The following is a 225125-nucleotide window of genomic DNA, read 5'->3' on the forward strand; positions in this document are numbered from 1 at the left end:
AAGGGCACCGAGTTGTCGCGGGTGAATTCGTTGAAGATATAGCGCAGGCTTCTCGCATCGACTTCCTGTTTGGACATGCGGAAGTCGGCGCCGAATTCGCCGAAGGACTGGAAATAGTTGCTGGAAATGTCGCTCGAGATGATGCCGACCGGCCCGATATACCGGGCCCTGCGGATCAGCGGCACGGTCTGCCGGAAATCGTTATGCGGCGGCAGCATGTTGTCGATGAGGATGATATCGTAATTGCGCTCCGCAAGCTTTTCCAGGCCTGCATCCAGCGTGCACACGAAGTCCACGGCGACGTTGTGGCTGTCGACCTTCTTCAGCTTGTACTGGATGATTTCGTATTCCGTCGGGTCGTCATCGATCAAGAGCACGTCGATGAGCTTCTGCTGTCCGTCCACCGTGTCTCCCATCAACTAATGATCCCGACCCTGATTGCCTTGGTGACAAGGTGAATCCGATTGAGGGCCTCAAGCTTCCTCATCGCTGATCCGATATATTCGTTCACGGTATATTCCGAAAGCCCCAGAAGCAGGGCAATTTCGCTCGATGTCTTGCCTTCGGCCGTCCATTCCACCACTTCGATTTCCCGCTTCCTGAAACGGGGCGTGTCGGCGTCCAGACCTTCGGCGACGGCCAGCTTCTGCAGGGCCTGCAGGAAGTCGAAGACGGCACCAGCGACGTCCGCCTCCGGCCGGGTTTCGAGATCGTCGGCAAGGACCAGAACAAGGCGCTCGCCGGTTTGAGCGGTCATCGGGATCATCACGGCGCGCCGGCAGGCCATGAAAGGCGCAAGCGCTTTCGGCGGGGCAGGCAGGAACGCCGGCCTGCGCAAACTGGCGAGTTCATCAAGGAGCGCCTGGCTTTCCTCAGGGACAATCTCGCAGAGACTGCTGCGCCCGTTCGGCAGATCGGCCAGCAGGCAGATGCGGTCGAGGCGCGGCTCCACCTTCATCCCCGTCAATTCGAAGACCGTGAAGGACAGGAAGCCGTAGCGATCGGCGAGCATGCGGAAGACACGGAAAAAGTCCGTGCGGTTGATCGCCCGGTTCAGCTCGGCTTCGATGCCGTCGTCTGTCAGGTTGAGGCTCATCTCAGAAGTTCCATCCGATTCCGGTGGGGCTCCGCGTCCAGTGCGGCTCCCCGAATCTTAAGCACCAGCATCTTATGGTCGTGCAGACAGTCAAGCGCAATCTCCTATTCCAGTTCAAATTCTGAAAGCTGCGCCTTGATGAGGCGCTTGAAGTCGGCAACGATCCGTTCGCCATCCTCCCCGCCCTGAAACAGCGCCAGACGCATCGCGCCGCCGGCCAGCTGGAAGATCAGGTAGACCGAACGCTTGAAGTTCTCGCGATGATGTTCGGCGATCAGATGCACGGTTCGGGCCGAGAAGGCGGAAGCTTGCGCGCGGGTCTGCGCAATATCGAGATTGAGCATCTCCTTGTCCGCCTGCACGGCATTGAGCAGGTCCTGGATGGCAGGCTCGCCCTTCAGCATCTCGAAATAGCGGTCCGTGATCGCGTCGGTGGCGCGGCGAATATCCTGCGCGCTGTCGATCGAGCTGAGGATATTCTTCAATTCGTGCTGAAACCGGTCGGAGAACAGCCGGTAGAGTTCCGCCATGACGGCCGTGCGATTGGGAAAGTAGTGGTAGACGCTCGCCAGCGGCATGCTGCTCGACGAGGCAATGTCCACCATTGTCAGTGCGGCCAGCCCCTTTTCGCCGATCAGCTTCTGCGCCGCCACGAGGATCTGGTCGACGCGCTCGCGGCTGCGATCCTGGCGCGGTTGACGCCGCAGGGTTCTGGGCGGTCTTTTCATGCGTCGCTCCGATTGACAAACACATGGCAACACTATCATGTTTCAAAAGCTGATAGTCTATCAGTTTCTGGGGGCGCTTGTGTCAATCTGCGGGGCGAGGGTGAATGAATACACAGTGGCTGGTCGGCAATCCTTCCCGAACGAACATGTGGTCGGCTCTTTGGGTCGGCTCGGTCGGGCTCCTTGTTCTCGGCCTCCAGCCCATCCTGCTCGGGGTGCTTCTCACTGAAGGCCGCGTCAATTTCGACCAGCTCGCCCTTGCCGCGACGGTCGAAATTCTGGCGATCGGCATCGGGTCCGTACTTTCCGCCTTTCTCCTGGGCAGCGGCGCCGTTCGCATCAAGGCCGCAGTCTTTCTGGTCCTGACCGCGATATTCAACCACGCGACAGTCGCCATCGACGGTGCAACGGCCGTCATTGTCTCGCGCGGCCTTGCTGGTCTTGCCGAAGGCGGCCTGGTTGCCTTCGCTGTCGAACTCATCGCCCGCGCCCGCCATCCGGGGCGTATCGGCGGCTATTTCGTTTCGCTGCAGACGCTGGGGCAGGCTGGTCTTGCGGCGCTCATGGCGCTGTGGTTTGTCTCGCGCTGGGGATCTGTCGGCGGTTTTGACGCGCTGGCCATCGTGTCGCTCGCGAGCCTTGCGGTTGTCTTCCTTCTGCCCGAAAGCTACGGGCCGCTTCCCAAGCCCGCGGACCAGTCGTCCTCCGGCCTCTGGCGCCCGGCGCCGCTCACCGCGCTTCTGGCAATCTTCTGCTTTTACATGTTCCTCGGCTCGCTCTGGGCCTTTCTCGAGCCGCTGGGCGGTGAGGCTGGCATCGCGGCGGATGTGGTGGGCCTGATGGTATCGGTCAGTCTGTTTGCGCAGATCTTGGGTGCGACGACCTCGACGGCGATCGAGGCACGATTGCCGTTCCGCCCGGTGCTTGCCATCGCAAGCCTTCTGGCCTGTGCGATCGCGCTGACCATTTCGCTGCATCCGCAGGCCGTGATCTTCTGGTGCCTTGCCATGGCAATCGGGTTCATCTGGCTGTTTGTGGTCCCGTTCCAGATCCGCATTGCGGTCGATGCGGATGCCTCGCGTGGTGCTGCACTTGTCGTGCCCGCCGCGCAGCTTTTCGGGGCGGCGCTCGGTCCCGCCGGCGCTTCCGCCTTTGTCGAGACGGGGTCTTCGGTGGGCGTCGCCTATTTCGCGGCGGCCAGTGCGGTCGCATCCTTCGTCTTCGTCATCCTCAACGGGCTGACGCGGCGTCCGGCACATTGAACAAGGGGAGGGAAGCGCGATGGCAGACATGACGGCGTCCACCTGGTCGAACTGGTCCGGCAATGTGCGCGCCACGCCGCAGCGGATCGCTCGCCCGGCTGACGAGGCAGAACTCGGAGATGTCATCCGCACGGCACCCGGGCCGGTCCGCATCATCGGGTCCGGCCATTCGTTTACCCCGCTCGTCGCGAGCGAAGGGACCATCCTGGATCTCGGCAGTTTCTCCGGCCTGAACGGTCACGACCCGGCGCTGATGACGGCGACGATTGGTGCCGGCACGCCGCTCGGGCAACTGACCCAGATGCTGCATGCCGCCGGACAGGGCCTGCCGAACATGGGCGATATCGATCGCCAGACCATCGGCGGTGCTTTGGGCACGGCAACGCACGGATCGGGACTGGGGCTTGGTGCCTATCACACACAGCTCCTCAAGGTGCGCCTGGCAGACGGTCGCGGCCAGATCCGCGAATACGACATCGAAAAGCAGCCGGAGATGCTTCAGGCCGTCGGTGTCAATCTGGGTGCCTTCGGCGCGATGACCGAAGTGACCTTCCAGAACATGCCCTCCTATCGCCTGCGCCGCCGCCGCCGTGCACTGCCTCTGGAAGAGGTGCTGCAGAACTTCGACAGCCTGCTTCGGTCACACCGTTCGGCGGAATTCTTCATCATTCCGTTCTCCAGTCATGCGTTGCATCTGAGCTACGACATTGCGGAAGGGCCTGTCAGCACGCATCCGCCCGAGCAGGATGAAGATGGCCTCAAGACGCTGAAAATGCTGCGCAGCACGCTGAAGCGGCTGCCGTGGCTGCGGCGGAAACTGATCGGCTCCGCGCTCTCGCGGGTCAAGCCGGAGGACTTCGTCGATGTCTGGTTCGGCGCCTATGTCAGCGAGAGGCGGACGCGCTTCAACGAGATGGAATATCATCTGCCGTTCGAAGCAGGCGCCGGGGCGCTCAAGGAAATCATCACGCTGATGGAGCGGGATTTCCCGGAGGTCTATTTCCCTATCGAGATTCGTTCGGTCATGGCGGACGAAACGTGGCTGAGCCCCTTCTATCGCCGCGCAACCTGCTCGATTGCCGTGCATCATGACGCGGCAGAGGACCCTGCGGCCTTCTTCCGTGCCGTCGAGCTGATCTTCCGCAAGCATGAGGGCCGGCCGCATTGGGGCAAGATGCACAGCCTGACCGCGCGCGATTTTGCCACCCTCTATCCGCGCTTCAAGGACGCGATGGAGGTCCGCCGCGACCTCGACCCGGACAACCGCTTCATATCGCCCTATCTCGCGAAGATCCTGGACGTGTGAGGATGAGCGCGAGCGACTATTTCACAAGCCTCGCCACGGCGCTTCGCGAGGCCGGCCGGCACCGCCCGACGCTGGTGATCGACCTCGACAGGCTGGATGCCAATCTCGATATCGTCCGCGCCGGCATGGCGCCCGGCGTGGCGCTCCGCGTCGTCGACAAGTCCCTGCCGTCCATCCCGTTGCTCGCCCATGTCATGGAGAGGCTCGGCACCCGCCGCATCATGAGCTTCGATCTGCCGGTGACGCAGGCCGTGCTGCAGGCATTCCCGGACGCGGACATCCTCTTCGGCAAGCCGATGCCGACGGCTGCCCTTGATGTCTTCCTTTCCGCGCTGACGCCGGCCGCCTTGGCTGATTTCGCCGCGCGCACCGTTCTTCTCGCCGACGATCTGGAAAGGGTGGAGCAGCTGGCTCAACTCGCCGCGGCTCGCAAGATCCGGCTTCGTATTGCCCTTGAGGTCGATGTCGGCATGCATCGTGGCGGGCTCGCGACACCGACGGCGGTCATGGAGGCTGCCGCGGCTGCGTTGCAATCCGGCTTGCTCGTCATCGAGGGGATCATGGGCTACGAGGCCCATATTCCGGCCATCCCGGGCTTTGCCGGCGGGGCAGCATCCGAGGCGAGAGCCGTCAAGGCCCGGCTTGCAGCCTTCGCGGATGCCTTGCCGCCGGGTTGCCGCAAGATCATCAACAGCGGCGGCAGCAAGACTGTCCTGACCTATGCCGATCCGGGCGCCGCGACGGAACTGTCAGTGGGGTCGGCCTTCGTGAAGCCCACGGATTTCGATACGGAGGCGCTGTCCAGCCTCAGGCCTGCCGTCTTCATCGCCACACCTGCGCTGAAGGTGGTGGACGCCATGCTTCCGGGGCCAAGCTGGATGACCGCGGCCTTTCAAAGGCTCGGCCTGTTCGGGGAAAGGGGCTGTTTTCTCTACGGCGGCTACTGGATGGCAAAGCCAGTCTTCCCGGAAGGCATGCGCGAAAGCAGGCTCTGGGGCCATTCCTCCAACCAGCAGTTCATGTCCCTGCCGGCGGCGTCCGATCTGCGGGAGGGTGACCTCGTGTTCTTCCGACCAACGCAAAGCGAAGCGGTGCTGTGGCAATTCGGCGAAATACAGCTCTATTCGAAGGGCAGCATCATCGGCGGCTGGCCGCCGATCGTGCCCTGACCCGGTTACCGGGGCGCGTATTCCTGGATCAGGAAGCCGATCGCCGTGGGATCGAACTCCGCCTTGTCGATGCGAAAGTCTGCCCCATATTCGGCGAAAGCCTGGAAATAAGGATCTGTCAGCGAGGATGAGATCACCCCGATCGGCCCGATATAGCCGCTCTGGCGAAGGCGCGGGGCGCTTTCGCGGAAATCCTCGCCAGGCCCCAGGCGGTTGTCGAGAAGTACGATATCGACGGACACGCCCTTGCCAAACAGGGCAACGGCTTCGTCAATGCCGGACGCGTACAGCATGTTGATGTCGTAGTTCACGACTTTCTTCATCTGGGCCCGGAAGATCAGCTCTTCAGCCGGGTCGTCATCGATCAGCATTATATTGACGACAGTCGCCATTAACTTCGCCACTCCGTTTCGCCTCCAGGCAGTCTCTGTTCGGCTTTGGTGCCGCAAATGTCAACAGAGACTAGCCTTCAAGTATTCAAAGATTATACAGATTGCCAAAGACTGAATCCGCCGAAGGCATTCTAGCGATCAGGGAATGATTTGTTCCCGGATTGCCTTGGCCACCATCTGCGTGCGGTTCACCACGTCGAGTTTCTTCAAAATCGTTGCAGTATGAGAATTGACCGTATGCTCGGACACGGAGACGATCAGCGCGATCTCCCCCGCCGTCTTCCCATGCGATATCCATTTCAGGATTTCCAGCTCACGCGGCGTCAGCCCCATACCCTTCTTGTTCGCGAGAATTTCGCGGAAATAGAAGTCGAATGCATAGGCCGCGTCATAATAGATGGCGTGCAGGAGTTCCACGTTGGGAACATCCCTGTCGCCCACGAAGATGACGGCGTGCCGGCTGCCATTCAGCCCCTGGACCGGAATGCAGAGCGCCAGTTCAAACCCCAGCTGGCGCATCAGCTCGTCCTGCGTCCCGTCCGCGTCGATCCAGTAAGTCGGAAGCGTCGTTTCCTGCAGCATCTTGAAAAGGCCGGAACTGGAGAACGCAAAGCGTCCGTCATAGGCCTCGGCAAGCCCGGCAGGCAGATCGTGCAACTCCAGTTGCGTGGACAGCGTAGGCGAGGGGACATCGGCAAACAGCCGCATCAGGCAAAAATGCTCAAAACCCGCACGCAATGCCATCGAATGGAAAATGCGGAAAAAATCGACGCGGTTGACGGCTTTGGCAAGTTCGCTCTGATAACTGCCGGGACATTGATTTTTCAATTGCAACGTCAAAAGCCCGTCCCTTGAACCCTAATGGATGCGCGCAGAATACGGGACTGCCGCCCGACGATGTCCGACTAGGCCACGCTACCTTTTTCGGACTTTCGCCAAGAACTACCGGCCCTCACCGGCGTTCAAATCGAAGACCCCCAATAGCACTCAACCTTAAATCAACATAGTTGCAATCCGCGATTCCAACTATTGATTTTTTCAAAGAATGAAAACGACTCAAATATTTAGCCGCGCTCCAGTCCCAGTCAGGCCGAAGCGCTCACCTTTGCCGGCATGTCTTCCAGTCCCAGCAGGAAATTGATCTGCGGGCGGGCGACAACCAGGTCATGGATCGTGTATTGCGCGAGAACGTCGAAAAATGCGTTCAGCGCCTTGCGCAGCGCGGAATTCAGGCCGCAGCTATCCACCAGCGGGCATTCCGTCACGTCAGAATCGAAGCATTCCGCCATCGAGAAATTATCCTCGGTGACCTTCACAACGTCAAACAGGGTGATCTTGTCGGCGGGGCGTCCAAGACGGATGCCGCCATTGCGACCACGCACCGTATCGACGATGCCGGCCTTGTGCAGGGGCTGCAGGATCTTGAACAGGAACAGTTCCGACACACCGTAAGCCTTGGCGATTTCGGGAATGCGGCTCAGGTTGTCGGCATTCGCCGCGCAATACATCAGCATCCGCACTGCATAGTTGGTCTGCTTTGTCAGCCGCATCCGAAAACCTCGATTGTTCGATGGCGCCGTTATAGACCCGTTTGCAGTTTGGAACAATTCCAAAATATGATCGGCCCACTCATATTTCGCTATTCGTGTTGACGTGACAAGTCCGTCGACCTAAAAGGTGAGTGAAAATGTCAAGAAAGATACGGAGGTATCATTGTCGAACGTTGCGAAGAACACCGTCCTTGCCGCTGCCCTGCTTGCCGGAACGGCTTTCCCTGCATTCGCCGATGGCGAGGTCAACATCTATTCCTATCGTCAGCCAGACCTGATCAAGCCTGTGCTTGACGCCTTCACCAAGGAAACCGGCATCAAGACGAATGTTCTCTTCCTGGATAAGGGTCTGGTCGAGCGGATCAAGGCCGAAGGTGAAAATTCGCCCGCGGACGTCATCATGACAGTGGATATCGCCCGCCTCACGGAAGCCAAGGAAGGCGGCGTCGTCCAGCCGCTGAAGGACGCGAAGATCGACGCCAACATTCCGGCCAACTTCCGCGACGCGGACGGTGACTGGTTCGGCCTCACCACGCGTGGCCGCGTCGTCTATGCCTCCAAGGAGCGCGTTGCACAGAACGAAATCACCTATGAGGAGCTCGCCGATCCCAAGTGGAAGGGCAAGATCTGCATGCGCGATGGCCAGCATTCCTACAATATCGGCCTGATCGCCTCGATGATCGCCAATGATGGCGCCGAGGCCACTGAAAAGTGGCTGACCGGCCTCAAGAACAATCTGGTTCGCAAGCCCGATGGCAACGACCGCAGCCAGGCCAAGGCCATCTGGGCCGGCGAATGCGATCTGGCGCTTGGCAACACCTATTATGTCGGCCTGATGCTGACCGACACGAAGGAGCCGGAGCAGAAGGACTGGGCCGGCGCCATCAAGGTTCTCTTCCCGAACTCCAAGGATCGCGGCACGCATGTGAACGTGTCCGGCATGGCGCTCGCAAAGTATGCGCCCGACAAGGAAAACGCCATCAAGCTGATGGAATTCCTGTCGTCCAAGGAAGCCCAGCAGATCTATGCCGAGCAGGTCTTCGAATATCCCGTCCTGCCGGGCGCCGAGCCGTCGGCAATCGTCAAGTCCTTCGGTGAAATCCATCCGGACAAGCTGTCGCTGACCGACGTTGCCAAATACCGCAAGCAGGCCTCCGAACTGGTCGACAAGGTCGGCCTCAACGACGGCCCGGCGAAGTAAGCTCCGCAAGGTCTTTCAGACTTTGGAAAATGAACAGGCCGGGCGTCAGCGCCCGGCCTATTTTGTTCGGGTGGCCGCGGTCTCCCTGGCCTCTTTCGACCATTGCTCGATCATCTTCTGGCGGTCCGGCATGCCCGGATGCGTATCGAACATGCTCGTGCCTTCCGTGCCCACCTGCAACTTCTCCTGCAGGGCGGTGAAGAAACGGGCGAGCGCCATCGGGTCGCGTCCGGACTTTGTCATCAGGATCACCGAATAGTGGTCGGCCTCGCTCTCCGCCTCCCGCGAATAGGAAAGGGACAAGAGGGCCGCCCCGTTGGTCAGGACATCCTGCATGGCGGTTCCGACATCGCCGGCAATCAGCATGATCAGGCCGGCCGTGCCGGCGGCGCGATAGATCTGGCGCAGCGAATGCTTCTTGTCGACATGGCCGATCTCATGCGCCAGCACGGCGAGGACCATATCCGGGTCATCGCCTGCGATATCGACCAGCTCGTCGGTGAGGATGATTGTGCCGGAGGGCAGTGCGAAAGCGTTCGGCCCGATTGCACCTCCCTCGCGGAAATTGAGCGAGTACCCACCTGTTCCCCGGTCTGCCCTCTTGGCCAGATCGCCAAACCCCTCCTCGATGGCGCGTCGTTTGGCCTCCGGCAATTGGCTCGGCTTCAGAAGAGTTGCGTCCAGTGACTTCAGTGTGCCGGCCGACATTGTCTGCGGTACCACATCGGGCGTCACCAGGACTGCCACTTCGACCAACGCGGGAAGGGCGAAACGATAGATCGCGGTGGCGAGAAGGAAGACTGCGGCCACGAAAACGATCAGCCGCGGGTGGAACCGTTCCAGCCCGTGAACGAATGCACCGGCCCTGTTGGAACCGTGCTTCGTCAGCAGCTGGTCAATGCCTGCGTTATCCGGCGTTTCGAAGAGGGAGCCGTTGCTGAAGGCGATGCGGCGCGGTACGTTGCCGACGCGGGATGATACCTCAATTGTCGAGAGAAAGCCGAGCGCCAGTGCGGGCTCGCCCGCTGAGGCGCCTGCGCGACGCACAATGACCGAGTCACCTTGAACCCAGATTTCGGCCGTGATCGCCTCGCTGGATCGCGGCGGATGCCATACGCCCTCGGCGATCCGCTTGAGCGACGTTGCGCGTGCGTCAGAAGCCAAAATCGAAGCCCTCTAGATCGAGATATTCCGCCGTGGCGGCCACCCCGGCTGCTTCCATGGAGTCGAGCACGGTGCCGAGATCGCCATCGAAGGTGATGCCGCTGTGCTTAATCACATAACGTTGCTCCCGAATGGCCGTCCAGGGCCGCATCAGGCCCATCGTCAGAAAGACGAGGAAGAGGTTGCTGACGACGACGAAAAGATAGCCGAAGCGCGGCAGGTCGCTGAACAGCCGATGCCGTTCATCGAGCAGCGAGGCATTCATGACCACATTCCGCACACCCGCCCGATACAGAATCGCGCACAGAAAATAGATAATCATGAGCGGTACGATCATGCCGAACAGGCCGGCTGCGAACGCGTTCTCCAGAGCCTCTTCCACCGAGCCATCCGCCGGGAGCTGATTGGATGCCATGAAGATCAAGAAAGCGATGGCAATAGAAATGACGATGCCCACGACGAAGAGGATGATGGCGGGAAGTGCCGCACCATAAATCTTGCCCACGCGCGGATCGCTCGAGAAGCTGCGGTCGCCATAGCGGAGATTGTTGAACAGGTAGCGATAGAACCAGCGGCTGGCGAGCGGCGCGAGAATGCCGAGAGACAGGGTCGCAACCACTCCGCCCAGCACCACCGACGTAAAAGCCCCCCAGGCGGTTCCGGTGAAGTTGAACCGGACATTGCGATAGCTCGTCACCCGCGCCGAAAACCGCAGGCCCCGCGCCATCAGCCAAGGCAGCGCGACCAGAAACACGATGGGGCTGACAAGCGCCAGAAGCGGAACGATGGCAGTCACGATATTGATCGCAATCAGTCCCGCGAACACGATGAGCCGCCCGATAAAGATCTGCTTGCCCTTCGCGTGGTAATCAAACGATTGCCCGGCCACGAACGTGTTGCCGTAGAAGTAGCGGTTGCGCCGCACCTTGGCCCAGGCGGAATAGATGCCCACGGTCACGATGGTCAGAAGGATGTTGACCATCCAGATGCCGAAATACTCGCTGGCCGTCCCGCGAAACTCGGCGCGAACAAGTCCGCCCGCGCCCTGTGCACTCGTATCCGCCAATGTCTGCCCCCTCGATACTACTCTGCAAAAGTCCGCAGGCGCTTCTCAACGCATTGTAAAGACGTGAAAAAGGCGGGCCCATGAGGACCCGCCCACTATACAGAAAACGCGAGGACTGCAAACTGCAGATTGCGCTCGTGAAGCTTACTTCATGGTCGGCATAGAGAATTCCGCGCCGTCCTTGATGCCCGAGGGCCAACGCGAGGTGATCGTCTTGGTGCGCGTCCAGAACTTGATCGAGTCCGTGCCGTGCTGGTTCAGGTCGCCGAAGGACGAGGCCTTCCAGCCGCCGAAGGAGTGGTAGGCGAGCGGAACCGGAACCGGAACGTTGATGCCGACCATGCCGATATTGATGCGCGAGGCGAAGTCACGGGCAGCGTCGCCGTCGCGGGTGAAGATGGCGGTGCCGTTGCCATATTCATGCTTCATCGGCAGGGACAGTGCTTCTTCGTAGTTCTTGGCGCGGACGACCGAGAGAACCGGTCCGAAGATTTCGGTCTTGTAGATGTCCATCTCCGGCGTGACGTTGTCGAACAGCGTGCCGCCGACGAAGAAGCCGTTTTCGTAGCCCTGAAGCTTGAAGTCGCGGCCGTCGACCACGAGCTTGGCACCTTCCTCGACACCGCGCGAGATCAGACCCTTGATCTTGGCCTGGGCTTCCTTGGTGACGACCGGGCCCATGTCGGCCTTGTCATCGGTGTAAGGACCGATGCGCAGCGACTCGACCTTCGGGATCAGCTTTTCGATGAGGCGGTTTGCCGTCTCTTCGCCAACCGGAACGGCGACGGAGACGGCCATGCAGCGCTCGCCGGCCGAGCCATAGCCCGCGCCCATCAGCGCGTTGACGGCCTGGTCGAGATCGGCGTCCGGCATGATGATCATGTGGTTCTTGGCGCCGCCGAAGCACTGCGCGCGCTTGCTGTTCATCGCCGCCGTGCCATAGACATAGCGGGCGATCGGCGTCGAGCCGACGAAGGACACGGCGCTGATATCCGGGTTGGTCAGGATCGCATCGACGGCCGCCTTGTCGCCGTTGACGACGTTGAGAATGCCTGCCGGCAGGCCGGCTTCGATCATCAGTTCGGCAAGACGAAGCGGAACGGACGGATCGCGCTCGGAGGGCTTCAGGATGAAGGCGTTGCCGGTAGCAATGGCCGGGGCAAACATCCACATCGGGATCATGGCCGGGAAGTTGAACGGCGTGATGCCCGCACCAATGCCGACCGGCTGGCGCATGGAATACATGTCGATGCCCGGACCGGCACCTTCTGTGAACTCGCCCTTCTGCAGATGCGGAATGCCGATGACGAATTCGCAGACTTCCAGACCGCGGATGACGTCGCCCTTGGCGTCCTCGATCGTCTTGCCATGCTCGCGCGAGAGCATTTCGGCAATCTCATCCATGTTCTGGTTGAGGAGGTCGACGAATTTCATGAAGACGCGGGCGCGGCGCTGCGGATTGGTTGCTGCCCAGCCCGGCTGTGCGGCCTTGGCGCTGGCAACGGCGGCGGCCAGTTCGGCTTCCGTGGCGAGCGCCACGCGAGCCTGCACTTCGCCCGTTGCCGGGTTGAAGACGTCTGCAAAGCGACCGCTCTTGCCGGCAACATGCTTGCCGTCGATGTAATGACCGATTTCCTTCATGGGATCCTCCTTCAGAGCAATTCCAGCGAAAGCGCAAGCCGGTTTCGCGTCTGGAATTGCGTTAAAATGAAAAGATAGAGCGTTTCAGGCGAGTCTGTTTTTCGACGGAAACGATCTATCAATTTGCCGCATAGTGACACTGGATTTTGTCGATAGCAACGGCACGGTTTCCGCATCGGATGTGCAAATTTGCACAACGCCGTCTGGAAATGAAAAAGCCCCGAAGCAAAACTCCGGGGCTTGATTTCTGGCATCGGCAGAGCGGCTAGGACTTACTCGCCGTCCCGCTGCGGGTCCACAGGGCGCGGGCGGCTGCGCGGGCGCAGTTCTTCGACGGTGGCGCTACTGCGCGGCGAACCGTCTTCGTTGAACTCGCTCTCCTGCGCATCCGGCTCGAAATCGAGCGTCAGACCGGCGGGCTGTTCTTCCGGCTTGCCCTTGATCTTGATGAGCTGGCTCTGCAGGAAGTTGCGTTCGCGGCGAGCGGAATTCAGCGCACCTTCGAGATAGGTGCGGTCGGCGCGTTCGTTTTCCAGCTGTTCGTTGAGCTTGCGGCTCTGGTCTTCGACCTGCTGCAGGTATTCGGCGTGACGCTTGTGCAGCGCCTCGATGACTTCCTGCTGCATGCGGATCTTTTCGGAAGACTGTTCCGAAGAGCGGACATGGCCACGAAGCTGGATGCTGAGTTCTTCGACGCGAGCCTGAAGCTGCGTTTCGGACTTTTCCAGTTCCTTGTTGCGGCGGGCGGTGTCCTGAAGCTCCTGCTTGAGGCCTTCGACTTCGGATTCGAGGCGGCGCATGTGGCGCTGCGTCTCGGCCTGTGCTGTCTGGTCGCGGAAGTTGGAGCGCTGCTCGTCGCGCGCCTTTTCGAGCAGATGCTCGGCCAGACGGGCGCGAGAGGTCAGGGCCTCAAGGCGGATTTCATAGTTCTTGGCGTCGGTCTCGCGCAGCGTTTCGGCCGTCTGCAGGCTCGCCTGCAGCTCTTCGCGCTCGCCGAGAAGTTCCGACTGGCGGGCTTCCAGCTTCATCACGCGGTCGCGCGCCTTGTCGAGTTCGTCCGTGGCGGAGGCCAGCGCCCGGCGCTGCGACTGCATGCTGGTGACGACTTCGTCATGCAGCTTGGAGAAACGGATGCGCTCTGCGACTTCGAAGTCGACGCTCGACTGCAGGAGCTTGCGCTCTTCGCGCAGTTCATGCAGCTGCTTCTCGTTCTCGCCGACGATGACCGACAGATGGTCGGCCTTTTCCGTCAGGTTCTCGATCGTCGTGCGCATCGCGCTGATTTCGTTTTCCAGAACCTTCGAGCGGGCATCGGCCTCGCGCAGGGCGATCTGGTCCGACTTGTGCGCATCCGACAGCTCGTTGCGCATGCGCAGCAACAGGTCGCGTTCGGAGGAAATTTCGTCAAGCTGGCTCTGCAGGCGCAGAAGCGAGGCCTGCGAGGAGGAAAGCTTGGCGCGCAGTTCTTCGTTGAGCTTGCGCGACGAGCCATAGGCCGTCTTGATTTCGGCAAGCTCGCGCTTGTTCAGGTGAAGCTGGCGGGCAATTTCGCCGAACTCCGTGAACAGGCCTTCCATTTCTTCGGCAGCGCTACGCAGCGACTTCAGGGAGTTGAGCGCAGTCTCACTGCGATTGCGCAGACCCTCGTGATAGGTGCCAAGCGCGCGGACGGCTTCGACAGTGTCCACCGGCTCGGAACGCTCTGGTCCTTCGGTCTTTTCTCGGATCATGGGCACATCGCTCTGCATTGGTTCAGGCATATCACCATCTCCCTCGCCGCCGCCGCCGCCTTTTCGCTTTCTGAGCAGTGAAAAATTGGAAATCATGAATGCCCCAAATCCTGACGGACCAACCGTCCCGGTTCCTGGTCTGCTGCGCGCCCCGCCTGCAAGGTCGCCTTGTTCTCGTTCATCGGCCGATCCCGCCGACGGTTCCGTCAAAGCATGACGCGTAAAACTCCCCGTGTACGAAATGTGGGCTGCAAGCCTGTCCACACGCCGCATACATCTACGCGCACCTATGTAATTAACCAAACGTAGCAGTTGGCCCGGCCTATTGCAATCGGCCCACCTGTGCAAAGCGGGGTCAAGCGGCATATCAGGAGCGTTGTGGCGCCTGTGCAATAGCTCCCTTTGACTGGAGCAACGCGCTCGACCACGATAAGTTCATTCGAACAAGCCGGATTCGGCGCTGGGATTGGCATTTCGATGAATTGGGACGACGTCCGCATATTTCTGGCTGTCGCGCGGGCAGGGCAGATTTTATCCGCCGCCCGCACGCTCGGCGTCAACCATGCCACCGTCGGCCGCCGCGTCAGCGCGTTGGAAGAGGCCTTGCAGACAAGGCTTCTCGTGCGCCGCACCAATGGCTGCGAACTGACGCCGGAGGGCGAGATCTTCCTGCATGCCGCCGAGCGGATGGAAACCGAAATGCTGGCCGCCCAGGCCAATGTCGGCAATGTCGATGCGGCACTCGCTGGAACTGTCCGTATCGGTGCGCCCGACGGCTTCGGCGTCTCGTTCCTTGCCCCGCGCCTCGGCACGCTGATTGCCCGCCATCCGGCGCTGAAGGTCCAGCTGGTCCCGGTCCCCCGCGCGTTTTCGCTTTCGCAGCGGGAGGCGGATATCGCGATCACCATCGAACGCCCGGTCGAAGGCCGACTGATCTCGGCAAAGCTCACGGACTATACGCTGGGGGTCTATGCGTCCCGGGCCTACCTGGCTGCCCATGGCACGCCGACCGATGTCGAGGCGCTGAAGGCGCATCGCCTGATCGGCTATGTGGAAGACCTGCTCTTCACCCCGTCGCTGAATTTCGCGCACGAAGTCTTCAAGGGTGTCGACACCGCCTTCGAGATATCCTCGGCGATCGGCCAGACCGAAGCGGTGCGCTCAGGCGCCGGCATCGGCATCCTGCATGACTATATTGCGCGGAATGATACGGGGCTGGTTCGCATCCTGCCCGAGATCGGGCTCAGGCGGACCTATTGGACGATCATCCACGAAAGCGCCCGCGAACTTGCCCGCGTGCGGGCCGTCGTCAGCTTCCTCCAGGAAATCGTCGAAACCGATCGGACGATCTTCCTGTGAAATGGTCCACATAGATATAGAAGAGAAGTGGTACGGTTGGGGGGTCTCGAACCTCCGACCTCAGGAGCCACAATCCTGCGCTCTAACCAACTGAGCTACAACCGCATGAGGCACGTCTTGAAAGGCGTGTGACGCTCACATACGGGCGTCGGAATTTTTTTTCAAGCACAATCCGCATGAAAATCATAAAAAAAGGCCGGGATAACCCGGCCTTGTGATCGGAAAGTCCTGTAAAATCAGGCGGCCTTGAAGATCGAAGCAACCTTCTGGGCTGCGTCCTTCGACGGCTGCGAGACTTCTTCGGCAACCTTGCGCGAGGTTTCCTGCATGGACTTGATCTGCTCGACGGCGGCTTCAGCCTGCTTGCGGGCGAATGCGGACTGCAGTTCGAACAGCTCGGTAACCGACTTCACGCCAAGGAGGGCTTCCATGTGCGAGAAGGAGCTTTCTGCGTTGGTGCGGATCGCGTCGATGGCCTTGAGGCCGAGTTCAACGGTGCCGGCCTGCGCCTTTTCGAGCGTCGCTTCGATCGTCTTCGTCGCATCTTCGGACGCTTCCTTCACCTTTGCGAAGGCGTCCTTGGACTGGTTAACGCTCTTTTCAGCAAGCTCCCGGAAAGATTCGGAAAACTTGGAAGGGTCGAAGGTCGAGAACGAGAAAACGTCGTCAAGTTTCGGGGTAGCCATGATATGCGCTCCTTGGTGTGTGGCCCTCTGTTGAGGCGCCAGCTTTGTTGATGCCTGTTTATATAGCAGCTCTTATTGTGCATTGCAACATGATTGTGCGCCGCACACAAATTAACCCTGCCGCGTGATAGGCTTGGAGGATCCGGCTGTTTTTGTGGACCCTGCCGGGCTGCGGCGCTATTAATAATCTGTTAATACTTGGCGGCGGGGGTCCGCTGAGTTCGTAAGTGTGAGTACCCATGAGCCAGTATCCATTCATCGACATCGCAGTTCACGAGAAGGTTCGCGAACGCTTTGCGCGCGGAGAGGCTCTTGTTGTCTTCAGCGAAGACCTGTCCGGCGTGCTCTGGGCCAATGGCGCCGGCGCGCGCATGTTCGGCAATGCCTCCATCTATGATTTCATCGACCAGGGTCCGGACATTCGCGACCTTGCCTATCGCCAGATGACGACGACCGCCGGCCAGCTGGGCGCACCCTTCGGGCCGCGCAGCTTTCTCATGCGCGTCGCCTCCGGTTTCGAACGCATCACCGTGCAGGCAAGTGTCGAGAAGATTGTTGTCGGCAACGAGATGGCGGTGCTCTTTGCAGCGCCGACCGGTGTCCGGTCCAATGCGGTGCGTGATGTCGCCCGGCGTCTGATCGAAGGCTTCGACGATCCGGAAACCCATGTCGCCGTCATCGGCGACAGCGGCGAGATCCTGACCGCGACCGAGGGTTTCGGCGCGCTTGCGCTGCCTGCCAACATCATTTCCATGCTGCAGGAGGGCGTACGCGGCAAGCCCGGCCACGTCCTGAAGCGCCCGGTTCATATCGGCGCGGCGGTCTATCCGGCCGCGATTGCGCAGCTGGCTGCCAAGCCGGCACTCAACCTTCTCTTCGTCATCGCAGAGGATATCGCAGAAGCCCAGCCGCCGCAGCCGGAACCGGAGATCGCCTCCGCAAGCCCGCAGATCGAGGCCGGAGCAGCATCCGAAGCTGCATTCTCGCCGAACGACATCGCCGCCGAGGACACTCAGGCGACATTCGTGTTCGACCGCGAAAGCCGTCCGGCCCGCTTTATCTGGCGCATTGATGCCGATGGCATCTTCCATGACGTCTCGCCGGAACTCGCTGGCGCCCTCGGCCCGCTTGCGGCGGATATCGATGGCAAGTCCTTTGAAGAGGTTGCCCACCGCTTCGGGCTCGACCCGGATGGTCGCATCGCCGCTCTGCTGGCCAAGCGCAACACCTGGTCCGGCCGCACTGTCTACTGGCCGGTCGAAGGCGTGGCGCTCAAGGTGCCGGTCGATCTTGCCGCACTGCCGACCTATTCGCGTGATCACCAGTTCGAAGGCTTCCGCGGTTTCGGCATCGTTCGTGTCGGCGATGTCGTCGAAGATCCGAACGGAACCGGCCTCAATCTTTTGACGCCGGAGCCTGCCACTCCGCCCAGCGCTCCGGTGGCCGAAGCCACAGAAGCAGCAGAGCAAACGCCGCAGGAGCCGCTCGTCGAGCCCCCGGCGCTGAAGTTCGAAGATACGCCCATGCGTCGCTATTCCGACAAGGTGATCCGCTTCGAAGAGCGCCGCCCGGCGTCCGTGCCCGAAACGCTCTCCTCGGAAGAGCAGGCCGCTTTCCGCGAGATCGCCCGCAAGCTCGGCGGTCGTGTCGACGATGCGCCGGGTGAGAAGACGGTGGAGCCCGCCGCCGAAAAGCCGCCGCGTGAAAAACCGGCGCTGCGGTCGTCCGTGCTTGCCAGCGACAATCCGCCCCTGCTGCGTCTGGTCAAGACCAGCGAGGAACACGCGGCCGAAGACCTGAAGGATGACCTTGCGGCCATCAAGTCCTTCCGTTCGGAAGGCGACGGGCTGACGACGCTCGTTGCGCAGCAATTGCCGATGGCGTTGCTCGTCCATGTCGCCGACCGTTTGATTTATGCCAATCCCGAATTCTTCCGCCTCACGGGCGATCGGACGCTCCGCGATCTCGAAGCCCGCGGCGGTATCGATGCGCTGCTCGAGCGCGACGAGTCGATGAACCCTGATGGCCCCGGCATGATCCTCGTGCAGGCGAACGGCGAGCGCGTGGCCGTTGCGGCCAAGCTTCAGTCTGTCCGCTGGGAAGGCCGCGCCGCGCTTCTTCTGGCGCTCAACCCGATGCCGTCCGTCAAGGTTCCGGCGAAGGTGGATGAGCCCGCACCCGTCGTCGCGGAGCCGGTGGCCGAGACCAGCCCGGTCGCCTCTGCCGAACTTGCCGGCCTGCGTGCTGAAGTGAGCGAACTGCGCTCCATTCTCGAAACCGCGACCGATGGCGTCGTGGTGATTTCGGGCGAGGGCGAGATCCGCTCGATGAACCGCTCGGCCTCCGCTCTCTTCAATTATGATGAGGCGGAAGTGCGCGGCAAACCCTTTGCCATGCTCTTTGCCCATGAAAGCCAGCGCGCCGTGGCCGACTATCTGGCCGGTCTCGCCGGCCATGGGGTCGCAAGCGTGCTCAACGATGGCCGCGAAGTCATCGGCCGTGAAGCCTCGGGCGGTCGCCTGCCGATCTTCATGACGCTCGGCCGTCTTTCCTCCTCGGCAAGCTATTGCGCCGTCATCCGCGACATCACGCAGTGGAAGCGCACCGAGGATGAGCTGAAAAACGCCAAGCGCGCCGCCGAAACGGCCAATGCCCACAAGAGCGACTTCCTCGCCAAGGTGAGCCACGAAATCCGCACGCCGCTCAACGCCATCATCGGCTTTTCCGAAATGATGTCGAACGAGCGCTTCGGGCCGATCGGCAATCAGCGTTATATTGAATATGCCAATGACATCAGCCGCTCCGGCCGTCATGTGCTCGATATCGTCAACGACCTGCTCGACATTTCCAAGATCGAAGCGGGCGAGATGGATCTCGACTTCACCGCCGTGCGCCTCAATGCCACCGTGACGGAAGCGATCTCGCTTCTCCAGCCGCAGGCCAACAGCCAGCGCGTCATCGTTCGCACGGCCCTGTCGGAGCGCCTGCCGGATGTCGTGGCCGACACCCGCTCGGTCAAGCAGATCCTCATCAATATTCTCGCCAACGCCATCAAGTTCACGCCGTCCGGCGGTCAGATCGTCGTGTCGACCGCCTATGAGCCGAATGGCTGCGTGCTGCTGCGCATCCGCGACACCGGCATCGGCATGACGCGCGAGGAACTGGAACAGGCGATGAAGCCCTTCAAACAGGCTCCATCGGGTGCGGCCCGCCAGCGCGGCGAGGGGACAGGCCTCGGCCTGCCGCTCACCAAGGCGATGGCAGAAGCCAACCGCGCCACCTTCTCCGTCAGCTCGACGCCGAACGAGGGAACGCTGGTCGAAATCTCCTTCCCGTCGCAGCGGGTTCTGGCGGACTGAGGCCGAAACGTATCAGCGGGTGTTGAACAGCTTCAAACCGTGCCCCAACGTCACGATGTAACGGGCGCGGCAACGGAGCGGACGTCTCTATATTTCGAGTTGATTTTGCTCAGCACGACCGTGTCACGAGTCTCGATTTCGTAGAAAGTGCTATCGATCGCCCGTATGATCAGCCATGTCTCGTCCGATTGCTCTTCTATCGAGCCGATGAACTCACCCCAGATCACTTGATGTGTGTTCTCGGCCAAGCCCCGTAAGTCAGAGCCGGAAATCCGCGCGTCTCTTTGAGCTAAGGCGTCAAGCTCGCTCCTGGCGGCACCAGTGGTTTCAAACCATTCATAACCATCAGATGACTTGACGGTCGAAATCGTCCAGTTGGCCTGCAATGATTGCGGAGCCAAAAGCTGCAGCAATTCCTTCAGGTCCGGTACAAGGACGTGCTCTTTCAAATCGTGTATCCTGACCGTTACCATGGGTGCTCCTTTCAGCCCTCAGTTCGCAGCGTCTGTGAAGCTTTGTCAACAAAGCATCCGGCTACGTCCGGCACCTCACGAAACAAGGCATCAAGCGGCCTGACGTTCTCCTGCGAGCCGTTTCAAGTCTTGCATCGCATTTCGGCCGCCGGTATCGAAGACGGGAGTAAGGACGGGTCACATGCAGGCAGTTGGAAGTGTCGAAATGACAAGCGCACGCGTTGCAAAGCCGGGTGAGGGCCGTTTGCTGCGCTTCGCTGCCATACTGGTTGCGCTTGCCGCCGTGCTCCCCATCATCGCCATCATCTGGATAGCGCTCTCGGGCAGTTTCGGCGCATGGCCGCATCTGATCCAGAATGTCATTCCCCGTTCGGCGACGACAACGGCGACGCTGCTGATCGAGGTCTGCGCCTGCACATTGATCACCGGCGTGGCGACCGCCTGGCTGACATCGACCTGCGAGTTTCCATTTCGCCGGACACTGACCGTGGCCCTTGTTCTGCCGCTCGCCATGCCGGCCTATCTTTCGGCCTATGCCTTCGGCGAGTTCTTCGACTATAGCGGCCCGCTGCAATCTGCCATCCGCGCGCTGACCGGCCTGCGTTCCGCCCGTGATTACTGGTCGCCGGATATCCGCACGACGACGGGGGCGGCCTTCGTGCTCGGCTCGGTGCTTTACCCTTATGTGTTTCTCACAGCCCGCTCCATGTTCCTCATGCAGGGGCGCAATGCGGCGGAAGTGGCACGTACGCTGGGTGCTGGGCCGCTGCGAACCTTCTTCCGCGTGCAATTGCCCATGGCGCGGCCGGCCATCGTTGTCGGCCTGACGCTGGTCATCATGGAAACGCTGAACGATATCGGCGCGGTCGAATATCTGGGCGTCAAGACGCTGACCTTCTCGATCTACGAAACATGGCTCAACCGCAACGATCTGGCCGGTGCGGCGCAGATCGCGCTGGTCATGCTGGCGATCGTCATCCTGCTTGCCTTCATCGAACGTCGGGCCCGCGGCCGCCAGCGGTTTGCCGGCTCCAAGCCGGCCTCTGCGCAGAATGTTACGCGGATTGCGCTGAAAGGCCCGGCAAGAGCGCTGGCGGTTATCATCTGCGCCCTGCCGCCGCTGGCCGGCTTTTTCATTCCGGCCTGGGTGATGGCGGGTTATGCGGTCAAGCGGCTGGATACCTTCGCCTCGCCGGAGCTTTTGTCTGCGCTCGGTCACACTGTCATCGTGTCCGCCGGTGCTGCGGTTGTCGCCACCATGGCCGGTTTCCTGCTTGCCTATTCGGTTCGGCATGGTGGAACGCGCCTGGCACGCGGCGCCAACCGGTTCGCCGCCTTCGGCTATGGCGTACCCGGCACGGTGATGGCGATCGGCGTATTGATCCCGCTCGCCGCCTTCGACAATGCACTGTCCTCGGCAACCAAGTCCATGTTCGGCGTTTCCGCCGGCCTTCTGCTCTCCGGCACCGGCTTTGCCATTGTCTATGCCAGCGCGGTGCGGTTTCTCACCATGGCGGAGGGCAATGTCGCGGCCGGTTTCGACAAACTCTCGCCCAATCTCGACTGGGCCGCCCGAACGCTCGGCCGCACACGGGGCGGGGCGCTGCGCGAAGTGCTCCTGCCGATGATGCGACCGGCGACCCTGACGGCAGCGCTCCTCGTCTTCATCGAGACCTCAAAGGAACTCTCCGCCACGATCCTGCTGCGCCCGTTCAATTTCAACACGCTGGCAACGCTGGTCTACGAAGACGCCTCCCGCTCCCAGGTTGCCGCCGCCTCCGTGCCCTCGGTGATCATCATCCTGGCGGGGCTCGTGCCGGTGATTGTCGTGTCGCGGTTGTTGGATCGGGGACGGTAGGGAAGAGGCACGTTTATTGGCCGTTGGGCCGGCCAATATGATTCAGCGGCCCCCGGCCATTCATGCCTTGCGCTTCGCGTTCCTCTTGCCAGTCTGTTTTGAGACCAAGCCCCTTCCCGCGTTCAGCCGCGTCTTGTCCGATTTTGCGAATTTCCGGCCACTTTGTCTCGAAAAACTCGATCAACATACGCTCGTTCCTTCGTGATAAAGTTTATCATGCAGGAAAGCGCCTCCAAAAGGAATGAAGAACAAGGCGGCGGTCTGTGCCGCCTTGTTCCTTGGTCTCTTGTCAGCTCTTCAGCTCATCCAGCCCGGCAAACAGGTCCAGCGCTTCCGGATTGGCGAGCGCTTCCTTGTTCTTCACCGGACGGCCATGGACCACTTCGCGGACGGCGAGTTCGACGATCTTGCCGGATTTCGTGCGTGGAATATCGGCGACCTGGATCACCTTGGCCGGGACGTGGCGCGGCGAGGCGCCGGTGCGGATCTTGGTCTTGATCTTCTTGATCAGCTCCTCGTCAAACGCCACGCCTTCAGCGGTGCGCACGAAGAGAATGACGCGCACGTCGTCGTCCCAATCCTGCCCGATGCAGATCGCCTCAATGATTTCGGGAAGCTGCTCGACCTGATTATAGATTTCCGCCGTGCCGATGCGCACGCCGCCCGGATTGAGCGTGGCGTCCGAACGCCCGTGAATGACGAGGCCGCCATGCGCGGTCCATTCGGCAAAGTCGCCATGGCACCAGATATTGTCGAAACGCTCGAAGTAGGCGGCCTTGTACTTGGCCCCGCCTTCGTCGTTCCAGAACATCACCGGCATGGAGGGGAAGGCCTTGGTGCAGACCAGTTCGCCCTTCTCGCCCTTCACCGGCTTGCCATCATCGTTCCAGACATCGACGGCCATGCCGAGGCCCGGGCCCTGGATTTCGCCTTCCCAGACGGCCTTGACCGGATTGCCCAGCACGAAGCAGGAGACGATATCCGTGCCGCCGGAAATGGAGGCCAGGTGCACGTCGGACTTGATGCCTTCATAGACGAAGTCGAAGCCTTCCGGAGACAGCGGCGAGCCGGTCGAGGTGAGAAGCCGGAGGCTTGAAAGATCATGCGTGTCCTTCGGAACGAAGCCACCCTTGCGCACGGCGTCGATGTATTTCGCCGAGGTGCCGAAGACCGCGAACTTTTCATCCTGCGCGAAGTCGAACAGCACATTGCCATCCGGATAGAAGGGCGAGCCGTCGAAAAGGCAGAGCGTTGCGCCAATGGCTAGACCTGAAGCCAGCCAGTTCCACATCATCCAGCCGCAGGTGGTGAAGTAGAAGAGCTTGTCGCCCTTCTTGAGGCAGCAATGGAAGGCCTGTTCCTTCAGATGCTGGATCAGCGTGCCGCCGGCCGAATGCACGATGCATTTCGGAACGCCGGTCGTGCCGGAGGAGAAGAGAATATAGACCGGATGCGCGAAGGGCATCCGCGTGAATTCCACCGGCTTGGCCGCGTAAGGGGCGATGAAGGCGTCGAGCGTGCGGCCATCGGAAAGCGATGAGGCCAGTGCATCCGCATCGCCGGCATAGTGGACGACGAGAACCGGGACATTCAGCTTGGCCGAAACGGTGCGCACCTTGTCGGCGACATCCTGCTTCTTGCCATTATACCAATAGGCGTCGCAGGCAATGAACAGCTTCGGGCCGATCTGGCCGAAACGGTCAAGCACGCCCTGTTCGCCGAAATCGGGCGAGCACGACGACCAGATGGCGCCAAGCGAGGTGACGGCCAGCATCAGCGCATAGGTTTCCGGCATGTTCGGCATCATCGCCGCCACGCGGTCGCCAGCGCCAATGCCCATGGCGCTCATGGCCTGCTGAAGCCGGGAGACGATCTGGTGCAGTTCATCCCAGGTCCAGCGATAGGACACCTTGTCTTCGCCGCGGAAGACAAGCGCGTCGCCCTTGCCCTTTTCCTTCAGCAGGTTCTCTGCAAAGTTCAGTTTCGCCTCGGGGAAGAAGCGCGCGTCGAGCATGTGGCCATCATCGGAAAGCGCGGTTGCGCCCTTTTCACCGATCACGCCGCAATAGTCCCACACGGCATCCCAGAAGGGGCCGCGTTCGGTCATCGACCACTGATGAAAGCTGTCATAGTCGGAGAAAGACGATCCTGTGCGCGTCTCGCAGAAGCGCATGAATTCCGTCATCGGGCTGGCTGCGATCTGTTCGGGGGATGGTTGCCAGAGCGGAAGTTCGGTTGCCATATCATTCCTCCATATAACTTCGCCGCTTTTAAATCATGTTGCATTGCGGAAATAAAGAGCTCTCCGTGGCTCCGATACGCCGATATTTGCATTCCGCACGCCAAGGGTTTATCCCCTTCTGCCATTCGCCTGCACAAGTCTGGGCGGAACGAGTATTCGAGTATGCCCACTCTGTCCCTTGAACGATTGCAGCACGTCCGGTCCCTCCTGCGCGCCGTCCTGACATGGCGGATCGCGGTACTGGCGGCCATCGTTATCGTGGCTTTTGCGGGCGGACAGAGGCTTCTCGGCTCGCTTTTCGTGTCGGCCGGAATGGTGCGCCAGCAGATCCATGAGGCTGTGCTACGCCAGACGGGCCTCGAATTCCTGGTCAAGGGCGAGACATCGGTTTCGTTCTGGCCGTCCCCCGTCATCACGCTGCAGAATGTCGATGTGGTGAAGTCTGGCCCCGGCAGTACCGAAACCGTCTTCCACGCCGATGCCATTTCCGGCCGCTTCGATGTCGTTTCCGCCTTGTCCGGAAACCCGCAGTTCGGCTCCGTCATGCTGACGCGTCCCGTCTTCAATGTGACGCGCAGCACGGCCGGCACTTTCGCCTGGCAGAGCCCGGGCGGACGCAAGGTCGAAGGTCACTCGAGCCTCGACGATCTGCACCTGGGCCGCATCAAGCTGGTTGGGGGCACATTCGAATTCCGCCAGCAGGATGGCCCTCAGGCGAAGTTCGAGGACCTCACCGGCTCGTTTGAGTTTTCCACGCTCTCGAGAGCACTCTCCTTCGATCTGAGCGCCGAGGCCGCCGACCGTTCGCTGACGCTATCCGGTTCGTTGTCCGATCCCGCGACGCTGATGTCCGGAGACAATTCCGGCCTGACCTTCAAGCTTGTTTCGGATGATATCGACGCGAGCTTTTCCGGCACCGCCAATATCGGCGAGCAGAGCTTCGTCAACGGTTCGCTCGACGCGTCGGCCTCCGATCTCGGCTCCGCCGCCAGCTGGTTCGGCCTGAATTACCCGGTCCTTGACAAGCTGAAGGTCGTCGACCTCAAGGCATCGCTGGCATCCGAGGGGATGAAGTTCACCTTCTCCGACCTTCGGCTGCAGTTGCCGAACTCTCAGGCGACCGGCATCGTTTCGGCGGGCTGGACCAAGCGCGGCGTTCCGCCATTCTTTTCCGGAACCCTCGCATTCGACAGTTTCGACGCAGGCGCCTTCGTGACCGCCTTCGTGCCTTCCGCGCTGAACCTTCGCGACATGCCGCTGAAGTTCGACACCTCGTTCCTGCGCGACTTCCAGGTCGATTTGCGTCTCTCCGCCAACAAGGCCGCCTTTGGCACCGTGACAATTGCCGAGATGGCAGCGGGCGTCCGCATTGTTGACGGCCACGCCTCCTTTGCCATCGCGTCGGGACAACTTGCCAACGGCAATATCTCGGCTGAAGTGTCGGTTGGCGAGGATCGCGAAAAAGGCCCCCTCTGCAAACTTCTCGTCCAGGCGCGCAATGTCGATCTGGGCACCATTCCCGGCATTCTAGGCCTTTCAGGGCCATGGCCGCAGGCGACCGGAAACCTGGAGCTTGATGTGCGCTCGAGATGGCCGCTCGCGCCGACCGGACAGACAGAGACCAGCGGCGCCATCAAGGTGACGGGCGGCGCCGGCAAGCTCGTCGGTTTCGATCCTGCCGTTTTCCGCGAACTGGCCTCGCAGAAGCGCTTCTTCGACCTCTCGCTCGCCTCCGCCACGCCGCTGCGTTTCGACAGCTTCCAGTTGGCCGCCGTTGTCGACAACGGCATTGCCGAGCTCAATACCGCAAGCTTCAAGAGCGCGTCGGGCAATCTCGACCTCACGGGCGTCATTCCCTACAAGAACAACAGCCTGGCCGTCTCCGGAACTCTGGGGCCGCCGGCCGGGTCGACAGCCCCTGCAACAAGGTTCTTTGCCGGTGGCGCCTGGCCGAATATTCTCATCTCGCCATTCTCGGCGGTCATTTCCGGCCAATAAGGCAGCCTTACCGTTTTGTCATTTGTGTGCGCTGCACAATGGTGCTAGCAATTGTTCAGCTTTTGACAATTGCAATGAGAACGCGTTCCAGTGTCCATCCTCTCAGACAAGAAGATCATTGTTTTTCAAGGCGGCGGCGCTTTGGGCGCCTATCAGGCGGGTGCTTATGAAGCACTGCACGAAGCCGGCATTCGGCCTGAATGGATCGCGGGCATTTCCATCGGCGCGATCAATTCTGCCATCGTTGCCGGCAGTCCGGAAGAAAAGCGGGTCGAGAACCTGCGGCGCTTCTGGGAGCTGGTGACCTCCGGTCCCCGCACCATCCCGATCGGCGAGGAGCCGCTGCTGCGCCGCTTCTTCAATGAGTTTTCCGCCTCCATGGCTGCCACCGTTGGCGTCAACGGCTTCTACAAGCCGCAAATGCCGAACCTCGTCTCGCTGATGAGCGGCCGCGCCCCGATGGCCTTCTACGACACGTCGCCGCTGATCAAGACGCTGGAGACCTTGGTCGACTTCGACCTGATCAATCGCGGCCCCACACGGCTCAGCGTCGGTGCCGTCGAGATCGAAACCGCCAACTTCCGCTATTTCGACAGCGCCCAGCTGAAGAACCGCGGCGGCATCAATGCGCTCCACGTTGCCGCCTCCGGTGCCCTGCCGCCGGGCTTCCCGCCGGTCGAGATCGAAGGCAAGCATTATTGGGATGGCGGCCTCGTCTCCAACACGCCGCTGCAATGGATCATGGATCGCCGCGATCACCGGGAGGACATCTGCGTCTTCCAGGTCGACCTGTTCAGTGCGTCCGGCCATATGCCGCAGGACATGCTGGAGGCCTCCGCCCGCGAAAAGGAAATCCGCTTCTCCAGCCGCACGCGTCTCAACACCCAGATTGCCCGCGAGCAGGAGAAGATGCGCAAGGCGCTGAAGCGTGTACTGGCGAAAGTGCCGTCGGAACTCTCCGACGATCCCGACGTTCAATATCTGCTTGGCGAGCAGGACGGTGGCGGCACCACGGTCGTGCATCTCATCTATCGCCGACGGGACTACGAAACCAGCACGATGGACTACGAGTTCTCGCGCATCACCATGGAAGACCATTGGCGCGCCGGCTACGACGATGTGAAGGAAACGCTGGCCTGTGGTCAGTGGATCAATCGTCGCATCCCCGACGACGGCTTCAAGACCATCGACCGCCGTCGCATCGCCAACGGCAAATAACCGCAGCAATTCCAGCAAGACTGCGTCGCGGTTTTGCGCCCGGAATTGCGGAAGCAAAGACGTTCCACACAAGGGAGCATTACGATGAATATGAAGGACAAGGTTTGCATCGTCACCGGTTCGGCTGGTGGCATCGGGTATGCGATTGCCAAGCGCTATGTCGCTGCAGGCGCGAAGGTCGTGATTGCCGACCTCAAGGCCGACGCGGCTGAAAAGGCTGCATCCGAACTCAAGGCACTCGGCCCCGGCGACGCCTTTGCTGTTGAAATGGACGTGACCAGCGAAGAGGCGGTCAACGCCGGTGTTGCCGCCACAATCGCAAAATGGGGCCGCGTCGACGTTCTCGTCTCCAATGCCGGCATCCAGATCGTCAACAAGATCGAGGACTTCGCCTTTGCCGACTGGAAGAAGATGCTCGCCATCCATCTCGACGGCGCGTTTCTGACGACGAAGGCCTGCATGCCGCATATGAAGGCACAGAAGGGCGGCGCGATCATCTATATGGGCTCGGTCCACTCCAAGGAGGCCTCGCCTCTGAAGTCGGCCTATGTGACGGCCAAGCACGGCCTGCTCGGCCTTGCCCGCGTGGTCGCCAAGGAAGGCGGCAAGTTTGGCGTCCGCGCCAATGTCATCTGCCCCGGCTTCGTCCGCACCCCGCTCGTCGAGAAGCAGATCCCGGAACAGGCCAAGGAGCTTGGGATTTCCGAGGAGGAAGTCGTCTCGAAGGTCATGCTCGGCCAGACGGTCGATGCGGAATTCACCACCGTCGAGGATATCGCCGAAGTGGCCTATTTCTTCGCCGGATTCGAGACCAATGCACTGACAGGACAATCCATCGTCGCCAGCCATGGCTGGTACATGGAATAGTCGGTTCTGAGGTCATTTTGCGACCGTCACAATTTTGCCCGGGATCACGTTAACAAAAGTTAATGGAGATGAGGAGCAAGATCATGACATCGCAGAATGTGAACCAGGAAGTGATCGACGCCTATTACGAATATACGCATCTGACGCTCGATCGTAGCAAATTTGCCGATAAACTCCGCGAGATGGCAAAGACCGAGGCCAAGCTTCGGTCTTTCCAGTTGGAACGGGATTGGGCAAGCCTGCGCACGGACGCTGAAGCCAAGCGTCCGCAGTAACGGAGAGATACCGGCAGCGGCGCGGACGGGGAGGAACGTCATCTCCTCGCATTCTGCGCCATTGGTCTGTGGTTGACATTGATCAATGCGGCATGGGCATCGGTCAACTCTTATGGGGCTCAATTCAGCCCCAAGGAGCTATCGATGTCGATGACCATGAAAGCTGCGGTCGTTCGCGACTTCAAATCCCCGCTTGTGATCGAGGAAATGCCCGTGCCCACGCCGGGCGAGGGCCAGATCCTCGTCAAGTTCGAGGCGACAGGCGTCTGCCACACCGACCTGCATGCCGCCCGTGGCGACTGGCCGGTCAAGCCCAATCCGCCCTTCATTCCGGGCCATGAAGGCGTCGGCTTCGTGGCTGCACTTGGCAAGGGCGTGACCCGCGTCAAGGAAGGCGATCGTGTCGGGGTGCCATGGCTGCACACCGCCTGCGGTTACTGCCCGCATTGCCGCACCGGCTGGGAAACGCTCTGCGGCGCCCAGAAAAATACCGGCTATTCGGTCAATGGCAGCTTCGCCCAATATGGCCTCGCTGATCCTGACTATGTCGGCGTGCTGCCCTCCACGCTGGAATTCGGCCCCGCCGCCCCCATCCTGTGCGCCGGCGTGACGGTCTACAAGGGCCTCAAGGAAACGGAAGTGAAGCCCGGCGAATGGGTCCTCATCTCCGGTATTGGCGGTCTTGGCCACATGGCCGTGCAATATGCCAAGGCCATGGGCATGCATGTCGCCGCTGCCGATATCTTCCCCGAAAAGTTGGCGCTTGCAAAGAAGCTCGGCGCAGATGTCACCATCGATGCACGCGATGAAAAGGCCGTCGCGGCCTTCCAGTCGCATGGCGTTCACGGCGCACTCGTCACCGCCGTTTCGCCCAAGGCGATGGAGCAGGCCTTCCATATGCTCCGCTCGCACGGCACCATGGCGCTGGTCGGCCTGCCGCCGGGCTTCATCAGCCTGCCGGTTTTCGATACGGTGCTGAAGCGCATCACCGTGCGCGGCTCCATTGTCGGCACCCGGCAGGATCTCGAAGAGTCGCTGGAATTTGCCGGCGAGGGCAAGGTTGCGGCGCATTTCTCCTGGGACAAGCTGGAGAATATCAACGCCATCTTCGAGACGATGGAAAAGGGCGGCATTGATGGCCGCATTGTCCTCGACATGCATTGATTGCTCGAAAAATCTTCAAGCCGCGCAGGTCGGAAACGATCTGCGCGGCTTTTGTTTGAAAAGCCGGCTCACGATTTTGTGTTTTGCCGCCACCGGTCCATCGGGTCACGATGTTCGTAAGGGCTTTCAGGGGGAGGGAGCCCGGGGGCGCCATCCATCGATCCCAAGGAGACCGACGTCATGACGAAACCCGAGAATAATCCGAAGGTCACGCAAGCGATGATCAATGCGTATGACGAATATACGCATCTGACGCTCGATCGCCGCGACTTCATGCGCAAGCTGACCGCTCTGACAGGCTCTGCCGCAACTGCCGCCGCCGTCGCGCCGCTGCTCGCCGCCAATCAGGCAAAGGCCGAAATGGTCGCCCCGGACGATGCCCGCGTAAAGGCCGAAGACGTGACCTTTGCGGGCGCAACCGGCGAGATCAAGGCCTACAAGGTCCGCCCCGCCAATGCGACAGGCAAGCTGCCCGCCGTCATCGTCATTCATGAAAACCGTGGGCTGAACCCACATATCAAGGACATTGCACGCCGCATTGCGCTGGAAGGCTTCGAGGCGCTCGCCCCCGATTATCTCTCGCCCGCCGGCGGTACGCCCACGGATGAGGATAAGGCGCGCGAGATGATCTCCGCGCTGAAGCCCGAGGACGCAACCGCCAACTCTGTCGCTGCCGTGAAATATCTCGAAAGCGCGCCCGACACGACCGGCAAGGTCGGTGCGATCGGCTTCTGCTGGGGCGGCGGTCTCGCCAACCAGACGGCGGTCAATGCGCCGGACCTCAAGGCGGCGGTCGCCTATTACGGCGCGCAGCCGAAATTCGAGGACGTGCCGAAGATCAAGGCCGCACTCCTCCTCCACTATGCGGGGCTCGATGAGCGCATTAATGCGGGTATCGATGCCTATAAGAAGGCGCTGACCGACTCCGGCAAGGACTTCCAGATCTTCGTCTACGATGGCGTCAACCACGCCTTCAACAACGATACGTCTGCTGCGCGCTACAACAAGCAGGCCGCCGATCTCGCCTGGAGCCGGACAATCGCCTTCCTGAAGCAGAAGCTGGCTTAGCCCCGCCCGCTGATCATTCTTTTCGCGATCACGCAACAAATGTCACCGCAGCCCATTAATTCTCGGCAATGTGCTGCGGTGCAACATTTTGCGGCCTTCTTTGCTCCGGACATTGAAGGCGGAAGATTTGTGAAAGAACGAAGGAATTTGCCATGAAGATCAGCGATGTGAAGAAAAACGCCTTTGCCATGCCGCTCACCAACCCGTCCTATCCGCCGGGTCCCTACAGGTTCGTCAACCGCGAATTCCTCGTCATCACCTATCGCACCGACCCGGCGGCACTCGCCCGCGTCCTGCCCGAACCGCTGACCTTCGACGAGCCGCTGGTGAAATACGAATTCATCCGCATGCCGGATTCCACCGGCTTTGGCGACTACACCGAATCCGGGCAGGTCATCCCCTGCAAGCTCAATGGCGTGGCCGGCGGCTATGTCCACTCGATGTTTTTGAATGACGATGCGCCGATTGCCGGCGGCCGCGAAATCTGGGGCTTCCCGAAGAAGCTCGCAGACCCGTCGCTTTCGGTGGTGAAAGACACGCTTGTCGGCACGCTCGATTATTCCGGCCAGCGCATCGCCACCGCCACGATGGGCTACAAGCACCGCGGGCTGGACCTCGACAAGGTCCGCGAGAGCCTGCTTGCGCCCAATTTCATGCTCAAGATCATCCCGCATGTCGATTGCACGCCGCGCATCTGCGAACTGGTGCGCTATTATCTTGAAGATCTGACGGTTAAGGGCGCGTGGGAAGGGCCGGGCGCCCTGGCGCTGTTCCCGCACGCGCTGGCCGATGTAGCGGCCCTGCCGGTTCTGGAGATCAAGTCGGCGGTCCATATCCTCACCGACCTGACGCTGGGTCTCGGCGAAGTCGTGTACGACTATATGGCCGATTGATCCACACGGGGCCGATGTCTTAGGCGCGCTCGGCGGTCTCTCCGCCGAGCAGGGTTTCCGCCGCCCGGTTGCAGACCGATCCGAAGGCCTCGAAATCCTTGCGCCGCATCGCGCTGCCCTTGCGCCAGATCAGGCCGATCTCCCGATAGGGCTGCGGCTCGGCCATGCGCACGACGCGCATGCGGTTGCGATCCGCCTCGTCCTTCACCGCGATTTCCGGGATCAGCGTGATCCCCATGCCATGGCTCACCATTTGCAACAGCGTCGTCATCGAGGTTGCGCCGAAATTCGAAACCCGTCGCCCCGAACCTGAGCCGCAGACCGCAAGCGCCTGTTCGCGCAGGCAATGGCCCTCATCCAGAAGCAGAAGCCGCTCGACATCCACCTCATCGACGCTGAGCGGCGACATCAGGATATCGGTTTCATTGTCGGCGCTGGCGACCAGAAAGTGATCGCGGAAGAGGGGGAGGGCTTCCACATTGCCGGCCTCCGCCGGCAGCGCGATCAGCGCGCAATCGAGCCGCCCGGCCTGCAATTCCTCCAGACATTGCCGCGTGATCGCCTCGCGCATTTCGAGGTTCAGATCCGGATAATCCGCTTTCAACAGCGGGATCAGTCGCGGCACGAGATAGGGCGCAACGGTCGGAATGATGCCGAGCCGCAAACGCCCTTCGAGCGTTGCCCGCGCCTGTCGCGCCCGATCATGCAGCCGGTCGACGCTGAAAAGAATCGAGCGGATTTCCGGTAGCAGGCCTTCGCCATCTTCGGTGAGATAGGTGCCGGTCCGCGACCGTTCGACCAGCTTCACACCGAGTGCGGCCTCCATGTCGGCGATCTGGGCGGAGAGCGCCGGCTGGCTGACATTGACCATGTCTGCCGCCTTGCCGAAATGGCCGGTGGTCGCCAGAGCCTCGAAATAACGCATTTGACGGATGGTAATCATCATAAGAAATTCCTATCAAAAATTTCAATAAATACAATTGGAGATTATAGGGAATTGGTGCGAAATTGCCTCCGTGCCCGGCTCTAACCGGCAAAACGAACGTCACTTGAGGGATGGAGGAACGATCGGCTGATCCGCTGAAAGCGGTGGTAGGCACGGTCATTGAGGACGCTGCGCGTCATCATTTTTTCAAAACCCCGCGACAAGATGACCAGATTGATCTGAACACGGAGAACACGTCCATGGACGCGAAGGTCGAAAAAACAGGCAAATGTCCCGTCATGCATGGGACGACGAGCATGAGCATGCGCTCCAACAGCGATTGGTGGCCCAACCAGCTCAACCTTCGCATCCTGCATCAGAATTCCGCGCTGTCCGACCCGCTCGGCAAGGATTTCGACTATGCCAAGGCCTTCAAGTCGGTTGATTACGCGGCGCTGAAGCAGGACCTGACCGCACTGATGACGGACAGCCAGGATTGGTGGCCGGCCGACTATGGTCACTACGGCGGCCTCTTCATCCGTATGGCCTGGCATTCTGCCGGCACCTATCGCACGGGCGATGGCCGCGGGGGCGCCGGCACCGGCCAGCAGCGTTTCGCGCCGCTCAACTCCTGGCCGGATAACGGCAACCTCGACAAGGCCCGCCGCCTCCTGTGGCCGATCAAGAAGAAATACGGCAAGAACATTTCCTGGGCCGACCTGATGATCCTGGCCGGTAACGTCGCGCTGGAATCCATGGGCTTCAAGACCTTCGGTTTCGCCGGCGGCCGCGCCGATGTCTGGGAACCGGAAGAAGACGTCTACTGGGGCGCCGAGACCGAATGGCTCGCCACCAGCGACCATGAACTGTCGCGCTATTCGGGTGATCGCGAGCTGGAAAATCCGCTCGCTGCCGTTCAGATGGGCCTCATCTACGTCAACCCGGAAGGTCCGGATGGCAAGCCTGATCCGCTGGGTTCCGGCCGCGACATCCGCGAAACCTTCGCCCGCATGGCGATGAACGACGAGGAAACCGTGGCACTCACCGCCGGCGGTCACACCTTCGGCAAGACCCATGGTGCGGGCCCCGCCACCCATGTCGGCCCCGAGCCGGAAGCCGCCCCGATGGAAGCTATGGGCTTCGGCTGGCTCTCGACTTATGGCAGCGGCAAGGGCCGCGACACCATCACCTCCGGTATCGAAGGTGCGTGGACGCCGAACCCGATCCAGTGGGATAACGCCTATTTCGACGTCCTGTTCGGCTATGAATGGGAACTGGTGAAGAGCCCGGCTGGTGCCTGGCAGTGGACGCCGAAAGACCTGAAGCCGGAAGATTTCGCGCCCGATCCGGAAACCGGCGAAAAGACCCATCGCATCATCATGACGACGGCCGATATGGCCATGCGTTTCGACCCGATCTACGGACCGATTTCCAAGCGCTTCCATGAAAACCCGGACCAGTTTGCCGACGCCTTTGCCCGCGCCTGGTTCAAGCTGACCCACCGCGACATGGGCCCGAAGGCCCGCTATATCGGCCCGGAAGTCCCGGCTGAAGACCTGATCTGGCAGGACCCGATCCCGGCCGTCAATCACCCGCTGATCGACGCTGCCGACATCAAGGCATTGAAGGCGAAGATCCTCGAAAGCGGTCTGACCGTTTCCGAACTCGTCTACACGGCCTGGTCGTCTGCCTCGACCTTCCGCGGTTCCGACAAGCGCGGCGGCGCCAATGGCGCACGCATCCGTCTTGCTCCGCAGAAGGATTGGGCCGTCAATGAGCCGGCAAAGCTCGCAACCGTGCTCTCCAAGCTCGAAGCCGTTCGCCTGGCCTTCAACGGTTCGGCTGCCGGTGGCAAGCAGGTGTCGCTGGCCGACATCATCGTGCTCGGTGGTGCTGCCGCCGTCGAAAAGGCCGCGCGCGACGCCGGCTTCGACATCGACGTGCCGTTCACACCCGGCCGCACGGATGCGTCGGAAGCACAGACGGATGCCGAATCCTTCCAGTTCCTGGAGCCGCCGGCCGATGGTTTCCGCAACTATCAGAAGACCGCCTACACGATCTCGACGGAAGAGCTCCTGATCGACAAGGCCCAGCTGCTCACGCTGACTGCGCCGGAAATGACGGTTCTCGTCGGTGGCCTGCGCGTTCTCGGTGCCAACTATGGCGGCACCAAGCATGGCGTCTTCACCGACCGCGTCGGCACGCTGACGACGGACTTCTTCGTCAACCTGCTCGACATGAGCACGGCCTGGTTCCCGCAGTCCGAAGCCGCCGACGTCTTCGACGGCCGCGACCGCAAGACCGGCGCGATCAAGTGGACGGCCACCCGCGCCGACCTCGTCTTCGGCTCCAACTCGCAGCTTCGCGCTCTGGCGGAGGTTTACGGTGAATCCGACTCCGGTTCGAAGTTCGTGCAGGACTTCGTCGCCGCCTGGAACAAGGTCATGAACGCGGATCGTTTCGATCTCGTTTGATGGCTTCAAACAAGTCGCAAGGGAAAGGCGGGCGATTGGCCCGCCTTTTCTTGTTTCAGCATTTCCTCAAGGATGGAAACTCTGTCGCGGTTTAACCATCTCAGAGAAATTTCAAGACAAAAGCGCCGATTTCCAGCATAGAGGGACCCGTACGAGCGCGAAGAGACGCGCTTTCTTCCGGGGATCAACCATGAAAATACTTAAAGTGGTAGCGGCTGCTGCACTCGCCGGTGCAATGTCCGCCTCGTCGGCCTTTTCTGCCGGCATGGCATTCAAGATTCATAATAAGTCTGACTATATCATCAATGGTTTCTACATTCAGGGCAGCGATGGCTCGCTCAGCGACAACTGGATGAACTTCGAACTTCATGGCAACGAGACCGCAAACATGAAGTTCGACTATGATGGTGCTTGCGACATCGTCTTCGTTGTTGCATGGGCAGCGACCGACGGCTCCGAGATCAAGGGCGACCCGACCTCGATCGACATCTGCAAGGCCGACAACATCTATTTCGATGGCAAGGAAGCCACCTACGATTGATCCCTCGCATGAGGACGATTGACACGAACGCCGGCCCCGAGGCCGGCGTTCTGCGTCTCAGAGGCCTGGGGTTCAGCGGCGGAGGATCGGGCAGCCCGGGCGGTTGGCGACGACCATGCGGTCCATCCGGTAGCCGCGCCGGCCCTCCAGGATGACCCGGTTCGGCGAGCGCCCGATGACGACGGCGCCACGCAGGCCTGAACGCTCTGCGCGCCAGACGGCCTCGCGGTTCGTGCAGGCGCGGCGTTCCTGCCAATGAGGGCGATGATGACGGTATCCGTCGCGCATCTCGATCTGCACGCCCATGTCACGGGCGGAAGCGATCGAGGGGGCGGCGGCAATGGAGCCAAGGCCGATCAGTGCGGCGAATGCGGCTTTGGTGAAAAGCGAAGTCATGGGCTTCCTCCGGATCTTGTCTTCTGGGTGCTGGAGTTTTCGGGTTCGCGGTAAGTCCGGAAGAACGTTTCCGAACTTGCCTTGATCAATCGCTGGCACAAGCGATTGTTCCGAAAATTAGCACCTGCTGACTGAACCGCAGTCAAACCCGGCATTCACCGTGAGTTCATTACCAGCTTGAACCGGAATTGGCCGCGACAAGATAGGGAAGCTTCGCCGCCGCCTTGAAATCCTCGTTCATCTCGTTGCCGAAGGTGGCAGGCGTGATGTTGTCGAGGCAGGCTGCGATATGGCTGGTAATGGCATTCATCAGCGACGGGGCCACGCCCGGCCGCTTCATGATGCCGATCTGGATCGGCGCGAGCGCCGGGAAACCGTCCTGCTGGCTCAGAACCTTCATGCCCGTCCGCAGCGCCGATTCCGGTTGAACGGAGACGGCCATGCCGGCAAGCACGGCGGCTGCAACGACGGTCGACGACCAGCTCGTGAACAGGATGTGATAATCGCGGCCGATGGAATCGAGTGCCGTGCAGGCCGCCTGCCGCCATTGGCAATCCGTCCGCCCCAGCGCCAGCGGAACGGGCGCATTGTCGGGCAGCGGATGGTTGGCAGAGGCGACCCAGCAAAGCGGCTCCGTCCGGACGACTTCCGAGACGCGGGCGCGCGGATTGTGGGTGACCAGCGCCACGTCCAGCTCGCCGCGCTTCATCTTCTCGGCCAGATCGACGGAGGATTCGCAGATGATGTTGAGCTCGACGCCCGGATTGGTGCGCGCAAACCGGCTGATGATTTCCGGCATGTAGCGGTCTGCATAGTCGTCCGGCGTGCCGATGCGCAGGCTTCCTTCAAGACGATTGTCATCGAAGGCGGCGATCGCTTCGTTATTCAGGCGCAGCATGCGGCGCGCAAAAATGAGCAGCCGTTCGCCCTCGGGGGTCAATTTGTTACCCCGCCCGTCCTTGATGAAGAGCTGTTTGCTCAGGCGCTCTTCCAGGCGGCGCATCTGCATCGAGACCGCAGACTGCGTCTTGAACACGCGATCGGCGGCTTTCGTGAAGCTTCCCGTGTCCACGATCGCTACGAAGGTTTGCAACTGGTCGATATCAAGGGGGGCTGCCATCATCAACTCCATCAAGCTTGTTGATGGTTACCATTAAAAACATTCGATGGACTGATCAATAAAAATTTGCGAGCCTTACCATATGCAAAGGAAAGAGCACTTTTCGCCAAGACCCAAAGGGCGCAAGAGTGTTGTCTCCCGGTCGGCTTTCGCGCGAACCGTCCCTGGGTTCGCGACCGTCACAGACGATCTGCCTCCAGTTTTCCCCGCAGGGTCCCGCCAATAGACCCTGCTGCTTGGCCCGGCCTCGCTCCCTAAGCGGCCGGGCTTTTTTCATGTCCTTCGGTCAGGTCTTCGGCTCGTTGCCGTTGAAGCCCTTCAGATAACCGTCGAAGATCTGCTCCATGCTCTTCTGGTAGGATTTCTGCACTTCCAGACCGCTGTCGAAGAGGGAGCCGACGAGTTCGGAATATTTGGTGAGATCAACCGGCTTTGCCGTTTCCACCGTCTCGGGCTTGGCTTCCGCCTTGGGCGCTTCGGTCTGACCGCCGGGGGGCGTCATGAAGCCCTGCATCATCTTCACGAAGGCGCTGGCACCGAAGGGATCGGCCTGCTGCGGCGTCGGCTTGTTGGCAGCACCACCCATCATCATCTGCATCATCTGGAGGAAGGGGTTGTCGATCGGGTCCGGCTTCTTCGGCTTTGGCTGGAAGCCGGCCGCTTCCATCCACTGCGTCATCGCGCCCATCATCGGGTTGGATGCCGTCCACTGGTCGGTCATTGACTTGTACTGGCCGGTCATTTCCTTGATCAGGCCGCCCGCCATGGCACTGGCCATCGCCGGCATCATCGAGCGCAGCATGTCCTGGCCGACACCGGTCACCTTGGCAGCCTGCTCGGCAATCGCCTTCTGCACATCCACCGGCCCGAAGATCGTGCCCATGAAGTTCTGCCCGTCGGCAATGCCCTGCGGCGAGAAGGCGGCGTTCACATCCTCGAAATACTTGCCGTAATTGCCACTCATCAGCGAGGACATCAGGGTGCTGAGATCATAAGGATTGGCGGCACTGCGCTTCAGCCCGGTCGAAAAGGCCGGTGTGAGGGCAGCCATGGCCTTCGCCATCTGTTCCTGCGCAAGCCCGAACTGCGCCGAAAAGGCTTCCAGCGCCTTCCCGTTTTGAGCCTGCATCATCAAGTCAAACAGCGGCAGCATGCGAATCCCCTTCCATGAGTTGTGGACATCACTATATCGGTGAAATCCTGAAGGAAAACTCCCGAAGCCGCGTTCAGTTGCAATTTAGCTGAAATGAGTCCGCAGCCCTTTCACGAGCGGGAGCAGGGCTGTCGGGCGACAGGCGTCAGTTTTCCATCGGCGCGGACGGCTCTCGAAGCTGCAGCATGTCGATGGCAAACCGCCAGGCGCGCTCGGCAAGCTGCCGGCGCAGTTCCTCAGTCGGTGCAATGAGCGGGCCATTGACCATCGAGATGGCCAGAAGCACGTCGGAGGCCTGCAGATCGCGCCGGCATGTGCCGCTCGCAACCGCACGCGCAACCGGAGCCTCGAAGACCGCCAGAACCCGCTCGATCGACGTCCGGAACGCCTCCGAACCGTGATCGATAGCCTGCCAGTATTCCGTCAGCGGCGCATATTCCAGCGTATGGTCGGCCACCTGCCGGAGCATAATCACGAGCGCGGCCGGATCGTCCTTTAGCATGTCGGCCCTCGCCTCCATGTCCGCCACGCCGCGATCCAGCAAGCCCAGGATCAGGGCGTGACGATCTGCAAAATTGCGAAACAGGGTGGCGCGGCCGACACCGGCGCGCTCGGCAATCAAATCGAGCGGCGCGTTGAGCCCAAGCTCGAGAAAGACTTCCTGCGCGGCTTGCAACAGCTTGTCACGGTTTTGAACTGCATCTGCTCGGCGTCTGGTCATGACATCAGAAATCCCATCAGCCTTCGCTTGTCAAATGCTGCGGGGAGAGGCCCGGCATGCCGCATCACGATCAGTCAGCAAACGCTCTTCGCGGACCACACCACAGCTCGTCTGCCACGAGATTTAGGCGCTTGATCTCTACGGATCGCTTCCTATATGATACTCAGAGTATCACTTAATGTCGAGTTATCCGACAAACCAGGAGGAAATGCACATGTCCGAAGTCCAGAAAATCTTCAACGGCAAGGTCGCCCTTGTCACCGGCGGCGGCAGCGGCATCGGCCGTGCGTCGTCGCTGGGATTTGCCGAACGCGGCGCACAGGTCGTCGTCAGCGATGTCGTGGTGGAGGCAGGCGAAGCAGTCGTCGCGGAAATCCGGGCCGCTGGCGGCGTGGCGCATTTCGTTCGTGCGGATGCCACCCGTGCCGATGAAGTTCGGGAGCTGATTGCATTTGCCGCCGGTCTGACCGGTAAGCTGGACATTGCGCATAACAATGTCGGCTTTGCCTGGGGGCATGGTACCGAAATCTCCGAAGAAGATTGGGACCGCACGGTCGACCTCAGCATGAAGGCACCGTGGCTGTGCATGAAAGAGGAACTGCCGCTCATGGTGGCGCAGGGCGGTGGCGTGATCGTCAACACGGCGTCCATGGCCGGTGTCCGTTATGCCGAAACCGCGAACATTGCCTATTCGGCAGCCAAGGCCGGGGTCGTTCACATGACCCGCTATGCCGCCGTCGCCTATGCCAAGCACAATATCCGCGTGAACTGCGTGTCTCCGGGGCTTGTCCGCACCCCCGCCGTCGACAAGCACCTGAATGCCGAACAGCAGCTGGCACTGGCCGCTGGCTCGCATCCGATTGCTCGGATGATCGAGCCCCGCGAAATTGCCGATGCGGTCATCTGGCTCGCCTCAGACGCGTCTGCCATGGTCACGGGCGACAATGTCTGCGTGGCTGGTGGTCAGCAGGCCGTTTGAAATCGCTTTGCGGGGGAGGGGGCGCTGCCGCTCCCTTCCCCGGTAAGACCGCCGCGAAGCCTCAGTACTGCCAGGCCTCGAACGCCGGCTCGACGCTTTGCTTCCAGGTGACCTGATACTCGGCGAGCATGTCTTCGGCGAGAACCTTGCCCTTGGCGAGCATCTCGTCGAGCGGGTCAAGGAAAATGCTTTCATCGGCGCCGGTTGCATTGAGCCGCGCCCGGTTCCTGAGACCCTTGCGGCTGATGGCCAGGACATCCTTTGCCACATCGGCGAGCCTGCCACCCCGGAATGGCGCATTCAGCCCCTGAACCGGCACGGCATCGCGAAGCGCCAGCACCTCTTCAAAGGTCCAGTCGCGCGTCAGCGCCTCGGCTGCCGTCAGCGCTTCCGCATCATAAAGCAGCCCGACCCAGAAGGCCGGAAGGGCCGCAATGCGCGACAGCGGGCCGCCATCAGCGCCACGCATCTCGAGGAAGCGCTTCAATCGCACATCGGGGAAGAGGGTGGAGAGGTGGTTCGCCCAGTCGCCCATATTGGGCTCCCACTCGTCAAGCTCGCCCTTCAGCGCGCCGTCAAGGGCCTGCTTGAAGGTGATATGCGTGCAGTCATGATACTTGCCGTCGCGCACGACGAAATACATCGGCACGTCGAGCGCCCAGTTCACATAGTCCTTGAACCCGAAATCCGGATTGAATGTGAAGGGCAGGAGGCCCGACCGGGCATTGTCCGTGTCGCGCCAGATTTCGCCGCGCCAGGAGAGATAGCCATTCGGCTTGCCTTCGGTAAACGGCGAGGCGGCAAAGAGTGCGGTCGCCAGCGATTGCAGCTTCATCGAGACCTGCATCTTGCGACGCATGTCGGCTTCGGAGGAGAAGTCGAGATTCACCTGGATCGTGCAGGTGCGGTACATCATGTCGAGCCCGTGGCTGCCGACCTTCGGCATATAGCGGGTCATGATCGCATAGCGCGACTTCGGCATCTTCGGCGTTTCGTCGAAGGACCATTTCGGGCTGCCGCCAAGCTCAAGGAAGCGGATGTTCATGGGATCGGCGATGGTCTTGAGGATTGCCAGATGCTCCACTGCCTCGTCATGCGTCTGGTGCAGGGTTTCCAGAGGAGCGCCGGAAAGCTCGAACTGCCCGCCGGGCTCGATGGAGATCGCGCCCATGCCATGCGGCTCGGCAAGCCCGATAATGTTCCCGCCGTCCATGATCGGTTCCCAGCCCTGGGCGGCCTGCATGCCGTTCAGCAATGCGGAGATGCTGGCCTCGCCGAAATAGGGAACCGGCGCGTGGCTGTCGCGGAAGAAGGCGATTTTCTCGTGTTCCGTCCCGATCCGGAAATCCGCCTCGGGCTTGTTGCCTTGGGCAAGGTAGTCGGTCAGGTCGCCGATCGAGCCGATGGAGGTGTGATCGGAAGTGTCGCGCGCCATGAAACTGTCTCTAGATATCGCCCTCGGATGAGGGCTCGGGATGAGGCTGGATGAACGGATTAGCAGACTTTTGCAAATAAAAAGCCTTCACTGAGCTTCAAATTCTGCTGAACCCGCAATCCCCGACAGGGATATAGGGCAGCCGCTTCGTCAGTTCCAGTCCCCGAGCGTCACCTGCATGACGGCAAGTGCGGCAACGGCGGCGGTATCGGCGCGCAGGATCCGGGGACCAAGCGGAATGGGCGTGACGAAATCGAGCCCGCGCAGCATCTGCCGCTCCTCTTCCGAAAAGCCGCCTTCTGGGCCGATCAGCAAAGCGTAGTGTTTGTCCTTCAGCCCCTGCAGGATCGGCAAGGGGTTTTGGCCCGCATCCCCCTCGTCGCAATAGATGATGCGCCGGTCTTGCGGCCAGCTGGCGAGCAGGTCGGCAAGCTTCACCGGTTCGGCGATCTCGGGAACCGCGAGGATGCCGCATTGCTCGGCCGCTTCCATCGCGTAAGCTGCAAGCTTGTCCAGCGAATGGATCTTGCCCTGCACATGCTGGGTGATGACCGGGCGGATCTGCCCAGCCCCCATCTCGACCGCCTTCTGGATCAGATAGTCCATGCGTCCAACTTTCAGCGGCGCGAAGAGATAGTGCAGATCGGGCAGGGGGGGCTGGGGCCGCGTCTGCTCGACGGGTTTCAGGATGATCTTCTTGCGGCTTGGGTAATGAATGGCCGCCCTCCACTCGCCATCGCGCCCGTTGAAGAGCAGAACCTCCGCACCGTCCTCCAGGCGCAGCACATTGCAGAGATAGTTGAACTGCTCGGGCGTTGCCGCCACCTCGCTTGCCGGTGAAAGGGCGGCATCGACGAACAGCCGCTGCATACGAAAATTGGCACGCATGGAGGAAATTCCGTGGTCTAGAGGGATAGCAGCGCCAGTATTTTATAGATGGCGGCTCCGAGCAAGGCGGCGACGGGGACAGTGATCACCCAGGCCGCGATGATGGTGAGGAAATGCGAACGGCGCACGAGAAAGCGCCGGCGCGCTTCCTCCGGCGTTGCCTTGAGCTTCGGCTTGACGACTTCGTTCTCGCCGGCCTTCATCGCGATATAGGCGGCGCGGCGCTTCGAATTCTGCATGTACCATTCGCGGAAGAAACCGACGCCGAAGACGCTGCCGATGGCGATATGGGTAGAGCTGACCGGCAGCCCGAACCAGGAGGCGACGAGCACGGTCACTGCTGCGGAAATGGCGACGCAGAAGGCGCGGATGGGGTTGAGCCGCGTGATCTGCTTGCCGACGATGAGAATGAGCCTCGGGCCGAACAGCAGGATACCCGCCGAGATCCCAAAGGCGCCGATCGTCATCACCCAGAGCGGAACGGCAACGGTCTGTGTGAGGTCGTTCGACGAGGTCGCATGCACGATCGCCGAAAGCGGGCCGATGGCGTTGGAAACGTCGTTCGCACCATGGGCGAAGGACAGCAGCGCCGCCGAGAAGATGAGCGGCAGACGGAAGAGCTTGCGCAGCGACTGGTTGCGGTTCTCGAGCCCCATGGCGCGCCGGCGGATCAGCGGCTTTGACGCGGCCCAGGTCGCCACGCCAATGACGAGGCCGGCGGCAGCCGCCCGACCAAGCGTGATCGTCACGACATTCTCAAGGCCCTTGAAGGCGAGATAGGCGGCAAACGAGCCACCCATGACCCCCAGCAGTACGGGCAGCCATGTCACGGCCGCCGCGATCTTGTTCTGCCGGTAGGCGATGAATTCGTAGATGAAGGCGAGAAAGCCCGCTGCGATCACGGCGCTGATCAGGGGCGACAGAACCCAGCTCAGCGTGATTTCCCGCATCGATTGCCAGGAGATCGCGGAAAAGCCCGCAGCCGCGACGCCAGCGCCGAGAACGCCGCCGACAATGGCATGCGTGGTGGAGACCGGCGCGTTGAGCCAGGTGGCGAGATTGACGGAGAGGGCGGCCGCCAGCAGAGCGGACAGCATGACCCAGATGAACGCCGCGCCGCTCGGCATGGCGCCGCTTTGCACGATGCCGCTGGAGATCGTCTTGACTACCTCGCCGCCGGCGAGCAATGCGCCTGCCGCGTCGAAAAAAGCGGCAATGACCAGCGCCTGAACCATGGTGATCGCCTGCGCACCCACTGCCGCACCAACATTGTTGGTCACGTCGTTCGCACCGATATTGATGGCCATGTAGGCACCCAGCGCCGCGCCGGCGATGATGGCGATGCCTCCGGGACCGGTTCCGACATAGAGACTGGCAAGCAGGGCGGCGAGCACAAGGAAGATCAGCCCGGCGGCGGGGCGCACGAGACTGCGCGCCACAAACTGCCCTGCTTCTTCAAGATAGGTGAATTTGCCGAGGTCCTTGTCGAGCGTCGAGCGTCCGGGGACCTGTCGTCTTTTTGCCATGGCTCACGTGGCGCACGACAGATCGTTCTGGGTCGTCCGCGTCTCCCGCCCGCTATTTATCGGGGGTTGGCCGCAAGAGCAACCGTCAGATGACGTAGTTCCCCCGCGCACGCGGCGAACGCTCAGGCGCTTTCGGCGCTGTCCTGAGTGCCACGATTTTCAAATCCGAGGATGAGTTCCTTCAGGCCGGGCTCCACGACGCGCGCCGCCGCCTCCGCACAGGAAAACCAGGCCATCTCGCGCTGGCCCTTTTCCTTGTAATTGTTGGCGAAGCCGCTGACCTTCAGGGCGTGAACCTGCACCTTGCAGGGGATCTCAAACCCGGAATCGAGACCCTTCATGTAGCTGTAGGTCCCGAGCGGCTTGACCTCCGCCTTGCCCTTGACGCCCGCTTCCTCATAGGCTTCGCGCTCGGCAACCGCATGCGCGAGCTTTCCGTTCATCGGCCAGCCCTTTGGAATGACCCACCGGCCGGTTCCCCGGCTGGTGATCAGCAGGACTTCGATGCCGGTCTTGTCACCCGTCTTGCGATAGCAGAGGGCGGCAAACTGCAGCCGCTCCGGGCGGCGCATCATCAGGCGAAGTTCGGATGCAAGGCGAGTGACAACGTTCAATGGATAGGAAACCCCCGGAGGTTGCGAAGCACAGGAATGATTCCCTTAATATAGGAGCGTTCCCCCGGTTTTGTACGACATTTTTGCGACAATACTGGCTCTATCCCGACACTTGGGGATAGGGAGCCTCAACCTACGATCACAATATGGAGCGCCCGGGGACCATGCGCGCCCATGATGATCTTCTGCTCGATATCGCCGGAGCGCGAGGGGCCAGTGACAAAGTTCACCGTGCGCGGCATCTCGCCCTTGCCATAGGTGGCTGCAATTCCGGCAAAGGCCTCTTCCAGCGAGGCGCCGATATCCTCCGCCCGGACGGCCACGATGTGATGCTCGGGCAGGAAATTGATCGTCACCGGATTGTCGGGTCCGGAGGCGAGAACCAGCGTCCCGCTCTCGGCAACCGCGCCGCGCGCATGGCTGACACCGGCAAGGTCGGTGCCGTCCGATGCGCCGGACAGCACGGTCAGCATCGGCTCGCGTTCGAAGCCGGCGGACTTCAAAAGAACGTCGTCGCCCATGCGGACGGACGCGGGCAGGTTGCTGCTCTTCAGATAGCGCGAGACCTCCTGCGGCAGGTCTTCGATCGACGCGACCCGCGCGATGGTCGCGCCATACTTCTCCGCATATTTCGAGAAGAGGGCGATCCGTTCGTCCTGGGGCAACTGTCCGCGTGCAGGGATCACGCCCGCTTTCGCGTCCGAAAGACGTTCGGCAACCGCCGCACGCCGCGCCGCCTCGTCGCCGGAAACGGCAAGCGAGCGCCGTACCTTGGCAAGAATGGTGTCACGCGCACTCATCGGCCAGCCTCCCGTGCCTGCTTTTCGGCCCAGGCCTGCAGGAATGTCTTGCCTTCAGGTGCGGGCATTTCGCGATGTTTCGTCCAGCCGTCGGCAAGCGGCAGGCTATGGATGCGGCGGCTGGAACCGCCGAGCCAAGACAGCAGCGGCATGGCGACTGACACGGCGGCCCGATAGAGCTTCGGCCGTCTGGCGAAGAAGGCCCAGAATTTGAGGCCATAGCGCGCGGCCGTTGGCGTCAGGTGCTTTTCGAATTCGCGCTCGCGCCAGTGCCGCATCATCTTCGGCAGCGGAATGCGCATGGGACAGACGCTTTCGCAGCGCCCGCAGAAGGTCGAGGCATTCGGCAGATGGCCGCCGACCTCGATGCCCGACAGCGACGGCGTCAACACGGCCCCCATCGGTCCCGGATAGACCGCGCCATAGGCGTGCCCGCCGACCGCATGATAGACCGGACAGTGGTTCATGCAGGCCCCGCAGCGGATGCAGCGCAGCATCTCCTGAAATTCCGTGCCGAGCATGGCGGTGCGGCCATTGTCCAGCAGCACGACATGATACTCTTCCGGCCCGTCGGGGTCTTCAGCGCGCTTTGGTCCTGTGGAAAAGGTCGTGTAGACCGACATGTCCTGTCCCGTTGCCGAGCGTGCCAGCACGCGCAGGATCTGCGAACAGTCGTTCAGCGTCGGGACTAGCTTTTCAAGCGAGGCGACGACGACATGGCATTTGCCGAGCGTCTGCGTCAGGTCGCCATTGCCCTCATTCGTCACGATGACGGAAGAACCCGTTTCGGCGACCAGGAAATTCGCCCCCGTGATCCCGACATCCGCCTCGAAATAGCGCTGTCGCAACACCAGTCGCGCCTCGTTCAGCAGCGCCTCATGCTCGGTCAGATCACGGTCGGCGGGAAGATGGGTGTGAACACGCCTGAAATCGGCTTCCACCTGATCCTTGTTGAGATGGACGGCCGGCGCGATGATATGGCTCGGCGTCTCGCCGCGCAGCTGGATGATATATTCACCAAGGTCCGTCTCGACGGGCGTGATGCCGTTCTTCTCGAAGAAATCGTTGAGCCCGATTTCCTCGGTGATCATCGACTTGCCCTTGGTCACGGTCTTGGCGTTCCGTTTCCGGCAGATGTCGAGAATGATGGCGCGGGCATCCTCCGCCGTCTCGGCGAAGTGGACATGCCCGCCGGACGCGATCACCTTTTTCTCGTATTCCTCCAGATAGAGGTCGAGATGGGCCAGCGTGTGGTTCTTGATGTCGCGGGCATTGTCGCGCAGCTGCTCGAATTCCGGCAGCGCATCCACGGCCGCAAGCCGCTTGGCGATGAAGCCGATTTCGACATTCTTCAGCGCCTTTTGCAGCGGCGCGTCGTTGAGTGCGCGGGTGGCGTTTTCCTTGAAGTTGGGCGTCGTGATCTGCATCGTCCGGCCCTCATTTGCCCGCAATCGGTGGCGTATCGGTCATGCCGGCCAGCACTTCGGCGACATGGCGCACCTGCGTCTTGCCGCCCTCGCGGCGGATCTTGCCGGCCATGTTCATCAGACAGCCGATATCGCCGGCCAGCAGCACATCCGCGCCGGTATCGGAAATCGTCGCCGTCTTCTTCTCGACAATGGCATTGGAAATGTCGGGATATTTGACGCAGAACGTGCCGCCGAAGCCGCAGCAGACTTCGCTGTCCTTCATTTCCGCAAGCGTGACGCCCGGCAGCGCGCCGAGAAGCTTGCGCGGCTGCGCCTTGATGCCAAGCTCACGAAGTCCCGAACAGCTATCGTGATATGTGACGGTCCCGGCAAACTGGCTCTCGACCTTTTCGACCTTCATCACATCGGTGAGAAAGGAGACAAGCTCATAAACCTTCGCCGAAAAGGCCTGCGCCCGCTTCTCCCACGTCGCATCGCCCTTGAAGAGCCCCGGATAGTGCTTCTTCAGCATGGCCGCACAGGAGCCGGAAGGGGCAACGACATAATCGAAACCCTCGAAGGCCTCAATGGCCTGCTCGGCCAGCGCCCGGGCATCCTTGCGGTCGCCGGAATTATAGGCTGGCTGGCCGCAACAGGTCTGCGCCATCGGCACATGAAGCTCGCAGCCCGCATCCTCGATCAGCTTCGCCGCAGCAAAGCCAACCGTCGGCCGGAAAAGGTCCGCGAGACAGGTGACGAACAGCCCCACGGTCGGTTTATCGGTCATGCACTTTTCCTCGCCGTTTTCGATTGTGTGCGGCTGACGAGCCGCTGGCGTGACACGCGCTCCCATTCGCCGGAGCGCTTTGCTTCGTGCAGGGTGGCGGTGACAAAGTCGATATGCGCTTCGGCAGCCTGCCGCGCTGCGGCGGGGTCACCCCCGAGAATGGTCTCGACGATCCTCTCGTGCTGGGCGAGCAGTGCATTGCGCGTCCCCGGTATTTCGAAGATCGCGTTGCGTTGAGTGAGGATACCTGCACTCAGGAGCCGGTAGCAGGCGTGCAGCGTGTGGAGCAGGATTGTGTTGTGCGCGCATTCGCCGACCGCATTGTGCAGCTCGACATCCGCGTCACGCTCGCCTTGCAGGTGGCCGGCCGCGTGGGCGGCACGCATATCGCCGATGATGCGCGCGAGGTTCTCGCGGTCTGCCGCATTGGCCCGTCGCGCCGCAAGTTCCGACGTCAGGCCCTCCAGCTCGCGCCGGTATTCCAGATAGTCGAGCGCCGCCCGCTCATGCCGGTTGAGGAGTTCGATCAGCGGTCGGGAGAAGACCTCGCCGATGATGTCGGCGACATAGGTCCCGCCGCCATGGCGGCTTTCGATCAGCCCGCGCTCTTCCAGAACCTTCAGCGCATCGCGCAACACCGGCCGCGACACCTCCAATCGCAGCGCCAGATCGCGCTCGCCCGGCAGTCGCTCGCCAGAGCGCAAGACGCCGTCGAGGAGAAGCGCCTCCACCTGCGCAACGACATCGTCGGCCGTCTTGGACGTTGTTACAGGGGAGAAGAGAGCGTCGGGGCTGTTCATGGTGACATCCAGGTTCAGATGTCAACGTGATAACAGCCCTTGACACAAGTGGTCAATATTATTGTCCAATTATTAGCCGAACTTGAGGAAGAGCTTCGAGTAAGCCGGTTTCAGCCCGGTGATCGCCGCCGAAATGGCGGCCATGTCACCCGCCTGGGCAGCACTTTTGAGCTTGTCGACGCTTGCTCTCGCGTCGGCTGCAAGTGCCTGGAAGGCGGGATCTGCAGGCACGGGCGGGTGTGCGATGATGTCATCGATCAGGAAGGAAAGCACTGCTGCGCCTTCGCCGGCCCCGCGCGCATCGATAGCCTTGTTTCCGATCACTCTTTCCATCTGCCGGTGATAGGCATTCATTCGGTCCGAAACCGTATACAGGCCGGCCCTCAGGTGCATCTCACCGATCTCGTCGCGGACCTTTTCCAGCGTCTCGTGTGCCTTCGGCAATGCCCCGGCGCCAACTTCGTCGCTTGCCTTGCGCGACAAGTCGCCGACAACCCTCATTGTCTCGGCAAACCGGCTGTCGTCTTCGTATTGCGGCGGAGCCGGTTGCCCGGCAAGCTGAGCCCATTCCGCGTCAAACTTTGCAAGCGCTGCTGCCGCCTTGGATGCGTCGCCGGAATTGGTCGCAAAAAGCGCCACCCGGTAGTCGCCGTAGGCATTCCGCAATTGCGTTTCGAAATTCGAAAATGTCCCGGCGATCGCTGTTCCGCTCCAAAGGAGCCCGGCAGCCGCAAGAATGACCAACCCTCGTCTCATCATGTCCTCCAATGTCGTAAAGTTTGAATTAGCAACAATAGATATATGGATAGCAATATGTAAAATTACAACACTGGATGCTGTCTGCGTCCCGTGAGCCGACAGCCTACCCCTCCCAATAGGGCCTCGGCCCGTAAAGCCCGGTGAGATAATCGATGAACAGCCGCACCTTGGCCGGCAGGAACTCGCGGCTCGGATAGACCGCCGAAAGCGCAACATTCTTCGGTGCTTCCAGGAAGGGCAGGACCGGCACGAGCTTGCCTGCCTTCAATTCCGGCCCGACATCCCAGGTGGAGCGCAGCGCAATGCCGAGCCCGGCAATCACCGCCTCGCGGATGACTTCGGAGGAGTTGGTCACCAGCGGCCCCTGTGGCCGATAGATCACCGGCCCGTCCGGCCCCTCGAGCCGCCATGTGTCATTGTTATGCGGTGGCAGGCAGATATGGGTCTCAAGATCGGCCAGCGTTTGCGGCATGCCATGTGTGGAAACATAATCGGGGCTGGCGCAAAGCAGCCGCCGCACCGGGGCAAGCCGCCGCGCCACGAGGCTCGAATCGGTCAACTCGCCAATGCGGATCGCAAGGTCATAGCCACCGGCGACCAGATCGATGAATTCATCCGACAGCGTCAGATTGATCGTGATACCCGGATTGGCCTGCATGAAGGGTTTGAGATGCGGCGCGACATGCATGCGCCCGAAGGAGGTAGGGGCCGAAATCTTCAGCGTGCCGCGCGCCTCTTCCGTGCGCCCGGCCATGAAGGCCTCTGCATCCTCAATGCCGGCCAGGATCGCCTCGATGCGGATGAAAAAGCCTTGGCCGGCTTCCGTCAGCGACAATTGCCGCGTCGTGCGCTGGAAAAGCCGTGTCCCCAGCCGCTCCTCCAGATGCTTGATCCGCTTGGAGACGACTGCCGGCGAAAACCCGAGTTCGCGCCCGGCCTCCGACATGCTTGAGGTTCGCGCCACATGGGCGAAGATTTCCAGATCCTCCAGCCGCGTCATAACTCCTCCGTTGAAAATCGTGTCGATTATCTCCCGTGGGGAAAAAGTTATTAGCATTTCGCCGTGCTTGCGCAAGCACTGGCGGAACGGCTAGATTCATAGTCGAAGCTTGCAATGGGAGGACAGGATGAGCGGAGCGATTGCCCTGAAAGTGCCGGATCCGGCAATCCTGTCGCGCCGCGCGCAGATTGTCGCCGATCTTGCCGATTTCCTGCCCGCCGGAACGGTGATTTCGTCCGACCGCGAGCTGAAGCCCTTCGAGACGGATGGCTTCATCGCCTATCGCCGCATGCCGCTGGCCGTCGCCCTGCCGCGGAGCACTGAAGAGGTGGCGGCGATCCTCAAATATTGCGCGAAATACAAGGTGCCGGTCGTGCCGCGTGGCGCAGGCACGTCGCTTTCCGGCGGCGCGATCCCGCAGGAAGATGCCGTCGTCATCGCGCTCACCCGCATGAACCGCATTCTCGAGGTCGACTATTCCAACCGCTGCGCCCGCGTGCAGGCCGGCGTCACCAATCTGGCGATATCGGAAGCCGTGTCTGCCGATGGCTTCTTCTATGCGCCCGACCCCAGTTCCCAGCTTGCCTGCACCATTGGCGGCAATATCGCCATGAATTCGGGTGGCGCGCATTGCCTGAAATATGGCGTGACGACCAACAATCTGCTCGGCGTGAAGATGGTTCTCTTCGACGGCACGGTGATCGAACTGGGCGGCAAGGCACTGGATGCCAGCGGCTACGATCTTCTCGGCCTCGTCTGCGGCTCCGAAGGCCAGCTTGGCATCGTGACGGAGGCGACCGTGCGGCTGATCGCCAAGCCGGAAGGCCAGCGCCCGGTCCTCTTCGGCTTCGAAACGTCGGAAGGAGCGAGCGCCTGCGTGACCGATGTCATCGCCGCCGGCCTGATCCCGGTGGCAATTGAATTCATGGACAAGCCGGCGATCGAAATCTGCGAGGCCTTTGCCCATGCCGGCTATCCGCTCGATGTCGAGGCACTGCTGATCGTCGAGGTCGAAGGCTCCGAGGCCGAGATGGATGCCATGCTGAAGGCGATTATCGAGATCGCCCGCCGCCATGGTGTGAAGACAGTCAAGGAATGCCAGTCGGCGACCGAGGCGGCGCTCATCTGGAAGGGCCGCAAATCCGCCTTTGGCGCCACGGGCCGCATCGCCGATTATATCTGCATGGACGGCACCGTGCCGCTCTCGCAGCTCACCAATGTTCTGCGCGGCACGGCCGAGATCGTTGCACGTCACGGCTTGCGCGTCGCCAATGTCTTCCACGCGGGCGACGGCAACATGCATCCGCTGATCCTCTACAATATCAACGACCCCGACGAGGCGCGCCGCGCCGAAGAGGCCGGCAACGATATCCTGAAACTCTGCGTCGATGCCGGCGGCTGTCTCACCGGCGAACATGGCGTCGGCATCGAGAAACGCGACCTGATGCCCCATCAATTCTCCAAGCCCGATCTCGACCAGCAGATGGCCGTGCGCGCCGCCTTCGATCCGGACTGGATCATGAACCCCTCCAAGGTCTTCCCGCTGGAAGGGCGCTCCTGACATGGCGGTTATCTTTGAGCCCGAGAGCGAGGCCGATGCTGCAGCGATGATTGCGGATGCCGCACGCGAGGGCAGGGCGCTTGCCATTTCCGGCGGCAACACGCGCGCCGGCTTCGGCCGGAAGGTCGAGGGCGCCACGTTCACCTCAAAACGGCTGCGCGGCATCACCGCCTATAACCCGTCCGAAATGACGCTGACGGCGCTTGCCGGAACCCCCGTCGCCGAAATCGAGGCGGAACTGGCCGACAATGGCCAGATGATGGCCTTCGAGCCCGCCGACCACCGCATGATGATGGGCACGGAAGGCGTGCCGACCATCGGCGGCATTTTCGCCACCAACACATCCGGCCCCCGCCGCTTTGTCTCTGGTGCCGCGCGCGACAGCCTGCTCGGCATCCGCTTCGTCAACGGAATGGGCGAGGCCATCAAGTCGGGCGGGCGGGTGATGAAGAACGTCACCGGCCTCGATCTCGTCAAGTTGATTGCCGGCTCCTACGGCACGCTGGGTTTCGTCACCGAAGTCACCTTCAAGGTCCTGCCGGTGCCGCGCGCCGAAGCAACCGTTGTCGTCTCTGGCCTCAATGATGCGGAAGCGGCCATCGCCATGTCGGCAGCTCTTGCCACGTCCTGCGAAGTCTCAGGCGCTGCCCATCTGCCCGAAAGCGTGCGCTGGCTCTTCGGCCAGAACGGCCTGCCTGATGGCCCGGCGACGCTTCTGCGCCTCGAAGGCCTCGAGGCGTCCGTGACTGATCGTGCGAAACGCTTGCAGCCCTTCATGCAGCGCTACGGTGCGGTGAGCCAGATCGACCAGGGCGACAGCCAGCAGATCTGGCGCGAAATCCGCGACGTGACGCCCTTTTCCGAAGATGGGTCACGCAAGCCGCTCTGGCGCATCTCCTGCGCCCCTTCCACAGGCCATCAATTGCTGGCGGCGCTCAGGCTGGAAACCGGCGTCAACGCCTTCTTCGACTGGCAGGGCGGCCTCGTCTGGATGCAGATGGAGGGCGATGCGGAAGCCGAAACGATCCGCACCTATCTCAAACGCCTCGGCGGCGGCCATGCGACACTGATCCGCGCCAGAGACGAGGTCCGCGCCGCTATCGCCACCTTCGAGCCGCAGGAGAAGGGCGTTGCCGCGCTTTCGGCAGTCGTGAAGGCCAAGCTCGATCCGAAGGGTATTTTCAATCCGGGGCGGATGGGGTGATGCCGCTCGCAATCTCAAAGGGGACACGCAATGTCTGACATGCAAGACAACACGCCGGATGCCTCCGGCTTTCTCGAGCCCGGCAAGGGCAATGTGCAGCTGGTCTATGTGCTCTATCTCGCCGGCTTCGTGGTCGGCATCACGCCGCTGGTGGGCCTGATCTTCGCCTATATCAACCGTGGCAAGATCGCCGGCATTTATGACAGCCACTACACCTATGCCATCCGTACCTTCTGGATCGGCGTGCTCTACAGCCTGATCTCGGTGGTGCTGACCTTCCTTGTCATCGGCGTGATCGGTTTCTTCGCCACCGCCATCTGGTCGATCGTCCGCTGCGTCATCGGCCTGCAGAAGGTCAGCCGCGGCGAAGCCATCGAGAACCCGCAAAGCTGGCTGATCTAGCAAAGCAAGGAACCGGAAGACCGTGCAGACCAATTTCTCGCTCGCCCAGCTTGCCGACCCGAAGACCGCCGAGGCGGAAAGCATCGTGCGCAAATGCGTGCATTGCGGGCTCTGCACGGCCACCTGTCCGACCTATGTCACGCTCGGCAACGAGCTAGACAGCCCGCGCGGGCGCATCTACCTGATCAAGGACATGTTCGAGAACGGCCGCGACGCCGATGCCGAGACGGCGCTGCATGTCGACCGCTGTCTGTCCTGTCTCTCCTGCACCTCGACCTGTCCATCGGGCGTCGATTACATGCACCTGATCGACCTCGCCCGCGAACATGTCGAAAAGACCTATGACCGGCCGCTGGCCGACCGTCTGGCGCGTGGCGTGCTGGCCTTCGTCCTGCCCTATCCCGGTCGCTTCCGGCTGGCGCTGAAGGCGGCGAAGTTCGGCCAGCCCTTTGCCGGTCTCCTCAAGAAACTGCCGCTCACCCGTGCCTTTGGCCATATGCTGGATCTCGCGCCGTCGCATGTCCCGCCGAAAAGCAGCTTTGCCGAAGCCGGTCGTTTCGCCCCCAAGGGCGAGAGGCGCGGTCGTGTCGCCATGCTGTCCGGCTGCGCCCAGCCGGCGCTGAAGCCGGAAATCAACGAGGCGACGATCAGGCTGCTGAATGGTCTCGGCGTTGAAGTCGTCATTTCAGACGGCGAAAGCTGCTGCGGTTCGCTGACCCATCACATGGGCCGCGAGGAACAGGCGCTCGTCTCCGTGCGCAACAATGTCGATGTCTGGACCCGCGAGATCGAGAAGGGCGGGCTCGATGCCATCATCATCACAGCGTCCGGCTGCGGCACGACGGTCAAGGATTACGGACACATGCTCGCCCGCGATCCGGCCTATGCGGCAAAGGCCGCGCGCGTTGCATCGCTCACCAGGGATATCACCGAATATCTCTCGACCCTCGACCTGCCGCAATTGCCCGCCAACGGCCGCACGGTCGCCTATCATTCTGCCTGTTCCATGCAGCATGGCCAGAAGATCACGACGCTGCCGAAACTGCTGCTGCAGAAGGCCGGCTACAAGGTGAAGGAGCCGGCCGAAGGCCATCTCTGCTGCGGCTCCGCCGGCACCTACAACATGCTCCAGCCGGAGATTTCGGCGGAGCTGAAGGCCCGCAAGGTCAAGAATATCGAAGCGACGAAACCCGACCTCATCGCCACCGGCAATATCGGCTGCATGACGCAGATCGGCACGGCCACCCGCATCCCGATCCGCCATACGGTGGAATTGCTGGCGGAGGCTTATGGGTGATCAGGGTTACGGATCGATGGAGTTAAGGATTGTTCGCCAGTCCTGCTGTCCGCCAAGAATGCGGACGATCAGTACATTGTCGCCTTCGACCAGATAGACGATGACATGACTTCGATGCGTATGAATGCGGACATGTGGTGAAAATTCGCGATATTCACGCGCCATTTCTGGGATCTTCACCAGCAGATCGAAAATACGCGTCAGATCATCGGTATACGCGTCTGCCTGCTCGACCGACCACGTTTCGGCCGTGTACAGCCAGATGGCCTCAAAGTCGTCGCTCGCCCTCGGCGTCAGCACATACTGTTTTGGTCTACCGCTTGGCATGCTGTTCGCGCATGCGTTGCTTGAAAGTTGCCGGATCAAAAGGCTGCGGTTTGCCGCTGGCCAGTCCCTCATCGATCGCATTTTGCAGGATGCTAATCGCCGCTTGCCGTTCCTGGTCTTTTCGGATCAGGTCGCGGACATAGTCGCTTGCGTTGCTGTAGCGCCCGTTATCCGTTTGTGATTCCACCCAGACCTTCATCGGGTCAGGCAATGAAACATTCATGGTCGCCATCGGACTCTCCCTTTTTCAGTGAAAGGATAATGACAAACTTTGTCATTGCAAAGAGGTTCGACACTGGCCTCAAAACAAAACCCCGCACGAGCAGAACTCGTGCGGGGTCGAAACAACTAAAAATGAACCGTATCGGCTCAGCCGCCGAGCGCCGTAAACAGCGTCTTCAGGATATCCGTGCCGCGATCTTCAAGCACGACATTGCCCTGCTTGTTGCCGGGGCCGATGACGATGACCTTGGTGCCGACCGGTGCGCGCTTGTAGAGGTCGGTCACGTCCTCGTTCATCATGCGGATGCAGCCGGAGGAAAGGTTGAGGCCAATCGACCAGGGCTGGTTGGTGCCGTGGATGCGATAGCCGGAATCGCCCTTCTTGCCGAAGAGATAGAGCGCGCGGGCGCCAAGCGGGTTATCCTTGCCGCCATCCATGCGGGCCGGCAGGTAGTGGCCCTTCTTGGCCTCGCGGGCGATCATTTCCTTCGGCGGGATCCATTCCGGCCATTCCGCCTTGCGGGCGACCTTGACCACGCCCGACCAGCCGAAACCTTCGCGGCCGACGCCGATGCCGTAGCGGACAGCGCTGGAACTATCGAGGATGTAGTAGAGGAACTTGTTGTTCGTATCGACGATGATCGTGCCGGGACGTTCGCTCGTCGCCAGATGCACGACATGGCGCTTGAATTTCTCAAGAACTTCGCGGTTGATCTGCTTGAGATAAACGACGTCTTCGCTCTGCTTCAGTTTGCGCGGCTTGGACTCGGCGTTCGCGGAGGCCGCCGGAATGACGAAGGCGGCAGCGACAAGCGCGCCGACCAGATACTTGATCTTGGACATGTAGAATTCCCCTCTTCGGTGAAAGCGAAGCTATCGCAGTTTTTGCGCTTGGCAAGACCCAAACGACCCTGAGAGCGGTCAAAAACGCGTGAAAAAGGCCCCCGTTGAAAAACGGAGGCCCAATTTTTTTGGGTCTTTCGACCTCGATGGGATTTTCTTCTTACTTGACGATGACGTTCGTTCCGACCTTCACGCGGCCGTAGAGGTCGACGACGTCCTGATTTCGCATGCGGATACAGCCCGAAGACACCGCATAGCCAATTGTCCAGGGGGCGTTGGTGCCGTGGATGCGATATTCGGTGGAGCCGAGATACATGGCGCGTGCGCCGAGCGGATTTTCCTCGCCGCCTTCCATGTGTGCGGGCAGGATATGGCCCTTCTTAGCCTCGCGCTTGATCATTTCCTTCGGCGGCGTCCAGTCCGGCCATTCGGCCTTGCGGGTCACCTTGTGCTTGCCGGCCCATTCGAAGCCCGGCTTGCCGACGCCGACGCCATAGCGACGCGCCTTGCCGTTTTCGCCCACGAGATAGAGGAAGCGGTTGTTCGTATCGATGACGATCGTGCCGGCCTTCTCCTTGCCGTCATAGGCAACTTCCTGCGGCAGGAACATCGGGTCGAGCTTGGTGGCAGACGGGCGCTGCGCCTTCTGGTAGCTGACATTGACCGTCGACGAACCGGCGCTCGGCTGGTCGGGCGCGACGTTGATCACGGAGGGTCCGAAGAGCGGCTGGCGCGCCGGCCTGGTGATATAGACGGGCTGCGGCGCCATCGGAGCGCCGCCCATGCGGGTCTGCGACGTCGCGACCGGAACCGTGCGCCCCTTGGCCTGCTTGCCACCTTCAAGCTGATTGACCCAGGGCTTCGTCAGGTTGTCGTCAACAGTCACCGGCGCGACGACGCGATAGCGTTCGCCGGCAAATGTGCCCTGTGCGGTGATGACAAGGGCGGCGGCAACCGAGGAAAGGACGAGGAGCTTTTTCATCATGGACGGACTCGCTACAAAATGCCATTTAGCCTCTAGGGCGGTTGGGCTTGAGAGTGCCGCAAATGCGCGTTTGAATGGTAAATGGGCATTCATGAAAATGCTTCCCATTCCGGAAAGCTCTCGTCAGGGTTAGCGCCCTGTTAGAAAAGACCGTTAATCCAGAGTGAATCCGCAAGTTGAGGGGCGTGCGCGTGGCGATTGAAGGCATCATCGAGGGTCCTGACGGGCAGGGCCGCTGCTTCTGGCACGGAAACCTGCCGGATTATCTCGCCTATCACGACGCCGAATGGGGCCGCCCCGTTACCAGCGATCACCGGCTTTTCGAGAAGATCTGCCTTGAAGGTTTCCAGTCCGGCCTCTCCTGGCTGACCATCCTGCGCAAGCGCGAGAATTTCCGCAGCGCCTTCGCCGGCTTCGACTTCGAGAAGGTCGCACTGTTCGATGAAGACGATATCGAACGCCTGGTGCAGGATGCCGGCATCATCCGCCATCGCGGCAAGATCGTCTCGACCATCAACAATGCCCGCCGCGCCGTCGCGTTGCGCGATGAATTCGGCTCGCTTGCCCGCTATTTCTGGTCCTTCGAGCCGAAGCCCGAGGAGCGGCCAGCCGTTTTCGACCTTGCCACATTGCGCGCCAACCCGACGACGCCCGCCTCGGTCAAGCTTTCCAAGGATTTGAAGAAGCGCGGCTGGACCTTTGTCGGCCCGACAACCGTTTACGCCTTCATGCAGGCCATGGGCATGGTCAACGACCATATCGAAGGTTGCTGCTGCCGTGCGGACGTCGAGAACCTGCGAAAGGCATTCGTGCGCCCATGAAGACAGGTCTTGCCGCAGTCATCGCGTTTCTGTTGGCAGCCGTGCCGGCCGCCGCAGTGGAGCCGGAGCTTTATCGCGGCGAAAGGCTCGTCAACCTGACGCTTCCCGATGACGGGCATCTGACGAAAGCCGGCTGGACGCGCGGCGGCAAGGCGGTGGCCTATCGCCTGAAAGTGCCGGCGGGCGCTGAAATGACCATCAACATGACGGCTTCGGCCTCCCGCTTCACCTATCTGGTGATCTTCGACCTGAACGATCCCAATCCCGAAGACGCGCTCTATTCCTCCGACAGCCGCCGCCTGCCGGCCCATATCTTTGCCGATGCCGAAAAGGATATGGACCTGCTGATCCGCCCCTTCTTCGCCAAGCAGGCCCCGCGCCGGGGCCTCGGCTCGCATTTCGTGCTGGAAATCAAGCGGACGAAATGACGTCCACGCGATCAGTCGATGCTCATGCCGAGAACGCGGCTGATCTCGTTGAACGACCGGCCGGACTGATCCTTCCACGTATTGAACGCCGCCTGCACGGCCTCCTTTTCCTTCCTTGAACCCGGCGCCTTGTCGACAATCCCCTCGGCAATCAGCCGGTTCGTCACGCTCTGCGACAGGATGAAACTGTCGGCGCCGGCAAAGCGCAGGAAGTATTGGCCTGTATTGCCGCCAAGTCGCGTGCCACGCTTCTTCAACACGTCCAGCAGGCCCATATAGTCAGCCGGCGGCCACCCGGCCAGAAACGCCCCGACGGAGCCATGCTCTGCGGCAAGATCGGCAAAGAACCGCGCATTTTCCTGCACGGCGCGGATTTTCGGCCCATGCCGCGCGATCCGCGTGTCGGAAACCAGCCGGCCGAAATCCTCGTCATGCAGCATCAGGCAATGGCCGATATCGAAGCCCTCGAAGGCGGCCTCGAAACCGGGCCACATGGCCTCCACGACCTTCCAGTTGAACCCGGCCTGGAAGATGCATTTGGTCGCCAGCGAAAGATAGCGATCGTCCGGCGTGGCTTTCAGCGCGTCCGCCGACTTGGGCTTCGAAAGCTGCGCTTCCAGCGCCGCATCGCCGCCCTTGCGCCCGGCCGCAATGGCCCAGATTTCATCGAATGTATGCATGGAAACCTCAGTCGAATGTTTCGATCAACGGGATCAGCTGGCTCAGATCCGGGATTTCGCGGAAGCGCGGCGCCTCGCGCGGCGGCTCGACATGCTCATACGCCCATGTCAGCGGATGCGGGACATAGACGCCCCAGCTTCCCGCCGCAATGGCCGGCACGACGTCCGATTTCAGCGAATTGCCCACCATGACGGCGCGCTCCGGTCCGCCGGTTGCGTGATGGAAGATGCGGCGATAGGTGGTCGCCGACTTGTCCGAGACGATCTCGACCTGCGCGAAGAAATCGCCAAGGCCCGATTGGGCGAGCTTCCGCTCCTGGTCGAAGAGGTCGCCCTTGGTGATCAGCACGAGCCGGTAATCACCCGCCAGCACCTCCAGCGTGTCCAGCACATGCGGCAGCGTTTCGACCGGATGCGACAGCATTTCGCGCCCGACGCTCAGGATCTTCTCGATGGTCGCCGCCGGCACCTTGCCTTCCGTTATCTCGATCGCCGTCTCGATCATCGACAGGGTGAAACCCTTGATGCCGAAGCCATATTGTCCGAGATTGCGCTTCTCGACCTCCAGCAGATGCTTCGAAATATGCTCGGCCTCGGCATAGTCCGCCAGCATCTCGCCGAACTGCGCCTCGGTGAAGCGGAAGAACTGCTCGTTCTGCCAGAGCGTGTCGTCGGCATCGAAACCGATCGTGGTGATCGCGCGCGGGCTCATTGTCGTCTCCTTGCTCCGTCCTCATCCTGAGGTGCCGCCCGCAAGGGCGGCCTCGAAGGATCAGCGCGTGGCACAAGACCCGTCGAGGCCTGCGCTTCGCTCCGGCGCCTCAGGGTGAGGGCCAAGGAAAACCTACCCGCCCAGGCCTCAAACGGCAATCACCCGATGCACCGTTTCCGTTTCCCGCGCGGCCTCGCCATAGGGCGCTACGGTCCAGTCCCACGCCCGAAACGCAGGCGGCGGCGGCTCGCCGCCCAGAAGGTCGCGGGTTGCGACAACCTCGCCCTTGCGATTGCGTATTTCATACGCCGTATCGGTGATCAGGCAGGGCATCCACGGCCCGCCAAGAAGATCGGCCAGATGACCGCGCACAACCGCTGCCGGCTCCGGTGCATTTAGCGCCATCTGTGAGAGGAGGCAGGCCGAGACCACGAGATCCGGCGCGCCATCATCCATCAGGAAACCCAGCCCGCCGGAAAGATCGCGCTCGACAAGGCGAACGTTGTCCCGCCCGAGCCGCCGCACCTTCATCCGCGCGGAGGGCAGATGCACGAGATCGTAAAGCGTGACCTTCTGAAAGGACTTCGCCAGGAATTCGAGCGGCACTTCATGGAGCAGCCCCGAGCCGAGCACGGCAACGCTCCGGCGGTCGACAAGCTGCCCCACCTTCTCCTCGACAAATGCCTGACAATTCTCCTCATGCGGCCCCCATGCCTTGCGGCACCGCCGCGCCCGCGACCAGAGGCCAACGGAACCCGCAATCTCCCCCGGTTTGCGCCGTGAGGAGGTGGCAAGGGCTGCAGTGAAATGGAGGGCTTCGAGGATCATGATCCTAGCGATACACTTGTCGGCGATGGTCGATGTCGACAACCAGCACGATCAGCTTGTTGTCCTTTATCTCGCACAGAACTCGATAGGTGCCGACGCGGTATCGCCAGAGGTGGCCAAACTCCTTGCCTTGCATGGCCTCACCGAGTTGGCGGGGGTTTTCCAGCCGCATGACCCGCGTTTCGAGGTAGGAAACGATTCTCCCCGCTTCGCTGGTCGCGATCTTCTTGAGTGCTTTGCGGGCTTTGTCGGTGAACTCAATCGTCCAGGCCAAGTTCGGCTTTCACTTCTGCCAGAGAATAGGTTCGGCTCTCCCCGGTCCGGATGCGCTCCAGAGCGGCTTCGGCGAGCGCAATATCGTTGAGGTCTTCGAGCCGCCGGACGATGAGGTCGAGCACATAGGCATCCGGCTGCATGCCGCCGCGCGCGGCTTCCGCTGCCACCAGCTCGTGGATTTCTTCCGGGATTTCGATCGTGACGCGCTTGTTCATGGACGTGTTCCGTTCAACTGGCCGCAGAATAGCACTTTGGGCCCTCCATCGCCAGCCTGCGAAGACTTGCCGCAAGGCGCTCGATCCTCTAAGACACCGGCCACATTTCAAAGTGAAGAGAAGCGCAGCCAGACCATGAGCGACAACAAGAAAAAGCCCCAAAAGCTGAAGGCCCGCCTGCCGCGCGGCTTTGTCGACCGCGAGGCCGCCGACATCCGCGCCGTCAACGAAATGACCGCGAAAATCCGCGAGGTCTATGAGCGCTATGGCTTCGATCCGGTCGAAACGCCGCTCTTTGAATATACCGATGCGCTCGGCAAGTTCCTGCCGGATAGCGACCGCCCCAACGAAGGCGTCTTCTCGCTGCAGGACGATGACGAGCAGTGGATGTCGCTGCGCTACGACCTGACGGCACCGCTCGCCCGCCATGTCGCCGAAAACTTCAACGACATCCAGCTTCCCTACCGCACCTATCGCGCCGGCTATGTCTTCCGCAACGAAAAGCCCGGCCCGGGCCGCTTCCGCCAGTTCATGCAGTTCGACGCCGATAGCGTCGGCGCGCCCGGCGTCCAGGCGGATGCTGAAATGTGCATGATGATGGCCGATACGCTGGAAGCGCTCGGCATCAAGCGCGGGGATTATGTGATCCGGGTGAATAACCGGAAGGTGCTGGATGGCGTCATGGAAGCCATCGGCCTTGGCGGTGACGACAAGGCAGGCCAGCGCTTGAATGTGCTGCGTGCCGTCGACAAGTTGGACAAGTTCGGTCCGGAAGGCGTCCGCCTCCTTCTCGGCGAAGGCCGCAAGGATGAGAGCGGGGACTTTACCAAGGGCGCCGGGTTGAATGCGTCGCAGACAGATACGCTTCTCAACTTTATGGAAGCTGCCGCGGCCGATAGAGTTGTGGAAGCTATTTCGTCTCCGAATGCTGAAGAAGCTGTAGGCTTTGATGTTCTTCAAGATGCTGGCGCGTTTGACGATTTGGGGTCTAGTAGTCTTGGGATCGTGCGCGCGCAGCTTGAGAAAGATAAAGTGAGCAACGAGCTGCTAAACACCGGTTTGGATGAACTAGAAACGATGGAGAAGCTTTTCCGGTCGGCCCGCTATCAGGCAAACCGCATCAAGATCGACCCCTCCGTCGTCCGTGGCCTCGAATACTACACCGGCCCCGTCTACGAAGCCGAACTCACCTTCGACGTCACCAACGAAAAGGGCGAGAAGGTCGTCTTCGGCTCTGTCGGCGGCGGCGGGCGTTATGATGGCCTCGTGTCCCGCTTCATGGGCCAGCCGGTTCCGGCGACGGGCTTCTCCATCGGCGTTTCGCGCCTGATGACGGCGCTGAAGAACCTTGGCAAACTGGGGCAGGACGAGGTTCTGGCGCCGGTTCTCGTCACCGTCATGGATGGCGATGCCGAAGCCATGGGCCGCTACCAGCGCTTTGCCCAGGACCTGCGCAATGCCGGCATCCGCGCCGAAATGTATCAGGGCAACTGGAAGAAATTCGGCAATCAGCTGAAATATGCTGACCGCCGCAATTGCCCCGTCGCCATCATCCAGGGCGGTGACGAGCGGGCCAATGGCGAAGTCCAGATCAAGGACCTGATCGAGGGCAAGCGCCTCTCCGGCGAGATCACCGACAATACCGAATGGCGCGAAGCCCGCGTGGCGCAGATCGTCGTGCCGGAAGCCGAACTGGTCGCCAAGGTCAAGGAAATCCTTGCCGCGCAGGCGGAAGACAGGGCGCGCGGCAAGTGATGTCGGGCATCGCAAAGACCCCCTCTGGCCTGCCGGCCATCTCCCCCACGAGGGGGGAGACGACCCTTGGTGGCCGCCGGTTTCCCCAAAGGGAGCACATGAGCAAGCCGTCAAGGGCAGATATGGGCAGGGCTGCTGCTCCATCCGTCTCCCCCCTTGTGGGGGAGATGGCGGCAGCCAGAGGGGGTCTTCGAAGCCTCCTCGACATACAGGGAGGCATCCTCTGATGCCCGTCGCCAAACTCCCCAGCTTCGCGCCTGACCTGATCGCGCTCTTCGAAAAGCGCGGCACGAGCCGCATCGACACGCCGGTGATCCAGCCGGCCGCACCCTTTCTCGACATGGCGGGCGAGGACCTGCGCCGGCGCATCTTCCTCACCGAAAGCGAATCCGGCGCGAGCCTGTGCCTGCGCCCGGAATTCACCATTCCGGTCTGCCTCCAGCATATCGAAAACGCCACCGGCACGCCGAAGCGCTATGCCTATCTCGGCCAGGTTTTCCGCCAGCGCCGCGAAGGGGCGAATGAATTCTATCAGGCCGGCATCGAGGATCTCGGTGACCGTGATGTCGCCAGCGCCGATGCCCGCGCCATTTCGGATGCCTTTGCCAGCCTGACGCTGGCGCTGCCCGGCCGCACGTTCACGGCCACGCTCGGCGATCAGGCCGTGTTCGAGGCCGTCGTCAAGGCGCTCGGCGTGCCGACCGGCTGGCAGAAGCGGCTGATCCATGCCTTTGGCAATGCCATGCAGCTGGAAATGCTGCTGGGGGAACTCGCCGAGCCGCAATCCACGCAGCCGCTGGCACCGGAAATCGAAGCCATGCTGGCAAGCGGCAATCTTGAGGCGCTGGCAACCCATATCGAAGAGACAATGCACGCGACCGGCTATCTGACCAATGCCAGCCGCACGCCGCGCGAAATTGCCAACCGCCTTGCCGAAAAGCGCGCGCTGGCCGCAACGAGGCTCGATCTGAAGGCGCTGGATGTGCTTGAGGAATTCCTCTCGCTCGATCTGCCCTTTGCCGATGCGGCCGCAGCGCTCGCCGGCTTTGCCGATGCGGCGGGCGTGAAGCTTGATGGCGCGCTGTCGCGTTTCGATGCGCGCGCTGCGGCGCTCGCCAATGCCGGCGTCGATCTTTCCGTCATCACCTATCGCGCCGCCTTCGGCCGTCCGCTCGACTATTACACCGGCCTCGTCTTCGAGATTGCCGAAGCGGGCAAGCCGGCCGTGCTCGCCGGTGGCGGTCGCTATGATCGCATGCTGACGCTGCTGGGGGCGACGGATCACATCCCGGCAGTGGGCTTCTCGCTCTGGCTGGACCGTATTGAGGCGACGAAGGGAGACGCAGCATGACTGTCACCATCGCGCTGCCCTCCAAGGGCCGGATGAAGGAAGATGCTTCGGCCATCTTCGCCCGCGCCGGCATGAACATTGTCAGCGTCGGCAATGACCGCTCCTATCGCGGCCGTGTCGAAGGCTGGGACGATGTCGAGATCGCCTTCCTGTCGGCCTCCGAAATCTCCCGCGAAGTCGGCAGCGGCCTCGTCGATTTCGGCGTGACCGGCGAAGACCTGATGCGCGAGGAATGGGCCGAGGTTGACACCCGCGTCGAATTCGCCGCCCGTCTCGGCTTCGGCCACGCGGACGTCATCGTCGCCGTGCCGGAAATCTGGCTCGATGTCGACACGATGGCCGATCTCGGCGATGTCGCCGCGGAGTTCCGCGCCCGCCATGGTCGCCGGCTAGAGATCGCCACCAAATACTGGCGCCTGACGCAGCAGCATTTCTCCGCCACGCACGGCATCCAGCTCTATCGGATTGTCGAAAGCCTCGGCGCCACCGAAGGCGCACCGGCCGCAGGGCAGGCCGATATCATCGTCGATATCACCTCGACCGGCTCGACGCTGCGCGCCAACCATCTCAAGATCCTCTCCGATGGCGTGATCCTCAAGTCGGAAGCCTGCCTCGTGCGCGCCCGCAAGCCGGAGCATGAGGGCGACGAGACGGTCGCGAAGATCATCTCCGCCGTCCGCGCCGCTCTCTGAACGCCCCTTTCTGCAGACATGAAAAAACCCGCCGGATCGCTCCGGCGGGTCTTGTTCGCGTGAGACAGGGTCAGCCTCAGGCGGTAACGGCATAGGTGGCGCCGCGGCGGGCGTCGAGCGAGATCGCGCCGGGGCCGAACGTGGCGAGGAAGATATAGGCGCCGGCAAGCGTCAGGTTCTTCATGACCATGATCTGGTTCAGCGTGTTGATCCAGCCGAGCGCTGCATCCGGCCAGCCGGGAATGGCAACCGTGCCGGTGTGGAAGACGAGGCCGGTGAAGACGCAGAAGGCGGCCAGCGCATAGCCGACGAGGCGCGTCTGGTAGCCGACGAGAACGAGAAGACCGGTCACCAGTTCAAACAGACCAGCAACATAGGTGAGGGCAGTGGCGGCCGGGAGGCCTGCGCCGGTGATCATGCCAGCCGTGCCAGCCGGGTCGGCGAGCTTGCCGAAGCCGGACAGGATGAACATGAAGGAAAGCAGGATGCGGGCGACTAGAAGGATGTAATTGTTCATGATTTCGATACCTCGGGGTTGAAGTTGACAATGAGGTAACAGTTTTCATTGTTGTCAGAAAGGTGAAAAATAATACACTGATTGTTCAATATTTGAGAACGAAAAGGCCATCAAACTTTTGTGAGGAGAGATTGAATTTTGGGGCTCATGGCTCCACATTGCGGCACCCGCCGAGTTCAATTCCCATAACACCCCGAGGAGATACCCCATGACGAGCCTTGCCGATTTTCCGATCACCAAGCGCTGGCCGGCCACGAATCCCGATGCCATCCAGCTCTATTCGCTTCCGACGCCCAACGGCATCAAGGTCTCGGCCATGCTTGAGGAGACAGGGTTGGCTTATGAGCCGCATCTGGTCGACTTCGGCAAGAACGACCAGATGACGCCGGAATTCCTGTCGCTCAACCCCAACAACAAGATCCCGGCGATCCTCGATCCGCATGGCCCCGGCGGCAAGCCGCTCGGCCTCTTCGAATCCGGCGCGATCCTGGAATATCTCGCCGAGAAGTCGGGCAAGTTCCTGCCCGCCGATCCGACGCTGAAATGGGAAACGATCGGCTGGCTGCATTTCCAGATGGGCGGCGTCGGCCCGATGTTCGGCCAGCTCGGCTTCTTCACGAAATTTGCCGGCAAGGAAATCGAAGACCCGCGTCCGCGCGAGCGCTATGTCGGTGAAGCCAAGCGCCTGCTCGCCGTGCTCGACAAGCGCCTGACGGGTCGCGAATGGATCATGGGCAGCGAATACACGATCGCCGACATCGCCATCCTGCCGTGGCTGCGTGCGCTCACGGGCTTCTACGAGGCTGGCGAGCTGGTGGGCATCGACAACTTCCCGGCCGTCAAGGCCTGGATGGATCGCGGCCTCACCCGCCCCGCCATGGTCAAGGCCTTCAACATCCCGGCCCGCTCGGCCTGATCAAGGCGAACGGACGATAGAATGCAGGGCCACGCGGCAAACAAGCCGCGTGGCCCTGTCGTTTTGATGCGGGATTTATTGGTGCGTGTAGCCGGGATTGGCGGCAACGGCGGCGTCCTGCTGCAGCGTGAAGTGCGGGAACAGGAAGACGCCGTAGATCGTGCCGGAATACTTGCGCTCCAGCCCGGTCGATTCACCGATGCAGAAGAGCGGCTGCCGGCGGCCATTCAGCGGGTTGTGAATGATCGTCGAGAAGCAGAAGGATGAGGAATGCGTCGTCGCCTGCTCGAAAAGCTCCAGCAGCTTGGCGCGGTCATTCGGATCATAGCGACGCACGAGGTTCAGCAGGCCGCATTCGCCACTGTCCAGTCCATGCATGGAAACCGCGCGTTCGCCGAGCTTCAGCAGCCCGGTCGACAAATCGCCCGACCAGGCTTCCGAGACGCAGAACTGCGACAGCATAGGCAGGTCATCCTTGCCGACCCCTTGCGAGCGGGGGGAGGTGGACCTTGCGATCTTGAACAATGGGAGTTCTCCCGACTTAAATGAATTGACTGGGCGCAGACCTCATATCTGCCGTGACCCGGACTCGGGCTAGAACATGTCCGGGCATTTCATGGAGTTTCCAGTTGCGGCAGTTGGTCGCGCCCCCGCGTCAAGTTGAAACATGCTGTCAGCAGAACCGCCTACGTTCCAACTTCCAGCGCCCCATTTGTTCCAAATTAGGAACCAATGAAGCAAGCAAAGATGGCAAAAGAGTTAAAGTTGCGGAAGCCGGCGAAATTCTGTCCCGAACTGGGGCATTTTTAATGTAGTTTTGCATATAAGTCAGAAAACTGTAGCAGTTTTGCGTCTCCGAAGGCCGCGTTGGACCTTCTGTCACCCACGGATGCTTCCCGTTTTTCGGCGTCAGCGCCGCGCTGCGCGATTCTTGCGCGCTCAGGTAGTCGCGGTTTTCGGTGCCTGCATGATGCAGAAAGGGCGACCCGAGGGCCGCCCTTTCGTCAATCCCTTTGAGGGGATGGACCTGTGGTGATTGGCTTTAGCCGATCACATCATGTCCATGCCGCCAGTTCAGCGCGCTTGACGCGCTGAACCATCCCAGTTGATGGGCGGCTTCATGGACCTGTCGTGACCGGCCTGTCAGCCGATCACATCATGTCCATACCGCCCATGCCGCCCATGCCGCCAGGCATGCCGCCAGCCGAGTCCTTCTTCGGGATTTCGGCGATCATCGCTTCCGTCGTGATGAGGAGCGAAGCAACCGAAGCCGCGTTCTGGAGAGCCGTGCGAACAACCTTGACCGGGTCGACGATGCCCATGGCGATCATGTCGCCATATTCGGACGTCTGGGCGTTGTAGCCGAAGTTGTCGTTGTCCTTGTCGAGGATCTTGCCGACAACGATCGAAGCTTCATCACCAGCGTTTTCAGCGATCTGGCGAACCAGCGACTGAAGAGCGCGGCGAACGATGTTGATGCCAGCTTCCTGGTCGTCGTTTGCACCCTTGACGGTGATCTTCGTGGACGAACGCAGCAGGGCAGTACCGCCGCCGGGGACGATGCCTTCCTGGACAGCAGCGCGCGTTGCGTTCAGCGCGTCGTCGATGCGGTCCTTGCGTTCCTTCACTTCAACTTCCGTTGCACCGCCAACGCGGATGACGGCAACGCCGCCAGCGAGCTTGGCAAGGCGTTCCTGAAGCTTTTCGCGGTCGTAGTCCGAAGAGGTTTCTTCGATCTGAGCCTTGATCTGGGCAACGCGGCCTTCGATTTCAGCCTTGGCGCCAGCGCCGTCGACGATCGTCGTGTTTTCCTTGGAGATCGAAACCTTCTTGGAACGGCCGAGCATGTCGAGCGTAACGTTTTCGAGCTTGATGCCGAGGTCTTCGGAGATGACAGTGCCGCCCGTCAGGATGGCGATGTCTTCCAGCATGGCCTTGCGGCGGTCGCCGAAGCCCGGAGCCTTGACGGCAGCAATCTTGAGGCCGCCACGCAGCTTGTTGACGACGAGCGTAGCAAGTGCTTCGCCTTCGACGTCTTCAGCGATGATGAGGAGCGGCTTGCCGGTCTGAACGACGGCTTCGAGAACCGGGAGCATGGCCTGCAGGTTCGAAAGCTTCTTCTCGTGAAGGAGAATGAAGACGTCTTCGAGGTCGGCAACCATCTTTTCCGGGTTGGTCACGAAGTAAGGCGACAGGTAGCCGCGGTCGAACTGCATGCCTTCGACGACTTCGAGTTCGGTTTCGGCGGTCTTGGCTTCTTCAACCGTGATGACGCCTTCGTTGCCAACGCGCTGCATGGCTTCCGCGATGTCGCGGCCAACCTGTACGTCGCCGTTTGCAGAGATCGTGCCGACCTGTGCAACTTCTTCCGACGTGTTGATCTTCTTGGCCTTGGCCTGGAGATCCTTCACGACTTCGGAAACCGCGAGGTCGATACCGCGCTTCAGGTCCATCGGGTTCATGCCGGCAGCAACAGCCTTCTGGCCTTCGCGAACGATCGCCTGGGCAAGAACGGTTGCGGTCGTGGTGCCGTCGCCGGCGATGTCGTTGGTCTTCGAAGCAACTTCGCGGACCATCTGGGCGCCCATGTTTTCGAACTTGTCTTCGAGTTCGATTTCCTTGGCGACCGATACACCGTCCTTGGTGATGCGCGGAGCGCCGAAGGACTTGTCGATAACAACGTTACGACCCTTCGGGCCGAGCGTGACCTTTACGGCATCAGCGAGGATGTCGACGCCGCGCAGCATCTTCTCGCGAGCAGAGCGGCCGAATTTGACTTCTTTAGCAGCCATTTGAAAAACTCCCGGGCGTTTCGCCCAATTTCATGACTTGTGGAAAGGGTGAAGAGAGCGTGGCGATCAGCCGATAACGCCCATGATGTCGGCTTCCTTCATGATGAGAAGGTCTTCGCCGTTCACCTTGACTTCAGTGCCGGACCACTTGCCGAACAGAACGCGGTCGCCGACCTTGACGTCGAGAGCGACGATTTCGCCGTTGTCCTTGCGGGCGCCGGAGCCGACAGCGACGATTTCGCCTTCAGCCGGCTTTTCCTTGGCGGTGTCCGGAATGATGATGCCGCCACGGGTCTTTTCTTCAGATTCGACGCGACGAACAACGACGCGGTCGTGGAGCGGACGGAAAGAGATGCTTGCCATTCTTGAATCCCTCGATCAAATGACAGAGCAGGTTTGCTGCCTGCCCGAATGTTATTAGCACTCGCACTCGGCGAGTGCTAGCGAGGGAGAGATAAGAAAGGGCCGCCCTTGAGTCAAGGACGGCCCTTCTGAAAAATCTGCGAATTTTTGATGAAGGTTAAGACCCTTCGACGATGACGCCGGCCTACTTCTTCTCGATGGAGAGGCCCTGTTCGCCGATCTTGAGCTGAACGGTGTCCTCTTTCTGCTTCTCGTTATAGATATAGGCACCCATGCCCACAACGACGACGACAAGCGCGCCAACGATCACGTAAAGAAGGCTATTTCTGTTCTGCAAGGCAAATGTCCCCATGCGCGGTGTTGATGTTGATGCATAATAAATGCGCCTCACGCCGAATTGTTCCCGCCGATCCTTCGCAGCGCACCAATAGCCCTTGCCAAGTGTGCGCCGGTTTGCGATTTGACCGGGTGAGAATATTTGAGGTTTTGACGAATGGCCGAACGGATTGGCGGACTTGCAGACATTTCCGCCCGATATGACGTGATCCTTTGCGATGTTTGGGGCGTGCTGCACAACGGCATCGATCCGTTTCCGCTCGCAGGCGTAGCGCTGAGCGCCGCCCGCGATGCCGGCGCGACGGTCGTCCTCGTCACCAATTCGCCGCGCCCCCGTCCCGGCGTCGAAACGCAGCTCGGCACGATCGGCGTCATCGACACGGCCTATGACAGCATCGTCACCTCCGGCGACGTGACCCGCCGCCTGATTTCGGAAGGTCCGCGCCGCGTGTTCCTTCTCGGACCGGACCGCGACATGCCGCTTCTCGACGGTCTCGATGTCGAGCGCGTCGGTGAAAATGAAGCCGAGAGCATCGTCTGCACCGGCTTCTTTGACGACGAGACGGAAACGCCGGAAGATTATCTCGACATGCTGACCGCCTGGCGCGAACGCAACGTGCCGCTGATCTGCGCCAACCCCGACCTCGTGGTCGAGCGCGGCGAGCGGCTGATCCCCTGTGCCGGCGCCATGGCCGCGCTCTATGCCGAGCTCGGCGGCGAGACCCGCATCGCCGGCAAGCCGCATCGCCCGATCTACGAGGCCGCTCTGGCCGAGGCAAAGGCGCTTCGCGGCGATTTCGACAAGGCGCGCGTGCTCGCCATAGGCGACGGCATGCCGACTGATGTGCGCGGTGCGCTGTCTGCCGGTTTCGATCTCCTCTATGTCAGCGACGGCATCCACGCCGGTGAATACAGCCGCGCCGGCCGCACCGACGAGAAGGCCATGCACGACTATTTTGAACGCGAACAGGTATCGCCGACATGGTGGATGCCGAGACTGGCTTGACGCGAATGACAGTTTTCCATCGCAACGAGAAACGCGAACCTCTGCCCGACGCGCTGAAGGGCGGCGTGGTGGCGATCGGCAATTTCGATGGCGTGCATCGCGGCCATCAGGCGGTTCTCGGCCGGGCTCTGGAAGAAGCCGAAAAGCGCGGCGTGCCCGCGCTGGTCCTCACCTTCGAGCCGCATCCGCGCACCGTCTTCAATCCCGACAAGCCGCTCTTCCGTATCACGCCTGCACCCTTGAAGGCGCGGCTGATCCAGCTGCTCGGCTTCCGCTCGGTCGTGGAATATCCGTTTGATCGCTCGTTCTCGCAGCGTTCGGCGGAGGATTTCGTCACCTCCATCCTACAGGACTGGCTGCATGCCTCGCATGTCGTCACCGGCTTCGATTTTCATTTCGGCAAGGGCAGGGAAGGTGGCCCGGCCTTCCTGATGGAAGCGGGCAAGCGCCACGGCTTCGATGTCACGCTGGTCGATGCCTTCCGTGACGAGAACACCGATATTGTCTCCTCGACCCGCATCCGCGACCTGCTGTCGAGCGGCGATGTCGTCGAGGCCGCCGGTCTGCTGGGCTTCCGCTACACGGTGGAGGCCGAAGTCTGCCATGGCCAGAAGCTTGGCCGCACGCTCGGCTTCCCGACCGCCAACATGGAACTGCCGCTTGAAAATCCGCTGAAGCCCGGCATCTACGCCGTGCGCTATCGTCGCCCGGACGGCCGCCTTTATGACGGCGTCGCAAGCTACGGTTTTCGTCCGACGGTCACCAGCAACGGCCGCGCACTGCTTGAGACTTTCCTCTTCGACTTCGAAGGCGATCTCTATGGCGAAGTCGCCTCTGTCTCGCTCTTTGGCTTCCAGCGCCCCGAACTGAAGTTCGATGGCCTTGATCCGCTCGTTGAACAGATGAAGCGTGACAAGGAAGAGGCCAAGGCGCTGCTGTCCGGCGTCCGCCCCTTGAGCGAGCTAGATCTCAAGCTCTGTTTCTGATTGCGAAATGGACGGCTGCCAAAGTGGCAGCCGACGCAAAACCATTTCGCATCGGCGGGCAAGAACATGATCAAAAACCTATGTTTTTGCGTGCGCCGGCGTATCCTTTTCTGCACCTTGTCCAATTGGCGGAAATTCCGATGACAGAATTCACTCCCCTCATGTCCTTTGCGGGAGGCCTGCTGATCGGCCTTTCGGCGGTGACGCTGATGCTCTTCTGGGGCCGCATTGCCGGCATGACGGCGATCCTCGGCGGCATCCTTCCGCCCCTCGACCGCGACTGGGCCTGGAAGGCGACATTCCTGGCCGGTGCGGTGATCGCGCCGGCAGGGCTGGCTTTCTCCGGCGTCAAGGTCGATTTCGACGTGCCCGTACCGCTCGCGGCCCTGATCATCGGCGGCGTCATCACCGGCATCGGCGTCACCTTCGGCTCCGGCTGCACATCGGGTCACGGCATCTGCGGGCTCGCCCGCTTCTCGAAGCGTTCGGCGGCAGCGACCGTTACCTTCATGGCTTTCGCCTTCCTCACCACCTTCGTCATCCGCCACGTCTTCGGAGGCTTCTGATGCGCTACGTCACCGTCTTCCTCATCGGCGCGCTGTTCGGCCTGGGTATCGTCATCTCCGGCATGGGCAATCCCGCCAAGGTGCTGAACTTCTTCGACCTCGCCGGCACCTTCGACCCGAGCCTGATCTTCGTCATGGCCGGCGCGCTCTCCGTCGCCGTTCCCGGCTATGCCCTGATCTTCCGCCGCCGGCAGAAGCCGGTCTTCGGGGACACCTTCGTGCTGCCCAAGGCCAGGCTGATCGACCGCAAGCTCGTGGGCGGCTCGGCCGTCTTCGGCATCGGCTGGGGCATTGCCGGCTTCTGCCCGGGTGCCGCCATTCCCGCGCTCGGCCTCGGCCATGCGAGCGCGCTGATCTTCGTCGTTGCCATGCTCGTCGGGATCTTGATTGCCCGAACCATCAGCCAGGCCGATTTCTTTGCCTCGGCGCAGAAAACGACTGGATAAAGATTGAGGTGAAGCCGCAAGGCGCCGTTCACCACTGCAACGATCGCTTTCCCGAAAAACCTGCGGGTAAATATTGTTTTCAGGCTTTTGGAGTTGTTTAGTACAACAAATCCAGAGGCTGATCTTTTCGATGCTCGACTTCACCACCGTTTTCGTCTTCTCGACAGGCATATGTGTCTTCGTATGCCTGGTGACGGGCCTTGCATGGCTTTTTGACGAAACCGGCGCCGAGACGCGTAACTGGTTCATTGCCAGCGTCCTGCAGGTCTCCGGCACGTTCCTGATGATCTCGGGAGACTTCATTCCGCTGCAGATCGGCGGTTATATCGGCGGCATCGTCTCGACGGCGGCCAGCGGTTACCTGGCGCTCGGCTACCGGCAGCTTTATGGCGAGGATGCGCGACCGACCGCAGCCCTCGTCGTCGCCTTCCTGACCGGGACCGCCGTCTACGCGACCAAGCTCCTCTCCGGCGGGCATCAGGACGGCATCTGGCTGCTCTATCTCGGTGGTTCGATCAATCTGATCGTTGCCGCGCGCGTCACCTGCCGCGGTTCGCGCCGGGAGAAGCTGCGCTTCGGCCGCATCGCCGCCTTCACGCTCGTTGTCTATGCCGCCACCTATGTCGCCATTGCGCCGCTGGCCTATTTCTATCCGGTCCAGTTTGTCGACGGCAAGCCCGTGACAATCTGGCTGGAGGTCACGACAATCCCGCTGGTCCTGCTCAACATGGCTGCCTATCTGATGACGCTTGTCGTCAAGCTGGAGCGCGCGACCGAGCGGCAGCGGCATCTTGCGCGGCATGACGGCCTGACCGGAGCGCTCAACCGCACCGCCTTCTACGACGCCTGGTCCCGGCGCGCGGGTCACGGCGGCGTGCTTGCGGTTCTCGATATCGACCATTTCAAATCCGTCAACGACACCTTTGGCCACCATGCCGGCGACACCGCGCTCGGGGTGTTCTGTCGTGCCGTGACGGATGCGCTGCCGAAGGGCGCGGTTTTCGGCCGTCTCGGCGGCGAGGAATTCGCGATCCTGCTCACCGATTGCGGCCCGGAGGAGGTGCGGCGCCTCCTCGATGACCTGCGCACCGTCGTGTCCGCAACATCCATCGCGGCGCGCGATGGCCGGCGGTTTTCGATCACGTTTTCCGGCGGTTATGTCGGCTTTGACGCTGGCGAAAGCGACATGGACCGCATTTTCGCGGCCGCTGACCGTGCACTCTACACCGCCAAGAATACCGGTCGTGACCGCATCGTCGCGTTCGACGCCGGTCTGCTCCTGAGGCAGGATGCGCGGCAGCTGCGTACCAACGCCGCTCTTGGCACCGGCGTCGCTCACGCTAGCGCATGAGCCAATGGCGACGAATGGCCGATATTCTTCGCCGCAACCTCTTTCAATTTCCGTCAAAAACGCCTAGAAAGCGCGCGCTATGATGCCGCGCCGGTGGAACATTATCATCCGAATTATTGGCCCGGCCCTTTGAGGCGCTCGCAAGGCGAGCCTGCCCGAGGGTCCGGGATTTCGGCGCTTCCCCTTGGCGCCAGACTTTCAAAAATCCATCCGCAATTTGAATGCGCGGCCCCGTTCGCGCCAGTCCGTGAGTGACAGACGTCCATGACCGAACCCCAAGAAAAAGTTGATTATTCGTCCACGCTTTACCTGCCGCAGACGGAATTTCCGATGCGCGCCGGCCTGCCTGCCAAGGAGCCGGAAATCGTTGCCCGCTGGCAGAAGATGGAGCTTTACAAGAAGCTGCGCGCCTCTGCCGCCGGCCGCGAGAAGTTCGTTCTCCACGACGGCCCTCCCTATGCCAACGGCAACATCCATATCGGCCACGCGCTGAACAAGATCCTGAAAGACGTCATCACCCGCTCGTTCCAGATGCGCGGCTTTGACAGTAATTACGTTCCCGGCTGGGACTGCCACGGCCTGCCGATCGAATGGAAGATCGAGGAAGCCTATCGCGCCAAGGGCAAGAACAAGGACGAAGTCGACATCAACGAATTCCGCCGCGAATGCCGCGAATTCGCACAGGGCTGGATCGATATCCAGTCGGCCGAGTTCAAGCGCCTCGGCATTGAGGGCGACTTCGAACACCCCTACACGACCATGGCCTACCATTCCGAGGCCCGCATCGCCGGCGAACTGCTGAAGATCGCCAAGTCCGGCCAGCTCTATCGCGGCTCCAAGCCGATCATGTGGTCGGTCGTCGAGCGCACGGCACTGGCTGAGGCTGAGGTGGAATATCACGAGGTCGAGAGCGACACGATCTGGGTGAAGTTCCCGGTTTCTAACAACGTGCTCAGACCAGATCAACACGGTGAACCTGTTTCTGTCCACAACGGGCAGATGGGAGATCTCCGTGGAGCCTTCGTCGTCATCTGGACGACGACTCCCTGGACCATCCCCGGCAACCGCGCCATCTCCTTCTCGTCGCGCTTCCCTTACGGCCTCTATGAGGTTGAGACGGCGACGAACGACTTTGGTCCGCAGCCGGGCGAGCGCCTGATCTTCGCAACGCGGCTTGCCGATGAGGCTGCCGCCAAGGCAAAGGTCACGTTCAAGTTCATCCGCGATGTCGCGCCGGAAGAACTGGCCGCGATCACCTGCGCCCACCCGCTGGCCGCCCTCGGCTACGACTTCGCTGTCCCGCTCCTCGATGGCGACCACGTCACCGACGATGCCGGCACGGGTTTCGTCCACACGGCGCCGTCCCATGGTCGCGAAGACTTTGATGCCTGGATGGCATCTGCGCGGGTGCTGGAAGCGCGCGGCATCTCCACCAAGATCCCCTTCACCGTGGGCGATGATGGCTTCTATACGGAAGACGCGCCGGGTTTCGGCCCGTCCGCAGAAGGTGGCCCGGCCCGCGTCATGGACGACAACGGCAAGAAGGGCGATGCCAATAATCGCGTCATCAAGGCGCTGATCGAGGCCAACAACCTCTTCGCCCGCGGCCGCATCAAGCATGACTATCCGCATTCCTGGCGCTCCAAGAAGCCGGTCATCTTCCGCAACACGCCGCAATGGTTCGTCTATATGGACAAGGAACTCGGCGACGGCTCGACGCTGCGTTCGCGTGCGCTTTCCGCCATTGACGAGACCCGTTTCGTCCCCGCCGGCGGCCAGAACCGTCTGCGCGGCATGATCGAAACGCGGCCTGACTGGGTTCTGTCCCGTCAGCGCGCCTGGGGCGTGCCGATCTGCGTGTTTGCGAATGAAGCCGGCGAAATCCTGCGCGATGACGCCGTCGATGCCCGCATCCTCGAAGCCTTCGAGGCCGAAGGCGCCGACGCCTGGTTTGCCGAAGGTGCGGCCGAACGCTTCCTCGCCGGCAAGTATGATGCCGCTGAGTGGAAGCAGGTCCGCGACATTCTCGACGTCTGGTTCGACAGTGGCTCGACGCATACCTTCACGCTGGAAGACCGCCCGGATCTCAAGTGGCCGGCGGATGTTTATCTGGAAGGTTCCGACCAGCATCGCGGCTGGTTCCATTCGTCGCTGCTCGAAAGCTGCGCCACGCGCGGCCGCGCGCCCTATAACGCCGTCGTGACGCATGGCTTCACCATGGCGGAAGACGGCCGCAAGATGTCGAAGTCGCTCGGCAATCAGGTTTTCCCGCAGGATGTCATGAAGGAATCGGGCGCGGATATCCTCCGCCTCTGGGTCATGAACACCGACTATTGGGAAGATCAGCGCCTCGGCAAGACGATCATCCAGACCAATATCGACAGCTATCGCAAGATCCGCAACACGATCCGCTGGATGCTCGGCACGCTCGCCCACGACAAGGGCGAGGAGATTGCCTACTCCGACCTGCCGGCGCTCGAAAAGCTGATGCTGCATCGTCTGGCCGAGTTGGATGAGATCGTGCGCAAGGGCTATGACGAATTCGACTTCAAGCGCGTCGTGCGCTCGTTGTCGGATTTCGCAAACGTCGAACTCTCGGCCTTCTATTTCGACGTCCGCAAGGATGCGCTCTACTGCGACGCCCCGTCGTCGCTGCGCCGCCGTGCGTCGCTGCATGTGATCCGCAAGCTTTTCGAAAGCCTTGTTCTGTGGTTTGCCCCCATGCTGCCCTTCACGATGGAAGAGGCCTGGATCTCGCGCAAGCCGGATGCAGTCTCGGTCCATCTCGAACAGTTCCCGGAAATCCCGGGCGAGTGGAAGAACGAGGCGCTGGCCGCCAAGTGGGCGAAGATCCGCGAAGTCCGCAAGGTCGTCACCGGCGCGCTCGAAATCGAACGTCGCGAGAAGCGCATCGGCTCGTCGCTCGAGGCCGCTCCGGTCGTTCACATCACCAATGCCGAACTTCTCGATGCCCTGAAGGGCGAGGACTTCGCCGAGATCTGCATCACCTCGGAAATCGTGGTGGACGGTTCGGAAGGTCCGGCAGAGGCCTTCCGTCTTGACGAGGTTTCCGGCGTCTCCGTCGAGCCGAAGCTGGCTGAAGGTCGCAAATGCGCACGCTCGTGGAAGGTCACGAAGGATGTCGGGTCTGACCCGGATTATCCGGAAGTTTCCGCCCGCGATGCTGCCGCACTTCGCGAACTCGGTGTAAAGTCTTGAGTAAAATACCGGATGAGGTTTGCCTTTTCTGAACCCATCCGGTATTTTCCGCCCGAAATTGGCCGGAATTTCGGTTAATGGCTTTTAAATTCCGGTCGTAGGCCGTAGTAAAAGGCGTGCGGAATGCGCGCCCAGGCATCAGGGACAATCAGAAACATGACCTCTTGGTTTCGAGTAGCAGTCGGTATTCTTGGCGTGACGGTTTCCGTGACGACGCTGAGCGGCTGCATCAGTAGCCCGACCTACGGAACCAACAAGACCGCTGCAGAGCACCTGATGGATGACGTCGGCAGCGTTCTCGACATCACGCCGCAGAACAAGAACGACAAGATTGCCTATCAGCCCAATCCCAAGCTGGTCGTTCCGGCCCGCAAGGATCAGCTGATCGCGCCGCAGCAGTCGCTGGCTGACGCCAAGAGCAATCCGAAGTGGGTGGAAAGCCCGGAAGAAACCCGCCAGCGTCTGCGCGAGGAAGCCGACCAGCAGGGCAACGGTTACCGTTCGCCGCTGCTTGGCCAGACCGCCGCCAACCAGACCAAGTCTCTTGCCGAGCAGCGTCAGGCCTATCGCGACGCACGCAAGATCGACCAGGGAATCTATTCCGACAAGCGTCGCTTCCTCAGCGACCCGCCGCTGGACTACCGCAAGGTCGATCAGGCGGAACTGACCGACCTCGGCACGCCCGAGAAGGTCAAGGAGCGGGAGCGCAAGAAGGAAGCGGCCGCTGCCAAGCAGACAAACCACAAATGGTGGGACGTTTTCGACTGATATCGCAAAGGTTTATCAGAAAGCCCGAAACCGGAAGGTTTCGGGCTTTTTTGTTTGGCGATACCGGCGCGACCATTGCCGCCTGCGACTGAGTTGGACATACATGCGACTCAGTTGAATAAGTGGGCGCTTGAACATGCCAAGTATCTATCGCGTCGTGATCTTGCGTGCTGCGCTGACGGCCCTCCTGTCGCTTGTCGCGTCCTTTTCGATTTCCTACGTCGTGGTGCCGCTGCTGGGCGGAAAGCTTGAGGGTGCCGGCCTGATCATGACGCTGGTTCTGCCTGTCGTCATCGGGTTTCCGGCAAGCGCCGTCCAGTTCTGGCAATTCGAGACCACGCGCCGGCTGAGAGACAGTCTCGTGAAGGCGCTGACCCAGCTCGACGACGTCAATGCGAAGCTGGTCGGTTCGAACATGGAACTGCTGCGCGAGCGCAGCCATGATCCCCTGACGCGGCTGCTGACGGAAGATGTCTTCCGCGAGCGCATGCTGCATCAGCCGGGGCACCCGGATATCGGCCAGTTGGTCAAGTTGCGGGTGGATGGCCTCGCCGGCCTGCGCAAGAGCCACGGCGGTGCGGCGGCCGACACGGCGATCTTTGCCGCCGCTGCCGCCATCAGGAGCACCTTGCGCCCGGTCGATTTCGCCGGCCGCATCGGAGATCACGACCTGGCGATCTTCATGCCCGGCTCGACGCCCATTCTCGCCTCGCTGGCCATCGGCTCGATCTCGCAGGCGGTCTCGGCCGTGCAGCTACCCTTCCCGGGCGACGGCCCGCGGCCGATGACGCTGTCGGTCGGTGGTGTCGAATGCGCCCCGGGCTTCATCATCGAAACCGCGCTGGAAGTGGCTGATGCGGAGCTCGAGCGCTCGTCGGCGCAGGGCGGCAATTGCAGCCACTGGGGCAATCTGCGTGGTCCCAACCTTTCCCGCAACACCCGGTAAATCCCGGCCCATTCAATCCGGAGAACGACATGCCCGCCACCATCCGCAAGGCGACGATCGCCGACACACCGACCATCTTCCGCTTCATCTGCGATCTTGCCGAATTCGAGCATGCGGCCGACGAGGTCGAGACCAGCGTCGAGCAGCTGGAAGAGACCGTCTTCGGGCCCGATGCCGTGGTCGATGCGCTGATCTGCGAGGACGAGGGCGAGCCGGTCGCCTTTGCGCTCTGGTACTACACCTTCTCCACCTGGCAGGGCCGTCCGGGCATCTATCTCGAAGACCTCTATGTCATGCCATCGGCGCGGCAGAAGGGCATCGGCACGATGATCCTGAAACATCTCGCCAATTTCGCGCTCGACAATGGCTATGGCCGGTTCGAGTGGAGCGTGCTCGACTGGAATACGCCGGCGATCCGCACCTATGACGCGACAGGGGCGAAGCCGCAGGGCGAATGGATCCGCTATCGCCTCTCGGGCGAGGAGCTTCATGCCTTCGCGAAGGGCTGACGCTCACCGGCGGTTGGCAAAGAAGTCCTTGAGGATTGCCGCCGCTTGCTGCTCGGCAATGCCGGAATAGACTTCCGGCGCATGATGGCAGGTCGGCTGCGCATAGAAGCGCCCGCCATGATCCACGCCGCCGCCTTTCTCATCCTCCGCGCCATAATAGAGCCGGCGGATGCGGGCAAAGGAGATCGCCGCCGCGCACATGGCGCAGGGCTCCAGCGTCACATAGAGATCGGCATCGATCAGCCGCTCGGAACCGAGCTTGGCGGAGGCCTCGCGGATCGCCAGGATCTCGGCATGCGCGGTCACATCATTGAGTTCGCGCGTGCGGTTGCCGGCACTGGCAATCACCTCGCCGCCAAGCACGATGACGGCACCAACGGGCACTTCGCCGCGCGTGGCAGCGGCTCGCGCCTCTTCAAGCGCCCGATCCATGATGCGATTTGACCCGTTCACGCGAGAAACCTCTTAACGTCGTGATTGCGACCTGATAAGGGACGCCAAACGAATAGGCAAATTCAGGAACAAGTCCAGCGAAAGCGAAAGCGCGCGCCGGGTTTGGGTGTCGGGTGACACGAGACAGCCTGTTTGCGGCTCAAGAATAAGTGGACAGCCTCTCATGGCATTCGATGACGAAAAGAAGCGCCCGGCCCGCAAGCCGGCTGGCGGCGCAGGCAAACGAGATTCCGCCGCAGGCGCCAAGGGTGGCAAACCCTATGGCAAGCCGGCAGGCAAAAGCTTTGGCGGCGAAGGCCGGACCTTCTCCAAGGGTGCCGAAGGCGGCGCGGAGAAGCGTTTCGGCAAACCGGCCGGCAAGAGCTTCGCGAAAAGCGACGAGGGCGGCGCCGAGAAGCGCTTCGGCAAGTCCGAGGGCCGGTCTTATGGCAAGCCGGGCGACAAGCCCAGATCCTTTGACAAGCCGGCAGGCAAGCCGTTTGGCAAGCCGGGTGGCAAGCCCGCCTTCAAGTCCGATCGCCCGAAGGGCGACGGCAAGTTTGCTGGCGCCGGTGCGGCACCCAGGCCCGCAACCGAAAATGCCGGCCTCGTGCCCGAGCGTATTTCCAAGCTGCTGGCGCGCGCCGGCGTTGCCTCGCGCCGCGATGTCGAGCGCATGATCATGGAAGGCCGCATTCGCCTCAACGGCGAAGTGCTGACCGCGCCGGCCGTCAACGCCACCTATGCCGACAATATCGAAGTCGATGGCGAACGCATTCGCGGCCCGGAACGCACGCGCCTCTGGCTTTACCACAAGCCGGCCGGGCTCGTGACCACCAATGCCGATCCGGAAGGTCGTCCGACGGTGTTCGACAACCTGCCCGAAGGCCTGCCGCGCGTCATGTCCATCGGCCGCCTCGACATCAACACCGAAGGCCTGCTGCTGCTGACCAATGACGGTGGTCTCGCCCGCGTGCTGGAACTGCCCTCGACCGGCTGGCTGCGCCGCTATCGCGTCCGCGCCCACGGCTCGGTCGATCAGGCCAAGCTCGACCAGCTCAAGGACGGCATCGCCGTTGACGGCGTGCTCTATGGCGGCATCGACGCGATCCTCGATCGTGAACAGGGCCACAATGCCTGGATTACCATGGGTCTGCGCGAAGGCAAGAACCGTGAAATCAAGAACGTTCTCGGCGCCATCGGCCTCGACGTGAACCGCCTGATCCGCATTTCCTATGGCCCCTTCCAGCTCGGCAATCTGCCGGAAGGCCAGGTCATGGAAATCAAAGGCCGCATGCTGCGCGACCAGCTGGGTCCGCGCCTCATCGAAGACGCCAAGGCCAATTTCGACGCGCCGATCTTTGACCATAGCGGTGCGCTCGTCGTGGAAGAGGAAGAGGCCCGTCCGCCCGCCCGCAAGCCGCGCGAGATGTCCGACCGTGGCCCTCGTCCCGAACGCAGCGATCGTAGCGATCGCAGTGACAGAGGCGATCGCGGCGACCGTCCGCAGCGCGAACGTTCCTTCGGCGACAAGCCCTTTGGCGCCAAGCCGGCCCGCGCTGGCGGTGGCGATCGCTCCGACGACCGCTCGGACAAGAAGAAGATCCCGCCGCGCAATCAGCGCAGCGCCAATGTCTGGATGGCCCCCGGTGCCCGTCCGCTCGGCGAAAAGGAAGCTGCCAAGGTTGCCAAGCGTGGCAATCGAGGCCCGCGTCCTGACGAGCGCAAGCCCGAGGCGACCATCTCCGACCGCGTTGTCCGTCCCTCGGTTCTGAAGGTTCGCGACGACGAAGGCCAGTGGATCCGCTCGACCGGTGACGCTGACAAGAAACGTGAAGGCGAAGGCGGCCGTGACCGCAAGCGCGGCTTCGGTGACCGTCCGCGTGATGACCGTCCCCGTGATGACAGGCCCCGTGAGGATCGCCCCCGTGGCGAACGCTCCTTCGGTGATCGTCCCTATGGCGACCGTCCGCCGCGCGAACCGCGTGAAGGCGGCCGCGACGATGCTCGTCCGGCACGGGCCTTCTCCGGAAAGCCGAGATCCGACCGTGACGGCGCCGATCGCCCGTTCGGCGACAAGCCCCGCGGCAAGTCCTTTGGCAAGCCTTCGGGCGACAAGCCGTTTGGCGCACGCGGCGGCAAGCCGGGTGGCGGCAAGGGCTTTGGCGGCAAACCCGGCGGCGGTGGCAAGCCAGGTGGCGGCAAACCCGGTGGTGGTCGCGGTTTCGGTGGCAAGCCTTCCGGCGGGCCACGCGGCGGCGGCAAGCCGAAGGGCTAAGCCATGCGTATCGTCGGCGGTGAATTTCGCGGCCGCGCCCTGGCCGCGCCCAAATCCAACGACATCCGTCCGACCACGGACCGGACGCGCGAGAGCCTGTTCAACATTCTCGCGCACAGCTACCCGGAAGCGCTGGACAGGACGCGGATCCTCGAGCTCTTCGCCGGCACGGGTGCCGTCGGGCTCGAGGCGATTTCGCGTGGCTGTCAGCAGGGCCTTTTTGTCGAGACCAGCGTCGAGGGCAGGGGCCTGCTGCGCCAGAACATCGAAACGCTCGGCCTGCAGTCGCGCGCCCGCATCTTCCGCCGCGATGCCACCGATCTCGGGATCGTCGGCACGATGGAACCCTTTCATATTCTCTTCGCAGATCCGCCGTATGGAAAGGGTTTGGGCGAAAAGGCAATTGCAGCCGCCATTAAGGGCGGCTGGCTGGTTCCCGGTGCGCTGGTCATTCTGGAAGAGCGGGCTGATGTTGCACCGGTCATCCCGCAGGGCCTGACGTTTATCGAGGAGCGCGCCTTCGGAGATACGAAGATGCACTTTTATCGTTTCGGCGCGTGATGGCTGACAAGAGCAAGAAGAAAAAGAAGAAGAAAGACAAGGACCGCGAAAAGGTCGCTCAACAGACCTCGCCGACCATTGCGCTGGCGCTCGGCGGTGGCGGTGCGCGTGGTATCGCCCATATTCCGGTGCTCGAAGCGCTGGACGAGCTCGGCCTGACGCCGGTCGCTATCAACGGCTCCTCGATCGGCGCGCTCATGGGTGCCGGCCGCGCTGCCGGCATGACCGGCCGCGAAATCCGCGAATATACGCTGGCGACCGTCGGAAACCGCAACCAGGTGATCAACCGGCTCTGGAAGCTGCGCCCGGAAAACATGCGCAAGGGCTTCCGTTTCGGCCAGTTCAATCTGGAACGGATTCTCCGCGCCTTTCTGCCCGACGCGATTCCGGAGGATTTCTCGCAGCTCTCCATTCCGCTCCATGTCACCGTGACGGATTATTACGGCCAGTGCGGCATGCTGATTGGCGAGGGCGAACTCTTTCCGGCGCTGGCCGCCTCGGCCGCCATTCCGGCGCTCTTCATGCCGGTAACGATGGAAGGCCGGGTCATGATCGATGGCGGTGTCTTCGATCCGGTGCCTTATGAAAGCCTGCTCGGCAAGGCCGATATCGTCATCGGCGTCGATGTCGTCGGCGCGCCGGAAGGCGATGGCATCACCATCCCGAACCGCATCGACAGCCTGTTCGGCGCATCGCAACTGATGATGCAGTCGCTGATCGCCACCAAGATGCGCAGCAATCCGCCGGACATCCTTCTCCGGCCCGAGGTCAACCGCTTCCGCGTGCTCGATTTCATGCGCGCCGGCGAAGTGCTGGAGGCGGCAAGCGGGGTGAAGGATGAGGTCAAACGCCTCATCGACGCCGAGATCGCCTTCCGCCAGAAGCCGTAAGCGACCGTTCCGTCAGTCCTGTTCTTCGCGCTTGCGCGGCTTGACCAGCGGTTCCGGATTGACCGGACGGGTGTGCAGCATGTCGCGGCCGGCGGTAATCCCTTCCGCAGCCTGGAGAGCGAGACGCGCATAGTCGCGCTCGCGGGTTTCGTCCGCCAGCTCCAGCGCCGTGGTTTCGTCGAGCCCCAGCCCTTCCAGCGTCTTCGCTCCGAATTTCAGGCCGCCCTCGAATGTCTCGCGCTCGCCATAGTCGATGCCGCGCGCCTGCAGGGAGAGAAGATGCACGCGGTCATAGGCGCGCACAAAAAGCCGCGTCTGCGGGAACTCGTCGAGAACGAGATCTACGATCCGGTCGGTGATCTCCATTTTCTGCGTACAGACGGCAACGATCTTCGCCCGCTCGACGCCGGCCGAGCGCAGCACGTCCTTGCGGGTGCCGTCGCCGAAATAGATGCGGAAGCCGAAATTCGCGGCCTGCCGGATACGGTCGGCGGAGTGGTCGATGATCGTCACGTCGCGCCCGCTCGCCAGCAGGACCTGCGCGGCCACCTGTCCGAAACGCGAGAAGCCGATGATCAGCACGTCCGAGCCCGCGCCCTCGAAATCCTCGTCCAGTTCCTCGACCGGACCATCCTTCAGAAGGAAGGTCAGGATCGCCACGCCAAGCGGGGTTGCGGCCATGGTGAGCGTCACGGTGGCAATCAGCAGCGATGCCGTCGAGGCGGGAAACAGGAAGGCCGCAGTGGCGGCCGAGAAGAGCACGAAGCCGAATTCGCCGCCCTGTTGCAGCAGTCCGCCGATCCTGACGGCATCGTTGTGCGACGAGCCGGTGATGCGACAGGCAGCATAGATCGTCACCGCCTTGACGACCATGACGGCCGGAACCGCGATCAGCACGAGCAACCAGTTCTGCTCGATGACCTGAAGATCAAGCGACATGCCGACCGCCATGAAGAACAGGCCGAGCAGAATGCCGCGGAACGGCTCGATATCGGCCTCCAATTCATGGCGGAAGCTCGATTCCGACAGCATGACACCAGCGAGGAACGAGCCCATGGCCATGGAGAGCCCGGCAAGCTCTACCGTCACTGCAGCCGCCATGACGACGAAAAGTGCCGCCGCAATCATGGCCTCCCGTGCGCCGGTGCGGGCAATCACCTGGAAGAGCGGGTTGAGCAGATAGCGCCCGGCGACCAGAACCGCGACGATCACGCCAATCGCCATGACGAAGTTCTGCAGGCGATCGGGTGCCGCCACATCGCCCTGCTGGCGGGCAAGCAGCGGGATCAGCGCCAGAAGCGGCACGATTGCGAGATCCTGAAAAAGCAGGAGCGAGAATGTCCGTTGTCCGTATTTGGTCGACCGGTCGCCATTGTCCTCCAGAATCTGGAGGGCGAAGGCCGTCGAGGAAAGTGCAAGCCCGAAACCGGCAATGAGCGCGCCCTGCCAATCGAGCAAGCCGGTAACGACGCAGATCGCTGAAAGTATTGCACCGCTCAGGCCCACCTGCAGCATTCCGAGACCGAAAATATCCTTGCGCATCTGCCAGAGTCGCGAAGGTTTCAGTTCAAGCCCGATGACGAAGAGCAGGAAGACGACGCCGAGTTCGGCGACGCCCAGGATATCCTCCGCCCCGCGAATGAGATGCATGACCGGCCCGATCACCACGCCGGCTGCGAGATATCCGAGAACCGTGCCAAGCCCGAGCTTCTTGAAAATGGGGGAGGCGACAACCGCACCTCCGAGCAAAATCAGCGCTTCCTCGAACAGGCTATGGGCGTTCGTCATGGCATTCCTACATCGGACAGGTGTGAAACGGGGCGGAAAAGTCGAATCGGCATCGCATGGACTTGATGCTTCAGGAAGGGAACAATAAATGGACCTGAAAGAAAGGACAAATCATGTCATCGACGTCCGATTCGGAAAATCTCCTTTCCCGTGCATCCGAGCTCATTGATCTCGCCCGCGCCGCCGGTGCGGACAAGGCGGATGCCGTGGTCATGCGCTCGCGCTCCTCATCCGTTTCCGTCCGCCTCGGCAAGGTCGAAGGCACGGAATCCTCGGAGAGCGACGACTTCTCGCTGCGCGTCTTCGTCGGCCAGAAGGTCGCGACCGTGTCGGCCAATCCGGGTTTCGACCTGAAGGCGCTGGCCGAACGCGCGGTTGCCATGGCCAGGGTCTCGCCGGAAGACAAGTTCGCCTGCCTCGCCGACGAAAAGGATCTGGCACGCGCCTTCCCCGATCTCGATCTTTTCGACGGGACGGAAGTCAGCGCCGCCGACCTCACCGAAAAGGCGCTTGCGGCAGAAGCGGCAGCGCTGGCCGTCAAGGGGGTGGCAAATTCCGTTGGTGCTGGCGCCTCCGCCGGCATGGGCGGGCTGGTGCTTGCCACCTCGCATGGTTTCTCTGGCGCCTACAAGGCGAGCCGCTTCGGCTTTTCGGTCAGCGTCATTGCCGGCGAAGGCACGGGCATGGAGCGCGACTACGATTATTCGAGCGAGCTTTTCTATTCCGAACTCGAAGACCCGGCAGAGGTCGGCCGCCGCGCTGGTGAACGCGCCGTCAAGCGCCTCAATCCGCGTCAGGTCCCGACCGCCAAGGGCATCACGGTCATCTTCGATCCCCGCGTCTCGCGCGGCATTGCTGGCCATATCGCCGGTGCGATTAACGGCGCATCGGTTGCCCGCAAGACCTCGTTCCTGCGCGACCGCATGGGCAAGCCGGTGCTGAAGGCCGGCCTGTCCGTCACTGATGATCCGCTGATCGTGCGCGGCTCTTCCTCGCGTCCCTTCGATGGCGAGGGCGTGACCGGCGAAAAGCTGACGATGATCGAGGACGGCGTGCTCAAGCACTGGTTCCTCTCGACCTCCACCGGCCGCGAACTCGGCCTGCCGACCAATGGACGCGGCGTGCGCGGCGGCTCGAACGTGACGCCGGCTTCGACCAATTTCGCACTTGAGCCGGGTGATGTTTCGCCCGAAGATCTCATCCGCTCGATCGGTAACGGCTTCTATGTCACGGAAGTCATCGGCCAGGGCGTCAACATGATCACGGGCGAATACAGCCGCGGTGCCTCGGGCTTCTGGATCGAGAATGGCGAATTGACCTTCGCGGTCTCCGAGGTCACGATTGCCTCGAACCTGAAGGACATGTTCATGGCGATGACGCCGGCAAGCGACATCGATCGCAGCTACGGCACGGCCGCGCCGACGATTGCCATCGAGAACATGACGCTGGCAGGCAAATAGGGGAGTTGGGCGGACATGGCGGAGAGCGACGCGGGACAGTGGGACGACGATCTCGAACTGCTCGTCTCTGCCGCGACCGAAGCCGGCGAGGCCGCCATGGGCTATTTCCGCAATTCGCCGGAAACCTGGTGGAAGAACGAGGGCCGCTCGCCCGTCACCGCCGCCGACTATGCCGCCAACGATATCCTGATCGACCGGCTTCGCCTTGCTCGTCCCACCTATGGGTGGCTCTCGGAGGAGACCGAGGATGACGGCGCGCGCCTCGGCTTCGACACGCTCTTCGTCATCGACCCGATCGACGGCACGCGCGCCTTCATGAACGGGCTTTCCACCTGGTGCGTGAGCGCTGCCGTCGTCCATCGCGGACGGCCGGTGGCCGGGGTTCTGGTGGCACCGGCGCTCGGCGAGACGTTTACCGCGGCACATGACGGTGTGGCGCTGAAGAACGGCTTTCCGATTTCGGTTCGCGAACCCTCGTCTGCGGTCGCGATTGCAGCACCTGCGGAAGCCTTCAAGCGCCTCAAGCCCGACTATCTGGCGCGCGCACGGCGCGTCGAGCACATCCCCTCGCTCGCCTACCGGCTTGCCATGATCGCCGATGGCCGCATCGACGCGACCCTCGTCTATCCCCAGTCGCACGACTGGGATCTGGCCGCTGCCGAGCTCATTCTGGAGCGGGCGGGCGGCCGGCTGGCAGGCCTTGATGGCAGCGTGCTCTCCTACAATGCCGCCTCCGTAAAGCACATTGCGCTTTGCGCAGCGCACGAAACCGCGCTTCCGGGCCTATCCAGTGCTGCACAAGCCGCTTTCAGCCATTGACCTTTGCCGTCAAATTTAGCACATCGCTACGCGGAGGAACCTGCGCAACAGGAACGATCCCAGGAGACACCATGTCTGAAGAAACAGGCGGCAAACAGCTACTTCACCTCGTCTTTGGCGGCGAGCTGACGGACCTCGGCGAAATGCAGTTCCGCAATCTCAAGGAACTCGACATCGTCGGCATCTTCCCGGATTACCAGTCGGCACTGACGGCCTGGCGGGGCAAGGCACAGTCGACGGTGGACAATGCGCACATGCGCTACTTCATCGTTCACATGCACCGGCTGCTTGATCCGAACCACAAGGACTGATCGGCGACAGCCGGGCATGAATTCGACAAGGATTGGCGCTACGCGGCAATCCTCGGGCGCTGTCTGGCTGACAGGGGCTCTCACGGAGCCGAAGGCCCTCAGACGGGAAGGACCAGGATGTCAAACACGATGGCGCGTTTCGCACTGTCCGCCTACAAGTGGGCGGGCTTCGCGCTTTTTCCGCTTTTGACGCCCTATCTTGCCGTCCGTTCGGCCAAGGGCAAGGAAGACGCCGCGCGCCGCCGCGAGCGCTTCGGCCATCCGGGCCGCGAGCGTCCTGCAGGCCCGCTGGTGTGGTTTCATGCCGCCAGCGTCGGCGAGACGACCGCCGTCATCCCGCTCATCCGCGAAGTGCGCAAGCGCGACATCCATGTGGTCCTGACGACCGGTACGGTCACGTCGGCCAAGGTCGCGAAGGAACGTCTGGACGAGAGCGTCATCCACCAGTTCGTCCCCCTCGACATCAAGCCTGCCGTCGGCCGCTTCCTCGACTACTGGAAGCCGGATCTCGCCATCATCGCGGAATCGGAAATCTGGCCGGTGACGCTGATGGAGCTCGGCGAGCGCCATATTCCGCAGATCCTCGTCAATGGCCGGCTTTCGGATCGCTCGTTTGCCCGCTGGCGTCGCTATTCGGGTCTTGCCGAAGAACTCTTCCGCAACCTGGCTCTGGTGATTGCCCAGTCCGAGTCCGACGCGGCCAAGTATACGCAACTCGGCGCGCTGCCCGTCACGGTCTCCGGCAACCTCAAGGTCGACAACGATTCTCTGCCCTTCGAGGCTGACGCGCTTGCGCGCTACGAGAGCCAGATCGGCGCCCGCAAGACCTGGGCTGCCATCTCCACCTTCGACAAGGAAGAGGCCGCCGCCGGCCGGGTGCACCAGCGCCTGAAGGCGGCCAACGGCCTCCTGACGATCATCGTGCCGCGCCATCCCGAGCGCGCCGACGAGATCGAGAAGGAATTGAACGAACTGGGCCTCAAGGTCGCCCGCCGCACCCGCAAGGACCCGATCACGCCCGAGACCGATATCCTGCTCGGCGACACGATCGGCGAAATGGGGCTTTATCTGCGCCTGACCGAAATCGCCTTCGTCGGCCGCTCGCTCTATGCCGAGGGCGGGCAGAACCCGATGGAGCCGGCGGCGATCGGCTGCGCGGTTCTGTCCGGCGGCAATGTGCAGAATTTCCGCGACAGCTATCAGCGCCTCGCCGCCAATGGCAGCGCCAAGATCGTCCGCGACGAAGATATCCTGGCCAAGGGCGTGCACTATCTGATGAACAACGACGCCGTTCGCCGCACCATGATCGAGGCCGGCTTCGATACGGTGCAGAGCATGCGCGGCGCGCTGACAGCGACGATGAAGAATCTCGAGCCCTATATCAGCCCGCTCGCCATGAAGGCGCGGCTGGATTCGAAGTGAGGTCGCCAAACCCATGGCCATTGCCGGTATTCTCTTCGACAAGGACGGCACGCTGATCGACTACTTCAAGAGCTGGTCGCCGGTGAACCGCAAGCTGGCCCTGCTGGCTGCGGAGGGCGACCAGGCGCTGGCCGACCATCTGCTGCGCGCGACCGGCATGGACCCGCAGACCGGCCACGTCGTGGCCGACAGCCTGCTGGCCGCCGGTAATACCGAAGAGATCGCCGAAGGCCTCGTGGCCGCCGGCTCGAAGCTTTCCGCCCGGCAACTCGTCGAGGACCTGGACTGGCTGTTTGCCGAGGCGGCGACCAATGCCGTTCCGGTGACCGATCTCGAAGATTTCTTCGGTCGCCTCAAGGCGCGCGGGCTGAAGCTGGGCGTCGCCTCAAGCGACAACGAGCAGTCGATCCGCCGCACCGCCGAGCGCTTCGGCTTCATCGCCTATCTCGACTACATCGCGGGCTATGACAGCGGCCATGGCTGCAAGCCTGAACCCGGCATGGTCTGGGGCTTTGCCGAGGCCACGGGGCTTGAACATGCCGAAATCCTCGTCGTCGGCGACAACAGCCACGACATGATGATGGGCCGCAATGCCGGCGCCGGCATGACCATCGGCGTGCTGACCGGAACCGGCACGCGCGAGAGCCTGGGCCCGCTTTCCGACTACTGTCTCAACGACATCACCGAAATCGAAACGATCATCTGAGCTCTGAGACCTTGCCATTCGTCGGGAATCGCGGTTTTGGTGGGCGATCGGCAAACGGGGAGTGACCATGGTTTCCGAATCCCCGCCCTTCTGGTGGACGAAAATCGGCTGGCAGGCGGCGCTTCTTTGGCCCGCAAGCCTGATCTATGGTGCGATCTCGGGCCGCAACATGCGCCGCGCCCGTCGCGCTCCGGTCGACTGCCCGGTCATCTGCGTCGGCAATTTCACCGTCGGCGGCGCCGGCAAGACGCCGACCGCGATTGCAATCGCCCGTGCCGCTACGGCACTGGGCTACAAGCCCGGCCTGCTAAGCCGGGGCTATTCCGGCCTCATCTCCAGGCCGACGATCGTCGATCCTGATCATCATCGCGCGGTCGATGTCGGGGATGAGCCCCTGCTGCTCGCCCGCGCCGGCCTGACCGTGGTCGCCCGCAACCGGCTCGAAGGTGCAAGGAAACTGATCGCCGAAGGCGCCGATCTCATCATCATGGATGACGGCTTCCAGAGCGCCCGTATCGCCATCGACTATGCCCTTGTCGTGGTGGACGGCAAACGCGGCATCGGCAACGGCCTGGTCGTTCCCTCCGGCCCGATCCGGGCGCCGCTGAAGGAACAGCTGCGCCACGTCACGACGCTCCTGGCCGTTTCAGGCGGCCCGGCGGCCGACCCGTTCATCCGCCGCATGGCGCGCGCCGGCAAGCAGGTGCTGGAAGCAACCGTTGCTCCGGTCAACGGGCGGGATTTCAACGGCAAGAAACTGTTCGCCTTTGCCGGCATTGCCGACCCGACGAAATTCTATGGAAGCCTTGCCGATGTCGGGGCCGAAGTGGTCGCCACGCGTTCGTTCCCCGATCATCACCATTTCGCCGACGACGAACTGCGATCGCTGGTGGTTGATGCAGAACGCGACGGGCTGACGCTCGTCACCACCGCCAAGGACCGTGTTCGCCTGTCAGGCCATCACGGGGCGGCGGATGCGCTCTTGGAGCGCATCAATGTGCTGGAAATCGAGATGATGTTCGATGATCCGGGAGCCCCCGGTCTGATCGTCGAGCAGGCCTTTGCCAATTTCCGGAAGCGCAAGTTTGCGGTCAGTAAACCGAAATAGGTCAGCGGTGCTGGTTGGGCAGCGCGCCAGCGCGCTTTTCCGCTTCCAGCGAGGACGCCGCGTCGCAATAGGCTTCCTGGCGCGCAACGCTCCAGTATTTCATCTCGTCGATCGGGATCTGCTTGCCGGTGATGGCGCAGATCACATAGGAGCCGGGCGACAGGATCTGGAAATCGCCGTCCAGAAAACGGATTCGCGCCTCACGCCCACCGGGTCCTTCAAAGCGGTTCATCCGTTGTCTCCTGAAAAGTTTCGCTAGTGTGCTTCGGCCGCGCATCTGTTCGCCATACCAGACTTGCTGCAGGCGAACAATCCGGACCTCTTCAGCTCCGCCCGAACAGGCGTTCGATGTCGGCAAGCTTCAGTTCTATATAGGTCGGCCGTCCGTGATTGCACTGACCGGAACCCGGCGTCGCCTCCATCTGGCGAAGCAGCGCGTTCATTTCTTCCGGCCGCAGCCGTCGTCCCGACCGCACCGAACCATGGCAGGACAGGGTCGCCGCCAGATGGTCGAGCCGCGAGGCGAGCGTATCCGCCGTGTTCCATTCCGCAATTTCGTCGGCCAATTGCCGGATCAGCCCGCTCGCATCGATCTCGCCGAGCATCGCCGGCGTTTCGCGCACCGCAATCGCGCCCGGACCGAATCGTTCGTAAGCGAGCCCGAACGTGTCGAGCGCCTGGGCATGCTCCATCAGCCGGTCGCAATCCTCTTCCGGGAGATCGACGATCTCGGGGATCAGCAGCGCCTGTGACGGGATGCGCCGCGACCGCATGGCCTCGCGCATCGCTTCGAAGACAAGCCGCTCATGGGCGGCATGCTGGTCGACGATGACAAGCCCGTCTTCCGTCTGCGCGACGATATAGTTCTCATGCAGCTGCGCGCGCGCCGCCCCGAGCTGGAAGCCCGCAGCCGTTGGCAGGGCCTGCGGCGCGGGAGCGGGCTCGCGGTCCGCGACCTCGGCCCGTGCGGACGGCGTGGCAAAGGCCTCAAAGCCGGCCTGCCGCGCTTCCGCAAAACCTGTGGGTTGTTCCTCTCGCAAGGGCCGGAAGGGGGAAGCCTGCTGGCTCCAGCCGGCGTTGGGCGCACGATAGGCTGCGCCACCGCCGAAACTGCTGGCGCCGCTTCCCGGCCGGAACGCCTGCATCATGGCAGCCGCACCGGTGGTCGAGGCGCGTGCGCCATCGCGCTGAAGCGCCTCGCGGATCGCCCCGATCAGCAACCCGCGCACCAGACCCGGATCGCGGAAGCGGACATCGGATTTCGCCGGATGGACGTTCACATCCACAAGCGCCGGATCCATGGTCAGCCAGAGCACGGCGACCGGATACCGGCCCGAAGGCACGGTCTCGGCATATGCGGCGCGCAGCGCCGAGAGCAACTGGCGGTCCTGAACGGGCCTTCCATTGACGAAGAGATACTGATGCGCGCTGTTGCCCCGGTTGAAGGTCGGCACGCCGGCAAAGCCCGAAAGCGCCACGTCCTCGCGCTCGGCATCGATCTCGATCGCATTGTCCTTGAACTCGCGGCCCAGCACCTGGGCGATGCGCGCCAGCCGGTCGTCACCGGCGCCGGCAAACTCGAGCGTCGTGCGGTCCTGGCCCGAGAGCGTGAAGCGGATGCCCGGAAAGGCAATCGCCATGCGCTTGACGACTTCGGTGACGGCCGCGGCCTCTGCCTTCTCCGTCTTGAGGAATTTCAGCCGGGCAGGCGTCGCAAAGAACAGGTCGCGGACTTCCACGACGGTTCCCTTGTTCGCGCCCGCCGGGCGAACGGGCTCCACCTTGCCGCCGGTAATGCGGATTTCCGAGCCGGCCTCGGCGCCTTCCGTGCGGCTGGTGATCTGGACGCGCGCCACCGAGCCGATGGAGGGCAGTGCCTCGCCGCGAAAGCCGAGCGTGCGGATATCGTCGAGCCCGCTGTCGATCTTGGAGGTGCAATGCCGCCGCACAGCCAGTTCGAGGTCGGCCGGTCCCATGCCGGAGCCGTTGTCGATGATGCGCAGGAGGCTTTTTCCGCCGCCGGCCGTGGCGATCTCGATGCGTGTCGCGCCGGCGTCGATGGCGTTCTCGATCAGCTCCTTGGCGGCACTCGCCGGCCGCTCGATCACCTCGCCGGCCGCGATCTGGTTGATGAGCGTTTCTGGCAGCTGTCTGATGGCCATGGTGTCGAGGGGAATCGCCGGTGGTTTGAGATAGGCTTGCTCTTAGCGCAAAACCTTGTTTCTCCAAAGCCGCAAGGCACGGGGAGAACAGACATAAATTGCGGCAGGTCAATTAATGGCCGCACTTCTTAAGTCGTCCTTAAGGTGTTGCTGCCATCGTCTATCCCATTGGAATGAGCGCGTGTTTCCCCCTTTCAGGGTGGGTGTCTGTACATCGTTGCCGGACGAGTACCCGATGATGCCCGCAACGAAAACGCTCCAATCTCACCCCGGCATGATCAGCCAAAAGTCCAGTCAGTGCCTGCGTGCAGGTATAGAGGTCCTTAATGGGTCATGTTGCGCCCATCGGCAGCGACATTGCGAACATCATGTTCGAGACGTGCACCGACGCGCTCGACACGGGCATCGTTGTGTTCTCCAAAAGCGACCACATTCTGGCGGCCAGCCGGAACGCCGGTAATTTCTTTCCCGTCTCCGACGAGTTCCTGAAGCAGGGGACAAGCCTGCGCGCCTTCCTCATCGCTCTGTTCGAGGTTGGGGCTGCCAGATCCTCGTCCTCTTCATTTTCCAGACCGGATCTGTCCCGCGACAAATGGGTTTCCGAGCGCATCGCCGCCATGTGGCACGAGCGCGGGGAACACGAGACGCGCGTCGGTCGCGACCGGGTTCTGTCGCTGACGACGCGGCGGCTGGCGAGCGGCCTCGGCATCCTCATGGCCCGCGATGTCTCCGCACACCGCAAGATGGAAGACCGCTGGCGGGGCGACCTCGAGCGGGTCGCCATGACCGAAGAGATCCTCGACAACCTGCCGTCCATGCTGTTCGTTCTCGACCGCAATCTCAACTATGTGGCCGTCAACAAGGCCTATAGCCGTTTTCATGGTGTCCCGCCGGAAGGCCTGCTGGACCGCCGGCTTGTTGATGTCGTCGATCCGGATCAGGCCAAGCGGCACGAGGCAGAGCTGCGCGACGTGCTGACGACCGGCAAGGCCTTCTCCGGCCGCGAATATGCCGATCACGACGGCGAACAGGTCCTGCTGCTTTCGCAGAGCTTCAGGCTCGGCAATCCCGGCAACTATTTCGTCGTCACCCTGAAGCAGCAGATTTCCGATGTCGGCGAGGGGAGCCATCACGCGCAGGACACTGTCGCTCACCACCCGGACCCAAGGGAAGCCGATCGCCTCTTCGACGAGGTCGAGACGACGCCCGAGCCGGCGTCGACCGGCGCCAGCGCCGTCATCCTGCTCAGCAGCGACCAGCGCTTCGGCGCGGCGCTGAACGAGGCACTGCACGCGTTTCGCTTCGATGCCTGCCATGCGTCGAGCCTTGAGGAGACCCGCGACATCGTTCAGGCCGCGCATGAGGCCGGCCTGGCCGTCGATCTCATCATGGTGGACGAGGCGGATGCCGAACTGTCCGCGCTCGCGCCGCTGGGCATCAGGCTTCTGCCGCTTAGCCGCACGCGGCCGGTCCATTTTGCCGTCGCCGAGGCAGCCGCGGCCGCCACCCACCGCCTGCGATCGGTCTCGGTCGAGATCGATCCGGATTATCTGCCCGAGTTTCCCGAGCCCGGCCGCATTCCCGAGCCGTCGGGCTATGATGTCGACCTGCTGGTCGTCGAGGACAATCCGGTCAATCAAGAGGTCTATGCGCAGATCCTTGGCAATCTCGGCATCAGTTATGAGCTTGCCAGGGACGGTGCCGAGGCGCTGCGCCTGTGGGACATCCTGCGGCCCTCGCTGATCCTGATGGATCTGGAACTGCCCGACATGAGCGGTGTCGACGTCGCCCTGCGCATCCGTGACGCCGAGAGCGGCGATGCTGCGCGTGCCACCATCGTCGGCGTGATGCCCAAGGCCTCGCAGGAAAAGCACGACAGGTGCCTTGCTTCCGGCATGGACGAGACGATCCTGAAGCCGCTGTCCGTCGAGACGCTGGAGGCGCTTTACAAGCGCCATATGCTGGTCCTTCTTGACCGCCACGAAGAAATGGTCGCCAGCTGACCCGCGGCCGAAAACAAAAATGCCGCTCGAACGTGACGCGGGCGGCTATGTATTTTAGCCCGTTATTTGTGACAGTGTCACACTATCCATTTCTTAATCAATTTGCCGCCAAATGATTAATATCAACGTGTTGGGTGCAAAGGTGTCCGGGAGATGGCGGTTTGGTGCAATCTGCAAGCGCAGATGTGATCCTGCAGAGTGAGCAGGCTTCGGGATTCACCGACCCTTTGACGGGTCTCGGGAACCGAAACCGTTTGCGCGAAAAGGTCACCCAGCTTGCCGCCGAGCGCGCCGACGATCCCGCACCCTTCACCATTGGCATTGCCAACCTCGATGGCTTCCGCCCGATCAACGACCTTTTCGGTCGCGACGCCGGCGACGAGATCCTGTGTCAGGTTGCCCATCGCCTCAGCGCCTGCATGCCGAGCGGTGCGATCGTCACGCGCCAGGGCAGCGACGAATTCGCCTTCGTGCTTCCTCTCGTCTTCGAGCGTCATGGGGCCGAGCGGGTCGGCGCCATGTTCAAGGAAGTGCTCTCGGCACCCTACGATCTTGGCGATCGCCACGTCCGGCTTTCCGCCTCCTTCGGCTTTGCCGTCTATCCCTTCGCCGGCGAGGACTTTCCGGATCTCCTGAAGAGCGCGGAAACGGCGCTCTATCGGTCAAAGCGCAAGGGCACGGGCCGCGTGACGGTCTATTCGAGCGAGATTGCCGACGAGATGCGCCGCTCCACGCAGATCGAGCAGGCGCTGCGCAATGCCATCATCGCCGACGAGGTGGACGTCCATTTCCAGCCGATCGTCAATCTGGCAGGCGACGAAGTCGTGGGCTTCGAAGCGCTCGCCCGCTGGACGGATGCCGATCTGGGCTTCGTCTCGCCGGCGGTCTTCGTGCCGCTCGCCGAAGAGCGCGGCTTCATCGACATCCTGACGGAGACGCTGCTGCGCAAGGCGGCGGCGGCGGCGGTCGCCTGGCCGCATGATCTCTTCCTGTCCTTCAACCTTTCGTCGGCGCAGCTGACCGACCTGCGCACCAGCCAGAACGTGATGTCGATCATCAATCGCGTCGGCCTCGATCCACGTCGCCTGGAACTGGAAATCACCGAAACAGCCGTCGTTGCCGATCCGGAAACCGCAGGCAAGATCATCGCCGACCTGCGCGCCGAGGGCGTTCGCATTTCGCTCGACGATTTCGGGACCGGGCAGTCGAGCCTTGGCCGTCTGATGGATTTCAGCTTCGACAAGCTGAAGATCGACCGCGCCTTTGTCAGCCGCATCACCCAGGATCCTGCCGCCGAACACATCATCCGGGCAATCGTTGCCATGTGCGAAGGCCTGGGCCTCGAGGTCGTGGCCGAAGGGGTCGAGGACTTTGCCGAGGCCCTCAAGCTCAAGGCGCTGGGCTGCGGCATGGCGCAGGGCTATTTCTACGGCAAGGCCATGGACCGCAATGCCGTGAAAACCTTCCTCGCCGAAAAATACGTCGATTTCACCGGTCAGTTCGGCCGCGTCTGAACCGTAAGTCAGCAGCCCAAAAAAACAAAAGCCCGGCGAGAAGGCCGGGCTTAGCTGTTATTCTCCACCAATGCCTGCCTCATGAATGGGGCTTGCCGTTGGAGGTTGCGTGCTGCAGTTCTTCGTTGATCGCGTCCTGATGGTAGGACGAGCTGCAGTCAACGTAGTTCTTAATCCGATCGATATCCTGACTGCCGACGCCGCCTCGCAGAGCAAGGCGTTGCGACAGCGGGAACATGTAGATCGTCGCAGACTTGCGATGATGCTCCGTATGCATGTGTTGGCCTTTCACGGTTCGGTTGTGGGTATCACCCGGTCTATGAGGAGAATATAATCGATCCTTCAGCGGAATGCACATGAAATATCCGAAAATTGCAAAAATAATAATCTTTTGCATAAAAAATAAGCACAACACTGTCATGGAAACGATTTTTAAAACGGTGGCGAAATTTTAATCGCGGTTTTAGGTCGATTTTGCACTGTCCGGGCCATTCCCCTAAGCTGTTGAGAATCATCTGTTTCGCGCGCGCAACAGAAAAATCGCGCGTTTCAGCCGTCTTTGTTGCGCTGCAAAACCGAGATTTTTTGCCGATCGGGCGCGGGCGGCGTCAAAACTGGCACGGTCCATGCATGGTATTTGGCGGCCTTTGGCGGCGGCATGAAGCCGGCAGCCTGACCTGTAGCGGTTTCAAGACCGATCACATTTCAAGGATGAGAGAAACACAAATGACCAAGTTTAAGCTCGAGTATATCTGGCTCGATGGTTACAAGCCGGTTCCGAACCTGCGCGGCAAGACGCAGATCAAGGAATTCGACGAATTCCCGACGCTCGAACAGCTTCCGCTTTGGGGCTTTGACGGCTCCTCCACCCAGCAGGCTGAAGGTCACAGCTCCGACTGCGTTCTGAAGCCGGTCGCGATCTATCCGGATCCGGTCCGCACCAACGGTGCGCTCGTCATGTGCGAAGTCATGATGCCCGATGGCGTCACGCCGCATCCGTCGAACGCCCGCGCCACGATCCTCGACGACGAGGGCGCATGGTTCGGCTTCGAACAGGAATATTTCTTCTACAAGGACGGCCGTCCGCTCGGCTTCCCGGAACAGGGCTACCCGGCTCCGCAGGGTCCGTACTACACCGGCGTCGGCTACAAGAACGTTGGTGACATCGCCCGCGAGATCGTCGAAGAGCACCTCGACATCTGCCTCGAAGCCGGCATCAACCACGAAGGCATCAACGCCGAAGTGGCCAAGGGCCAGTGGGAATTCCAGATCTTCGGCAAGGGCTCCAAGCGCGCCGCCGACGAAATCTGGATGGCTCGTTACCTGCTTGAGCGCGTTTGCGAAAAGTATGGCGTCGACGTCGAATATCATTGCAAGCCGCTCGGCGACACCGACTGGAACGGCTCGGGCATGCATTGCAACTTCTCCACCAAGTTCATGCGCGAAGTTGGCGGCAAGGAGTATTTCGAAGCCCTGATGGCCCAGTTCGCAAAGAACTGGAAGGAACACATCGACGTTTACGGTCCGGACAACGACAAGCGCCTGACCGGCAAGCACGAAACGGCTCCGTGGAACAAGTTCTCCTACGGCGTTGCCGACCGTGGCGCCTCGATCCGCGTTCCGCACTCGTTCGTCAAGAACGACTACCGCGGCTACCTGGAAGACCGTCGCCCGAACTCGCAAGGGGACCCCTACCAGATCGCTTCGCGCGTTCTGCAGACCATTGCTGAAGTTCCGCTCAAGGCTTCCGCTGCAGCCTGAGACTTCAGTCCCTTCTCGTCATGAGGGGAACAATCAGCCGGGGCAGGCAACTGCTCCGGCTTTTTCATGCCTGCCTTCCGGGTCCTGTCACGTCTCCGCGGGCGCCCGCCCATCGATCCATCACGCGCGCTGATGGCCCTGTCAGTGAAATTTGCTTACGCAGAACGACCGTTTGGCGTAGGAGGTTGAACGCACAACCGGAGACGAGGCATGAGACCGCGCGAAATTCTTCTGGCGCTTTTCGTCGTCATCGCCTGGGGCGTCAATTTCGTGATCATCCAGGTCGGGCTCGGCACGATGCCGCCGCTGCTGCTCGCGGCGCTCAGATTTGCCGTCGCCGCACTTCCGGCGATCTTCATTCCACGTCCCGCAGTGCCGTGGCCGCGCTTCATCTTCATCGGCCTGGTTCTCTTCACCGGCCAGTTCGGGCTTCTCTTCCTGGGCATGAAGGTCGGCATGCCGGCAGGGCTTGCCTCGGTCGTCATCCAGTCGCAGGCGTTCCTGACCGGTCCGATCGCAGCTGTTGTCCTTGGCGAAAGGGTGAGCCCGCGTCAGATGGGCGGCACGGCCATTGCCCTGATTGGCCTTGCTGCCATCGCGTCAACCGCCGGCGGGGGAGGGGTGACACTCGTCGGCCTGCTTCTGTGCCTCGGCGCCGCCCTTTGCTGGGCGATTGGCAACGTGGCGCTGCGCGGCGCGGGCAAGATCGACATGTTCGCCATGGTGACATGGCTCAGCATCATTCCGCCGCTGCCGCTGCTCGCCCTGTCGTTCCTGTTCGAGGGGCCTCAGGCGATCGAGGCGGCCGTCCTTCACATGGGCTGGGTCGGCATCGGCGCGGTTGCCTATATCGCCATCATCTCGACCAATATCGGCTATGGCATCTGGGCCCATCTGCTGAAGCTTTATCCGGCAGCCCAGGTCGCGCCATTCTCGCTGCTGGTGCCCATCGTCGGCATCATTTCGGCGGCCCTGCTGCTTGGCGAACAGTTCGGGCCCGTCCGCCTTGCCGGCATGGTTCTCGTCTTCGCCGGTCTGATCGTCGCCGTCTTCCCGTTCGGCAGGTTCAGGTCGCGGACCGCGGGCTAGGAGCGCCGCCTTCAGACGGCGCTCTGGCCGGTCGCTCTCAGTCCCACTTGAAGTCGGGCTCGAAGCGGCCGTTCACCTTGATGCCGAGATCGAAGGTGAAACCTGCCTGCGGCTCGGAGGCGAGCCGGGCTTCGTCCATGCCTTCCGCAGCACTTGTGACCATCAGGCGGTCGGCGTTCTGGCCGATGAAGGCCGGGCAGGAGGTTTGCGGCGTCGGCAGCTTGTAGATCGCAAGCTTGCGGCCCGACGGGTCGAACTGGTGAACGCTGCCACCATCCCAATGCGCGCTCCAGACATTGCCGTCCGCATCGCAGACCGCACCATCGGCAGAGCCTTCTCCCTCGCGCTCGTCGGAAAACACGCGCGGCTCGCCGGCGGGCAGACCCGTCTTCGGATCGACGGCAACGCTCTTGATGATGTTCTCCATCGTGTCGACGAAATAGGCCGTTGCGCCATCCGGCGAGAAGCAGATGCTGTTCGGGATGGAAATTCCCGAATAGAGCTTCGTCACCTTGCGGCCGGCCACATGGTAGATCGAGCCCGCGCCCTTGCGGCCTTCGCCGGTCTTGGTCATCGTACCGAACCACAGCGCACCGCTCTGGTGCACGCGCCCGTCGTTGGAGCGCATGTTCGGCTGGTCGGCCTCGATCTCGAGAACAAGTTCGGTCGCGCCCGTCTCGCGGTCGCGGATATAGATGCCGTTTTCGGAAACCAGCGCCTGACGCCGGTCATCGATGCGGGCCAGCACCGAGCACATGGCCGGCAGGCTGTGCACTTGCTTGGCTCCGGTGGACAGCTCCAGCTCGTGGAGTTCCCTGTCGACGATGTTGAACCAGTAGGCCGTATCGGTTGCCCGGTCATAGGCTGGACCTTCGCCAAGGTGAAGATTGGTCTTGCAGAGGGCATGGCCCTTGAATTCGTGCGTTTTCATGCGTTGGACGCTCCAAAGACGGCATCATAGGCGGCAATCGTCGCGCGGGCGCGCAATTGCACTTCCTGCGCCTTCATGCCGGGCTTGTAGATGCTGGAGCCGAGGCCGAAGGCCTTGATGCCCACCTTGGCATATTCGCCGAAGTTCTTGTCGGAGACACCGCCAACGGCCGCAATCATCAGGTCGGCAGGCAGCACCGCCCGGATCGCGTTGATACCGTCGGGGCCAAGAACCGAGGCCGGGAAAAACTTGAGGCCCGTCGCGCCTGCGCGCGCAGCGGCGAGCGCTTCCGTTGCGGTAAAGACGCCCGGCAGCGTGACCATGCCGAGATCGACGGCGCGCGTCAGCACCGGAACGTCGACATTGGGGCTGACGAAGAGACGTCCGCCGGCATCATGCAGCTGGTTGACATCGCCCACCGTCAGGATGGTTCCGGCGCCGATGAGCGCGGAGGACGGCGCATGGCGTGCCGCGATCTCGATCGACTTGAACGGCTCCGGCGAGTTCAGCGGAATTTCGATGGCCTCGAAGCCTTCATCGAGAAGGACGCCGACAATGTCCTGCGCCTCCTCGGGCTTCAGGCCGCGCAGGATGGCGACCAGCGGATAGCGGATCGGCGGAAACGGAACCGGGACGGGCATGTGCCTTCACTCCTAGAATTTCAGATGAGATGTTCAGGACCAGATTTGACGGGCGGCTGTCGACAGCCCCTTGCGGACGGCGTCATCGGCATCAATGCTTTCAAAAGCGATATCGATCGTCTTGAAGGCGCTTTCATACAATGCGCGCATCGCGCCGGAGGCGACAAGTCGGACTTTGTGCCGGTTGTCGCTGCCTGTCGCGCCACCGATTTCCGCGCCGATCAGCGTGCCGGAAATGTGGGCAAGCGCCGCTGCCGGCGTTGCACCGTTCAGAAGCTGGCCGGAACGGGCGGCAAACAGCTGGCTGGTGATCCGGCCCGGCTGGGCAAAGGCTGCGCGCACGGCATCCTTGAACGACGGACTGTCGGCGCCTTCAGGCACCGTCCTGTCGGGGGCGGCAAGAATCGTGTGCTTGCTGATCGCGTCATAGAGTTCGCCGGTCATGTAGGTCGAGAAACTCTCCACCCGACCCTGGTCGATCGTCACCCATTTGGAATGCGTGCCCGGCATGCAGACCAGCGAGCGCTCGGTCAGCGCGCTGGCGGCGCCTAGCAGCTGCGTCTCCTCGCCGCGCATGACGTCCGGACGGCCGGCGAAACGCTGGCAGAGGCCGGGCAGGATGCGAATGTCGCGCTTGATGCCGGGGGCGGCAATGGCGCCCTGGCTGATCGCGGTCAGCTCCGCCGGTGTCTCCACATAGCCGGCTTCGGCCCATCCGCCACGCGCGCCGGCCATGCCGCAGATGAGAATGGGTCTGTCCGCCGGTGCTTTCGCGGCCTTCAGATGCCTCAGGAGGACGTTGGCGAAACCCTCGCGGGCCGCAAACAGCATGCCGTCGCCACCGCGGCTTTCGGAAAGCACGTTGGCGTCGTGGTCGAGAACCCAAAGCCGGAAGGAGGATGTCCCCCAGTCGACAGCAATCAGGGCAGGTTCAGTCATCAAAAAACGCCTCCGTCGACGATGATGGATTGCGCCGTCATCGCAGCCGATTGCGACGAGGCGAGGAAAAGGCAGGGGCCGACCATGTCGATCGCTTCGAGCGGCCGCTTCAGGCATTGCCGGTCGGCGACGAAACGGGCGACGCCCTCATCGGTCAGCCAGAGCTTCTTCTGCCGCTCGGTCACCACCATGCCCGGCAGGACCGCGTTGACGCGGATGCCCGAAGGGCCGAAGCGGCCGGCGAGCGTCTTGGTCAGCCCGATGATCCCGGCCTTGGCTGCGCCATAGGCCGGCAGATCGCCCATGTTGAGCAGGTAGGCAATCGAGGAGAAGTTGACGATCGCGGCGCCCGACGCCTTTTCGAGATAGGGCACCGCAGCCTGCGTCACGAACATCAGCGGCTTGAGATTGACCGCCTGGCTCGCATCCCATTCCGCTTCGCTGATGGTCGCCGGATCGTGACGGTCGTCGCGCGCTGCATTGTTGACGAGGATCTTGATCCCGCCCAGCAGTTCGGCGGCCCGGCGCACGGCCGCCTGCGCTTCGGATACGCGCGACAGATCGGCCTGAATGAACTGCGGGACATGCGCTGCATCCTCAAGCGAACGCACCAGCGCAGCCCCTGCCGCGTCGTCGATATCGATAAAGGCGGTGCGCGCACCCTGGCGGGCAAAGCCGGCAACAAGGCTCGCGCCGATGCCGCTTGCGCCCCCGGTGACGAGAACCGGCGCATCCCGCAAGCAGGCATATTCCACGGAGACCGGCTGCATCCATCCTCCCAGATCCGCGTCCTGGTCACGACGTGGCAGGGCGTGACAGCGCGGCTGTTGTTCCATTATTTGGAACTATGTTTGACTATTCGGAATAATCGGGCTTATCCTGATTGTCGTCAAGTCATTTTGAATTCCCTTGCGAGGCAGAAGCCGTGGGCGCACACGATACCGGAACCCTGGGCAAGGCCATGGCCATCCTTGATGTGGTGGCGCGCTCCCCGTCGCCGATGCGCTTCTCCGATCTTCTGGCCGCCACGGGAGAGCCGCGGGGCACGCTTCACCGGCGGCTGCATCAGATGCTGGAGGAAGGCCTGCTGGAAACCGGCAGCGACGGACGCTACAGTCTGGGCTTGAGGCTCATGCAGTTTGCCTCCGTCGCATGGGCACGCAATGATCTCAGGACCATCGTCCGACCGCATCTCGAGGCCTTGCGCGAGAAGGTCGGCGAAACGGTGCATTTCGGGGTGCTCAATGGTGTCGAGATCGCCTATCTCGACAAGGTCGAGGCCCTGCAGAATGTCCGCATGCATTCCCGCGTCGGCGCAGTTTCGCCGGTCTATTGCACGGGGATCGGAAAGGCGGCGCTGGCGCTCCTCGACGACCGTATTTTAGCAGAATTGCTGCCTAACATAAGCTTCAGGCAATTTACGCAGACAACAATAAGGGACGGTGATCAATTGCTTGCGGCTGTGAGGAGCGTGCGTCAACAAGGTGTGGCCTACGATCTTGAAGAGCACGAGCCGGGAATTTGCTGTATTGCTGTCGGAATAGCAGCTGGAGAAAAGGCCTGCGGGGTTTCCATCACCGCGCCGGCCTATCGGGCTGACAGGCAGCGCCTTGATTCGTGGCGCGAAGACCTGGTCGATGCGGCAAGACGAATCGAGCTTGAATTGTTTGCGCGACTGGGTCCCGGGGGGCGATCCGTTGCGTAGCGTCGGGGATGCAATAAGAGAACAACATGAAAGTGTGGTTCATCGTAAGGTCGGATGACTTTGGATTGAACTCGACAACGAATTGGCTTGAGTCAAGTTTATGATGTGCTAATTCAGAAATTGATCGATTGACTTTCTCTATCGTATTGATGTCGATGGTCGCTCTGATTTGCGTAATGTTCATCTTTGCGGATGATGAGCCCAGTGAAAGGTATTGTCTTGCGGCAAGCATTGTTCACAGAGCGAGATATCGCTGAATTGTGGAAGGCAGGCGCCAGGTTTGAGCTGGAGTTCTCAGAGCTGAGAACCCAGTTCGATGTGTTTCGCGCACTCAAGCGTGTGACGGCCGACTTCGGCTGGCGTGCTTTCATGGTCATGCGGATGCCGCGCGATCTTGAAGACATCACGCTTTCGGCGCTCTCCATCATCTGTAGCTGGCCGGCGGAACTGGTCAACCGTTATGATGAGCTCGGTCTGCTGAAGCGCAGCCCGATCCTGGCGCGTCTGCGCAAATCGGTCACGCCGTTTCGCTTCGACATGACGACAATCCCCGAGGCCGAGATGCAGGGGGCCGTCGGATCGGCTGTCGCGCTGTTCGGCAGCTTCAACATGTCGAGGGGCCTCTATCTGCCCGTTCATGACGTGCTGGGCAATCGCGCGGCGGTCATGCTGTCGGGCGACCGCGAACCCGCGGAAATCAACGAAATGCTGCAACTTTCGATGATCGCGACGCTTCTCTATGAACGCATCTCGCAGCTTCAATATGCCGACGAGAAGCCGACGGAAGAGCTGAGCGAACGCGAAGTCGAATGCCTCATCCTTACCTCGGCCGGGCGCACAAGCGCAGAAATCTCGGAAATCCTGGGTGTCTCCGAACACTCGGTGAACCACTACCTCAACCGGGCCGCCAAGAAGCTGGGAACATCCAACCGCACCCAGGCCGTGGCGAAAGCCCTGAGGATCGGCCTGATCCGCTGAGGCGCTTCCGCATCAGATTTACGTGGATATTGTTGGGCCGCTTGCGCTAATGACATTGGTAGGTTTCCATGCGGCGCTTATATAGGGCGCCGTAATCATCGGAAGGCGCCATGAGTTCAATCGATAGCCCGCTGAAAGTCTCCATTGTCGCGCCCTGCTATAATGAAGAGGAAGTGATCGAGGAATTCGCTCGGCGTTCTCTCGCCGCCGGCCGTGCGGCAGCAGGCGACAGTTTCGAGCTCGTTCTGGTCGATGACGGTTCCCGCGATACCACCTGGTCGAAGATCGAGGCCATGTCGAGCCAGAACCCCGAGATCGTCGGCGTGCGGCTGATGCGCAACCATGGTCACGAGCTTGCGTCGACCGCCGGCATTGCCTCCTCGCGCGGTGCCCGCGTCCTCCTGATCGATGCAGACCTTCAGGATCCGCCGGAACTGCTGAGCGAGATGATGACGATCATGGATCGCGGCGCCGACGTCGTGTATGGCCAGCGCGGCATCCGCAAGGGCGAGAGCTGGATGAAGCTGACGACGGCGGCGGTGTTCTACCGGCTGCTCCGCTGGCTTGCGAGCGTCGACATTCCCTCCGACACCGGCGATTTCCGCCTCATGACACGGCGTGTGGCCGAGCTTCTTCTCTGCATGCCGGAGCGCGACCGCTTCCTGCGCGGCATGATCAGCTGGATCGGCGGCCGTCAGGTCCCGATCATCTACGAGCGTGACGAACGCCATGCCGGGACGACAAAATACTCCTATTCCAAGCTGCTGCGTCTGGCGCTCGATGCCATCACCGGCTTTTCGGCGCGCCCCTTGCGCATTGCGTCCTGGGCCGGGGTAATCACCGCCTTCATCGCCATGGCGCTGCTCGCCTACACATTCTACAGTTTCGAAGCCGGCTGGGCCGTCACCGGCTGGTCGAGCACCATGGTGGCCATCACCGTGTTCAGCGCCGTGCAGCTGATAACCCTCGGCATTCTCGGCGAATATGTCGGACGCCTCGTCCAGCAGAGCAAGGGCCGCCCCCTCTTCATGGTCGATCGCATGGTGCGCGGCGGCGAGGACGTGCCGCCGGTCGATAGCCCCGATAGGCGGCCCAGAACCGGTCCTTACCCTTGATCCTGCGATCCCTGCTTGCCGGAAAGCCTGCGCTACCTTAAATGAGGCCCCGAAATGCGGCCGTTCACAAGGACGGCGCGGGCAAGTGCAAGGAGAATGCGATGTCGGCAGAACTTTCAGCAAGCGTCCTCGACAAGCTGAAAACGCTGCAAATGCCGGGCACGGGAAAAGACGTCGTCAGCCTTGGGCTGGTGTCGGATGTCTTCGTGTCGCAGGGCAAGGCCTATTTCTCCATTTCCGTTCCATCCGAATCCGCAAACAGCCTCGAGCCCCTGCGCGAGCAGGCCGCCGCCCTCGCGGCTTCTGTTCCGGGCATCACGGCCGCGACTGTCGTGCTGACTGCTGACCGCAAGGCCGGCGCGCCCACGCCGCCGCCGCAGGCGCAACGCCCGGCACATACGCATGCGCAGCCACGCGCGGTAGCCAAGCAGGCGATCCCCGGCATTGGCGCTATCGTCGCTGTCGCCTCCGGCAAGGGCGGCGTCGGCAAGTCGACGACCGCGGTCAATCTCGCACTCGCCTTCCAGGCCAACGGCCTGCGCGCCGCGGTTCTGGACGCCGACATCTATGGCCCGTCGCTGCCGCGCCTGATGAACATTTCCGGCCGGCCGCAGCAGATTGACGGTCGCCTGATCCGCCCGATGGAAAACTACGGCATGAAGGTCATGTCGATGGGCTTCCTCGTTGATGAGGGCACGGCCATGATCTGGCGCGGTCCCATGATCCAGTCGGCGCTCCTGCAGATGCTGCGCGAAGTCGCCTGGGGCGATCTCGACGTTCTGGTCATCGACATGCCGCCGGGCACCGGCGACGTGCAGCTGACGCTTGCCCAGCAGGCGGCGCTTGCCGGCGCGGTCATCGTCTCGACGCCGCAGGACCTTGCGCTCATCGACGCCCGCAAGGCCGTCAACATGTTCAACAAGGTCGAGGTGCCGATCCTCGGCATCGTTGAAAACATGAGCCATTTCGTCTGCCCCAATTGCGGCACGACCCACGATATCTTCGGCCACGGCGGTGCGAAGGCGGAGGCGACCAAGATCGGCGCGCCGTTCCTCGGCGAAATTCCGCTCGACATGGAGATCCGCCTGAATTCCGATGCCGGCACGCCCGTTGTCGTCAGCCATCCCGATGGCCCTCATGCCAAGGCCTATCGCGACATCGCCCGCAAGGTCTGGGAAGGGATCGAAGGCCGCGCAGCCCCGGCATTCCCGGAGATTTCCTTTGAATGATGCGGGCGAGACCTGTTGCCCCAGCGACGGTACGCCACAGGTGCACATCTCTGAAAAGCCGGATTTTCGTCAAATTTCCGCTTGGAATCTTAACCGGCCTGTGGTTTGAATGCAGCGCAGCAGGAGCCTTCCCGGGGTGGTTACGGAAACCCGCCTGGCTCCCGCATAATTGAAATGAACGTAGGAAAAATCCTTAGGACAGCGGACGCGGCTTTCGAGCCTGACGATAACACCGCACACGACGTTTCAAATTGGCAGGGACCATCCCGTTTCATGATCATGCTTTATGGCGCTGATGGCAGCGCACGGCCTCTTGCAGCCGCAGAGCCGATTGATGTCTGTCCGGACGAGACCGTCTGGATCGATCTTCATTGCCCGACGCGCGATGAGGAAACGCTGGTCGAACGCCTGCTGGGCATTGCCGTTCCCACCCGCGACGAGCTGAAGGACATTGAGCCGTCGAGCCGCCTCTACTCCGAAAACGGCGCCATCTACATGACGGCCTCGGTGGTCTGGCGCGCCGAGAGCGAACAGCCGGAACTGGTGGACGTGGGTTTCGTTCTGGCCAAGGACCGGCTCGTCACCATTCGCTATGCCGAGCCGAAGTCGATCAGCCTGTTCGTCGGCGCGTTTCCGCGCTGCGTGGACGGCCGCTGGTCCGGCATGAAGGTTCTGTCGCGCCTGCTCGAAACCATCAGCGACCGCAACGCCGAAATCCTCGAAATGGCCGAACGCAAGGTCGACGGCATTTCCCGCCAGGTCTTTTCCGCAAACGTGCGCGAAGGGCAGCGGAGCAGGGCGTTTCCGCAGGCCATCCTCTTCCATATCGGCGAAGAACAGCGCCTCGTCGCCAAGACCCGCGACAGCCTCGCCTCGCTCTATCGGCTCCTGACTTTCTTCTATGCCCTGCCGGTGCTGCAGGAGGACAAGGACATGCGCGAACTGTGCCGCACGATCACGCGGGACGTTCAGTCGCTCTCCGAACACGCCAACTTCGTGTCCGGCAATATCACCTTTCTTCTTGATGCCTCGCTCGGCTTCATCAATCTCGAGCAGAACGCCATCATCAAGATCTTCTCGATCGCCAGTGTCGTGTTTTTGCCGCCGACGCTGGCCGCATCCGTCTACGGCATGAATTTCAAGGTCATGCCGGAACTCGAATGGACCTTTGGCTATCCGTTTGCGTTATGTGTGATGGTCGTGTCGGCAGTCGTTCCATTTTTCTTTTTCCGTTGGAAAGGGTGGCTCTGAGCGTCACAGCTTGGAGCGCGAAGGTTCATCATGAGCAATTCCGTTGAAAATGAAAATCAGGAGCCCGGCGGGCTGAAGAGCCTGCTGACGCTGGCGCTGGGTTCCGTCGGCGTCGTCTATGGCGACATCGGCACCAGCCCGCTCTACGCCTTCAAGGAGGCGTTGCGTCCGGTCTCCGCCGACGGTCTTGATCGCTTCGAGGTCATCGGCATCATCTCGCTGATGCTGTGGACGCTGACGATCATCGTCACGCTGAAATACGTGCTCTTCCTGCTGCGCGCCGACAACGGCGGCGAAGGCGGCACGCTGTCGCTGCTCGCCTTGCTGATGAAGACGGCCAATGGCCATGCGGCCATCCTCTTCTTCATGGGCATTGCAGGCTCGGCACTTTTCCTGGGCGATGCTATGATCACGCCGGCGCTGTCGGTCCTGTCGGCTGTCGAAGGTCTCCAGCTCGTCACGCCGGAGCTGAAGGAATTCGTCCTGCCGCTGTCGCTGACGATCCTTGTCATCCTGTTCCTGGTGCAGTCGCGCGGCACCGAAGCCGTTTCTGCCTTCTTCGGCCCGATCACGGCGCTGTGGTTCCTCGTCATGGGCGCCATCGGCGTCTACCATATCGCCGATGACCTCACGATCTTCACGGCACTCAACCCCTACCATGCGGCAACCTTCCTCGTTCAGGAGAAATGGATCGGCATCGTTGTTCTGGGTGCAGTCTTCCTGACGGTCACGGGCGCCGAAGCGCTCTATGCCGACCTTGGCCACTTTGGCCGCCGGCCGATCCAGTTCGCCTGGTTCGGGCTCGTCTTTCCGGCGCTGATGTTGAATTATCTTGGGCAGGGTGCGTTCATTCTGAAGCATCCGGAAGGCGCCGAAAATCCTTTCTTCCTGATGTTCCCGTCCTGGGCACTGCTGCCGGCCATCATTCTGGCCGCCGCCGCGACCATCATCGCCAGCCAGGCCGTCATCACCGGCGCGTTCTCTCTGGTGCGTCAGGCCATCCACCTCAACTTCCTGCCGCGCATGGAAATCCAGCACACGTCCGAGACCCATACCGGCCAGATCTTCCTGCCGGGCGTGAACCTCATCCTGATGTTCGGCGTGGTGCTTCTGGTTCTCGGCTTCCGCAGTTCCGACGCGCTGGCAACGGCCTATGGCATTTCGGTGACCGGCGCGATGACGATCACCACGATCATGGCCTTCGAGTTTGTCCGCAAGCAGTGGCACTGGAGCCTCGCCGCCGCGATTGCCGGTCTGCTGCCGCTTCTGGCACTGGAACTCGTTTTCCTCGGTGCGAACCTCTTCAAGATCCATGACGGCGGCTACGTTCCGATCATGATCGCTGGCGGCATCGTCGTCGTCATGTGGACCTGGCGTCGTGGCAGCCGCATCCTCGCCGAAAAGGCCAAGGCCAACAACATTCCGATCGACAAGTTCATCGAGATGGTGAGCCGCGAGAGCGACCACGCGCCGGTCACCGTTCCCGGCACCGCCATCTTCCTGACCTCCGATCCGGGGTTTGCGCCGGCGACGCTCCTGCACAACATCAAGCACAACCACGTCCTGCACAAACAGAACATCATCCTGTCGGTGCGCACGGCCAACAAGCCCTATGTGCCGGATGACATCCGCTATTCGCTGTCGCATCTGTCGGATCGCTTCACCAGCCTCGAAGTCCGTTTCGGCTTCATGGAAATGCCCGACATCACCAAGACGCTCGGCCGTATCCGCAAGGAAGGGATGAAGTTCGAGATCATGTCGACCTCGTTCTATCTCGGCCGCCGGCAGCTGCTGGCAAGCCCGGATGGCGGCATGCCGCTCTGGCAGGACAAGCTCTTCATCGGCCTTGCCAACACCGCGACGCGTCCCTCGGACTACTTCCGCCTGCCGTCCAACCGCGTGGTCGAACTGGGTTCGCAGGTCGTCATCTGACGCTTGCATTGCAGCCGGCTTGCGGGCACAACTGCGCGTGTGAGGCATGTTAACCAAGTATCAAGGTTAATAATGCATTTTCATCTGCATCGAAGAAATGCAGTTTGGAGTTGCGTGCGTGCGTAGGAATGCGATTGCGCTGGGCGCCAGCGGCTTTGTGAACCGCAAGTTATTGACGATTGCCGCCTTTGGCCTTGCAGCGCATATGGCGATGCCCACGGAAACCGGGCGATCGGACATTGCCGCCTATCTGGCCGGCTTGAACAGCGGTGGCGGCAACATGCTGCTCACCCGTTCGCCTGCGGGCTCCATCCAGCAGGCCGATGTCGTCTTCAAGGATCCGACGAAAACCAGCAGCATTGTCGGCGGCGGTGGCCTCGCCATGCCCGACGGCACAAAGGTCGCATTGCGGGACGAAACAAAGGGCGAGGGCGGCACCCCGGACGAAGCCCGCGTAACCCGGAGCCTGAAAAAATCGCGCATCCTGGCCATCATCCCGGTCGCGCCGCCAAAGGCCTTCACGGCAGGCTCCATCCTCGACCGCACCAGCTTCAACTTCGCGCCGCTGACCAAGCTCGACAAGGAGCTGGCCTTCGTGAAGCCGAAGATCGGTGGCAAGGAGCTCCAGATCGCCGGCACCTTCTATGTAAAGAAGCAGCCGCAGGCGGTTGACGACACGGTGCCGACGGAAATCGCCGAACTCGTCACCAACAAGCGCGCCGATATCCTGGCGACAGCCTATGCCAGTTCCGGCCCCGACTATGCGCGCGTCTCCCCCTTCGATTCGATCCTGAACAAGGATGCCGACGACGGACGCTTCATTCCTGAAATCGGTCCTAAGGATCACGCCTGGGCTGCAACGCCGCTGCCACCGATTGTCTTCAACGAGGAAGAGCAGGACTGCCTGACGCGCGGCATCTATTTCGAAGCGCGTGGCGAAGAGTTGAAGGGCCAGGCCGCCGTGGCCCAGGTCATCCTCAACCGCGTGCGCAATCCCGCCTATCCGAAAACCATCTGCGGCGTCGTCTTCCAGAACGAAAGCTGGCAGAACCGCTGCCAGTTCTCCTTTGCCTGCGACAACTTCCTCGACCGCATCCTGAACCGTGACAGCTGGAAGATCGCCAAGGATGTCGCCATGGCCGTCACGGCCGGCAAGATCTGGCTTCCGGAAGTGGGTTCGGCCACGCACTATCACGCCACCTACGTTCATCCCGCATGGGCGCGAAGCATGAAACGGGTGGCGCGCATCGGCGATCACATCTTCTATCGCACCCGTTATGGCGGCTGGAGCTAGGCTTCCGGCCCTTCGACTGCGGCCTTTTGACCCCTTTATTGCAGTCAATTCCGGATAACTTTCGTCTCGCATTTGCAACCAATTGATTTTGCTTGTGAAACTCTTTGAAAGATCATTCCCGGTCAGCCTTGACTAGACGGGTTCACAAAACTATGTTGCGCGCGAATTGAGGAACGGGCCATACTGGCGCCGCAAAACTGCCGTGTTGGCGCGATTGCCGGAAGATCGCTGTACAAACGGACCGTGGAGGGCGCTGACATGGACGACGGGGAAGACGGTCTCGACAGGCGCCTGAACGAATTGGGCGAGCGTCTGGCGGAGCGAAAGACGGCCGCTGACAGGGCAGGGGACAAGGCCAGGGGCGCAGACAAGAGCGCATATTCCCAGGCAATCAAGGTTTCCAGCGAGTTCATTGCGGGCGTCATCGCGGGCGCATTGATCGGTTATCTCGTCGACACGCTGGCCGGAACCGGGCCCTGGGGGATGATTGTCTTCCTGATGCTCGGGTTCGCTGCGGCGGTACTGAATGTAATGCGCGCGCTCGGCGTGGTGGCGACACCCCAGCCTCAGAAGCGCGGCGACGACAGGAAATGAACTGCCCGGGCGTGATGCTCGCGGCAACGATGATGAAAAGACGCGATCCCGAACGGATTGCGACAGAACGAAAGAGACTTGACTGTGTCTGCAGCTGACAAGGTTGATCCGATCCACCAGTTCCATCTGAAGGAACTCTTTCACATCGAATTTGGCGGGCTGAACCTCTCGTTCACCAATTCCTCGCTCTTCATGGCGCTGACCGTGATTGCGGCAGCCGCATTCCTCTACCTTGCGACCTCCAGCCGCGCGCTCGTTCCGGGCCGCGGCCAGTCGATGGCAGAGATGAGCTACGAATTCGTGGCCAATATGCTGCGCGACGGCGCCGGCGCCCACGGGATGAAGTTCTTCCCGCTGGTCTTCTCGCTGTTCATGTTTATTCTGGTCGCCAACCTTCTTGGCATGATCCCGTATTTCTTCACGGTGACGAGCCACATCATCGTTACTTTCGCGCTGGCCATCCTTGTGATCGGCCTCGTCGTGGTCTACGGTCTCTACAAGCATGGCTTCCACTTCCTGAAGGTGTTCGTTCCGAGCGGCGTTCCCGGCGTTCTTCTGCCGCTCGTCGTTGCCATCGAAATCATCTCGTTCCTGTCCCGCCCGATCAGCCTCGCGGTTCGTCTTTTCGCCAACATGCTGGCCGGACACATCACGCTGAAGGTGTTTGCGGGCTTCGTCTTCTCGCTCGGTTCTCTTGGCGCCGTCGGCGTCGTGGGCGCTGTCCTGCCGCTCCTGATGGCAGTCGCGCTGACCGGTCTCGAATTCCTCGTCGCGTTCCTCCAGGCATACGTCTTTGCAGTACTGACCTGCATGTACCTCAACGACGCTCTGCACCCGGGACACTAAGGAAAAAAACGTTGACGCCAAATCGGCGTCAGTCTAAAGCCGCAACAAAACCATTTCCAAGGAGTAGAACATGGATCCTCAAGCAGCAAAGTACATCGGCGCTGGTATCGCTTGCCTCGGCATGGGCGGCGCAGGCATCGGCCTCGGCACCATTTTCGGTAACTACCTCGCTGGCGCACTGCGCAACCCGTCGGCAGCTGACGGCCAGTTCGGCCGCCTGATCTTCGGCTTCGCCGTTACGGAAGCTCTGGGCATCTTCTCGCTGCTCGTAGCACTGCTCGCCCTGTTCGGCTGATACCTCTTCGATCCAAAGAGGGCCACGGGCTTCGCAAGGCGAAACATCGTGGCCCTTTTTTCATGACGTATCCGCACCTGGAGGTGACAATGTTCGTGACATCGGCTTTTGCCGCGTCAACGGAAGCTGCAGCGCAGGACGCGCATGCCGCCGGAACGCAGGTTCCCGCGGAAGCAGCCGGCCACGAAGGCGGTTTCCCGCCGTTCAACCCGTACTACTTCGGCTCCCAGATCCTCTGGCTGGCGATTACGTTCGGGATTTTCTACCTGATCATTTCCCGCGCGGTTGCGCCTCGCATCGGTGCGATCCTTGAAGATCGCCAGGACCGGATTGCGCGCGACCTCGACGAAGCTTCGCGTATGAAGGCCGAATCGGATGCAGCCGTTGCTGCCTTCGAAAAGGAACTCGCCGACGCGCGCTCCAAGGCTGCCGGCATCGCTGCCGAAGCCGGTGCCGCCGTCAAGGCCGAGGCCGAGAAGGAACGCGCCGCTGTTGAAGCAAGCCTGTCTGAAAAGCTGGCTGCTGCCGAAAAGCACATCGCATCGATCAAGACTGCGGCTCTCGCAGAAGTCGGTTCGATTGCCGAAGAAACCGTAATCGAAATCGTCCGTCAGGTCGTTGGCGTTGAGCTGACGAGCGCGGAAGCCGCTGCCGCCGTCAAGTCGGCCGCAGGCAACTGAGGAGGGTTCTTCGATGAACGCAACAGATTGGGCAACACTCTGGGCCTTCGTTTCGCTGCTTCTGTTCCTCGGCCTTGTGATCTACCTCAAGGTTCCGGGCACGATCGGCAAGGCTCTCGACAAGCGCGCTGACGACATCAAGTCACAGCTTGCTGAAGCCGCTCGTCTGCGCGAAGAGGCTCAGGCGCTGCTGGCTGAATACCAGCGCAAGCGCAAGGAAGCCGAAGCCGAGGCAGAACACATCCTGGCCAGCGCCAAGCGCGAAGCGGCCATGCTTGCCGACGAAGCCAAGCGCAAGACGGAAGACTATGTCGCGCGTCGCAACCAGCTGTCCGAGCAGAAGATCAAGCAGGCTGAAGCCGACGCGATCAACGCCGTTCGCTCTGCTGCCGTCGACATTGCCATCGCAGCTGCCCAGAAGGTTGCCGCCGAAAAGGCAACCGGCGCCACTGGCGACGCACTCTTCCAGAACGCGATCGAGCAGGTTCGCACGCGCCTGAACTGATCAGTCGCTTGAAACGGATTTTCGAAAAGGCCGGCCTCGCGCCGGCCTTTTTGCGTTTGGGGTGATGAAGATCCAGCATTGCGGCTGAATGGCCATTTGGCCGCCATCGACGCGGCCGGCCCCCCCGGGTTCACTCGGAGCCGCTGTTTTCCACGGCGCTATCGTCCCTGCGAAGCGGGCGGAAGCTCCAGCGGTGCAGCATGCAGCCGCCCACCATCGTGATCGCGGCACGATGCTCGGCCGTCGCATATCCGGCATGGCGTTCGAAGCCATAGGCCGGATAGACGAGGCCGGCACGCGTCATCATGCGGTCGCGCGTCACCTTGGCAATGATCGAGGCTGCAGCGATGGAGATTGAACGCGCGTCGCCCTTGACGATTGCCTTGCCGGGACAATGCAGCCCTGCGGGCACATCGCGCCCGTCGATCAGTGCATAGTCCGGCTGCACGGTGAGAAGCAGCAGCGCCCGGCGCATGGCATCAAGGCTCGCCTTGCGAATGTCGGTCCGGTCGATCGTGGGGGCGCTGGAGGAGGCGATGGCAACGCTCGCGGTCGCCATGATCTCATCGAAGAGATATTCGCGCTGCGCCATGCTGAGCTGTTTGGAGTCGTTCAGTCCCCTGGGGGCGGCCCGCTTGTCGTGGAAGATGACGGCGGCGGCCACGACCGGCCCCGCCAGCGGACCACGCCCGGCCTCATCCGCGCCCGCAACCTGCGAAAAGCCTTCGCGACGCGCCATGTCCTCGAAGGCGAAATCCGGCCCATCGGGGAGGGCGAAAAGAGTGGGGGAATCGGCGGGCACGCGTTTGATCATGCGGCGATTTTGGCATGCCGCGCCGATTCCCCGCAAGTCCCGGCGGAGAGGCGGTCCGCCGGGTGAGCAGCCGTGAAGCGGGGAACATCACGGCGACTGGAGAGCAAAGATCACAGTAAGGACAGCTGCACGCCTGATCCAAGCGGCGGGACGAAGAGATCGTCGCGCAAGGGCAGGCGCTGCTGGTCGAGACCCAGCCGCTTGCAGGCCATCTGGAAGCGGCGATGGATCTGCCAGGCATAGGGCCCGGCGCCCTTCATCCGCTTGCCGAATTCGGCGTCATAATCCTTGCCATCGCGCATCGAGCGCACCAGCGACATGACATGGCGATAGCGGTCCGGATAGTTGCGCAGCAGCCAGTCGCGGAAGAGCGGACTGACCTCGAAGGGCAGGCGCAGGATCACATAATTCGCTTCCCGCGCACCGGCCGTCTTCACGCTTTCCAGCACCCGCTCGATCTCGTGGTCGTTCAGGCCTGGAATGATCGGTGCCATCATTGCACCGACGGGAATGCCGGCCTCCGAAAGCTCGCGGATCGCTTCCAGCCGCTTTGCTGGCGTTGCGGCGCGCGGCTCCATGGCGCGGGCCAGCGGGCGGTCCAGCGTCGTCACCGAGAGCGCGACCTTTGCCAGCCCCTTCTGCGCCATCCGGGAGAGAATATCGATGTCGCGGGTGACAAGCGCCGACTTCGTCACGATCGTGACCGGATGATGCGCCGTCTCCAGGATCTCGAGAACCTGGCGCATGATCCGCCATTCCTTCTCGATCGGCTGGTAGGGGTCCGTGTTGGTGCCGATGGCGATCGGCCGCGGCTTGTAGCCGGGCTTGGAAAGCTCGCGTTCCAGAAGCTTGGCGATATCGGGCTTGGCAAACAGCTTGGCCTCGAAGTCGAGCCCAGCCGAAAGGCCCATGTAGGAATGCGTCGGCCGCGCGAAGCAATAGATGCAGCCATGCTCGCAGCCGCGATAGGGGTTGATCGAGCGGTCGAAGGGAATATCGGGCGACTCGTTGCGCGTCAGCGCCGTGCGCGGCTTTTCCACCTGCACTTCGGTCTTGAAAGGTGGCAGTTCCTCGGGGATGTCCCAGCCGTCGTCGGTCCGCGTGCGCTCCAGCGTCTCGAAGCGGCCCGCCATGTTGAGGGCCGAGGCACGGCCGCGCCGGCGGTTGATCTCGATGCGCGCACCGGATGCGTTTGCCAGCGCTTCGGCCATGTCTGCCCTGTGCGAGGGCGCGAAAGCACCCTCGGCAAAATCCGTTCGAATTGCCATCGGAAACTCCTTGGCGACCAGACTCGCCGCCGTTTCAATGACTATATTCCTATCGCGAAAAAGAGAACAAGACAAGAACAAACTTGCGGGCAGCCCCGATGACAGAATTGTGGCATTTCATGCTGCAATGCGTTAAATCGGTTTCATGCTGACGATCATCATGGAATGCAGAGATCAGGAGACAGAGGCGGCGCATACGCTGAATGCGCTGGTGTCCGGTGCTGTCGAGGGCCTCGTTTCGGATGTTCTCATTCTCGACAAGGGCTCGAGCGACGGCATCCAGAAGCTCGCCGAAGCGGCGGGCTGCCGCTATTACGACGACTGGGACATGAAGGACGTGCTGGACGCTGCGCGCGGCGATTGGCTGTTTCTCATCGAACCGGGCGCCCGGCCGCAACCCGGCTGGATCGAGGAAATCTTCGAATACGCGTCCGTGACCCGCGACCCGGCACGGTTTTCCGATTCCCGAACCTTTAGAAAGCCGTTCCTCAAGCGCATCGGCCGCAAGCGCTCGGCGCTGGAAAATGGCGTCATCCTCACCAAGCGTCAGGCGATTTCCATCGTCCGCACCGGCTTTGATCTGGAGACGTTGGCCTCGGGGCTGAAGAAGCGCGTGCTGCGCTCCGAAATCATTCCGGCCTGGGTGACGGCGCGCGAGCGCGCACTGGCCGACTGATCACTTGGGCTGGCCGCGCCTCAGATGCTCGTCCAGCCGCGGCATGATCTCCACGAAATTGCAGGGCATGTGGCGATAGTCGAGCTGCCCCTTCAGAATGCCGTCCCAGGCGTCCTTGCAGGCGCCGGGTGATCCCGGCAGGACGAAGATGAAGGTCGCATTGGCAACGCCACCCGTGGCGCGCGACTGGATCGTCGAGGTGCCGATCTTGTCGTAGGAAATCCGGTGGAAGACTTCCGAGAAACCATCCATCCGCTTCTCGAACAGTGGCTCCAGAGCTTCCGGTGTCACATCGCGCCCGGTAAAGCCGGTGCCGCCGGTGGTGATGACGACATCGATATCGTCCTGTTTCGTCCAGGCTTCGACGCGGGCGCGGATCAGCGCCTTGTCGTCGGTCACGATGGCGCGGTCGATCAGCGTGTGCCCGGCGTCCAGAACCCGCCCCTGCAGCGTATCGCCCGACTTGTCGTCGGCAAGCGTTCGCGTGTCGGAGACGGTCAGGATCGCAATGCCGACGGGGATGAAGGGCCGCGTCTCGTCAAGTCCGGGCATCGTTCATGTCTCCGATTCCAACCGTGCGGGTCTGCATGAAGAACCATTGCGGCCGTGCTGCCGTCAGCCGCTCCAGACTCTCGCTCGCCTGCTCTTCCCGCTCATAGAGCGCAAAGCAGCTTGCACCCGAACCGGACATCCTGACAAGGGCAGCGCCGGAATCCTGCATCAAGCCGGAGAGTTCGGCAATGCGGCTTTGCAGCTGCCGCGCCGGCGGTTCCAGATCGTTGCGGAGGCTCGCCAGCCAGGCAAGCCAATCGCCCGTGCCGGAGAGGACGGGCAGCGCTCCCATCGACGGATTGTTCTTCTCCGTCAGCCGCTGGAACACCTGCGGCGTCGAAACCGGCTGCAGGGGATTGGCAACAATGCCGTGGAAGGAGGGCATGCCGGGCAGGAGGGCAAGGTTTTCGCCGACGCCGCTGGCCATCAGCGGCCTGCCCACCATGCACATCGGAATGTCCGCACCAAGCTTCAGGCTCAGCTTGTCGAGCGTCGCCGCCGCCGGTGCTGCATGCCAGTGGCGCAGCAGCGCGCGCAAGGTCGCCGCCGCATCCGCAGAGCCGCCGCCGATGCCGGACGCGACCGGCAGGTTCTTTTCGAGATGAATGGCAACAGGTGGGGCGCTCAGCCCCTCCTCGGCGAGTGCCTCGCGCAGCGCATCGCGCGCCCGGAGCACCAGATTGCCGTCGGATCCGCCGGCTTCCCGCGACAGACCCTGCGAGAAGCGGCCGGACATCGAGAATGAATCCTCCGGCGCCGCATCGACCGTCACGACATCGCCGGCGTCAGAGAAGGTCACGACCGTTTCGAGGAGATGATAGCCATCCTCGCGCTGCCCGGTGACGTGCAGCGCAAGATTGATCTTCGCCGGGGCGATTTCAGTCAGAGCCATGGCGAAATGTCCTATACGGTTGCCCGGTCAGGACTTCTTGCCCGGCGCATCGGCTGCGGGCGTCTGCATGGCCTTTTCGGCGTCCGCTTCGGCCGGCGTCTTGCCGTTGAGGTCCGGCAGGCCGTCCTTCAGCTTGGCCTTGATCTTGGCTTCGAGGTCAGGCTCCGGCTTGGCGATCAGCGCACGGTTCCACTGGAAGGTCGCTTCCAGCTTCCGGCCAACCCGCCACAGCGCATCGCCGTAGTGGTCGTTGATCGTGGCGTCGCCTTCCTTCAGTTGCACGGCGCGCTGAAGCTCGCGCACGGCGTCTTCATACTTGCCGGTGCGATAATAGGCCCAGCCGAGCGAATCGACGATGTAGCCGTCGTCAGGGCGAAGCTCGACAGCCTTCCGGATCATCGCCATGCCCTCGTCGAGGTTCAGGTTCATGTCGATCCAGGAATAGCCGAGATAGTTGAGCACCTGCGGCTGGTCGGGGAAGAGTTCCAGAGCCTTCTTGAAGTTCGGCTCAGCATCCGCCCACTTCTTCAGCCGCTCATAGGCAATGCCGCGCTGGTAGAAGACCGCCCACTGGCCGCGCGTCGGGTTGGGGCCGATCGCCTTCACCGCGTCGTCATAGGTCGACGCCATGGCGGCATAGTTTTCCTTGTCGGCATAAACGCTGCCGAGCGCAAGATAGGAGCGGAAGTCGGACGGATCTTCGGCAATCAGCGTCTTGAGATGCTGCTCGGCCTCGTCCGACTTGCCGGTCTGGCTGAGATCGAGACCCAGCTGCAGTTCCGAAACGCGATGCATCGGCGAGGCGCGGTCGACCTTGCGGTAGAATTCAATCGCCTTTTCCGGCTTGCCGGCGCCATCGGCCACATTACCGAGAAGGATCATGACATCGGCGCTGTCCGGCGAAAGCGCCAGCGCAGCATTCAAATAGAACGCCACGATTTCCTGCGCATTGTCGCGCATGCCGATATTGCCGCTGACCGACTGGTTCAGCGCGCTGCCGACGGAGAAGAGCACGGCGCCTGCACCGTCAGCCGGCGTTGCCACCTGCGGCTTGATCGGCTCGCCCTTTTCGATCATGGCGCGAACGGTCTGGAATGGCGCATAGCGGCCCGTCAGGCCTTCGCCGGACGCCAGTGCATCGAATGCCTTCTGCTTCTCGCCGGCCTGCGCCTCGAAGCCCGCAAGCGCAATCACGGAACGCACGAAGACGTCCTGTGCAGCCGCGCCGCCTTCCTTGTCGGTGATGGCTTCGGAGAGATACTTCCGCGCGCCGTCCTTGTCGCCGGCAAGCGCCGACATGACGCCGGCATGATAGTTCTTGAAGATCTTGAACCATTCCGGGCCGTTCAGATTGACGACGGTGTCCAGCGCCTCCTTCTTCTTGCCTGCGCCGAAATCGGCCCAGGCGAGGAGAAGCGTGTTCATCATGCGGTCGAGATCGTTCGGCCCCTTGTAGACGAGGAGCTTGCGCGCCTTGGCATATTGCTTCTGGCGGATCGCGTCGATGCCGAGCGAAAGCGTCGTGACGCGCTCGACAGCCGGATCCTTCTTCAGCGTCTGGGCGAGCTTGACGCCCTCTTCGAAATTGCCGTTCAGGAACAGGTTGATCATCAACCGCTCCTGGATCTGCAGATTGTTCGGCTCGAAATCGAGCGCGACGCGGTAAAGATCAATCGCGTTCTTGTGGTCGCCATCGCTGTCGGCGGTAAAGGCCGCGAGATAGGCGCCGGAGAAACTGTCGACCGAGCCGGGATCGAATTTCACTTCGACTTCCGGCTTGGCAGGCGTGTCCGCCGACTTGGCCCATGCACCGCCTGCGCCGGCCAGAACTGCCGCAAGCGCCGCGCTGCAAAGAAGGGCCGAAAGTGACAATTTCCGCATGAAGAAACCTTTCAACAACGTCCACGGACGCGGACATCAGACGGTCGCGTCGCCGCCTTTATGATTCGGACCGAGCATGGCTTTTTTGAAGCAGCGCCGCAACAAATTCCATCCCGCGAGCGGCCGCCTTTCCGCCACTCAAGGCTTTGAGGCGGCCGTGTCTCAGCTCACCCGCTCGATACAGAAGTCGATGACTTCCAGCAGCGCGGCCTTGAGCTGTGTGTCCGGCAAGGGGGCCAGTGCATCGCGGGCAATCGTGCCGTAGTGGCGGGCGCGGGTGATCGTGTCGGCAAGGCTGCCATATTTCTTGATGAGACCCAGCGCAATCGCGAGGTTCTCGTCGCTGGACTGGCCTTCCTCGATCGCTCGCTTCCAGAAGGCACGCTCCTCGTCCGAACCCCGGCGATAGGCGAGGATGACCGGCAGCGTGATCTTGCCTTCGCGGAAGTCGTCGCCGGTGTTCTTGCCCAGCTCTGCCGTCGTGCCGCCATAGTCGAGCACGTCGTCGACAAGCTGGAAGGCGAGGCCGAGATTCATCCCGTAGGATTTGAGCGCATTGCGAATCGCCTTGCTTTCGCCGGCAACGATCGGGCCGACTTCGGCGGCGGCGGCAAAGAGGGCCGCCGTCTTGGCGCGGATGACGGCGAGATAGTCGTCTTCCGTCGTTTCCATGTTCTTGGCGGCCGAAAGCTGCATGACCTCGCCTTCGGCAATCACGGTGGCTGCCGTGGCCAGAACGTCGAGCGCATCCATCGAGCCGGCATCGACCATCATCTTGAAGGCCTGACCGAGCAGGAAGTCGCCGACGAGAACGCTGGCCTGGTTGCCCCAGATCATCCGCGCGGTCGACTTGCCCCGCCGCATGGCACTCTCATCCACGACGTCGTCGTGGAGAAGCGTGGCGGTATGCATGAACTCCACGGATGCGGCGAGCCGAATATGGTTCTCGCCGACATAGCCGCACAGTTCTGCCGCAGCCAGCGTCAGCATCGGACGCAGCCGCTTGCCGCCGGAGGAAATGAGGTGATTGGCCACTTCCGGTATCATCTCGACATCCGAGCCGGCCTTCGACAGGATCAACTGGTTGACGCGCTGCATGCCGCTCTTGGTCAGGTCCACGAGTGGCTTGACCGATGCCTGTTTGTTTTTGTTTTCTTCAAGCGGTATGACGACGCCCAACGAAAGCACTCCTGCTATTATGTCAGCCGACAATAGCGAAGGGGCCAAAGGTGCGGCAAGAGGCGAATTGCCTCGCGGACCAGTTTTTAAGGAGAATAAGGACCTTGGAAGAGCTTGTGCGGACGAATGATCCGGTTCTGATCTCCTTTCTGGAAAGCCTGATGCGGGATGCCGGCATTGTCTGCATGGTTGCCGACCAGACGATGAGCATTCTGGACGGATCCATCGGTGCGATTCCCCGCCGCGTCCTGGTCGACAGCGACCGCATCGAGGAAGCCCGTTCGATCGTCACAGACGTGGGCCTCGGCGCCGAGCTCAGGGACAGGAAGCCGACGTGACCGTCGAGACGATCGATGCCTTCCATTTCGGCAAGTTCTACGTCGTCCAGCCGGCGACGGGCGGACACCGTTCGGGCATGGACGCCATGCTTCTTGCCGCCATGGTCGCGGGCGACGGAAAACTGAAGGTTGCCGACCTTGGCGCCGGAGCAGGGGCCGCCGGCCTCGCCGTGGCCTCAAGGCTTCAACAGGCGGAGGTGACGCTTGTCGAGCGCTCGCCAGACATGGCGGCCTTTGCCCGCAAGTCGATTGCCCTTGCGGAAAATGCGCATGTCGCATCGCGCGTTTGCGTCATCGAGGCCGATGTGACCTTGCGGGGCAAGGCACGCGTGGCAGCGGGGCTGGAAGACGAGGTCTTCGACCACGTCATTATGAACCCGCCGTTCAACGCCGCCGCTGATCGTCGCACGCCCGATGCGCTGAAGGCGGATGCCCATGCGATGACGGAAGGCCTGTTCGAGAGCTGGATCAGAACCGCCGGTGCCATGTTGAAACCGGGCGGCGAACTCTCGTTGATTGCCCGCCCGGAATCGATTGCCGATGTGATCGCTGCCTGCGGCCAGCGCTTCGGCGGGCTGCAGGTCACGCTCATCCACCCGCGGGACGGGGAGCCGGCGATCCGGATGCTGGTGTCGGCGGTGAAGGGGTCCCGCGCCCGGCTTGTCTTCCGTGCACCGTTCATCATGCATGAGGAGGGGCATCACTTCTCCTCCTTCGTCGATAATCTCAACAATGGCCGCGCCGCTTATGCCCGCCTTGGACGCAAGCGCAGCGCCAGATAAGGCCGGCAGGGCGATTTTCGCCTCGTTCCATTGCGTTTTTGCTGCTGATCCCTACATCTCCTGTCAGCACACGCAATTGAAGGCATCTCGATGAAAGACCTGTTCCGCCGTTATCTTCCCGCCCGTTTCCGCAAGGAGGAGACGGTTATCCCGGTGGTTCGGTTGCAGGGAACGATCATGGCAGGCGGCAGCCAGTTCCGCCCCGCGCTCAATCTCGCAAGCGTGGCGCCTGCGCTGGAAAAGGCCTTTGCCTCGAAGAAATCCTCAGCTGTCGCCATCGTGGTGAATTCGCCCGGCGGTTCGCCCGTGCAGTCGCGGCTGATCTATCGCCGCATTCGCGATCTTGCTGCCGAGCACAACAAGAAGGTCTATGTCTTCGCCGAGGATGTGGCGGCTTCCGGCGGCTACATGATCGCGCTCGCCGGCGATGTCATCATCGCGGATGAAACCTCCATCGTCGGCTCCATCGGCGTCGTGTCGGGCGGCTTCGGCTTTCCGGAGCTTCTGAAGAAGATCGGCGTCGAGCGCCGCGTCTACACGGCCGGTGAAAACAAGGCGATCCTCGATCCGTTCCAGCCGGAAAAGGAAGCCGATATCGAATATCTGAAGACGCTCCAGCTCGAGATCCACAAGGTCTTCATCGACATGGTGAAACAGCGTCGCGGATCCAAACTCGTTGATGATCTGACGATCTTCTCCGGATTGTTCTGGACCGGCGTCAAGGCGAAGGAACTCGGCCTCATCGACGGTCTCGGACATGCGCGTGAAGTTCTGCGCCGCGACTTCGGCGACAAGGTGAAGCTCGAACTCGTCTCCGGCCAGCGCTCGCTCTTCGGCCGCCGCGTGCCGGGCGTCAATGTCGGCAGCGATATCGGGGCCGCAGCCGGGGAGGGTGCGATTGCAGCCCTTGCGCAGACGGCGGAAGACAAGGCATTATGGGGTCGGTTCGGGCTGTAACAGCCCTGATTTATCGAGGACACGATGCCCCAGGCAATCTTCCTGCTGATCATCGCAGCAGGCGTTTACATTTTCTACAAGCGTTTTGTCGCCGAGGCCCGCAAGGCGTCGGAACAGGCGAATGCGCGCCGACGCGAAGTCGAAAACGGCGCGCACGGGACCCTCGTGAAGGATCCCGTGACGGGTGAATATCGCCTCAAGAAGGACGATACCTGAGCAGCCTTCAGGCCGCCTTGTCCCTACGCGGCCTTGTGCCGCACATCCGGCAGGAAAATCGCCAGCAATCCGATCGCCGGCAGCATCGAGCAGACCTCGTAGACGAAGCCGATCGACGTATGGTCGGCCAGGACGCCGAGCAGTGCTGCACCGATACCGCCCATGCCGAAGGCAAATCCGAAGAAGAGACCTGCAATCGTACCCGGCTTGCCCGGAACGAGTTCCTGCGCATAGACGACGATGGCCGGGAAGGCCGACGCCAGGATGAAGCCGATCGGGATCGTCAGGATGACGGTCCAGGTCAGGTTCGCAAAGGGCAGGGCCAGCGTGAAGGGCAGCACGCCGAGGATCGAGAACCAGATGACCCGGCGGCGGCCGATGCGGTCGCCAATTGGGCCGCCGGCAATTGTGCCCGCGGCGACCGAGCCCAGATAGACGAAGAGCAGCAACTGCGCGGTCGAGGTCGAGATGCCGAACGTGTTCATCGTGTAGAAAGTGTAATAGCTCGACAGGCTCGCCATATAGAGAAACTTCGAGAAGATCAGCGCGCAGAGGATAACGATCGAGCGGATGAGCACGCTGCGGCTGACCGGCGATTCATGCGCGACGGCGGCCTTGCCCTTGGCTGAACGGCGCTCCTCGCGATACCAGAAGCCGACGCGCGTCAGGATCGCCATGCCGGCCAGCGCGAAAATGCCGAAATAGCTGATCGCATGCTGGCCGTAGGGCACGACGAGGAGCATGGCCAACAGCGGTCCGATGGCCGAGCCGAAATTGCCGCCCACCTGAAACAGCGACTGCGCGAACCCATGCCGCCCGCCGGACGCCATGCGTGCGACGCGCGAGGATTCCGGGTGGAAAATCGATGAACCGACCCCGATGGCGGCAACGCCGATCAGCAGGTGGTGAAACGAGGTGGCAAAGGCCATCAGCAGGAGGCCGACCAGCGTACAGCCCATGCCAAAGGCAAGGCTGAAGGGCTTGGGATGCTTGTCGGTATAAAAGCCGACGCCCGGCTGCAGGATCGAGGCCGTCAGCTGCCAGGTAAAGGTCAGGAGGCCGACATCCGAATAGGAAAGCTGGAACTTGTCCTTCAGGATCGGATAGACAGAGGGTACGACCGACTGCATCAGGTCGTTCAGCATATGGGATACGCTGATCATGATGAGGATTGCCATGGCAGGGCCTGTGGCGGCCTTGGCCAGGCTGGCGGATGCAGTGGACGCTTGCGACGGCGTCGCGCTCTCGGTGACGGCGCTCAACGGATGTTTCCTTCGGGATCGTTTATCGTCGGGCTCTCGTGCCCTTTTGAGCACTGACTATGCCTTGCTCTTGCAAATCCGCAAGGACGTTTGCTGCAGATTTGGTACGTCGGCCTTATCATGACAAAGAGTTAATCGATTTTTGTCTCGAATGGTCTTGCGCCGATATCAGTCGCCTGAGCCTTTGCTGCCGTCTTCTCCGGCCCAGCCCAGTTGAATATCGCTGACATGGGGGTTCAGTTTGGCAAGCTTGGCGTCCGAGGAGGGGATGCTTTTCTCACCCGAAAGCGCGGCGGGAACCTCCTTGCCCTCGGGCGGATTGAAGCGGATCGTGACGATACAGCCGCCATCGAGCGCGGACAGCTTGCCGCCCTTGAGGTCGGTGATATAGCCGCCATAGTCCCAGTCGAAACCGCTGATCTCGAATTTCCCGCCATTGGCCTTGATGACATCGGCAAGCGTCGAGCCGAGCGTCAGGCCTGCAATTGTCCAGTGCGTCGCGCCCGGGGCGGGGCCAACGGCCGAAAGCTTCGTCATCTCGTCATCGAAGAAGGACACGAAGAGCTTGCGCGCCGGGTCCTTGGGGAAGATCGCCAAAGCCTTGGCGGTCGCACCTTCCGCGCCCGCCGTTTCTTCGATCGCCGTCTCACCCTTGTATCGCGCCTCGATCGTCTTCGCCGTATCGCCAGCCTTCACGATGCTGGTGCAGGTCAGCGCCTCCGTCGGCTTGGCGTCACCCGCAGCATGGGCCGATGCAAGAGAAGCGGCGGCAAGAGGAAGAGCAAGCAGAATGCGGCGCATGTCGATCTCCGTAAACAATCGGGGCAAGTCTATCGCAGCCAATGGTGGATGCAACGCTGCTCTTATTCATGTGCACCCTCCATGCCCGGTCACATGCTTGACCCTGTCGGGAATAATATGCCAAACGACAGGCACGATTTTACAAGGCTTACGGCTGATCACATGACCACGACCCTCGCTCCCCATATGGACCCGAAGCGCTCTTTCCAGGCGCTGATCCTGACCCTGCACAATTATTGGGCCGACAAGGGCTGCGCCGTGCTGCAGCCCTATGACATGGAAGTGGGCGCCGGTACGTTCCATCCGGCAACGACGCTGCGCGCGCTCGGCCCGAAGCCGTGGAAGGCCGCTTACGTGCAGCCCTCGCGCCGCCCGTCTGACGGCCGCTATGGCGAGAACCCCAACCGTCTTCAGCACTATTACCAGTATCAGGTCATCCTGAAGCCGAACCCGTCGAACCTGCAGGAGCTTTATCTCGGCTCGCTGGAGGCCATCGGCCTCGATCCGCTGGTCCACGATATCCGTTTCGTCGAGGACGACTGGGAAAGCCCGACGCTTGGCGCCTGGGGGCTGGGCTGGGAATGCTGGTGCGACGGCATGGAAGTCTCGCAGTTCACCTACTTCCAGCAGGTCTGCGGCATCGAATGCGCGCCCGTCGCCGGCGAACTGACCTACGGCCTCGAACGCCTCGCCATGTATGTGCAGGGCGTCGACAATGTCTACGACCTGAACTTCAACGGCCGCGAAGGCGACGAGAAGATCAGCTATGGCGACGTCTTCCTTCAGGCCGAGCAGGAATATTCCCGCCATAACTTCGAATTCGCCGACACAGAAATGCTGCACCGGCATTTCATCGACGCGGAAAAGGAATGCCAGGCGCTTCTCGCGGCCGGCGCGCCCGGAGACAACGATAACCTGCGCCTCCACAAATGCGTCTTCCCGGCCTATGACCAATGCATCAAGGCCTCCCACGTCTTCAACCTGCTCGACGCCCGCGGCGTGATTTCCGTCACCGAACGGCAGTCCTACATCCTGCGCGTCCGCACGCTGGCCAAGGCCTGCGGCGAGGCATTCCTGCTGACGGATGCCGGTGGCGTGAACTGGAAGGATGTGGCGTAAGCCACATCTACGCCGCGCTTGGAAAAACCGGGCACTTGATCTACATTTGCCGTGAGGTTCATCTACATGGTGCATCATGGCGATCAATGTGAACAATCCGGAAGCCGATCAACTGACGCGGAAATTCGCGCAGGTTGAAGGTGTCAGCATTACAGATGCGATCGTCATCGCAATGAAGGAAGCGCTTGCGCGCCGAAGTGCGAACGAAACGCCATCGCAAACTGCGCGGCGCCTGCGAGAGCAATATGGCGTAACGTTGAACGAGCAGGCCAGACAACCGCTATCGCGCGAAACCTTCAATAGCCTCTGGGGTGAATGATGTTCGTCGATGCCTGCGCGATTATCGCGATTTTGTCCGATGAGCCCGAAGCAGATCGAATTTCAAAGGTTCTGAAGGAGGCTCGCTCTCCGATCACGTCTCCGGTTGCCATCCTTGAGGTCGTGCTCGCGCTTTCAAGGCCCGACAAGTTCGGTTTGCCGATGTCTACCGTTGAATCCCTCGTCCTCGATTTTCTTTTGGAAAGAGGCATCGAGATCAAGGATATGCCACCCGCATATGAGACAACGAAGCTGGCGATCTCTGCTGCGGATCGTTATCGCGCGGGGCGTTACGGTTTGAATTTGGGTGACTGCTTGCACTATGCTTGCGCCCGGCATTATCGCGTCCCGATATTGGCGACAGCTGATGAGTTCAAGCAAACAGATCTCGAAACGGTCTAACCCCGCTCGCCCCACTTCACGCCCATCTCCCAGACCGGCTTCAGCGTCGGATAGGTCCCAACATCGGTCTGCTTTGCGATCGTTCTCAGGCAACGGCGCGTGCCGGCGGGCTCGACCTTCTGCATCGCGACGGCATAGTCGATGAAGAGGACGAGGAGCGGGAGTGCTGCGCAGAGCCTGATGGCGGTTTTCATGATCGTTCCCCGGAACTGGTGTTCGTTGGGGACGATCTTCCGCCGATTGGCCGCGCCGCGCCGCTCCCTGGGTAACAGGGGAGGGCGCCTCCCGCCGTTTACCCTGCACTAAAATCCCGGATGACTTTGCCGCCGGCCAAGGCTAATCTCCCGGCAACAGTCGGGGAGAGGGAAACCCATGTATGCATTGATCATTATCGTGGCGATCGCGGCCTATGCGGTCATCGTCTATAACGGCCTTGTGCGCTCGCGCCAGATGGCTGAGGAAGCGTGGTCCGGCATCGATGTACAGTTGAAGCGCCGCGCCGACCTGATCCCGAACCTCATCGAAACGGTGAAGGGCTATGCCAGCCACGAGAAGTCGACGCTGGAAGAGGTGGTCGAGCTGCGCAACAAGGCGCAGGCCGTGCCGCAGGGCGATGTCGCCGGCCGCGGGGTCGCCGAAGGCATGCTGAGCCAGGCTTTGGGCAAGGTGATTGCGCTCGCCGAAGCCTATCCGGACCTCAAGGCCAACCAGAACTTCATCGAATTGCAGAAGTCGCTCGAAACCATTGAGGGCGAAGTGCAGATGGCGCGCCGCTATTACAATGGTGCGGCCCGCGAGCTGAACGTCAAGGTCGAAAGCGTTCCGTCCAACTTCGTCGCCAAGGCCTTCGGTTTTGTGAAGATGGCCTATTTCGAAATCACCAACGAGGCCGACAGGGCTGTTCCTCAGGTCAAGTTCTGATAAAGGGCGGGGGAGATTTTCTTCCGCCGAGACCCTTAAGACATGAACAAAGATACGCTCACCGTCATCCCGCCGGCCCATGCGCTGACTGGCCGCGTGATGCCGCCCGGCTCCAAGTCGATCACCAATCGCGCGCTGCTGCTCGCCGGCCTCGCCAGGGGTACGAGCCGGCTGACCGGCGCGCTGAAAAGCGACGACACGCTCTATATGGCAGAGGCCCTGCGTGCCATGGGCGTGACGGTCGAGGAGCCGGACGCCACGACCTTCGTCGTCACCAGCTCCGGCACGTTCAACCCGCCGGAAAAGCCGCTCTTCCTCGGCAATGCCGGCACGGCCACGCGCTTTCTCACCGCTGCGGTCGCCATGTTCGATGGCCGCTTCGTCGTCGATGGCGACGAGCATATGCGCAAGCGCCCCATCGCCCCGCTGGTCGCCTCGCTCGCTTCTCTCGGCGTTGAGATCGAGGCGTCCACCGGCTGCCCGCCCGTTACGGTGGACGCCAAGGGCGGCTTCACCGCCAATCGCGTCGTCATCGATGCAGGACTCTCCTCGCAATATGTCTCGGCGCTGCTGATGGCGGCAGCCTGCGGGCGCGAGCCCTTCACTGTCGAGCTGGCCGGCTCCGCCATCGGTGCGCGTGGCTATATTACCTTGACGACGGCCTGCATGACCGCCTTCGGCGCTGACGTGCGCGAGGAGGGCAATGCCCGCTGGGTCATCGCGCCGACCGGCTACCGCGCTGCCGATTATCTCATCGAGCCTGACGCTTCGGCTGCCACCTATCTCTGGGGAGCCGAAGTGCTGACCAGGGGCAAGATCAACCTCGGCGTCGCCGCGACCGAATTTTCCCAGCCCGATGCCCGTTCCTACGACATGATCGCCGCTTTCCCTCACATGCCCGCCGAGATCGACGGCAGCCAGATGCAGGATGCCATCCCCACGCTCGCCGTGCTCGCGGCGTACAATGAAACGCCCGTGCGCTTCACCGGCATCGAGAACCTGCGCGTCAAGGAATGCGACCGCATCCGCGCACTTTCGCTCGGCCTCAACAATATCCGCGCCGGCCTTGCCCGCGAGGAGGGCGATGATCTGATCGTCACCGGCGATCCGGCGCTTGCCGGCCAGACGGTTTCGGCGCTGATCGACACCTTCGCCGATCACCGCATCGCCATGAGCTTCGCGCTGGCTGGTCTGAAAACATCCGGCATCGCCATCGAAAACCCGTCCTGCGTCGCCAAGACCTATCCGAACTATTGGGACGCGCTCGGCTCGCTCGGCGTGACGTTTGAACGCAAGGCGGGATAGTCCGCAACAGGGGGAACGGCATGCAACGGTTCAAGGCGAAGATCTGCGCGGTCGCAGCATTTTTGATCCTGTCATGCCTCCCCGCCAGCGCTGCCGAGGTCATCCGCAATTTCCACGCTGATGTGGCGCTGGCCAAAAGCGGCCTCGTCACCGTGACCGAGCGGATTGAGGTGAATGCCGAAGGCCATGACGTCAAGCATGGCATCTTCCGCGATTTCCCGCTCACCTTCCGCAAGGAAGACGGCGCGATCGGCGAGGTGGATTTCTCGTTGAAGGCCGTGCGCCGCGATGGCCGGGACGAGCCCTACAAGACCGAATATATCGACAACGGCATCCGCATTTATGCCGGTGACGCCGACACATATGTCAGCTCCGGTCCACATGTTTATGAAATCGTCTACGAGACGAACCGGCAGGTCCGCTACGGGCCGGATGCCGATCTCTTCGCCTGGAACATCACCGGCAATTTCTGGAAATTCCCGATCCTGCGCGCCGATGCAGACATTCACCTTCCCGACGGGGTGCGGCCGACAAGCCTCAAGGTCTATACCGGCGAGGCGGGGGCAACCGGCAGCGACGCGACGATCCGCGACAATGGCCCGACCGTCAATGTACAGGCCACACGCAGCCTCAAGCCGAAAGATGGCATGACCGCCTGGATCACACTGCCGAAAGGCGCCATCGATGCGCCGACTGGAGCCCAGCAACGCTGGTGGTGGATCAAGGATCACCGCAATGCCTTCATTGCGCTCATTGGCCTGGTGCTCGTCTGGGCCTGGTATGGCTGGTCGTGGGCAAAGGTCGGGCGCGATCCGCCGCGCGGCATCATCGTGCCGCGCTGGGATGCGCCGGACGGCATTTCGCCGGCGCTGGTCAACTATATCGACAACAAGGGTTTCGGCGATGGCGGCTGGAAGGCGTTTTCGGCAGCAGCGCTGAACCTGGCCGTCAACGGCCGGCTGAAGCTTGAAGACCTGAAGACGTCGATCATCCTCACGGATACGAAGAGCGGCGGCCCGGAGAAACTGCCGCCCGGCGAAGGGGCCATCATGGCGCGCGTCGTTTCTGCCGGCGGGACGCTCAGGCTCGACAAGTCCAATGGCACCGCCGTGCAGGCGGCGGGTTCTGCCTTTGTCGGCGCGATCACCAAGGAAAATCGCGGCAAATATTACAATGCCAATGTCGGCTATGTGATCCTCGGCGTCATTCTTTCCGTCGTCACCTTCGTCGCGCTGATCGCCTTCGGTCGGTTCTCGTCCGACGACATCGCCCTGCTTGTCGTTCCGCTCATTCTTGCCGTTGTGCTCGGCGTCTTTGCCGGCGTGCTCGGCAAGGGCTTCCAGCCGGGCGTCTCGGTGGCGCGCAAGATTTTCTATATCGTGGTTCTCGGGTTCCTTGGCCTCATGGCCTTCACAGCCCTCGGCTCGCTGGTCTCGTTGATGTTCGAGGAGCTGCTCTCGCATGGCGAACTCCCCGTTATCGTCGGCCTCGGCGGCATCATCATTGCCAACATCCTCGCTTTCTTCATCATGGGCGCACCGACGGCGCTTGGCGCCAAGATGATGGATGGCATAGACGGGCTCCGCCAATATCTGACGCTGGCCGAAAAGGACCGGATGAACATGGCGGGCGCCCCGCAAATGTCGCCGCAGCATTTCGAAAAGCTTCTGCCCTATGCCGTGGCGCTCGGCGTCGAAAAGCCCTGGACGGAGACCTTCGACAAGTGGCTGGCTGCGGCCCAGATGGATGACTATCACCCCGGCTGGTATTCAGGCTCCAATTATGGTGGCTTTGCCGGCTCGGTCGGCGGCTTCTCGCATTCCATGGCGTCCACCATCCAGTCGACGCTGCCGGCGCCAGCACCCTCCAGTTCCTCCGGCGGCTCCAGTGGTGGCGGCTCGTCGGGCGGCGGGGGAGGCGGCGGTGGTGGCGGTGGCTGGTAAAGCCCAAGGCATCACGCGGACATGAAAAACCCGCCGCTCCAGGGGTCGAAGGCGGCGGGCAAGGGTCATTCAAAATAATGCCTGCTTTACTGCACGGTCTTCTTCGTGGCCGGTGCAGTGGTTCCGGTTGCCTTCTTGGCAGGGCCGGCAGCGGCGATTTCCTTCGCCAGACCAGCGGCACCACCCGGATGCGCGGCAATTGCCTTCGCAAGCGCGGGGTCGTTCTTGGCGAGCTTCGCATCGACCGCGGCGATCGTCGTCGCATCAAGCGGCTTGTTGGCGGCCTTTTCCAGCGCGGCATGGACGTCGGCCGCCGTCTTGGCATTCGCGCCACCGGCAAGGTAGGAGTTCAGCGCATCGGCATAGCCATGCGTGACAAGCCCGATTTCCGAATTCGGAGCCGCCTTCTGCAGCGCCTCGGGCGAGGCATGCAGGAATCCGTTCAGCTTGCCGAGATCGGACGCGCCGCTCTTGTTCGCGGACTTGTCCTTGCTCATGTCATGGCTCTTGTCGGAGCCCGTGTCGGAGTGTTTCGTGGTCTTGTCCATCGTTGTCGCGGCGCCCGGTGTCGCAGAGTTGCCGGACTTGCCACCGCCATTGTCGCTGGCCGAATGGCTGGCGCTGTTGCCGCCGGCGTTACCGCCACTGTTGCCATCGCCGTTTCCGCCGCCATTGCCGTTGCCGGCCGCGAATGCAGGGGCCGCAACCATGCTGCCGACGATGAGGGCTACCGCAGATATGCGGGAAAATTTGTTCGTGTGCATCTGATCTCCTTCCGGCCAACCGTTCGCGGCGACCTATATTCCTGAGCACTGACGAAACCGAATGTGAAATCCGCTCATGTCCGAATTGCGGTTCGAAAGCGAAATCTTCGGGGCCATTCGCGGGCAGGCCTCTGCCGATTTTGGCCGCTTTGGTGATGACAAGGCGGCCACGGCTTGCTAAGTCCCGCGCACTGAAAAACAACCTTTAAAGATTGTGCGCCAAGACCATGCCGGACCTTCTGCTTGAACTTCGCTCTGAGGAAATCCCCGCCCGCATGCAGAGAAAAGCTGCCGGCGACCTGAAGAAGCTGGTGACCGATGCGCTGGTCGAGGCGGGTCTGACCTATGAGGGCGCGCGTGAATACTGGACGCCGCGCCGCCTGACGCTCGACGTTCGCGGCCTCACCGCCCGCTCTGCCGATACGCGCGAGGAAAAGAAGGGCCCCCGCACGGATGCGCCGGCACAAGCCATCGAAGGCTTCCTGCGCTCGGCTGGCCTGACGTCCGTCGATCAGGCCGAAAAGGTCACCGACCCCAAGAAGGGCGAATTCTACATCGCCGTGATCCAGAAGCCCGGCCGCGCGGCGGAAGAGATCATCGCCGATGTCATGCCCGGCATCATCCGCAATTTCCCCTGGCCCAAGTCCATGCGTTCGGGTGCGGCTTCCGCCAAGCCCGGTGCGCTGCGCTGGGTGCGACCGCTGCAATCCATCGTCTGCATGTTCGGCCCCGAACATGACGAAACGGTCGCCATCCCGTTTGAAGTCGATGGCATCGTCGCCGGCAATGTCACCTATGGCCACCGCTTCCATGCGCCAGCCGCCATCACCGTCAAGCGCTTCGACGATTATGCCGCCAGCCTCGAAAAGGCCAAGGTCGTGCTCGACGCCGAACGCCGCAGGCAGATCATCCTGCAGGACGCGCAGAACCTCGCCTTCGCCTCGGGGCTCGAACTGGTCGAGGACGAAGGCCTGCTCGATGAAGTCTCCGGCCTTGTCGAATATCCGCATGTGCTGATGGGCACGTTCGAGGAAGAATTCCTCGAAATCCCCGCCGAAATCATCCGCCTCACCATCAAGACGAACCAGAAGTGTTTCGTCTGCCGTCCCGCCCATTCTCAGGAGGGGGGCGGCGAGGGGCTGGCCAACCGCTTCATCCTCGTTTCCAACATCGAGGCCAAGGACGGCGGCAAGGAAATCATGCATGGCAATGGCAAGGTCGTGCGCGCCCGCCTTTCGGACGCTGCCCATTTCTACAAGCGCGACCAGAAGGACATGCCCGACCTCGGCGACCTGAAGGAAAGCGCGGCGAAATTCGGCCTCGACCTCAAGAAGCCGCTCGACCAGCGCATGGCCAAGCTCGACCATCTGGGCGTCACCTTCCACGCCAAGCTCGGCTCGCAGGGCGAACGCGTCACGCGCATCCGCGCGCTGGCCGCCGCACTCGCCAGGATCACCGGCGCCGATGCCGCCAAGGTCGACCGCGCCGTTGTGCTGGCGAAAGCCGACCTGCGCACCGAAGCCGTCGGCGAATTCCCTGAGCTTCAGGGCCTCATGGGCCGCAAATATGCGATCCTGCAGGGCGAAGACGCCGACGTCGCCGCCGCGATCGAAGAGCACTACAAGCCGCTCGGCCCGTCCGACAGTCTGCCGACCAACCCGGTCGCCGTGACCGTTGCGCTGGCCGACAAGCTCGACACGCTGGTCGGCTTCTGGGCGATTGACGAAAAGCCGACGGGCTCGAAGGATCCTTATGCGCTGCGACGTGCAGCGTTGGGTGTGATCCGGGTGTTGCTGGAGAAGGGCGTGCGGTTGAAGCTCCTTTCCGTCGCCAAGGATACCGACCTCCTCTCCTTCTTCCACGACCGCCTGAAGGTCTATCTCCGCGATCTCGGTGCGCGTCACGACATCATCGACGCCGTGCTGACGCCGGATGCGGATGATCTGCTGATGGTCGCCCGCCGCGCCGAGGCGCTGACGGCCTTCATCACCTCGGAAGACGGCAAGAACCTGCTCGCCGGCACCAAGCGCGCCACGCAGCTGCTCGCCGCCGAAGAGAAGAAGGGCACGACAATTGCAACGTCCGTGGACGATGCGATCTTCACCGAAGAGGCCGAAAAGGCGCTCTATGCGGCCGTAGCCCTTGCCCGTCAGGAAGCCGACGAGGCTGTCAAGCGCGAGGACTTCCGCGACGCCATGGCAGCCCTTTCCAAGCTCCGCGGCCCGGTCGACCGTTTCTTCACCGACGTTCTGGTCAACGACGAAAACCCAGCGATCCGCGCCAACCGGCTTGCGCTTCTGGCGCTGATCCGCGAGGCCACGGGCACGGTTGCGGACTTCTCGAAGATTTCGGGGTGATCTCCTCTCCCCTTGTGGGAGAGGACGGAAAATCAGCATCTTAGCTTCAGCTAAGTGCTAGATTTTCCAGGTGAGGGGTCACGATTTGGCCCCGTCGTACACCACAATTCACCCCTCACCAAGCCTGCCAAGCCAATCGGCTTACGCCTCTTGGGGCAGGCTATCCTCTCCCACAGGGGGGAGAGGAGGGGCGGTGCGCATGCCCCATCCGATCTCCCCCCTTGCGGGGGAGATGTCCGGCAGGACAGAGGGGGGTGCTACCGGTGCACAGCAGAGGACCAACCCATGAAAATCCTCATCAGCGCCTGCCTCCACGGCGAACCCGTCCGCTATGACGGACAGGCGAAGACGCTCGATCATCCCCATGTCGCGCGCTGGCGTGAGGAAGGTCGCCTCGTCGCCATCTGTCCCGAACTTGCCGGCGGTTTCGATACGCCGCGCCTGCCGGCTGAGATCGAGCAGGGCATGAGCGGCGCGGATGTCCTCGCCGGCCGCGCCCGTGTGCTTGATAGCGCCGGAACCGATGTCACCGCCGCCTATATCGATGGTGCGAAGGCAACGCTTGATCTCGCACGCCAGACGGGTTGCGTGGCGGCCCTGCTCATCGACGGCAGCCCGTCCTGCGGGTCGCGGGCGATCTATGACGGCACGTTTTCCGGGGCGAAACATGCAGGCGAGGGTGTGACGGCAGCGCTGTTTGCCGCCGCCGGCCTGCCGGTGTTCTCGCATGAAGAGATTGAGGCACTCGCGGAATTTCTCCGCGAGGCCTGATCACACAGTCGCATGAAAGATCCCAAGCCGCGCGCCCGTCTTCGCTGCTGCATTCCTGAGCGCCAGTCCGACGACGATCAGCATCATCAGATCGCCGACCGGCGAGGCAAGCCAGATACCCTTTTCGCCGACCGCGAATGGCAGCGCTAGAATGAGCGGCACGGACAGCAGATAGGGCTTGGTGAGGCTCAAGAGCCCCGCCATCCGCGCCTGGCCGAGCGCCTGGAAATAGCCGGCCAACACATTCATCGGCGCATAGATGACATAGGTTGCCATCGCATAAGGCAGGAGCCGGGCGACCTCGGCAATGACCGCCGGATTGTCGACAAACACCCGCCCGACCGTGCCGGGAAAGAGCACCAGCCCGGTCTCCAGCACGGCCGCATAGATGAGTGCGGCACCCAGCGCAAAGATCGCCGTGCGGTCGGAGCGGGCATAGAGCCCGGCGCCGTAATTGTTGCCGGCAATGCTTTGTGCGGCAAGGTTCAGGCCGAGGAGCGGCAGGAAGGCGAAGCTCATGATCCGCACGACAATGCCATAGGCGGCGATCGTGTCGGCATAGTTCGCGCCTGCCCAGGCCTGCACGCTGGCGATGATGGCGGTGGAGGCCAGCGCAATGCCGACGAAGGAGAGCGATGGCGGCAGGCCGAGCCGCACGATCTCGCCCCAATGCGCCATCGGCCGGAAGCCGGCGGGTGCCACGAAGGTGAGCGGCAGGCGGTCACGCAGCCGGATCGATAGGATCACGACAAGCGCCAACGCCTGTGCTGCAATCGTGCCGGCGGCAGACCCCGCCGTGCCATAGCCCATCCGGCCGATCAGGATATAGTTGAACAGGATGTTGAGGAGGGTCGCGACAACCGCCAGCATCGCCATCAGCCCCGCCTTGCCCTCCGAGCGCAGCGTATCGCCCTGCAGCGACAGGAAGAAGGTGATGGGGGCGGCATAGATGGTGATCGCCATGAAGCGCCAGCCCTGTTCGGCCAGCCCCGCATCATGGTTCGCAGCCAGCAGGATCGCCCGCCAGCCGAGCAAAGCAAAGAGCGCGGCCAGCACGGCCCAGAAGCCGAGCGACAGCGTGTGCGCCGAGAGGAAGACCGATTGCGCGCGCTCCCGTTCGCCGGCGCCCAGCGCCCGGGCGACATGGCTCGCCATGCCGGCCCCCGCCATGGTGGTCAGCGCGATCATCAGCATGGAGATCGGGAAGGTGAGCGTGACGGCGGTCAGGGCATCGGCGCCGGCATAGACGCCGAGAAAGAAGGCATCGACCACGGCGAAAAGCCCGTTGACGACCATGACGAGGATCATCGGCAGGGCGGTGCGGACGAAAAGCGCGCCGATCGGCGCGTGAAGAAACGGATTGGAATTCGGGTTTTTCATGACGGCAAGCTCGCTTTGTCACCCGGTGTCCGGTGGGGCCCGCATTGCCACAAGTCGGGTGGTTTCGAACTTGTTTGCTTCTGTCGTTCTTGCTTCACCGGATTGCGGGCGGCAGGTGCAAGAAACCTGACGTCGTGGATAGGCTGCAGCTTGTGGCTTGTCAAACGAAAAGGCCGCCTTGATGGGCGGCCTTCGGAAACCTCGTCTGTGGCGACGCGTCAGCGCAGGCGCAGCGTCAGGCTGTTGGGGTCGAAGGCAGCGGCTTCTGCGCCCACGGCGGCGGTGGTCGCCTCGCGGTCGATGCCGGCGAAGCTGGTGGTGCCGCGTTCGTCCGGCGGAAGCCGGGTTGCGGCCTTCATCTCGATCGTCTGCAGTTCGGCCTTGCGCGCGGCGATCTTCGCCTCATGCGCCTTCGTTTCGATGGCCGACATCTCTTCGATCAGCGGCGCTTGTGTCTTCGAAAGCGTCGTCACTGCCGAGCCGCCCATGAACTTGTCGACGCGCACCACTTCCGGCTTGCCGTCCTTGTCGATGATTTCCATCGACGTGACGCCGGCGAGTTCGGGAACCTGATAGCTCATCTTGCGAGCCGGCGCCGCCTTGCAGTCCGGGCAGGAAACCTGCACGATGCTGCCTTCCTTGACCTTGCCGGACGTCACTTTCTCGACGGATGCTGCCTGGGCAGTCACCGCTGCCGAAGCCATCAGCGTTGCGAACAACAGGGTACGCATACTCAAACTCCCATGGTTATGGGGAGACTGTAGCAAGGCAAGCTTTACAACCGGTCAGCAGAAAGAGTTAACGCTGGATTAATTTTCTCGCGCCACCGCACGCCAGCCGATATCGCGGCGCATGAAGCCGTTTGGCCACTCCACCTGATCGGCCATGGCATAGGCGCGGCTCTGAGCCTCCGTGACCGTGCTGCCGAAGGCGGTGACGTTCAGCACGCGGCCGCCGGTCGCCACCAGCTGCCCGTCCTTCAGCGCCGTGCCGGCATGGAAGATGCGCTGCGTTTCGGTCGCCGCGGGAAGTGCCGCGATCGGCGTGTTCTTGTCGTAAGAGCCCGGATAGCCCTTGGAGGCCATGACGATGGTCAGCGCCGTCTCGTCGCGCCATTCTGCGGACACTTCATGTAGCCGGCCTTCGGCGGTGGCGAGAAGCAGTTCCAGCAGGTCCGATTTCAGGCGCATCATCAGCACCTGGCATTCCGGGTCGCCGAAGCGGACATTGTATTCGATGAGCTCCGGACCCTTCTCCGTGATCATCAGTCCGGCAAAGAATACACCGGAGAAGGGGTGTCCGTCCGCGGCCATGCCGCGCATGGTCGGCTCGATGATCTCCTTCATCGTCCGCTCGACGATGTCGGGCGTCATCACCGGGGCAGGGGAATAGGCGCCCATGCCACCCGTGTTCGGACCCGTGTCGCCGTCGCCGACGCGCTTGTGGTCCTGCGCGGAGGCGAGCGCCAGCAAGGTCTTGCCGTCGCAGAGGCAGAAGAAGGAGGCTTCCTCACCATCGAGATAGGCCTCGACCACGACTTCCGCCCCGGCGGCGCCGAATGCACCTTCAAAGCAGTCATCGATCGCGGCACAGGCCTCGTCCACGGTCATGGCCACGGTCACGCCCTTGCCGGCGGCAAGCCCGTCCGCCTTGACGACGATCGGCGCGCCCTCAGCCCGCACATAGGCTTTCGCTTTCGGCGCATTGTTGAAGCGCTGATAGGCCCCGGTCGGGATATTGTACTTGGCGCAGAGGTCCTTGGTGAAGCCCTTGGAGCCTTCGAGTTGCGCGGCAGCGGAAGAGGGACCGAAGACGGCGATGCCTTCGGCGCGCAGCGCATCGGAAAGGCCGGCGACCAGCGGCGCTTCCGGCCCGACGATGACGAAGGGGATCGATTTTTCGCTGCAGAAGGCGATGACGGCGGCGTGGTCATCGACATTCAGCGTCACGCAGGTGGCGCAGTCTGCAATGCCGGGATTGCCGGGGGCGGCGTAAAGCGTCGTCAGCTTCGGCGACTGTGCGATCTTCCATGCCAGTGCATGTTCGCGACCACCCGAACCGATCAAGAGCACGTTCATTGTCAGCCTCCGTTATTGCCCGTGCTGGAGCCGTTAAGGGCGGCAGCGGCTTGCGTCAAGGCGATGCCACGCTTTTCCCGGCAAACCGGGCAGCAAGTCTTGACGCCCGGCCCTGCCGCTGCCAACAAAAGCAGCATGAGCAAGACCGAACAGACCGAATCCCGCGTCGCCGATGCGACCCCCGACAACTGGGTTTACCGCTGGCTGCCGCGCGCCGCCTGGCCCTATGCGCAGCTCGCCCGCCTCGACCGGCCGATCGGCTGGCAGTTGCTGATGTGGCCGTGCTTCTGGTCTGCGGGCATGGCGGCCAATGTTACGGCTGCGGCTGGCAGCTTCAGCATCTGGCAATTCATCGCCCATCTCTTCCTGTTCTTCGTCGGTGCAGTCGTCATGCGTGGTGCCGGCTGCACCTATAATGACCTGATCGATCATGAGATCGACGCCCAGGTCGCCCGCACGCGTTCCCGTCCGCTGCCCTCGGGCCGGGCAACCCGCAAGCAGGCGAAGATCTTCATGGTCGCGCAGGCCCTGGTCGGCCTCGTCGTGCTCCTGCAGTTCAATGCGTTCTCGATTGTGCTGGGCATCGCCTCGCTCGCCGTCGTGGCGCTTTACCCCTTTGCCAAGCGCTTCACCGACTGGCCGCAGTTCTTCCTGGGCCTTGCCTTTTCCTGGGGTGCGCTGATGGGCTGGGCGGCTGTTTTCGGGACAGTCTCTCTGGCCGCTGTCATCATGTATGTCGCAGCCGTTGCCTGGACGATCGGCTATGACTCGATCTACGCGCATCAGGACCGGGAAGACGACGCCCTGATCGGTGTTCGCTCCACCGCGCGTCTCTTCGGCGACAATACGGCCAACTGGCTGATTGCGCTTTATGGCCTGACGCTGGTGCTGCTGGCCATCGCCTATGCTCTGGCCCATCTCGGCGTTGTCGCCTATCTGGGCTTGCTGGCGGCTGGCATTGCCTTCGTCTGGCAGATCAAGGTTCTGGATATTGACGATACGGCTCAATGCCTGAAGCTCTTCCGCTTCAATCACATTGTCGGGGCCATCATCTTTGCCGGCCTGCTTTTCGCCATTCCGCTGGCCTGACCGGAAAAGAAAAAGGGCCGACCTTCAGGGGAAAAGGCCGGCCCAAAGAGTGACTGGAGTCCTCTTTGAATGCTTCTTCTGGGTATTTAGTTCCGGGCGATGATCTCCCGGCCTTCAATTTTCATGGTCACGCCCAGCTGGCCGATCGAGCGGCGAACGAGGAAGCGCGGGCGGCGGTCGGCAAAGTAGGAGTGCCGGCGGCGCGGTGCCGAGTTCTTGTTGGCGATGTTGGTCAGGTGTTCTTCTAGCGGACGGGCAACGCCATCGGCCTCCACCATCAGCATCGGAATATTGTAGGCATCGGCCCAGCTGCGCCAGTCGGCGGCGATGTCGCAGAGGTCGTGGGCGACGAGAAGCGGAATGCTCAGCTCAGGATCGTCATGATGCAGTTCCAGCGTGACGGTCACGCGGCCATCGCCATGATCGATGGCGCGGGCGGCAACGCCGCGGAAGGTTCGGGCAGGCAGAGCGAAGGAAATCGGCAGGCCGCTCGAAGGAAGAAGTTTCCGCAGGACTGCGCCGCGCTCGTCGAGCGTGATCGATACATCGCCGGCATTCGTCTGACCAGAATAGGACACCTGCTGGGGCAAGTGTTTCGGATCGAGCCGAAAGGTTGCTTCAGCCCAGACCGGGCCCATTGCTACGTTGCGCATGTTCATTACACCCTGTTTTCCTTGAGAGCCGGGGGCTCTTCTTTCGGGGCTTTTGCCCTCTTGGTAGGGTGAAGTTAGCGGGCCGATCTTCCGTCCGGCTTAATATTCGCGGTTAAGAAATCTTTGCATTCCCAGATGGTTATCGAAGTCAAACCCGACACGGTTGAGGGAGTGTGAACGGGAATGCTCGGCTTGTTCATGTTGCCTTAAAGGTTTGGGCAAGGTTTCTCGTGTAGGCTTTGATCTCCGGAAATGCGCGCGCGGAAGTCGCCGATGGTTTCGACCTTTCTCAGCTACGACCTGATCGCCAGGGACATGTCCAAGTCCCTGGATCGCGTTGCGTCCGAAGGTCTGACCAAGCGCGAGACCGAATATTTCCAGACCAATATCAAGAAGGTCACGACGGTCGACGGGTTCATGGGCGACTACCGCCTGTATTCCTATGCGATGAAAGCCTATGGGCTCGATGACATGACCTATGCCAAGGCCTTCATGAAGAAGGTTCTGGACAGCGATCTCACCGACCCGCAAAGCTTCGTCAATCGCCTCTCCGACCAGAAATATCGCGACTTTGCCAACGCCTTCCAGTTCGGCAAGGCCACCGCGACGGTCCAGACGACCGCCCAGAAGGACTCCACCGTCCAGGCCTACAAGGATCAGCTGGCCGCCGAAGAAGCCGCCGTCTCCACGGACACCGCCTACTACAAGAAGGCGATCACCTCCGTGAAGAACGTCGATGAATTCATGCAGAACAGCAAGCTCTACACCTACGCAATGAAGGCGACGGGCCTCGATCCGGATACCTATTCCAAGGACTTCATCAAGAAGGTCCTGACCAGCGACATCAACAGCAGCACCAGCTACGTCAATAGCCTGCCGACCGACACGGCAGCACGCTATCTTTTGAAGCAGAAGGCGCTCGACCTGCGCAACGCGTTCAATTTCAATACGAGCGGCGGTCTCGACAGCGGCGTCACGGCCCAGACGACTGCGCAGGCGAACAAGACGACCGAAACCTATGTCACCACGGTGCCGAGCCATGTGACACCCATCGCGGCGCAGATGAACAACACCTATCTGGCCGATCAGATGGCGAAGGTCACCAAGGTCAGCGATATTACCAGCAACGACCGGCTCTTCTCGCTGGTCAAGACGGCGCTCGGCCTCTCCTCCACGATGCTGGCGACAACCTTCCAGAATATCGTCAGCAGCGACACGTCGACGTCCAACAATTATGCCAACCAGCAGGGCGGGGCGACCTGGACTGCCATCGCCAAGATGTTCAACTTCGATACCAATGGCGATGTGAAGGCCGGCGGCTCGGCGATGACCAGCGACAACCTGTCGAAGTTGCAGAACCGCTATCTGGGCAATTACGGCAAGGACGACGATGCCAACGATGCGACCATCTATAATTACTATGGCACCCACATCGGCCAGGTGAAGAAGGTCGACGACCTCATCAACAACTCCGCCCTATACAGTTTCGCGCTGCATTCCGTGGGCTTGGCCGCGCAGGACGAGTCGCAGGCCAAGATCAGGATGGTTCTGGAAAGCGACGTCAACGATCCCAAGAGCTACGTGAACCAGCTGTCCGACAAGCGCTATCTGGCGCTCGCCAATGAGTATAATTTCGACAAGGACGGCAAGATCGGCGCACCGCGTCTTGCCCAGTCGCAGGCCGAAATCACGCTGATGGCGCAGAACTACGTCAAGATGCAGACGCGCTATGGCAACACGGCCGCCAAGGCGGGCGCCACCGACGACATGAACTACTATACCAAGACGATCCAGGGGATCGACTCGGTCGACAAGCTTCTCTCCGACAGCAAGCTGGTCAAGGTCGTGCTCGGCTCCTACGGGTTCGACCCAGCGAAGGTGACGAAGGACTTTCTCAAGAAGGTCTTCTCCTCGGATCTGAATGATCCCAAGAGTTTCGCCAATGCGCAGACCGACCAGCGCTGGGCGCAGATGGCCGGTGCGTTCAATTTCGACAACAAGACAGGCAAGATCGCGACGGTCGATCAGGCCGGCGCGATGGATCGCCGCGCCCGTATCGCCACCGTCGACAACTATTACCAGCAGACGCTGGAAACCGAAGCGGGCGATGAGAATGCCGGCACGCGCCTCGCGCTCTATTTCCAGCGCATGGCCCCGACCATCACCTCGGCCTATGATATCCTGGCCGACCAGGCGCTGCTGCAGTTCTTCAAGACCAGCAACAACCTGCCGGACGGCTTCTCGACCCTGCCGATCGATACCCAGGCCGCCAAGGTCAAGTCGGTGATGAACCTCAAGGACCTGTCCGACCCCGACAAGGTCAAGGACATGGTCAAGAAGTTCACCGCTCTCTTCGATATCCAGAACAACACCATCAGCGGCGGCGCTTCGGCGCTTTCCATCCTGTCGCCCGGCAGCGGTGGTGCCTCGCTCAGCGCCGACACGCTTTTCACCCTCTCCCAGCTCAAGCGCGGATAATCGAACGTCCGCGCTGCGGTGCATGTCGCCCGGTTGCTTTCCGTCGGGAGTCGTTATATCCAGTGAGACATAACGACTTGGGAGAACTTCATGCATCGTCGCACATTCGCCACCGGCCTTCTGGCTGCAACCGCTTTCGCACTCTCCGTCTTCACCGCCGCGGCTGCCAATGCCGGCGAGGTCAAGGTCTTTGCCGCCGCGAGCCTCAAGAACGCGCTCGACGGGATCGCCAAGGACTGGAAGGCTGAAACGGGCAATGACGTCGTTCTGACCTATGCCGCAAGCTCGGCGCTGGCCAAGCAGGTCGAGGCCGGCGCGCCCGCCGATCTCTTCATCTCCGCCGACCTCAAGTGGATGGACTATCTGGCCAAGGCCGACCAGATCAAAAAGGACAGCCGCGAAAACCTACTCGGCAACGCGCTGGTTCTGGTTGGTCCGAAGGATGCCGCCAAGACCTACGAGATCGCCAAGGGCTTCGACCTTGCCGGAGCGCTTGGCGGCGGTCGTCTCGCTGTTGGCGCTGTCGAAAGCGTCCCGGCCGGCATCTATGCCAAGCAGGCTCTGACGAGCCTCGGCGCATGGGATGGCGTGAAGGACAAGCTGGCGGAGTCCGAAAATGTCCGCGCGGCCCTGCTTCTCGTCTCGCGCGGCGAAGCCCCGCTCGGCATCGTCTACATGACCGACAGCAAGGCGGACGCCGGCGTCAAGGTTGTGGGCACCTTCCCGGAAAACTCGCACGAGCCGATCATCTATCCGGTTGCCGAGCTGAAAAACGCGCCGGCACTTGCCGCCGAGTTCCAGAAATATCTTCGCTCGAAGAAGGCGCAAGCCGGCTTCACAGGGCAGGGCTTTACGGTATTGTCCGCGAAGTGATGGCGGACAAGCGGCAGCGGAATGATACTTTCTGAAGAAGACTGGGTGGCGCTGGCGATCAGCCTCAAGGTGGCCGTCGTCGCAAGCGCCGCCAGCCTGCCCTTCGGCATTGCGGTGGCCTGGCTGCTCGCGCGCAAGTCCTTTCCGGGCAAGAGCGTGCTCAACGGTCTGGTCCACCTGCCGCTCATCCTGCCGCCGGTGGTGACGGGCTATATCCTGCTCATCCTCTTCGGCCGCAAGGGTGCGATCGGCAGTGTACTGGATCAGGTCTTCGGCATTGTCCTCTCCTTCCGCTGGACAGGGGCGGCGCTCGCCGCCGCCGTCATGGGCTTTCCGCTGATGGTCCGCGCCATCCGCCTTTCCATAGAAAGCCTCGACAAGGGACTGGAAGCCGCCGCCTCGACGCTCGGGGCTGGCCGTTTCAATGTCTTCCGCACCATCACCCTGCCGCTGATCATGCCGGGCATCGTGACGGGAACCATCCTCTCCTTCGCCAAGGCCATGGGCGAATTCGGCGCCACCATCACCTTCGTCTCCGCCATTCCCGGCGAGACGAAGACGCTGGCCGCCGCGATTTACAGCTACACGCAGGTGCCGGGCGGCGATGAAGGCGCGATGCGGCTCACGCTGATTTCCGTCGTCGTGTCGCTGGCAGCACTGCTTGCCTCCGAACTACTGGCCCGCCGGGTTCAGACCCGCACGGAGGGTCGCGATGTTTGAGATCGACATCCGCCACGCGCAGGGCGACTTTAAGCTCGAAGCCGCCTTCACCGCCGGCGACGGCCTGACGGCGCTGGTCGGTCCCTCCGGCTCCGGCAAGACAACGCTTGCGAACATCGCCGCCGGCCTCATCCGCCCGGAGGAGGGCCGCGTTACCTTCAACGGCGAGACATGGTTCGACAGCGAACGAACGATATTCCTCCCCGCCGACCGCCGCCGCATCGGCTATGTCTTTCAGGAAGGCCGGCTCTTCCCGCACATGACGGTGCGGCAGAACCTCAACTACGCCCGCCATTTCCGCCCGACGCGGACGAATGAAGCGGCGGATGCCCGCCTGATCGAGCTGCTCGGCATCGGCCATCTGCTGGAGCGCCGCCCGGCTGGGCTTTCCGGCGGCGAGAAAAGCCGCGTCGCCATCGGCCGCGCGCTCTTCTCCGCCCCGTCGCTCCTCATCATGGACGAGCCGCTCTCGGCGCTTGATCCGGCCCGCAAGGCTGAAATCCTGCCGCATCTAGAATATGTTCGCGATGAGATCGGCATTCCGATCCTCTATGTCAGCCATGCGATGGAAGAGGTCGCGCGGCTTGCCAATCGCGTCGTGTCGGTTGCCGGCGGCCGCGTGGTGGCCGAGGGCGAGCCGGGCGCGGTTCTGGGCGGCGCGCGTCCGATGCCGGACGACATGGAGCCCGCGACCTTCATCAGCGCCCGCATTAGCCACCATCTGGAAAGCGAGGGGCTGACCGTTGCCAACAGCCGGGCAGGGCGCATCTTTTTGAAACGCAGCGCCGCCGAGCCCGGCGACTGGGTCCGGGTCTATATCTCCGCGCAGGATATCATTCTTGGCATCGGTGAGCCCGGGAACCTTTCCGCCCTCAATCGTCTCGACGGGCGCATTCTGGGGCTTGCCGAGCGCGGCGGCAGCGTCTGGGTGACGGTTGATTGCTCCGGCGAGGTCGTGCTGGCGCAGGTCACGCGCCATTCGGCGGCGCGCATGGGGCTGGCGGAAGGCCAGCCGGTCAGCCTGTTGTTCAAGTCGGTGTCGATCGACACGCAGGGTCTGTTCAGGCGTCAGGCGCCTGATGCCTTGCCGTAGGCCCAGAGGAGCACGATACCGATGACCATGGTGATGGCCGCCATGATCATGCCGATATCATAGCTGCCCGTCATATCCGCAATCCGGCCCACAACGGCGGGCGCGACAATCTGCGCCACGCCATAGGATAGCGTCAGCCGCGCCATGGCGCCGGAAGGATTGTCGCTGTTGCGTTTTCCCGCCAGCGCGAGCGTCAGCGCCACGATCCCCATGAAGGTTCCGCCGAAGAGCAGCGCCCCGCCAATGGCCGCAAGCGCGCTATGGCTCACGAGCGGCAGAATGATGCCGACGATCTGCAAGGCATAGGCCAGGATCAGGGTCGGCACATCACCGATCCGCCGCGCCAGCCGATCCCAGGCGAGCGTCGCCGGGATGGCGGCCACACCGACAACGATCCAGATGAAGGGCCCAAGATGCGAAAGCTGCGGCACTTTGGCCGCCGCCGCGACGACAAATGTGGCGCTGACGACGAAGCCGACGCCGGCGCAGAAATAGGAAAGATTGAGCAGCCATGCGCCGGGATGCGGAACCTTGGCAGCACCCGCCGCACGGGTCGTGGTCGCACCATCCGGCGCGGGCATCCAGAACCATGCCGGGATGAGCAGAGCCAGCGTGACCGCGCCGAACACATGCCATTGTCCCGCCCAGTCGAGCGACCCGTTCGTTGCCATCACCAGCGCGCCGGACAGGATAATACCGACCGCGAGCCCGATGAAATGCAGCCCCAGCTCCGGCCGCCGTCCGTGGCGGACGAGAAAGGCCAGAACCATGCCCGAAGCGAGCAGCATGCCCGAGGCCCCGCCGACGCCGGCAATGTAGCGAAGCAGGAGCCATGCCCAGGTTTGCGTTGTCAGCCCCATCCCGGCCGTGCCGATGACGCCGGCGATCAGGCCCACCCGGTAGACAAGAAAGCGCTTCCGTGCATCGGAAATCGTCGAGGCCATGAGCGCCCCGGTCATGTAGCCGGCATAGTTGACGGTCGCGAGCAGCCCGCCGACGAAGGGCGACATGCCCGTCTGCGCCTGCATCAACGGCAGCATCGGCGTATAGGCAAAGCGCGCAATCCCCACCGTCAACAACATCGCCGCCATCCCGGCCGCCATGACCTGCCAGGGCTTGATGGTTTCGGATTGGGGCAGTGCGATATTCGACATGGGGGTGTCCGGCTTTGCTACATGATAATGTCAGCAAGACCTAACACGTTCCCTGTGTCGGGATTATTGAACTTTTGGACAGAAACTTGTGCCCGGGGGCGCTGGAGAGTGCTGTTGGCGGTAGTGGACCCCCTCTCTTGCGATTTCTAACACTTAGCTAAAGCTAAGATGTTGAAATCGCTTTCTCCCCCACCGAGGGGGAGATTGGAAAACGCGGGCACGGCATACTCCCCCTCTCCCCCCTGGTGGGGGAGAACGCAAAATCACGGTCTTAGGCGAAGCCTAAGTCGTAGATTTTGCAAGAGAGGGGGGTAGTTCCGCCTTACTCCGCCTCATCCTTCTTCACCACAGGCTCCCCAAGCGCCGCTTCGATCCACTCGAGATCGCCGCCCATGGCCTTTTCCGCTCGCTTCTCCATGCTGCGAAACCGCGCCAGCAATTCCTCGCCAAAGGGCGTCAGCGTCGCCCCGCCGCCCTGCTTGCCGCCCTGGGCCTTCAGCACGACCGGCTCGCGGAACATGCCGTTCAGCTCGTCGATCAGCAGCCACGCCCGGCGATAGGACATGTTCATCGCAGCCCCCGCCGAGCGGATCGAGCCGTGGGTCTTGATCAGTTCCATCAGCTGCGCCTTGCCCGGCCCCAGCGGATGGTCGCCCGGCATGGAAAGACGGAGTTTGAAGCCGATCTTGTCGCTCATTGCAGCACCTTGCCGGGGTTCATGATGCCGGCGGGATCGAAGGCGGCCTTGATGCGATGCATGAGATCCATTTCGATCGGGCTTCGAATGCTGGCAAGCTCGTCGCGCTTCAGCTGGCCGATGCCATGTTCGGCCGAAATCGAGCCGCCATGCTTCAGCACGATGCCGTGGACGATGGCGTTCACCTCGCGCCAGCGGGCGAGATAGGCCGCCTTGTCCGCGCCGACCGGCTGGGAAATATTGTAATGGATATTGCCGTCGCCGAGATGCCCGAAGGCGCAGATGCGGGCGCCGGGCACGGCCGCCATCACGGCCTTTTCCGCCTCCGCCATGAAATCCGGCACCTGCGACACCGGCACGGAAACGTCATGCTTGATCGATCCGCCCTCCGGCTTTTGCGAATCCGACATGCTCTCGCGCATATGCCAGATCGCCTTGCGCTGCGCCTCGGAGGAAGCCACGACCGCATCATCGATCAGCCCGCGCTCATAGGCCGTTTCCAGCAGGGTGCCGATCATCCGCTCGGCCGTCTCTTCCGCATCCGAGGTCGAAATATCGATCAGCGCATACCACGGGTGAACGGTGACAAGCGGGTCGCGCACATTCGGAATATGCCGCGTGGTGAACTCGACGCCGATGCGCGGCATCAGCTCGAACCCGGTCAGCGCCGTGCCGCAAAGTCCGGCGGCAAACTCGAAAAGCTTCAGCGCATCCGCCGGGCTCCTCAGTCCCACGAAGGCGACCTGATGCCCGCGCGGGCGGGGGAAGAGCTTCAGCACCGCCCCGGTGATGACGCCAAGCGTGCCTTCCGCACCGATGAAGAGATCACGCAGGTCATAGCCCGTATTGTCCTTCTTCAGCCGCCGCATGCCGTCCCAGATTTCGCCGGTCGGCAGCACGACTTCGAGACCGAGGCAGAGCTGGCGCATATTGCCATAGGCGAGAACCGCAGTCCCCCCCGCATTGGTGGAGAGATTGCCCGCCACCCGGCAGGAGCCTTCCGAGCCGAGCGACAGCGGAAACAGCCGGTCGACCTCTTCGGCCGCCTTGTGGACGTCTTCGAGAATGACGCCGCCATCGACGGCAATCACATTGGCAACCGGATCGACATCGCGGATGCGGTTGAGCCGGGCAAGCGACATCACGATATCGGCACCGTCCGTGCGCGGCACGCCACCGCCGACAAGCCCGGTTCCGCCGCTGACGGGCACGATGGGCGTCTTCGTTTGGCTCGCAAGCTTCATGATCGCCGCGACCTCTTCCGTCGATCCTGGCTTGAGGACAAGCGGAGTGGCGCCACGATAAAGTCCACGACCTTCGGTCAGATAGGGTTCCACATCGGCAGGCACACGAAGCGCATTGCCGGTTCCGACGATGGCGGCGAAACGGTCAAGCAGGTCGGCAGACGGCATTCTTATTTTCCTCGGGGAGCAGCAGCACGCATCAGGCGATCATTGATCGCTTCGCCCAATCCTGTCATGGGAACGGCCGCAATCGCAATCGAAAATGCACCCGTCCGGTCTGCCGCGCGCAGCGTCGAGAAGAGATTGGCCGCCGCCTCGCGCAGGTTGCCGGAAGGGCTCAGATCGAAGATCGCGACCGCCTTGTCGGCATCGACAATCGTCTGCCCACCGAAATTGATCAGCGCCTCGCCAAGCGACACGCGGGTCGCATTGAGCCGCACCTTGGCGTCGGGCGCATAATGCGATGCGAGCATGCCCGGCGCTTCGATGGCCGCCGTCTGGCTGACATCGCGAAGCACCCGCCCGCCGATGACGCGCTCGATATCCTCGACCGAAAGCCCGCCGGGACGCAGCAGATGCACGCCCGTCTCGTCCGATTTGACGATGGTCGATTCAACGCCGACCTTTGTTTGTCCGCCATCGAGAATGACGCGCAGCTTCTGGCCGAGATCGTCTTCGACATCGATTGCCGTGGTCGGGCTGATGCGGCCGGATGTGTTGGCGCTGGGGGCGGCAAGCGGCTTGCCGAAGCGGGCAATCAGCTTGCCGGCAAAGCCGGCGGGAACGCGGAGGCCGACAGTCGAGAGGCCGGCGGTTGCCAGCGGATGGATCTCGCTGCCCGGCTTCAGCGGCACGACCAGCGTCAGCGGCCCCGGCCAGAAGGCGAGCGCCAGCTTGCGCGACATCGTGTCGAACTCGCCATATTGCTCGGCCATCGCAAGATCGGAGACATGGCAGATCAGCGGGTTGAAGCGCGGGCGGCCCTTCTTTTCGTAGATGGCGGAAATCGCATAGGGACTGGTCGCATCCGCCGCGAGCCCGTAGACCGTCTCGGTCGGGATCGCCACCGGCTCTTCGCGGGCAAGCGCCTTCAGCGCCGCGTCCATCCCGGCTTCCGCTTCTGTCTCAATGTCGTAGATCGTCGCCATGCGCACCCTTCCGTAGGGCTTCACTACACGCCCGTGCGGTTGAAATGCAATGGATGAGTGGAAAGGCTTTCTGAGCCGTCACTGAAATATCAGCCGATGGCGCGGATGATGGCGCGCAGCTGCTCGTTACGCGCGCCCAGCATCAGCACGTTCTTCATCGCCGTCTTCGGATCATGGGTGCGGAAGAGCAGCCCGTTGCCGCGCACCGCAGTGTTGATCGTCAGCTTCTTCTTGTCGCCGTTCTGGTCTGCCGCCATGGCGACCGCGAAATACATCCGGCCCTGGCGCGGGTTGATGTGCTCGAAAAAGCTCTCCGACGTTCCGATCTCGGCCAGAAAGTTCGCGATGTAGAAGCCCCAGGTCACATCGTCATATTCGGCAAATTTCGTCTTGGAGGCCGTCACATGGCAGTAGCCGAGATGCGGGGCGGCGGCCAGCGTGCGGTGGAAGATCAGCTTGGGAAACTGGATGGCGCGGTGAAACCCGTTCAGCCGCTCATGCGTCGTCTCGCCGGCGCGTTCGAGCCGCTTGCCGGTAATGGCCGCCACCTCTTCATAGCTGAGATAGCGCTTCTCTTCCTCGACCCAGGTATCTTCAGGCCGGACGATGCGTCCGGTACGCAGAAATTCCGAATGCACGGCAACAGGAAGCCGTGATTTCTTCTTCATCCTGCTGCTGTCGAAATATCTGAGAACCGGCATGTCCATTAAATCCGCCACTCAACCAACCCAAATTCTGCCGCAACATGGTTAATCTTTTATTGACCCTGGATTGCTCAGGACTGGAGTGCTGAGCCGGTTTTGCATCGTCTTCGCAGGGTCTGCAGCGGGCTGAATTCCGCCCTTGACGTTGACGTGCACGTAAAAATAAACTAGCCATTGGACGAATTGACAAACGTGCGCAACACCTTGTGTATGGGCGCGAAAATTGTCGGGAGGATTATCGATGTACAAGGCGCCTGTTGAAGAAATCGCGTTCACGCTCAAGCATGTGGCGGGTATCGGCGAAGCCATGGAGCAGGGACTGCTCGGCGATCTGAGCGAAGATCTGCTGGATGCGATCCTGACCGAGGCTGGCCGTTTTGCCGAAGAGGAAGTCGCACCGCTCGCCGACAATGGCGACAAGCAGGGCGCGCGCCTCATCGACGGTGCGGTCAAGACGCCGGATGGCTGGGCCGATCTGTACAGGCGCTGGGCCGAAGGCGGCTGGAACGCGCTGGCCTGCCCCGAAGAATTCGGCGGTCAGCACCTGCCGCAGTCTCTGCACATGGCGACATTCGAAATGTGGAATGCCTGTTCGCTCGGCTTCTCCCTCGGCCCGATGCTGACCATTGGCGCCATCGAGGCGCTCAATGCGCATGCCTCCGATGCGCTTAAGGAAAAATACCTGCCGAAGATGGTCTCGGGCGAATGGATGGGGTCCATGAACCTCACCGAGCCGGGCGCCGGCACCGATCTCGGCGGCATGAAGAGCCGCGCCGAGCGCCGCCCCGACGGCACCTATCGCATCTTCGGCCAGAAGATCTTCATCACCTACGGCGAACACGATTTCACCGACAACATCATCCATCTGGTGCTGGCGCGACTTCCCGATGCGCCCCGCGGCTCCAAGGGCATCTCGCTCTTCCTCGTGCCGAAATTCTTCGTCAACGATAATGGGTCGCTCGGCGCCCGCAACGACCTGCACTGCCATTCGATCGAGCACAAGCTCGGCATCCACGGCTCGCCGACCTGCACGATGATCTATGGCGACGGCAAGTTCGGCGACGAGGCCGGCGCGGTCGGCTGGCTGGTCGGCGAGGAGAACAATGGCCTCGCCGCCATGTTCACGATGATGAACAACGAACGCCTCGGCGTCGGCATGCAGGGCGTCGGCATTTCCGAAATCGCCACGCAGAAGGCAACCGCCTATGCCCGTGATCGCCTGCAGGGCCGTGCGCCCGGCTGGAAGGGCGAGGGCATGATCCCGATCATCGAGCATCCGGACATCGCCCGCACACTGCTGACCATGAGGGCGCTGACCCAAGGCTCGCGCGCCATCACCTATGCCTGCGCCTTTGCCATCGACATGGCGGCGCGGCTGGAAGACGGCGAGGCCAAGCGCCACTGGCAGGAGCGCGCCAACCTCCTGACCCCGATTGCCAAGTCCTTCCCGACGGACGCCGGCGTCGAGATCGCCTCGCATGGCATCCAGGTCCATGGCGGCATGGGCTTCATCGAGGAAACGGGCGCGGCGCGCTACTATCGCGACGTCCGCATCACGCCGATCTATGAAGGCACCAACGGCGTTCAGGCCGGCGACCTTGTCGGCCGCAAGCTCACCCAATCCGGCGGCAACCATGTGCGCGGCTTCATCGCCGAACTCAGGGAGATTGCCGATCAGGTTCGCGCCTCCAATCTCGTGGGCTTCGGCAACACAGCCGCCAAGCTCGACGCCTCGATTGCCGATCTGGAAGAAGCCTCCGAATGGCTGCTGTCGACGCTCGCCGCCGGCAAGGCTGCGGACGCCGCAGCCGGTGCGACCGCCTATCAGCGCCTCTGGGGCCTGACGCTCGTCGGCAGCTACCTCGCCAAGGGTGGCCTGGTCGATGCCGGCGATGGCCAGCAGCCCGGCCGCATCGCGCTCTGCCGCTTCGCAGCCGAGAACCTGATTTCGGAAACCGGCTCGCTCAAGGATCGCATCATCAACGGCGCGGATGCGCTGGCTGCCGCGCGCATCCTGCTCGCGTCGTGATCGTATCTCGGGAGGAAACGATGACTGACCATATCCTGATCGAACGCCCCGAGGCACATCCGGGCGTTCTCGTCGTCCGCATGAACCGGCCGGACAAGAAGAACGCTCTGACGCGGGCGATGTATGAAACCATGGCCAACGCGCTGGTCGACGCCAACAGGGATGACAGCGTTCGCGCCGTCGTCATCTTCGGCGTTCCCGGCAGCTTCTCCTCCGGCAACGACCTTGCAGACTTCATGGCTATTGCCGTTGATCCGCAGGCCGGCCGCGATGTGAACCGCTTCATCTTTGAGCTGGCGCGCTTCGAAAAGCCGCTTCTGTCAGGCGTCGATGGTCTGGCCATCGGCATCGGCACGACGATGAACCTACATTGCGACATGACGTTTGCCACCGCGCGCACCGAATTCCGCACGCCTTTCGTCGATCTGGCGCTGGTGCCGGAAGCGGCCTCGTCGCTCATCGGTCCCCGTGTCATGGGCCATCAGCGGGCCTTTGCCATGTTTGCCGCCGGCATCGGTTTTTCCGCCGAGGAAGCCCGCGAGGCCGGGCTCGTCTGGAAGGTCGTTGCCGAAGACGCGGTTGAGGCCGAAACCCTGAAAGCCGCAGATCATCTCGCCTCGCGCCCGCCCAAGGCACTGGCGCTGGCCCGCAAGCTGCTCAAGGGCTCGGTCGGTGAGGTCGAGGCCCGCATGAGCGAAGAGCTTGTCCATTTCGGCAACCAGCTGAAATCGCAGGAAGCCATGCAGGCTTTCCAGGCTTTCATGAGCCGCAAGAAATAAGCCAAGCGGCGATATCTCAAGATAGCGGACAGGGCGGCGAAAGCCGCCTTTTCCTTATCCGAGGATGATCTTCTGGACGAAGTAGATCGCTGCCTTGACCATGCCGTAGATCACGCCACCGGCGATCACCATCGAGACGACGAAGGCGCCGAGCCCGGCCAATGTCCAGACACCATCGCGGCCGAGAATGCCGAAGCAGAAGATGCAGATCGTCAGCGCCGGCAGCATGTTGCCGAGCGGCACGGGCAGCAGCAGCACGACCGCGAGGATGAGGCAGAGCAGGCCGACGAAATATTCGAATGGCGGCTCGGTGAGGAAGGACAATCGCATCTTCAAAAGCCGCTCGGCCCAGGCGAGCCAGGGATGCGCCTTGTTGATGATGGTGGCGAAATCCGCGCGCGCCATCGACCGGTCGGCGATCAGCGCCGGCAGCCACGGCTTCATGCCAAAGGTCAACTGGGCTGCCAGGAACACGAGCGGCGCGCCGAGAATGGCGGACGTGCCCGGCGGCGTCGGCATGACGTTCGGAAAAGCAAAGACCAGCATCAGCGCGCCGATCGCCCGGTCGCCAAGCGTATCAAGCAGATAGCGGATCGAAATGCGCTCATTGGTCGTATCGTCGGCGATCTTCCGCAAGATTCGTGATGTTCTCATCCGCCGCTTTTTGGGAGCCGCTTCCTTCACGATACCTGCCACCTGATCGACCATGTATGCCGCAATCCTTACGCTATTTCTTGGGCCGCTCCAATGCAGCCACGACTTCGACATGCGGCGACCAGAGAAACTGATCGATCGGCGTGACGGAGACCACACGGTAGCCGCCAGCAACGAGGATCGAAAGATCGCGCGCCAGTGTCAGAGGATTACAGCTTACCGCGGCAATTTTACGAACTGTTGAACGCGCAAGCTCTTTTGACTGCGCTTCTGCGCCCGCGCGCGGCGGATCGAAGACAACGGCGTCGAAATGTTTCAGCTCGCTCGTCATCATCGGCCGGCGGAAGAGATCGCGCCGCTCGGTCGTCAGAGGCTTCAGGCCCTGACGCCTGCGTGCAGCCTGTTCCAGCGCCGCGACGGAGGGCGCATCGCCCTCAACGGCATGAACCTTTGACTGCTGGGCAAGCCGGAGCGCAAATGTGCCGGAACCGGCGAAGAGATCGGCTACGGCCTTCGCCTTGCCGACAATCCCGCTGACCAGCTGCGCCATGGCGTCTTCCGCCTCGACGGTTGCCTGCGTGAAGCCGCCTGCGGGAGGGCTCGCCTCGATGTCGCCGAAACGCACGATCGGGCGCGTCGGCTCGATCAGGATTTCGCCATCCACGCTGACGCGGGCAATGCCGCGCAGCTTCAGGATGATGGCAATGGCCGCCTGACGCTGCTGATCGGAAAGTTTCGGCATGCCTTCGACGGAAATGTCGAGCCCGGTCAGCGTTTCCAGCACAGCCATGCGGAAGGCTTCGGCATTGGGCGCCAGCGCCCGGCCGACGATGCGAATGTCATCCAGCCGTGCCACGATCGAGGGTTTCAGCACGGGACATTCGGAAATGTTGACGATGTGATGGCTGCCGGCCTGGTTGAAGCCGAGCAGCAGTTCCTTCTCGGTCTTGCGCGCCGCAAAGACCGCGCGCCGACGCTCGCCGGGATGGGCTGCAACCAGCGCGCCGACGTCGACATCGATGCCCTTGGAACGCAGCGCGTTGATCACAAGCCCGCGCTTGAACTCGGCATAGAGCGCAGGATCCACATGCTGCAGCGAACAGCCACCGCAGGCGCCGTTCTCGCCATCGGGGCCAAAGTGCCGACAGACGGGGGCGATGCGATCGGGCGAGGGCTCCGTCAGTGCCATGATCGTGCCTTGCGATTTTTCAACCGCGGCCTTCAGCCGGTCACCGGGATGGGCGAAGGGTACGAAGACAGGCCCGTTGGCCGTTTCAGCCACGCCGTCGCCTTCGGCGCCCAGCCGCGTGATGTCGAGTGTCATTGCGCTCACGCCTTGCGACCTCCAAGCAGATATTCATGATTTCCGTCGCCGCCCGCAATCGGGGAGGCGGTGATGCCGAGAGATGTCCAGCCGGGCTGCGTTGTGAGCCACACGGCCATCTCGGCGGCGATGCGTTCGCCGGTGGAGGCATCCTTGAGAATGCCACCCTTGCCGATCGCCTCGCGGCCTGCCTCGAACTGCGGCTTGACCAGCAGAACACAGAAGGCGCCGGGTGCTGCCAGCGACAGCGCAGGCGGCAGGGCAAGCTTCAGCGATATGAAGGAGACATCGGAGACGACCGCGCCGATGGAGCGGCCTTCGAGATGTGCCGAATCCAGCTCCCGCGCATTCAGCCCTTCCAGATTGGCAATGCGCGCATGGCCGACAAGGCTCTCGTGCAACTGATCGTGACCGACATCGACTGCCGTCACATGCCGGGCGCCACGCTCCAGCAGAACCTGCGTGAAGCCGCCCGTGGAGGCGCCGATATCAAGACAGTCGAGCCCATCGGGCGACAGGCCGAAATGGTCGAGCCCGGCAATCAGCTTCAACGCCGCGCGCGACACATAGGCCTGCGCCGGATCATCGATCTCGATGGCCGCGGTCGGCGAAACGGTCTGTCCCGGCTTCGTCACCGGCTTGCCGTCGACACGCACGGTGCCGCGCGCGATCGCGTCGCGGGCGCGCGAGCGGGTCGCAAAATGGCCCTGCGCGACGAGCATCTGGTCGAGCCGCTGTTGATCAATTGTTGTCATGCCGCCGTCTTGGCCTGCGTATTGAAACAACGCAAGGAAAATCGGTGTCCGGCGACGTGCCGGCCGTTTGCATTCTCCCTCAGGCGGCTCGCTAGGTTTCGGTACAAGGCATTGAAAACATACGTCATTTGACAATTGTCAATTTCGAATTTTAGCATCCCTTAACGGATTCCTTGATAGTGTCTGAGACCAAAGGCTTCGCTCCCACGCGGAGCGGATGGAGCTTGCCCATGTTGTCCAGACTTCGTGCACTTCCCCTGACGGCGCAGATCCTCTTGAGCGTATCCGCCGTGCTGATCGCCGGCGAGGCCCTCAAGGTCGCGACCGACATTGCCGGCGACCGACGGCGGATCGAGACCAATGGCGAGCTGCGCGGCAATGCCGCCCTCGACATGCTGGAGGCGGTCCATGTCCAGGCGATGCTCAATCGCGGCCAGATCGAGGATGGCGACCCGGCGGTGGAAACGCTGAACGGCACGATGACGCAGTTTTCCAAGTCCAATGCCGGCATCGGCATCTGGATCGTCATGGCCGACAAGGTAATGAATTTCCAGAAGCAGCAGGGCAGCCGGCAATTGCCGGCGCATGACGAGTTCGACAAGCAGGTTCTCTCCTCCAGGGAGCGTGCCGCGACGGTGGAGAACGGAACGACGCTGCGACTCTCGCGGCCCGTCATTCTCGGGCAGGGGAGTGCGGCCGACGAGCGCTGCGGCACCTGCCATACCGGCATGATGGATATCCAGCCGGGCGAGGCCATGGGCGTCTACAGCGCCGCCGTCGATCTCGGCCCCGATCTTGCCGCCTGGCAGGAGAGGCTGAAAGGCCGTATCCTGACCGGCGTCGGCACGCTGGCCGTGACGCTGATCCTGATCTTCGGCCTCCTGCGCCTTACGACATTGCGCCCGCTGCGCCGTCTGGCCGCGCTGACCAGCCGGCTTGCCGCCGGCGATCTCTCAATTTCGACCGGCATGGCGCGGCGCAAGGACGAAATCGGCGCGCTGGCCCGCTCGCTTGATGTCTTCCGCGACGCGTCCGCCGCCAACAAGCGGCTGGAAAAGGAGGCGGAAGAACATCGCCTGACGGCGGAGGCCGATCGCCTCGCCGCTCAGGAGAAGGCGGAGGCCGATGCAGCCGAGCGCCTGCGCATCGCCACATCCGGCCTTGCCGGGGGGCTGAAACGTCTCGCCTCCGGCGATCTCTCCGTCAGCCTCGATAGCCGCTTTGCGCCTGAATTCGAGGAGTTGCGCAAGGACTTCAACGAATCCGTGCGCCAGCTGGGCGAAACGCTGGTCGCGATCCGCGACGCGGCCGGCTCGATCGACCAGGGCAGCAGCGAGATTGCGTCCGGTGTCGGTGAACTCTCGAAGCGCACCGAAAGCCAGGCCGCCTCGCTCGACGAGACGACGGAAGCGCTGGCTCAGATCACCCAGCATGTTGCCTCCTCCGCCAAGCGTGTTGCCGAAGCGCGCACGGTGGCAGCCCAGGCCAATGACAGCGCCCGCAAGTCCGGAACCGTGGTGGCCAACGCCGAAGAGGCGATGGGCCGCATCGAGGAGTCCTCCGCCAAGATCGCCAACATCATCAGCGTCATCGACGAGATTGCCTTCCAGACCAATCTTCTGGCGCTGAATGCCGGCGTCGAGGCCGCACGCGCCGGCGATGCCGGCAAGGGCTTCGCGGTCGTGGCACAGGAAGTCCGCGCATTGGCCGGCCGTTCGGCAGATGCTGCACGCGAGATCAAGACGCTGATCGAGAATTCCTCCCGCGAGGTCGCCGGTGGCGTTGCCCATGTCCGCGACACGGGCGAGGCGCTGAACATGATCAGCGGCCACATCGTCTCGATCAACGAGTTGATGGATGCCATCACCAAGGCAAGCGGCGAGCAGTCTACAAGCCTCGATGCCGTGAACCGCGCGCTCGGCACGCTGGATCACGTCACCCAGCAGAACGTGTCCATGGTGGAGCGCACCGATGCATCGACGACAGGCCTCGCCAACGAGGCCTCGCATCTGCGCGAAATGGTGGGACGGTTCAGGCTGATCGGCGACCACCGGACGGACCGGCGCAGCGACGCCGCCTGATCTCTTGCCGGCCGATCTCTTGCCCGAAGGCCTGCGCCGTGCTTATCGTCTGTCCACGACTTGAGGGGATGGACAGTGATGACGAAGACAGCGCAAACCCTGTGTGCTCTGGCGGCGGTTGGCTTTTCAGCGGTTGCCGCGCCGGCGCTTGCCAATGACTCGACCGCGCAGATGAAGACCGGCGGCCTCGAATTCGTCCAGACCGACGATATCGAGATGGCCGAAGAGAAGCTTTATGTTTCGCCCGAAAAGGTGACGGTCGAATATCGCTTCCACAACAAGGCGAACAAGGACATCGAGTCGCTGGTCGCCTTTCCGATGCCGGACCTCGAGAGCGGCGTCGAAATCAATGTGGCGATCGACTACGATGCCGGCGACAACTTTCTCGGCTTCACGGTCAACCAGGACGGCAAGGACATCAAACCGGAACTCCAGCAGCAGGCGCTGGTCCATGGCGTCGATCTGACCGACCGCCTGAAGGCGCTCAACATTCCGCTCATCCCCAATTCGCAGGCCTCGACTGCAGCACTTGAGAAGCTGCCGGCCGACAAGCTGGCCGAACTCGTGACGCTTGGCCTGGTGCGCGTCGATCAGTGGGACGACGGCAAGGGCATGAAGGATCACCCGACCTCGAACTGGACGCTGCGCTCCGTCTACTGGTGGAAAACCGTCTATCCCGCCGGCAAGGATGTGATCGTCAAGCACGGCTACAAGACCAGCGTCGGCGGCACGGTTGACGTGACCTATCTCGACGAAAACGGCCAGCCCAAGGGCGAGCAGTGGAACGACTATCTCAAGCGCTACTGCCTCGACGACAACATGGTCAAGATCGCCCAGAAGAGCTGGAAGGCAAATCAGGAAAACAAGGGTCCGCTCTATGTCGAGAACTGGATTTCCTACATCCTGATGACCGGCAACAACTGGGCCGGCCCCATCGGCAAGTTCACGCTGACGGTGGACAAGGGCAAGCCGGAAAACGTCATCAGCCTCTGCGGCGACGGCATCAAGAAGACGGGCGCCACGACGTTTGAAATGCAGAAGACGGATTTCTATCCCGAGCGGGATCTGGAAATCCTGCTGCTGGTGCCGGCGAATTTTCAGCAGTGAACAGTGCGGCTGCATCCCGGATTGCGAAACATCCGTCGCTTCTGTAATTTTCTATGCAATTTTGTTGCCTCAACCAACTTATATAAAGGAGGTGAACAATGGATGTTGGTCTCAAAATGAAGTTGCTCGAAGCGATTATGTTGTATATTTTTTCCGGCCCAATTTTATTTAATTTCATTTGTAAATTTATAAGACCGACAACATTTTATTTAGATAACGGCTTTTATTTTTCAAAGATATTGGAATATATATCTATAGTGGTGAAGATATTCAAAATCCGGAGGAGGAGAAGAAGTACAGATTAAGCCAGAAGGCTACGTATTTCTTCGGTATTCCGTTCTTTATTTTTGTGTCCGGCTTTATTCATGTAGGTTCAATATATAATATTTATTATTATTGGAAAAACTGGTGACAAATTCATGCGGGCGAGCTTTGCCTGAAGCAGGCGGCAACCGCATTGGCCCAAGGCCCGACGATCGGAAGGCTGTAAACTATTTGCGCTCAACTCAGCGACAGAGGCGTAACACCTCAAGCTCGCTGCGTCAGATGCGCCGTGCCCAGCGCCTCAAAAACCGTCCTGACGATGCCTGCGCGATCCAACCCGGCCTTGGCATACATCGCCTCGGGCTTGGCCTGATCCATCCACACATCCGGCAGAACCATCGGGCGAACCTTTAGCCCGCCGTCGATCAGCCCTTCGCGGGCGAGGAATTGCAGCACATGGCTGGCGAAGCCGCCAATCGAGCCTTCCTCGATGGTCACAAGAACCTCGTGCTCGCGGGCGAGCCGGCGGATCATGTCCTCGTCCAGCGGCTTGGCGAAGCGCGCGTCGGCGACCGTGGTCGAGAGACCCGCAGCCTCCAGGTCTTCCGCCGCCAGCAGACATTCGGCCAGACGCGTGCCGAACGAGAGGAGGGCGACCTTGGTGCCTTCCTTGGCGATGCGGCCCTTGCCGATCGCAAGAATCTCGCCGCGCTCCGGCATGTCGATGCCGACGCCTTCGCCGCGCGGATAGCGGAAGGAAATCGGGCCCTCGTCATAGGCAACCGCCGTGCGCACCATATGCTTCAGCTCCGCCTCGTCGCTTGCCGCCATGACGACGAAGCCGGGCAGGAGCGCGAGATAGGCGGTATCGAACGAGCCCGCATGCGTCGGCCCGTCGGCGCCGACAAAGCCGGCGCGGTCGATGGGGAAGCGCACGGGCAGCTTCTGGATGGCGACGTCATGCACGACCTGGTCATAGGCGCGCTGCAGGAAGGTCGAATAGAGCGCGGCAAAGGGCTTCATGCCGTCGCAGGCAAGCCCGGCGGCAAAGGTCACGGCATGCTGCTCGGCAATGCCGACGTCGAAGGTGCGCGTCGGATAGGCCTCGGCAAACTTGTCGAGCCCGGTGCCCGAGGGCATGGCGGCGGTGATCGCCACGATCTTGTCGTCGCTCGCGGCTTCCTGCACCAGCGTCTCGCCGAAGACGGACGTGTAGCTCGGCGCATTCGGCTTCACCTTGGCCTGCGCCCCGGTGATGACGTCGAACTTGTTGACCCCGTGATACTTGTCGGCGGCGGCTTCCGCCGGGGCATAGCCCTTGCCTTTCTGCGTCACGACATGGATCAGCACCGGACCCTGCTGGTTGTCGCGCACATTGCGCAGCACGGGCAGGAGATGTTCGAAGGAATGGCCGTCGATCGGGCCGATATGGTAGAAGCCGAGCTCCTCGAACATCGTGCCGCCGGTGACGTAACCGCGCGCGTGTTCGACGGCGCGGGTAATGGCGCGGTCAACCGTCTTGCCAAGATAGGCCGTCAGCTTCTTGCCGAATTCGCGCACGCCCATATAGGTGCGGCCCGAGGCGAGGCGGGCCAGATAGGCGCTCATCGCGCCCGTCGGCGGGGCAATCGACATGTCGTTGTCGTTAAGGATGACAATGAGGCGCGCATCGAGCGCACCGGCATTGTTCAGCGCCTCGAAGGCCATGCCGGCCGACATCGCGCCATCGCCGATCACGGCAATCACGCGCCGGTCGCTGCCCTGCAGGTCGGCGGCGACAGCCATGCCGAGGCCGGCGGAGATCGAGGTCGAGGAATGGCCGGCGCCGAAGGGATCGTATTCGCTCTCGCCGCGCTTGGTGAAGCCGGAAAGCCCGCCTTCCTGCCGCAGCGTGCGGATGCGCTCGCGGCGTCCGGTCAGGATCTTGTGCGGGTAGCACTGGTGGCCGACATCGAAGATGATGCGGTCGTCGGGCGTGTTGAAGACCTTGTGCAGCGCGATCGTCAGTTCCACCACGCCAAGCCCGGCGCCCAGATGTCCGCCGGTCTTGGAAACGGCATCGACCATCTCGGCGCGCAGCTCGGAAGCCAGCTGCGGCAGATCGCGGTCTTCAACCTGTTTCAGGTCCGCCGGATAATGGACGGTGTCGAGCAGAGGGGTGGAGGGTACGCTCGTCAATGGATCTCGGCCTTCTACAGCAATTCCGGCAAACTTGCGTCGCCGTGTTCTTTCCGGAACCGCATTTACAAAAATACTGGAAGCAAGTCAGCCGACAGGACTGTCGCCACTCATGCCCGTTTCATGCCTGTTGGGTCCCCGGTCAAGCAATCCACTGCCTATAGTCCATCGTGTTCTGCGTTGAAAGCGGCAAGACGATGACGCCCAACACTCGTCTTAATAATAATTCATTTCACCCCTGTGGCAAAGGTACGAACTCTTCCTCGTCACCCGGCACGATGTCGAAACGACCCGTTTTCCACTCTTCCTTGGCCTGTTCTATGCTCTCCTTGGAAGAGGAGACGAAGTTCCACCAGATGTAGCGATGCGAATTGAGCGCATCGCCGCCGAAGAACATCACATGCGCGCCGAGCGGCCCGGCTTCGAACAGGATGGCATCGCGCGGGCTCAAGACCAGCAGCTGGTCGGCCTCGAACGTCGTTCCCGCGACCGTCACCGTGCCGGAAAGAACATAGGCCGCGCGCTCCTCCCACTTGGGCGCGAGCGAAAAGCGCGCGCCGGGCTCAAGCTTGATGTCGAGATAAAGCGTCCCCGTCGGCACCTTCACCGGCGACTTCATGCCTTCATAGGCACCGATCACCAGCCGGCCCTGCAGCCCGGCCGCGGAAAATTCCGGCATCACGGCGGCTTCGGTATGCGCAAAGCTCGGATCGGTTTCCTCCAGCTGGTCCGGCAATGCCAGCCACGTCTGCAGGCCGGAGATTGATTGCGGATGGCCGCGCAGCTTTTCCGGCGAGCGCTCGGAATGCACGATGCCACGCCCGGCGGTCATCAGGTTGATGTCGCCCGGCTGGATGACCATGTCATTGCCCAGGCTGTCCTTGTGCGTGATCTGCCCGTCGAAGAGATAGGTGACGGTCGAAAGCCCGATATGCGGGTGAGGGCGCACATCGAGAGCCGCATCCGCCTTCAGGATCGCCGGCCCCATCCGGTCGAAGAAGATGAAAGGCCCGACGAGCCGGCGTTTGGCCGAAGGCAGGGCGCGCCGCACTTCCAGCCCGCCGATATCGCTGGTGCGCGGCACGATCAGCAGTTCGACTGCGTCGCAGGCGCTGGCGTCGCCGGGTTCGGGATCCTGGCCGGGAAAGAAGGACATCACGCTTTCCTTTCATCAAATTTCTGGCTGCTAAACTACTCACTCCGGCGGCAAGCGCAATTGCCCGGAAACAATTCGGTAAGCATCCCGTAATTTTCCCCGGATCGGGCGGGCAACCTTCCGCTGAATTTTGCGCTTGCGCTGTCTCACCCACTTGCGAAAGCGCAAGATAATTTATATATGCTACCTTATTATAAGTAAGCTTATCTTTTCAGGCGATACGATGCCAACGGAAGACCGGACAATCGGAGTGGTGCTGCACGAGGTTGCGCGATTGATGCGCAAGCGATTCGAGCAGCGTGCCCGTCATGTCGGTCTGACGCGCTCGCAATGGCAGACGCTGGCGCTGCTGTCGCGCAACGAGGGCGTCAACCAGAAGGCGCTTGCCGAGATGCAGGAGGTCGAGCCGATCACGCTCATGCGGCTGATCGACAAGCTCTCCGAGCACGGCCTTGTCGAACGCCGCAAACACGAGACCGACCGGCGGATCTGGCTGCTCTACATGACGGAGCGGGCGCGCAGCCTGCTCGGTGAGATGCGCGGCATGGCAACCGAAACCGGTGCTGAAGCTATGGATGGCATTTCCGAAACGGACCAGCGACGGATGCTGGAAATGCTGGAAACCATGAAATCAAACCTGAGCAAAGGCTGCCGGCCGGCAGCGGAAGTCGAGAAGAAAAATGTCTGAGCCAGTGAAGATCCGCCAGGGTGAAGATGCAGGCGCCGCCAAGATGGAGCGCCAGGCCAACACGTCCGAAGCCACCGGCAGCGCCGCACCCGCTGCAATCCCCGCAGCCAAGTCGAAGCGCTCGCGCGTGCGCGGCCTTCTCTTTGCCGCACTCCCCATCGCCCTCGTCGTCGGCGGCTACTATTATGTCACCGGCGGCCAGCTGGTCACGGTCGACAATGCCTATGTGCAGGCCCGGATCGCCGGTGTCTCGACCGATGTCGGCGGTACGATCAAGTCGATCGAGGTTCATGACAACGAGAAGGTGACGGCCGGCCAGGTGCTCTACAAGCTCGACCCGGCCAGCTACCAGATCGCGCTGGACGGCGCGAAGGCCAAGGTCGATGCCGCGCGCAACGATCTGCTGACGCTGAAGGCAACCTACGCCCAGGATCAGGCGCAGATCGTCCAGGCCCAGGCTGACCTTCCCTTCTTTGAAGACGCCTATGCCCGCGCCCAGAAGCTGGTCTCCTCCGCCACCGCCTCCAAGGCGACGCTGGATCAGGCCAGCCACGATCTGGAATCGGCCAAGCAGAAGGTCGATGTCGCCAAGGCCGAAGCCGCTGCAACACTTGCCAAGCTGAACGGCAATGTCGACCTGCCGCTGGAGCAGTTCCCCGAATACATGCAGGCGCAGGCCGCCGTCGAAGACGCGCAGCGCCAGCTCGACCACACGACCGTCAAGGCGCCCTTTGATGGCGTCGCCACCAATGTGAATGCCATCCAGATCGGCAGCTATCTGCAGCCGGCGCAGACGGCCTTCTCGCTCGTCTCGACGAAGGACATGTGGATCGAAGCCAATCCGAAGGAAACCGAGCTGACCTATGTGAAGCCCGGCCAGCCGGTGACGATCTCGATCGACGCCTATCCGGGCGTGACCTGGAAGGGCGAGGTCGCCAGCGTCAGCCCGGCTTCCGCCTCCAGCTTCTCGCTCCTGCCGGCCCAGAATTCTTCCGGCAACTGGGTGAAGGTCGTGCAGCGCATTCCCATGCGTGTCGCCGTCAAGGCTGAAGACGGCAAGCCGCAGCTGCGCGCCGGCATGAGCACCGAGGTCGACATCGACACGAACCATGCGCGCGGCCTGCCGCAATTCGTCGAAGACCTCCTGGGACGCAGCACGGCCTACGCCCATGAGTAACGCCGCTGCCATATCGGCGCCGTTTACGCCGGTTGCCAATCGCGGTGCCATCGCCGCCTGCGTGATCCTCGCGGTTATCATGCAGGCGCTGGACACGACGATTGCCAACGTCGCGCTGCCCTATATCCAGGGCAGCGTGTCGGCCAGCGCCGACCAGATCAACTGGGTTCTCACCTCCTATATCGTCGCCGCCGCCATCATGACGCCGCCGTCGGGATTTCTGGCCGCCAAGTTTGGCCGCAAGCGTATCCTGTCGATCGGCATCGTCGGCTTCGTCGTCTCCTCGATCCTGTGCGGTCTGGCCCAGTCGATCACCCAGATCGTCGCCTTCCGTCTCATGCAGGGCTTTTTCGGTGCAGCCCTCGTGCCGCTCTCGCAAAGCATCCTGCTCGACATCTATTCGGCTGAAGAGCGCGGCCGTGCCATGGCCATGTTCGGCGTGTCCGTCATGGTCGGGCCGATCCTCGGCCCCGTCATCGGCGGCTGGCTGACGGAACACCTCAGCTGGCGCTGGGTCTTCTACATCAACGTCCCGATCGGCATTCTCGCCGTCATGGGCATCGCCACCTTTGTCAAGGAAACCGAGATCAACGCGAAGGCCAAGCTCGACTGGTTCGGCTTCGGCATGCTGTCGCTGGCCATCGGCGCGCTTCAGCTCATGCTCGACCGCGGCTCGCAGCTCGACTGGTTCTCGTCAGGGGAAATCATCGTCGAGACGATCATGGCCGCCGGCGCCTTCTATCTGCTCGTCGTGCACACGCTGACCTCGGAACAGTCCTTCGTCAATCCGCGCCTCTTCCTCGACCGGAACTTCGCGGTGAGCATGCTGTTCATCTTCGTCGTCGGCGTGGTGCTGCTCGCGTCGCTCGCGCTGCTGACGCCCTATCTGCAAACGCTGATGGGCTATCCGGTCATCACGGCGGGTCTCGTCATGGGGCCGCGCGGTATCGGTACCATGCTCTGCATGATGTTCGTCGGCCGCGCCATCGGCAAGATCGATACGCGCATCCTGCTTTTTGCCGGGCTCGCCGTGACCGCCTTCGCCATGTATGTCATGACCGGCTGGACACCCGATATCTCGCAATGGGAAATCATCTGGGTTGGCTTCATCCAGGGCGCGGGTCTCGGCCTCCTCTTCGTGCCGCTGACCACGATCGCCTTTGCAACGCTGCCGGCGCATATGCGCGGCGACGGGACCGGTCTCTATAACCTGTCGCGCAATATCGGATCGAGCGTGGGCATCGCGGTGGTGTCGGCGCTGCTGACCTCGAACATCCAGGTCAATCACGCCGAAATCGGCGCGGCGCTGACCCCGTTCAACCAGTCGCTTCAGGCGCTCGCCCATGCGGGGCTGAACCCGAACACGCCGGCCGGGCTTTCAGCGCTCGACGGTCTCGTCACCCTGCAATCGACGATCATCGCCTATGCCGATGACTTCAAGCTGCTGATGCTGATGTCGATTGCCGTGATGCCGCTGCTGCTTCTGCTGCAGCCGCCGAAACGCTCCGCCTCCGAGGCGGATCGCGAAGAGGCGATGGAAGTGGTGATGGAATAAGGCCTGACAAGGCTCACGGCGGACGGGCTTACTGCCCGTCCAGCGGCTCCGTGCCCTGCGGCTTGCCGGCACGGTCGAGACGGATTTTCTCGATGCGCGCTTCAGCCGCCGAAAGCAGCGTCTCGCAATGTTTCTTCAGCGCTTCGCCGCGCTCGTAAATGGCGATCGACTGGTCGAGCGCCACGTCGCCGCGCTCCAGACGCGAGACTATGCTTTCAAGCTCGGCCACGGCCTGTTCGAACGAAAGGCCCTTGATGTCGGCCGGTTTTGCGGTGTCCGTCATGGTCATCCTTTCATGAGCCTGTAGATATGCGCGCCGGCCGATTCGGCCAGTCCCTGAAGGTCATAGCCGCCTTCAAGCAGGCTGACGAGACGGTTTCCCGCAAAGTCCCCCGCCATATCCATGAGTTTCCCCGTCGCCCAGTCGAAATCGTCGGCCACGAGATTGATCTGCGCCAGCGGATCGCGGTGATGCGCATCGAACCCGGCCGAGATGATGATCAGGTCCGGTGAGAAATTGCGGATCGCCGGCAGCACGCGATCCTTGAAGGCCTCGCGGAAATGGTCCGACCCGGTATTGGCCGAAAGCGGCGCATTGACGATATTGCCGACGCCCACTTCATCCTTCTTGCCCGTGCCCGGATAAAGCGGCATCTGATGCGTCGAGCAGTAAAGCACTGAACGGTCGGCCTCGAAGATATCCTGCGTGCCGTTGCCGTGATGCACGTCCCAGTCGATGATCGCGATGCGCTCCAGCCCGTGCTTCTGCTGCGCATGGCGCGCGGCAATCGCGGCATTGTTGAAAAAGCAGAAGCCCATGGCGCGCATGCGCTCGGCATGGTGGCCGGGCGGGCGCGAGGCGACGAAGGCATTGTCATGGCTGCCGGAGATCACATCGTCCACCGCGGCCATCGCCCCGCCAACGGCGGTAAAGGCGGCCTTCAGGCTCTTCACGCCGGCATAGGTGTCGTTCTCGATCTGGTTTAACTCGCCGTCTTCCTCCGGCATGGCGCGCATGACGGCAAAGAGATGCTCTTCCGGATGCGCCAGCAGAACCGCATCCTCATTGGCAATCGGCGCTTCCTTGCGGTCGAGCGGCTCGAAATTCGGATGGCTCAGCGCCTCGTTCAGCGCCCGCAGCCGATCCGGCCGCTCCGGATGGCCTTCCGGAACCTCATGCTCCAGAAAGATCGAATGCTCGTAAAGCCGTGTTGTCATGGCGCGAAACCTGTCTGGGTGGGAGGGGTCTTCTCCTCTCCCCTTGTGGGAGAGGATAGCCTGCCCCAAGAGGCGTAGCCGATTGGTTTGGCAGGCTTGGTGAGGGGTGAATGGCCACAGTGCCAAAAACTGACCCCTCACCGGCGATTTCTAACACTTAGCTAAAGCTAAGATGTTGAAATCGCGTCCTCTCCCACAAGGGGAGAGGACCAATCCTCTCTGGCCTTCTCAAGCCCGCGACGGCAGCATTGGATAGCCCGCCAGCACCGCACGCGCGGCCAGCGTCGCAATGCCTGCCTTGATCAGGTCGCCGGGGACAAAGGTGAGGTTGAGATACAGCGCCTTGGCAAGCGGCATGCCGGTCGAGAAGCAGAGCCAGGCAATGCCGAAGGCGTAGTCGACGAAAATCCCGCCGACGATCGCGGCGAGGAAGAAGCCGGCAAACTGGCGGACTTCCGGCTGGCCCTCGCGTACCATGCGTTCGGCGAGCAGGCCCGTGACATAGGCGGCAAAGACAAAGCCGACCGCATAGCCCCCCGTGGGGCCGGTGAAGACGTTGAGCCCGCCGCGTCCGCCGGAAAGAACCGGCAAACCGATGGCAACAAGCACCAGCAGCAGCAGAGCTGCGGCAGCGCCGCGCTTTGCGCCGAGCACGCAGCCGGCCAGCATGACGCCCATGGACTGCGCCGTGATTGGCACCGGAATGAAGGCCAGCGTAATCGGCGGCAGGAAGCCGAGCGCAACGATGATGGCGGCAAACAGCGCCACAAGCACGATATCCTTGGTGGTCATGATTTTCTCTCCGTTGTGGGGCGCGGCTCCGGGGAGCTAGCGTCCTCTTATTCCCCTTGCGTCGATGGCGTCCGCAATCGCGTCCGCATCCTTCAACGCCAGAATGATCAATGGCCCGATGGCCCGCACCGGACGAAACGCGATGCCGCGTGCCGCATGCGCCTGTTTCAGCCCTTCATAGTGGGCGAAGATATCCGGCAGGAAGCGAAGCACAAGCCCCAAAGCGAGACTGACATCGGCCGCGCGAACAATCCCCAGCCTTTCAGCCGGCTGCAGCGCCCAGGTGATCGTCTCCATGAAATCGGCAATCCGCGTCGTTGCCGTCACCGCCGCCGCCAGAAACACGACCGCCAGCAGCCTGAGCGTCGAGACGGCCGCCTCCTGCGGCGAGAGAAGCCAGATGTTGATGAGCCCGAGCACGGCAATCGTGAACAGCACCGGCTTCAGCCGGTAAAGCGCCTCGCGAAACGTCATCGGCAGGCTGAAATAGATCGCCCCGGTGATGGCCATGGCCACCGCCTGCACCGCCATCCGCTCGGTGAGATAAAGCGCCAGCCCGAGAACGAGGATCAGCGCCAGCTTCGCGCCCGGCCGCTGGCGATGCAGAAACGTGTCGCCCTCGACATAGAGGCTCGTCAGCATCCCGCGATCTCCCGGTAATACGCAATCGCAGCCGCCGGCAGACCGTCGAAGACGATGCGGCCTTCATGGAACACCAGAACCCGGTCGAAATCCTCGATCAGCGGCAGGTCATGGCTGATGACGATGGCGTTTTCGGAAAGCGCATGGATCGCATCCACGACGCGCCGGCGGTTCCTCAGGTCGAGCTGGTTCACCGGCTCGTCAAAGATCAAAATATCCGGCCCCGTGGCCGACACGCTGGCAATCGCCGCCAGCTGCAATTCGCCGCCCGAAAGCTCATGCACCCGGCGCGGCCCCAAAGCCTCGATGCCGAAGCGGGCAAGCGCGGCTAAAGCCCGCGCCTCGGCCTCCGCCGGTTTCAGCCCGTGCGCCTTCAGCCCGAAGACGATATCTTCCATGACCTGCGGCATGATGAGCTGCTGCGCCGGGTTCTGGAAGATGAAGCCGGCAACGGTCAGCACCGCCTTGGCATCCTTGACCGTATCAAGCCCGTTGACCGTCACGGTCCCGGAGGTCGGCTTGACCAGCCCGTCGATCAGCTTGGCAAATGTCGTCTTGCCCGAGCCGTTCAGCCCGATAATGCCGATGCGGCGTTCCGACAATGTCAGCGAGAAGGGGTGAAGCGCGACATGCGTCTTGAATTTCACCGAACAATCGGAAAAACGGATGTCCAACGCGCTACAGTCTCCATGACAAGCTGAAGCGTCTATAGCCAAGGATGGATCGTTTGCAAACAGAACCATGTTGCAATGCCGCACAAGAACCGGTGACGATCCGCCTGCGCGGCCACCATTTCCTCTGTCTCCTGACCTACAAGGGCCTCGGCTACACGCCCGCCTTCGTCGAAAACATGACCGCCGTCGCGATGCGCATCAACGCCGGCGCCAAGGTCATCCTCCACGCCGGCCCCGACGACATCTGCGGTGCCCTGACCCCTGCCGACCGCGCCGCCTGCAACCACGATTGCGCCAAGCCGGAGACCGCAGCACTGGATGAGATGGCAGAGAAGGCGACCGCCGCCGTGCTGGGTCATGGGCTGGACGAAGCCTTCGCGCTCGACGCGGAGAAGGTCGCCCAGCTACGCGCCGCCTTCCTCACCGGCGAAAGCCGCGCCGCCTGTGGCCTTTGCCGCTGGCGGGCGGTGTGCGATGAGATTGCGCAAAGCGGCTATGCGCACACGCTGCTCAAGGGCGCTCACGCCGCCTGAGTTCCGCCTGCGCCAAGGGCGCGATCCTTCAGCTCGCGGAATTTGGTCGATGCAGACGCCAGCCGCGCGTCCCATTCCGGGTTCGGCCTCTGGCCTTCGATCACTTTGAAATAGACCTGCATCAGCGCCGTGATCGCAAAGGGCTCCAGCACAGCCGCCTTGAAAGCCCAGGCGAAGATGATGGCGAGCACGATGCCCCAGCCGGACAGCGCGCCGGGAAACAGATAGGCAATCGCCCCCGCCGGCGCCAGCATGACGACGAAGACCGCGATCGCCAGCACCCAGAGGAAGACCGAGAGCCAGACGGCGTTCTTCACCATCGTCTTGCCGTTCTGTGCATAGAGCACGAGGCCCTGCCGCGACGTTTCCCAGGGGTTCTGGCTGTCGATGCGCATATTGTAGCCCAGGATGATCTCGTCGACATAGGTCAGCGACAGGCGGATGACCGTGTTGATGAAACGCGCAATCCCTTCGAGCCCCGGGATGGGGATGAGCCACGCCACCCCGCCGATGATCCCGGTCAGCGCCCGGATCACGCCCTTGATCAGCTGGTCGAGCACGAAGAGCACGTTCATCTCTGCAAAACGCGCCTTCACCGTGTCGGTCGCATGCGCAATCTGGCTCTTGCCCTCAGGCATCGGCTTGCCGTCCAGCATCTCAACGATCACCGCGATATGCCCGGCCTTGATCGTGTAGAGAATATATTCCCGCACCCAGTAGACGCCCGCCGAGACGATCCCGAAGCCGATGATCCCGCCCCAGACCGAATAGCCCGTCGGGTCGGCGCTGATATGCCCGATCCCGTAGCCCAGCCCCGCGCCACCGCCGGTGCCGACGATATAGGCCAGCGTAATGCCGAAATAGACCGCCATGCGCAAAAGAATGAACGGCATCGTCCGCGCCATGATGCCAACCGTCCTGCCAATATCAAAATCCCACATCGCCCCGCCCTCCGGAATGGATGGATCATAATCGGTTTTGCCTATGACGGGCAGGGGGTGGGTTTTGTTCGGGGGAGCTTTGATTGCATGGGAAGATGGGGTCGATCGTTCGCCACAGCGGCAATTCTGAGCCGCATTGGATTGGCGTGGCTACATCTAAAGGTAGAGCGAGCCATTGATGAGGACATTCTGCCGTGATACTCATCAAGAAACAACGCGCGGGTCGATGGATGTCGTTTTCAAGCTCTGTAAAAAAGCAGCTTATGGTCGATTCTGCTCGAAGATGCTGTGTGTGTCACCGTTACAAGGGTGTTGGTGTTGAAGTGCACCATATAATCCCAAGAGCAGACGGTGGTGAAGACAGCTACGATAACGGTATTGTACTGTGTTTCGATTGTCACTGTGCAGCCGGCCACTACAATACAAATCACCCTCGTGGGACTAAATTTAGTCCAGATGAATTAAGAGGGCACAAAGAAAGATGGTTTCTTCACGTTCGTAATCACCCAGATCAGGTGTCTGCACAAGATCCTGATCACAAATTGATTTGTCGCTACTATTTAACTGCTGATCGTGAAACTGCTGCAAAAGCTCTTGATCTCGATTCTAGCTCACCGTTGAAGTCCTCGTTGTGGTTGAATACACCGAAACTCAAGAAACAGTTTTATAGCTTCTGCAGCCTCTATGGGCATGCTGTTCAGGACTCAGAGACAGATGGATACGGAGATGAATGGTATGAATCTCGGAAAACATTAATCGAAGCAAATCCAGAGTTTCGCGGTAGGCAGTATGCTCCTGTAAGTCAGCGTATGTTCGATGCGGCAAAGCTGAAAGATCCATTTGCGAACCAACTAATCCGACACGGGGCAGCGATTGAAGAAGTCGCTAGTATGAGCTATTTTTCAGAAGCATGTGGTGGATCGGGTTGGGGAATCGATTTTCACACGAGACGACCTTATTTCGTGTTTGCCCAAATCCTGAATCTGGATCCTAAGCCAGTACAAATAACCTCATTGAACAATCAGCCGTTCTCAATGAACCCGCTATGCGGGAGTGATATTTTTGACACTTCAGAACTTAGAGATTTGTTTGCTGTTAACAATATAATTTTAGAAAAAGAGATGAGCCTAAGCCTGTTCTTAGGCGTGATTGCGGGGCCTATTGACTATAATCCAACGTCATATCAATTTGAGGTTGGGCCAGCATTCAACGAAATCTACAATGGCGATACAGTTACCCGGATTATAATGAATTCGACGGGCGTAGATGCCGATTTCTCTACGTGTTCTCAGCTTTATATACCTAAAAGCATCAGCTACAAAAAGGAGAATGAAGATTACGAAGCTGCATTCGAAGAACTAAGGCCGGACACTCTTTTCTTAATCTCTAGGGAATGGATGTGTGGTTCTTGTCCGCATTTGTTTGGTGTAAATAAGAATTCAGGTGCGATGGAGTTTATTAAGACGCTGTTTGATAAATCAAATGGTAAAATTGTTGCTGAGGACTTAGATTGTTTCGATCTTTCAAGTATAATAATAGCAGAGTTTGACAATGAAATATCGAAATTGATCTCTATAAAAATAGACGGGTCGGAAATCCACAGAGAAATAAAACTCGAGTACGGTGACGCTATACAGATCGATGTTTCAGATGCTCGGAATTTGGTGATCGAAGGCTTCTATACGGCCCCAATCATTCGACCCGAAAACTCCGAACAAAGACGGCAAAAAGCCAGCAAATTTCGCGCATATGAGAGAGAGTTGAAGAGCGGCCTGATAAGCCCCGACACTGTATCGACGCAATTGGAACGCTTTCGAGGTCACAGTTCTTAGGTTTATGTAGTACGTAGTGACTCAGAAAAGATGTGGCCTGCACATTCAGAGCGTGCTAAGGGCCGCGTTAAAATAGCTAAACTATTGAAGACAAACGGCTCTTGGCCTGAAATGGTTCGAAGGCTTTCGCTGGGAGGCAATAGCTCTTTTTTGTGATTACTCATCCGGAGCCCGAGATCTCGAAGTGGGTCGCGACCTTGCCGCTCGATTGAATGTGTCTTGAACAAAGCATGAACATATGCCTTAATGCCTCATGCCCACACCCATCCCCAACCTCACCGCCCGCCGCATCTTCCTCGCCCGCCAGGGCCTTTCCGCCCATCCCGGCCGCGCGCTCGATCGAGAAGGGCTCTACAACCTCATCCACGATCTCGGCTTCGTGCAGGTGGACAGCATTGCAACGGTCGTGCGCGCCCATGAGCAGATCGTCTTTTCGCGCAACCAGACCTTCGATCGCGAGCATTTGCGCAAGCTGATCGAGGAGGACCGGCGGCTGTTTGAGCATTGGACGCATGATGCCTCGATCCTGCCGGTCGAATTCTTTCCCTATTGGAAGCATCGTTTCGCCCGCAAGGAGCTGTCCATGCGCGAGCGCTGGGCGAAATGGCATGGGCAGGGCTTTGACAGCGCCTTCGAGGAGACCATGGCGCGTATCCGCGATGGCGGCGAATTGCTGGCGCGTGAGGTGAAGGCGGAGGATCACAAGTCCGGCGGCTGGTGGGAATGGCATCCTTCCAAGACCGCGCTGGAATTCTACTGGCACACCGGCAAGCTTGCGATTTCGCGGCGCGAGAATTTCCAGAAGGTCTATGACCTCGCAGAGCGCGTAATCCCCGCCCACGCGCTTGAGGCCGAAGTGAGCCACGAGGCCTTTGTCGACTGGGCCTGCCGCGCGGCGCTGACAAGGCTGGGCTTCGCCACCCATGGCGAGATCGCTGCCTTCTTTGCGCTCGTCTCGCCGGAGGAGGCGAAGGCCTGGGTGACGGCGCATCGCGACGAACTGGAGCCGGTGGAGATAGCCCCCATCGACGGCGGCAAACCCCGCGCCGCCTTCGCCTTCCGGGGCCTCTCGGCCAACCCGGACGACTGGCCCGAGCCGCCTTCGCGGGTGCGGGTGCTCAGCCCCTTCGATCCGCTCCTGCGCGACCGCGACCGCGCCGAGCGCCTCTTCGGCTTCCGCTACCGCATCGAAATCTTCGTGCCCGAGCCGAAGCGCGAATATGGCTACTATGTCTTCCCGCTCCTGGAAGGCGACCGCATGATTGGCCGCATCGACATGAAGGCCGACCGGAAGGTGGGCCGGCTCAATGTCCGCAAGCTCTGGTGGGAGAGGGGTGTCCGCCCGTCCGCCGGCCGCATGGACAAGCTGATGGCTGAACTGAACCGCGTCGCCGGCTTTGCCGGAGTCGAGGAGGTCGTGCTTGGCGATGGCTGGATGGCGTCTTCCTGAACCGGTGAACGCTGCATCGACCATTTGCGCGGCTTTTCGGGTGGTTCGCATGTTGCATTGCGCATAAACTTGTTCCTACATAACACTTGTATGAACAAGCCGCTCGCAGCGTCCCTGCGCGACCGGCTGCATTGCGAGCTTTCCCATGTCCCGCCCTGTCATCGGCATTATTGGCAATAGATACTCGATTGAAGACCGTTTCCCGGTCCAGGTCGTCGGCGACCGCAACATGGCGGCGGTGACGGATGTGATGGGCGGGTTGCCGCTGATGTTTGCGGCGCACCCGGCGATCACCGATATCGAGGCGCTGCTGGAGGTCGTGGATGGTGTGCTGCTCACCGGCGCGCGGGCCAATGTCCATCCGCGCCACTTCGGCATGGAGCCGAACCCTAGGCATGAGCCCTATGACGAGGAGCGCGACAGCATTGCGCTGCCGCTGATCGACGCCTGCGTGGCGCGCGGCGTGCCCGTATTCGGCATTTGCCGGGGCTTCCAGGAAATGGCGGTCGCGGGCGGCGCGACGCTGCATCCGGAAATCCGCGAGCTTCCCGGACGCATCAATCACCGCATGCCGCGGCTGGAAACGGGCGAGGTGCACCCCGACCCCGAAGTGGTTTTCGCCGACCGTCATGGCGTCGATCTCACGCCCGGCGGCATCTTTGCCGGCATGTTTGGCAGTGACAAGATCCGCGTGAATTCGCTGCACGGGCAGGGCATTCTCGATCTTGGCGACAGGATCGTCGTCGAGGGCGTTGCCGATGACGGAACGATTGAAGCGATCCGCATGCGCGAGGCCAAGGATTTTGCGCTCGGCGTGCAGTGGCATGCCGAATACGACCCGCAGACCAATCCGATCAATCGCGCTCTCTTCGAGAGCTTCGGCGAGGCAGCGCGCGCCTATCGCGCCGCTCGTCTCGGCGGCGGCGTGACTGAGCGGGTCAAGGGCGTCGCAGCGCGCTGAGGCTGGTTCTCGCTTTCGCAAGTCGTTGCCGCAAAACCTTGCCAGGCTTTCGCTCGACATGCCTCACACCGCCTCGCCCGCCAGATGCCGGGCGGCGAGCGAGAAAAGCTCGGCCTGCGAGGAAATAGTCAGCGTCGCATAGGCATGCCGCCGATGCACCTTCACCGTGCCTTCCGAAATGCCCGTCGCCTGCGCAATGGCCAACGATCTGCATGGCGCTCCATGCGGGCTGGGGAGAAGGCGAGGGGTTAACCTCTCGCCTTAACGCACTTTCCCGGTCTGCCCGCGATCGCGCAGGAAGTGGTCTGCAATGGTGCAGGCGACCATGGCCTCGCCGATCGGCACGGCGCGGATGCCGACGCAGGGGTCGTGGCGACCCTTGGTGCGGACGGAGACATTGTTGCCGTCCTTGTCGATCGAAAGACGCTCGGTCAGGATCGAGGAGGTCGGCTTCACGGCAAAGCGCGCGATCACCGGCTGGCCGGTCGAAATGCCGCCCAGAACGCCACCGGCGTGGTTGGACAGGAAGATCGGCATGCCGTCATTGCCCATGCGCATCTCGTCGGCGTTTTCCTCGCCGGTGATTTCGGCGGCGCCAAAGCCGTTGCCGATCTCGACGCCCTTCACGGCATTGATCGACATGAGGTTCGAGGCAATGTCCTGGTCAAGCTTGGCATAGATCGGCGCGCCAAGACCGGCCGGCACGCCCTCCGCCACCACTTCGATGACGGCGCCGACGGAAGAGCCCGCCTTGCGGATGCCGTCGAGATACTCTTCCCAAACGGGCACGATGGCCGCATCCGGCGCAAAGAACGGGTTCTGGTCGACCTGATCCCAGTCCCAGTTCTCGCGGTTGATCTTGATCTTGCCGATCTGCACGAGGGCCGCGCGCACGATGACGCCCGGCACGACCTTGCGGGCCAGCGCACCGGCAGCAACGCGGGCTGCCGTCTCGCGGGCAGACGAACGCCCGCCGCCGCGATAGTCGCGGATGCCGTATTTCACGTCATAGGCATAGTCGGCATGGCCGGGGCGGTAGCGCGTTGCGATCTCGCCATAGTCCTTGGAGCGCTGGTCGGTGTTCTCGATCAGCATGGAAACGGGCGTTCCCGTCGTCACCAGCGTCTCGCCATCGTCTTCAGGCAGTACGCCGGAGAGAACCTTCACAAGGTCCTCCTCGCGCCGCTGCGTGACGAAACGCGACTGGCCGGGCTTGCGCTTGTCCATGAACGCCTGGATTTCAGCCAGCGTGAAGCGAATGCCGGGCGGGCAGCCGTCGATCACGCAGCCGAGGGCCGGTCCGTGGCTTTCGCCCCAGGTCGTGACCCGGAAAAGATGTCCGAACGTATTGTGCGACATGAAAAGCCCACCAAGTCTCTCTTGTAATGTGGGCCTCTCTTAAAGCGCCCGCCTCGAAAAGAAAAGCGGCAACGCAGGTCAGATCGCGCTGGCGAGGAACGGCATCTCGCGGACCTTCGTCCAGGGGGCCCTTGCCACGAAGTCCACTATATCCGCCGCCGGCAGCGGCTTTGCAAATGCATAGCCCTGGAGCACCGAACAGCCCAGTTCCTGCAGGCGGATTGCATGTGTCATGCTTTCGACACCCTCGGCGACCGTCTCGATGTCGAGCGACGTCCCGATATCGATGATGGAGCGAACGAGGGAGAACTCGCGTGACGAGGTAAGCATCGGCTGCACCAGCTGGCGGTCGATCTTCAGTCGTTTCGGCTCGAGTTTCAGCAAGCTGACGATCGAGGTGTGGCCGGTGCCGAAATCGTCGATCTCGATATCGATGCCAAGGCTCTTCAGGCGACGGATATTGCGGGTGATGACGTCGTCGTCGTCGTCGAGATAGATGGATTCCACCAGTTCGAAGGCGATCTGCCCGGGCGAGATGGCCAGATCCTTCAGCGACTTGACCAGCTGGTCGTCGCGCAGCCGGCGGGCGGAGACATTCACCGAGATCTTCGGCACGATGAAGCCCTTCGCGGCCCAGGCGAGGCGGTCGGTCATCGCCTGTTCCAGCACCTGGCTGTCGATGGTCGCCAGCGCGTTGATCTCCTCGGCGTTCTTGAGGAAATGATCGGGCGTCAGCAGGCCGCGTTCCGGATGGTTCCAGCGCACCAGCGCTTCCATGCCGGTCAGGGCGTGGGTCTTGGCGCAGAATTGCGGCTGATACCAGGCCACGAATTCCCGGTTCTCAAGTCCGCGCAGGATCTGGTCGGCCAGCGTCTTGTTGCGCCTGATCTCGGCCTGCAGGTTGGACGTGAAGAATTCGAAGCGGTTTCGCCCATGCGCCTTGGCCCGATAGAGCGCGATATCGGCGTTGACCAGAAGCTGCTTCACCGAGCTGCGCCGGGTCTGTTCGCGCGCAATGCCGATCGAAACGCCAAAGCGGCATTCCTGGCCCTGATAGTCGAGCGGGATGTTCATCCGGTCGATGATCCGGCCGGCAAGGGTGGCGATATCCTTGTTCGTGGCGTTGTTCTGCACCAGCACCACGAATTCGTCGCCGCCGATACGGGCAACGAGATCATTCTTGCGCGTGTTTTTGCGCAGCACGTTCGCCGCATGAACCAGCATGGCGTCGCCGGCGGCGTGGCCCAGCGTGTCGTTGATCTGCTTGAAGCGGTCGAGGTCGATGTGCAGCAGGGTTACCCGCTTCTGCGGATCCTGTGGCTCGTCCGCAAGCCGCTCCAGCGCTTCGTCGAGCGCCCGCCTGTTGTGCAGGCCGGTCAACGGGTCGTGTGTGGCATTATGCTGCAGCATGGCATGCATGGCCTCAAGCTCGGCGCGCTTGGCCTCGGCATCGTTCTTTGCCGCCAGAAGAGCCTCGTTCTTCTGATGCGGCTCCGTGACGTCCAGCGCGATGCCGATGAATTTCAGCTTTCCGTCGGCAGCCCGGTGCGTCTGTCCCATGGCCTGCAGATGGCGAATGCTGCCATCGCTGGTGATGATGCGATACCCGCACGAATAGTGGGATCCGTGCTCGATTGCCTCGTGCACGGACGCTTCCACCCTCTCCCGATCCTCGGGATGGAGGCGTCGGAGGAAGCTTTCGTCGTCGTTCCGTCCATCGACATAGGGGACCTCGAAATACTCGTGCATCCGCCGATCCCAGACGGCGATGCCGCTTTCGATGTCGGCTTCCCAGATGCCGTAACCCGATGCCTCGATGGCCAGCTGGAAGCGCTGCGTCAGCTCCTGCAGGTCGGCTTCGCGACCCGAAAGCCGGGCAAGCGCAGCCTCAAGCTCGCGGTTTTTCGCTTCCGCTTCGCGCCGGGCGGCGTCAAGGGCCCGTTGCAATTCGATGTCGTCCGTGGCGTCGACGGCAAGGCCGATGAACCTGCGCTGTTCACCGGGCGGGGTGTGCACGATGCCCATCACCCGCAGGTGCCGGACCGTGTCAGGCGTCGGCATGATTCTGTAGGTCGCGGAATAGTGCCCGCCGCGCGCGGCAGCCTCCAGGCGTCCAGCAAGCGCGCGTTCCCGGTCCTCCGGATGAACGCGTGAAAGCCACCTTTCCCGGTTGGTCTTCCCGTCGGTAACCGGAAAATTGTAAAGCTCGTGCATCCGCGCGTCCCAGTAATGGGTCTGCGTGTCGAGATTGCTTTCCCAGATCCCGCATCCGTAGGCTTTCATCGCGAGATTGAGACGTTCGGAGACGAGGCGCAGATCGCGCTCGTTGGCTGAAAGCTGCAAGAGGGCGCGTTCGAGCTCGACATTCTTGCGCTCGCTTTCCTGCTTTGCGAGCCGAAGCTCTTCGTTCAGGGCGGCGTCCTCGGTGATGTCGAGTGCGATGCCGTAGAGACGTTTGTCGCCCCCTTGGTTATTCAGCTGGGCGACATATTGCAGGATACGGACGGCCCCGTCGGGACGAATGATCCTCACGGTCAGCGAAAGATTGCCCTGTTGCGAAGCCACCCGCTCCATGCCTTCGACGGTGCGCTTCATGTCATCGGGGTGGATAAGGGACTGCCAGTTCTCCCTCGTGACCCAGTCGGGCCGGCCGTGCACTCCATGCAGATCCTGCATGCGCTCGTCCCAGTAGACTTCGCCCGACGCGATGGCAGCTTCCCATACGCCGCACTGGTAGCTGCCGAGCGCGAGATCAAGGCGCTTGGTCAGGCGCTGGAGCAGGATTTCGCGGCGGGCGAGCGCCGCCTGGCTTTGCTCGTTCAGCCTCCGCAGCCTGAGGCTTCGGAAGAAGGGCAGGAGGACGATGATCCCGATGGCCAGAAGCACGCCCCGGGATGTCCAGGTCAGCGCTGTCGAGCGTCCCCAGCCGTCGACCGGCACGGCGGCGAGGTTCCAGGTGTCGGACAGGACGTTCAGCGACATCCGGACGGGATGTCTGTGGAATACGCTTCGGACATCCTCCTCGCTGAAGAACGGCGCCAGTGCGTCATCGGTCTGCCCGGCGACCTTCAGCGCGACGCGGTAGCGCTCATCGGGCTGCAGGATGCCGGTCTTGAGGAAAAGTTTTTCCGGATCGATATAAGCCGTGATCGATCCCCAATGGACGATCGTGTCGACGTGGTTGGAGAAGACCGGGATCGAAAGCCTGAGGGCGTAGCCGGCGGGCTCCATGTGGACGACGGGGCCGAGGCTTGCAGCTTCGAGACTGCGCGAGGAGCTCAGGAGGTAATCATTCCGCGGTCTGGGCAGGGATCGGGGATCCGGCTTTATCGGCGCGTATCCGTCCCGTCCGACCTCGAGCGCAACGCCCGTCAGGCTCTTTGCGCAGATATACATGATGTCCGGATTGTCGCGCATCACCGATTGCGCCACGGCAGCGAAATCATCCATGCCGATATCCGGCATCTCCGAGATGCTCTTGCGGATTGCAACCACCGAGGCCAGCTCGAACTGGATGCGTTGGGCGAGCGTCTCCTGCTTCAGCGCGAGCGTGGAGGCTGCCTTCAGGCGCAACTGGTCGGCATGCGTTTCCTCATAATTTCGGTCGAGGAAATAGGCGGCCACCGAGAGCGACAGCGCGGCAACGAATATCTGGGCATAGGCAAGCCAACCGCCATGATGCCCCTCTTTTGCTATCGAACGCAACGCCGCCGCGGTCCTGTTTGAAAACATCTTGAGAGGGAATAGTGTGTGACAAGTCGATTATTACGGTCTGTTTATTAAGAAGGCCTTGCATTGATAGGTTGTGCGAGGCTGTCTTGTCGGGTCCGCCGGCGCGCCGCGTATAAATTCCGCCACAATCGCGAAGCACTAAACACTCAGGTTGGCGATCTTGATGCCTGAAATCCGGGGATAACTCCCGCCTGCGATGCGGGTCCCCGATAGATAAGGCCGATTGCGCACTGTAAGACTTCTTCGCCCGGCCTCGCTCACAAACCCGGAAAGAGCCCTTGATGAAAAAGACCGTCATAGCCATGTCTCTCGCCCTGCTCGTCATGCCGACGCTGGCACTGGCCGATAGCGATGACACATCGGGCGAGATCACTGCCATCGACAAGGACAAGGGCTCGATCACGCTGAGCGACGGCAAGACCTACATGACCCCGTCGGAGTTCAACTTCGATGGTCTGAAGCCGGGCGTGAAGGTCGTGATCTATTATTCGACGAATGACGGCAAGCGCGTCATCGACGATCTCCAGACCGAATAATCAGAAGATTAGCTCAGGCCGCGATCCAGGTGAGAACGCCGGCCCGCAGGCTTAGAATGCTGTCCTGGCGTATATCGGTTTCCGAGGCCTCGATGGCCCCGGTTGCGGAGCAGAGCTTGATGACGGAGCGCATGACGCCGCCATGGGTCACGCAGACGGTCGGTCCCTTCACCGATTCCAGCCATCCCGACACGCGCCACGAGAGGATCTCGTAGCTTTCGGCCCTTTCGCCGGGCGGCACGAAATTCCACTTGTCGGCTTCCCGGCGATGCATCGCCTCGGGAAAGAGTGTCTTCAGTTCGGCCAGCGTCCGGCCTTCCCAGTCGCCGAAGCACAGTTCGACCAGCGCCTCATTCGTGGCATAGGCCGAAGGCTCGATGCCCATGGCCGTGCGCACGAGTTCCATCGTCTGGCGGGTGCGGGTCATCGGGCTTGAAACGAAGGCGAAGTCGGCGACGCGATCGCCGATCAGCGACTGCAGGAGCGCGCCGTTGCGGCTCGCCTGGCCACGACCGATCGCGTTGAGCGGAATGTCATGCTGGCCCTGGAACCGGCCCTCGGCGTTCCAGTCCGTCTGTCCGTGGCGGATCAGGTAGATCGGAACGTCGGGGATCATGGGCACCGGTCTCAGTCCTTGACCACCGAGATGTCCGGCGCGTCGACCGACTTCATGCCGATCGAATGGTAGCCGGAATCGCAGTGATGGATTTCACCGGTGACACCGGTCGAAAGATCGGAGAGGAGGTAGAGGCCCGAGCGGCCGACCTCGTCGAGCGAGACGTTGCGCTTGAGCGGCGCGTTGTATTCGTTCCACTTGAGAATGTAGCGGAAGTCGCCGATGCCCGAGGCGGCAAGCGTCTTGATCGGGCCGGCCGAGATCGCGTTGACGCGGATGCCGCGACCGCCGAGATCGACCGCCATGTAGCGCACGCTCGCCTCAAGCGCTGCCTTAGCAACGCCCATGACGTTATAGTTCGGCATGACCTTTTCGGCGCCGTAATAGGTCAGCGTCACCATCGAGCCGCCGTCGTTCATGATCCGGTCGGCGCGCTGCGCCACGGCGGTGAACGAGTAGACCGAAATGTCCATCGACTTCAGGAAGTTGTCGCGGGTCGTGTCGACATAGCGGCCGGTCAGCTCTTCCTTGTCGGAATAGGCGATGGCATGCACGAGGAAGTCGATCTTGCCCCAGTGCTTTTCGATGGCCTCGAAGACCGCATCGATGGAGGCCATGTCCGTCACGTCGCAGTCGCCGGCCATGAAGGCGCCGATCTCGGCGGCCAGCGGCTCGACGCGCTTCTTCAGCGCATCGCCCTGCCAGGTGAGGGCGATCTCGGCGCCGGCGTCGGCGCAGGCCTTGGCGATGCCCCAGGCGATCGAACGATTGTTGGCCACGCCCATGATGACGCCGCGCTTGCCCTGCATCAAGCCGCCTGTTTGGACCATGGAATGCTCTCCGTCTGAATGATTTGGAGCCCTATGGCACAGAGGGACTGAAGGTTCAAGAAGTCGAATGGTAAGGAAATAAGAGCAATCGTAAGATTCTGTGCTCTTTCAACATGCTGTCACAAAAACAGGCCTTCGCGCAGGCTGCGCATGAGGTCCTTGACCTTGTCGTCCGGGTGATCCCACAGCATGACGCGGATTTCGGCATAGAGGTCGCCACGCTCGCCCTCGCGTCCGGGCAGGCCGCGTCCGCGGATCCGCAACGTCCGATCCGAGCCCGACCACTCCGGCACCGTGACGCGGATCGGTCCGTCGGGTGCGTCGACAATGGTTTCGCAGCCGAGAACCGCATTCTCGATATCCACCGGCAGGTTCGTGTAGAGGTCGAGCCCGTCGGCACGAAAGACGGGATGCGGCGCGATGCGGAAGGTGACAACGACGTCGCCCCGTTTGAGGCCGGAGAGGCGGTGGCCCTGCGCGGCGATCCGCACCTGCTTCCCGTCGGTCACGCCCTCGGGCAGCGCCACGCGCAGTGTCCTGCCGTCCGGCAGTTGCGCCAGTGCCTTCGCCTTCTGGAAGATGTCCTCGATCGAAATCAGTGCGTCGACGATCAGATCCGGTGCCTTGTCCGGCGCGGTCTGCTGGCCCGCCATCTTCCGCCAAAGGCTCGAAAAGATGTCGCCTTCGCCGCCATCCGCGGCTCTCGCCTGGCTTTCGGCACTGCGCGCGCTTCCGGTCTGCTCGCGGCGGCGTGCCTCTTCCGCCATCCGGCGTTCCTGGTCGAAGCGCTGGCGCTTGTCCGGGTCCTTCAGCAACTGATAGGCTTGGCCGACTTCCGCGAAACGCACATGCGCGTTCGGGTCGCTCTGGTTCTGGTCGGGATGCAGCGCCTTGGCAAGCGTCCGCCACGCGGCCTTGATCTCGTCAAGGCTCGCCGTCGGCTTCACGCCCAGCACGCTGTAGGGATCACGCATCCGATAGCCATCCAACCACGTATCGACAGGGAGCGATGCCCGTCGCTTTTCATCGGGAGACAGATGGTGACGCCACGTCCTGGCGCAGCGATCATGTCGCATTCATCGCGCCGGCACGGAACTCTCACATGAATCCCAGGACGGGCAAGATAGATGGCAGGCCTTACGTTGGGCTTGCGCGAGGCGAGGGGAGGTCAGTCCTGCTTGGCGAAGCTGACAATCTTCCATTCGCCCGACGAGGTCAGGCAGGTGGTGCCCCGATATTTCGAGATGCCGCGGAAGCTGTGGCTGGTCGTCGTGAAGTCGCGGCACGTCACTTCGCCAGCCTGCGTCTGGGTGATGCCGGTGACGACGCCGGCGCTGCCGGTATCCGTGTTCGCCCACGGCAGGGGATCGCCCTTGAGGCGGCCGAGATCGGCAGAACTGACGGCATTGCGGATGGTCGTCTCGTCGGAATCGACCGGCTTGCGCTGCGCGGCCGGCGTCGACTGCGTCGTCAGGCCGGCATCGACATTGTCGGAAAGGCCGAAGCCCGTTCCCATGCAACCAGCCGCCGGCAGGCAAATCAATGCCACCGTGACAAGTTTCAGGACTCCGCAGGCAGAGCGGCTATTCTTTTCCCATGCCTGCTTTGTTATTGGTTGCACGACTAGATATCCCGACGCGAAAAAACGAGGACTGCGACAAGAATGACCGCAAATGGGTTAATAACAAGTGACTTCACCGAAGAAAGTGAACCATTCACACTTTTCGCCCAGTGGCTGGCTGACGCTACGGCAAGCGAGCCGAACGATCCCAACGCGCTCGCACTGGCCACGGTGGATGACGAAGGCCTGCCGAATGTGCGCATGGTTTTGCTCAAGGGTTTCGACCAGGACGGCTTCGTCTTCTACACGAACTACGAGAGCCAGAAGGGTAGGGAACTTCTGGGCGCGCGTAAGGCGGCCATGTGTTTTCACTGGAAGAGCCTGCGCCGTCAGGTGCGTGTCCGCGGCGATATCGAGACGGTGACTGACGCCGAAGCGGACGAGTATTATGCCTCCCGCGCCCGCGGCAGCCGCATCGGCGCCTGGGCCTCGAAACAGTCGCGTCCGCTGGAAAGCCGCTTCGCGCTGGAGAAGGCAGTCGCTGAATATACTGCGAAATTCGGCCTCGGCGACATCCCGCGTCCGGCGCACTGGTCGGGCTTCCGCCTCAAGCCGAGCTCCATCGAGTTCTGGCACGACCGCAAGTTCCGCCTGCACGACCGCGTCGAGTTCAAGCGGATCGACGGCGGCTGGGACAAGGTTCGGATGTATCCCTGACCTTGGGGGTGAGTGCTCTCGGCGATCAGTTGAGAAGCTTGAACGGTATGCCCGAGGCGAGGGCCCGCACGTAGCGGGCCTTCTGGTAGAGCCCGTTCAGCGACACGCGCGGCAGGCCGCCCATATGGGCAAGCGCCCGCGCGGTCAGCGTGCCGGGCGCCGTCGTAACGGCGAGATCGAAGCCGCATTCGAGCGCCAGATCCCTGTCCCGTTTCGACACAGCCTCGGCAAAGCCGTAGGGGTAGGAAAAGATGCGGTTGCGGCGGCCGGTGATGCCGGTCACGTAGATCGCCGAGGCGGTCATTTCATCGATTGCGGCTTCGCGGTTGAGGAAGGACATCGCCCGGTGGGAGATCGTGTGGGCGCCCAGATGGGCAAGCGGCTGCGTCGTGAGCGCCTGCAGTTCCTTCCGGTCCATCACGAGATCGCGCACGATGGCGTCGGCGCTGACGCCATAGGCGCGGGCGGTTTCGTTTAGCTGGGCGATGGCCTCGGCCTCGTTCGGGCCGATGATGCTGGCGCCAATGCGCTCATAGGCAGCCATCTTCTGGCTGGGTGTCGACGTCTCGACCAGTTCGAGGCCATTGCCGAAGTCGTAGTCGATCTCGCCCGTCGCGTTGACCAGCGCCTCCAGCGTCTCCCACCACAGCGTATGCGTCCGCTCGGTCAGGCCTCGGGTCACGAAGATCGTGTAGGGCACGTCGTGGCGCGCAAAGACCGGTGCCGCATGAACCGCATTGTCGCGATAGCCGTCATCGAGCGTGAAGATGGCGACCGGCCTGGACGGATCGCCGTTCTTCAGCCAGTCCGGCAGTTGCGAAAGCGCGATCGGCAGGTAGCCGTCTTCAAGAACGGCGTTGATGGCTTCGTCGAGAAACTGCGGCGTGATTTCGAGATGGCGGTTGGGCTCGCAGGCGCGCGGCGCATGCGGCCGGACATGATGAAGCGTGAAGATGACGCCGCGCCCGGCCATGCTGCGGCCAAGGCCGAGGCTGCTCAGCATGGCGGAGGCTTCCAGCCCGCCGGCAATTCCCAGTCGCTTGGCCTGTTGCCTGGCCAGCAGTTTCAGTCCGCCCGTCATCGATCGTCTCTCCAGAACGTGTCCGTGAAGGCATGGCAGGCAATACCGCGCAAGCTCAGGACAACCCCGAGGCGAGACTAGAAGGCAAAGATTGAAAATGGATTGAGAAAAGGCGGCGTTGTCGGAGGCAGTCGAAGCAAAGAAAGACTATTGCGCCGCAGCACTCTTCTCGTATCGCGCAACCCAGCGGAAGAATTCCTCTTCCGGCATCGGTTTGTGCCAAAGGAACCCTTGGCCTTCGTCGCAGCCGATCTTGCGCAGCATCTCGGCCTCTCCGGCAAGCTCGATGCCCTCGGCGACGCATTTGATGCCAAGCTCGCGGGCCATGGCGACGATGGTCCGTGCAATGGCCGACGGCTTGCCGTCGTCGACACGGGTGTGGACAAAGCTGCGGTCGATTTTCAGCGAGGCGATCGGGTAGCGCGTCAGGCTGCTGATCGCCGAATAACCGGTGCCGAAATCATCGATCGACACGGCAACGCCAAGCGCTGCGAGCCCGCGCATCAGTTCGTCGATCCGCTGCGGATCGGACATCAGCATGTTCTCGGTGATTTCCAGTTCCAGCCATTCCGGCCGGCAGCCGGCGCGCGAAATGCAGCCCTTCATGAGCGGAATGAAGTCATCCAGCATGACCTGGCGCGGCGACAGGTTGACGGAGACCCGCACCGGCTTGCGGTGGCCGTCATTCCAGTTCCGGGCGAAATGGCAGGCATCGGTCATGACCCGCTCGCCGAGCGGAATGATCAGGCCCGTCTGCTCGGCCAGCGGAATGAAGACGCCGGGCGGGATCGAGCCCATGTCCGGATGGTTCCACCGCATGAGCGCTTCGACGCCCGCGATTTCGCCTGTCTTCAGGTTGATCTTGGCCTGGAAATGGGCGGTGAAATTGTCACTTTCGATCGACTTGCGAAGGTCGGCTTCCAGTTCGAACCGTTCGCGTGCCTCGTCGATCAGGCTGTCGTCAAAGATGCGCCAGGTGTTCTGCCCGCCGCGCTTGGCAAACAGCAGCGCGCTGTCGGCCTGCGAAAGCAGCTGTTCGGCATTGTCGCCATGCTCCGGGAAACAGGAGGCACCGATGCTGGCGGTGACGGTCAGCAGCTTCTGCTCGACGAAAAACGGTTTCGAAATACGCGTCAGCAGTCGCTCGCAATCGCGCGCAACATCGTCGCGCCCGGCATGGTGATGCACGATTATCGCGAAGCTCGCGCCGTCCAGCCGTGCCAGGAAATCGCCGTGCCGCTCGGACTCCTCGCGCAGGCGTTTGGATATTTCGACCAGAACCTGGTCGCCGGAGGCGCGGCCGACTGTCTCGTTGATGGCGCTGAAGCGGTCGAGGTCGATCTTGAGAAGCGCACCCTCGCTTCGGCCGGCGCTGGCCACGGAGGATGCCTCCGCCAGCTTGCCTGCAAGGTGGCGCAGGTTCGGCAGGCCCGTCATCGGGTCGTAATAGGCGTGCTGGAACAGTTCGTTGCGGCTGGCCGTCAATTCCAGCTCGAGGCTCTTGCGGCGCGTCATGTCATGCGCAACGCAGACATAGCCGTCCGGCGTTCCGTCAGGCCGCTCCAGAGCAATCTCGGTCGTCTCGAAATAGATGCGCGATCCCGTCTTGGGATTGCGCACCGCATGTTCGCCGCGCTCCGTCTGGCATTTCAGAGAATGGGCCATGAAGCCGCGGATGAACTGCGGCAGCTCGATGCCGTCAAAGGGCGGGCAGAGCCCGACGAGCTCGTGCTGCTTCGTGCCGGTGAACGCTTCGAAGGCGGAGTTGCAAAGTCGGAAACGCCGGTCCTGATCAAGGCACCAGACGATGTCGGGCAGGGACAGAAAGATGCGCGCTTCCGCATCGCAAATCGCCGCCGCCGGTTCGATCGGCACGGTCGCGGCACCCGCGTGAGACGGAATGTTATCCGGCATGGAAATTCTGCCTACAATTCAAGCCGATTTCGTCCGAAAACATTACGTCCGATCGCAGCAACCGTCCACCGGTTTGTGGCCGGAAATCCCCTGTGGTCACGCGCTTGTGACCGGACGCGCGACGCGTTGAGAGGGCGCACAGCCCACCAGCCGGTTGCAATGGCTTCGGATCACGCGCGCGTGCCGCCGACGGTCACCTGATCCATGCGCAGATGCGGCTGCCCGACACCGACCGGCACGCTCTGGCCGGCCTTGCCGCACATGCCGATGCCCGGATCGAGCTTCATGTCATTGCCGACCATGGAAATGCGGCGCATCGATTCCGGACCGTTGCCGATCAGCATGGCGCCCTTGACTGGTGCACCGATCTTGCCGTTCTCGATCATGTAGGCTTCGGTGCAGCCGAAGACGAACTTGCCGGAGGTGATGTCCACCTGTCCGCCGCCGAAGGAGACGGCATAGATGCCGTTCTTGACCGAGGCGATGATCTCTTCCGGCGTCTTGTCGCCGCCAAGCATGTAGGTGTTGGTCATGCGCGGCATCGGGCGATGCGCATAGGACTGGCGGCGGCCGTTGCCGGTCGGCTTCATCCCCATGAGGCGCGCATTCTGCCGGTCCTGCATGTAGCCGACGAGGCGACCGTCTTCGATCAGAACGTTGTAGCCCGACGGCGTGCCTTCGTCGTCGACGGTCAGCGAGCCGCGCCGGGATTCGATTGTGCCGTCATCCACGACGGTCACGCCCTTGGAGGCCACCATTTCGCCCATCAGGCCGGCAAAGGCGGAGGTCTTCTTGCGGTTGAAGTCGCCTTCCAGCCCGTGGCCGACCGCTTCATGCAGCATGACGCCCGGCCAGCCGGAGCCGAGAACGACATCCATCGTACCGGCCGGCGCATCGATGGCCGAGAGATTGACGAGCGCCTGGCGCAGTGCCTCGCGGGCGCCGACCTGCCAGTTTTCGGTCAGGATGAAATCGCCGAAGCCCTTGCGGCCGCCGGTGCCGAACGAGCCCGATTCCTGCCGGTCGCCTTCGCCGGCAACGACGGAAATGTTGAGCCGCGTCATAGGCCGGATGTCGCGCACCCGGTGGCCGTCGCGGCGGATGATGTCGACGATCTGCCAGCTGGCGGCGATCGACGCCGTGACCTGCCGAACGCGCGGGTCTTCGGTGCGCAGGAAGGCGTCGATTTCCTGCAGCAGCTGGGCCTTCGCCTCGAAGCTCGGCTCGCCAATCGGGTTTTCGGCCGAATAAAGCCGCTTGTTCGTGCCCTGCGGCGCTTCCGCATAGGACCCGGAATAACCGCGCGTCACGGCACCGACCGCGTCGGCAGCACGCTTCAGCGCGGCGAGAGAGAGGTCGCCGGCATGGGCATAGCCCACCGCTTCGCCCGCAACTGCGCGGAGCCCGAAGCCCTGGTCGGTGTTGAACGTGCCGGCCTTCAGCCGGCCGTCGTCGAAGGTCAGCGCCTCGGCCTGGGCATGCTCCAGATAGAGCTCGCCGTCATCGGCATCCTTCAGCGCATTCGCGACGACGTCCTTCACCGCGCCTTCGTCGCAATCGAAAAGCTTGAGGAGATCGTCGTTCATGGGAGGCGCCTTTCAGCGAAATTGATGATGTGTCGGGAGCTTAGATAGGCGCGCCGACGGCATTTTCAAAAGGGACGGGTCAGGGCAGGGCGTCGTAGCCGTCTGCAAAGCCCTTGAGATCCACCGGGATGCCGACGCCCTCTTCCGGCGACTGGAAGACGATGAACGTTGCCTGCGTGCCGGCGCGCAGCGTCTTCAGGAGATCGTCCTGCAGCACGACTTCCGCATAGCAGCCATCGGAGAAGCAGCGCACGAAATAGGCGCGCCCGATATCCTTGCCGTCGACATTCAGGCCGAGCCCGTTGGGCAGCAGAACGCCGAGCGGTGCCAGAACCCGCAGGATGCGCGACTTGCGGTCGGCCGTCTTCAGCACGACGACGGAAAGGCCGACTTCGGGACGGTCGTCGGCGATCACGTTCTGCATCAGCGCGCATTGCTCTTCCGAGGCGCCCGCCGGCGTGTCGCAGATGATCGACCATGCGCCATGCGTCGAGCGCACCGTGCCTTGCCCCTGGCCGGGAGCCGGCGGCGGCTGGGTGGCGGCATGTGCGGCCGGCGTGAACGCAATCGCCGCAAGAGCGACGAAGCCGAGCGCTGCACGCTTCAACGGGCTGGATATCATGAACGTCCTCGAATCATCTTCCGCTTTGGGCATATCGTTTAGCGCCGAAACGCGGATCATTGAACAGTCAAAGCGCGCCGGCTTCAAGGCCTGAGTTCCGGAGCCTTCCGCCTGATGCCTGCACGGTCTGGCATTTAAAGAGAGTTGATCGACGTGAAAAGCGGCAAAAATAGTGTCCGCAAAGGTTCGCAATGGCACGTCAAATTGATAAAAGCCAGTCACCCCCCGGCTCTTGCGCAAAAATGACGCATGCACGGCGAGTGACGAAGGTTGCGATTGGGGCTAAACTGTGGTTTGAAACAGTTAGTATAGCAGGGATTCTGCTAGACGGTTTGATCTCGATCAAGTGTCGAGGACCAAACACTGAGGGGAGAGAGATTCGTGAGGAATAAGGCTATTGCAGCAATGGCGTCGGCCGCCAGTTTGCTCTTTGCTGGTGCGGCATTCGCCGCCCAACCGACGCCGTGGCAGACCGATCTGCAGCCGGCTGCATCCGGGGTGATGCATGAAATCCGCTGGTTCGAAGAATATACGCTGTGGTTCATCGTGCCGATCACATTGTTCGTTCTGGCGCTTTTGATCATCGTCGTCCTGCGTTTCCGCGCCAGCGCCAACCCGGTTCCTTCCAAGACCAGCCACAACACGGCGATCGAGATCCTCTGGACGCTCGGCCCTGTCGTGGTTCTGTTCCTCATTGCGATCCCGTCGTTCCAGCTTCTGTCGAACGAGCTGATCATTCCCAAGGATACCGATCTGACGATCAAGGCGACAGGCAACCAGTGGTACTGGTCCTACGAATACCAGGGCGAAAAGGAACTCGCCTTTGACTCGCTGATGCTCAAGGATGCTGACCGCTCCAAGTTCGGCAAGGACGACAAGGCCGCCTATCCCCGTCTTCTGGCTGTGGATAACGAGCTCGTCGTGCCGGTCGGCAAGACGGTTCGCGTGCTGGTCACCGGCGCCGACGTCATCCATGCCTTCGCAATGCCTGCTTTCGGTGTGAAGATCGACGCCATCCCGGGCCGCATGAACGAGACCTGGTTCAAGGCCGACAAGGAAGGCCTCTATTATGGCCAGTGTTCCGAGCTCTGTGGCAAGGACCACGCCTTCATGCCGCTCGCCATTCGCGTGGTGACCGAAGAACAGTACAAGACGTGGCTCGCAGCCGCCGCCGGCAATCTCGGCGCGGCCAACAAGGCCCTCATGGCAGCCACCGACGGCAAGAAGACCGTCGACGTGGCTTCCAGCGCCAAGTAAATCCGGAGGGGGAACATCAAGATGGCTAGCAATCACGATCACGCCCATGATCACGCCCACGGTCACGACGACCATGCCGCGCACGATCATCATCACGCTCCGAGTTTCTTCACGCGTTGGTTCCTGTCGACCAACCACAAGGACATCGGCACACTCTACCTGATCTTCGCGATCATCGCCGGCGTCATCGGCGGCGCGCTCTCCGTCGTCATGCGCATGGAGCTGCAGGAGCCGGGCATCCAGATCTTCCACGGTCTGGCGTCCATGGTCTACGGCTTCGAAGGCGATGCTGCCATCGATGGCGGCAAGCAGATGTACAACGTCTTCACGACGGCTCACGCGCTCATCATGATCTTCTTCATGGTCATGCCGGCGCTCATCGGCGGTTTTGCCAACTGGATGATCCCGATCATGATCGGTGCGCCGGACATGGCGTTCCCGCGCATGAACAACATCTCCTTCTGGCTGATCGTCCCGGCCTTCCTGCTGCTCATCCTCTCGATGTTCGCGCAAGGCCCGGCCGGTGGCTATGGTGTGGGTGGTGGCTGGACCATGTATCCGCCGCTGGCCACATCCGGAACGCCCGGACCGGCGGTTGACCTTGCGATCCTGGCGCTTCACGTCGCCGGCGCATCCTCGATCCTCGGCGCGATCAACTTCATCACTACGATCATGAACATGCGCGCTCCGGGCATGACGCTGCACAAGATGCCGCTGTTTGCCTGGTCGGTTCTGATCACCGCCTTCCTTCTGCTGCTGTCGTTGCCCGTTCTCGCCGGCGGCATCACCATGCTTCTGACCGACCGCAACTTCGGCACGTCCTTCTTCGCGCCGGAAAACGGTGGTGACCCGATCCTCTTCCAGCATCTGTTCTGGTTCTTCGGTCACCCGGAAGTGTACATCCTGATCCTGCCCGGCTTCGGCATCATCAGCCACATCATCTCGACCTTCTCGCGCAAGCCGGTCTTCGGCTATCTCGGCATGGCTTACGCGATGGTGGCGATCGGCGCCGTCGGCTTCATCGTGTGGGCGCACCACATGTATACGGTCGGCCTCTCGCTCAACACGCAGCGCTACTTCCTCTTCGCCACCATGGTCATCGCGGTGCCGACCGGCATCAAGATCTTCTCGTGGATCGCGACGATGTGGGGCGGCTCGATCTCGTTCCGCACGCCGATGATCTGGGCGATCGGCTTCATCTTCCTGTTCACCGTTGGTGGTGTGACGGGCGTGCAGCTGGCAAACGCCGGTCTCGACCGCGCCATGCATGACACCTATTACGTCGTGGCGCACTTCCACTACGTTCTGTCGCTGGGCGCCGTCTTCGCCATCTTCGCGGCCTGGTACTACTGGTTCCCGAAGATGACCGGCTACATGTACAGTGAAACGCTGGGCAATCTGCATTTCTTCGTCATGTTCATCGGTGTGAACATGGTCTTCTTCCCGCAGCACTTCCTCGGCCTTGCCGGCATGCCGCGCCGCTACATCGACTATCCGGATGCATTCGCCGGCTGGAACTATGTTTCGTCGCTCGGCTCCTACATCTCGGCCGTCGGCGTGCTCATCTTCTTCGTCTGTATCATCGAGGCATTCATGAAGAAGCGCGTGGCGGGTGACAATCCGTGGGGCGTTGGCGCCGACACGCTGGAATGGCAGCTGTCCTCGCCGCCGCCGACCCACCAGTGGGAACAGCTTCCGCGCATCAAGTAAGCGGACAGGAACACGGAGCGCCGCTTCTTGGGCGGCGCTTCCTTCTTCAAAACGCCGGCTCCGGATATGTCCGGGATCGGCACAGAGAGTAAAAGCAGGTTCAGTTCATGTCTTTGGTCGACAACCGCGAAATCGATAACCCGCAAGCCGGCTTCCGGATTTCCGAAGCCTCGGCCGGGGATTTCTTTGCGCTGTTGAAGCCGCGCGTCATGTCGCTTGTCGTCTTCACGGCCTTTGCCGGACTGGTGCTTGCTCCCGGGACGATCCATCCTGTCATGGCGCTTTTCGCCATCATCTGTATTGCCGTGGGCGCCGGCGCGTCCGGTGCCCTGAACATGTGGTACGATGCCGATATCGACGCCGTCATGGCCCGCACGGCGACGCGTCCCATTCCCGCCGGCAAGATCGTGCCGGGCGAAGCGCTGGCCTTCGGCCTCGTGCTCTCCGCCTTCTCGGTGGCGATCCTCGGCCTGGCCGTCAACACGCTGTCCGCCGGCCTGCTCGCCTTCACCATCTTCTTCTACGCCGTCGTCTACACGATGTGGCTGAAGCGCTCGACACCGCAGAACATCGTCATCGGTGGCGCGGCCGGCGCCTTCCCGCCCATGATCGGCTGGGCCTGCGTGACCGGCGGCGTTTCCATCGACAGCATCTGTCTGTTCCTCATCATCTTCCTGTGGACGCCGGCCCATTTCTGGGCGCTGGCGCTGTTCAAGATGAAGGATTACGGCGCAGCCGGCGTTCCGATGCTGCCGAACGTTTCGGGCGTCGCAACCACCAAGACGCAGATCGTGCTCTATTCCGTGCTGACCGCCATTGCCGGCGTCGCGCCGACCTTCACGGGTCTTGCAAGCCTCTGGTACGGCGCGTTCGCGGGCGTTCTCGGCCTCATCTTCGTTGCCATGTCGATCGGCGTCTATCGCATGGACGAGAACGACCAGAAGATGGTGCCGGCCAAGAAGCTCTTCGCCTATTCGATCCTCTATCTCTTCGTCATCTTCTCCGCCCTGATGGTTGACCATTATGCGGCGAGCATCTCGCACCTGGGAGGCCTGATCTGATGGAGATGGAAACGGTCAAGCTGACGGAAGCGCAGCAGAAATCGCGCCGGGGCCGCAACATAGCACTCGGCCTCGTGCTGGCCGGGCTGGTGGCGGTGTTCTACGTGATCACGATCATCAAGTTCGGCGGCAAGCCGGTGTAACTGGAGCTGAGGGAGGAGAGACCATGGCGACAGGAACACAACAGAGACGCAACGGCCTCGTCGTCGCGGGCTGTCTTGGCATTTTCTTCGGCATGATCGGCCTGTCCTATGCGGCCGTGCCGCTCTATCGCATGTTCTGTCAGGTGACGGGTTACGGCGGCACCGTGAAGACGGTCGAACAGGCCTCCAGCGTCATCCTCGATCAGACCATCAAAGTCCGTTTCGACGGCAATATTTCAGGTGGGCTCAATTGGGACTTCAAGCCGGATCAGCGCGACGTCGTGATGAAGATCGGTGAGACAAAGCAGATATTTTTCCATGCGAAGAACACGTCCGACAAGGAGCTCACCGGCCAGGCGACGTTCAACGTCACGCCCGAACAGGCGGGCGCCTATTTCAACAAGATCCAGTGCTTCTGCTTCACCGAGACCACGCTGAAGCCGGGGGAAGAACTGGAAATGCCCGTGCTCTTCTTCGTCGATCCGGACATCGTCAAGGATCGCGAAACGAAGAGCATCGGAACCATCACGCTGTCCTACACCTTCTACCCGCATGAGAAGACCCGCCCGGTCGCCGATGCGAAGAAGCCGTTGGACGCCGCGAAGAAGCTTTGAATTTTCATGAGGAGAGCCCCGGGTTTCCGGGGCGGGATTGAAATCCGGGGAAGACTGACATGGCAGACGGACATAACAGACAACACGACTATCACATCATCGATCCGAGCCCGTGGCCGTTCCTGGCTTCGATCGGGGCCTTCATCATGGCGATCGGTGGCGTGTCCTACATGCGCTATCTCTCCGCGCAGCCGTTCGAATTGTTTGGCGTGAACCTCGCCAATCCGTGGGTCTTCTTCATCGGCCTCGTGCTGGTGCTCTACACCATGTTCGCCTGGTGGGCCGACACGATCAAGGAAGCCCACGAAGGTCATCACACGCGCGTCGTGTCGCTGCATCTTCGCTACGGCATGATCATGTTCATCGCCTCTGAAGTGATGTTCTTCGTCGCATGGTTCTGGGCTTTCTTTGATGCCAGCCTCTTCCCGGGTGAAGCCATTCAGGCCGCCCGCACGACGTTCACCGGCGGAACCTGGCCGCCGAAGGGTGTCGAGGTACTCGATCCCTGGCACCTGCCGATCTACAACACCGTGATCCTGCTGCTCTCGGGCACAACGGTCACCTGGGCGCACCACGCGCTGCTGCATGGCGACCGCAAGGGCCTGATCAATGGCCTGACGCTCACCGTGCTGCTCGGCCTGCTCTTCACCTTCGTGCAGGGCTATGAATATGCCCACGCGCCTTTCGCCTTCAAGAACTCGATCTATGGCGCGACCTTCTTCATGGCGACTGGCTTCCACGGCTTCCACGTGATCGTCGGCACGATCTTCCTTGCCGTCTGCCTGTTCCGGGCAATCGGTGGTGATTTCACGCCGAAGCAGCATTTCGGCTTCGAAGCGGCCGCCTGGTACTGGCACTTCGTCGACGTGGTCTGGCTCTTCCTCTTCTTCTCCATCTACATCTGGGGTGGATGGGGCGCGCCGCTGGCGCATGGCTGAGCAGGCCTGACAGACACAACTTCGGCGGCGCGGCAGGTCCGCGCCGCTTTCGTTTTTGAAAGGATGCGTCGAATGGATATTCGCGAAGAAAAATCGGGCTCGGGCGGCCGCTATGTTGCGACCGTTGAGGGCCATGAGGCGGAAATGACCTATTCGCGAGCCTCGCCGCGGCTGATCATCATCGACCACACCGGCGTTCCGGATGCACTGCGCGGCAAAGGGGCGGGCCAGGCGCTTGCAGCCCATGCGGTTGAGGAAGCGCGGGCAGGCGGCTGGAAGATCATCCCGCTCTGCCCCTTCTTCAAGGCCCAGACGCTGCGCCATCCCGAATGGGCGGATGTCATCAAGTAACCGCTTTCCGCAGGCAGTGTTCGGCTCCAAGGTCGGAAGACTTGGCGAGACCGGGAAGGGTCCATGGCCAGAAGAACTATTTCGGTTGGGCAGCGCCCATCACGCAGCTTTTCAACTGGACGAACGGCTGCATTGCAGTGAGAAATGAAGACATGGATGCGATTTGGGACTCGGTTCCGAATGGCACACCGATAGAGATCAGGCCGTGACAGAACCTCATGAACCGCCGCGCGACAGCGCCCAATATCCGCCCGTCAGCCCCATTTCCGCGGGCCTCCGCTGCCGTTGCCCGCGTTGCGGCGAGGGCGCGCTGTTCGAGGGCTTCAGCAAGGTCAAGCCGGCCTGCTCCAATTGCGGCCTCGACTATGGCTTCATCGACGCCGGCGACGGGCCGGTGGTCTTCGTGCTGCTCATCATCGGCTTCATCTTTGTCGGCCTTGCCTTCTGGATGCAGGTCACCTACGAACCGCCCATGTGGCTGCAATTCGTGCTCTGGATACCGCTGATGATCATCTCTGCGCTCGCCCTCATGCGTTCGCTCAAGGGTGTGCTGATCAATCTCCAATATGCCAACAATGCCAGACCGGGCGAGATCGACCGTGGCTGACAATATTGCAGATGGCCGGCGTGCCGCGCGTCCCTTCTGGCGATGGGTTCGCCGCATCGCGACGCTCGTTCTCCTGGCGATCAGCTTCACCGTTCTTGTCGCGCTCGGCACCTGGCAGGTCCATCGCCTCCAGTGGAAGGAAGAGCTGCTGTCCGACATTGCCGAGCGGCGCGCCATGCCGGCGGTCGGCGTCGACAAGATCGGCGCGGTGCTGGCTTCCGGCGACGACGTCGACTATCGGCCGGTCAATGCCACCGGCACGTTCGATCATGCGCATGAGCAGCATTTCTTTGCCACGCATGATGGCGAACCCGGCTACTATGTCTACACGCCGCTGAAGCTCGGTGGCGGCGAGTTCATCTTCGTCAATCGCGGCTTCGTGCCCTATGACAAGAAGGAGCCGGCGACGCGCATGGCAGGGCAGGTTGCGGGCGAGGTGACGATCACCGGGCTTGCCCGCTCGCGCCTCGACGCCAAGCCCTCGATGATGGTGCCGGAAAACGATCTGGCCAAGGACATCTTCTACTGGAAGGATCTTGACGGCATGACGGCCCATGCAGGGCTTTCCAAGGGCCGCGTCCTGCAGTTCTTCATCGACGCCAACGATGCGCCCAATCCCGGCGGCCTGCCGATTGGTGGCGTCACGCAGTTCGACTTTCCCAATAATCATTTACAATATGCCGTGACATGGTATGGCCTTGCCCTAACATTGGCTGTCGTCGTCGCGATCTACTGGTTCCGCGGACGCAGAACGGGGAGTGAGAAATGACCATTGCCGCCGCCGTGCTGACAGCACTCGTTGCCCTCGAGCATGTCTACATTCTGTATCTGGAAATGTTCCTCTGGACGAAGCCGGCAGGTCTGCGCACCTTCGGCATGAGCCAGGAAAAGGCCGAGGAAACCAAGGTTCTGGGTGCAAATCAGGGCCTCTATAACGGCTTTCTCGCCGCCGGCCTCTTCTGGAGCCTCGTCCACCCCTCGGCCATGTTTGCCTATGAGCTGAAGGTCTTCTTCCTCGCCTGCGTCATCGTGGCCGCCCTTTACGGCGCATGGTCGGCAAGCCGGAAGATCCTGTTCACGCAAGGCCTGCCGGCCATCATTGCGATGATCGCCGTGCTCGTCGCCGGCGTGCATGCCTGAGGTTACCATGAAGCGGCAGCTGACCATCCGTCTTTGCGAACCTCGGGGCTTCTGCGCGGGCGTCGATCGCGCCATCCAGATCGTCGTTCTGGCCCTGAAGCGCTTCGGCGCGCCGGTCTATGTCCGTCATGAGATCGTGCATAACCGCTTCGTCGTCGAAGGGCTGGAAGCCAAGGGCGCGGTCTTTGTCGAAGAACTCGACGAGATCCCGGCCGAGCATCGCATGCAGCCGGTCGTCTTCTCGGCACATGGCGTGCCGAAATCGGTGCCGGCGGATGCGGAAGCCCGCAACCTCTTCTATCTCGACGCGACCTGCCCGCTCGTCTCCAAGGTCCACAAGCAGGCCATGCGCCATCAGCGCCTCGGCCGCCATGTGGTCCTGATCGGCCATGCCGGCCATCCGGAAGTCATCGGCACGATGGGTCAGCTTGAGCCCGGTGCCGTCTCTCTGATCGAGACCGTCGAGGATGCCGACCGCTACGAACCGGTCGATGCCGACAATCTCGGCTACGTGACCCAGACGACGCTCTCCGTCGACGATACCGCAGGCGTGATTGCCCGCCTGCAGGAACGCTTCCCGAATCTGTCGGCGCCCGCCGCCGACAGCATCTGCTATGCCACCACCAATCGGCAGGAGGCCGTCAAGCATTCCGCCCCCGGCTGCGATCTCTTCCTGATCGTCGGTGCGCCCAACTCGTCCAATTCCAAACGGCTTGTCGAAGTCGCCGAAAAGGCGGGCGCGAAGAAATCGCTTCTCGTCCAGCGCGCCTCGGAAATCGACTGGGACAATCTTGGCGATATCTCGGTTGTTGGCCTCTCTGCCGGCGCCTCGGCTCCGGAAGTCATCGTCAACGAGATCATCGCCGCCTTCAAGGCGCGCTTCGATGCAACCGTCGATCTGGCGGTGACGGCGGAAGAGAACGAGCATTTCCTCGTCAACCGCGAGCTCCGGGACGTCGAACTGACCTCCGCAGACATGGCATTCGTCAACGGTTGAAAGTGTGGACAAACGTCTCCGCGACACCGTCCCTGACTTTACGCAAAAATAAGCATGGTCCTTAATTTCTGTGAAATTTAGAAAGGCTATATATTGCCATAAAGCGGACATAATCTGTTCGGGACCGCATGGATGGGGTATCGCGAATGAAACAGAAGAGCGGAACAAGAGTTTTTCTGGAGATTTTGGTCTGGACCCTGGTCTTCATGTTTGCGTCCGTGCTGGCCATCGCGCTGAACGTCCATCACTATGTTGACGCTTTCCTCGACACCTATCACGGCTATCATTTCGACGACCTTTTCATCCTGCTGAACATCGCCGGTCTGGTCGGGCTGATCTACTCTCTCGTCCGCGTCAAGGATCTGACGCTGGAGAACCACCGCCGCCGAGAGGCCGAGCGCAATGTTGCCTGGCTTGCCACGCATGATGCCCTGACGGAGCTTCCCAATCGTCGCATGCTTGACCAGGAGCTGGCCGCCGCTTCCCGGGAAGGACACCGCAGCGAAAGGACCGTCTTCTCCGTCGATCTCGATGGTTTCAAGCGTGTCAACGATCTCTTCGGTCATGCCGTGGGCAACGAAGTTCTCAAGACGGTCGCCGAGCGGCTGAAGGCGTCTTTTCCCGAGGATTGCATCTACCGGATCGGCGGCGATGAATTCGTCGTCATCACCCGCGGAGCGGACGCCGCCGCGGCAGCGTCCTCTGCGCAGCGGATCGTGCAGCAACTGACCGCACCCATTGATGCGGACGTGATGACGGTCGATGTCGGCGCAAGCGTCGGCTATGCGTTCTCGCCAGGCGGCCCCGACTCGCTGAACACCGCGATCCTCCATTCAGACTACGCAATGTACACGGCGAAGTCTTCCGGGCGAAGCCGTGCCGTCGCCTTTGCGCCCGAGATGGAACATAACGTCTACAAGCGCGCGCGCCTCGAAGGTGCGCTCAAGCGCGCTGTTCGCGAAGGGACGATCATCCCCCATTTCCAGCCGCTGATCGACCTGAAGACCAACCGGGTCAACGGATTTGAAGCGCTGGCGCGGTGGGAACTGCAGCCGGGCGAATTCGTCTCTCCCGGCGAGTTCATCCCTCTCGCCGAAGAGACGGGTCTGATCATGCCCCTCACCGAGCATCTGCTGCGGCTTTGCTGCATCGAGGCGCGGAACTGGCCGCAGGATGTCGGGCTTGCCTTCAATCTCTCGCCTATGCTGCTGAGCGATGCGGTCATCGGTCTGCGGCTGATCAAGATCATGGCGGAAGAAGGCTTCGCGCCCACACGGCTCGAACTCGAAATCACCGAAAGCAGCGTGATGAAGGACTATCCCGCGGCGCAGAAGGTGCTGGGCGACCTGATGGACGCCGGCGCCCGCATCGCGCTGGATGATTTCGGCACCGGCTATTCAAGCCTGTCGCAGCTCTCCGGCTTCTCCTTCGACACGATCAAGATCGATCGCAGCTTCGTCACCGCCATGAACAAGGGCGAGCGTCAGGACAAGGTCATCCGCGCCATTGTTGCGCTGGGCTCCGGCCTCGGGGTGAAGACGACGGCCGAGGGGATCGAGGACGAGGCGCAGCTCGCCTATCTCAGGTCGCTGGGCTGCGATATCGGCCAGGGCTATCTTCTCGGCAGGCCCATGCCCGCAGAGGCGGCGCGCCGTTTCGTGCAGCAGCGGCTGGATCATCCGGTCGAACCGGAGGCCGATGTGGCCCTGACGCAAGCGGGTGCCGTTGCCGCGCTGCCCGGCAAGCTGCGCCGCGCCTGATCAGGGCGTGAAGGGAAGGGGTTCTGCCGCCCAACTTGGCGTCCAAGCCTGTTGCATTTATCGGCCGATTCGGGGCATGAGAGCGGGGACTGACTTGCGAAGGAACCCGCCTTGGCCGTTTACACCGACATCTCGGAAGATGAACTCTCCGCTTTCCTGAGCGACTATGACGCCGGCACTCTGCTGTCCTACAAGGGGATCGCGGAAGGCGTCGAGAACTCGAATTTCCTGCTCCACACGACACAGGGCTCCTTCATCCTGACGCTCTATGAAAAGCGCGTCGATCCCAATGATCTGCCCTTCTTCCTCGGCCTCATGCAGCATCTGGCGAAGCATGGGCTTTCCTGCCCGCTGCCGCTGATCCGCAAGGATGGCGGCATGCTGGGTCAGCTCGCGGGCCGGCCGGCTGCCATGGTGACCTTTCTCGAGGGCATGTGGCCGCGCAAGCCAACGGTTGCCCATTGCCGCGAGACCGGCAAGGCGATTGCCGCCATGCATCTGGCCGGCGAGGGTTTCGAGATCACCCGGCCCAATGCGCTTTCAGTCTCCGGCTGGCGGCCGCTCTGGGACAAGTCGGAGGCGCGAGTGCACGAGATCGATGCGACGCTGCGCGATGAAATCCCCGCCGAGCTTGCCTTCCTCGAAGCCAACTGGCCGAAAGACCTGCCGACGGGCGTAATCCATGCCGACGCCTTCCCGGACAATGTCTTCTTCCTCGGCGAGGCCTTTTCCGGGCTGATCGACTTCTACTTCGCCTGCAACGATTTCCTCGTTTATGATGTGGCGATCTGCCTGAATGCCTGGTGTTTCGAGAAGGACGGCTCCTTCAACCTCACCAAGGGCATGGCGCTGCTGGAAGGCTATCAGGAGGTCCGCCCGCTCTCAGCCGAGGAGATCGCAGCCCTTCCGATCCTGGCGCGCGGCTCGGCACTGCGCTTCTTCCTGACCCGCCTGTTCGACTGGCTGGAAACGCCGCCCGGTGCGCTGGTGGTCAAGAAGGACCCGCTCGAATATCTGCGCAAGCTGCGCTTCCACGCGCATGTCAAAAGCGCCGCCGACTATGGCCTGTAAGAAAGCAATACAATGAAGCATGTCGATATTTTCACCGATGGCGCCTGCTCGGGCAATCCCGGCCCCGGTGGCTGGGGCGCGATCCTGCGCTATGGCGACAAGGAAAAGGAAATGTCCGGTGGCGAGGCCGAGACGACCAACAACCGGATGGAACTGATGGCCGCCATCGAAGCGCTGAACGCCCTGAAGAGCCCCTGTGAGGTCGATCTCTACACCGACAGCGCCTATGTGAAGGACGGCATTTCCAAGTGGATTTTCGGCTGGAAGAAAAACGGCTGGAAGACCGCCGACAAGAAGCCGGTCAAGAACGCCGAACTCTGGCAGGCGCTGGAAGCCGCCCGCGATCGCCACAAGGTAACGCTCCACTGGGTGAAAGGCCATGCCGGCCACCCGGAGAACGAACGCGCCGATGAACTGGCGCGCATGGGCATGGCGCCGTTCAAGACACGGTGAGGGGGCTTATCGCTGGATCGTGGCGATTGCGATTTTCAGTTTCGGCAGGTCATTGGTGACGGTCCGCCAAACCATCGCGATATCGACGCTGAAATAGCCATGCGCCAGCGCGTTCCGCATCTGGTAGGCTGAAGAGAGTTCGATGTCTGGATGGTCCTGCTCGAAGCGCGGCTCGATCTTCAGGATGTTCCGGCTCGCTTCTCCGATAATCTCCAGATTTCTGATGTCCGCATCCTGGACCAGCCTGTTCGAAACGAACTCGTCCAGCGTCACGCCATGGATATAGGCTTCGATACGTCCGATAGCCTCATGAATATGGCCGAGATAGGAAGAAATTCTCGCAGGCTTTGCGCTCATACCGCCAGCGCTTCGGCAAGGACCCTGTCTCGAAACGACTGCGGCAGGGCAAGCGGGGTGACGACATCCACCTCTACGCCCAGCAGTGTGCCGAGTTCGTGCCGGATCGCACCGATGTCGAAAAGCGTCATCTCGTCCGAGGGATCCACGATGATATCGAGATCGCTGTCATCGCCATCGAGACCCGTGAGAGCCGAGCCGAAGATCCGCGCGTTGGAGGCCCGATGCGCCGCAACAATCCGGCGGATCGCCTCACGATGTCGTTCCAATGCGACAGACGGTTTCATCTCGCGGTTCCGTTCGGCAATTGCCAGCCCAATCCTCACACAGAGAAGATGGGGCAATTGGGCGGAAAACTCAACACTTATGGCTTGGCGCTACCCCTTCAGCGCCCGCTCCACAAACATCAGCCGGTCCTGACCCCAGAACATATCCTTGCCGACAAAGAAGGTCGGTGCGCCGAAGACGCCGCGTTGAACGGCCTCGTCGGTGTCGGTCCGCAGCTTGTCTTTCACCGCATCCGTGCCGATCTCCGCCATCAGCGCCTGCGGGTCGATGCCGGCGCGGGCGAGCACCTTGCCGATCTCCTGCACGTCGCCGAGATTGACCGGCTGTTCGAACATGGCCGGATAGATCGCGTCGAGATAGGCTTCGAGCTGCTTCGGTCCGCGCAGCAGCATGGCGGTCGCGCCGCGCATCAGCGGTAGCGTGTTGATCGGGAAATGCGGGTTCATCTGGAAGGGGATGCGGTAATAATCGGCCCATCGATAGAGGTCGATGCTCGAATAGTCCCATTTCGCCGGAACCGTCGCCGGGCTCGAATTGCCCGTTGCCTTGAAGATGCCGCCGATCAGGATGGGTCGCCAGACGATCTCCGCACCGTTGCGTGCGGCGATCTCGGGCAGGGCGCGCCAGGCGATATGGCTGAAGGGGCTGCCGACATCGAAGAAGAATTCGACCTGTTTCATGGGGTTGTCCTTGCGTGTGTAAAGTTTACCAGCGTTCCGACCAGGGGCGCAGATCAAGCTCATGCGTCCAGGCGTCGCGCGGCTGGCTATGCAGATGCCAGTAGTTTTCGGCGATGTGATCGGGGTTGAGAATGCCGTCCTGATCCTTCAGCGCATAGCGCTCGGGGAAGGTCTCGCGGATGAAATCGGTGTCGATGGCGCCATCAATGACGACATGGGCGACATGGATGTTCTTCGGCTGCAGCTCGCGCGCCATGCTCTGCGCCAGCGCTCTCAGCGCATGTTTTGCGCCAGAAAAGGCCACGAAATTGGCCGAACCGCGCAGCGAGGCCGTCGCGCCGGTAAAGATGATCGTGCCGCGCTCGCGCTCCACCATGCGCTTGGCCACCTCGCGCCCGGTGAGGAAGGCGCTGAAACAGGCCATTTCCCAGATCTTGAAATATTTCCGCGCCGTTTCTTCCAGAATGCTGGAGGGGACATTCGCGCCGATGTTGAAGACCATGACCTCGATCGGCCCAACCTCGCGCTCGATGCGCTCCACCAGCGCCACGACGTCCTCCTCCTTGCGGGCATCTGCTGCAAAGCCGTGCGCTTCGCTGCCTTCCGCACGGATCGCCTCCACCAGCCCTGCAAGCTTGTCGGCAGAACGCCGGGTCACGCAAGCTGCATAGCCGCCACGCGCAAAGCGCCGGGCAATGGCCGCGCCCGTCGCATCGCCTGCGCCGATGATCAGTGCTGCCTTCCGGCCGGTCTGGTCTGTCATCGGTTCCTCCCTGATAACGACCGTTACTATAACGAACGTTATGTGATAGAATTGGTGAGTGTCAAGGACGATGGAGGCGAGGCGCGCATGCGCTACCAGGATGGCTACAAGGATCAGAAGCGGCGCGACTTGCTGAAGGCAGCCGGTGCTGCTGCGAAGAAGAAGGGCTTTGCCGCCACAGGCGTCGACGCGCTGGCAGAAGCCGCCGGCGTCACGTCAGGCGCCGTCTATGCCCATTTCGGCTCCAAGGCGGGGCTGCTGGATGCCGTGATCGTCAACGAGATGGAGCGCAGCCGTGCCCGCTGGGGCAAGAACCCTGACCGTCCGGCCGATGTCTGGCTGACAGATGAACTGGCGCGCTATCTCAGCCGCGCGCATATTGACAACCCCGAAAGCGGGTGCCTCATGCCGACGCTTGCGGCCGATGTCGCGCGCGCGCCGGGAGCGACGCGGCGGGTCTTCGAGGAGCAATTGAAGCAGGTGCAGGCGGAGATCGCCGAGCGGCTGGGAGACGGTGAGAAGGCCTGGCAGTTCCTGTCCCAGATCGTCGGGGCCATGGTGCTCGCGCGCGCCGTGATGAGCGCCGACATGCAGGAAGAGATCCTGGCCGTCAGCCGAAAGGTGATGACAGGCTGAAGGACAGCCACCCGAAGGGGTGCCCCTCCCGGGGGGCTGGGAGGGGCAGACCGACGGCGAGGAGGGACCCATGCCGTCGATCGAGATCTGCGGTTCCGGCTGACCCACGGGAGCCGTCATCGTCCGGAACCGCGTTGAAAACCGTCTTAGCTGTTCTTCTGCATCGCGGAGGAAAGCTGGTCGACGTTGAAGCGGAACATCTTCTCGTAGGTGGAAGCCGGGCCGTCCTTCTTCGACAGCGACTCGACATAGAGTTCGCCGCCCGAGGTCGCGCCGGTGGCCTTGGCAACCTGCTTGACGAGACGCGGATCGTTGGAGTTTTCGAAGAAGTAGGTTTTCACGCCTTCCGATTTGATCTGGTCGATCAGCTTGGCGACGTTGGCGGCCGAGGCTTCGGTTTCCGTCGAAACGCCGAGCGGCGACAGGAACTTCACCTTGTATTCGGCGCCGAAATAGCCGAACGCGTCATGGCTCGTCAGAACCTTGCGGCGATCTTCCGGGATCGTGTCGATCTTCTGATGCGCATAGGTGTTCATCGCATCGAGCTTCTTCTGGTAGGCATCGGCATTGGCCGTGAAGACGGCAGCATCTTCCGGATCGGCAGCCTTGAGTGCTGCTTCGATATTCTTCACCCAGACCTTGACGTTGACCGGGCTGTTCCAGACATGCGGATCGGTGACGGTCTTGCCGTCCTCTTCCATCTTGTGCAGCGAAACGCCTTCCGAAACCGTCACCGGCTTGCCTTGGTAACCGGAGGCCGAGATCAGGCGGTCCATCCAGCCTTCCAGGCCTTCGCCCGAAACGAAGACGACATCGGCGGCCTTCAGATGCTTGGCGTCGGCCGGCGAGGGCTGGAATTCATGGGGGTCGCCGTTCGGCTGGACGAGGCTCGTCACCTTGACCTTGTCGCCGCCGACCTGATGGACGACGTCTGCGAGCACGGTGAACGAGGCCACCACGTTGAGGTCCTTGGCCGAGGCCGCGCCGGCAAAGGCAAACGGAAGGGCGAGGCCGAGGAGGAGAAGACGTTTCTGCATGAGCAAAACTCCCTGTTCAGTTGAGAAATCGGATCAGTTGGCGAGATGCGGCCGGCGGATGTACCGGCTCATCAGGCCTGATGGGGCTGCGACGAGCGAGACGACATAGATGATCGCCGCCGCAACGATGATGGTGGGACCGGAGGCCAGTTCGAGATGGTAGGAGGCAATCAGCCCCGCATAGCCGGAGACGAAGGCCGTCACGACCGAGATGGCGAGCATGGCGGGAAGCGTCCGCGCCCAGAGCTGCGCAATCGCCGCCGGCAGCATCATCAGGCCGACCGCCATCAGCGTCCCGAGCGCCTGGAAGCTTGCAACCAGATTGAGCACGACCATCAGCATGAACAGCGCATGGATGAGCGGCCCGCGCCCGCCGACGGCGCGCAGGAAACCGGGATCGAAGCAATCGATGACCAGCGGCCGGTAAAGCAGCGCCAGCGCGACCAGCGTCAGCGATGTGATCGTGCCGATCAGCATCAGCGCATCGTTGTCGATGGCGAGGATCGTGCCGAAGAGCACATGCAGCAGATCGATATTCGAGCCGCGCAGCGACACGATGAGCACGCCGACCGCCAGCGAAATCAGGTAGAAGCTGGCAAAGCTCGCATCTTCCTGCAACACCGTCATGCGGCTGACAACGCCGGCCAGCAGCGCGACTGAGAGACCGGCGATCAGCCCGCCAATCCCCATCGCCGTCAGCGACAGCGAGCCGGCGACGAGATAGCCGATGGCCGCGCCCGGAAGGACGGCATGGCTCAGCGCATCGCCCATCAGGCTCATGCGACGCATGGAGAGGAAGGTGCCGATGGGAGCCGCACCCAGCGCCAGGCACAGGCACGCGACCAGCGCGCGGCGCATGAAGCCATAATCCATGAAGGGTGCGATGAGGAGATCGTAGGCGCTCATGCCGGAACCTCACAGACCGGGGCAGTCTCGTCCCAGCGCTCGGCAAGTGCGCGCGCCTGCTTCAGGTTTTGCGCCGTCATGACCTCCTCGGTCGGACCCCAGCCAATGAGTTCGCGCGCGATCAGCAGTGTTTGCGGAAAATGCGCCCGCACCTGTTCGTGGTCGTGCAGGACGGCAACCACGGTGCGGCCTTCGCCATGCCAGCGCAGCACGATGTCGATGAGATCCTGCGTCGTGCGGCTGTCGATGGCGGTGAAAGGTTCGTCCAGAATGATGACGGAGGCGTCCTGCAGCAGAAGTCGTGCAAAGAGCGTGCGCTGGAACTGGCCGGCCGAAAGCGAGCCGATCGGCCGCGCCTCGAAGCCTTCGAGACCCACGGCAACCAGCGCCTCGGACGCCTTCTGCCGCTCCGCCCGCCCGATGCCGCCAAAAGCGCCGACACGCTTCCAGGCGCCGGTGACGACGATGTCCATCACGGAGACCGGAAAGCGGCGATTGATATCGGCCGCCTGCGGCAGGTAGCCGTAGTCGCGGCTCGGCACCGAGCGCCGGATGGAGCCCTCCGCCGGCTTCAGCTCACCCATGATGGCGCGCAGCAGCGTCGACTTGCCGGCCCCGTTCGGCCCCGCAATCGCCGTCAGGCTGCCGCGTGCGAGCGCGCCGGAGACATGGTGGACGGCCGGGTGCCGGTTATAGGTGACGGTCAGGTTCTCAAGCGAGATGGCTGGGCTGGTCATGACAGCGCAATTGCCCAGGCAATGGTGAGCCACAACCCGCCGATGGCCAGCACCGCAAGCCCGACGCGGATGAGCGCCGAATGCTGCAGAAGGCTGACGCGCGCGTTGAAGGCGCGGGGCGGAGTTACTGGCGAATGCATGCTGAAGTCCTGAACGTTATATTGTTACGTGTTATGATATAACAATTCGGACGTAAAGAGGGCAAATGCCAATGTGAAGAAAAGTTAACGTTCAGCCGAGCGTGACAAGGCGAATGGCAATGGCGCCCATGATCATGCCGATGCCCGCATCGAGCACGCGCCAGGCGGAGGGCCGCGCCATCAGCGGCGCCGCCAGCCGGGCGCCATAGCCGAGCGCAAAGAAGAAGACGAGCGAGGCGGTCGCCGCACCCGCGCCGAAGATCCACTGGTTTGGCGCAAAACGCGTCGAAATCGACCCGACGAACACGACCGTGTCGAGATAGCAATGTGGATTGGCCCAGGTGAAGGCAAGGCAGGTGAGCACGGCTGTCTTCAGCGGCATGGCCGGAGCGTCGGCGGGGCTCAGCCCTCCCGCGACATGAAAGGCCGACCACAGGCTTTTCAGCCCATAAAGCGCGACAAAGGCCGCCCCGCCATACCGCATCACCGGCTCAAGCCAGGGCAGCGCCTGCATGGCTGCCCCGAAGCCTGCCACCCCGGCAGAAATCAGCAGCGCATCCGAGACCGCGCAGATGGAGGAGAGCACGAAGACATGCTCGCGCCGCAGCCCCTGCCGCAGCAGAAACGCGTTCTGCGCGCCGATGGCGACGATGAGGCCGAGACTGGTGGCAAAGCCGGTGGCGAAGATGGACAGCATGAGAAACCCGCGTGATGAGGCTTGCCTTCTCGCCGAGATCTGCGCTTCAGTAAAACTAACTTTTCTAAATCTGGATTAGGAAAACTGAAGATGCTGGATTACGCCGCCTTGGCAGCACTCGCCGCCGTCGTCCGCGAGGGAAGCTTCGAGCGGGCGGCGCTTGCCCTTCACGTCACGCCCTCGGCCGTCTCGCAGCGGATCAAGGCATTGGAGGAGAAGGTGGGTGCGGTTCTCGTCCGTCGCGGCCAGCCGGCCGAGCCGACGCCGCAGGGCCGTGCGCTCTGCCGGCATTTCGATGCCGTCTCGGCGCTGGAAGGCGAGCTTGCCGCTGACCTGCCGGGCCTCAGCCTCGAAGGTGAGGGCAGGGCGACAATTCCCGTCGCCGTCAATGCCGACAGTCTGGACTCCTGGTTTCTCTCTGCCGTCAGCGAGTTTTCGCAGAAGACCGGCCATCTCATCGAAATCAAGGTAGATGATCAGGACCATACGGCGGAATGGCTGCGTCGCGGTGAGGTGCTGGCCGCCGTCACCTCTGAGGACAAGCCGGTGCAGGGCTGCCGGGTAAAGCCGCTGGGCGCGCTTCGCTACCGCGCCACCGCTAGCCCCGATTTCATGGCACGACGTTTCGCTGACGGCGTCACGCCCGAAACACTGGCGCTAGCCCCATCGCTCTCTTTCAACCGCAAGGACCGTCTGCAAAGCCAGTGGATGCAACGACATTTCGGGCGCGACCTCGCGCCCCCGCTCAACTGGGTCCCGTCCCCGCAAGGCTTCGTCATCGCCTGCCGCCTCGGCCTCGGCTGGGGCTGCAATCCCGATATGCTGGTGACCGACGATCTCGCGCAAGGTCGCCTCGTCGAACTCGTCGCCGGCGCAGCGCTGGACACCCCACTCTTCTGGCAGGTCAGCCGCCTGCCGTCGGGTCTGCTCAAGACGCTGGGCGAAGCAGTGTCAGAGGCTGCTGCGGGGGCGTTGAGGGCCTGAATGATTGACGATGCAATGCATTTGCATTACCTTCAGATCAAAAGGAGCCCGTCATGGCGAGCCGCGCAACCATTGAAATCGACGCCACCATCACCGAGCGTGGACAGACGACCGTGCCTGCGGCCATCCGCAAGATGCTCGGTGTGAGGAAGGGCGGCATTGTCTTCAAGGGCCTCGCCGATGGCACTGTCGTGATCGAGCCGAAGCGCGAGGCGGACGAGAGCGACCCGGTTCTCGATGAATTCCTTGCCTTTCTGGAACGGGACATCCCGAAAAATGCGGCCATCAAGCCGCTCGATGCGAACCTCCTCCACGAGATCGACACGCTGATCGAAGGCGTTGAGGTCGATCTGGACGCGCCGCTTCCCGATGACTGATCTGACGATCAACGGCTGGACGATCTATCTTCACCCGCTTTTCGTCGACGCGCTCGACGCCATGATGGCGGATGTTCGCAAGGCTCGCGCTGCAGACCCGGAGAATTATCGCCAGAAGCGTGCTTCGAAGCTGCTGGCCGCCACCCGCAAAATGGCCTTCGAGGAAATTCCAGCCAACCCCGCCGACCCGAAATTCCGGCAGGGGACGACGCTGGGCGATGCCTACAAGCACTGGTTTCGCGGCAAATATGTCCAGCAGTACCGCCTCTTCTTCCGCTATCACGAGGAGCGGAAGATCGTCGTGCTCGCCTGGCTGAATGACGAGAAGACCAAGCGCGCCTATGGCAGCAAGACCGATGCCTATGCCGTCTTCGCGCGGATGTTGAAGAATGGCCATCCACCGGATGACTGGGCGGCGCTTGAGGCCGAAGCAAGGGCGTATTCTGCAAGCGCCGGCGATATCGCTGCATCTGAAATCTAGTGTCCCACCTCCCGCGAAGCCGGCGAGGAAGAACCGACTTCGCGGGCGCACCGTTGGGTTTGCGGGGTCAGCGACCCCGAACCGTGATACGGTGCAGCAGGCGGCGTTCGCCGGAATAGTCGTTCACGGCGAGATGCCAGGTGGTGCGATTGTCCCAGATGGCAAGCGAGCCGACCTCCCAGGCAAAGCGATGGGCAAATTCCGGCTTCTTGATGTGCTCGTAGAGGGATGATAGCAACCCTTGCGATTCCGCTTCCGTCCAGCCGTTGATGCGCAACGTGAAGCCCGGATTGACATAGAGCGACCTGTCGCCGGTGACGGGATGCCGGAAGGCCACGGGGTGAATTGCATCCTGCGTCGCCAGTTCCGAATTACCGATCCGTTCGCCAAGGTCGTTATTGGCCTTCGCCCGCGCAGCCGCGCCGAAGACATGCCGGCTGGAATGGAAGGCGTCGAGCGTTTCCAGCGTTTTTTGCAGGCCCGGCGAAAGCGCCTCGAAGGCGGCAACCGTGCTGGCAAAGATCGTGTCGCCGCCCAGCTCCGGCAGTTCGCGTGCATAGAGCAGCGAGGCGGTTGCGGGGACCTGATCATAGCTGTGATCGGTGTGCCAGCCGCCGCCGATATTGGTCTTCTGCCCGGCTTCCTTGCGCACCTCTGCGATTTCCGGATAGCCCTCGACCTGGCGGAAGAAGCGGTTCACGTCGATGTCGCCAAACCTGGCAGCCAGCGCAATATGCTGTTCCGGCGTCAGATCCTGATCGCGGAAAAAGATGACCCCATGGGCCGCGAGCGCCGCCTCGATTTCGGAAAACGCCGCATCGCTGACCCGCTGCGAAAGATCGATGCCTGAAATATGGGCCCCGACAAAGGGTGAGGCGCGGCGCACCTGGATGAAACGATAGTGATCGGTCCGGAATGTCCGTGCCACGGGCGCGGATGCGGCGGAGTAGGGGGAGCTTGCGGCATGTGCGGTCATATCTGGTTCCTTCTCTCTTTCGGATCGGGATGATCCGGCGAAAATGCGACATGTCCAGCTTTCCCGCTCGGGCGCCGCCGCGCCAGAAATCATATTTCTAATTAGTCTATATATATAATGTACTTTTTCGAGAGCTTGCCGCATGAGCCTTGTGGCGGTCTTCGTCCGATTGTTGGGCAGAGCGCCACTTTATTTCCGAAAACCCGCCCCTCTTTCAGCTTTTGGTAACCAAAATCAGTAACCCTAACCGGGAGTTAAGCGCATCTGTTTCGATGTGTCTTGAAGTGTTCCGAGTAAGCGTAACCAAGAGTATCCGATGTCTGCAGTTCTTTCGCTTGGCGAGGTTTCCGGCCGTCCGGAAAGTCGCAACTGGCTCAATACGATCATCAAGGGTGACTGTGTGGCGGCGCTCGAGGCGCTTCCGGACAAATCCGTCGACGTCATTTTCGCCGACCCGCCGTATAATCTTCAGCTCGGCGGCGCTTTGACCCGGCCCGACCAGTCCAAGGTCGATGCCTGCGATGATCACTGGGACCAGTTTGCGTCCTTCGAGGTCTATGACGCCTTCACGCGGGCCTGGTTGCTGGCCTGCCGCCGCGTCCTCAAGCCGAATGGAACGATCTGGGTCATCGGCTCCTATCATAATATTTTCCGTGTTGGCGCCATCATGCAGGATTTGAATTTCTGGATTTTGAACGACATCGTCTGGCGCAAGACGAACCCCATGCCCAATTTCAAGGGACGCCGGTTCCAGAACGCGCATGAGACCATGATCTGGGCCTCGCGCGACGCCAATGCCAAGGCCTATACGTTCAATTACGAGGCGATGAAGGCCGCCAACGAAGACGTGCAGATGCGCTCCGACTGGCTGTTCCCGATCTGCAATGGCGGCGAGCGCCTGAAGAACGACGACGGCGACAAGGTTCATCCGACCCAGAAGCCGGAAGCGCTGCTGGCCCGCGTGCTCATGTCTTCTACCAAGCCCGGCGACGTCGTGCTCGACCCCTTCTTCGGCACCGGCACGACGGGTGCTGTCGCCAAGCGTCTCGGCCGCAACTTCGTCGGCATCGAGCGCGAGCAGGACTATATCGATGCGGCGTCTGCCCGCATCGCCGCCGTCGAGCCGCTGGGCTCCACCGAACTGACCGTCATGACCGGCAAGAAGGCCGAACCCCGCGTCGCCTTCGTGTCGCTGATCGAATCCGGTCTCCTGAAGCCCGGCGCGATCCTCTCGGACGCCAAGCGCCGCGTCAACGCCATCGTGCGCGCCGACGGAACGCTGGTTTCGGGGGCCGAAGCCGGCTCCATTCACAAGGTGGGTGCGCGCGTGCAGGGCCTGGATGCCTGCAACGGCTGGACCTACTGGCATTTCGACGATGGGCAGTCCCTGAAACCCATCGATGTATTGCGTTCTCTCATCAGGGAAGACATGGCAAAGGCGGGGTAACCCCTGATCCCGCTTTCGCCACTAGCAGACCGGTGACGCATGTTTGCCTCCAGTCCGCGTCACCGGACCCATTCGCCCGGAGCCCCGCGCTCCGGGCGTTTTCGTTTGCGATGGCCAGTAACGCGGAACATTACACTTGATCTCAACTCAGGGATGTTGTGATATCGGGGTTACGTTTTTTGGAGGTTCTCATGGAGATTGATGACAAGGAACGCCGCGCTTTTCTGAAAGACGAGTATCTTTTTCTTCAAGGGCAGTACGAAGATTTTGACCGACGGTCGATCACGATCAAAGGATGGATGGCGAGCGGTTCCTTTTTGGGTCTTGTTTTCTCATTGAAGGAGGCGGGCCTCGTTTACCTCTATATCCACGCATCGTTGATAATAGTGTCGTTGATGGTTTGGTACCTGGAGGCAAAATGGAAATTATTCCAGTATGCCTTGGCTGACAGAATTAGAGTAATTGAAGCGTATTTCCGTGGCGACCAGGACATTTTTATAAAGAATCCAGATCCTTTTCAAATATATAATTCTTGGTTCCGTTCGTACGCACAGGATGAGCCGATATATGAATATGAAAGAAATCGCCGCGACAGATCTGAGAACAGGCCACGGAATCCAATGCGCCGTCTTATTCGGGTGGCGCTACAGACATTTGTTCATTTGCCTTATTCGATCATTGTAATTCTGTCGCTTCTCGGCCTCGCTCTTCATTTTCTGTTGCCGCCATCCGAGCTGCCTAAATCGGCTGCTCAAAATACGGTCGATTCCAAGTTCTACTTAGGCACAGCCTGACACAAGACCTTGCCCCTATGCTGGCCGCCAATTTGCAGGGGAGGGCTGCGGGCCTTGGCATCCGAGATCTACGAACAGGCGCTCGCGGCATTCCGGTCGGGCAATGCGACGCTGGCGCTTGCCGTCTGCGACAGGGTTCTCTCCGTCAGTCGTGACGACGCCGATATCCTACTGCTCTCCGCAACCATCCTCGAACAGGCGGCCGAGAAGCGCAAGGCGGCGATGCTCTATGCCGAGGCCGCCGGCAAGGCCGCCGATCGCAGGAAGGACATCGCCTTCCGGGCGGCCAGCCTGTTTGAAGAGCTTGGCGAACGTCCGCTTGCCTTCAAGGTCCTGGCGGCGATCCTGCCGCTGATGCCGGACGATCCCGATCTCCTGCAAAGCCTTTGCGGACTGGCGCGCGAGATGGGCGAATATGGTCTGGCGCGCGATGCGGCCGTGGCGCTTGCGAAGACGGCGAAGGATTTTGACGCGGCGCTTTCGGCCGGCATCATCCTGAATGGCGTGGGCCTCTTCGAGGAGGCCTCTGTCGCGCTTGCCAAGGCGCATGCGGAGCGCCCCGACGAACGGCTGGCGCTCTCCGAATATTTCTGGGCGGCCGCCAATGTCTGCGATCTCGAAACCTCGGCCGCGCTGCAGGCAGAACTCGAGGCCGCCTACGAGGAAGAGGGCGATGTCGCCGACATCCGGGAGAACGCCTTCCGCGCGCTGATGTGGACGGGCGACGAGGCGCTCTTGGCGCGTTATGCCCGCCGCACTGCCGATGTCATGCTTCCCCCCGTCGCGCCGGCCATCGGTTTCGACACCAATATCGAGGGCAGGGACCCCGAGATCATCCGTGTCGGCTATCTCTCCTGCGATTTCTACGATCATGCAACCATGTCCCTGCTGGCAGGCGTGCTGGAAGCGCATGACCGCGACCGTTTTGAGATCTTCGCATTCTGCCACACGCCGCTGGCGCGCCGCGAGGATGCGATGCATGAGCGCATGCTCGACACGGTCGACTACTATATCGATATCCTGACCAAATCGGATGCCGAAGCTGCCGCAACGATCCGTAGCCTCGGCATTGATGTGTTGGTCGACCTCAAGGGCTTCACGCAGGGCGCGCGCCTTGGCATCTTCTGCCGCCGCGCCGCGCCCATTCAGGTGACCTGGCTCGGCTATCCGGGCTCCGTGACGGGGGCGGGCATCCAGTATGCCATCACCGACCATATCGTGACGCCGGACACCAGCATTCCCTTCTATCAGGAAAAGCTTCTGAGGCTTCCGGGCTCCTACCAGTGCAATGATGCCGCCCGCGAGCGCGTGAGCCGGACAGGGAGCCGCGCGGACCACGGCCTGCCGGAAGACGCCATCGTCTTTGCCGCCTTCAACCACGCCGCCAAGATCCGCCTTCCGGTCTTCGAAAGCTGGATGCGCATCCTCTCGGCGGTCGAGAATTCCGTCCTGTGGCTCTACCCGATGGGCGCGCTGGCGCAGTCGAACCTGCGCGCTGCTGCCGAAAAGCGCGGCATTGCACCCGAGCGTCTGGTCTTCGCCGATCTCGCGCCCATGGCCGATCACCTTCGGCGTCTGCCGCAGGCCGATCTCGCGCTCGATACCGGCCCCTGCAACGGCCACACGACGACCTCGGATGCGCTGTGGGCCGGCGTTCCGGTGCTGTCCTTCAAGGGTTCGAGCTTTGCCGGCCGCGTTTCCGAAAGCCTGCTGAATGCCGTGGGCCTGCGGGACCTGGTGGCCGAGGACCTCGCCGGCTTCGAGACGATGGCGCTGGAGCTCGCGCGCGATCCGGCGCGCCTGAAGCACCTGCGTGAACACCTCGTTGCTGCCCGCGACAACGCCCCACTCTTCGATACCGACGAACTCACGCGGCAGGTGGAAGCGCTCTACCAGACCGTGGTCACGGCCTCGCGGCTGGGGGAGTGACCGGCTCCGCGACAGCCCAAACTCTGGCCGGCCCGGCACACTAAGCTCGCATTTTTCAGGACTTGGTCCACGATCCTGATGCTCCATGTCCATGGCTTGAATGTGCGGCGCTCACAAACCGATTGCCCATTCCATAAGAGCGTTCTGCGCGTGAAGCAGGAACGCCTTGGCTGACCGGCTCTTGCAAAGATGATGTTCCATTGCTTCGCTTGAAACTTCCTGCCCTCTCGCCACCGGCGGGCAGGGTAGGAAAAGCGCATCGCTCTTGCATTGATCGAGAAGCGACTGTGTGACCTGATATGGCAACAGCTCGGCGTGATCCGCGCCGACAGGCCAAGAGTCGGTGAAGATCACATCCGCATCGAGTACATGAAGCATATCTTGGCTTGTTGTGAAATTCGGGTTTAACAGCGCGAAGTCGTTCACGTGCCAGTGGGCCGGATAGACCTGGACAACCTCAATCGGCATAGCCCTCGAGGCTTCGACCCAGGAACTCAAAATATTGGCTTCAGGCGCAAGCCCGACAACTTTCAGTCCTTCTATCGACCCCCGCATCTTTCTCACAAACGCCAAATCTCCCAGCGTTTCGCATGGATGGTTTGTTCTCGTCCGGGCGTTGATAATCGGCGTTCGCATTGCATCCGCGAGCTGTTTTAGGGTGGCGAGTTGTCTTGTCCGGACAATCAGGAGGTCAAACCAGTTATCCAGATATCCCGCCAAATCTGACGTCACCTCTCCGGAATTTAAGGAAATTGGTGGCTGAACGATGATTCCGCCCATAGCCTTCACGCCAAGTTCGAAGGCCGTGGTGTTCCTCCACCCGGTGTCGTCCACGATGAGTCCAACGCGCTGACCGATCAAAGTCTGCGGCATGGTTCGGTTCTCCCAGTGGGTCCCGAGTTCGTCGGCTCGCTCAAGGAGATGCATGACGACATGGGTGGGGAGAGCGTGGAACTCCAGAAAATCGCGATTGCTCTGAGGCTTCATAAGACACCGATTTCGAACTGTGCTCGCGGACCCGCGAGATAGCTGGTCTCGATCAGAATATTCAGTCTTTTGAACGGTGTGATGACATGAATTGAGGTCGTATCGGTCGTCAGAATATGACTTGGCCCGCTCAAATAAAACGCGCGCGATGCGCGTCGCGTGCTGCATGCCGGTTCAAACACGGCATGAGGGCGCCCCTTCTCTCGAGGAGAGAAAGGGCGCTTTGTCCTCAAAGTCGCTCAAGCATTGCCTGAGCCGACGAAACGGTCGCCTGGCCCGGGTTTTCCTCGACTTCGACAAACTTCACCACGCCGTTTTCGACGAGCATGGAGAAGCGGGTGGAGCGGACGCCGAGGCCGCCGGCGCTGAGGTCCTTGGCAAGGCCCGTCGCGTTGGCGAAGGCGGCATCCCAGTCGGCGAGGAAGCGGATCTTGCCTTCGGCGCCGGTGGCCTTGGCCCAGGCGCCCATGACGTGGTGATCGTTGACCGAGATGACGGCGATGTCGTCGACGCCCTTGGCGAGAAGCGCATCGCGGTTCTCAAGGTAGCCGGGCAGGTGGTTGAGCGAGCAGGTGGGCGTGAAGGCGCCGGGCACGCCGAAGATCACGACGCGCTTGCCATCGAAGAATTCCTTCGAGGAAATCTTGGCAGGGCCGTCGGGCGTGCGCTCCATCAGGGTGACGTCGGGGATCTGGCTGCCGGGTTCGATGGTCATGGTGTCTCTCCGTTCGTTTTGGGTTTGGTACGGGTGCGAAGTCGGGGCGGATAAAAGCGGATCGTCAGGTCGATTGCAAGCGACCTGACCGTCGAGCGGTAATATGGATTTCAGGCGAGACTGGATCGTGACGGCGCCTGCTATTTCACGGTGACGGTCGTTTCCATGGCGCGGCTTCCGGCGAGCACCAGGACATCAAGCGACTTGCCTGCCAGCGGAGCCGTCCCGCCGCCGGGCTGCCTGACCTCGGCCACAAGCGCGCCCTGTTCCGTCGTCAGCCGTTTCGGCCTGCCGAGCGGCTGGCCATCCGGCGCCACGATGACAAGATCGGTCGCTGCGGCGTCCGTGCCGGCAGGAAGACGCAGCTTCAGCACCGCACCCTGTCCGTCCTCCGTCGCCCTGGCGTCCTCGACGGCGAAATCCGCGCTCGGGGCCTCCGGAAGCAACGCATTGGCCGCATTCACCAGCGCAGCCTCCGCAGGCTTCGGCTTGTCGTCCGGCGAAACCCTGAGCGAAACCTCTGCCTGGAAGGGAACGCAGATGTCGGCGCACAGACCGATGAAGATCGAGGCATCGACCTGCGACAGTTCGCCCGGCTTCTCCTGCTTCAGCGTCAGCGGCAGCATGACGCGGGCGTCATAACCGAAGTCGCGCAGCTTCCCGTCGTCGAAGACGCGAGGTGCTGGAAAATCAAGCGTCTCCAGCCGCACATTGCCGCCGTCCTTCAGCGTGATCTGTGGCGGAATGCCGCCGCTGCCCGGCACTTTCCAATAGGTGTGCCAGCCATCATCCGGCGCGATCTCGACAAAGCCGCGAATGGTGCCTCCGGCATCCGGCGGCAGCGCCACCAGCCTGAGCTTGCCACCCTTGGTGCCGATCCAGTCGGAACTCGCAGCCAAGGCGGGCAGGGGCAGTGCGGCGAGAGCCGATACGAGAATGAATCTGTTTATGAGCGTCGTGAATCTCTTCATCATGGCAAACCGATAAGTCCTTGGCATTGCTGACGCCAGAGCCAGTTGCGCACGGCGCATTCAATTTCACTTGATCGGAGCGATGGCTGTTCACGAAAAATTATGGCCTGCCGCTCTTTTCATTTCCGACCGAGTTGCTACGCTGTCTCCCATGATGAACATGCTGGGAATGGGAAGCAGAAAGGACAAGGGGTTCCTTGACGGTCAATTCCTGATCGCCATGCCCTCCATGCTCGACCCCAATTTTGTCCGCACGGTTGTCTATGTCTGCGCCCATTCCGAAGACGGGGCTATGGGCTTCGTCATCAACCGGACGCAGGACGTGTCCTTCTCCGATATTCTCGTGCACCTGAAGATCGCGACCGACGATTCCGTCGATCGCCTGCCGGCGTCGGTGTCGCGGTTTCCGGTCCTGTGCGGCGGCCCCGTGGACAACGGGCGCGGCTTCGTTCTTCACTCCGAAGACTATCACTGCAATTCCTCGATCCCGCTGAGCGAAGACCTGTGCCTCAGCACGACGCAGGACGTCATCCGTGCGATCTCGGCAGGTCGAGGCCCCAGCCGGGCGACCATGCTGCTCGGCTATGCCGGCTGGCGCGCCGGGCAGATCGAAAACGAGATCGCCCAGAATGCCTGGCTGACATGCCCGGCGAGCGAAGCGCTGATCTTCGACTGGGACCTGGACACGAAATACGAACGCGCCATGGCGCTCCTCGGCATTTCGCCGTCCCGGCTTTCGAGCGAGATGGGGCACGCCTGAGGGACCTTGAATGCAAGGCGTTCCGGGTTAGAGATCTCCGTCGAGGTCCGCGTCGGGGGCCGGCGTAACCATCCTACCATGGCGGACCGCAACAATATCGACCTGCTTGCCGTCATAAGAGTAGTCGAGAAGATAGTCGCCCATGACCAGTGTCAGGCCCCCCGCGATCTGAAGGCCATGCATTTTGTTGCCGGCTTGCGGAAAACTCTGCAGCGTTCGCTTCGCGTCCTTGATGGCCAAAGAAAAACCTCTGGCGGCTGCCGGATTGCGCTGGCGGAGATAGTCTGCTTCCCGTCTTATGTAGTTCGCCGCATTTTTGGAGAGCCTGACCGGCGTCATGCGACCTTTCCGGCAATGATCCGGTCCACGTCGGCAATCACGTCATCGATATCCTCGTGCTCGCCTTCCGCAATCTGCTCCCGTCCCTTGAGCGCCGCCAGAACATCGCCGCCTTCATTCATCAGATAGGTTCGAAGCGCGCGCACGATGACCCAGCTGCGCGAACGCTCCGTGGCTTCGGCGATGGCTTCTATATCTGCGAGAACTTCGACAGGCACTCTGAGGGTGATCGGGTCGGAAAGATCCGGCTTGGGCATGCGAGCCTCCAAATTCTGTAATACACAGTATTACGAAATTGAGGCCAGGTCACAAGCCTTTTCCCGCTCACCGCAGAAGGGCCTTACCCCTTCGCTCCCACCAGCGGGAAACGCTCCCTCAGCAGGCGCTGCGCCATGTCGGCGGTGATCGGCGGGCCGAAGAGATAGCTCTGGCCATAGGTGCAGCCGAGTTCGCTGAGCTTGGCCGCCACTTCGTCCGTATCCACGCCCTCGGCCACGGCCACCATGTCCAGCTTGTTGATCATGTTGAGCACGGACACGAGGATCGTGCGTCCCGTCGGCGTGGTGTTGGCCACCAGCGACCGGTCGATCTTGATCGTGTCGAAGGGCAGCTTGGTCAGATAGCCGAGGCCGGAATAGCCGGTGCCGAAATCATCGAGCGCCAGCGAAAAGCCCATGCTCTTCAGCCGGTTCAGGATCATCCGCGACTGCTCGGGATTTTCCATCAGCACGGTCTCGGTCAGTTCCAGTTTCACCTGGCTCGGCTGGCAGCGGTTCTTGGCAACGACCGAGCGGAAGTCGTCGCAGATGCTGCTGTTGATCAGCTGCGCACTCGACATGTTGACCGAAATGAAGATCGGCAGATCGCCGCCGAGCTGCTGCCAGAGGCTGAAATCGGCAACCGCGCGCTCCAGCGCGAAGAGGCCGACCTGATGGATCAGGCCGCAATCTTCGGCGACCGGAATGAACTCATTGGGCGAGACATCGCCCCGGCGCGGATGTTCCCAGCGCATCAGCGCCTCGAAACCGGCAATGCGGCGCGAGGCGAGGTCGACGATCGGCTGGTAGACCATCGTCAGTTCCTTGCGCTCCAGCGCCCGGCGCAGGTCGGTCTCCAGCTCCGGCGCATCGCTGCCGGCGGTGCGGAAGGCCGGGCGGAACGGCTCGACGCGGTTTCCACCCTCGCGCTTGGCACGGATCATCGCCAGCTCTGCGTCGGCGAGAAGGCCGGCCCCGTCCTGCGACTGGTCGAGCCAGGAGGCGAGACCGATCGAGGCCGAGAGCACGATTTCCTGGTTGGCGAAGTCGATCGGCGTCGAAATGCTCCTGAGGATCGCATCGGCAAAATCGGCGACCTTCTGCGTCTCCGTCTCCGAAACCAGAACGATCCCGAAGCGGTCGCCGGAAATGCGCGACAGCGTGTCCTGCGTTTTCAGGAGACGCCGCAGGCGCCGTGTCAGCACGATCAGGATGTTGTCGCCGGCGGCGATGCCCAGCCGGTCGTTGACGCTCTTGAAGCCGTCGATGCCGATCGAAAGCACTGTCGGCTGGATCGGGTTCTGGTCGCTGGCAATCGACAGCAGCGACTGGATGCGGTCGATGAAGAGCTGGCGGTTCGGCAGGCCGGTCAAGTTGTCGGTCAGCGGGTCGCGCAGCAACCGCTCGATCGAGTTGCGCTCCTCCGTCACGTCGATCAGCGTGCCGACGCAGCGGATGACCTCTCCGGTCGAGCCGACGACGGGCCGTGCCCGCACGGCCAGCCAGTGATAGTGACCATCCTGCGCGCGGACGCGGAACTCGTGGTTCAGCTTGCCGCGGCGATGTTCGAGCAGAACGTCCATCGTCGCGCGGAACCGGTCGCGATCATCGGGGTGCAGGTTTGGCAGCCAGTTGCGGACGGGGCCATGCAGTGTGCCCGGCTGCAGGCCGAGATGCAGCGAAACGTCGGGAATGGTGACGATGCGGTCGCGCGCCACGTCCCAGTCCCAGATCGTGTCGCCCGAACCCGTCAGAGCCAGCGACTGCCGTTCCAGATCGGAGAAGAGCCCGTTGTGGAAGCCGCCGCTGGCAAAGGCGTGCTGCATGACGGTGAAGCCGATCATCAGCACGATCAGCACGAGGCCGCCCCCCAGCGCCGGCTGCACGATGTCGTTGTCCAGACGGCCGGTGATCGTCATCCAGGCGGCAACCAGCCAGGCAATCAGCAGCGCCCATGAAGGGACCAGCAGGATGGCGCGGTCATAGCGCTTGATGCCGAGGAAGAGGATGAGGAACACCCCCGCCGCTGCCGTCAGCGCGAAGGAGAGCCGCGCCACGCCGGCCGCAATCGCCGGGTCATAGACCGCCACACCCGCCAGGAGCCCGAGCCCGCCGATCCAGGCAAGCGTCGCGTAGACGAGGTTCGTGTGCCATCGGTTGAGGTTGAGATAGGAGAAGAGGAAGAGTACAAGGCTGGCCGCCATGCCCACTTCTGTTGCCGCGCGCCATATTCGCTGGTCGCCGGACGACAGGCTGACGAGCTTTTCGAGAAAGCCGAAGTCGACACAGATATAGCCGAGCACCGCCCAGGCGAGGGCCGCTGCTGCCGGCAGCATCGCCGTACCCTTGACGACGAAGAGAATGGTCAGGATCAGCGCCAGCAGGCCGGCAATGCCGAGCACGATGCCGCGATAGAGCGTAAACGCGTTGACCGTGTCCTTGTAGGCGTCCGGCTCCCACAGATAGAGCTGCGGCAGGTCGGGCGTCGAAAGCTCCGCCACGAAGGTGACGACGGCGCCGGGGTTCAGCGTGATCGAGAAGACGTCCGCTTCCGAGCTTGGCTCGCGATCCAGCGCAAAGCCTTCGGACGGCGTGATCGAGATGATGCGCTGCGAGCCGAGGTCGGGCCAGAAGAGCCGCGAATTGACCAGACGGAAATGCGGGGCGACGATGACGCGGTCGAGCTGCTGGTCCGACACGTTGGCCAGCGCAAACACCGCCCAGTCGCCCTGGTGCTTGTTGTCCGACGAGCGTACCTCGATGCGCCGCACGATGCCGTCGGCGCCGGCTGCGGTCGAAACCTGGAAGACATTGCCCTGGTTGCGGTAGATTTCGGTCGTCTTCGTCAGGTCGAGCGCATTGTCCTCGCGCGAGATCTTCACCGGCTCTGCCGCAAAGGCCGGAGCCATGGACTGCAACGCGAAGACCGCGAGGAGAAACGTCAGAAACAGGGCCTGGAGCGGCAGCTTACGCATGACTGTTCGCGCGATAGAGGCCGGAATCATCAATGAAGTCTTTTCCAATATCGTCGGTTGCCAGACGTGCGAGCAGCACATGGTCGCGCCACCGGCCGTCGATTTTCAAATAGTCGCGCAGCATGCCCTCGCGCCGGAAGCCGGTGCCTTCGAGCAGGCCGATGCTGCGATGGTTCTCCGGGATACAGGCTGCCTCGATGCGGTGCAACTGAAGCCGGTCGAAGATGTGGTGGACTGTCAGCTTCAATGCGGCTTTCATGTGGCCTTGGCCTGAAAAACGCTCGCCCATCCAGTAACCGATCATGCAGGATTGCGATGCGCCGCGGCGGATATTGCCGATGGTGATGCCGCCCATCAGCTCGTCACTTTCGCCGAAGATGAAGAGCGTGATGGCCGTGCCGGCGGAATATTCCTGCTCGTAGCGGTTGACGCGGGCGCGGAAGGACCGTTCGGTCAGATCATCCGCGCTCCAGGTCGGCTCCCAGGGCTGCAGGAAGGACCGGCTTGCGCGCCGGAGCGCCCACCATTCATCGAAATCGGCATAGCGGGGCATGCGCAGCAGGTGCTTGCCGTCGCTCAGTTTCACGGCGCCATTGGGGCGCGTGAGAAAACGGAACATGGATCCCTGCATCGATGACTTCGGACCCCCAATGGATTCGTTTGGTCAGGTCTTCGTTTGCCGAGACCGGGCCCTGGCGGCTTTACGCCGACTTCTGCTTGACGACACTATGTGAAAGCGACGACGTGATGTCCGACAGCGGCGCGAGACGATCGAGCGGCCCGATGGCCGAAAGCGTCGGCTTCGTATCGAAGAAGAGCCGGCCGGAAAGGTCGGTCAGTCGCTCCGTCGTGATGCCGGACAGGCGCTCCATCAGCTCCGTGTTGGAGATCGGGCGACCATAGAGCATCATCTGCCGGGCGATCTGGCCGGCGCGCGCGGCCGGGCTTTCCTGGCCCATCATCAGCTGCGCGCGGATCTGCGCGCGGGCCCGGTTGATTTCTTCCTGCCGGATATTGTCGGAGGACTTGCGCAGTTCCTCGAGGATCACCGGCACAAGCTCGCTCATGTCTTCGGCACCGGTTGCGGCATGGATGCCGAAAATGCCGGTGTCGGAGAAGCCCCAGTGGAAGGCATAGACCGAATAGCAGAGCCCGCGGATTTCGCGCACTTCCTGGAAGAGGCGCGACGACATGCCGCCGCCGAGAATATTGGCGAGAACCTGCGAGGCATAGAAGTCGCGGACATGATAGGCGCGGCCCTCGAAGCCGAGCAGGATCTGCGCATCCATCAGGTCGCGCGTCTCGCGGAAATCGCCGCCCGTGTAGCGTGCCGGTTCCATGACCGGCAGAAGCGTCGGCCGCTGCGGAATGGAAGCGAAACGCTCTTCGGCCTGCTTGACGATCGCGTCATGACCGACCGCACCGGCGGCAACCACGAACATGCGGTCGGTCGTGTAGTTGCGGCCGAGATAGGCGCGGATCTGGTCGGGCGTGAAGGACTGCACCGTGTCCGGCGTGCCGAGAATGGCGCGGCCGATCGTCTGGTCGCGGAAGGCTGTCTCGGCGAAGCGGTCGAAGACCACGTCGTCGGGCGTGTCGTTGGCCGCGCCGATTTCCTGCAGGATGACGTGCTTCTCGCGCTCCAGCTCGTCCTCGTCGAAGGAGGATTCGGTCAGGATATCGGCAAGGATGTCGAGCGCCAGCGCCGTATCGTCGCGCAGTACGCGGGCATAATAGGAGGTCGTCTCGGTCGAGGTCGCGGCGTTGACTTCGCCGCCGACATTCTCGATTTCCTCGGCGATCTGCCGGGCGGTCCGCTTGGCGGTTCCCTTGAAGGCCATGTGTTCGAGAAGATGGGCAATGCCGTGCTCATCCGCCATTTCATTGCGGGAGCCGGACTTCACCCAGACGCCGAGCGCCACGCTTTCCAGATGCGGCATGTTTTCTGTGACAACCGTCAGACCCG

The 225125-nt window shown here is 61.9% G+C and carries 226 protein-coding genes and 1 tRNA gene (2 of these 227 only partly in view); 115 read left to right on the forward strand and 112 right to left on the reverse strand.

Annotated features, from left to right (window positions below; genetic code table 11):
* From LQK84_RS07460 to LQK84_RS07470, 3 genes are all read right to left on the reverse strand, one after another.
* A protein-coding gene (locus LQK84_RS07460; protein WP_230828062.1) for a response regulator crosses the window boundary here: on the reverse strand, positions 1-416 show its 5' portion. 16 nt of this gene lie to the left of the window's left edge; 416 of the gene's 432 nt are visible here — the first part of the coding sequence; the start codon lies at positions 414-416; its stop codon lies off the left edge, out of view.
* On the reverse strand, positions 416-1096 hold the full coding sequence (locus tag LQK84_RS07465; protein ID WP_230828063.1) for a response regulator transcription factor: 681 nt from the start codon (positions 1094-1096) through the stop codon (positions 416-418). The genes LQK84_RS07460 and LQK84_RS07465 overlap by 1 nt, the downstream gene beginning before the upstream one ends.
* Before the next feature lie 104 nt (positions 1097-1200).
* Positions 1201-1824 (reverse strand): TetR/AcrR family transcriptional regulator, encoded by a 624-nt coding sequence (locus LQK84_RS07470; protein WP_230828064.1) that lies wholly within the window; start codon positions 1822-1824, stop codon positions 1201-1203.
* Positions 1825-1928: 104 nt separating this feature from the next.
* Here LQK84_RS07470 and LQK84_RS07475 point away from each other — a divergent pair, with 104 nt between their 5' ends.
* The 3 genes from LQK84_RS07475 to LQK84_RS07485 are packed head-to-tail and all read left to right on the forward strand — an operon-like array spanning position 1929 to position 5561.
* Complete coding sequence (locus tag LQK84_RS07475; RefSeq protein WP_230828065.1) at positions 1929-3086, forward strand: MFS transporter; 1158 nt, start codon at positions 1929-1931, stop codon at positions 3084-3086.
* Positions 3087-3105: 19 nt separating this feature from the next.
* Entirely contained in the window at positions 3106-4392 is a 1287-nt protein-coding gene (locus LQK84_RS07480; RefSeq protein WP_230828066.1) for a D-arabinono-1,4-lactone oxidase, read from the forward strand.
* Positions 4393-4394: 2 nt separating this feature from the next.
* Positions 4395-5561 carry an alanine racemase gene (locus LQK84_RS07485; RefSeq protein ID WP_230828067.1) on the forward strand — a complete coding sequence of 389 codons (1167 nt, stop codon included), beginning with the start codon at positions 4395-4397 and terminating at the stop codon, positions 5559-5561.
* A 5-nt stretch (positions 5562-5566) separates the two neighbouring features.
* Here the strand turns inward: LQK84_RS07485 and LQK84_RS07490 are convergent, their stop codons facing one another.
* From LQK84_RS07490 to rirA, 3 genes are all read right to left on the reverse strand, one after another.
* Positions 5567-5965: a response regulator gene (locus LQK84_RS07490; protein WP_230828068.1), complete on the reverse strand. Its 399-nt coding sequence runs from the start codon at positions 5963-5965 to the stop codon at positions 5567-5569.
* Positions 5966-6091: 126 nt separating this feature from the next.
* Positions 6092-6793, reverse strand: coding sequence for a helix-turn-helix transcriptional regulator (locus LQK84_RS07495; RefSeq protein WP_230828069.1), 702 nt, complete (start codon positions 6791-6793; stop codon positions 6092-6094).
* 245 nt (positions 6794-7038) lie between these two features.
* Positions 7039-7503 (reverse strand): iron-responsive transcriptional regulator RirA, encoded by a 465-nt coding sequence (gene rirA, locus LQK84_RS07500; RefSeq protein WP_230828070.1) that lies wholly within the window; start codon positions 7501-7503, stop codon positions 7039-7041.
* Between the two features lie 163 nt (positions 7504-7666).
* Here rirA and LQK84_RS07505 point away from each other — a divergent pair, with 163 nt between their 5' ends.
* Positions 7667-8704, forward strand: coding sequence for a Fe(3+) ABC transporter substrate-binding protein (locus LQK84_RS07505; protein WP_442966912.1), 1038 nt, complete (start codon positions 7667-7669; stop codon positions 8702-8704).
* 57 nt (positions 8705-8761) lie between these two features.
* Here the strand turns inward: LQK84_RS07505 and LQK84_RS07510 are convergent, their stop codons facing one another.
* The 4 genes from LQK84_RS07510 to LQK84_RS07525 all read right to left on the reverse strand — a co-directional run bounded on the left by LQK84_RS07510 (position 8762) and on the right by LQK84_RS07525 (position 14335).
* On the reverse strand, positions 8762-9868 hold the full coding sequence (locus LQK84_RS07510; RefSeq protein ID WP_230828071.1) for a M48 family metallopeptidase: 1107 nt from the start codon (positions 9866-9868) through the stop codon (positions 8762-8764).
* Positions 9858-10934 carry a YjgN family protein gene (locus LQK84_RS07515; RefSeq protein WP_230828072.1) on the reverse strand — a complete coding sequence of 359 codons (1077 nt, stop codon included), beginning with the start codon at positions 10932-10934 and terminating at the stop codon, positions 9858-9860. Before LQK84_RS07515 ends, LQK84_RS07510 begins: the two co-directional genes overlap by 11 nt.
* Positions 10935-11078: 144 nt before the next feature.
* Positions 11079-12575, reverse strand: a complete 1497-nt coding sequence (locus LQK84_RS07520; protein WP_230828073.1) for a CoA-acylating methylmalonate-semialdehyde dehydrogenase — start codon at positions 12573-12575, stop codon at positions 11079-11081.
* Positions 12576-12847: 272 nt separating this feature from the next.
* Positions 12848-14335, reverse strand: coding sequence for a hypothetical protein (locus LQK84_RS07525; protein ID WP_230828074.1), 1488 nt, complete (start codon positions 14333-14335; stop codon positions 12848-12850).
* Positions 14336-14782: 447 nt separating this feature from the next.
* On the opposite strand from LQK84_RS07525, the gene LQK84_RS07530 reads away from it, so the two are divergent.
* On the forward strand, positions 14783-15664 hold the full coding sequence (locus LQK84_RS07530) for a LysR family transcriptional regulator (RefSeq protein WP_230828075.1): 882 nt from the start codon (positions 14783-14785) through the stop codon (positions 15662-15664).
* A gap of 28 nt (positions 15665-15692) precedes the next feature.
* On the opposite strand, the gene LQK84_RS07535 is transcribed toward LQK84_RS07530, so the two are convergent.
* Together LQK84_RS07535 and LQK84_RS07540 are read right to left on the reverse strand one after the other, a co-directional pair.
* Positions 15693-15769 (reverse strand) — tRNA-His (locus LQK84_RS07535).
* 131 nt (positions 15770-15900) lie between these two features.
* The gene (locus tag LQK84_RS07540) at positions 15901-16350 is read right to left on the reverse strand and encodes a phasin (protein WP_230828076.1); all 450 of its coding nucleotides are present in this window, start codon (positions 16348-16350) and stop codon (positions 15901-15903) included.
* Between the two features lie 239 nt (positions 16351-16589).
* Here LQK84_RS07540 and LQK84_RS07545 point away from each other — a divergent pair, with 239 nt between their 5' ends.
* The gene (locus LQK84_RS07545) at positions 16590-19709 is read left to right on the forward strand and encodes an ATP-binding protein (protein ID WP_230828077.1); all 3120 of its coding nucleotides are present in this window, start codon (positions 16590-16592) and stop codon (positions 19707-19709) included.
* Between the two features lie 50 nt (positions 19710-19759).
* Here the strand turns inward: LQK84_RS07545 and LQK84_RS07550 are convergent, their stop codons facing one another.
* Positions 19760-20182: a hypothetical protein gene (locus LQK84_RS07550; protein WP_230828078.1), complete on the reverse strand. Its 423-nt coding sequence runs from the start codon at positions 20180-20182 to the stop codon at positions 19760-19762.
* A gap of 205 nt (positions 20183-20387) precedes the next feature.
* Between LQK84_RS07550 and LQK84_RS07555 the strand changes: the two genes are divergently transcribed.
* Complete coding sequence (locus tag LQK84_RS07555) at positions 20388-22040, forward strand: ABC transporter permease (protein WP_230828079.1); 1653 nt, start codon at positions 20388-20390, stop codon at positions 22038-22040.
* 13 nt (positions 22041-22053) lie between these two features.
* Here the strand turns inward: LQK84_RS07555 and LQK84_RS07560 are convergent, their stop codons facing one another.
* Together LQK84_RS07560 and LQK84_RS07565 are read right to left on the reverse strand one after the other, a co-directional pair.
* Positions 22054-22227 carry a hypothetical protein gene (locus LQK84_RS07560; protein WP_230828080.1) on the reverse strand — a complete coding sequence of 58 codons (174 nt, stop codon included), beginning with the start codon at positions 22225-22227 and terminating at the stop codon, positions 22054-22056.
* 102 nt (positions 22228-22329) lie between these two features.
* Positions 22330-24282, reverse strand: a complete 1953-nt coding sequence (locus LQK84_RS07565; protein ID WP_230828081.1) for an acetoacetate--CoA ligase — start codon at positions 24280-24282, stop codon at positions 22330-22332.
* Positions 24283-24444: 162 nt separating this feature from the next.
* Here LQK84_RS07565 and LQK84_RS07570 point away from each other — a divergent pair, with 162 nt between their 5' ends.
* From LQK84_RS07570 to LQK84_RS07600, 7 genes are all read left to right on the forward strand, one after another.
* Positions 24445-26280: an AsmA family protein gene (locus LQK84_RS07570; RefSeq protein ID WP_230828082.1), complete on the forward strand. Its 1836-nt coding sequence runs from the start codon at positions 24445-24447 to the stop codon at positions 26278-26280.
* A gap of 90 nt (positions 26281-26370) precedes the next feature.
* On the forward strand, positions 26371-27498 hold the full coding sequence (locus LQK84_RS25230) for a DUF3734 domain-containing protein (protein ID WP_230828083.1): 1128 nt from the start codon (positions 26371-26373) through the stop codon (positions 27496-27498).
* Positions 27499-27582: 84 nt separating this feature from the next.
* The gene (locus tag LQK84_RS07580) at positions 27583-28365 is read left to right on the forward strand and encodes a 3-hydroxybutyrate dehydrogenase (RefSeq protein WP_230828084.1); all 783 of its coding nucleotides are present in this window, start codon (positions 27583-27585) and stop codon (positions 28363-28365) included.
* An 83-nt stretch (positions 28366-28448) separates the two neighbouring features.
* A complete protein-coding gene (locus tag LQK84_RS07585; RefSeq protein ID WP_230828085.1) occupies positions 28449-28640 on the forward strand; it encodes a hypothetical protein in 192 nt (63 codons plus the stop codon).
* A gap of 144 nt (positions 28641-28784) precedes the next feature.
* On the forward strand, positions 28785-29804 hold the full coding sequence (locus tag LQK84_RS07590) for a zinc-dependent alcohol dehydrogenase (RefSeq protein WP_230828086.1): 1020 nt from the start codon (positions 28785-28787) through the stop codon (positions 29802-29804).
* Between the two features lie 180 nt (positions 29805-29984).
* On the forward strand, positions 29985-30872 hold the full coding sequence (locus tag LQK84_RS07595; RefSeq protein ID WP_230828087.1) for a dienelactone hydrolase family protein: 888 nt from the start codon (positions 29985-29987) through the stop codon (positions 30870-30872).
* A 152-nt stretch (positions 30873-31024) separates the two neighbouring features.
* Positions 31025-31765: an acetoacetate decarboxylase gene (locus LQK84_RS07600; protein WP_230828088.1), complete on the forward strand. Its 741-nt coding sequence runs from the start codon at positions 31025-31027 to the stop codon at positions 31763-31765.
* Positions 31766-31784: 19 nt separating this feature from the next.
* Here LQK84_RS07600 and LQK84_RS07605 read toward each other — a convergent pair whose 3' ends face one another.
* Positions 31785-32711, reverse strand: a complete 927-nt coding sequence (locus LQK84_RS07605) for a hydrogen peroxide-inducible genes activator (RefSeq protein WP_230828089.1) — start codon at positions 32709-32711, stop codon at positions 31785-31787.
* 239 nt (positions 32712-32950) lie between these two features.
* On the opposite strand from LQK84_RS07605, the gene katG reads away from it, so the two are divergent.
* Both katG and LQK84_RS07615 read left to right on the forward strand, forming a co-directional pair.
* Positions 32951-35164: a catalase/peroxidase HPI gene (katG, locus tag LQK84_RS07610; protein ID WP_269071873.1), complete on the forward strand. Its 2214-nt coding sequence runs from the start codon at positions 32951-32953 to the stop codon at positions 35162-35164.
* A gap of 190 nt (positions 35165-35354) precedes the next feature.
* Positions 35355-35705, forward strand: coding sequence for a hypothetical protein (locus tag LQK84_RS07615; RefSeq protein ID WP_230828091.1), 351 nt, complete (start codon positions 35355-35357; stop codon positions 35703-35705).
* Positions 35706-35777: 72 nt separating this feature from the next.
* On the opposite strand, the gene LQK84_RS07620 is transcribed toward LQK84_RS07615, so the two are convergent.
* The 4 genes from LQK84_RS07620 to LQK84_RS07635 form a co-directional block, all read right to left on the reverse strand.
* Positions 35778-36101 (reverse strand): hypothetical protein, encoded by a 324-nt coding sequence (locus LQK84_RS07620; RefSeq protein WP_230828092.1) that lies wholly within the window; start codon positions 36099-36101, stop codon positions 35778-35780.
* Positions 36102-36270: 169 nt separating this feature from the next.
* The gene (locus LQK84_RS07625) at positions 36271-37221 is read right to left on the reverse strand and encodes a LysR substrate-binding domain-containing protein (RefSeq protein WP_230828093.1); all 951 of its coding nucleotides are present in this window, start codon (positions 37219-37221) and stop codon (positions 36271-36273) included.
* A gap of 286 nt (positions 37222-37507) precedes the next feature.
* On the reverse strand, positions 37508-38374 hold the full coding sequence (locus LQK84_RS07630; RefSeq protein WP_230828094.1) for a DUF937 domain-containing protein: 867 nt from the start codon (positions 38372-38374) through the stop codon (positions 37508-37510).
* A gap of 145 nt (positions 38375-38519) precedes the next feature.
* Positions 38520-39095, reverse strand: coding sequence for a TetR/AcrR family transcriptional regulator (locus tag LQK84_RS07635; protein WP_230828095.1), 576 nt, complete (start codon positions 39093-39095; stop codon positions 38520-38522).
* A 214-nt stretch (positions 39096-39309) separates the two neighbouring features.
* On the opposite strand from LQK84_RS07635, the gene LQK84_RS07640 reads away from it, so the two are divergent.
* Positions 39310-40074, forward strand: coding sequence for an SDR family NAD(P)-dependent oxidoreductase (locus LQK84_RS07640; RefSeq protein ID WP_230828096.1), 765 nt, complete (start codon positions 39310-39312; stop codon positions 40072-40074).
* Between the two features lie 61 nt (positions 40075-40135).
* On the opposite strand, the gene LQK84_RS07645 is transcribed toward LQK84_RS07640, so the two are convergent.
* From LQK84_RS07645 to LQK84_RS07690, 10 genes are all read right to left on the reverse strand, one after another.
* On the reverse strand, positions 40136-41509 hold the full coding sequence (locus tag LQK84_RS07645; RefSeq protein ID WP_230828097.1) for a glutamate--cysteine ligase: 1374 nt from the start codon (positions 41507-41509) through the stop codon (positions 40136-40138).
* Between the two features lie 150 nt (positions 41510-41659).
* Positions 41660-42397: a 16S rRNA (uracil(1498)-N(3))-methyltransferase gene (locus LQK84_RS07650; protein ID WP_230828098.1), complete on the reverse strand. Its 738-nt coding sequence runs from the start codon at positions 42395-42397 to the stop codon at positions 41660-41662.
* 17 nt (positions 42398-42414) lie between these two features.
* A complete protein-coding gene (locus tag LQK84_RS07655) occupies positions 42415-43923 on the reverse strand; it encodes an inorganic phosphate transporter (RefSeq protein ID WP_230828099.1) in 1509 nt (502 codons plus the stop codon).
* 122 nt (positions 43924-44045) lie between these two features.
* Positions 44046-44537 (reverse strand): NUDIX hydrolase, encoded by a 492-nt coding sequence (locus LQK84_RS07660; RefSeq protein ID WP_230828100.1) that lies wholly within the window; start codon positions 44535-44537, stop codon positions 44046-44048.
* A gap of 128 nt (positions 44538-44665) precedes the next feature.
* On the reverse strand, positions 44666-45337 hold the full coding sequence (locus tag LQK84_RS07665) for a LutC/YkgG family protein (RefSeq protein WP_230828101.1): 672 nt from the start codon (positions 45335-45337) through the stop codon (positions 44666-44668).
* Positions 45334-46764, reverse strand: coding sequence for a LutB/LldF family L-lactate oxidation iron-sulfur protein (locus LQK84_RS07670; RefSeq protein WP_230828102.1), 1431 nt, complete (start codon positions 46762-46764; stop codon positions 45334-45336). The genes LQK84_RS07665 and LQK84_RS07670 overlap by 4 nt, the downstream gene beginning before the upstream one ends.
* Positions 46765-46774: 10 nt before the next feature.
* Positions 46775-47533, reverse strand: coding sequence for a (Fe-S)-binding protein (locus LQK84_RS07675; RefSeq protein WP_230828103.1), 759 nt, complete (start codon positions 47531-47533; stop codon positions 46775-46777).
* Entirely contained in the window at positions 47530-48333 is an 804-nt protein-coding gene (locus LQK84_RS07680; protein WP_230828104.1) for a FadR/GntR family transcriptional regulator, read from the reverse strand. The genes LQK84_RS07675 and LQK84_RS07680 overlap by 4 nt, the downstream gene beginning before the upstream one ends.
* Positions 48334-48405: 72 nt before the next feature.
* Entirely contained in the window at positions 48406-49089 is a 684-nt protein-coding gene (locus tag LQK84_RS07685) for a hypothetical protein (RefSeq protein WP_230828105.1), read from the reverse strand.
* Between the two features lie 106 nt (positions 49090-49195).
* Positions 49196-50092 carry a LysR family transcriptional regulator gene (locus tag LQK84_RS07690; RefSeq protein WP_230828106.1) on the reverse strand — a complete coding sequence of 299 codons (897 nt, stop codon included), beginning with the start codon at positions 50090-50092 and terminating at the stop codon, positions 49196-49198.
* A gap of 127 nt (positions 50093-50219) precedes the next feature.
* Between LQK84_RS07690 and LQK84_RS07695 the strand changes: the two genes are divergently transcribed.
* From LQK84_RS07695 to glcF, 4 genes are read left to right on the forward strand one after another with little or no spacing between them, the layout of a single operon-like run.
* Positions 50220-51653 (forward strand): FAD-linked oxidase C-terminal domain-containing protein, encoded by a 1434-nt coding sequence (locus LQK84_RS07695; RefSeq protein ID WP_230828107.1) that lies wholly within the window; start codon positions 50220-50222, stop codon positions 51651-51653.
* Position 51654: 1 nt separating this feature from the next.
* Entirely contained in the window at positions 51655-52857 is a 1203-nt protein-coding gene (gene glcE / locus LQK84_RS07700) for a glycolate oxidase subunit GlcE (RefSeq protein ID WP_230828108.1), read from the forward strand.
* A gap of 30 nt (positions 52858-52887) precedes the next feature.
* Positions 52888-53259 carry a DUF4870 family protein gene (locus LQK84_RS07705; protein WP_230828109.1) on the forward strand — a complete coding sequence of 124 codons (372 nt, stop codon included), beginning with the start codon at positions 52888-52890 and terminating at the stop codon, positions 53257-53259.
* 22 nt (positions 53260-53281) lie between these two features.
* Entirely contained in the window at positions 53282-54556 is a 1275-nt protein-coding gene (gene glcF, locus LQK84_RS07710) for a glycolate oxidase subunit GlcF (protein ID WP_230828110.1), read from the forward strand.
* A 6-nt stretch (positions 54557-54562) separates the two neighbouring features.
* Here glcF and LQK84_RS07715 read toward each other — a convergent pair whose 3' ends face one another.
* From LQK84_RS07715 to LQK84_RS07730, 4 genes are all read right to left on the reverse strand, one after another.
* Entirely contained in the window at positions 54563-54883 is a 321-nt protein-coding gene (locus tag LQK84_RS07715; protein WP_230828111.1) for a type II toxin-antitoxin system RelE/ParE family toxin, read from the reverse strand.
* The gene (locus LQK84_RS07720; RefSeq protein WP_230828112.1) at positions 54870-55115 is read right to left on the reverse strand and encodes a type II toxin-antitoxin system ParD family antitoxin; all 246 of its coding nucleotides are present in this window, start codon (positions 55113-55115) and stop codon (positions 54870-54872) included. Before LQK84_RS07720 ends, LQK84_RS07715 begins: the two co-directional genes overlap by 14 nt.
* A gap of 137 nt (positions 55116-55252) precedes the next feature.
* Entirely contained in the window at positions 55253-55948 is a 696-nt protein-coding gene (locus tag LQK84_RS07725) for a L,D-transpeptidase (protein ID WP_230828113.1), read from the reverse strand.
* A 160-nt stretch (positions 55949-56108) separates the two neighbouring features.
* A complete protein-coding gene (locus tag LQK84_RS07730) occupies positions 56109-56933 on the reverse strand; it encodes a L,D-transpeptidase (protein WP_442966915.1) in 825 nt (274 codons plus the stop codon).
* A 191-nt stretch (positions 56934-57124) separates the two neighbouring features.
* Between LQK84_RS07730 and LQK84_RS07735 the strand changes: the two genes are divergently transcribed.
* Positions 57125-57754: a DNA-3-methyladenine glycosylase I gene (locus tag LQK84_RS07735; RefSeq protein WP_230828114.1), complete on the forward strand. Its 630-nt coding sequence runs from the start codon at positions 57125-57127 to the stop codon at positions 57752-57754.
* Positions 57751-58182, forward strand: coding sequence for a hypothetical protein (locus LQK84_RS07740; protein WP_230828115.1), 432 nt, complete (start codon positions 57751-57753; stop codon positions 58180-58182). Before LQK84_RS07735 ends, LQK84_RS07740 begins: the two co-directional genes overlap by 4 nt.
* 11 nt (positions 58183-58193) lie before the next feature.
* Here LQK84_RS07740 and LQK84_RS07745 read toward each other — a convergent pair whose 3' ends face one another.
* The 5 genes from LQK84_RS07745 to relB form a co-directional block, all read right to left on the reverse strand.
* Positions 58194-58862, reverse strand: coding sequence for a DNA-3-methyladenine glycosylase I (locus tag LQK84_RS07745; protein WP_230828116.1), 669 nt, complete (start codon positions 58860-58862; stop codon positions 58194-58196).
* Positions 58863-58869: 7 nt separating this feature from the next.
* The gene (locus LQK84_RS07750) at positions 58870-59574 is read right to left on the reverse strand and encodes an HAD family hydrolase (RefSeq protein WP_230828117.1); all 705 of its coding nucleotides are present in this window, start codon (positions 59572-59574) and stop codon (positions 58870-58872) included.
* A 147-nt stretch (positions 59575-59721) separates the two neighbouring features.
* On the reverse strand, positions 59722-60402 hold the full coding sequence (locus LQK84_RS07755) for a hypothetical protein (protein WP_230828118.1): 681 nt from the start codon (positions 60400-60402) through the stop codon (positions 59722-59724).
* Positions 60403-60406: 4 nt separating this feature from the next.
* On the reverse strand, positions 60407-60676 hold the full coding sequence (locus LQK84_RS07760; RefSeq protein WP_230828119.1) for a type II toxin-antitoxin system RelE family toxin: 270 nt from the start codon (positions 60674-60676) through the stop codon (positions 60407-60409).
* Complete coding sequence (relB, locus tag LQK84_RS07765; protein ID WP_230828120.1) at positions 60660-60893, reverse strand: type II toxin-antitoxin system RelB family antitoxin; 234 nt, start codon at positions 60891-60893, stop codon at positions 60660-60662. Before relB ends, LQK84_RS07760 begins: the two co-directional genes overlap by 17 nt.
* A 135-nt stretch (positions 60894-61028) precedes the next feature.
* Here relB and hisS point away from each other — a divergent pair, with 135 nt between their 5' ends.
* From hisS to hisG, 3 genes are all read left to right on the forward strand, one after another.
* A complete protein-coding gene (hisS, locus tag LQK84_RS07770; protein WP_230828121.1) occupies positions 61029-62648 on the forward strand; it encodes a histidine--tRNA ligase in 1620 nt (539 codons plus the stop codon).
* Positions 62649-62874: 226 nt separating this feature from the next.
* The gene (locus tag LQK84_RS07775) at positions 62875-63999 is read left to right on the forward strand and encodes an ATP phosphoribosyltransferase regulatory subunit (protein ID WP_230828122.1); all 1125 of its coding nucleotides are present in this window, start codon (positions 62875-62877) and stop codon (positions 63997-63999) included.
* Entirely contained in the window at positions 63996-64691 is a 696-nt protein-coding gene (gene hisG, locus LQK84_RS07780) for an ATP phosphoribosyltransferase (RefSeq protein WP_230828123.1), read from the forward strand. The genes LQK84_RS07775 and hisG overlap by 4 nt, the downstream gene beginning before the upstream one ends.
* A gap of 76 nt (positions 64692-64767) precedes the next feature.
* Here the strand turns inward: hisG and LQK84_RS07785 are convergent, their stop codons facing one another.
* Positions 64768-65208 carry a DoxX family protein gene (locus LQK84_RS07785; RefSeq protein WP_230828124.1) on the reverse strand — a complete coding sequence of 147 codons (441 nt, stop codon included), beginning with the start codon at positions 65206-65208 and terminating at the stop codon, positions 64768-64770.
* 208 nt (positions 65209-65416) lie between these two features.
* On the opposite strand from LQK84_RS07785, the gene LQK84_RS07790 reads away from it, so the two are divergent.
* Positions 65417-66124, forward strand: coding sequence for a glutathione S-transferase C-terminal domain-containing protein (locus tag LQK84_RS07790; RefSeq protein WP_230828125.1), 708 nt, complete (start codon positions 65417-65419; stop codon positions 66122-66124).
* Between the two features lie 75 nt (positions 66125-66199).
* On the opposite strand, the gene LQK84_RS07795 is transcribed toward LQK84_RS07790, so the two are convergent.
* From LQK84_RS07795 to LQK84_RS07810, 4 genes are all read right to left on the reverse strand, one after another.
* Positions 66200-66649: a hypothetical protein gene (locus LQK84_RS07795; protein WP_442966916.1), complete on the reverse strand. Its 450-nt coding sequence runs from the start codon at positions 66647-66649 to the stop codon at positions 66200-66202.
* A gap of 626 nt (positions 66650-67275) precedes the next feature.
* Positions 67276-68916: a chaperonin GroEL gene (gene groL / locus LQK84_RS07800; RefSeq protein ID WP_230828126.1), complete on the reverse strand. Its 1641-nt coding sequence runs from the start codon at positions 68914-68916 to the stop codon at positions 67276-67278.
* A 66-nt stretch (positions 68917-68982) separates the two neighbouring features.
* The gene (gene groES / locus LQK84_RS07805; protein ID WP_230828127.1) at positions 68983-69279 is read right to left on the reverse strand and encodes a co-chaperone GroES; all 297 of its coding nucleotides are present in this window, start codon (positions 69277-69279) and stop codon (positions 68983-68985) included.
* Between the two features lie 184 nt (positions 69280-69463).
* The gene (locus tag LQK84_RS07810) at positions 69464-69616 is read right to left on the reverse strand and encodes a hypothetical protein (RefSeq protein ID WP_230828128.1); all 153 of its coding nucleotides are present in this window, start codon (positions 69614-69616) and stop codon (positions 69464-69466) included.
* Between the two features lie 156 nt (positions 69617-69772).
* Between LQK84_RS07810 and LQK84_RS07815 the strand changes: the two genes are divergently transcribed.
* The 9 genes from LQK84_RS07815 (at position 69773) to LQK84_RS07855 (ending at position 79412) form a co-directional block, all read left to right on the forward strand.
* On the forward strand, positions 69773-70621 hold the full coding sequence (locus LQK84_RS07815; protein WP_230828129.1) for a TIGR01459 family HAD-type hydrolase: 849 nt from the start codon (positions 69773-69775) through the stop codon (positions 70619-70621).
* Positions 70622-70626: 5 nt separating this feature from the next.
* The gene (locus tag LQK84_RS07820; protein ID WP_230828304.1) at positions 70627-71607 is read left to right on the forward strand and encodes a bifunctional riboflavin kinase/FAD synthetase; all 981 of its coding nucleotides are present in this window, start codon (positions 70627-70629) and stop codon (positions 71605-71607) included.
* Between the two features lie 140 nt (positions 71608-71747).
* Positions 71748-72173: a YeeE/YedE family protein gene (locus LQK84_RS07825; RefSeq protein WP_230828130.1), complete on the forward strand. Its 426-nt coding sequence runs from the start codon at positions 71748-71750 to the stop codon at positions 72171-72173.
* A complete protein-coding gene (locus LQK84_RS07830; RefSeq protein ID WP_230828131.1) occupies positions 72173-72619 on the forward strand; it encodes a YeeE/YedE family protein in 447 nt (148 codons plus the stop codon). The genes LQK84_RS07825 and LQK84_RS07830 overlap by 1 nt, the downstream gene beginning before the upstream one ends.
* Before the next feature lie 130 nt (positions 72620-72749).
* Positions 72750-73970: a GGDEF domain-containing protein gene (locus LQK84_RS07835; RefSeq protein ID WP_230828132.1), complete on the forward strand. Its 1221-nt coding sequence runs from the start codon at positions 72750-72752 to the stop codon at positions 73968-73970.
* A 330-nt stretch (positions 73971-74300) separates the two neighbouring features.
* Positions 74301-77189 carry an isoleucine--tRNA ligase gene (gene ileS / locus LQK84_RS07840; RefSeq protein ID WP_442966929.1) on the forward strand — a complete coding sequence of 963 codons (2889 nt, stop codon included), beginning with the start codon at positions 74301-74303 and terminating at the stop codon, positions 77187-77189.
* 156 nt (positions 77190-77345) lie between these two features.
* Positions 77346-77957, forward strand: a complete 612-nt coding sequence (locus LQK84_RS07845) for a hypothetical protein (RefSeq protein ID WP_230828134.1) — start codon at positions 77346-77348, stop codon at positions 77955-77957.
* A gap of 136 nt (positions 77958-78093) precedes the next feature.
* Complete coding sequence (locus LQK84_RS07850) at positions 78094-78903, forward strand: GGDEF domain-containing protein (RefSeq protein ID WP_230828135.1); 810 nt, start codon at positions 78094-78096, stop codon at positions 78901-78903.
* A 29-nt stretch (positions 78904-78932) separates the two neighbouring features.
* Positions 78933-79412 (forward strand): GNAT family N-acetyltransferase, encoded by a 480-nt coding sequence (locus LQK84_RS07855; protein ID WP_230828136.1) that lies wholly within the window; start codon positions 78933-78935, stop codon positions 79410-79412.
* Positions 79413-79415: 3 nt separating this feature from the next.
* On the opposite strand, the gene LQK84_RS07860 is transcribed toward LQK84_RS07855, so the two are convergent.
* A complete protein-coding gene (locus tag LQK84_RS07860; protein ID WP_230828305.1) occupies positions 79416-79844 on the reverse strand; it encodes a nucleoside deaminase in 429 nt (142 codons plus the stop codon).
* A gap of 184 nt (positions 79845-80028) precedes the next feature.
* On the opposite strand from LQK84_RS07860, the gene LQK84_RS07865 reads away from it, so the two are divergent.
* Genes LQK84_RS07865 through LQK84_RS07875 form a run of 3 tightly spaced genes read left to right on the forward strand, consistent with a single transcriptional unit; the run spans position 80029 to position 83573 of the window.
* Positions 80029-82122 (forward strand): pseudouridine synthase, encoded by a 2094-nt coding sequence (locus LQK84_RS07865; RefSeq protein ID WP_230828137.1) that lies wholly within the window; start codon positions 80029-80031, stop codon positions 82120-82122.
* 3 nt (positions 82123-82125) lie between these two features.
* On the forward strand, positions 82126-82683 hold the full coding sequence (gene rsmD, locus LQK84_RS07870) for a 16S rRNA (guanine(966)-N(2))-methyltransferase RsmD (protein ID WP_230828138.1): 558 nt from the start codon (positions 82126-82128) through the stop codon (positions 82681-82683).
* Positions 82683-83573 (forward strand): patatin-like phospholipase family protein, encoded by an 891-nt coding sequence (locus LQK84_RS07875; RefSeq protein WP_230828139.1) that lies wholly within the window; start codon positions 82683-82685, stop codon positions 83571-83573. Before rsmD ends, LQK84_RS07875 begins: the two co-directional genes overlap by 1 nt.
* Positions 83574-83585: 12 nt before the next feature.
* Here the strand turns inward: LQK84_RS07875 and LQK84_RS07880 are convergent, their stop codons facing one another.
* Complete coding sequence (locus LQK84_RS07880) at positions 83586-85361, reverse strand: monovalent cation:proton antiporter-2 (CPA2) family protein (RefSeq protein ID WP_230828140.1); 1776 nt, start codon at positions 85359-85361, stop codon at positions 83586-83588.
* A gap of 113 nt (positions 85362-85474) precedes the next feature.
* Here LQK84_RS07880 and LQK84_RS07885 point away from each other — a divergent pair, with 113 nt between their 5' ends.
* The 6 genes from LQK84_RS07885 (at position 85475) to lpxK (ending at position 91187) form a co-directional block, all read left to right on the forward strand.
* Positions 85475-86821 carry a TldD/PmbA family protein gene (locus LQK84_RS07885; protein ID WP_230828141.1) on the forward strand — a complete coding sequence of 449 codons (1347 nt, stop codon included), beginning with the start codon at positions 85475-85477 and terminating at the stop codon, positions 86819-86821.
* Between the two features lie 15 nt (positions 86822-86836).
* On the forward strand, positions 86837-87640 hold the full coding sequence (locus LQK84_RS07890; RefSeq protein WP_230828142.1) for a 3'(2'),5'-bisphosphate nucleotidase CysQ: 804 nt from the start codon (positions 86837-86839) through the stop codon (positions 87638-87640).
* 71 nt (positions 87641-87711) lie between these two features.
* Positions 87712-87951 carry a DUF4170 domain-containing protein gene (locus LQK84_RS07895; RefSeq protein ID WP_230828143.1) on the forward strand — a complete coding sequence of 80 codons (240 nt, stop codon included), beginning with the start codon at positions 87712-87714 and terminating at the stop codon, positions 87949-87951.
* A gap of 117 nt (positions 87952-88068) precedes the next feature.
* Positions 88069-89373 (forward strand): lipid IV(A) 3-deoxy-D-manno-octulosonic acid transferase, encoded by a 1305-nt coding sequence (waaA, locus tag LQK84_RS07900; RefSeq protein ID WP_230828144.1) that lies wholly within the window; start codon positions 88069-88071, stop codon positions 89371-89373.
* A gap of 13 nt (positions 89374-89386) precedes the next feature.
* The gene (locus LQK84_RS07905) at positions 89387-90079 is read left to right on the forward strand and encodes an HAD family hydrolase (RefSeq protein ID WP_230828145.1); all 693 of its coding nucleotides are present in this window, start codon (positions 89387-89389) and stop codon (positions 90077-90079) included.
* A gap of 67 nt (positions 90080-90146) precedes the next feature.
* The gene (lpxK, locus tag LQK84_RS07910) at positions 90147-91187 is read left to right on the forward strand and encodes a tetraacyldisaccharide 4'-kinase (protein ID WP_230828146.1); all 1041 of its coding nucleotides are present in this window, start codon (positions 90147-90149) and stop codon (positions 91185-91187) included.
* Position 91188: 1 nt separating this feature from the next.
* On the opposite strand, the gene LQK84_RS07915 is transcribed toward lpxK, so the two are convergent.
* Together LQK84_RS07915 and mutL are read right to left on the reverse strand one after the other, a co-directional pair.
* The gene (locus tag LQK84_RS07915) at positions 91189-91419 is read right to left on the reverse strand and encodes a DUF2093 domain-containing protein (protein ID WP_230828147.1); all 231 of its coding nucleotides are present in this window, start codon (positions 91417-91419) and stop codon (positions 91189-91191) included.
* Positions 91420-91510: 91 nt separating this feature from the next.
* Complete coding sequence (gene mutL, locus LQK84_RS07920) at positions 91511-93349, reverse strand: DNA mismatch repair endonuclease MutL (protein WP_230828148.1); 1839 nt, start codon at positions 93347-93349, stop codon at positions 91511-91513.
* A gap of 326 nt (positions 93350-93675) precedes the next feature.
* Here mutL and LQK84_RS07925 point away from each other — a divergent pair, with 326 nt between their 5' ends.
* On the forward strand, positions 93676-95352 hold the full coding sequence (locus LQK84_RS07925; RefSeq protein WP_230828149.1) for a response regulator: 1677 nt from the start codon (positions 93676-93678) through the stop codon (positions 95350-95352).
* Between the two features lie 161 nt (positions 95353-95513).
* Complete coding sequence (locus LQK84_RS07930; RefSeq protein WP_269071880.1) at positions 95514-96866, forward strand: EAL domain-containing protein; 1353 nt, start codon at positions 95514-95516, stop codon at positions 96864-96866.
* 79 nt (positions 96867-96945) lie between these two features.
* Here LQK84_RS07930 and LQK84_RS07935 read toward each other — a convergent pair whose 3' ends face one another.
* Complete coding sequence (locus LQK84_RS07935; RefSeq protein ID WP_230828151.1) at positions 96946-97143, reverse strand: DUF2735 domain-containing protein; 198 nt, start codon at positions 97141-97143, stop codon at positions 96946-96948.
* A gap of 449 nt (positions 97144-97592) precedes the next feature.
* Here LQK84_RS07935 and LQK84_RS07940 point away from each other — a divergent pair, with 449 nt between their 5' ends.
* Both LQK84_RS07940 and LQK84_RS07945 read left to right on the forward strand, forming a co-directional pair.
* Positions 97593-98627, forward strand: a complete 1035-nt coding sequence (locus LQK84_RS07940; RefSeq protein ID WP_230828152.1) for a glutamine synthetase beta-grasp domain-containing protein — start codon at positions 97593-97595, stop codon at positions 98625-98627.
* A 210-nt stretch (positions 98628-98837) separates the two neighbouring features.
* Positions 98838-99716, forward strand: coding sequence for an EamA family transporter (locus LQK84_RS07945; protein ID WP_230828153.1), 879 nt, complete (start codon positions 98838-98840; stop codon positions 99714-99716).
* 37 nt (positions 99717-99753) lie between these two features.
* Here LQK84_RS07945 and LQK84_RS07950 read toward each other — a convergent pair whose 3' ends face one another.
* From LQK84_RS07950 to LQK84_RS07965, 4 genes are read right to left on the reverse strand one after another with little or no spacing between them, the layout of a single operon-like run.
* Positions 99754-100647 (reverse strand): SMP-30/gluconolactonase/LRE family protein, encoded by an 894-nt coding sequence (locus LQK84_RS07950; RefSeq protein WP_230828154.1) that lies wholly within the window; start codon positions 100645-100647, stop codon positions 99754-99756.
* Positions 100644-101288: a 2-dehydro-3-deoxy-6-phosphogalactonate aldolase gene (locus LQK84_RS07955; protein WP_230828155.1), complete on the reverse strand. Its 645-nt coding sequence runs from the start codon at positions 101286-101288 to the stop codon at positions 100644-100646. Before LQK84_RS07955 ends, LQK84_RS07950 begins: the two co-directional genes overlap by 4 nt.
* A 33-nt stretch (positions 101289-101321) precedes the next feature.
* Positions 101322-102227 carry a 2-dehydro-3-deoxygalactonokinase gene (locus LQK84_RS07960; protein WP_230828156.1) on the reverse strand — a complete coding sequence of 302 codons (906 nt, stop codon included), beginning with the start codon at positions 102225-102227 and terminating at the stop codon, positions 101322-101324.
* Complete coding sequence (locus LQK84_RS07965; RefSeq protein WP_230828157.1) at positions 102227-102997, reverse strand: SDR family NAD(P)-dependent oxidoreductase; 771 nt, start codon at positions 102995-102997, stop codon at positions 102227-102229. The genes LQK84_RS07960 and LQK84_RS07965 overlap by 1 nt, the downstream gene beginning before the upstream one ends.
* Before the next feature lie 155 nt (positions 102998-103152).
* Between LQK84_RS07965 and LQK84_RS07970 the strand changes: the two genes are divergently transcribed.
* The 12 genes from LQK84_RS07970 (at position 103153) to LQK84_RS08025 (ending at position 114651) form a co-directional block, all read left to right on the forward strand.
* Positions 103153-103932: an IclR family transcriptional regulator gene (locus LQK84_RS07970; RefSeq protein ID WP_442966918.1), complete on the forward strand. Its 780-nt coding sequence runs from the start codon at positions 103153-103155 to the stop codon at positions 103930-103932.
* Between the two features lie 318 nt (positions 103933-104250).
* Complete coding sequence (locus tag LQK84_RS07975; protein ID WP_230828159.1) at positions 104251-104910, forward strand: helix-turn-helix transcriptional regulator; 660 nt, start codon at positions 104251-104253, stop codon at positions 104908-104910.
* 110 nt (positions 104911-105020) lie between these two features.
* Positions 105021-106025 (forward strand): glycosyltransferase family 2 protein, encoded by a 1005-nt coding sequence (locus tag LQK84_RS07980; protein WP_230828160.1) that lies wholly within the window; start codon positions 105021-105023, stop codon positions 106023-106025.
* Between the two features lie 101 nt (positions 106026-106126).
* On the forward strand, positions 106127-107254 hold the full coding sequence (locus LQK84_RS07985; protein WP_230828161.1) for an Mrp/NBP35 family ATP-binding protein: 1128 nt from the start codon (positions 106127-106129) through the stop codon (positions 107252-107254).
* A 273-nt stretch (positions 107255-107527) separates the two neighbouring features.
* Complete coding sequence (locus LQK84_RS07990) at positions 107528-108505, forward strand: magnesium transporter CorA family protein (protein ID WP_230828162.1); 978 nt, start codon at positions 107528-107530, stop codon at positions 108503-108505.
* 30 nt (positions 108506-108535) lie between these two features.
* On the forward strand, positions 108536-110437 hold the full coding sequence (locus tag LQK84_RS07995) for a potassium transporter Kup (RefSeq protein ID WP_230828163.1): 1902 nt from the start codon (positions 108536-108538) through the stop codon (positions 110435-110437).
* Between the two features lie 118 nt (positions 110438-110555).
* The gene (locus LQK84_RS08000) at positions 110556-111731 is read left to right on the forward strand and encodes a cell wall hydrolase (RefSeq protein ID WP_442966919.1); all 1176 of its coding nucleotides are present in this window, start codon (positions 110556-110558) and stop codon (positions 111729-111731) included.
* 258 nt (positions 111732-111989) lie between these two features.
* Positions 111990-112325, forward strand: coding sequence for an AtpZ/AtpI family protein (locus LQK84_RS08005; protein WP_230828164.1), 336 nt, complete (start codon positions 111990-111992; stop codon positions 112323-112325).
* Between the two features lie 84 nt (positions 112326-112409).
* Positions 112410-113171 carry a F0F1 ATP synthase subunit A gene (locus LQK84_RS08010; protein WP_230828165.1) on the forward strand — a complete coding sequence of 254 codons (762 nt, stop codon included), beginning with the start codon at positions 112410-112412 and terminating at the stop codon, positions 113169-113171.
* 70 nt (positions 113172-113241) lie between these two features.
* Positions 113242-113466, forward strand: a complete 225-nt coding sequence (locus LQK84_RS08015) for a F0F1 ATP synthase subunit C (RefSeq protein ID WP_109855594.1) — start codon at positions 113242-113244, stop codon at positions 113464-113466.
* Positions 113467-113555: 89 nt separating this feature from the next.
* Positions 113556-114146, forward strand: coding sequence for a F0F1 ATP synthase subunit B (locus LQK84_RS08020; RefSeq protein ID WP_230828166.1), 591 nt, complete (start codon positions 113556-113558; stop codon positions 114144-114146).
* Positions 114147-114159: 13 nt separating this feature from the next.
* Positions 114160-114651: a F0F1 ATP synthase subunit B gene (locus LQK84_RS08025; RefSeq protein WP_230828167.1), complete on the forward strand. Its 492-nt coding sequence runs from the start codon at positions 114160-114162 to the stop codon at positions 114649-114651.
* A 130-nt stretch (positions 114652-114781) separates the two neighbouring features.
* Here the strand turns inward: LQK84_RS08025 and LQK84_RS08030 are convergent, their stop codons facing one another.
* Together LQK84_RS08030 and LQK84_RS08035 are read right to left on the reverse strand one after the other, a co-directional pair.
* The gene (locus LQK84_RS08030) at positions 114782-115465 is read right to left on the reverse strand and encodes a ribonuclease HII (RefSeq protein ID WP_230828168.1); all 684 of its coding nucleotides are present in this window, start codon (positions 115463-115465) and stop codon (positions 114782-114784) included.
* A 110-nt stretch (positions 115466-115575) separates the two neighbouring features.
* Complete coding sequence (locus LQK84_RS08035) at positions 115576-116733, reverse strand: PA0069 family radical SAM protein (protein ID WP_230828169.1); 1158 nt, start codon at positions 116731-116733, stop codon at positions 115576-115578.
* 145 nt (positions 116734-116878) lie between these two features.
* On the opposite strand from LQK84_RS08035, the gene LQK84_RS08040 reads away from it, so the two are divergent.
* Positions 116879-117409: a glycosyl transferase gene (locus tag LQK84_RS08040; RefSeq protein WP_230828170.1), complete on the forward strand. Its 531-nt coding sequence runs from the start codon at positions 116879-116881 to the stop codon at positions 117407-117409.
* Here the strand turns inward: LQK84_RS08040 and moaB are convergent, their stop codons facing one another.
* The 4 genes from moaB to LQK84_RS08060 form a co-directional block, all read right to left on the reverse strand.
* A complete protein-coding gene (moaB, locus tag LQK84_RS08045) occupies positions 117410-117961 on the reverse strand; it encodes a molybdenum cofactor biosynthesis protein B (RefSeq protein ID WP_230828171.1) in 552 nt (183 codons plus the stop codon). It lies immediately after the preceding gene.
* A complete protein-coding gene (locus LQK84_RS08050) occupies positions 117948-118853 on the reverse strand; it encodes a 4-(cytidine 5'-diphospho)-2-C-methyl-D-erythritol kinase (protein ID WP_230828172.1) in 906 nt (301 codons plus the stop codon). Before LQK84_RS08050 ends, moaB begins: the two co-directional genes overlap by 14 nt.
* A gap of 27 nt (positions 118854-118880) precedes the next feature.
* Positions 118881-120734 (reverse strand): tetratricopeptide repeat protein, encoded by a 1854-nt coding sequence (locus LQK84_RS08055; protein WP_230828173.1) that lies wholly within the window; start codon positions 120732-120734, stop codon positions 118881-118883.
* Between the two features lie 162 nt (positions 120735-120896).
* Entirely contained in the window at positions 120897-121913 is a 1017-nt protein-coding gene (locus LQK84_RS08060; protein ID WP_230828174.1) for a polyprenyl synthetase family protein, read from the reverse strand.
* 104 nt (positions 121914-122017) lie between these two features.
* Here LQK84_RS08060 and LQK84_RS08065 point away from each other — a divergent pair, with 104 nt between their 5' ends.
* From LQK84_RS08065 to LQK84_RS08080, 4 genes are all read left to right on the forward strand, one after another.
* Complete coding sequence (locus LQK84_RS08065; RefSeq protein WP_230828175.1) at positions 122018-122251, forward strand: putative signal transducing protein; 234 nt, start codon at positions 122018-122020, stop codon at positions 122249-122251.
* Positions 122248-123033 carry a tRNA1(Val) (adenine(37)-N6)-methyltransferase gene (locus LQK84_RS08070; RefSeq protein WP_230828176.1) on the forward strand — a complete coding sequence of 262 codons (786 nt, stop codon included), beginning with the start codon at positions 122248-122250 and terminating at the stop codon, positions 123031-123033. Before LQK84_RS08065 ends, LQK84_RS08070 begins: the two co-directional genes overlap by 4 nt.
* Before the next feature lie 90 nt (positions 123034-123123).
* Positions 123124-123990 (forward strand): S49 family peptidase, encoded by an 867-nt coding sequence (locus LQK84_RS08075; RefSeq protein ID WP_230828177.1) that lies wholly within the window; start codon positions 123124-123126, stop codon positions 123988-123990.
* 24 nt (positions 123991-124014) lie between these two features.
* Positions 124015-124206 carry a hypothetical protein gene (locus LQK84_RS08080; RefSeq protein ID WP_230828178.1) on the forward strand — a complete coding sequence of 64 codons (192 nt, stop codon included), beginning with the start codon at positions 124015-124017 and terminating at the stop codon, positions 124204-124206.
* A gap of 23 nt (positions 124207-124229) precedes the next feature.
* Here the strand turns inward: LQK84_RS08080 and LQK84_RS08085 are convergent, their stop codons facing one another.
* Together LQK84_RS08085 and LQK84_RS08090 are read right to left on the reverse strand one after the other, a co-directional pair.
* Positions 124230-125384: an MFS transporter gene (locus LQK84_RS08085; protein ID WP_230828307.1), complete on the reverse strand. Its 1155-nt coding sequence runs from the start codon at positions 125382-125384 to the stop codon at positions 124230-124232.
* 252 nt (positions 125385-125636) lie between these two features.
* Complete coding sequence (locus LQK84_RS08090; protein ID WP_230828179.1) at positions 125637-126269, reverse strand: hypothetical protein; 633 nt, start codon at positions 126267-126269, stop codon at positions 125637-125639.
* 186 nt (positions 126270-126455) lie between these two features.
* On the opposite strand from LQK84_RS08090, the gene LQK84_RS08095 reads away from it, so the two are divergent.
* The 3 genes from LQK84_RS08095 to LQK84_RS08105 all read left to right on the forward strand — a co-directional run bounded on the left by LQK84_RS08095 (position 126456) and on the right by LQK84_RS08105 (position 128108).
* On the forward strand, positions 126456-127388 hold the full coding sequence (locus LQK84_RS08095; RefSeq protein ID WP_230828308.1) for a glycine--tRNA ligase subunit alpha: 933 nt from the start codon (positions 126456-126458) through the stop codon (positions 127386-127388).
* Positions 127389-127464: 76 nt separating this feature from the next.
* Entirely contained in the window at positions 127465-127707 is a 243-nt protein-coding gene (locus LQK84_RS08100) for a type II toxin-antitoxin system VapB family antitoxin (protein WP_230828180.1), read from the forward strand.
* Positions 127704-128108, forward strand: a complete 405-nt coding sequence (locus LQK84_RS08105; RefSeq protein WP_230828181.1) for a type II toxin-antitoxin system VapC family toxin — start codon at positions 127704-127706, stop codon at positions 128106-128108. The genes LQK84_RS08100 and LQK84_RS08105 overlap by 4 nt, the downstream gene beginning before the upstream one ends.
* Here LQK84_RS08105 and LQK84_RS08110 read toward each other — a convergent pair.
* On the reverse strand, positions 128105-128302 hold the full coding sequence (locus tag LQK84_RS08110) for a hypothetical protein (protein ID WP_230828182.1): 198 nt from the start codon (positions 128300-128302) through the stop codon (positions 128105-128107). The two genes, LQK84_RS08105 and LQK84_RS08110, sit on opposite strands and share 4 nt — an antisense overlap.
* 178 nt (positions 128303-128480) lie before the next feature.
* Between LQK84_RS08110 and LQK84_RS08115 the strand changes: the two genes are divergently transcribed.
* Genes LQK84_RS08115 through LQK84_RS08125 form a run of 3 tightly spaced genes read left to right on the forward strand, consistent with a single transcriptional unit; the run spans position 128481 to position 132277 of the window.
* Positions 128481-129029, forward strand: coding sequence for a LemA family protein (locus LQK84_RS08115; protein ID WP_230828183.1), 549 nt, complete (start codon positions 128481-128483; stop codon positions 129027-129029).
* A gap of 42 nt (positions 129030-129071) precedes the next feature.
* On the forward strand, positions 129072-130334 hold the full coding sequence (locus tag LQK84_RS08120) for a 3-phosphoshikimate 1-carboxyvinyltransferase (protein ID WP_230828184.1): 1263 nt from the start codon (positions 129072-129074) through the stop codon (positions 130332-130334).
* 20 nt (positions 130335-130354) lie between these two features.
* Positions 130355-132277, forward strand: coding sequence for a DUF2207 domain-containing protein (locus LQK84_RS08125; protein WP_230828185.1), 1923 nt, complete (start codon positions 130355-130357; stop codon positions 132275-132277).
* An 86-nt stretch (positions 132278-132363) separates the two neighbouring features.
* On the opposite strand, the gene LQK84_RS08130 is transcribed toward LQK84_RS08125, so the two are convergent.
* On the reverse strand, positions 132364-133041 hold the full coding sequence (locus LQK84_RS08130; RefSeq protein WP_230828186.1) for a hypothetical protein: 678 nt from the start codon (positions 133039-133041) through the stop codon (positions 132364-132366).
* Between the two features lie 227 nt (positions 133042-133268).
* Here LQK84_RS08130 and glyS point away from each other — a divergent pair, with 227 nt between their 5' ends.
* Both glyS and LQK84_RS08140 read left to right on the forward strand, forming a co-directional pair.
* Positions 133269-135398, forward strand: a complete 2130-nt coding sequence (gene glyS / locus LQK84_RS08135) for a glycine--tRNA ligase subunit beta (RefSeq protein ID WP_230828187.1) — start codon at positions 133269-133271, stop codon at positions 135396-135398.
* Between the two features lie 285 nt (positions 135399-135683).
* Positions 135684-136169, forward strand: a complete 486-nt coding sequence (locus LQK84_RS08140; RefSeq protein ID WP_230828188.1) for a DUF523 domain-containing protein — start codon at positions 135684-135686, stop codon at positions 136167-136169.
* On the opposite strand, the gene LQK84_RS08145 is transcribed toward LQK84_RS08140, so the two are convergent.
* The 3 genes from LQK84_RS08145 to purD form a co-directional block, all read right to left on the reverse strand.
* Positions 136170-137549 (reverse strand): MATE family efflux transporter, encoded by a 1380-nt coding sequence (locus tag LQK84_RS08145; RefSeq protein ID WP_230828189.1) that lies wholly within the window; start codon positions 137547-137549, stop codon positions 136170-136172.
* A 218-nt stretch (positions 137550-137767) separates the two neighbouring features.
* Positions 137768-138280: a plant virulence effector HPE1-like domain-containing protein gene (locus LQK84_RS08150; RefSeq protein WP_230828190.1), complete on the reverse strand. Its 513-nt coding sequence runs from the start codon at positions 138278-138280 to the stop codon at positions 137768-137770.
* A gap of 78 nt (positions 138281-138358) precedes the next feature.
* Positions 138359-139627: a phosphoribosylamine--glycine ligase gene (purD, locus tag LQK84_RS08155; RefSeq protein ID WP_230828191.1), complete on the reverse strand. Its 1269-nt coding sequence runs from the start codon at positions 139625-139627 to the stop codon at positions 138359-138361.
* Positions 139628-139762: 135 nt separating this feature from the next.
* Between purD and ubiA the strand changes: the two genes are divergently transcribed.
* Entirely contained in the window at positions 139763-140716 is a 954-nt protein-coding gene (gene ubiA, locus LQK84_RS08160; protein WP_230828192.1) for a 4-hydroxybenzoate octaprenyltransferase, read from the forward strand.
* An 86-nt stretch (positions 140717-140802) separates the two neighbouring features.
* On the opposite strand, the gene LQK84_RS08165 is transcribed toward ubiA, so the two are convergent.
* Positions 140803-141375, reverse strand: a complete 573-nt coding sequence (locus LQK84_RS08165) for a DUF6101 family protein (RefSeq protein WP_442966921.1) — start codon at positions 141373-141375, stop codon at positions 140803-140805.
* 267 nt (positions 141376-141642) lie between these two features.
* Here LQK84_RS08165 and LQK84_RS08170 point away from each other — a divergent pair, with 267 nt between their 5' ends.
* The 4 genes from LQK84_RS08170 (at position 141643) to modC (ending at position 146533) form a co-directional block, all read left to right on the forward strand.
* Positions 141643-143847 carry a DUF1217 domain-containing protein gene (locus LQK84_RS08170; protein ID WP_230828193.1) on the forward strand — a complete coding sequence of 735 codons (2205 nt, stop codon included), beginning with the start codon at positions 141643-141645 and terminating at the stop codon, positions 143845-143847.
* A 90-nt stretch (positions 143848-143937) separates the two neighbouring features.
* The gene (modA, locus tag LQK84_RS08175; protein WP_230828194.1) at positions 143938-144720 is read left to right on the forward strand and encodes a molybdate ABC transporter substrate-binding protein; all 783 of its coding nucleotides are present in this window, start codon (positions 143938-143940) and stop codon (positions 144718-144720) included.
* Between the two features lie 21 nt (positions 144721-144741).
* Positions 144742-145440 (forward strand): molybdate ABC transporter permease subunit, encoded by a 699-nt coding sequence (modB, locus tag LQK84_RS08180; RefSeq protein WP_230828195.1) that lies wholly within the window; start codon positions 144742-144744, stop codon positions 145438-145440.
* On the forward strand, positions 145433-146533 hold the full coding sequence (gene modC / locus LQK84_RS08185; RefSeq protein ID WP_230828196.1) for a molybdenum ABC transporter ATP-binding protein: 1101 nt from the start codon (positions 145433-145435) through the stop codon (positions 146531-146533). The genes modB and modC overlap by 8 nt, the downstream gene beginning before the upstream one ends.
* Here the strand turns inward: modC and LQK84_RS08190 are convergent.
* The 5 genes from LQK84_RS08190 to LQK84_RS08210 all read right to left on the reverse strand — a co-directional run bounded on the left by LQK84_RS08190 (position 146509) and on the right by LQK84_RS08210 (position 151477).
* The gene (locus LQK84_RS08190) at positions 146509-147687 is read right to left on the reverse strand and encodes a YbfB/YjiJ family MFS transporter (RefSeq protein WP_230828197.1); all 1179 of its coding nucleotides are present in this window, start codon (positions 147685-147687) and stop codon (positions 146509-146511) included. The two genes, modC and LQK84_RS08190, sit on opposite strands and share 25 nt — an antisense overlap.
* Before the next feature lie 322 nt (positions 147688-148009).
* Positions 148010-148384, reverse strand: coding sequence for a winged helix-turn-helix domain-containing protein (locus LQK84_RS08195; protein WP_230828198.1), 375 nt, complete (start codon positions 148382-148384; stop codon positions 148010-148012).
* Entirely contained in the window at positions 148381-149796 is a 1416-nt protein-coding gene (locus LQK84_RS08200; RefSeq protein ID WP_230828199.1) for an FAD-binding oxidoreductase, read from the reverse strand. Before LQK84_RS08200 ends, LQK84_RS08195 begins: the two co-directional genes overlap by 4 nt.
* A 2-nt stretch (positions 149797-149798) precedes the next feature.
* Positions 149799-150776 (reverse strand): L-threonylcarbamoyladenylate synthase, encoded by a 978-nt coding sequence (locus tag LQK84_RS08205; protein WP_230828200.1) that lies wholly within the window; start codon positions 150774-150776, stop codon positions 149799-149801.
* An 89-nt stretch (positions 150777-150865) separates the two neighbouring features.
* On the reverse strand, positions 150866-151477 hold the full coding sequence (locus LQK84_RS08210; RefSeq protein ID WP_230828201.1) for a DUF6656 family protein: 612 nt from the start codon (positions 151475-151477) through the stop codon (positions 150866-150868).
* A gap of 244 nt (positions 151478-151721) precedes the next feature.
* Here LQK84_RS08210 and LQK84_RS08215 point away from each other — a divergent pair, with 244 nt between their 5' ends.
* Both LQK84_RS08215 and LQK84_RS08220 read left to right on the forward strand, forming a co-directional pair.
* Complete coding sequence (locus tag LQK84_RS08215; protein WP_230828202.1) at positions 151722-153509, forward strand: acyl-CoA dehydrogenase; 1788 nt, start codon at positions 151722-151724, stop codon at positions 153507-153509.
* A 20-nt stretch (positions 153510-153529) separates the two neighbouring features.
* Positions 153530-154288, forward strand: a complete 759-nt coding sequence (locus LQK84_RS08220) for a crotonase/enoyl-CoA hydratase family protein (protein ID WP_230828203.1) — start codon at positions 153530-153532, stop codon at positions 154286-154288.
* 54 nt (positions 154289-154342) lie between these two features.
* On the opposite strand, the gene LQK84_RS08225 is transcribed toward LQK84_RS08220, so the two are convergent.
* The 3 genes from LQK84_RS08225 to LQK84_RS08235 form a co-directional block, all read right to left on the reverse strand.
* Complete coding sequence (locus LQK84_RS08225; protein WP_230828204.1) at positions 154343-154924, reverse strand: exopolysaccharide biosynthesis protein; 582 nt, start codon at positions 154922-154924, stop codon at positions 154343-154345.
* 91 nt (positions 154925-155015) lie between these two features.
* Positions 155016-156275 (reverse strand): class I SAM-dependent RNA methyltransferase, encoded by a 1260-nt coding sequence (locus LQK84_RS08230; RefSeq protein WP_230828205.1) that lies wholly within the window; start codon positions 156273-156275, stop codon positions 155016-155018.
* Complete coding sequence (locus LQK84_RS08235) at positions 156272-157021, reverse strand: TlyA family RNA methyltransferase (RefSeq protein ID WP_230828206.1); 750 nt, start codon at positions 157019-157021, stop codon at positions 156272-156274. Before LQK84_RS08235 ends, LQK84_RS08230 begins: the two co-directional genes overlap by 4 nt.
* Before the next feature lie 230 nt (positions 157022-157251).
* Here LQK84_RS08235 and LQK84_RS08240 point away from each other — a divergent pair, with 230 nt between their 5' ends.
* Both LQK84_RS08240 and LQK84_RS08245 read left to right on the forward strand, forming a co-directional pair.
* On the forward strand, positions 157252-159102 hold the full coding sequence (locus LQK84_RS08240) for a methyl-accepting chemotaxis protein (RefSeq protein WP_230828207.1): 1851 nt from the start codon (positions 157252-157254) through the stop codon (positions 159100-159102).
* Positions 159103-159180: 78 nt separating this feature from the next.
* Positions 159181-160209, forward strand: a complete 1029-nt coding sequence (locus tag LQK84_RS08245; RefSeq protein ID WP_230828208.1) for a DUF4424 domain-containing protein — start codon at positions 159181-159183, stop codon at positions 160207-160209.
* A gap of 528 nt (positions 160210-160737) precedes the next feature.
* On the opposite strand, the gene dxs is transcribed toward LQK84_RS08245, so the two are convergent.
* Positions 160738-162651, reverse strand: coding sequence for a 1-deoxy-D-xylulose-5-phosphate synthase (dxs, locus tag LQK84_RS08250; protein WP_230828209.1), 1914 nt, complete (start codon positions 162649-162651; stop codon positions 160738-160740).
* A 232-nt stretch (positions 162652-162883) separates the two neighbouring features.
* Positions 162884-163807, reverse strand: a complete 924-nt coding sequence (locus LQK84_RS08255; RefSeq protein ID WP_230828210.1) for a pirin family protein — start codon at positions 163805-163807, stop codon at positions 162884-162886.
* Between the two features lie 277 nt (positions 163808-164084).
* Here LQK84_RS08255 and LQK84_RS08260 point away from each other — a divergent pair, with 277 nt between their 5' ends.
* From LQK84_RS08260 to LQK84_RS08270, 3 genes are read left to right on the forward strand one after another with little or no spacing between them, the layout of a single operon-like run.
* A complete protein-coding gene (locus LQK84_RS08260) occupies positions 164085-164495 on the forward strand; it encodes a MarR family winged helix-turn-helix transcriptional regulator (RefSeq protein WP_230828211.1) in 411 nt (136 codons plus the stop codon).
* Positions 164488-165672 (forward strand): HlyD family secretion protein, encoded by a 1185-nt coding sequence (locus LQK84_RS08265; RefSeq protein WP_230828212.1) that lies wholly within the window; start codon positions 164488-164490, stop codon positions 165670-165672. Before LQK84_RS08260 ends, LQK84_RS08265 begins: the two co-directional genes overlap by 8 nt.
* The gene (locus LQK84_RS08270; protein ID WP_230828213.1) at positions 165665-167227 is read left to right on the forward strand and encodes a DHA2 family efflux MFS transporter permease subunit; all 1563 of its coding nucleotides are present in this window, start codon (positions 165665-165667) and stop codon (positions 167225-167227) included. The genes LQK84_RS08265 and LQK84_RS08270 overlap by 8 nt, the downstream gene beginning before the upstream one ends.
* Positions 167228-167255: 28 nt before the next feature.
* Here the strand turns inward: LQK84_RS08270 and LQK84_RS08275 are convergent, their stop codons facing one another.
* The 5 genes from LQK84_RS08275 to LQK84_RS08295 all read right to left on the reverse strand — a co-directional run bounded on the left by LQK84_RS08275 (position 167256) and on the right by LQK84_RS08295 (position 170553).
* The gene (locus LQK84_RS08275; RefSeq protein WP_230828214.1) at positions 167256-167510 is read right to left on the reverse strand and encodes an exodeoxyribonuclease VII small subunit; all 255 of its coding nucleotides are present in this window, start codon (positions 167508-167510) and stop codon (positions 167256-167258) included.
* Between the two features lie 2 nt (positions 167511-167512).
* Positions 167513-168445, reverse strand: a complete 933-nt coding sequence (locus tag LQK84_RS08280) for a histone deacetylase family protein (protein ID WP_230828215.1) — start codon at positions 168443-168445, stop codon at positions 167513-167515.
* Positions 168446-168673: 228 nt separating this feature from the next.
* Positions 168674-169237: a biotin transporter BioY gene (locus tag LQK84_RS08285; protein ID WP_230828216.1), complete on the reverse strand. Its 564-nt coding sequence runs from the start codon at positions 169235-169237 to the stop codon at positions 168674-168676.
* 36 nt (positions 169238-169273) lie between these two features.
* Positions 169274-169879 carry an energy-coupling factor transporter transmembrane component T family protein gene (locus LQK84_RS08290; protein WP_230828217.1) on the reverse strand — a complete coding sequence of 202 codons (606 nt, stop codon included), beginning with the start codon at positions 169877-169879 and terminating at the stop codon, positions 169274-169276.
* On the reverse strand, positions 169873-170553 hold the full coding sequence (locus tag LQK84_RS08295) for an energy-coupling factor ABC transporter ATP-binding protein (protein ID WP_230828218.1): 681 nt from the start codon (positions 170551-170553) through the stop codon (positions 169873-169875). The genes LQK84_RS08290 and LQK84_RS08295 overlap by 7 nt, the downstream gene beginning before the upstream one ends.
* A gap of 92 nt (positions 170554-170645) precedes the next feature.
* On the opposite strand from LQK84_RS08295, the gene LQK84_RS08300 reads away from it, so the two are divergent.
* A complete protein-coding gene (locus LQK84_RS08300; RefSeq protein WP_230828219.1) occupies positions 170646-171086 on the forward strand; it encodes a DUF1284 domain-containing protein in 441 nt (146 codons plus the stop codon).
* On the opposite strand, the gene LQK84_RS08305 is transcribed toward LQK84_RS08300, so the two are convergent.
* The gene (locus LQK84_RS08305) at positions 171074-172027 is read right to left on the reverse strand and encodes a hypothetical protein (RefSeq protein ID WP_230828220.1); all 954 of its coding nucleotides are present in this window, start codon (positions 172025-172027) and stop codon (positions 171074-171076) included. The genes LQK84_RS08300 and LQK84_RS08305 overlap by 13 nt on opposite strands.
* A 194-nt stretch (positions 172028-172221) precedes the next feature.
* Between LQK84_RS08305 and LQK84_RS08310 the strand changes: the two genes are divergently transcribed.
* The 3 genes from LQK84_RS08310 (at position 172222) to LQK84_RS08320 (ending at position 176270) form a co-directional block, all read left to right on the forward strand.
* Positions 172222-173859, forward strand: coding sequence for an HNH endonuclease (locus LQK84_RS08310; RefSeq protein ID WP_230828221.1), 1638 nt, complete (start codon positions 172222-172224; stop codon positions 173857-173859).
* A 253-nt stretch (positions 173860-174112) separates the two neighbouring features.
* A complete protein-coding gene (locus LQK84_RS08315; protein WP_230828222.1) occupies positions 174113-175309 on the forward strand; it encodes a winged helix-turn-helix domain-containing protein in 1197 nt (398 codons plus the stop codon).
* A 145-nt stretch (positions 175310-175454) separates the two neighbouring features.
* The gene (locus LQK84_RS08320; RefSeq protein ID WP_230828223.1) at positions 175455-176270 is read left to right on the forward strand and encodes a gamma-glutamyl-gamma-aminobutyrate hydrolase family protein; all 816 of its coding nucleotides are present in this window, start codon (positions 175455-175457) and stop codon (positions 176268-176270) included.
* 63 nt (positions 176271-176333) lie between these two features.
* Here LQK84_RS08320 and LQK84_RS08325 read toward each other — a convergent pair whose 3' ends face one another.
* The 3 genes from LQK84_RS08325 to LQK84_RS08335 all read right to left on the reverse strand — a co-directional run bounded on the left by LQK84_RS08325 (position 176334) and on the right by LQK84_RS08335 (position 181334).
* On the reverse strand, positions 176334-176474 hold the full coding sequence (locus tag LQK84_RS08325; protein WP_442966922.1) for a LuxR C-terminal-related transcriptional regulator: 141 nt from the start codon (positions 176472-176474) through the stop codon (positions 176334-176336).
* Positions 176475-176531: 57 nt separating this feature from the next.
* On the reverse strand, positions 176532-177629 hold the full coding sequence (gene aroC, locus LQK84_RS08330; protein ID WP_230828224.1) for a chorismate synthase: 1098 nt from the start codon (positions 177627-177629) through the stop codon (positions 176532-176534).
* A 78-nt stretch (positions 177630-177707) separates the two neighbouring features.
* On the reverse strand, positions 177708-181334 hold the full coding sequence (locus LQK84_RS08335; protein WP_230828225.1) for a bifunctional diguanylate cyclase/phosphodiesterase: 3627 nt from the start codon (positions 181332-181334) through the stop codon (positions 177708-177710).
* A gap of 308 nt (positions 181335-181642) precedes the next feature.
* Here LQK84_RS08335 and LQK84_RS08340 point away from each other — a divergent pair, with 308 nt between their 5' ends.
* Positions 181643-181897, forward strand: coding sequence for a DUF1344 domain-containing protein (locus LQK84_RS08340; RefSeq protein WP_230828226.1), 255 nt, complete (start codon positions 181643-181645; stop codon positions 181895-181897).
* A 13-nt stretch (positions 181898-181910) separates the two neighbouring features.
* On the opposite strand, the gene LQK84_RS08345 is transcribed toward LQK84_RS08340, so the two are convergent.
* From LQK84_RS08345 to LQK84_RS08360, 4 genes are all read right to left on the reverse strand, one after another.
* Positions 181911-182513 carry a histidine phosphatase family protein gene (locus LQK84_RS08345; RefSeq protein ID WP_230828310.1) on the reverse strand — a complete coding sequence of 201 codons (603 nt, stop codon included), beginning with the start codon at positions 182511-182513 and terminating at the stop codon, positions 181911-181913.
* 11 nt (positions 182514-182524) lie between these two features.
* The gene (gene fabI, locus LQK84_RS08350) at positions 182525-183343 is read right to left on the reverse strand and encodes an enoyl-ACP reductase FabI (protein ID WP_230828227.1); all 819 of its coding nucleotides are present in this window, start codon (positions 183341-183343) and stop codon (positions 182525-182527) included.
* A 119-nt stretch (positions 183344-183462) separates the two neighbouring features.
* Positions 183463-184317 (reverse strand): DnaJ C-terminal domain-containing protein, encoded by an 855-nt coding sequence (locus LQK84_RS08355; RefSeq protein ID WP_230828228.1) that lies wholly within the window; start codon positions 184315-184317, stop codon positions 183463-183465.
* 194 nt (positions 184318-184511) lie between these two features.
* Positions 184512-184859, reverse strand: coding sequence for an RT0821/Lpp0805 family surface protein (locus LQK84_RS08360; protein ID WP_230828229.1), 348 nt, complete (start codon positions 184857-184859; stop codon positions 184512-184514).
* A 147-nt stretch (positions 184860-185006) separates the two neighbouring features.
* Here LQK84_RS08360 and pdxH point away from each other — a divergent pair, with 147 nt between their 5' ends.
* Positions 185007-185621 (forward strand): pyridoxamine 5'-phosphate oxidase, encoded by a 615-nt coding sequence (gene pdxH / locus LQK84_RS08365; RefSeq protein ID WP_230828230.1) that lies wholly within the window; start codon positions 185007-185009, stop codon positions 185619-185621.
* Between the two features lie 25 nt (positions 185622-185646).
* On the opposite strand, the gene LQK84_RS08370 is transcribed toward pdxH, so the two are convergent.
* The 4 genes from LQK84_RS08370 to LQK84_RS08385 all read right to left on the reverse strand — a co-directional run bounded on the left by LQK84_RS08370 (position 185647) and on the right by LQK84_RS08385 (position 190824).
* Positions 185647-186702 (reverse strand): polysaccharide deacetylase family protein, encoded by a 1056-nt coding sequence (locus LQK84_RS08370; RefSeq protein WP_230828231.1) that lies wholly within the window; start codon positions 186700-186702, stop codon positions 185647-185649.
* Between the two features lie 147 nt (positions 186703-186849).
* The gene (locus tag LQK84_RS08375; RefSeq protein WP_230828232.1) at positions 186850-188616 is read right to left on the reverse strand and encodes a putative bifunctional diguanylate cyclase/phosphodiesterase; all 1767 of its coding nucleotides are present in this window, start codon (positions 188614-188616) and stop codon (positions 186850-186852) included.
* Between the two features lie 170 nt (positions 188617-188786).
* Entirely contained in the window at positions 188787-190202 is a 1416-nt protein-coding gene (gene tldD, locus LQK84_RS08380) for a metalloprotease TldD (protein WP_230828233.1), read from the reverse strand.
* Between the two features lie 79 nt (positions 190203-190281).
* On the reverse strand, positions 190282-190824 hold the full coding sequence (locus tag LQK84_RS08385) for an invasion associated locus B family protein (protein ID WP_230828234.1): 543 nt from the start codon (positions 190822-190824) through the stop codon (positions 190282-190284).
* A gap of 381 nt (positions 190825-191205) precedes the next feature.
* On the opposite strand from LQK84_RS08385, the gene coxB reads away from it, so the two are divergent.
* The 15 genes from coxB to rnhA all read left to right on the forward strand — a co-directional run bounded on the left by coxB (position 191206) and on the right by rnhA (position 202926).
* Entirely contained in the window at positions 191206-192081 is an 876-nt protein-coding gene (gene coxB, locus LQK84_RS08390; protein ID WP_230828235.1) for a cytochrome c oxidase subunit II, read from the forward strand.
* Positions 192082-192102: 21 nt separating this feature from the next.
* The gene (gene ctaD, locus LQK84_RS08395) at positions 192103-193791 is read left to right on the forward strand and encodes a cytochrome c oxidase subunit I (protein WP_230828236.1); all 1689 of its coding nucleotides are present in this window, start codon (positions 192103-192105) and stop codon (positions 193789-193791) included.
* Between the two features lie 107 nt (positions 193792-193898).
* On the forward strand, positions 193899-194852 hold the full coding sequence (locus LQK84_RS08400; protein WP_230828237.1) for a heme o synthase: 954 nt from the start codon (positions 193899-193901) through the stop codon (positions 194850-194852).
* Positions 194852-194995, forward strand: a complete 144-nt coding sequence (locus LQK84_RS08405; protein WP_230828312.1) for a hypothetical protein — start codon at positions 194852-194854, stop codon at positions 194993-194995. The genes LQK84_RS08400 and LQK84_RS08405 overlap by 1 nt, the downstream gene beginning before the upstream one ends.
* 23 nt (positions 194996-195018) lie before the next feature.
* Positions 195019-195609, forward strand: coding sequence for a cytochrome c oxidase assembly protein (locus LQK84_RS08410; RefSeq protein WP_230828238.1), 591 nt, complete (start codon positions 195019-195021; stop codon positions 195607-195609).
* 59 nt (positions 195610-195668) lie between these two features.
* The gene (locus tag LQK84_RS08415) at positions 195669-196547 is read left to right on the forward strand and encodes a cytochrome c oxidase subunit 3 (RefSeq protein WP_230828239.1); all 879 of its coding nucleotides are present in this window, start codon (positions 195669-195671) and stop codon (positions 196545-196547) included.
* Positions 196548-196619: 72 nt separating this feature from the next.
* Positions 196620-196898, forward strand: a complete 279-nt coding sequence (locus LQK84_RS08420) for a GNAT family N-acetyltransferase (RefSeq protein ID WP_230828240.1) — start codon at positions 196620-196622, stop codon at positions 196896-196898.
* The gene (locus tag LQK84_RS08425) at positions 196877-197107 is read left to right on the forward strand and encodes a L,D-transpeptidase (protein ID WP_230828241.1); all 231 of its coding nucleotides are present in this window, start codon (positions 196877-196879) and stop codon (positions 197105-197107) included. Before LQK84_RS08420 ends, LQK84_RS08425 begins: the two co-directional genes overlap by 22 nt.
* Positions 197104-197505: a DUF983 domain-containing protein gene (locus tag LQK84_RS08430; RefSeq protein ID WP_230828242.1), complete on the forward strand. Its 402-nt coding sequence runs from the start codon at positions 197104-197106 to the stop codon at positions 197503-197505. Before LQK84_RS08425 ends, LQK84_RS08430 begins: the two co-directional genes overlap by 4 nt.
* Positions 197474-198274 (forward strand): SURF1 family protein, encoded by an 801-nt coding sequence (locus tag LQK84_RS08435; RefSeq protein WP_230828243.1) that lies wholly within the window; start codon positions 197474-197476, stop codon positions 198272-198274. The genes LQK84_RS08430 and LQK84_RS08435 overlap by 32 nt, the downstream gene beginning before the upstream one ends.
* Positions 198271-198645, forward strand: coding sequence for a DUF1304 domain-containing protein (locus LQK84_RS08440; RefSeq protein WP_230828244.1), 375 nt, complete (start codon positions 198271-198273; stop codon positions 198643-198645). The genes LQK84_RS08435 and LQK84_RS08440 overlap by 4 nt, the downstream gene beginning before the upstream one ends.
* A gap of 7 nt (positions 198646-198652) precedes the next feature.
* Complete coding sequence (gene ispH / locus LQK84_RS08445; protein WP_230828245.1) at positions 198653-199642, forward strand: 4-hydroxy-3-methylbut-2-enyl diphosphate reductase; 990 nt, start codon at positions 198653-198655, stop codon at positions 199640-199642.
* Positions 199643-199788: 146 nt separating this feature from the next.
* A complete protein-coding gene (locus tag LQK84_RS08450; RefSeq protein WP_230828246.1) occupies positions 199789-201402 on the forward strand; it encodes a putative bifunctional diguanylate cyclase/phosphodiesterase in 1614 nt (537 codons plus the stop codon).
* Between the two features lie 111 nt (positions 201403-201513).
* Positions 201514-202473 carry a homoserine kinase gene (locus tag LQK84_RS08455; protein ID WP_230828247.1) on the forward strand — a complete coding sequence of 320 codons (960 nt, stop codon included), beginning with the start codon at positions 201514-201516 and terminating at the stop codon, positions 202471-202473.
* Positions 202474-202485: 12 nt separating this feature from the next.
* The gene (gene rnhA, locus LQK84_RS08460; RefSeq protein ID WP_112695044.1) at positions 202486-202926 is read left to right on the forward strand and encodes a ribonuclease HI; all 441 of its coding nucleotides are present in this window, start codon (positions 202486-202488) and stop codon (positions 202924-202926) included.
* Positions 202927-202932: 6 nt separating this feature from the next.
* On the opposite strand, the gene LQK84_RS08465 is transcribed toward rnhA, so the two are convergent.
* From LQK84_RS08465 to LQK84_RS08480, 4 genes are all read right to left on the reverse strand, one after another.
* Entirely contained in the window at positions 202933-203283 is a 351-nt protein-coding gene (locus LQK84_RS08465) for a HepT-like ribonuclease domain-containing protein (RefSeq protein ID WP_230828248.1), read from the reverse strand.
* On the reverse strand, positions 203280-203570 hold the full coding sequence (locus tag LQK84_RS08470; RefSeq protein WP_230828249.1) for a nucleotidyltransferase family protein: 291 nt from the start codon (positions 203568-203570) through the stop codon (positions 203280-203282). Before LQK84_RS08470 ends, LQK84_RS08465 begins: the two co-directional genes overlap by 4 nt.
* Before the next feature lie 90 nt (positions 203571-203660).
* Positions 203661-204251, reverse strand: coding sequence for a 2-hydroxychromene-2-carboxylate isomerase (locus LQK84_RS08475; RefSeq protein WP_230828250.1), 591 nt, complete (start codon positions 204249-204251; stop codon positions 203661-203663).
* 25 nt (positions 204252-204276) lie between these two features.
* Positions 204277-205014, reverse strand: a complete 738-nt coding sequence (locus LQK84_RS08480) for an SDR family oxidoreductase (protein ID WP_230828251.1) — start codon at positions 205012-205014, stop codon at positions 204277-204279.
* A gap of 54 nt (positions 205015-205068) precedes the next feature.
* Here LQK84_RS08480 and LQK84_RS08485 point away from each other — a divergent pair, with 54 nt between their 5' ends.
* Entirely contained in the window at positions 205069-205650 is a 582-nt protein-coding gene (locus LQK84_RS08485) for a TetR/AcrR family transcriptional regulator (RefSeq protein ID WP_230828252.1), read from the forward strand.
* Positions 205651-205796: 146 nt separating this feature from the next.
* On the opposite strand, the gene LQK84_RS08490 is transcribed toward LQK84_RS08485, so the two are convergent.
* From LQK84_RS08490 to LQK84_RS08510, 5 genes are all read right to left on the reverse strand, one after another.
* Entirely contained in the window at positions 205797-206687 is an 891-nt protein-coding gene (locus LQK84_RS08490) for a metal ABC transporter substrate-binding protein (protein WP_230828253.1), read from the reverse strand.
* Positions 206688-206720: 33 nt separating this feature from the next.
* Positions 206721-207593 (reverse strand): metal ABC transporter permease, encoded by an 873-nt coding sequence (locus LQK84_RS08495; RefSeq protein ID WP_230828254.1) that lies wholly within the window; start codon positions 207591-207593, stop codon positions 206721-206723.
* A complete protein-coding gene (locus LQK84_RS08500; RefSeq protein ID WP_230828255.1) occupies positions 207590-208330 on the reverse strand; it encodes a metal ABC transporter ATP-binding protein in 741 nt (246 codons plus the stop codon). The genes LQK84_RS08495 and LQK84_RS08500 overlap by 4 nt, the downstream gene beginning before the upstream one ends.
* A complete protein-coding gene (locus LQK84_RS08505; RefSeq protein WP_230828256.1) occupies positions 208327-208470 on the reverse strand; it encodes a hypothetical protein in 144 nt (47 codons plus the stop codon). Before LQK84_RS08505 ends, LQK84_RS08500 begins: the two co-directional genes overlap by 4 nt.
* Positions 208471-208561: 91 nt before the next feature.
* A complete protein-coding gene (locus tag LQK84_RS08510) occupies positions 208562-209167 on the reverse strand; it encodes a LysE/ArgO family amino acid transporter (protein ID WP_230828257.1) in 606 nt (201 codons plus the stop codon).
* A 90-nt stretch (positions 209168-209257) separates the two neighbouring features.
* On the opposite strand from LQK84_RS08510, the gene LQK84_RS08515 reads away from it, so the two are divergent.
* The 3 genes from LQK84_RS08515 to LQK84_RS08525 are packed head-to-tail and all read left to right on the forward strand — an operon-like array spanning position 209258 to position 211009.
* Positions 209258-210151, forward strand: coding sequence for a LysR family transcriptional regulator ArgP (locus tag LQK84_RS08515; RefSeq protein ID WP_230828258.1), 894 nt, complete (start codon positions 209258-209260; stop codon positions 210149-210151).
* 53 nt (positions 210152-210204) lie between these two features.
* On the forward strand, positions 210205-210528 hold the full coding sequence (locus LQK84_RS08520; protein ID WP_230828259.1) for a type II toxin-antitoxin system PrlF family antitoxin: 324 nt from the start codon (positions 210205-210207) through the stop codon (positions 210526-210528).
* The gene (locus tag LQK84_RS08525; protein ID WP_230828260.1) at positions 210521-211009 is read left to right on the forward strand and encodes a type II toxin-antitoxin system YhaV family toxin; all 489 of its coding nucleotides are present in this window, start codon (positions 210521-210523) and stop codon (positions 211007-211009) included. The genes LQK84_RS08520 and LQK84_RS08525 overlap by 8 nt, the downstream gene beginning before the upstream one ends.
* 67 nt (positions 211010-211076) lie before the next feature.
* Here the strand turns inward: LQK84_RS08525 and LQK84_RS08530 are convergent, their stop codons facing one another.
* Positions 211077-211985: a TauD/TfdA dioxygenase family protein gene (locus LQK84_RS08530; protein WP_230828261.1), complete on the reverse strand. Its 909-nt coding sequence runs from the start codon at positions 211983-211985 to the stop codon at positions 211077-211079.
* A 316-nt stretch (positions 211986-212301) separates the two neighbouring features.
* Between LQK84_RS08530 and LQK84_RS08535 the strand changes: the two genes are divergently transcribed.
* The 3 genes from LQK84_RS08535 (at position 212302) to LQK84_RS08545 (ending at position 216155) form a co-directional block, all read left to right on the forward strand.
* Positions 212302-213432 carry a site-specific DNA-methyltransferase gene (locus LQK84_RS08535; protein WP_230828262.1) on the forward strand — a complete coding sequence of 377 codons (1131 nt, stop codon included), beginning with the start codon at positions 212302-212304 and terminating at the stop codon, positions 213430-213432.
* A 191-nt stretch (positions 213433-213623) separates the two neighbouring features.
* Complete coding sequence (locus LQK84_RS08540; RefSeq protein ID WP_230828263.1) at positions 213624-214226, forward strand: hypothetical protein; 603 nt, start codon at positions 213624-213626, stop codon at positions 214224-214226.
* Between the two features lie 54 nt (positions 214227-214280).
* The gene (locus LQK84_RS08545) at positions 214281-216155 is read left to right on the forward strand and encodes an O-linked N-acetylglucosamine transferase, SPINDLY family protein (protein ID WP_230828264.1); all 1875 of its coding nucleotides are present in this window, start codon (positions 214281-214283) and stop codon (positions 216153-216155) included.
* Positions 216156-216266: 111 nt separating this feature from the next.
* Here the strand turns inward: LQK84_RS08545 and LQK84_RS08550 are convergent, their stop codons facing one another.
* The 3 genes from LQK84_RS08550 to LQK84_RS08560 all read right to left on the reverse strand — a co-directional run bounded on the left by LQK84_RS08550 (position 216267) and on the right by LQK84_RS08560 (position 218831).
* Entirely contained in the window at positions 216267-217142 is an 876-nt protein-coding gene (locus LQK84_RS08550; protein ID WP_230828265.1) for an ornithine carbamoyltransferase, read from the reverse strand.
* A gap of 229 nt (positions 217143-217371) precedes the next feature.
* Positions 217372-217857, reverse strand: coding sequence for a peroxiredoxin (locus LQK84_RS08555; protein WP_230828266.1), 486 nt, complete (start codon positions 217855-217857; stop codon positions 217372-217374).
* Between the two features lie 140 nt (positions 217858-217997).
* Positions 217998-218831 carry a protein-disulfide reductase DsbD domain-containing protein gene (locus LQK84_RS08560; protein ID WP_230828267.1) on the reverse strand — a complete coding sequence of 278 codons (834 nt, stop codon included), beginning with the start codon at positions 218829-218831 and terminating at the stop codon, positions 217998-218000.
* 151 nt (positions 218832-218982) lie between these two features.
* Between LQK84_RS08560 and LQK84_RS08565 the strand changes: the two genes are divergently transcribed.
* Complete coding sequence (locus tag LQK84_RS08565) at positions 218983-219588, forward strand: YqgE/AlgH family protein (protein ID WP_442966930.1); 606 nt, start codon at positions 218983-218985, stop codon at positions 219586-219588.
* Between the two features lie 27 nt (positions 219589-219615).
* Here the strand turns inward: LQK84_RS08565 and LQK84_RS08570 are convergent, their stop codons facing one another.
* The 5 genes from LQK84_RS08570 to LQK84_RS08590 all read right to left on the reverse strand — a co-directional run.
* Entirely contained in the window at positions 219616-219927 is a 312-nt protein-coding gene (locus tag LQK84_RS08570; protein ID WP_230828268.1) for a type II toxin-antitoxin system RelE/ParE family toxin, read from the reverse strand.
* Positions 219924-220184, reverse strand: a complete 261-nt coding sequence (locus LQK84_RS08575) for a CopG family ribbon-helix-helix protein (RefSeq protein ID WP_230828269.1) — start codon at positions 220182-220184, stop codon at positions 219924-219926. The genes LQK84_RS08570 and LQK84_RS08575 overlap by 4 nt, the downstream gene beginning before the upstream one ends.
* 83 nt (positions 220185-220267) lie before the next feature.
* Positions 220268-223159: an EAL domain-containing protein gene (locus LQK84_RS08580; protein WP_442966923.1), complete on the reverse strand. Its 2892-nt coding sequence runs from the start codon at positions 223157-223159 to the stop codon at positions 220268-220270.
* Positions 223152-223790, reverse strand: coding sequence for a GNAT family N-acetyltransferase (locus LQK84_RS08585; RefSeq protein ID WP_230828271.1), 639 nt, complete (start codon positions 223788-223790; stop codon positions 223152-223154). The genes LQK84_RS08580 and LQK84_RS08585 overlap by 8 nt, the downstream gene beginning before the upstream one ends.
* Before the next feature lie 70 nt (positions 223791-223860).
* A protein-coding gene (locus LQK84_RS08590) for a M16 family metallopeptidase (RefSeq protein ID WP_230828272.1) crosses the window boundary here: on the reverse strand, positions 223861-225125 show its 3' portion. Its footprint extends 31 nt past the window's final position; the window shows 1265 of its 1296 coding nt (coding positions 32-1296); its start codon lies off the right edge, out of view — the gene reads right to left on this strand; it ends in the stop codon at positions 223861-223863.

The sequence above is a fragment of the Rhizobium sp. C4 genome (genome assembly GCF_021026315.1).
Lineage (GTDB): Bacteria > Pseudomonadota > Alphaproteobacteria > Rhizobiales > Rhizobiaceae > Ensifer_A.

Bases quoted from the DNA above. Each gene is read 5' to 3' on its own strand.
- LQK84_RS07465 (WP_230828063.1), bottom strand. From the start codon at position 1,096: ATGAGCCTCAACCTGACAGACGACGGCATCGAAGCCGAGCTGAACCGG.
- LQK84_RS07470 (WP_230828064.1), bottom strand. From the start codon at position 1,824: ATGAAAAGACCGCCCAGAACCCTGCGGCGTCAACCGCGCCAGGATCGC.
- LQK84_RS07475 (WP_230828065.1), top strand. From the start codon at position 1,929: ATGAATACACAGTGGCTGGTCGGCAATCCTTCCCGAACGAACATGTGG.
- LQK84_RS07480 (WP_230828066.1), top strand. From the start codon at position 3,106: ATGGCAGACATGACGGCGTCCACCTGGTCGAACTGGTCCGGCAATGTG.
- LQK84_RS07485 (WP_230828067.1), top strand. From the start codon at position 4,395: ATGAGCGCGAGCGACTATTTCACAAGCCTCGCCACGGCGCTTCGCGAG.
- rirA (WP_230828070.1), bottom strand. From the start codon at position 7,503: ATGCGGCTGACAAAGCAGACCAACTATGCAGTGCGGATGCTGATGTAT.
- LQK84_RS07520 (WP_230828073.1), bottom strand. From the start codon at position 12,575: ATGAAGGAAATCGGTCATTACATCGACGGCAAGCATGTTGCCGGCAAG.
- LQK84_RS07525 (WP_230828074.1), bottom strand. From the start codon at position 14,335: ATGCCTGAACCAATGCAGAGCGATGTGCCCATGATCCGAGAAAAGACC.
- LQK84_RS07530 (WP_230828075.1), top strand. From the start codon at position 14,783: ATGAATTGGGACGACGTCCGCATATTTCTGGCTGTCGCGCGGGCAGGG.
- LQK84_RS07540 (WP_230828076.1), bottom strand. From the start codon at position 16,350: ATGGCTACCCCGAAACTTGACGACGTTTTCTCGTTCTCGACCTTCGAC.
- LQK84_RS07545 (WP_230828077.1), top strand. From the start codon at position 16,590: ATGAGCCAGTATCCATTCATCGACATCGCAGTTCACGAGAAGGTTCGC.
- LQK84_RS07550 (WP_230828078.1), bottom strand. From the start codon at position 20,182: ATGGTAACGGTCAGGATACACGATTTGAAAGAGCACGTCCTTGTACCG.
- LQK84_RS07555 (WP_230828079.1), top strand. From the start codon at position 20,388: ATGACAAGCGCACGCGTTGCAAAGCCGGGTGAGGGCCGTTTGCTGCGC.
- LQK84_RS07560 (WP_230828080.1), bottom strand. From the start codon at position 22,227: ATGTTGATCGAGTTTTTCGAGACAAAGTGGCCGGAAATTCGCAAAATC.
- LQK84_RS07565 (WP_230828081.1), bottom strand. From the start codon at position 24,282: ATGGCAACCGAACTTCCGCTCTGGCAACCATCCCCCGAACAGATCGCA.
- LQK84_RS07570 (WP_230828082.1), top strand. From the start codon at position 24,445: ATGCCCACTCTGTCCCTTGAACGATTGCAGCACGTCCGGTCCCTCCTG.
- LQK84_RS07580 (WP_230828084.1), top strand. From the start codon at position 27,583: ATGAATATGAAGGACAAGGTTTGCATCGTCACCGGTTCGGCTGGTGGC.
- LQK84_RS07585 (WP_230828085.1), top strand. From the start codon at position 28,449: ATGACATCGCAGAATGTGAACCAGGAAGTGATCGACGCCTATTACGAA.
- LQK84_RS07590 (WP_230828086.1), top strand. From the start codon at position 28,785: ATGTCGATGACCATGAAAGCTGCGGTCGTTCGCGACTTCAAATCCCCG.
- LQK84_RS07595 (WP_230828087.1), top strand. From the start codon at position 29,985: ATGACGAAACCCGAGAATAATCCGAAGGTCACGCAAGCGATGATCAAT.
- LQK84_RS07600 (WP_230828088.1), top strand. From the start codon at position 31,025: ATGAAGATCAGCGATGTGAAGAAAAACGCCTTTGCCATGCCGCTCACC.
- LQK84_RS07605 (WP_230828089.1), bottom strand. From the start codon at position 32,711: ATGATGATTACCATCCGTCAAATGCGTTATTTCGAGGCTCTGGCGACC.
- katG (WP_269071873.1), top strand. From the start codon at position 32,951: ATGGACGCGAAGGTCGAAAAAACAGGCAAATGTCCCGTCATGCATGGG.
- LQK84_RS07615 (WP_230828091.1), top strand. From the start codon at position 35,355: ATGAAAATACTTAAAGTGGTAGCGGCTGCTGCACTCGCCGGTGCAATG.
- LQK84_RS07620 (WP_230828092.1), bottom strand. From the start codon at position 36,101: ATGACTTCGCTTTTCACCAAAGCCGCATTCGCCGCACTGATCGGCCTT.
- LQK84_RS07625 (WP_230828093.1), bottom strand. From the start codon at position 37,221: ATGGCAGCCCCCCTTGATATCGACCAGTTGCAAACCTTCGTAGCGATC.
- LQK84_RS07630 (WP_230828094.1), bottom strand. From the start codon at position 38,374: ATGCTGCCGCTGTTTGACTTGATGATGCAGGCTCAAAACGGGAAGGCG.
- LQK84_RS07635 (WP_230828095.1), bottom strand. From the start codon at position 39,095: ATGACCAGACGCCGAGCAGATGCAGTTCAAAACCGTGACAAGCTGTTG.
- LQK84_RS07640 (WP_230828096.1), top strand. From the start codon at position 39,310: ATGTCCGAAGTCCAGAAAATCTTCAACGGCAAGGTCGCCCTTGTCACC.
- LQK84_RS07645 (WP_230828097.1), bottom strand. From the start codon at position 41,509: ATGGCGCGCGACACTTCCGATCACACCTCCATCGGCTCGATCGGCGAC.
- LQK84_RS07650 (WP_230828098.1), bottom strand. From the start codon at position 42,397: ATGCGTGCCAATTTTCGTATGCAGCGGCTGTTCGTCGATGCCGCCCTT.
- LQK84_RS07655 (WP_230828099.1), bottom strand. From the start codon at position 43,923: ATGGCAAAAAGACGACAGGTCCCCGGACGCTCGACGCTCGACAAGGAC.
- LQK84_RS07665 (WP_230828101.1), bottom strand. From the start codon at position 45,337: ATGAGTGCGCGTGACACCATTCTTGCCAAGGTACGGCGCTCGCTTGCC.
- LQK84_RS07670 (WP_230828102.1), bottom strand. From the start codon at position 46,764: ATGCAGATCACGACGCCCAACTTCAAGGAAAACGCCACCCGCGCACTC.
- LQK84_RS07675 (WP_230828103.1), bottom strand. From the start codon at position 47,533: ATGACCGATAAACCGACCGTGGGGCTGTTCGTCACCTGTCTCGCGGAC.
- LQK84_RS07680 (WP_230828104.1), bottom strand. From the start codon at position 48,333: ATGAACAGCCCCGACGCTCTCTTCTCCCCTGTAACAACGTCCAAGACG.
- LQK84_RS07685 (WP_230828105.1), bottom strand. From the start codon at position 49,089: ATGAGACGAGGGTTGGTCATTCTTGCGGCTGCCGGGCTCCTTTGGAGC.
- LQK84_RS07690 (WP_230828106.1), bottom strand. From the start codon at position 50,092: ATGACGCGGCTGGAGGATCTGGAAATCTTCGCCCATGTGGCGCGAACC.
- LQK84_RS07695 (WP_230828107.1), top strand. From the start codon at position 50,220: ATGAGCGGAGCGATTGCCCTGAAAGTGCCGGATCCGGCAATCCTGTCG.
- glcE (WP_230828108.1), top strand. From the start codon at position 51,655: ATGGCGGTTATCTTTGAGCCCGAGAGCGAGGCCGATGCTGCAGCGATG.
- LQK84_RS07705 (WP_230828109.1), top strand. From the start codon at position 52,888: ATGTCTGACATGCAAGACAACACGCCGGATGCCTCCGGCTTTCTCGAG.
- LQK84_RS07715 (WP_230828111.1), bottom strand. From the start codon at position 54,883: ATGCCAAGCGGTAGACCAAAACAGTATGTGCTGACGCCGAGGGCGAGC.
- LQK84_RS07720 (WP_230828112.1), bottom strand. From the start codon at position 55,115: ATGGCGACCATGAATGTTTCATTGCCTGACCCGATGAAGGTCTGGGTG.
- LQK84_RS07725 (WP_230828113.1), bottom strand. From the start codon at position 55,948: ATGTCCAAGATCAAGTATCTGGTCGGCGCGCTTGTCGCTGCCGCCTTC.
- LQK84_RS07730 (WP_442966915.1), bottom strand. From the start codon at position 56,933: ATGATGAAAAAGCTCCTCGTCCTTTCCTCGGTTGCCGCCGCCCTTGTC.
- LQK84_RS07740 (WP_230828115.1), top strand. From the start codon at position 57,751: ATGAAGACAGGTCTTGCCGCAGTCATCGCGTTTCTGTTGGCAGCCGTG.
- LQK84_RS07745 (WP_230828116.1), bottom strand. From the start codon at position 58,862: ATGCATACATTCGATGAAATCTGGGCCATTGCGGCCGGGCGCAAGGGC.
- LQK84_RS07750 (WP_230828117.1), bottom strand. From the start codon at position 59,574: ATGAGCCCGCGCGCGATCACCACGATCGGTTTCGATGCCGACGACACG.
- LQK84_RS07755 (WP_230828118.1), bottom strand. From the start codon at position 60,402: ATGATCCTCGAAGCCCTCCATTTCACTGCAGCCCTTGCCACCTCCTCA.
- relB (WP_230828120.1), bottom strand. From the start codon at position 60,893: ATGAACAAGCGCGTCACGATCGAAATCCCGGAAGAAATCCACGAGCTG.
- hisS (WP_230828121.1), top strand. From the start codon at position 61,029: ATGAGCGACAACAAGAAAAAGCCCCAAAAGCTGAAGGCCCGCCTGCCG.
- LQK84_RS07775 (WP_230828122.1), top strand. From the start codon at position 62,875: ATGCCCGTCGCCAAACTCCCCAGCTTCGCGCCTGACCTGATCGCGCTC.
- hisG (WP_230828123.1), top strand. From the start codon at position 63,996: ATGACTGTCACCATCGCGCTGCCCTCCAAGGGCCGGATGAAGGAAGAT.
- LQK84_RS07785 (WP_230828124.1), bottom strand. From the start codon at position 65,208: ATGAACAATTACATCCTTCTAGTCGCCCGCATCCTGCTTTCCTTCATG.
- LQK84_RS07790 (WP_230828125.1), top strand. From the start codon at position 65,417: ATGACGAGCCTTGCCGATTTTCCGATCACCAAGCGCTGGCCGGCCACG.
- groL (WP_230828126.1), bottom strand. From the start codon at position 68,916: ATGGCTGCTAAAGAAGTCAAATTCGGCCGCTCTGCTCGCGAGAAGATG.
- groES (WP_230828127.1), bottom strand. From the start codon at position 69,279: ATGGCAAGCATCTCTTTCCGTCCGCTCCACGACCGCGTCGTTGTTCGT.
- LQK84_RS07815 (WP_230828129.1), top strand. From the start codon at position 69,773: ATGGCCGAACGGATTGGCGGACTTGCAGACATTTCCGCCCGATATGAC.
- LQK84_RS07820 (WP_230828304.1), top strand. From the start codon at position 70,627: ATGACAGTTTTCCATCGCAACGAGAAACGCGAACCTCTGCCCGACGCG.
- LQK84_RS07825 (WP_230828130.1), top strand. From the start codon at position 71,748: ATGACAGAATTCACTCCCCTCATGTCCTTTGCGGGAGGCCTGCTGATC.
- LQK84_RS07830 (WP_230828131.1), top strand. From the start codon at position 72,173: ATGCGCTACGTCACCGTCTTCCTCATCGGCGCGCTGTTCGGCCTGGGT.
- LQK84_RS07835 (WP_230828132.1), top strand. From the start codon at position 72,750: ATGCTCGACTTCACCACCGTTTTCGTCTTCTCGACAGGCATATGTGTC.
- ileS (WP_442966929.1), top strand. From the start codon at position 74,301: ATGCGCGCCGGCCTGCCTGCCAAGGAGCCGGAAATCGTTGCCCGCTGG.
- LQK84_RS07845 (WP_230828134.1), top strand. From the start codon at position 77,346: ATGACCTCTTGGTTTCGAGTAGCAGTCGGTATTCTTGGCGTGACGGTT.
- LQK84_RS07850 (WP_230828135.1), top strand. From the start codon at position 78,094: ATGCCAAGTATCTATCGCGTCGTGATCTTGCGTGCTGCGCTGACGGCC.
- LQK84_RS07855 (WP_230828136.1), top strand. From the start codon at position 78,933: ATGCCCGCCACCATCCGCAAGGCGACGATCGCCGACACACCGACCATC.
- LQK84_RS07860 (WP_230828305.1), bottom strand. From the start codon at position 79,844: ATGGATCGGGCGCTTGAAGAGGCGCGAGCCGCTGCCACGCGCGGCGAA.
- LQK84_RS07865 (WP_230828137.1), top strand. From the start codon at position 80,029: ATGGCATTCGATGACGAAAAGAAGCGCCCGGCCCGCAAGCCGGCTGGC.
- rsmD (WP_230828138.1), top strand. From the start codon at position 82,126: ATGCGTATCGTCGGCGGTGAATTTCGCGGCCGCGCCCTGGCCGCGCCC.
- LQK84_RS07875 (WP_230828139.1), top strand. From the start codon at position 82,683: ATGGCTGACAAGAGCAAGAAGAAAAAGAAGAAGAAAGACAAGGACCGC.
- LQK84_RS07880 (WP_230828140.1), bottom strand. From the start codon at position 85,361: ATGACGAACGCCCATAGCCTGTTCGAGGAAGCGCTGATTTTGCTCGGA.
- LQK84_RS07885 (WP_230828141.1), top strand. From the start codon at position 85,475: ATGTCATCGACGTCCGATTCGGAAAATCTCCTTTCCCGTGCATCCGAG.
- LQK84_RS07890 (WP_230828142.1), top strand. From the start codon at position 86,837: ATGGCGGAGAGCGACGCGGGACAGTGGGACGACGATCTCGAACTGCTC.
- LQK84_RS07895 (WP_230828143.1), top strand. From the start codon at position 87,712: ATGTCTGAAGAAACAGGCGGCAAACAGCTACTTCACCTCGTCTTTGGC.
- waaA (WP_230828144.1), top strand. From the start codon at position 88,069: ATGTCAAACACGATGGCGCGTTTCGCACTGTCCGCCTACAAGTGGGCG.
- LQK84_RS07905 (WP_230828145.1), top strand. From the start codon at position 89,387: ATGGCCATTGCCGGTATTCTCTTCGACAAGGACGGCACGCTGATCGAC.
- lpxK (WP_230828146.1), top strand. From the start codon at position 90,147: ATGGTTTCCGAATCCCCGCCCTTCTGGTGGACGAAAATCGGCTGGCAG.
- LQK84_RS07915 (WP_230828147.1), bottom strand. From the start codon at position 91,419: ATGAACCGCTTTGAAGGACCCGGTGGGCGTGAGGCGCGAATCCGTTTT.
- mutL (WP_230828148.1), bottom strand. From the start codon at position 93,349: ATGGCCATCAGACAGCTGCCAGAAACGCTCATCAACCAGATCGCGGCC.
- LQK84_RS07925 (WP_230828149.1), top strand. From the start codon at position 93,676: ATGGGTCATGTTGCGCCCATCGGCAGCGACATTGCGAACATCATGTTC.
- LQK84_RS07935 (WP_230828151.1), bottom strand. From the start codon at position 97,143: ATGCATACGGAGCATCATCGCAAGTCTGCGACGATCTACATGTTCCCG.
- LQK84_RS07940 (WP_230828152.1), top strand. From the start codon at position 97,593: ATGACCAAGTTTAAGCTCGAGTATATCTGGCTCGATGGTTACAAGCCG.
- LQK84_RS07945 (WP_230828153.1), top strand. From the start codon at position 98,838: ATGAGACCGCGCGAAATTCTTCTGGCGCTTTTCGTCGTCATCGCCTGG.
- LQK84_RS07950 (WP_230828154.1), bottom strand. From the start codon at position 100,647: ATGAAAACGCACGAATTCAAGGGCCATGCCCTCTGCAAGACCAATCTT.
- LQK84_RS07955 (WP_230828155.1), bottom strand. From the start codon at position 101,288: ATGCCCGTCCCGGTTCCGTTTCCGCCGATCCGCTATCCGCTGGTCGCC.
- LQK84_RS07960 (WP_230828156.1), bottom strand. From the start codon at position 102,227: ATGACTGAACCTGCCCTGATTGCTGTCGACTGGGGGACATCCTCCTTC.
- LQK84_RS07965 (WP_230828157.1), bottom strand. From the start codon at position 102,997: ATGCAGCCGGTCTCCGTGGAATATGCCTGCTTGCGGGATGCGCCGGTT.
- LQK84_RS07980 (WP_230828160.1), top strand. From the start codon at position 105,021: ATGAGTTCAATCGATAGCCCGCTGAAAGTCTCCATTGTCGCGCCCTGC.
- LQK84_RS07985 (WP_230828161.1), top strand. From the start codon at position 106,127: ATGTCGGCAGAACTTTCAGCAAGCGTCCTCGACAAGCTGAAAACGCTG.
- LQK84_RS07990 (WP_230828162.1), top strand. From the start codon at position 107,528: ATGATCATGCTTTATGGCGCTGATGGCAGCGCACGGCCTCTTGCAGCC.
- LQK84_RS07995 (WP_230828163.1), top strand. From the start codon at position 108,536: ATGAGCAATTCCGTTGAAAATGAAAATCAGGAGCCCGGCGGGCTGAAG.
- LQK84_RS08005 (WP_230828164.1), top strand. From the start codon at position 111,990: ATGGACGACGGGGAAGACGGTCTCGACAGGCGCCTGAACGAATTGGGC.
- LQK84_RS08015 (WP_109855594.1), top strand. From the start codon at position 113,242: ATGGATCCTCAAGCAGCAAAGTACATCGGCGCTGGTATCGCTTGCCTC.
- LQK84_RS08020 (WP_230828166.1), top strand. From the start codon at position 113,556: ATGTTCGTGACATCGGCTTTTGCCGCGTCAACGGAAGCTGCAGCGCAG.
- LQK84_RS08025 (WP_230828167.1), top strand. From the start codon at position 114,160: ATGAACGCAACAGATTGGGCAACACTCTGGGCCTTCGTTTCGCTGCTT.
- LQK84_RS08030 (WP_230828168.1), bottom strand. From the start codon at position 115,465: ATGATCAAACGCGTGCCCGCCGATTCCCCCACTCTTTTCGCCCTCCCC.
- LQK84_RS08035 (WP_230828169.1), bottom strand. From the start codon at position 116,733: ATGGCAATTCGAACGGATTTTGCCGAGGGTGCTTTCGCGCCCTCGCAC.
- LQK84_RS08040 (WP_230828170.1), top strand. From the start codon at position 116,879: ATGCTGACGATCATCATGGAATGCAGAGATCAGGAGACAGAGGCGGCG.
- moaB (WP_230828171.1), bottom strand. From the start codon at position 117,961: ATGCCCGGACTTGACGAGACGCGGCCCTTCATCCCCGTCGGCATTGCG.
- LQK84_RS08050 (WP_230828172.1), bottom strand. From the start codon at position 118,853: ATGGCTCTGACTGAAATCGCCCCGGCGAAGATCAATCTTGCGCTGCAC.
- LQK84_RS08055 (WP_230828173.1), bottom strand. From the start codon at position 120,734: ATGCGGAAATTGTCACTTTCGGCCCTTCTTTGCAGCGCGGCGCTTGCG.
- LQK84_RS08075 (WP_230828177.1), top strand. From the start codon at position 123,124: ATGAAAGACCTGTTCCGCCGTTATCTTCCCGCCCGTTTCCGCAAGGAG.
- LQK84_RS08080 (WP_230828178.1), top strand. From the start codon at position 124,015: ATGCCCCAGGCAATCTTCCTGCTGATCATCGCAGCAGGCGTTTACATT.
- LQK84_RS08085 (WP_230828307.1), bottom strand. From the start codon at position 125,384: ATGGCAATCCTCATCATGATCAGCGTATCCCATATGCTGAACGACCTG.
- LQK84_RS08090 (WP_230828179.1), bottom strand. From the start codon at position 126,269: ATGCGCCGCATTCTGCTTGCTCTTCCTCTTGCCGCCGCTTCTCTTGCA.
- LQK84_RS08095 (WP_230828308.1), top strand. From the start codon at position 126,456: ATGGACCCGAAGCGCTCTTTCCAGGCGCTGATCCTGACCCTGCACAAT.
- LQK84_RS08100 (WP_230828180.1), top strand. From the start codon at position 127,465: ATGGCGATCAATGTGAACAATCCGGAAGCCGATCAACTGACGCGGAAA.
- LQK84_RS08105 (WP_230828181.1), top strand. From the start codon at position 127,704: ATGATGTTCGTCGATGCCTGCGCGATTATCGCGATTTTGTCCGATGAG.
- LQK84_RS08110 (WP_230828182.1), bottom strand. From the start codon at position 128,302: ATGAAAACCGCCATCAGGCTCTGCGCAGCACTCCCGCTCCTCGTCCTC.
- LQK84_RS08115 (WP_230828183.1), top strand. From the start codon at position 128,481: ATGTATGCATTGATCATTATCGTGGCGATCGCGGCCTATGCGGTCATC.
- LQK84_RS08120 (WP_230828184.1), top strand. From the start codon at position 129,072: ATGAACAAAGATACGCTCACCGTCATCCCGCCGGCCCATGCGCTGACT.
- LQK84_RS08125 (WP_230828185.1), top strand. From the start codon at position 130,355: ATGCAACGGTTCAAGGCGAAGATCTGCGCGGTCGCAGCATTTTTGATC.
- LQK84_RS08130 (WP_230828186.1), bottom strand. From the start codon at position 133,041: ATGCACACGAACAAATTTTCCCGCATATCTGCGGTAGCCCTCATCGTC.
- glyS (WP_230828187.1), top strand. From the start codon at position 133,269: ATGCCGGACCTTCTGCTTGAACTTCGCTCTGAGGAAATCCCCGCCCGC.
- LQK84_RS08140 (WP_230828188.1), top strand. From the start codon at position 135,684: ATGAAAATCCTCATCAGCGCCTGCCTCCACGGCGAACCCGTCCGCTAT.
- LQK84_RS08145 (WP_230828189.1), bottom strand. From the start codon at position 137,549: ATGAAAAACCCGAATTCCAATCCGTTTCTTCACGCGCCGATCGGCGCG.
- LQK84_RS08150 (WP_230828190.1), bottom strand. From the start codon at position 138,280: ATGCGTACCCTGTTGTTCGCAACGCTGATGGCTTCGGCAGCGGTGACT.
- purD (WP_230828191.1), bottom strand. From the start codon at position 139,627: ATGAACGTGCTCTTGATCGGTTCGGGTGGTCGCGAACATGCACTGGCA.
- ubiA (WP_230828192.1), top strand. From the start codon at position 139,763: ATGAGCAAGACCGAACAGACCGAATCCCGCGTCGCCGATGCGACCCCC.
- LQK84_RS08165 (WP_442966921.1), bottom strand. From the start codon at position 141,375: ATGAACATGCGCAACGTAGCAATGGGCCCGGTCTGGGCTGAAGCAACC.
- LQK84_RS08170 (WP_230828193.1), top strand. From the start codon at position 141,643: ATGGTTTCGACCTTTCTCAGCTACGACCTGATCGCCAGGGACATGTCC.
- modA (WP_230828194.1), top strand. From the start codon at position 143,938: ATGCATCGTCGCACATTCGCCACCGGCCTTCTGGCTGCAACCGCTTTC.
- modB (WP_230828195.1), top strand. From the start codon at position 144,742: ATGATACTTTCTGAAGAAGACTGGGTGGCGCTGGCGATCAGCCTCAAG.
- modC (WP_230828196.1), top strand. From the start codon at position 145,433: ATGTTTGAGATCGACATCCGCCACGCGCAGGGCGACTTTAAGCTCGAA.
- LQK84_RS08190 (WP_230828197.1), bottom strand. From the start codon at position 147,687: ATGTCGAATATCGCACTGCCCCAATCCGAAACCATCAAGCCCTGGCAG.
- LQK84_RS08195 (WP_230828198.1), bottom strand. From the start codon at position 148,384: ATGAGCGACAAGATCGGCTTCAAACTCCGTCTTTCCATGCCGGGCGAC.
- LQK84_RS08200 (WP_230828199.1), bottom strand. From the start codon at position 149,796: ATGCCGTCTGCCGACCTGCTTGACCGTTTCGCCGCCATCGTCGGAACC.
- LQK84_RS08205 (WP_230828200.1), bottom strand. From the start codon at position 150,776: ATGGCGACGATCTACGACATTGAGACAGAAGCGGAAGCCGGGATGGAC.
- LQK84_RS08210 (WP_230828201.1), bottom strand. From the start codon at position 151,477: ATGCCGGTTCTCAGATATTTCGACAGCAGCAGGATGAAGAAGAAATCA.
- LQK84_RS08215 (WP_230828202.1), top strand. From the start codon at position 151,722: ATGTACAAGGCGCCTGTTGAAGAAATCGCGTTCACGCTCAAGCATGTG.
- LQK84_RS08220 (WP_230828203.1), top strand. From the start codon at position 153,530: ATGACTGACCATATCCTGATCGAACGCCCCGAGGCACATCCGGGCGTT.
- LQK84_RS08235 (WP_230828206.1), bottom strand. From the start codon at position 157,021: ATGACAACAATTGATCAACAGCGGCTCGACCAGATGCTCGTCGCGCAG.
- LQK84_RS08240 (WP_230828207.1), top strand. From the start codon at position 157,252: ATGTTGTCCAGACTTCGTGCACTTCCCCTGACGGCGCAGATCCTCTTG.
- LQK84_RS08245 (WP_230828208.1), top strand. From the start codon at position 159,181: ATGACGAAGACAGCGCAAACCCTGTGTGCTCTGGCGGCGGTTGGCTTT.
- LQK84_RS08255 (WP_230828210.1), bottom strand. From the start codon at position 163,807: ATGTCCTTCTTTCCCGGCCAGGATCCCGAACCCGGCGACGCCAGCGCC.
- LQK84_RS08260 (WP_230828211.1), top strand. From the start codon at position 164,085: ATGCGCAAGCGATTCGAGCAGCGTGCCCGTCATGTCGGTCTGACGCGC.
- LQK84_RS08265 (WP_230828212.1), top strand. From the start codon at position 164,488: ATGTCTGAGCCAGTGAAGATCCGCCAGGGTGAAGATGCAGGCGCCGCC.
- LQK84_RS08270 (WP_230828213.1), top strand. From the start codon at position 165,665: ATGAGTAACGCCGCTGCCATATCGGCGCCGTTTACGCCGGTTGCCAAT.
- LQK84_RS08275 (WP_230828214.1), bottom strand. From the start codon at position 167,510: ATGACGGACACCGCAAAACCGGCCGACATCAAGGGCCTTTCGTTCGAA.
- LQK84_RS08280 (WP_230828215.1), bottom strand. From the start codon at position 168,445: ATGACAACACGGCTTTACGAGCATTCGATCTTTCTGGAGCATGAGGTT.
- LQK84_RS08285 (WP_230828216.1), bottom strand. From the start codon at position 169,237: ATGACCACCAAGGATATCGTGCTTGTGGCGCTGTTTGCCGCCATCATC.
- LQK84_RS08290 (WP_230828217.1), bottom strand. From the start codon at position 169,879: ATGCTGACGAGCCTCTATGTCGAGGGCGACACGTTTCTGCATCGCCAG.
- LQK84_RS08305 (WP_230828220.1), bottom strand. From the start codon at position 172,027: ATGTGGGATTTTGATATTGGCAGGACGGTTGGCATCATGGCGCGGACG.
- LQK84_RS08315 (WP_230828222.1), top strand. From the start codon at position 174,113: ATGCCCACACCCATCCCCAACCTCACCGCCCGCCGCATCTTCCTCGCC.
- LQK84_RS08320 (WP_230828223.1), top strand. From the start codon at position 175,455: ATGTCCCGCCCTGTCATCGGCATTATTGGCAATAGATACTCGATTGAA.
- aroC (WP_230828224.1), bottom strand. From the start codon at position 177,629: ATGTCGCACAATACGTTCGGACATCTTTTCCGGGTCACGACCTGGGGC.
- LQK84_RS08340 (WP_230828226.1), top strand. From the start codon at position 181,643: ATGAAAAAGACCGTCATAGCCATGTCTCTCGCCCTGCTCGTCATGCCG.
- LQK84_RS08345 (WP_230828310.1), bottom strand. From the start codon at position 182,513: ATGATCCCCGACGTTCCGATCTACCTGATCCGCCACGGACAGACGGAC.
- fabI (WP_230828227.1), bottom strand. From the start codon at position 183,343: ATGGTCCAAACAGGCGGCTTGATGCAGGGCAAGCGCGGCGTCATCATG.
- LQK84_RS08355 (WP_230828228.1), bottom strand. From the start codon at position 184,317: ATGCGTGATCCCTACAGCGTGCTGGGCGTGAAGCCGACGGCGAGCCTT.
- LQK84_RS08360 (WP_230828229.1), bottom strand. From the start codon at position 184,859: ATGGGAACGGGCTTCGGCCTTTCCGACAATGTCGATGCCGGCCTGACG.
- pdxH (WP_230828230.1), top strand. From the start codon at position 185,007: ATGACCGCAAATGGGTTAATAACAAGTGACTTCACCGAAGAAAGTGAA.
- LQK84_RS08370 (WP_230828231.1), bottom strand. From the start codon at position 186,702: ATGACGGGCGGACTGAAACTGCTGGCCAGGCAACAGGCCAAGCGACTG.
- LQK84_RS08375 (WP_230828232.1), bottom strand. From the start codon at position 188,616: ATGCCGGATAACATTCCGTCTCACGCGGGTGCCGCGACCGTGCCGATC.
- tldD (WP_230828233.1), bottom strand. From the start codon at position 190,202: ATGAACGACGATCTCCTCAAGCTTTTCGATTGCGACGAAGGCGCGGTG.
- LQK84_RS08385 (WP_230828234.1), bottom strand. From the start codon at position 190,824: ATGATATCCAGCCCGTTGAAGCGTGCAGCGCTCGGCTTCGTCGCTCTT.
- ctaD (WP_230828236.1), top strand. From the start codon at position 192,103: ATGGCTAGCAATCACGATCACGCCCATGATCACGCCCACGGTCACGAC.
- LQK84_RS08400 (WP_230828237.1), top strand. From the start codon at position 193,899: ATGTCTTTGGTCGACAACCGCGAAATCGATAACCCGCAAGCCGGCTTC.
- LQK84_RS08405 (WP_230828312.1), top strand. From the start codon at position 194,852: ATGGAGATGGAAACGGTCAAGCTGACGGAAGCGCAGCAGAAATCGCGC.
- LQK84_RS08410 (WP_230828238.1), top strand. From the start codon at position 195,019: ATGGCGACAGGAACACAACAGAGACGCAACGGCCTCGTCGTCGCGGGC.
- LQK84_RS08415 (WP_230828239.1), top strand. From the start codon at position 195,669: ATGGCAGACGGACATAACAGACAACACGACTATCACATCATCGATCCG.
- LQK84_RS08420 (WP_230828240.1), top strand. From the start codon at position 196,620: ATGGATATTCGCGAAGAAAAATCGGGCTCGGGCGGCCGCTATGTTGCG.
- LQK84_RS08425 (WP_230828241.1), top strand. From the start codon at position 196,877: ATGGGCGGATGTCATCAAGTAACCGCTTTCCGCAGGCAGTGTTCGGCT.
- LQK84_RS08435 (WP_230828243.1), top strand. From the start codon at position 197,474: ATGCCAGACCGGGCGAGATCGACCGTGGCTGACAATATTGCAGATGGC.
- LQK84_RS08440 (WP_230828244.1), top strand. From the start codon at position 198,271: ATGACCATTGCCGCCGCCGTGCTGACAGCACTCGTTGCCCTCGAGCAT.
- ispH (WP_230828245.1), top strand. From the start codon at position 198,653: ATGAAGCGGCAGCTGACCATCCGTCTTTGCGAACCTCGGGGCTTCTGC.
- LQK84_RS08450 (WP_230828246.1), top strand. From the start codon at position 199,789: ATGAAACAGAAGAGCGGAACAAGAGTTTTTCTGGAGATTTTGGTCTGG.
- rnhA (WP_112695044.1), top strand. From the start codon at position 202,486: ATGAAGCATGTCGATATTTTCACCGATGGCGCCTGCTCGGGCAATCCC.
- LQK84_RS08465 (WP_230828248.1), bottom strand. From the start codon at position 203,283: ATGAGCGCAAAGCCTGCGAGAATTTCTTCCTATCTCGGCCATATTCAT.
- LQK84_RS08470 (WP_230828249.1), bottom strand. From the start codon at position 203,570: ATGAAACCGTCTGTCGCATTGGAACGACATCGTGAGGCGATCCGCCGG.
- LQK84_RS08475 (WP_230828250.1), bottom strand. From the start codon at position 204,251: ATGAAACAGGTCGAATTCTTCTTCGATGTCGGCAGCCCCTTCAGCCAT.
- LQK84_RS08480 (WP_230828251.1), bottom strand. From the start codon at position 205,014: ATGACAGACCAGACCGGCCGGAAGGCAGCACTGATCATCGGCGCAGGC.
- LQK84_RS08490 (WP_230828253.1), bottom strand. From the start codon at position 206,687: ATGCAGAAACGTCTTCTCCTCCTCGGCCTCGCCCTTCCGTTTGCCTTT.
- LQK84_RS08495 (WP_230828254.1), bottom strand. From the start codon at position 207,593: ATGAGCGCCTACGATCTCCTCATCGCACCCTTCATGGATTATGGCTTC.
- LQK84_RS08500 (WP_230828255.1), bottom strand. From the start codon at position 208,330: ATGACCAGCCCAGCCATCTCGCTTGAGAACCTGACCGTCACCTATAAC.
- LQK84_RS08505 (WP_230828256.1), bottom strand. From the start codon at position 208,470: ATGCATTCGCCAGTAACTCCGCCCCGCGCCTTCAACGCGCGCGTCAGC.
- LQK84_RS08510 (WP_230828257.1), bottom strand. From the start codon at position 209,167: ATGCTGTCCATCTTCGCCACCGGCTTTGCCACCAGTCTCGGCCTCATC.
- LQK84_RS08515 (WP_230828258.1), top strand. From the start codon at position 209,258: ATGCTGGATTACGCCGCCTTGGCAGCACTCGCCGCCGTCGTCCGCGAG.
- LQK84_RS08520 (WP_230828259.1), top strand. From the start codon at position 210,205: ATGGCGAGCCGCGCAACCATTGAAATCGACGCCACCATCACCGAGCGT.
- LQK84_RS08525 (WP_230828260.1), top strand. From the start codon at position 210,521: ATGACTGATCTGACGATCAACGGCTGGACGATCTATCTTCACCCGCTT.
- LQK84_RS08530 (WP_230828261.1), bottom strand. From the start codon at position 211,985: ATGACCGCACATGCCGCAAGCTCCCCCTACTCCGCCGCATCCGCGCCC.
- LQK84_RS08535 (WP_230828262.1), top strand. From the start codon at position 212,302: ATGTCTGCAGTTCTTTCGCTTGGCGAGGTTTCCGGCCGTCCGGAAAGT.
- LQK84_RS08540 (WP_230828263.1), top strand. From the start codon at position 213,624: ATGGAGATTGATGACAAGGAACGCCGCGCTTTTCTGAAAGACGAGTAT.
- LQK84_RS08550 (WP_230828265.1), bottom strand. From the start codon at position 217,142: ATGAAGCCTCAGAGCAATCGCGATTTTCTGGAGTTCCACGCTCTCCCC.
- LQK84_RS08555 (WP_230828266.1), bottom strand. From the start codon at position 217,857: ATGACCATCGAACCCGGCAGCCAGATCCCCGACGTCACCCTGATGGAG.
- LQK84_RS08560 (WP_230828267.1), bottom strand. From the start codon at position 218,831: ATGATGAAGAGATTCACGACGCTCATAAACAGATTCATTCTCGTATCG.
- LQK84_RS08565 (WP_442966930.1), top strand. From the start codon at position 218,983: ATGAACATGCTGGGAATGGGAAGCAGAAAGGACAAGGGGTTCCTTGAC.
- LQK84_RS08570 (WP_230828268.1), bottom strand. From the start codon at position 219,927: ATGACGCCGGTCAGGCTCTCCAAAAATGCGGCGAACTACATAAGACGG.
- LQK84_RS08575 (WP_230828269.1), bottom strand. From the start codon at position 220,184: ATGCCCAAGCCGGATCTTTCCGACCCGATCACCCTCAGAGTGCCTGTC.
- LQK84_RS08580 (WP_442966923.1), bottom strand. From the start codon at position 223,159: ATGCGTAAGCTGCCGCTCCAGGCCCTGTTTCTGACGTTTCTCCTCGCG.
- LQK84_RS08585 (WP_230828271.1), bottom strand. From the start codon at position 223,790: ATGCAGGGATCCATGTTCCGTTTTCTCACGCGCCCCAATGGCGCCGTG.